The sequence below is a fragment of the Variovorax paradoxus genome, assembly GCF_030815975.1.
Classification (GTDB): domain Bacteria; phylum Pseudomonadota; class Gammaproteobacteria; order Burkholderiales; family Burkholderiaceae_C; genus Variovorax; species Variovorax paradoxus_N.
The window spans coordinates 1,504,305-1,729,014 of the sequence record NZ_JAUSXL010000002.1 but is presented as its reverse complement, the minus strand read 5'-3'; the positions used below and the strand labels follow the sequence as shown (position 1 = coordinate 1,729,014).

Below are 224,710 nucleotides of genomic sequence, written 5' to 3'. Positions count from 1 at the left end.
TGAGCTTCGGCCGCTACGGCGTTGCCAGCACCGGCCGCGAACTCTGGGCCACCGTCACGCCCGACACCGCCGACAACCTCTACGGCCGCTGGAACACCGAAGTCATCGGCGCCAGCGCGACCGACGACTTCCGCAACGGCGCCAACACCTACGGCTGGGTGGTCGAGATCGATCCCTTCACCCCGGCCAGCACGCCCAGGAAGCGCACCGCGCTCGGCCGCTTCGGCCATGAAGGCGCCTGCCTCGGCCCGGTCGTGGCCGGCAAGCCGCTGGTCTGGTACATGGGCGACGACTCGCGCAACGAGTACATCTACAAGTTCGTCTCGACGAAGAACTGGGACGCGGCCGACATCGGCGGCGGCATCGCGGCCGGGGACAAGTACCTGGACGACGGCCGCCTCTACGTGGCCCGGTTCAACGCCGACGGCAGCGGCGTCTGGCTCGAGCTGAAGCTCGGCGTCAACGGCATCACCGCGAGCAATCCGGCCTATGCCTTTGCCGACGCGGCCGACGTGGTGGTCAACGTTCGCCTGGCCGCCGATGCCGCCGGCGCCACCAGGATGGACCGCCCCGAGTGGACGGCCGTCAATCCGAAGACCGGCGACGTGTACGTGACGCTCACCAACACCAACGCCGCCTCGCGCCCCATCACCGCCACCGACGGGGCCAATCCGCGGTTCTACAACGACAAGACGACCGCCGGCTCGGACCAGAAGGGCAATCCGAACGGCCACGTCGTGCGCTTCGCCGACGACAACGCCGACCCGGCCTCGCTGAGCTTCAAGTGGGACGTGTACCTGTTCGGCGCGCGTTCCACCGCCTCGGCCGACGTCAACCTGTCGCAGCTCAGCGCCGACAACGACTTCTCCAGCCCCGACGGCATGTGGTTCAGCCACGCCACCGCCGGCCTGCTCTGGCTGGAGACCGACGACGGCGCCTACACCGACGTGACCAACTGCATGCTGCTGGCCGCACTGCCCGGCCAGGTGGGCGACGGCGGCGCCAGGACGGTCACCAACGTCGACGGTGCTACCACGCGCACGCAGAACACCTTCGTGGGCAAGGCGCCCGGTGCCGACGGCCTGCGCCGCTTCCTGGTCGGCCCGAAGGACTGCGAGATCACCGGCATTGCCGAATCCGGCGATGGCCGTGCGCTGTTCGTGAACATCCAGCATCCGGGCGAGGGTTCGAAGGACATCGCAAATCCGGACGGCTACATCAGCCACTGGCCGGACGGCGCCAAGAGCCGCCCGCGCTCGGCCACGGTGGTCATCACCAAGGATGACGGCGGCCTGATCGGCCTCTGACCGATTGCGCTCTGATCGCTGCCCCTACCGGGGCAGTGGCAGCGCCGTCTTGTAGCGCACCTGCTTGAGCGCAAAGCTCGAGCGGATCTTCTCGATGCCTGGAATCGGCGTGAGCTGTTCCAGGATGAATTTCTCCAGCGCCGCCATGTCGGCGACGGCGATGCGGATCAGGTAGTCGCTGTCGCCCGTCATCAGGTAGCACTCCATCACTTCGTCGTGCTCCGCGATGCGCTGCTCGAAGTCGGCGAGCGACTGCTTGCTTTGCGTCGTGAGGCTGATCGAGATGAACACGTTGAGCCCCAGGCCCAGCGCCTTGGCGCTCGCGAGCGCCACATAGCGGTCGATCACGCCGTTCGCCTCGAGCATCTTCACGCGTGCGAGGCAGGGCGAGGGCGAGAGGTGCACGCGGCGCGCCAGCTCCACATTGGAGAGCGCGCCATCACGCTGCAGCTCATCGAGAATGCGCAGGTCGATGGCGTCGAGTTGCATGAAATGCCGCGAAGTAAAGAATTGCCGGAATTTTATGCTGCGAAGCCCGCATAGGATTGCCTGCGCCAGTAGCTAATTTGCCGCTTGGCGGCCTAAAGTGCCGGCATGAATGTCCCGATTTCCGCCGACCAGATGCAGGCGCTGCTGCGCGACACGCCGCTCTCGCACGACCCCGATCCCGCCGAGACCGCCGAATGGCGCGACGCCTTCCTGGCGCTGGCCCAGGCGCACGGGCCCCAGCGCGCCCGGCAGATGCTGGTGGAGCTCGCCCGCCTCGCGCGCCAGCAGCGCATCGGCTGGCAGCCCGAGCTTGCGACGCCCTACGTCAACACCATTGCGGTGGAAGACCAGCCGCCGTTCCCGGGCGACCTGGCCATCGAGGAGCGCCTGGCTTCGTTGATGCGGTGGAACGCACTCGCGATGGTGGCCAGGGCCAACCAAGCGTATGGCGAACTCGGCGGCCACATCGCGAGCTATGCGAGTGCGGCCGATCTGTTCGAGACCGGCTTCAATCACTTCTTCCATGCGCGCGAGGACTCGGGCGATGATGCGCACCGCGGCGACCTCGTCTTCTTCCAGCCGCACAGCGCACCCGGCGTCTATGCCCGCGCGTACCTCGAAGGCCGCCTCGGCGAAGAAGACCTGAAGCACTACCGCCAGGAACTCACCGCACCCGCCTTTACCGAAGGCCGCGGCGCGCGCGGCCTCAGCAGCTATCCGCATCCCTACCTGATGCCGGACTTCTGGCAGTTCCCCACCGGCTCGATGGGCATCGGCCCGATCAGCTCGATCTACCACGCGCGCTTCATGCGCTACCTCACGCACCGCCACCTGCTCGACTGCGAAGGTCGCAAGGTCTGGGGCGTGTTCGGCGACGGCGAGATGGACGAGCCCGAATCGATGAGCGCCCTGACGCTGGCCGCGCGCGAGAAGCTCGACAACCTCGTGTGGGTGGTCAACTGCAACCTGCAGCGCCTGGACGGCCCGGTGCGCGGCAACGGCCGCATCATCGACGAGCTCGAAAAACTCTTTGCCGGCGCGGGCTGGAACGTCATCAAGCTCATCTGGGGCAGCGACTGGGACGGCCTGTTCGCGCAGGACGTGAGCGGTGCCCTGGCGCGCGTGTTCGCCGAAACAGTCGACGGCCAGATGCAGACCTTCGCGGCCAAGGACGGCCGCTTCAACCGCGACAACTTCTTCGGCCAGAACCCCGAGCTCGCGCGCCTGGCCGAAGGCATGACCGACGAGCAGATCGACCGCTTGAAGCGCGGCGGCCACGACCTCGTGAAGATCCATGCGGCCTACGCCGCCGCGGCCGCGCACCAGGGCCGGCCCACTGTGATCCTCGCCCACACCAAGAAGGGCTACGGCATGGGCAGCGCCGCGCAGGGCAAGATGACCACGCACTCGCACAAGAAGATGGGCGACGTCGACCTGCTCGAATTCCGCGACCGTTTCAGCCTGCCGCTGACCGACGCCCAGGCGATTGCGATGGACTTCTACCGCCCGCCCGAAGACAGCGCCGAGATGCGCTACCTGCGCCAGCACCGTGAAGCACTCGGCGGTGCCATGCCCCGCCGCGAGACCGCCTGCGACGTGGTGCCCAAGCCCGACATCGCGAGCTACGCGCAGTTCGCGACAGCGGCCGCCGGCAAGGAAATGAGCACCACCATGGCCTTCGTGCGCATGCTCGGCAACCTGCTGAAGGACAAGGCGCTGGGCCCGCGCATCGTGCCCATCGTGGCCGACGAGGCGCGCACCTTCGGCATGGCCAACCTGTTCAAGCAGGTCGGCATCTATTCGAGCGTGGGCCAGCGCTACGCGCCCGAAGACATCGGCTCCGTGCTGAGCTACCGCGAAGCCACCGACGGCCAGATCCTCGAAGAAGGCATCAGCGAAGCCGGCGCCATCGCGAGCTGGACGGCAGCGGCCACCAGCTACAGCGTGCACGGCTTGGCGATGCTGCCCTTCTACATCTACTACTCGATGTTCGGCTTCCAGCGCGTGGGCGATGCGATCTGGGCCGCGGCCGACCAGCGCGCGCGCGGCTTCCTGCTGGGGGCCACCTCGGGCCGCACCACGCTCGGTGGCGAGGGCCTGCAGCACCAGGACGGCAGCAGCCACCTCGTGGCCGCGACCATTCCCAACTGCAAGGCCTACGACCCCGCCTTTGCGGGCGAGATGGCGGTGATCGTCGATGCGGGCATTCGCGACATGATGGTCGAGCAGAGGGACGTGTTCTATTACGTCACGCTCATGAACGAGAACTACGCGCAGCCCGATGTGCCGCAAGGCGCGGAGGCGGACATCCTGCGTGGGTGCTACCGCTTCGGCGTGTATGCGCCGGCTTCGGGCGAGGCGAAAAAGAAGAAGGTCACGCTGATGGGCTCGGGCGCGATCCTCACCGAGGTCGTCAAGGCGGCGCAGTTGCTGGCTGGCGAAGGCATCGAGGCCGAGGTGTTCAGCGTCACGAGCTGGAGCGAGCTTGCGCGCGACGGACAGGCCTGCGAGCAGCGCGCGATCGCGGGCGAGAAGAAGGACGCCGGCGTGCCGTTCATCGCGCAACAGCTCGGCGCCGGCCAGGGCCCGATCATTGCCGCCACCGACTACGTGCGTGCGGTGCCCGAGAGCGTGCGCGCCTTCCTGCCCGAGGGGCGCCGCTACCTCACGCTGGGCACCGACGGCTTTGGCCGCAGCGACACGCGCGCGGCGCTGAGGGAGTTCTTCGGGGTGGATGCGGGGAGCATTGCGAAGGCAGCGCGGTATGCCTTGAAGTGAACGGAGCGACTGCTGTTATTCCTGTTTCGGAAAGTCGTTGTTCATCACCCGCCCGACGGTGGCGAACAGTTCCTGGCGCAGGCCCTCGTATGCCGCCTTGTTTTCCGTCAGCAAGGTGTCATAAGCAAAGTAGCTGGGACTGCCCCGGTTTGACGTGACCGAGTTCCATGTGATGGGCTGGAGCTTGTCGTCGCGCAGCGCGTACTCCACCACAATGATGGGCCGGAAGTCCGCGGTCAAGCTCGGTGCTCCGTAGCCGGCAGTAATGCGCAACAGCATCACCTCATAGCCCGGCGTGGCCGTCAGGCCGGCGAGCTCCATTTTTCGCGCGGCGCCCGTGGCGCGATCACTTGGCGTCAGCTTGATCTCGCGACCTGTCGCGCGCATGGCTTCGGCCAGGCGTTCGGCATATTCCCGATGAAGCGTCAACTCGCCCTGGCTTTCTTCTATGGCCTGTTGGAAGCGTTTGCTGCGGCCCGCGACCTGGTTGATCGAGTTGCTGCGACTGGCAGCGTCCGCGCCAATCGCCACCAGCACTCCCACCGGCCCGAGCAAACCGCCGAACCCGACCGTCGGGGTCGCGCCGGTATCCAGAACTCCCAGCTCGCACTTGGCGTTGTAGACGATCTCGACCCGCGGATGTGACAGCGGTTCTGGCTCTTCATTGGTCGCTTGCTTCGGCCGACCGGCGCAAGCAACGAGCATGACTGCGACGGTGCAGACGGTGATGATGCGTTTCATGGCGCTCCCTCTCATTCGGATAATTTCGAAGATTTTTTGAGGCGGACCAGGTGATCTCAGGCTGTTTCTCGGTGCGTGGCGGTCCAGCTTCTATCAAAAGCTTGCGTTGAGATTGAAGCCGAAAGTGGTCTTGGCCGTTCGATACCCCTCCGGCTTGCTTATGGGCGCCCCCACGAAGAAGTCATAGCTCAGCTTGCTCCACTGCCCCCGCACCCCGATGACCGCACCCGCCAGGCTGCGGCCCAGCAGGTCCGCGGTGGAGCGCCCGCCGACATGCCCGTAGTCGGCGCCGACATACAGTTCCGCCCCGCTCTGTCCCATGGCCCACCCGATGTCGTTGCGAATCAGCCAGCCCCGTTCGCCCATCAGGCTCGTCTCGCCATCGAAGCCGCGCACCGTGTAGCGCCCGCCGATGGCGAAACGGTCCTGCGGCGTCAGCGGCGTGCGGTTCCACTGCGCGCGGATAAGGCCCGAGTAGCGCAGCTTCTGCTCGCCGAGCTTGAACGGTGCATTCAGGCTGATGTCGGCCGTGTACAGCCGCATGCGCGAGGTACCCTCGCCGAACGCCTCCTCCGGCGCCGCGATGGACCCGAAACCGCCCGTGCCGTGCTTGTACGCCAGCGTGCCTTCCAGGGTCGCGTCGCCGATGAACTCCTTGTGGTTCAGCCCGAGCTCCCAGCCGCCCACCACCCGGTGCTGCACCTCGACCTCCGTGTCGTCCACGAAGTTGCGCGATTCGCGCCGGAAGCCCTTCAGCGCCAGCGTGGTCTTGCGGCGCTGGTCGCGGTAGATCAAGCGGGACAGCTTGACCTCGGCGTTGTTCGTCTTGCCCGCGTAGACATAGTCCTGGTTCAGCCCGGCCACGCGCTGGTGGTACTGGCTGTTGGAAGCCGTGAGACCCAGCATCCAGTAGCCATAGGGCAGCGAGTAATGCACCGTCTGGCCTTCGGTGCCCTTGGCCGGGTCGCTGAAGACGTGGCCATTGAGGTTGTGGTTGGCGCTGACGTAGAACAGGTCGTTCAGGCCGAAAGGGTTGTCCAGGGACACCGTGGCACCGGCCTGGTAGCGGCCGGTGGCCTCGGTGCCGCTGTCGTCCAGGCTCAGGGTCAGGCGGACTTTGCGGGCCTGCACGTACTTGACCACCAGGTCGCTGTCGCCCGGCCTGGCGTCGGGGGCGGTCGAGGGCTCGATCTGGATGTCGGCCTCGGCCGTGGGCGCGCGCTTGAGGTTCTCCAGCCCCTGCTCGATGTCGCGCAGGTTCAGCAGGTCGCCGACCCGCGCGGGGATCGCGGTGGCCAGCAAGGCGGAACTGCCGAGCAGCGTCGAGGAAGAATCCGGCGTCAGGCGGATGGCCGCGATGCGCCCAGGTACCAGCGAAAGGATCAGGGCGCCAGCGGACAGGTCCTGCGGCGCGGCCAGCACCCGGGTGGTGACGAAGCCGCGGGCGATGGCCGCCTGCTGGGCGCGTGCGAGCACCACGTTCACGCCGGCGGTGCCCAGGCAGCGGCCGAGGGGTGAATCGTCCCCGTCCGGCCCTGAAAGATCAGAGACGGCCCATTGGAAGGCCTCGGATTGCTCACCGACCAGGAGCACGCGGTCGATCCGAAAGCACGGAGACTCGGTCTCGGGTATGCGCTGGGTGGGCGCGGGTGGGGCGGCCTGCAGCCGTTGGTCGACCGTGCGCTCGTTCTGCTCGCGCAGGGCGCGTTCGCGTTCCTGCTGGCGTTGCTGCTCGACGAAGGGTTGGGGCGTCGTCGGCGTCTGCTGAGCCAATGCGACCAGCGGAGAAACGACAAGGGCTGCGGCCACAGCCATGCGCGTGCGCCGAGGCACGCCGGTGGAACAAATCATGATCAGCGCCTGAACTCAACCGTGCGAACCGCCGAGGGCTTGCCCGAGAAGCCGCTGACCGTGCCGTCGGCGCCGAAGAGCACATCGACCGGCTCGTCTTCCTGGATCGTCCAGTACCGCCACGTATTGGCGTTCAGGTCCTTGGTGTCATTGCGCGAGGGATAGCTGAGAGACATCAGCACCTGGGGCCGCGTCATGCCAATGATGACCTTGGCGGAATACACCGCCTTCTGCACCTCGGGACTCCAGCTGGCGAGCGCCACCTTGGGATCGGTGGGCACGACGATCTGGCGCACCCAGCGCAAAGCATCTTCCTTGCTGCGCGCCGCGTCGTCGCGCATGGAGATGTAGTCGCCACCGATGGTGCCGAAGAAGTAGGTGTCGCGCTTCACGGTGTCGAGCGTCGCGGGTTCGCCCGCCGGCACGATGGGACCCCCGAGCATGTTGGTGCTGGAGACCCAGCCGTAGTCGGGGCGCAGGTTGCAGCAGGTGTAGCCGGTGATGGGTTGGGCGAGCTTGGTGGCGCAGCCGGCGAGCAGCGTGCTGGCTGAGAGCAGCAATGCGGCGAAGACGCGTACGGTTGGGATGAAATGAATATGTGACAGCTTCATAGTTTTGACTTAATTGAACAACCTTTAACCATTTATTGGCCAAACCATGCTTATGCCGTTTTATCTCGGTTCTTGATGGAAATGCTCAGCAATCCAAAGCCACATACGCCGGCCATGAATAGATCGTAGAACGGAGGCCGATAGGACAGCAAGAGATAAAAAATCCAAGCCAAAATGAAGAACTGGAGGACACCAGAGGTGCGCTTAATTTTTCGCGCAAGCGCACCTCGGCAGCTCCGCTCAAACAGAATTCGGCGGTCTAATTTGAAAGACCATCTTTGGTCAAGCCACCAGAATAGAAAAAGAGCGATTGAAACACTGGCGATGAAAATCAGCGGCTGCACCGATGCAGCCGGCCAGATTTTCTGCATTGCCTGGGTAAATACTGAGATCAGCACCCAAAGCGAGAAAAAATAAAGCCATGAGAAAACCAAAAACAGGAGAAATCCTAAGCGCAGGGTGTGTTTTTCTCTAGTACACATAAAGCCTTCAATTCTTCTTCATAAGACTGCCGTCGCGCGCCTGGTGCCGAATGCATCGTTTATGCCGGGGAGTTAAATGCCTTCTCTATCAGTGGATGAGGAGACATCTGAAAACACAGATGGCAAGGCTTCTTCTTTCCTACCCAATGATGCAGCTGAATCAAGAACGACTCTATCAAATCGAAAATCTTTGAACGATCAGCTTCGAAAAGTTTGTCGGCATGATCCATTACGATGACCAAGCCAGGAAGACTTGCTGATAAGGAAATCATGTCGTCAAGCAATCGGATCCAATGCTCCTCCCCGTAGGGAGCGTGTAGCGCACCAATCGCAACCGCGACAGCGTCGCATGTTCCAACCGCATTCATTGCAAGCGGTCTACAGTCAATGTAGGCGCATCTAATTCCGATATTGTCCATCTCGGTCTTTAAATCAAGCACCTCTTCGTCGACCTTGATTGCCTCAACAAAGTGAACAGCACAGGTTGTTGATCTGACGATATCGCTGTAGCCGCGCATCTAATTCTTACCCTTGTTTTGTGACGGCCAGCCAAATCTCCCAACAAATTCCCCGGCTATATATGGTCGACATCAATCTCCCATGGGGGCGAATCTGGGGAACGATGCGCTAAATTGCTCCATAGCGCCATCAACGTTCAGGACGGTGCAGGCAAACAGAGTTTTTCATATCTTCGCTAGGGCCTAGCCGACGGGTAGATGCGAGTCACCGTAGATAATTCTTTTCGATCTCCAAGCAGGCCGCTTGAAAATGAAATTGATCTTTGACGCCTTCGCTCTGTAACTTTTAATGCACCGCCAGCATCCTTTCTAATTTCAAATTCCCCATAGTAAACAGCCCGGGGAGTGAAGTCATTCCCGCCGTTTACCTCGAAATTCCTTAGAATCAGAGCTCCATCAAAACAGCCAGACATTTCGGTGCCTAGTCGCGTAACCGTCCTGGTTCTGGTGATCTCACCTTGAATAAATTTATCCTTTGTTTGCTCAATATGAAGAATGTTATTGATGCGACTTCCCTCTTCTTTTTTTAAGGGAGCCTCAAGATAATAAGACTGATAATCCGGAAGACCATCAATGGTGAGTGGCTGTTGAGGTCGACCCGTAGTTGGATTAATGCTCCCGGTTCTCCAGAGCATTTGTATGGAACCCGCATAAGTTTTAAGAAGATCGCTTACGTATCCCCCATTAGGTGTGCGGGCAATCATAAATTTGTAGTCCCCACTTAAATCAGGACATTGATCTGCGATAAATTTTGGCGGATTCCAGTCCAAATCGTTTGCCGTCACGCCTCGCGCGATACCGCATCCGCACAACAAAGATACGAAAATTAAAAAAGCACCAAGAGAAAATGCCCTAACGAGTTTTTTCATCTTTAATTCCAAGTTAAAATTAGCATCAGGTCAATATTTCTCATCATTCCTTTCCGCGTTGTAGCCATTCACCATTGCCTGCCAGACGTCAGGGTACTGAGAGACCAAAGCGGCCAATCCAATTGGCATGGCTGGAAGCAAATCTACAACGTTCCAAACTCCTGAGGCGCCATTTTGAATGTTATTGCCTAGCTCATCGTAATAGTGTACGGCGTTCAGAAAGTCGTGAGGCCCTGCGAAAGATTCAACCAAATTGTCCAGAAAACTACCTTGGGCGTAGGGGATGCCGTTAATTGACGCCAGACCTCCTTGTAGGCCACCCAATGGGCTAGGCGTTAAGCCAGGATTCGTTGCGATCACCGAGCTAAGACTGATGCCAGGCCGCAAATGAACTCGACCGTCGATTGGGCTAGACCAATTCGACCCCCCTGTCGAATCAGTATTGAAGTCTTCACAAATACCCGAGACGCCACACAATTGACCAACATCAACCCGGTTGCCGCCGATTTTTATCCCATCCCCGTTAACTCCGGCGCTGGATCCAGAGGTGTTCGTCAGGAGGTTTCCGTTTTCGTCAACGACGCCCTCAAATAACTGTGAGCTGCGAATTTGATCCTGTCTAAGATAGTGTCCGGCTGCTTGCAATCCGGCGATTAGTCCGGATGTCGCCGCTCCTTGGGCGCAACCTTGTCCAGTCAACTGTCCAGTCGCGCAACCCACTGCGGCTTGGATGGCCACGCCAGTTAAGCCGCTGCTAGCCGGGTACGCGGCGCCTACTCCAGCGGATAGCATGGACGCGAGAATAGACCGTACTCCTCGGCTAGACGCCAAATCCTCCAATACCGCACTGATGTTGCCGTTGTTGTTGATCAAGCTAACCGCCGCTTGGCTTGCGATCGAACTGACACCCGCAGCCACAGTTGCAGATGCAACAGCGCCTGCACCGCTCAAGAAATAGCCACCACCATTTAACGCCACGCCTTCGCCGGCACTCGTTGCGACAGCCCCACCCACTTCGCTTGCTGCGCCCCATGTCAGGACTGTGGCCACGATTGCCACAACTGCGGCACCCGTCTGGGTCAGCCCACCTTGTCCCTCGGCCCATTGCCGCTGCGGCAGCGGCACGCCTTGCCAGTTGATCGGAACATTGGCCAGGTTCGGATCGCTCTGGAGCTGCTGGATCCAGTTCATGCCCGGCTGTCCGCTTTGCTGCTGCAGCACTTGCGCCACGGTCTGGGCGTATTGCAGCGAACCTTCCCTGCCGCCCGTCGCGTTGCGGCCGACCTGCACATTCACGCTCTGGGCATTCACGGCCAGCGTGCCGCTGTTGATCTGCGTGTAGTTCGCTTCGGTCGTCACCGACCCAGAGTCGCGCGAGCGCTGGTACGCCCAATCGTGCTCGCCGCGGCTCAGCGACGTGCTGGTTCCGGTGGTCACCGTATCGAAGTTGATTGCGCCGCTCGGCGCGTTCAGGCTGACGGCATTGGCCGCGTTGATGTGCGCAGCACCCAGCGTCAGGTCGCCATCGGTGGCGGTGATGGTCACGTTGCGTCCATTCAGCGTCGACGACGCAAGCGTGGTCTGCTCGCGCGTGCTGGTCATGTTGTTCGCGTTGCCGCCGCCGTGTCCGGTGCGCACCGGCGACCCGGTGATGAACGCCGTTTGGCGGTCGTTGGAAGTTCCGACCGTCGCGCTGTTGTAGTTCGTGCCGCTGAGGATCGTGACCTCCTGTCCCTGGATGCCCAAGTCCTGGCCGGTGCTGAGATTGCTGGCATAGACATTGACCTGTTTGCCGGCGTTCACCGTGAGATTGCCTCCGGCCGAGATGTTGGAAGCGCGCTCGGTTTGCGTCGCCAGCTCGGCATGATCGGAATGGTTGCGCTGGAGGTCCCAGTTGTGGTCCGTCGGCTTCGGGACAATCAGGCCCGTCGTCGTGCGCGAGCGGTCCGCCGTGGCGGAAGACGCCTCCAGGGCCGACGTGATGTTGACGTTGCGCCCCGCCGTCAAGCTGGCATCACCGCGGGCACTGACATCGCTGCCCACGATGTTCAGATCACGGCCGCTTTCCATGGCGATGTTGTTGCCGCTGAAGCTGCTGGCAATGGCCGTGTTGGTGTGGGCTTGCCCGGTGATGCTGTTGCTGGTGCTCGTGAGAATTCCCCTGTCTTTCCATTGCGTGGAAAACCCGAAATCCGTGGTCTGCCGCCCAGACTCGATCAGGATGTCGTTGCCCGCCTTGACGCCCAGGTCACCGCCCGCCGCAACGGTCGCGGCGCGGGCTTTGACATCGTTCCCCGCGTCCAGCATGACGTCGCCGCCGCCGCTGATGCGGGTCCCGACCTCCTTGCTCTGCGAGAAACCTCCGCTCAGGTTCTGGCCGATCGCGTACGCCGCACTTGTCGTGGTCACCGTCCCAAGATTGATGTCGTTCCCGGCCTTGATGGAAGTCAGGCCATTCCCCGTGTTGGCCACGACGGCCCCGATCAGGTTCACATCGCGCCCGGCGCTGGCCACCAGCGTGCCGCCCGGATTGGTCACGTACAGGCCGGCGACGCGGTCGATGCCGGTGTTGCCGAGCAGGCCGGTGCCCGTGGTCGTGCGCACGTTGATGTCGCGACCGGCCTCCAGCGTGAGCTTGTCGCGCGCATCGATCGTGCCGCCGATGTTGTTGATGTCCACCTGGGCCTTCAGGCCCACCTGGCCGCCGCTGATGCGGCCGCCCAGGTTGTCGATGGTGTTGGCGTTGATGCTCACCAGCTGGCGCCCGGCGATGGTGCCGGTGTTGACTAGGTTGTTGTCCTTGCCGTCGATGCGGACCTGGTTGCCCGTCAGCAGCGCGCCCGAGCCGTCGATGTCGCCGGGCCGTACGCGCACATAGACCTGCGGCACGAGCACGCGCTGCGTGCTGCCGTCGGGCAAGGTCACCGTCTGCTCGACCAGCCAGACGATGTCGCTGGTGAGCTGGGCCATCTGCGCAGAGGTCAGGGCAATGCCGGGGCGCAATCCGTACTGCTTCGCGAAGGTCGCGCCGGCATTCATCAGCGCGGTGTACTGCTCCTCGTCGTTGTGATATCCGTCGAGATAGCGATAACCCGTGAGCTGCGCCACCTGCTCGCGGATGAGCTTCTGTTCGTAGAAGCCGTCGCCCAGGCGCTTGAGCGTGTTGTTTGGATCGAGCCCGAGGCTGTTCAGCAGGTAGTCGCTGCTGAGCCAGGCGCGGTAGTTCGCAAAGCGCGGGTCGGTTTCGACGAGGTAGTGGCTGCCGGCGCCTGGCAGGGTCCGGAACAGGCTGGCCTGAGGGATGGAGGTATCGGGCAGGCTGGTGCGCACGACCATGGGAATGGTCCCGGCCGCACCCGCCTGGGCCGAGGATGCTGCGCCATCCGCCGTTCCGCCAGCGCCCACGTTCGTGGTTGCGTTCCCCGACGGTGCCGCGGTGGTGCCGTTGGGGCCGCTGGCGCCGTCCGCGCTGCTTGCGCCCTGGCCATCGGTTTTTGCCACGGCACCGACATTGGCTGGCACTTCCACGATGGTGGCCGGGCCTTTGCCGCCAGCGACGCTTCCACCCCCCGTGGCGCCGGCATTCGCGCCGCCGCTGCCCGCGGAGCCGATGGCGTAGCCGCTGGTGGCGTTGGCGTGCTCGATGTAGTCGTAGCTGCCCACTTCTACAGTGTGCGGCGAGCCTGGGAGGATGACGCTCGGCTGCGGCTGGCCCTTGTCGTTGATGACCGTGGCAAAGAGATCGGTCTTGCTCGTGCCCTTCAGGGCCTCGTTGGTGACGTTGCTGGCGGTCAGTGTGCCGCCGGCGATGATGCGGCTGTCGCGGTTGTAGACCGCCCCCACCAGCGTCATGTCTCCGCCCGCGACGATGCGCGCCGGGTCCGCGTTGATCGCTGTGTCGGCGGTGGTCGTGGACGTGGTGGTCCAGATGCCGTAGCCGTTGCTGTATAGCAGGGCGCCCGTGGAGCCGTCGGGGTTGCGCGCCCAGACGAAGGGCTGGCCAGGAATGATGACGACCTCGTCCATCGTGTACATGCGGCTGCCACCGACCGGGGCAATCGCCTGCACAGGGCCGGTGACCGTCGTCTGCTGCGGCCCCAACTGGACGTGCGTGTCCCAGTTGTTGATCTGCCCCATCGAGATCGACATGCTGCCCAGCGATTCGATGGTGGCGCTCAGGTTGTTGAGCGTGCCGCCCTGGCCGGTGACGTAGCGATTGGCATCCAGCGCTCCGCCGATGAACATGTCCCCGGCACTGAAGATCAGCGCATGCTCCCGGTTGTTGATGGTCGTCGCGCCGATGTCCAGCGTGTCGCGCGCCGCAATGGTCCCCGCCTTGGTCGCACCATCGACGGTCTCGGCGTCGTTGTTGAGCGTGCCGGCGGCAATGGAAATCGCATCGCCGTAGATGCGGCCGGTGCCGATGTTGTTCAGCGTGCCTGCGTTGATCTGCGTACTTCCGTGGCTGTCGATCAGGCCGCGGTTGGTCAGCGTGCCCGCTGCGTTGACAACGGTGTTCGTCCCCGACATCTCCGCATTGGCCGTGTTGTCCACGTTGTTGCCGCCCACGGTGAGCGTCTGCCCCGCCAGCAGCTTGCCGTTGTTCGTGAAATTGCCGGTGGTGGTGTAGCTAAGGTTGCCATTGGCGGCCACCTCGCCGTTGTTCACGATGTCCTGTTTGAGCGCGACGGAGAGATCCTTGCCGGAGACCAGTCGTCCGTCGCCGCTGAACGTGGCGGCGTCGATCTGAACGCTCTTGTCCGCGACCAAGGTGCCGCCGGTGTTGATGAGGTTCAGCGTCTTGGCGCCAGGATTGGCTGCGTTGGGGTCGGCGATCCTGAGCGTGTCGCCCGCCGAGATCAGGCCGTTCGTGTTGTTGACGGTGCCGCCGCTGGTGATGGAGGTGTTGGCGTCGGCGCGGATGGCTCCGGAGGTGTTGTCGAGATTGCCGGTGCCGATGGTCACGTTCTGGCCTTCGATGCCCTGGTCCGTGCCCTGGGTGCTGGTGTTGGCGATGCTGCCGGCATTGAGGGTCGTCGTGGCCGCCGATCGGATCAGGCCGCTGGTGTTGGTGATGCTGCCGGCGTTAATGCCCAGATCGCCTGCGGCCAGGGTCTGGCCGCCGCTGTTGTCGTAGCCAGCGCCATGGGTGTCGATCGCCAGCGTGGACTGGCCGAGCACCACGCCCCCGCCCGTGTTGGAGAAGCCCTGGGTGCTGGCCGTCAGTGCGTTCTTCGCGCCGATGAAGCCGGCGCTGTTGTTGACCGTCCCGGCGGTGAGCGCCAGCGTGTCGCCGCTGGTGATGCCGCCCTGGCCGTTCGCATAGCCGGCCGCGTTCGTGTTGCTGAGCGCCTGGCCATTCGTGGCGATGGTCATCGCCCCGCCCGATTGGATCAGGCCGGCGTCGTTCGCCAAGGCGCCCGAGTTCAGCGTCACCGTGGTGGTCGCGGCCAGCGTGCCTTGCGTGTTGTTCAGGGTGTTGCCGCGCGTGTCCACCCACAGGCTGTCGCCGATGACCTTGCCGCCGAGGTTGCTCAGACCACCGTTGCTCAGCGTGACCTTGGCTCCCGCTTGCAGCGTGCCACCATCGTTCGTGGTTGCACCCGCGGTCGTGACACTCAGGTTGCCGTTGACTGCCGCTGCGGTTCCGCTGCTGTTGTCGAGCGTTCCAGCCACGAGCGAGGCGTTGCCGTTCGCAGCGAGCGTGCCGCCCACGTTGGTGGCGGCGCCGCCGACGGTGGCGTTCAGATCGCCGACAGCGGTCACGCTGCCGGCGTTGTTGTTCAGGCTTCCCGCGGCAACGGTGGTGTTGCCGCCCGCGCCGATCACGCCCTTGTTGCTGTTGTCGAGCAGGCCGCCCACGGTCAGGCCGAGGCCGGATGCCTCGGCGGCGCGGATGGTGCCGCCCTGGTTGACCAGGCTGCCGGCCGCGACGGCGGTGTTGCCATTGCTGGCCAGCGTCCCGCCGCTGTTGTCCAGTGCGCCCACCACCGTGATGCGTGTGGCATCGGCGCCGGTCTGCACGATCTGGCCGCCACGGTTGCTCAAGGAGCCCGCGTCGATGGTGACCTGCCTGGCGCTGGTGGTGCCACTGTCCTGGTTGAAGGCGCCGTTCATGGCGACGGCCAGCGCGCCATTGGTGGTGATCTGGCCGCTGGTGCCGCTGAAATTGCCGCCCGCGATGGTCAGCGTGCCGGTGCCGGCATGCTCGATCTTGCCGGCCGCGTTGCCGATGCTGGCGGCTTGCAGCGTGAGGTCCTGCCCGTTGCTGGCGATGCGCCCGCCATCGTTGCGCAAGATGCCGTTCATGGCGATGGTGGTCGCCCCCGTGCCGGTCTGCACGATCTCGCCGCCGTTGGTGTTGGCCAGATTCGAGAGCTGCAGGTCGAGCTGCTTCGCATGGAGCTGGCCGGCGTCGTTGACGAGGGTCTGCGCCGCGTGGCTGTTGGCCGTGACGCTCAGGGTTCCCGGTGTGACGACCTTGGCCTGGCTGGTGGTCACGTCGCCCTGCGTGGCCGTGATCGCGATGTTCGCGGCGCTGGTCTGGCTGGCCGACAGATCCACGCTGGCGCCTTGCAGTGCGGCGTTGCCGGCCGCCAGGTGCGTGCCGTGCGCGGCGAGCGCGCCGGAGGCCGTCACGCGCAACTCGCCCGCCGAACCGAGCTGGCCGTCGCTCTGGATGCCTGCGCCCAGCACGCCGGCGCTGCCGCTCTGCAGGCTGCCGGCCGTGATCGTGGTGTTGCGCCCGGCCGTGATGCTGCCGTCGTTGGCCAGCAGGCCCGCCACGGCCATGGTGGTGTCGTGGGCCCCGCGCAGGCTGCCGGCGTTGCTCAGGCTGCCCGCCGAGACGGCCAGATCAGTGGCGGCACCGATGTAGCCCTGGCCGTTGTCCAGAGCGTTGCTCACGTTCAAACGGGCAGCGGCCTGGGTCGACTGGATCGAGCCCTTGTCATTGGCCAGCGCGCCGGCGCTGAGAATCAGCTCCTGGTTGGCGGCCAGCGTGCCTGCCGTGTTGTCGACCGCGCCCTGGACATTCATCGCCAGGCGATTCAGGCCGGACACGGTGCCGCCGTTGTTGTCCAGGCTGGCGGCACTCAATGCGGTGCTGCCGTTGGCGGCGATGGTGCCGCCGCGGTTGCGGGTGGCGCCGCTCGTGGTGCTTGCGACATCGCCTGCGGCCGTGACGCGGCCGGCCTCGTTGGCGAGGCTGCCGGCCTGCAGGGTCGTGTTGCCGCCCGCGCTGATCTCGCCCTGGCCGTTGTCCAGCAGGCCCGCCACGTCGACGCTCAGGTCGGAGGCTTGGGCGGCCCGCAGCGTGCCGCCCCGGTTGTCCAGGCTGGCCGCGGTGAGGGCAAGGCTGCCGTTGCTGGCCAGCGTGGCGCCGCTGTTGTCGATGGCGCCCGACACTGCGATGGCGGTGGCGCCCGTGCCGGTCTGCACGATCTCGCCGCCGTTGGTGTTGGCAAGGTTGGAGACCCGCAGGTCCAGCTGATTGGCGCTGAGCTTGCCGCCCTGGTTGACCAGGGCCTGGCCAGGCTGGGCGTTGGCCGTGATGCTCAATGTGCCCGGTGTGCTGACCGTGGCCTGGCTCGTGGTCACGTTGCCCTGGGTCGCGGTGATGGCAATGTTGGTGGCGCTGGTCTGGCTGGCCGAGAGATCGACGCTCGCGCCCTGCAGCGTGGCGTTGCCGGCTGCAAGGGTGGTGCCGTGGGCCACCAGGGCGCCGGTGGTGGTCACGATCAGGTCGCCTGCCGCACCGGGCGTGCCGTCGTTCTGGATGCCTGCACCGAGCACGCCGGTGCTGCTGCCTTGCAGGCTGCCGGCGGTGACGGTCGTGTGGCGTCCGGCGGTGAGGCTGCCGTCGTTGGTCAGCGCGCCGCCGACCGCCACGGTCACGTCGTTCGCGCCGCGCAGGCTGGCGCCGTTGGCGTTCACCAGCGAACCTGCCTGCACATGCAGGTCCGTGGCGGCGCCGATCGTGCCGCCGCTGCTGTTCTGCAACTGGTCGGCCACCGCGAGCTGCACACCGGCCTGCGCCGATTGAATGCGGCCCTGGGTGTTGTCCAGGCTGCCGGCGCTGAGTGCGACGCCCTGGTTGGCGAGGAGTGTGCCGGCCGTGTTGTTCACCGCTGCGGCCACGTTCGCCGTCAGCGCGCCCGTGGCGGAAACCGTTCCGCGCGTGTTGTCGGCCTGGCCGCCCACCGCCAGGGTGGCATCGGTGGCGCTGGTGAGCGTGCCGTCGGTATTGATCAGATCGCCCGTGGCGGCGATGTTCAGGCTGCCGGCGTTGAGCGTGCCGCCGGTGTTGTCGAAGCGTTCGACATTGGCGCTGAAGCCGTGGCTGACGTTGAGCGTGCCGCCGTGGTTGTCGAAGCTCGGCTGGCTGACGGCCATCCTGGCTACGCTCAGCGTGCCGCTGTTGTTGTTGATGTTGGCGCTTTGCAGGCTGATGGGCCCGCCGGCGTAGATCTTGCCGCCGTCGTTGCGGATCGTGCCCGCGGCGGTGACGATGCCGGGCGAGGGTGGTACGTACGGTGCGGGCGTGAAGGTGCCGCCTGTATCGGTGCCGCCGCCCGCGGTGGGTGTGCTGGGACTGGTGGTGCCGCCCGTTCCTGTCCCTGTGCCGCCGCCGGCTCCGGTGCCGGGCGTGGACGGCGCTGGTGCCACGGGCTCCAGCCCGATGACGCCGCCAGTGGTGTTGCTCAGGGCCGGCGCGCCCAGCGCGAGCCCGGTGCTGCTGGTCTGGCGGATCGTGCCGCCGCGGTTGTCGATGTCGCCCGCCGTGCTGGCCAGTTCCAGCCGCGCGCCTTCGAGCGTGCCGCCGGTGCCATTCAGTGTGTTGGCCAGGTCGCCCTGGGTCGTGATCTTGAGGTTGCCGCCGCTGGCCACGCGGCCGCTGTTGGCCAGGGCCGCGGCCGCGAGGTTCGCATCGGCCGTGGCCTGGATTGTTCCGATGTTCTCCAGGCGCCCGGCGCTGGTGACCACCAGTTGGCCCGCGCCCGCCAACGCGGTGGCGCCCGGCGCGGCCTGGAGGGTGCCAGCATTGCGCACGCCCAAGCCGGCTTCGGTGCCGATGAGGGTGATCTTGCCGGCGTACATACCGCCGAGCGCGGCCACATCGAGCGCAAAGGTGGGCGCGGTGCCGGTACCGCTGGTCGGCGTGACCTGACTGTGGTCGGCGCTGACCGTGTTCGCACCCGTCACCACCTTGAGTTCGCTGGCCCAGATGCCGGCATTGGCTTGCACGGCGCGCGCCAGGATCGCGGCGTAGTCGGTCCTGCTGGCGTCCAGGCCCGCGCCGTCGATGGTGATGGTGCCGCCGCGCACCAGGAAGCTGTCCAGGCCGCCCACGGCATTGAACTGCGGTGTGCCCGTGGTAAGCGTCGCTCGGCTGGCATTGATGAAGCCGCCGCCATCGACGCTGATGCCCGCGGGGTTGGCGATGATCACCTCGGCCCGGGTGCCGCCCACCTCGATGTAGCCGCGCAGCCGGCTCGGGCTGCCGCCGTTGACCTCGTTGAGGATGATGCGGGCCGGCCCGCCCGCGAGGTAGGGGTTGGCTTGGACAAAGCCGCCCAGCTGGGTCTGCACGTTCGTGCGGCTGTTGTTCAGGATGGCGCCGTTGGGCGCAACATTGAACTGGTTGAAGACATTGCGCGAGACGCCGGCGGCGCTGGGCGTCTGGATGTTGATCAACGGGACCCCGTTGGGCGCAACGAGCACCGTGGGACGCAGGTTGGCGGGAACGTTGGGGGCGCCGACGATCTGGGCATGAACAGGCGAAGCCGACAGCATGCCCGCGAGCGCCGCACCCACGAGCATGGGCGCAAAGGCTGCAGCACCGGCCAGCACGCCCGCGCTTGCCGCGGTGGTGGCCTTGGACGAACCCTTGCCGGTGCTCTTCGCGGTCTCCTGAGTCACCATGCGCAGCCCGCGCTTCGCATTGAACACAATGCGGTGCAGATTCTTGTTCATTCTTCTTCCCTGACCCTTTTCTGCGTGACAGCAATGCACGCCGATTCGGAAGGCGTGCTGACCCGCCGGCCCCAGCGCCGACGAGTGCAGATTCTCCTGTTACAAATGGTTAACAGGTGTCGGTATCAGTGGAGCCATGAAGATTTGGTTGGGAAGCGTCAGATTTTTCACACCTCCAAAGTGCGTTGCGACAACACTTGTCAGCGACGCTAGTTCTTTAGTTGTAGAGCGTTCGACACGCGGGCCTGCGTTAGAGTCGCAGCCCACCGCCATCCGCGCCCATGACTGCACGTTTTCAATCCGTCGCTCCCACTGTTCGCCTCGCCGACCAGGTGGCCGACGCATTGGCCACCGAAGTGCGCAGCGGACGCCTGTCGGAAGGCGACCGCCTGCCGACCGAGAGCGCGCTGGCCGAGCAGTTCGGTGTGAGCCGCACGGTGGTGCGCGAGGCGGTGTCGCGGCTCAAGTCGCTGGGGCTGCTCGATTCGCGGCAGGGCAGCGGCGTGTACGTGCGCGCCGCGGGCGTGGAGCCGCTGCGCTTCGAGATGCCGCACGTGGCTTCGCGCGAAGCGGTGATCCAGATGGTCGAGCTGCGCCGCGCGCTCGAAGCCGAGGTGGCCGCGCTCGCGGCCGAGCGGCGCACGCCCGACGACGTGCAGCGCATCCACGAGGCCATCGACGCGCTGCATGCCGCCGTGGCGGCCGGTGGCAATGGCGCGGACGAAGACGTGCGCTTTCACCGCGCCATCGCCGAGGCCGCGCGCAACCCGTTCCTGATCGGCACGCTGCAGTACCTGCGGCAGTTCCTGCACGGCGCCACGCGCGTCACGCGCGCCAACGAGGCGCGCCGCGCCGACTTCGCGCGCGAGGTGGCACAGGAGCACGCGCGCATCGTCGAGGCCATCGAGGCCGGCGACGCGCTGCGGGCGCGCGAAGCGGCCAAGTCCCACATGGACAACGCGATCCGCCGCATCGAGCAGGCCGATCCCGCCTTCTGGCAGCAGGAGGGCGCGCAACTCGCGCGTCCGCTGGTCGAAGGCTGGCCGCTCGGCAGCTGAGCCGGCCGACACACAAGGAAACCAAAAAGGCGCCGCAGATGGCGATGTCTTCGGGTTTACCCGAGGCAAAGCTCTGAAATCAGATTTGTATGATGACCTGACAAATATGGCGGCGGCCGTGCGTCAACGACGGCAAGGCCTCTTTCTCATCCAAAGCGGGACAAACCTTCTCATGACTTCCTCCACCCTTCCGGTTGGCGCACTGCCTGTGTCCACCGACGCCGCGCTCGAGAAGCGCGCCTACGCCAAGGTGTTCTGGCGCCTCGTGCCCTTCCTGATGCTGTGCTACGTGGTCGCATACCTCGACCGCGTGAACGTGGGCTTTGCCAAGCTGCAGATGGGGCAGGACCTGGGCTTCAGCGAAACGGTGTTCGGCCTGGGCGCGGGCATCTTCTTCCTGGGCTACTTCCTGTTCGAGGTGCCGAGCAATCTGCTGCTCAACCGGGTGGGCGCGCGCATCTGGATCGCGCGGATCATGATCACCTGGGGCCTGCTGTCGGCCTGCTTCGTGTTCGTGGAAACGCCGGCCAGCTTCTACATCCTGCGCTTCCTGCTGGGCGTGGCCGAGGCGGGCTTCTATCCCGGCGTGATCCTCTACCTCACGCACTGGTATCCGGCGCACCGGCGCGCGCGCATCATCGCGGTGTTCATGTCGGCGATTCCGGTGGCGGGCATCTTCGGCAATCCGCTGTCGGGCTGGATCATGGACGCCTTCCACGGCGTGTCGTCGATGCAGGGCTGGCAGTGGATGTTCATCATCGAAGCCGTTCCGGCCGTGCTTGTGGGGGTGATGGTGCTGCTCTACCTGGACAACGGCATCCAGCATGCGCGCTGGCTCTCGTCCGAGGAAAAAAGCCTGCTGCAGCGCGAGGTCGAGCGCGACCAGGCGCACGGCGCCAAGGGCCCGCACTCGGTGGGCGCGATGTTCCGCGACATGCGCGTGTGGTGGATGGCGCTCATCTATTTCTCCTTTGTGATGGGCCAGTACGCGCTGACCTTCTGGCTGCCCACGCTGGTCAAGGCAACGGGCGTGAAGGGCAACCTGCACATCGGCCTTTTGAGCGCCATTCCGTTCATCTGCGCGATCGTCGCGATGAACCTGTTCGGCCGCAGCGCCGACCGCCGGCAGGAGCGCCGCTGGCACCTGATCGTGCCCGCGCTGATGGGCGCGATCGGCTTCACGGTGGCTGCGTCGTACACGCAGAACACGGTCGTCTCGCTGGCGTTCCTGTCGCTCGCGGCGGCCGGCGTGCTGACCTGCGCGCCGCTCTTCTGGTCGCTGCCCACCGCCTTTCTTTCGGGCACGGCGGCGGCGGCCGGCATTGCGGTCATCAATTCGGTGGGTAATCTTGCGGGGTTCGTGAGCCCGTATCTCATCGGCTATCTCAAGGACCTGACGGGCAGCACGCAGATCGGCATGTACGTGCTGGCCGGTGCGCTGGTGCTCGGGGCCATCGGCGTGTGGCTCACGCCCAAGCAACTCGTCAACCGCTGAAACATGAGCTCACCCCCAGTCTTCGCGCACTTCGTGTCGCTTCGCCAACCCCCTCACCGGGGGCAACACCAGCGGCCCGGCAAAGCCGGTTCCGCGGTGTTTCACGAACAGAATGCCGTGTGCAGCTTGCCAAGAACTGAATGGAGTCGGAGTCAATGAATAAAGACAACACACCCGTCGTCGGCGTCGTGGGCCTCGGCGCCATGGGCAGCGGCATGGCGCAGTCGCTGCGCCGCACGGGCTACGAGCCGCATGTGTTCGACGTGCGGCTGGACGTGGCCCACGCCTTTGCGCGCGACGGCGGCGTGGCCTGCGACACGCTGGCCGCGCTTGGCGGGCAGTGCGACATCGTGGTTTCCGTGGTGGTCAACGCGGCGCAGACCGAGTCGGTGCTGTTCGGCGATGGCACCGTGCCCGGCTGCGCGGCGTCGATGAAGCCCGGCAGCCTGTTCGTGATGTGCTCCACCGTGGACCCGAACTGGTCGGTCGCGCTCGAGGCGCGCCTGGCCGCGCAGGGCATCCTGTACCTCGACGCGCCGATTTCGGGCGGCGCCGCCAAGGCCGCGAGCGGCCAGATGACGATGATGACCGCGGGCACGCCCGCGGCCTACGAAAAGGCCGGCGCCGTGCTCGACGCGATGGCCGCCAAGGTCTATCGTCTGGGCGACCGCGCGGGTGCGGGCAGCAAGGTCAAGGTCATCAACCAACTGCTCGCGGGCGTGCACATTGCCGCGGCGGCCGAGGCCATGGCGCTCGGCCTGCGCGAAGGCGTGGACCCGGCCGCGCTGTACGAGGTCATCACGCACAGCGCGGGCAACAGCTGGATGTTCGAGAACCGCATGGCGCACGTGCTGGCGGGCGACTACACGCCGCTGTCGGCCGTCGACATCTTCGTGAAGGACCTGGGCCTGGTGCTGGACGTGGCGCGCGCCAGCAAGTTTCCATTGCCGCTGTCGTCCACCGCGCACCAGATGTTCATGCAGGCCTCCACCGCAGGCTTCGCGCGCGAGGACGACAGCGCGGTCATCAAGATTTTTCCGGGCATCGAATTGCCGCCCGCAAAGGGAAAGGCTTCATGAGCGATTTCAAGACCGTCGACACGCCGCTGCTGCGCATCGGCTACGAGGAGTGGAACCCCGGCGGCGGCGCCACCGCGGTGCTGATGCATGGCTGGCCCGACAGCCCGCGCAGCTGGCACGGCGTGGCGCCCAGCTTGGCCGAGGCCGGCTGGCGTGTGCTCGCACCCGCCCTGCGCGGCTTCGCACCTACGCGCTTCCTGCATGACGACACGCCGCGCAGTGGCCAGCTCTCCGCGCTCGGGCGCGACCTGCTCGACTTCGTCGATGCACTCGGCCTCGACAAGCCCGCGCTGGTCGGCCACGACTGGGGCGCCCGCGCGGCGGCCAACGCCTGCGGGCTGCGGCCCGGCGTGGCGTGTGCGCTGGTGCTGATGTCGGTCGGCTACGGCACCAATGCGCCAGACCAGCCGATGGCGCTCGAGCAGGCGCGCAATTACTGGTACCACTGGTACATGGCCACGCCGCGCGGCGAACGCACCGTGCACGACGACCGCATCGCCTTCACCCGGATGATGTGGGACACCTGGGCGCCCAAGGGCTGGTACCAGAACGCCGAGTTCGAAGCCACCGCCACCGCCTTCGAGGGCGACGACTGGGCGCGGGTGGTGCTGCATTCGTACCGCCATCGCTGGGGCTACGCGCCCGGCGATCCGCGCTATGCGGCGGATGACGCCGCGCTGAGCCCGGCACCGGTGTTGCCGGTGCCCACGCTCGTGCTGCACGGCGCGGCCGACAGCTGCAATCATCCCGATACGTCGGCGAACAAGGAGCGCTTCTTCAGCGGTCCCTACCGCCGCGAACTGCTCGACGGCGTTGGCCACTTCCCGCAGCGCGAGGCGCCCGAAGCCGTGGCGGCCGCGCTGCTGCGCTTCCTGCCCGCCATTTCCTGAATCCAGAAAGAGAAGACAAGCACCATGAACATCCTCATCACCGGCGGCTGCGGCTTTCTCGGCGCGCGGCTCGCCCGCACGCTGCTCGCAGGCGGCCCGCTTGCACTGGCCGGCGGCGCGGCCCGGCCCATCTCGCGCATCACGCTGGCCGACCGCGTGGCACCGCCCGCCGACCTGCAGGCCGATGCCCGCGTGCAGTTTGTGCAGGGCGACCTGTACGAGCAGGCCGCCAACGGCACGCTGCCGCTGGCCGACACTCACGCCGTGTTCCACCTGGCCGCGGCCGTGAGCGGCGAATGCGAGGCCGACTTCGACCTGGGCATGCGCAGCAATCTGGACACCACGCGCGCGCTGCTCGACGCCTGCCGCCGCGCGGGCCACGCACCGGTGTTCGTGTTCTCCAGCTCGGTGGCGGTGTTCGGCGATTCGCCGGAGCAGCGGCTGCCCGCGGTGATCGAGGACACCACGCTGCCGACGCCGCAGAACAGCTACGGCATCCAGAAGTTCATCGGCGAGCAGCTGGTGGCCGACTTCACGCGCAAGGGCTTCGTGCAGGGCCGCAACGTGCGGCTCATGACGGTCTCGGTGCGCCCGGGCCGGCCCAACGGCGCGGCCTCCAGCTTCCTGAGCGGCATGCTGCGCGAGCCGCTGGCCGGCGAGCGCGCGCGCTGCCCCGTCGCGCCCGAGACCGCGGTCGCGCTGGCCTCGCCCGGCAACACCGTCGCGGGCATCATTCGCGCGGCCACGGCCAGCGCGCCCGAATGGGGCGCGCGTACCGCCGTCAACCTGCCGGCGCTGACCACCACCGTGCGCGAGATGGCCGATGCGCTCGAGCGCATCGCCGGCAAGGACGCCACCGGACTGATCGACTGGGAGCCCGACGCGGCCATCGCGAAGATCGTGACCAGCTGGCCCAGCCGCATCCACGCCGCGCGCGCCGAGGCGCTGGGCCTGCAGGCCGACGCGAGCTTCGATGCCATCCTGCGCGACTATGTGCGCGAGAACCCGCAGGCGGTGAAGCTGCCGGTGAAAGGCTGAACCATGGCCAAGCTCCTGCTCGGCTGCATCGCCGACGATTTCACCGGCGCGACGGACCTCGCCAACAACCTCGTGCGCGCCGGCATGCGCGTGGTGCAGGCCATCGGCGTGCCCGAGGCGCGCCGCGCCGGGCCGCCCCAAGCAAGCGCGCGCCCCCTCGGGGGGCAGCGAGGACACGAAGTGCCGAGCGTGGGGGCCGAGTTTGCGCCGTTGGCCGCCGATGTCGATGCGGTGGTCGTCGCGCTCAAGTCGCGCACCATCGCGCCGGCCGAGGCCATCGCGCAGTCGCTCGAAGCGCTGCGCTGGCTGCAGGCGCAGGGTGCGCAACAGATCTACTTCAAGTACTGCTCCACCTTCGACAGCACGCCGCAGGGCAACATCGGCCCGGTGACCGAGGCGCTGATGGAGGCGTTGAAGTGCGACTTCACCATTGCAACGCCCGCCTTCCCCGACAACAAGCGCACCGTGTTCAAGGGCTACCTGTTCGCGGGCGAGGTGCTGCTCAACGAGAGCGGCATGCAGAACCATCCGCTCACGCCCATGACCGACCCGAACCTCGTGCGCGTGCTGCAGGCGCAGTGCACGCGCAAGGTCGGGCTGATCGACCATGCGGTGGTGGCGCGCGGCGCGGCGGCCATCACGGAGCGCATCGGGCAGTTCAAAGGCGAGGGCGTCTCGATCGCCATCGTCGATGCGGTGTCGAACGACGACCTGCTGCGCCTTGGCCCGGCGCTCGCGAAGATGCCGCTGGTCACGGCGGGTTCGGGCGTGGCGATCGGGCTGCCGGCCAACTTCGGCCTTGCGCCGTCGTCCCAGGCCAGTGCGCTGCCGGCGGCCGGCGGATTGCGCGCCGTGGTGTCGGGCAGCTGCTCGCTCGCCACCAACAGGCAGGTGCTCGATTTCATCCAGCGCGGCGGCGCGGCGCTGGCCGTCGATCCGCTGCGCATTGCCGCGGGCGTGGACGTCGCGGCCGAGGCCTTGGCGTGGGCCGCGCCGCTGGTCGAAAAGCAGCCGGTGCTGGTCTATTCCACCGCCGAGGCCGGTGCCGTGAAATCGGTGCAGAGCCGGCTCGGCGTCGAGGAAGCCGGCGCGATGGTCGAGCGCACCATCGCCGCCATTGCGCGTGGCCTGGTCGAGCGGGGTGTGCGCCAGCTGGTGGTGGCGGGCGGAGAAACCTCGGGTGCCTGCGTGCAGGCGCTGGGCATTGCGCAGATGCAGATCGGCCCGCAGATCGATCCTGGCGTGCCGTGGTGCCATGCGCGTTCCGATGCTGCGCCCGGGGCGGGTCTGCACATCGCGCTCAAGTCCGGCAACTTTGGGGGGGACGATTTCTTCACCAAGGCCTTTACAGTGCTTGGATGATGTTCATCTTTGGTGTTCGCGTACATCGTGTCTGTTCAGGGCGCGATCCCGCCGACGGGGTACCTTGCTCCGCGAATGTCCTCCGGCCTGCGGCCTCCCCCTTGATTTCGCTGCGCAAGGCACCCCATCGACGGGATCGTTATGCAGAGCGGTCGTTGATCGGCGGTACACCTGGAGCGTGCCCTGGTGCACAGGGCATCGGGTGCTCCCCGCAGCGAAATAAAGGAGGAGGCCGCAGGCCGGGGGACATTCGCGGAGGGGAGTACCCGGTGGCCTGTGCACGCGCCCTGAACAACAGCACTCCAAATACAGCCACGGCGTTGTGAAGAAAAAAGACATGCAAGAAACCCAAGCACGAGAAGAAATCTGCCGCGTCGGCCGCAGCCTGTTCGAGCGCGGCTACGTGCATGCCACCGCCGGCAACATCAGCGTGCGGCTGGACGATGGCTTCCTCATCACGCCGACCGACGCCTGCCTGGGTTTTCTCGATCCGGCACGGTTGGCCAGGCTCGACGCGCAAGGCAAGCAGACCGGCGGCGACCGCGCCAGCAAGACCATCGCGCTGCACACGCGCATCTATGCGGCCGCGCGCAAGTTCGATGCGGGCACGGCCTGCGTGATCCACACGCACAGCACGCACTGCGTCGCCCTTACGCTGAACTCGCCGGGCGACGAACTGCTGCCCGCGCTCACGCCGTACTTCGTCATGAAGGTCGGCCACGTGCCGCTCATTCCGTACCATCGGCCCGGCGCGCCTGAAGCGGCCGAGCTCGTGGCGCAGGCCATCGAGCGCCACGGCGCGGCCGGCACGCCCATTCGCGCCGTGATGCTCGAACGCCTCGGCCCCAACGTGTGGCACGAAAGCCCGGCCGGCGCCATGGCCGTGCTCGAGGAACTCGAGGAAACCGCAAGACTCCAGCTGCTCGCCGGCCCCGCCAGGCCCGAACCGCTCGGCAGCGAACAGATCGATGAACTGCGCCGCATCTTCGGTGCGCGCTGGTAGCCAGCAGCAGTAGTAGTAGTAAAAACACACCATGCCCCAATTCGCCGCCAACCTCTCGATGCTCTATCCGGAGCTCGACTTCCTTGACCGCTTCGAAGCCGCCGCGAAAGACGGCTTCAAGGCCGTCGAATATCTTTTCCCCTATGCCTTCGCAAAGGAGGAAATCGTCGCGCGGCTCCAGCACAACGGACTGCAGCAGGTGCTCTTCAACGCCCCCCCGGGCGACTGGGACCGTGGCGAGCGTGGCCTGGCCTGCTTGCCCGGCCGCGACGCCGAATTCCGCGAAGGCATTGCCACGGCCATCGACTACGCCGTGGCGCTCGACTGCCCACGCATCCACGTCATGGCGGGCCTGGTGGCCGAAGGCCTGGAGCGCGAGGCCGTGCAGCCGGTGTACCTGGACAACCTGCGCTGGGCCGCCGCCGAGGCGGCCAAGGCCGGGCGCGACGTGCTGATCGAGCCCATCAACACGCGCGACATTCCGCGCTTCTTCCTGAACCGCCAGGACCATGCGCACGAAATCATCGGCATGGTGGGCGCGCCCAACCTCAAGGTGCAGATGGACCTGTACCACTGCCAGATCGTCGAGGGCGACGTGGCCATGAAGATCCGCAAGTACCTGCCCACCGGGCGCGTGGGCCACATCCAGATTGCCGGCGTGCCCGAGCGCCACGAGCCCGACATCGGCGAGCAGAACTATCCCTATCTGTTCGACCTGATCGACGAGGTGTCGGCGCAGTGCGGCTGGCAGGGCTGGGTCGGCTGCGAGTACCGGCCCAGGCGCGGTTCGGAACCCGGCGGCACCTCGGCCGGGCTGGGCTGGCTGCGGGCCTTGCAACAGCGCGCATGAAGCCCGAGTCGCTGCGCGACCAATGGCGCGGCCTGCGCAGGCGCCGGCGCACCGTGATCCGCGGCGGTCCAAAAATTCTGGAGCAGACACGATGAGCATGGGCAAGCCAATGGCCAACTACGCCGCCGCCAAGCGCGTGGGCGATTTCGTCTTCATGAGCGGCGTGGTCGCGGTCGATCCGGCCACGCGCCGCGCCGTGGCCGGCTACGACGCCCTGCCCGAGGAAGGCCGCACGGCCCTGCAGGGCTTGGGCTATGCCACGGGCCAGATGTCGGTCGACATCTTCGAGGCGCCCATCGTGGCGCAGAGCTGGTTCGTGCTCGAGCGCATCCGCCAGATCGCGGCCGAGCACGGTGGCACGATGGAAGACGTGGTGAAGCTGGTGCAGTACTTCCGCCAGCTGCCGCATTACGCGTTCTACAACCGCGTGCGCGGGCTTTTCTATCCGGGCGAGCCGCCGGTCAGCACGGTGGTCGAGGTGTCGCGCTTCCTGCCGGGCGACGAGGTGCTGGTGGAAGTCGAAGCCACCATGTACCTGCCGCAGCACCGCCCTGCCTGACGCCCGCGCCGCGCATCATTTCGGCCGTGAAAATCACCTCGATGGCGGCCTGGATGCCCCTACTTGCTGTCGGCTCTCCTTGGGCATATAAGTCATTCATGGTTCCTTGACTCGTCGCAAGACGGAAAGGGGGCGCTATGAAGAGACGCATCTACTGGCTGATGCCGGACCTGGCGAGCGCCAGGCGGGCGATGGACGATCTGGTGTGGGCGCGCGTCGACGTTGCGCACATTCATTTCGCCGGACCGGAAGGCATGGACATGGCCGGCCTCCACGCGGCCAACGTGTGGCAAACCTCGGACGTCGTCCATGCAGCCAAGACCGGGTGGATGGTCGGCAGTGCCTGCGGCATCGTCGTCGGCTTGATGGCCGCGCTGCTGTTTCCAATCGTAGGCGACGGCCCCGAATGGGAAGTGGCCGTGCTGGTGGCCATCCTGGGTGGCCTGCTCGGCGCCTGGTCGGCCAGCATGATCGGCATTTCCATCCCGAGCCCCAGGCTGCAGCGCTTCGAGGGCGCCATCGCGCAGGGGCAAATCCTGCTGATGGTGGACTTGCCGCGCTCGCGCGTGCGGGACATCGAGGCGCTGCTGCGGTCCGCGCACCCCGAAGCCCGGTTCGAGGGCGAAGAGCCGCGAGTCCCGGCGCTTCTCTGAAGCGCGCATGAGCCCTGAACCCATGATGCCGAGCCCAGGGAGCGCACATGATCATGGCCGTCGCCCTGTTGCTCATCGTGGCCGGCTCGGTGCTGTTTCACTTCTTCAATCCGTGGTGGACGACGCCCCTCGCTTCGAACTGGCGGCTGATGGACGACACGCTGACCATCACGCTGGCGATCACGGGCATCTTCTTCATTGTCATCAACCTGTTCGTCGCCTACATGCTGGTGCGCTTTCGCCATCGCGAAGGCCACCGCGCGGCGCATGAGCCCGAGAACAGGAAGCTCGAGCGCTGGCTGATCGGCGGCACCACCGTCGGCATCATGGCGCTGCTGGCGCCCGGCCTCGTGGTGTACGCGAACTATGTCAGGGAGCCCCGCGACGCGCTCGTGCTGGAGGTGCTGGGCCAGCAATGGCAGTGGCGCTTCCGTTTCCCGGGCGAGGACGGCAAGCTGGGCGCGACCGATGCGCGCTTTGTCAGCGCCACCAATCCGTTCGGAATCGACCCCGCCGACCGGGCCGGGCAGGACGACCTCCTGATCGCCGGCGACGAGGTGCACCTGCCGCTTGGCAAACCGGTGCTGGTGCTGGCGCGTTCGAACGATGTGCTGCACGACTTCTTCGTGCCGCCCTTCCGCGCCCGGATGAACACGGTGCCGGGGCAGGTCAGCCGCTTCTGGTTCACGCCGACCGTCGCGGGCCGCTACGAAGCGCTGTGCGCGCAGCTGTGCGGCGTGGGCCATCCCAACATGCGCGGCTACGTGGTGGTGGAAGACCCGGCGAACTACGAGACCTGGCATGCGGCGCTGCCGACCTTCGCCAAATCGCAGATCAAGGCGCCGCAGGCCCCGGCCGGCGCCGTGGCGGCCGGCGGCGCACGTGCCGAACAGGGCCGCGCGCTGGCGGACGCCAAGGGCTGCGTGGCCTGCCACACGGTCGACGGCAGCCCGCGCGTGGGGCCGACCTGGAAGGGCCTGCACGGCAAGACCGAAACCATGGCGGACGGCTCCACCGCGCTGGTCGACGAAGCCTACCTGCGCAGCTTCATCCGCGATCCGCAGGCCCGCCACGTGAAGGGCTTCCCGCCGGTCATGCCGAAGATCGAACTGACCGATGAAGAACTGGCCGCGCTGGTGGCCTATATCCAGAGTCTGGGCAGCCCGCCGGCGCAGGCTGCCGCCGAACAGAAGGCTGCGCGATGAACACTTCTTCGCCCACGGGGCAGGCCATGCCCCACCCCGACGACGCCGGGCACCCGGCGCCGCAGAGTTTCCTGACCCGCTACGTCTGGAGCCAGGACCACAAGGTGATCGCCGTCCAGTACGCCTGCACCGCCATCGCGGTGGGCGTGGTGGGCGTGGTGCTGTCCAACCTGATGCGGCTGCAGCTGGGCTTTCCCGGCCAGTTCGAGTTCATCAATGCCGAGCGCTACTACCAGTTCGTGACCATGCACGGGATGATCATGGTGATCTACCTGCTCACGGCGCTGTTCCTCGGCGGCTTCGGCAACTACCTGATTCCGCTGATGGTGGGGGCGCGGGACATGGTCTTTCCCTACCTCAACATGCTGAGCTTCTGGGTCTACCTGCTGTCGGTGGTGGTTCTGATGGCGAGCTTCTTCGTCGCGGGCGGCCCCACCGGCGCGGGCTGGACGCTGTATCCACCGCAGTCGATCCTGCCCGGCACGCCGGGCCATGCGGGCGGCATCGTGCTGATGCTGGTGTCGCTGCTCATCTTCATCGTGGCGACCACGATGGGCGGCCTCAACTACGTGACCACCGTGCTGCAGGCGCGCTGCGAAGGCATGACGCTGCTGCGCATGCCGCTCACGGTGTGGGGCATCTTCGTGGCCACCATTCTTGCGCTGCTCGGCTTTCCGGCGCTGTTCGTCAGCGGCGTGATGCTGCTGCTCGACCGCGTGGCGGGCACCAGCTTCTTCATGCCGGCGCTGGTGTCGATGGGCCAGGTGACAGGCTACAAGGGCGGCAGCCCGCTGCTGTTCCAGCACCTGTTCTGGTTCTTCGGCCATCCCGAGGTCTACATCGTGGCGCTGCCGGCCTTCGGCATCGTCTCCGACCTGATCAGCGTGCATGCCCGCAAGTGCATCTTCGGCTACCGCATGATGGTGTGGGCCATCGTGGCCATCGGCGCGCTCAGCGTGGTGGTCTGGGCGCACCACATGTTCGTGAGCGGCATGAACCCGTACTTCGGCTTCTTCTTCGCGACCACCACGCTGATCATCGCGGTGCCCACCGCGATCAAGGTCTACAACTGGATCCTGACGCTGTGGCGCGGCGACATACACCTGACGGTGCCGATGCTGTTCGCGCTGGCCTTCCTGTGCACCTTCCTCATCGGCGGGCTCACGGGCCTGTTCCTCGGCAACGTGAGCGTGGACATTCCGCTGTCGGGCACCTACTTCGTGGTGGCGCACTTCCACATGGTGATGGGCGTGGCGCCGCTCTTGGTGGTGTTCGGCGGCATCTACCACTGGTTTCCCAAGGTGACCGGCCGCATGCTCGACGACCGGCTCGGCCGGCTGCATTTCTGGATCACCTTCCTCGGCACCTATGCGGTCTTTTTCCCGATGCACTACCTGGGCGTGCTGGGCATGCCGCGGCGCTACTACAACTTCGATGGCTACAAGTTCATTCCGCCGTCGGCGTTCAGCCTGAATGAAGTCATCACCGTGATCGCGGTGATCGTCGCCCTGGCCCAGTTGCTGTTCATCGCCAACCTGGCCTGGAGCGCCTGGCGCGGCCGGCCGGCCGACGCCAATCCATGGCGTGCCGCCTCGCTCGAATGGCAGACGCCCGCCACGCCGCCGGGCCACGGCAACTGGGGCCCGCGGCTGCCGGTGGCCTACAGGTGGGCCTATGCCTACGGGGAGCCGGGTGCGGCGGAGGATTTCATCGCGCAGAACGCGCCGCCGGAAGCCGGGGCCGGCGAGCCCGAGCCGGAGGGCCAGAGCGAGGTCCGGGGAGCGCCGGCATGAGCGCAGCGCCGGGCCGCTCCCAAGCAAGCTCGCACCGCAGTGCGCAGCACGGAGGTTTCTTGATGAATTCAGTAGCCGCCTTGAGTGGGCGCGGTGCCGACCGCGGCGGCCTGCCTCGCGATCCGCACGCGAGCGCGGCCAGCATCGGCCTGTGGGTCTTCATGGGCGTGGTGACCGCGCTGTTCTCGCTCTTCATCGTGGCCTACGTGATGCGCATGAGCGGCGACGATTCGATGACGATCGCGCTGCCGTGGCAGCTCTGGCTCAGCTCGGCGCTGCTGGTGGCAGGCAGCGCGGCGCTGCAATGGGCCGGCGGCGCAGCGCGCCGCCGCGCCCCGCTGCGGGCCCGCCGCCTGCTGCTCGCCGGCGGCCTTCTCGCGGTGGGCTTCCTGGGCGCGCAGCTGTGGGCCTGGCAGGCGCTGCTGAGCGCGCAGGTGATGCCGGCCGGCAATCCGGCGGGCAGCTTCTTCTATCTGTTGACCGCCATGCACGGGCTCCACCTGGCGGGTGGGCTGGTCGGGTGGGCCTGGACGGCGAACGCCGCATGGCCCGATCCGGCCAGGGCCGCATGGCGCATCGCGCTGTGCGCGCGCTACTGGCACTTCATGCTGGCGGTGTGGCTGGTGCTGTTCGCGCTGCTGGGCTGGGTGACGCCGGAGGTGGCGCGCTTCATCTGCGGCACAAATTGAGGAGGTCTCCCATGAACGACACCGCAACGATCGCAGCTGCGCCGCCCTTGAGCCAGGCCATCGCCGCAAGCGGCTGGCGCGGGCTGATTGCCGACTGGTCTTCCGACCGCCAGGCGTTCCACGTCTCGTGGGGCAAGGCGATGATGTGGATCTTCCTGCTCAGCGACACCTTCGTCTTCAGCTGCTTCCTGACCGGCTACATGACGGTGCGCGTCTCGACCACCGTGGCGTGGCCCAACCCGAGCGAGGTGTTCGCGCTCCACGTGGGGGGCGCCGACATCCCGCTGCTGCTGATCGCGATCATGACCTTCGTGCTCATCACCAGCAGCGGCACGATGGCAATGGCCGTCAATTTCGCCTACCGCGGCGACCGCGTGAACGCCGCCACGCTGATGCTCGTGACCGCGACCCTCGGCGAACTCTTCGTCGGCATGCAGGCCTTCGAGTGGTCCAAGCTGATCCTCGAAGAGGGTGTGCGGCCCTGGGGCAACCCGATGGGCGCGGCGCAGTTCGGCTCGGCCTTCTTCATGATCACGGGCTTTCATGGGCTGCACGTCTCGGCCGGCGTGGTCTTCCTGTTCACCGTGGCCTTCAAGCTGATGCGCGGCGACTACGACAAGGCCGGCAACTACCAGATCGTCGAGATTGCCGGCCTGTACTGGCACTTCGTGGACCTGGTGTGGGTGTTCATCTTTGCGCTGTTCTATCTCTGGTGAGGACGATCATGAATCCTGTCACGGGCCAACAACATCCGATCGGCCTCTATCTCAAGATCTGGGGGCTGCTGTTCGTGCTCAGCACGATGTCCTACCTGGTCGACTACTTCCATTTCCAGGGGTACCTGCGCTGGGCCCTGATCATCACCTTCATGCTGCTGAAGGCGGGGCTGATCGTCGCGGTCTTCATGCACATGGCCTGGGAGCGGATGTCGCTGGTCTATGCCATCCTGGTGCCGCCCCTATGCCTGCTGGTCCTGGTCGGGCTGATGGCAGCGGAGGGCGGCCACACCTTCCTGACGCGGCTGCAGTTCTTCCACTGAAGCCGTGCGGGCCGCTCAGCGCCGCACGATGTAGCGCGTGACAACGGGCTGTGTTTCGCCGACGTGAAACGCGAGCCGGCGTTCCCGCAGCGCCATGTCGCTGGCGGTGGCGCGGTTGAAGCGGCGCAGGTGGTCGGTCCACGAGTCGTCGACGATCTGCTCCACGTAGCGGCTGGGCTGCCCGATGTCGTGCAGCAGCTCCCAGCCGATGGCACCCTGGCTCAGGCGCGCGCGGCGCGTCTGCTGCATCACAAGGTGAAAGGCCGCCGCGCGCGCCGGCTCGATCAGGTATTCGACCGTGATCACCACGCGGCCGTCTTCCTGCGGCGCTTCGGCCGGCGGGCCGGCGGCCCAGCCGGCTTCGGCGGGGCGGGTGTCGTCTTCGCCGATGCCGTCGGTCACCCAGCGCAGGGCCACGAGCATCAGCAAGCTGCCGCTGACGGCGGCAATGGCAAGGCTCAGGTTCAGCGCCGTGACCGTGGCCACCTGGCCCCAGAGCGCCGCGCCGATCGCGCTCGCGCCCATGATCGCCATCTGGTAGGTCGACATGCCGCGCGCGCGCACCCAGTCGGGCAGCGCGAGCTGCGCCGAGACCGAGAGCGAATTGGCCACCGTGATCCACGCCATGCCGCCGAAGAACATCGCAGGCACCGCCACCCATGCGTTGGGCGCGAAGGCCATCACCGCGGTGGCGAGCGACTGCAGCAGCGTGCCGCGCAGCACCAGCTGGTCGCGCCCCAGCGCCTGGCGCAGCCGCGGCAGGAACAGCACCGCGATGATCGCGCCCGCGCCCATCGCGGCCAGCAGCAGCGTGAAGGTGGCGGCGCCGCCGCCCTTCAGGTTGCGCGCCAGCAGCGGCAGCAGCGCGAGCAGGGCCGTGGAGTGGAAGAAGAAGATGGTGATGCGCGAGAGCACGGCCCGCATGCGATGCGACTGCCAGACGAACTGCACGCCCACGCGCATCGCGCTGATGAGCTTCTCGCGGCCCAGCGGATTGGGCGTGTGCTCGCGCCGCCAGCGCAGCACCACGAAGCCCGAAGCCACCGACAGCACCGCGTTGAGCGCGAACACCCACACGGTGCCCGCGCTCGCGATCAGCATGCCGGCCGTGAGCGGGCCGACGATGCGCGAGGCGTTCATCGCGATGCCGTTCAGGCCCAGCGCGGCCGGCAATTGCGGCCGCGGCACCAGCTCGGGCACGATGGCCGCGAACACCGGCCAGCGCAGCGCCAGGCCGATGCCGTTGGCAAAGGTCAGCGCGAGCAGCAGCGGCGCGGTCATCATGTCCATCGCAATGGCCGCGCACAGCACGATGGCCGTGCCCGCCAGCCAGAACTGCGTGGCCACCAGCCAGCGCCTGCGGTCGAGGATGTCGGCCAGCGCGCCGCTGGGCAGGCCCAGCAGGAACACCGGCAGCGTGGAGGCCGACTGCACCAGCGCCACCCAGATGGGCGAGGTGGTCAGCGAGGTCATCATCCACGCCGCCGCCACGTCGTTCATCCACATGCAGATGTTGGCGATGAGCCAGGTGCTCCACAGCATGCGGAACACGGGCAGCTTGAGCGGCTCGAGCGCCGCGAACTTCGGTGGCTGCGGCCGGGCCGGGGGAATGGGTGTCTCTTCGGGGGATATCGGTGGCATGTGGCGCTATTGTCGCGCGACGCCGCTGCGGCTCATCCCCTGTCGCTGCGCGCCAGCCGGTGTTCGAGCCGCCGCAGCATCGTCGTCAGCACGAGCGTCATCACCCAGTACACCACCGAGATCGCGAGGTACGGCTCCCAGTAGCGCGCATAGGCGCCCGCCACCGTGCGCGCGGCGTAGGCCAGCTCGGCCAGCCCGATGGCCGAGACCAGCGAGGTGTCCTTCAGCAGCGCGATCGCGTTGTTGCCCAGCGGCGGCAGCATGCGCCTGAAGGCCTGCGGCAGCACCACGTAGCGCATCACCTGCAGGGGCGTGAAGCCGATCGAGCGGCCGGCGTCGAACTGCCCGCGCGAGATCGACTGGATGCCGGCGCGGAACACCTCGGAGATGTAGGCCGCCGAATTGAGCGTGAGCGCCACCACGCCCGAAATGAGCGCGCCATGCTCCTGCTTGAGCTCGCGTGCCAGGTCGCCGCTGATCAGGAGGCCGGTCGCCGGATGGATGAACACCGGCATCACCGCGAAGTGGATCAAGAGGATCTGCACGAACAGCGGCGTGCCGCGGAAGAAGCTCACGTACACCGTGGCGGGCCAGCGCAGGAAGAAGCGCGCCACCCAGCTCCAGGGCGCATGGCGCGGCCGGGCGAGCCGCGCGAGCGCCAGGCACAGGCCCCAGCTCGAACCCAGCAGCACGCACACCACGGTCATGCGCAAGGTCATCCAGGCGCCTTGCCAGAACAGGTCCTTGTATTCGACCAGGATGTCCCAGCGGAACCATCCGAACAGCAGGATCGGCTGTTCCATCTAGGGGGTCCTTCCGCCCGGGCCGGACGTGCTCATCGGGCGTTCGGGTCCTTGTTGAACCACTTCTTGTAGATCGTGGCGTAACTGCCGTCCGCGCGAATCGCGGCCAGGCCGGCCGTGAGCTTGTCGAGCAGCGCCTTGTCGCCCTTCTTCACGACGATGCCGAAGCCCTCCTCGGGGAAGGACTTGTCGTCGAGCGTCTTGAGCTCCGGGTTCTGCGCCACGCGGTAGGCGATCACGCCGTTGTCGCCCATGGCGGCATCGACGCCGCCGCCGGCCAGCTCGGAAATGATGAGCGGCGTGCTCTCGAAGCGGCGGATATTCGGGCTGGTCTTGCCGAACTCGCGCGAGGCGATGTCGTCAGCGGTGGAGGCGCTCACCACGGCGATCTTCTTGCCCGCGAGGTCCTTCAGCGAGGCCACCGTGCTGCCCTTGGGCAGCGCGATCAGCTGGCGCGCCGCGAAATACGGCGGCGTGAAGTCGTAGCTCTGCTTGCGCTTCTCGTTGATGGTGACACCCGAGATCACGAGGTCGACGTCGCCGTTGTTGAGCGCGCCGAAGATGCCTGTGAACGGCGTGTTGACGACCTTGATCTTCAGGCCCTGCTGCTTGGCGATGGCGTTGATGATGTCGATGTCGAAGCCGACGATCTGCTTGTCCTTGTTCTCGAAGGCGAAGGGTGCGTAGGTGGCGCTGGAAGCCACGGTGAGTTCGCGGTTCTGGGCCTGGGCGCCGAAGGCGAGCGTGGCGGCGGCAAGGCCGAGCGCCAGGGCGCGGCGGATGGAGTTCATGCGGGGGACCTCTTCCTCTTATTCCGCCGGATGGCGGTGTCTATGTGGTGGGCGGGAATTCTAGGTTGCAGCTAGCGTGCCAGGTGCCCGAGCGGCCAGGCGCTGCTGGCCTTCACCTCGCCCAGCGAGAAACTGGTGTGCAGGTCTTTCACGTTCGGCAGGTTCATGAGGTGCTGCCGCGCGAAGGCCGAGAAGCTGTCCAGGTCCTGCGCCACCACCTGCAGCTCGAAGGTGCCGGTGCCGCTGATGTAGTGGCAGGCCACCACTTCGGGCAGCTCGCGGATCGCGTCCTCGAGCTTCTGGGTGGCGTCGTTGGTGACGCGTTCGGTGTCCACGCGCACGAAAGCGAGCACGCCGAGCCCGATCTTGTGGCGGTCGATCTCGGCGTGGTAGCCCTTGATGAACCCCGCCTCCTCCAGCGCGCGCACCCGGCGCCAGCAGGGCGCGGCCGAGAGCCCCACGCGCTGCGCAAGCTCGGCGTTGGTGAGGCGGCCGTCGGCCTGCAGTTCTTGCAGGATTGCGAGGTCGAACTTGTCAATGCTTTCCATGGATGGCGATATTAAGCAAGATTCTTCCAGGAAGCTGCTTTTTGGAGGCACAGAACGCAAACACCTGTCGCGCACCCCGGCATACACTTTGCGTGATCATGGGCTCGCGCCCTACCCGGGCACAGACCCACACCCCATCAGCCAGGCCCACAAGGCCCTGCCACACGGAGACAGACAAACTATGAACGCACCGCTGCCGGAGCACATCCGCAAGGCCCTCGAGACGGTCACGCTCGATGACAAATACAGTCTCGACTACGGGCGGGCCTTCATGAGCGGGGTGCAGGCGCTCGTCAAGCTGCCGATGCTGCAGCGCCTGCGCGACAAGCAGGCCGGCAAGAATACCGCGGGCTTCATCAGCGGCTACCGCGGCTCCCCGCTCGGCGGCTACGACCAGGCGCTGTGGAAGGCCAGCAAGTTCCTGAAGGAACAGAACATCGTCTTCCAGCCCGGCGTGAACGAAGAGCTGGCCGCCACCGCGCTCTGGGGCACCCAGCAGCTGGGCTTCTCGCCCGCGGGCACCAACAGGTTCGACGGCGTCTTCGGCATCTGGTATGGCAAGGGCCCGGGCGTGGACCGCTGCTCCGACGTCTTCAAGCACGCCAACATGGCGGGCACCACCGAATGGGGCGGCGTGATCGCGGTGGCGGGCGACGACCATATTTCCAAAAGCAGCACGGCCGCGCACCAGAGCGACCATATCTTCAAGGCCTGCGGCACGCCGGTGTTCTTTCCGACCAACGTGCAGGAAATCCTGGACCTGGGCATCCACGCCTTCGCGATGAGCCGCTTCTCGGGCATCTGGTCGGGCATGAAGACGATCCAGGAAATCGTGGAATCGAGCGCCACGGCCATGATCGACCCGGACCGTGTCGAGATCGTCATTCCCACCGATTTCCAGATGCCGCCCGGCGGCCTGCACATCCGCTGGCCCGACCATGCGCTCGAGCAGGAAGCGCGCCTCATGCACTACAAGTGGTATGCGGCGCTGGCCTACATCCGCGCCAACCGGCTGAACCACAACGTGATCGAAGGCCCGCACGATCGCTTCGGCATCATGGCCAGCGGCAAGGCCTACAACGACACCCGCCAAGCCCTGATCGACCTGGGCCTGGACGACGCCACCTGCCGCCAGCTGGGCATCCGGCTGCACAAGGTGGGCGTGGTGTGGCCGCTGGAGGCGCAGCTCACGCGCGACTTCGCCACCGGCCTGCAGGAAATCCTGGTGGTGGAAGAAAAGCGCCAGGTCATCGAGTACCAGCTGAAGGAAGAGCTCTACAACTGGCGCGCCGACGTGCGCCCCACCGTGCTCGGCAAGTTCAACGAGCTCGACGGCGATTTCTCGGGCGGCGAATGGGCCATGCCCAACCCCACCGCCAACACGCTGCTGCGCGCCAACGCCGACCTGAACCCGGCGCTGATCGCCAAGGCCATTGCGCAGCGCCTGCGCAAGCTCGGCATCCTGGAACAGGCCGGCGCCGACATGCGCGCGCGCATCGATGCGCAGATGGCCATCCTCGAAGCCAAGGAGCGCTCGATGGAAGTGCTCAAGGTGGGCGGCGTGCAGGGCGCCGACCGCCAGCCGTGGTTCTGCTCGGGCTGCCCGCACAACACCAGCACCGTGGTGCCCGAGGGCTCGCGCGCCATGGGCGGCATCGGCTGCCACTTCATGGCCACCTGGATGGACCGCTCCACCATCGGCTTCACGCAGATGGGCGGCGAGGGCGTGCCATGGGTGGGCCAGCAGCCCTTCACCACCGACCAGCACATCTTCGCGAACCTGGGCGACGGCACGTATTTCCACAGCGGCCTGCTCGCCATCCGCCAGAGCATTGCCGCGGGCGTGAACATCACCTACAAGATCCTCTACAACGACGCCGTGGCCATGACCGGCGGCCAGCAGGTCGGCGAGCGGCCCGAGGGCCACTCGGTGCTGCAGATTGCCGAGAGCCTGCATGCCGAGGGCGCCAAGAAGGTCGTCGTCGTGACCGACGAGCCCGAGAAATACGAGGGCGTGAACATTCCCGGCGACCATGTGCAGGTGAAGCACCGCGACCTGCTCGACGAGGTCCAGCTCGAATTCCGCCAGATCGCGGGCACCACCGCCATCATCTACGACCAGACCTGCGCCACCGAGAAGCGCCGCCGCCGCAAGCGGGGCACGGCCGTCGATCCGGCCAGGCGCGTGGTCATCAACGAGCTGGTCTGCGAAGGCTGCGGCGACTGCAGCGTGCAGAGCAACTGCCTGTCGGTCGAGCCGCTCGAAACCGAGTTCGGCCGCAAGCGCACCATCAACCAGAGCAGCTGCAACAAGGACATGAGCTGCCTCAAGGGCTTCTGCCCGAGCTTCGTCACGGTCGAGGGCGGGCAGCTCAAGAAGAAGGCCCGGGACAAGGCCGATTCGCCGCTCGCGCTGGGCGCGCTGCCCGAGCCGGCCGTGCCGGTGCTGGCGCAGGACCAGGTGTGGGGCATCGTGGTGGCCGGCGTCGGCGGCACGGGCGTCATCACCATCGGCCAGCTGCTGGGCATGGCGGCGCACATCGAGGGCAAGGGCATCGTCACGCAGGACGCGGCCGGCCTCGCGCAAAAGGGCGGCGCCACCTGGAGCCATGTGCTGATCGGCCAATCGCAGGACGCGATCCGCACCACGCGCGTCGGCACCGCCGCGGCCGACCTGATTCTGGCGGCCGATCCGCTGGTGGCCGTCAACGCCGAAACCCTGGCGCGCATGCGCGAAGGGCGCACGCACGTGGCGCTCAACACGCACAGCACGCCCACGGCCGCCTTCGTGCGCAATGCCAACTGGGTGAACCCGCAGGACGACTGCGCAAGCCAGATCGCGCGCACCATCGGCGCCGATGCGCTCGGCACCTTCGATGCCGATGCCGCGGCCACCACGCTGATGGGCGACAGCCTCTATGCCAATCCGATGCTGCTGGGCTTTGCCTGGCAAAAGGGCTGGATCCCGCTGGCGCTCGAGTCGCTGATGCGCGCCATCGAACTCAACGCGGTGGCGGTCGAGAACAACAAGACCGCCTTCGCATGGGGCCGCCAGGCGGCCGCCCACCCGGACGAGCTGCAAAAGCGCCTGCGCCCGGGCCAGGTCATCGAGTTCAAGAAGCGCGAAACCGTCGAAAGCCTGGTGGCGCGCCGGGTCGAATTCCTCACGGGCTACCAGAACGCGGCCTATGCCGGCGAATACCGGCAGTTCGTGGACAAGGTCCGGCAGGCCGAGTCGGCGCTGGGCAAAAGCGCGCTGACCGAAACGGTGGCCCGCTACCTGTTCAAGCTCATGGCCTACAAGGACGAGTACGAGGTGGCGCGGCTGCACACCGACCGCAGCTTCCTCGACCGCGTCGAAGGCATGTTCGAAGGTGAGATGGGCAAGGATTTCAAGCTCAATTACCACCTCGCGCCGCCCGTCATTGCCAGGAAGAACGCCAAGGGCGAGCTGCAGAAGCAGAAGTTCGGCCCCTGGATGCTCTCGGGCTTCAGGCTGCTGGCCCGGCTCAAGGGGCTGCGCGGCACGGCCCTGGACATCTTCGGGCGCACCGAAGAACGCAAGACCGAGCGCGCGCTCATCGGCGAGTACCGCGCAAGCATCGAGGAGGTGATTGCGGGCCTCGCCGCCGAGAACCATGCGCTGGCGCTGGAGATCGCGAGCCTGCCCGAGCAGATCCGCGGCTACGGCCATGTGAAGGAGCGCAACCTCGCCGCCGCCCGCACCCGCTGGAGCGAGCTGCTCGCCAGGTGGCGCAACCCGCAGCAGTCGCAGCGCGCCGCCGCCGCGTGATTTTTCGGAAGGCCGGGCCGGCACCGCCGGCCGCCTCGCGCATTTGCTCCTGAAAAGGTAGCAAAAGACGCGCAGCCGAAGCCCATGGAAAGCCCTGCCCCGCGCGCCGGATAAGCGCGCGGAGCGGGGCATTGCCACGAATACAATGCCCGCTGCTGCGCGCGGCCCACGCCGCCTCAAGCTCTGACTCGCGGCCTTTTCCTCGGGGCCGCGGAACCGCGGGCCCGGTCCGCGCTTCTGACATTCCTCTTCTCTCTGCTGGAGACTCTCTTGTTCATTTCCTCTGCTTTCGCCCAAACCGCGCCCGCTGCTTCCGGCGGTGGCGACATGTTGTCCTCGCTGGGCAGCATGCTGCCCCTGGTGCTGATGTTCGTGGTGCTGTATTTCGTGATGATCCGTCCGCAAATGAAGCGCCAGAAGGAAGCCCGCGCCATGATCGAAGCGCTGGCCAAGGGCGATGAAGTTGCAACGGCCGGCGGCGTGCTCGGCAAGATCACCTCGATCGGCGACCAGTACCTCGGCCTCGAAATCGCCAATGGCGTGGAGGTCAAGATCCAGCGCAGCGCCGTGGTCCAGGTGCTGCCCAAGGGCGCTGTCAAGCCGTAAGCAATCAACGCGCGGCCCGGCCTTGCGCTTTGTGGCGCATGGCCTCAAGTCACGCCGTGTCCCGTTTCTGAAAAGCGCTTTCTCATGAACCGTTATCCGGTCTGGAAGTACGCGATCATCGTGATCGTGCTGCTTGTGGGGTTGATCTATTCCCTGCCCAATTTCTTCGGCGAGGCGCCTGCGGTGCAGGTATCCGCGGCCAAGTCGACCGCCAAGGTCGACGCGGCCACCCAGAGCAGGGTCGAGGAGGCGCTGAAAGCGGCCGGGCTCGCGCCCGACCTGCTCACGCTCGAGGGCGGCTCGCTGCGCGCGCGCTTCGCCACCCCCGACGAGCAGCTCAAGGCACGCGACACGGTGCAGCGTGCGCTGGTGCCCGATCCGGCCGATCCACCCTACGTGGTGGCGCTGAACCTGGTTTCGCGTTCGCCGGCCTGGCTCACGGCGCTGCACGCGTTCCCGATGTACCTGGGCCTCGACCTGCGCGGCGGCGTCGACTTCCTGCTCCAGGTCGACATGAAGGGCGCCATCGACAAGAAGGCCGAATCGTTCGCGAGCGACCTGCGCACCACCTTCCGCGACAAGGGCATCCGCGGCACCTCGGTGAGCCGCAACGGCCAGACGGTCGAGGTTTCCTTCCGCGACGCGGCCGCGCTGGACGCGGCCAAGCGCCTGATCCAGGACCAGTTCCAGGACCTCGCCACCACCGACAGCCAGGACGGCAGCAACTGGCGCCTCGTGGCCAGCATCAAGCCCGAAGCCGCGCGCCGGCTGCAGGATGCGGCGCTCAAGCAGAACATCACCACGCTGCACAACCGGATCAACGAACTCGGCGTGGCCGAGCCGGTGATCCAGCAGCAGGGCCTCGACCGCATCGTGGTGCAGCTGCCCGGCGTGCAGGACACGGCCAAGGCCAAGGACATCCTGGGGCGCACCGCCACGCTCGAGATGCGCCTGGTGGACGAAAGCGCCGAAGGCCGCGCGGCCGAGCTGAGCGGCGGGCCGGTGCCCTTCGGTTCCGAGAAATTCCTCGAACGCAACGGCCGCCCCGTGATCGTGAAGAAGCAGGTGCTCGTCACCGGCGAGAGCCTCACCGATGCGCAGCCCGGCTTCGACCAGCAGAGCAACCAGCCCAAGGTCGACCTGACCATGGACGCCAAGGGTGGCCGCATCATGCGCGACGTGAGCCGCGAGAACTACAAGAAGCGCATGGCCATGCTGATCTTCGAAAAGGGCAAGGGCGAAGTGCTCACGGCCCCGTCGATCAACGGCGAACTCGGCAACCGCTTCCAGATCTCGGGCTCCATGACGGTGGTCGAGGCCAACGACCTCGCGCTGCTGCTGCGCGCCGGCTCGCTCGCCGCGCCGATGGAAATCATCCAGGAACGCACCATCGGTCCGAGCCTGGGCGCCGACAACATCGAGAAGGGCTTCAAGAGCGTGATGTATGGCTTCCTGGCCATCATGGTGTTCATGTGCGCCTACTACGCGCTGTTCGGCCTGTTCTCGTCGATCGCGCTGGCCGTCAACCTGATGCTGCTGGTGGCCATTCTCTCGATGCTGCAGGCCACGCTCACGCTGCCCGGCATCGCGGCCATGGCGCTGGCCATTGGCGTGGCCATCGACTCCAACGTGCTGATCAACGAACGCGTGCGCGAAGAACTGCGCAACGGCGCCTCGCCGCAGGCGGCCATCCATGCCGGCTACGACCGCGCCTGGGGCACGATCCTCGACTCCAACGTGACCACGCTGATCGCGGGCATTGCCCTGCTGGCCTTCGGCTCGGGCCCGATCCGCGGCTTCGCGGTGGTGCACTGCATCGGCATCGTCACCTCGATGTTCTCCGCCGTGTTCTTCTCGCGCGGCCTCGTGAACTTCTGGTACGGCCAGAAGAAGAAGCTCAAGACGGTGTCGATCGGCACGGTCTGGCGCCCCAAGACCAACGGCACCGCCGTGGCTGAAGGCAAGTAAAGGTCAAGGACAAGCGCCATGGAATTCTTCCGCATCCACAAGACCATCCCGTTCATGCGCCACGCGCTGGTGCTGAACATCATCTCCTTCGTCACCTTCGCGCTGGCGGTGTTCTTCCTGCTGCACCGCGGGCTGCACCTGTCGGTGGAGTTCACCGGCGGCACCGTGATGGAGGTGGCCTACCAGCAGTCCGCCGACATCGGCAAGGTGCGCGAAGCGATCGGCAAGCTCGGCTATCCCGACGTGCAGGTGCAGAGCTACGGCACCTCGCGCGACGTGCAGATCCGCCTGCCGGCGCAGAAGGGCATGAACTCCGACCAGCAAAGCGCGCAGGTGATGCAGGCGCTCAAGACGGTCGATCCCTCGGCCACGCAGCGCGGCATCGAGGTCGTCGGCCCGCAGGTGGGCGAGGAGCTCACCACCAACGGCCTCAAGGCGCTGGGCATGGTGGTGGTGGGCATCATGATCTACCTGGCGATCCGCTTCGAATGGAAGTTCGCCGTGGCCACCGTGCTGGCCAACCTGCACGACGTGGTCATCATCCTGGGCTTCTTCGCCTTCTTCCAGTGGGAGTTCTCGCTCGCGGTGCTGGCGGCGGTGCTGGCGGTGCTGGGCTACTCGGTCAACGAGTCGGTCGTGATCTTCGACCGGGTGCGCGAGAATTTCCGGCGCTACCGCAAGATGAGCACGGTCGAGATCATCGACAACGCGATCACCTCGACCATCAGCCGCACCATCATCACGCACGGCTCCACGCAGCTGGTGGTGCTCTCGATGTTCTTCTTCGGCGGCCCGACGCTGCACTACTTCGCGCTCGCGCTGACCATCGGCATCCTGTTCGGCATCTACTCGTCGTGCTTCGTGGCGGCGGCCATCGCGATGTGGCTGGGCATCAAGCGCGAAGACCTGATCAAGGGCGGCCCGACCAAGCGCGACGGCGGCTCCGAAGACGATCCGAACGCCGGCGCCGTGGTCTGATTGCGCCAATCGACGGGACGCGCCGCGCAAGCCCCGCCGCCGTGCCGCAGGTGATGCACACTTGTGCGGTGGCGCTTGCCGATGCAAGCTCTCGGCTTTCGCCGAACAATAGAGTCCCGTTGGCCTTCCTGATCCTTCAATGAGCACTGCGCGGTCCGCCTCTTCCCTGCAGCTCGCACGCGAGACGCGCGAGCGCTTCGTCCGTGCCACCGAGGGCGTCATCGTCCCGCTGGCGCAAGCGATACGGGACCGCCTGACGCAGCAGGCTTCGGAAATCGGCAGTGCGCGCGCCATGCAGGAGAGCCGCGACGACTTCGTGGCGTTCCAGGGCCAGGCATCGCAATGGGTGTCGCTCGCGCAGGCGGGCTGGCGCAGGTCGGTCGGCGCCACGGGTGCGGCGCCTGCCGCGTCGTCCGGTGCGAAGCTGCGGCTCGAACTTATCGACGACGATGCGATGGAGAGCAGCATTCTTTCATCGCGCCTGGCGCAGCTGATTCACGACAAGGCCAGCTTCGAACTCAGCGACCTGCGGCTGCGCATTCAGTTCCTGGAAGGCACCAGCGAGCTCGACGCCAACGACGTGCTCAGGCCCGAAACCCTGGCCAAGCTGCTGGTGGACCAGTGGCTCGCGGCCGGCCTGAGCCGCACGCTGTGGGCGCGGGTGCAGGAGACCGTGCAGCAGCAGCTCGTCGGCGTGGTGGTCAAGGCCTATGAAGACGCCAATGCCTTCCTGATTTCCAGCGGCGTGATGCCGGAAATCGATCTCAAGAGCTTTGTCCGGCGCACCGGCGGCAGCAGCAGCACCAGCGGTGCCACCGGGCCGGCGACGGTGCCGGCGTCGCCCTACGCCGCCGGCGCGGCGCAGGCCGCGAGCGCCGCGCAGCGGCAGGGCGGCGCCCACACTTCCCCGCAGCCGCGGGCTTTCGCGCCTTCCGCGCCATCCCTCACGACCGGCGGCTCGCCGTTGATGGTCGCGCGCCAGCGTGCGCAGACGGCGCTGTTGAGCCTCAAGCGTTTCGTCGCTGCCCGCATCGGCGCGGACGCGTCCGCCGCGTCTTCCTCTTCGACGACGACCACTACCACCACGGGAACCGATGGCCATGCCCGAGGCGCCGGGCCTGCCGCCACCGGTGCGGGTTCCCCGCGCCCCTTCTCCAGGACCTTTGCGGGCGTGATCGCCGAGGCCGAGGCGGCCTACAGGATGGCTGCCACGCAGTACATGCAAGGCTCCGCGGAGCAAGCCACCATCATCCAGCAGGCCGCGGTCGACCTTCGGCGGCGCAGCGCGGAGCTCAAGAAAAGGGCGCCCACCACCGCCGACAAGGCCACGGTCGAGATCGTGGCGCTGATGTTCCAGGCCATCCTCGCGGAGGAGCGCATTCCCTTCTCGGCGCGCGTGTGGTTTGCGCGCCTGCAGATGCCGGTGCTGCGCGTGGCCATCGCCGAGCCCGAGTTCTTCGGCACGCTGCAGCATCCGGCGCGCATGCTGATCGACCGCATGGGCTCCTGCGTGATGGGCTTCGATGCCGCGGCCATTTCGGGCAGCGCGCTCGAAGGCGAGATCCGGCGCGTGGTGCAGGTGATCGAGCAGTACCCCGAAACCGGACAGCGCGTCTTCAAGCTGGTGTTCGACGAATTCGTGGCCTTCCTGAACCGCTACCTCACGCAAAGCGACGCCACCCAGCGCGTCATGAGCGTGGCGCAGCAGGTCGAGCAGAAGGAAACGATGGCCATCCAGTACACCATCGAGTTGCGCAAGATGCTCAACGACATGCCGGTGCGCGAGGAAATCCGCGAGTTCCTCTTCAAGGTCTGGGCCGAGGTGCTGGCCATTGCCGCGCTGCGCTACGGCGCGCAGGGCGAGCAGACGGTGATGCTCAAGCGCGTGGCCTCCGAACTGGTGTGGGCGGCGAGCGCCAAGCCCAACCGCACCGACCGCGCGCGCGTGATCCAGGACCTGCCGCAGCTGCTGCAGCGCCTGCGCCTGGGCATGACTCTGCTGGGCATCATCGACGAGCCGCAGGAAGCCCACATCAAGGCCATCGGCGCAACCCTGTCCGATGCCTTCCTGTCCAAGACCGAAGCCATTCCCGCGGCCAAGATCGAGGCCATGGCCGAGCGCCTGGCGCATCTGGAAGATTTCGTGGCCGACGATGGCGGCGCCTCCAGCCTGCCGCTCGATGCGAACAGCATCGAACTGCTGCTGGGCGTGGATGCCGCCTCGATCGAGGTCGTGGCCGATACCGCCGGCGGCGTTCCGGCCGAAGACATGCTGGCGTGGGCCCACGAACTGGAGGTGGGCAACTGGTTCATGCTCGACCACAACGACCGCGTGAGCCAGGTGCAGTTCGTCTGGCGCAGCGACCGCAAGCAGCTGCACCTGTTCGCCTCGGCCGATGGCCGCAGCTTCCTGATCCAGGTCGGCCGGCTGGCCAGCTACCTGCAGGCCGGCCTGCTGGTGCCGGCCGAGGAAGAAACGCTCACGGTGCGAGCCACGCGCGAGGCGCTGGCCAAGCTCGACGCGAACCCGGAACGACTATTGAACTAGGCAGGACAGGCTTGCTCTTTCGTGGAACACCGCGGAACCGGCTTCGCCGGGCCTCTGGTGTTGCCCCCGGTAGGGGGAAGGCGCGCGCGACACGAAGTGCGCGCAGCCTGGGGGCGAGCTAATGTGCAGTGCGGCCTTCGCGGCTCTCGCAGAGTTCGTCGAGCACCAGCGCGTCGGGCTCGATGCCGGTGCTCCAGTGCACCATCAGCACGATGATCTTGAGCTCGTCGAGCGCGACCGGATCGCCCGGCGCCGCCATGGCGCGCTCGATGACGATCTCGCGCAAACCGCAGGACAGCACGTTCGACGATTCGAGAAAGCCGATGAAGCCGAGGCAGTCGGCGCCCAGGTGCTCCTGCTCGGCTTGCGAGTAGACACGCATGGCGTCGTCCGACTGGGGCAGGGCCGCTTCGGGCGCGCCGCGCAGCGTGACCGTGGCCACGGCGTCGTCGCCGGGACTTCGTTCGAGCTGCATGCCCTGCGTGGCAAGGCTCAGGCCGTCGAGCCAGTGCAGCGCATCGCGGATTTCTTCTGCCTCGAAGCCGTGGGCGCTGAGCTTGCGGCCCAGCTGTTCGGGTTCGGGGCAGGCATCGCCGCGCCAATAGTTTTCGTAGACAAACACGAGCACTTCGAACATGGGCCCAATATAGCCGAAGCTTGCCGCTTTGCCCCCGCGGCTTCGCGGCGTTCCTCGAACGAGCAGGCAGCCCTGAAGCCTGAGGGCTACGCTGCCGCCGCTCTCTGGAACAGGCCGCCGGGCAGGCGCGCGACGTGGCCGTCGAGCTCGAGTTCGAGCAGCCTGGCCTGCAGCGCGGCGGCACTCCAGCCGGTGCGTGCGCTCAGCGCGTCGAGGCTCACTGGATCGAAGCCGAGGGCGTCCAGCAAGGGTTCTTCGCTGGAAGATGTGCCGCCGCCGGCGCTCTCGTGCGCGGAAGCCGGCGCTGCCATGCTGCCCGTACGCAGCGACGGCAGCTCCTCGAGGATGTCGTTGACCGACTCGACCAGCTTCGCGCCCTGGCGGATCAGTGCATGGCAGCCGCGCGACTGCGGCGAATGGATCGAGCCCGGAATGGCGAACACTTCCTTGCCCTGTTCCGAGGTGAGCCGCGCGGTGATCAGCGAGCCCGACGCGAGCGCGGCCTCGACCACCAGCGTGCCGCGCGCCAGGCCGGCAATGAGGCGGTTGCGCTTCGGAAAGTTCTGCGTGAGCGGCGGCGTGCCGAGCGGCAGCTCGCTCACGATCAGGCCCTGCAGCGTGATGCGGTGCGCCAGGTCGCGGTGCCGCGCGGGATAGACGCGGTCCAGGCCGGTGCCCACCACGGCCACGGTGGCGAGCCGCGGCGCATCGCCGGCCGCATCGAGCGCGCCCTGGTGGGCGGCGCCATCGACACCGAGCGCCAGCCCCGACACCACCGGCAGGCCCGCGTCGCCCAGTGCGCGCGCAAAGGCGCGGGCATTGGCCGCGCCCTGCGGCGTGGGGTTGCGGCTGCCCACCACCGCAATGCTGTGGCCGAGCTGGGTCAGGTCGAAGTCCGCGGCGCCAAGCACATAGAGCATCAACGGCGGGTCGGCCATTTCGAGCAGCGAGGCGGGGTAGGCGGCATCGCCCAGCGTGACCAAGCGGCGCGTGGCGCCGTCATCGTGGTCCGGCTGCAGCCAGTGCCAGGTCTGGTCGATCTGGGCCTGCAGACCCTGGGGCGGCTGGTGCAAGGCATCGGCCTGCGCCGGCGACACCACCTGCCGCAGCGCCTCGCCGGTCTGCGCAAAGACATTTTCGGGCAGGCCGAAGGCCGCCAGCAGCCGGCGCGCGGCGCCATCACCGATGCCCGGCGTCAGTGAAAGCCGCAGCCAGCCTGCGAGTTCTGCTCGTTCCAAATGAAAGCGAAAAAGGAAAGCGGGTAAAAAATGGGAAAAGTGTCAGGGGTTGACGAGGAAGTCGCCCGCACGCGGAGTGTCGGTGATCTCGAGCACCAGTGCGTACGAAACCTTTTCGAACGGCCGGAACACCATCAAGAGGCCGATGCGTTCGTTCGGGAGCTTGATGGTTTCCTTGCGCGCGCCGGTCCGGTCGAGAATGGTTTCGCCGTTCTTCAGGATGGCCAGCACGTGGCCGCTGTCGATGCCGTCGCGCGTGCCCCTGTTGATGGCCACCACCTGGTTCTGGGCCGCGAACTGCACCGCGTTGCCATAGACCGAGATGATGCGGCCCTCGACCTGCGAGGAGGGTGCGCGCGGCACATAGCTCAGCAGCTGGCGCGGGGGCTCCGGCAGCAGGCGGTCGCCGGCGCGGATTTCCTCGCGCGCCGCGATGATGTCGATGCTGGCCGGCACCACGGTGATGACGTCCTTGTCTTGCGTGGTCTCGACCGTGGTCGATTCGCCGCGCTTGAGCTGCGCCTTGCCCAGGTACTGTGCCTCGTAGCCGAGGATTTCACCGGTTCCCGGGTCCTTCAGCGGCGTGGCGTCGCGGAACACGCGGAAGTTCTTCAGCGGGCCCGGCGTTTCGAGCAGCGGCGTCTCGGCGTTGCCGCGCGCATAGGCACGGTCGCCGCGCGACAGCAGCACCCGGCTGTCGTTGCCGGCAACGATGCGCGGCGCGGCCTGCAGCGTGTCGGCATCCACCACGACCGGCTCGCTCAGGAAGGGTTCGATGACGCTCGGGTTGAGCGTGGGCAGGGCCATGCCGGCCAGCGAGTCGAAGCGCGTGCGCGGCGACAGCTTGATGGTGCCGCCGTCGCCGCTGCCGCCCGCGCCGCGGCGCATGGTCAGGCGTGCGCGGCCGCCGGTCTTGTCCAGATAGAGAACCTGGCCCGGGTAGATGCGGTGCGGATTCGCGATTTCGCTGATGTTCATGCCCCACAGTTCCGGCCAGCGCCAGGGGCGCAGCAGGTACAGGCGCGAAATGGCCCACAGCGTGTCGCCGGGCTTGACCGTGTATTCGTCCGGCGCGTTGGGCGCCAGTTCGCTCAGCGGAACGCCGTTCTGGGCGGTTTGCTGGGCGGTGGCGCGCTGCTGCGGCGTGACGGGGTAGTTCTGCGCCCACGCCGAAGTGGTGGTGGTGCCGCCGCTGATCACCGCAAGGGCTGCCAACGTGGCGAGAAGATGCGGGCGCGGGCGGACAGTGATTCGAAGCTTTTTCATGTCTGGATGGGTGAGTGCACCGCGTATCGGCGCGCATACGAATCTCACAATTTGCTACGAATTCTGCGCCCGAAGCCCTTTGGAGGGCAACGTTTTCAGGCGATCCGGACTCGCCGCGTCGCGGAATTGGCGAAAATAGCCACAACTTTCTCCCTGTTTCATGGCCAAACGAATCATTCTGAGTTACCCGGACAAGCGCCTGCACACGGTTGCCAAGCCCGTGCAGGGCGTCGATGCGCGCATCAAGGCCCTGGTGGCCGACATGCTCGAGACCATGTACGACGCCAGCGGCATCGGCCTGGCCGCGACCCAGGTCGACGTGCACGAGCGGCTGGTCGTCATCGACGTGTCCGAGGAACGCAACGAACCGCTGGTGCTCATCAACCCCGAAATTATCTGGGCAAGCGACGAAAAGGTCTTGAACGAAGAGGGCTGCCTCTCGGTGCCGGGCATCTACGACGGCGTCATGCGCTCCACCTCGGTCAAGGCCCAGGCGCTGGACGAGAACGGCGAACTGCGCACCATCGAGGCCGAAGGCCTGCTGGCCGTGTGCATCCAGCACGAGCTCGACCACCTGCTGGGCAAGGTGTTCGTCGAATACCTGTCGCCGCTCAAGCGCAACCGCATCAAGAGCAAGCTGCTCAAGCAGCAGCGGGAAGAGGCCAAAGAGGGCCGGGCGTGACCGCCTCCCTGCGGTCCTGGGCCGTCGGTCTTGCCGCAGGGCTGTTGCTGGCGGGCTGCGCAAGCGAACCCACGCGCATCGAGCCCGGCACCACCGCCGCCGAAACCCTGCAGCGCCTGGGCGCGCCCACCGGCCGCTACCCGCTCACCGGCGGCGGCGAACGCCTGCAGTATTCGCGCATGCCGGCGGGGTTTCGAGGTCACCGACATCGACCTCGACGCCTCCGGCAAGGTCGTCTCCGCGACCCAGGTGCTCAACGAGGCGCGCTTCGGCCACGACATCAAGGTCGGCCAGTGGCGCCAGAACGACGTGCTCGCCTTCTACGGCCGGCCCTATGAAACCAGCCGCGTCAGCTCGTTCGACGGCGTGGTCTGGACCTGGCGCTACAAGGCCGTGAACGAGCGCCGCATGCTCTATATCTACATCGATCCCACCGGCGTGGTTCGCCGCTATCACACGGGGGACGACCTCGAACTCGATCGGATCCGCGATTGAGCCCGCTGAAAGTCGTTTTCGCGGGCACGCCCGAGTTCGCGCGCGCGGCGCTCGAAGCCATTGCCGCCGCCGGCCATGAGATCGCGCTGGTACTGAGCCAGCCCGACCGGCCTGCGGGCCGCGGCCTGAAGCTGCAGGCCTCGCCCGTCAAGCAATGCGCCATTGCCCACGGCTGGCCGGTGGCGCAGCCGCGCAGCCTGCGGCTGGACGGCAAGTACCCGGAAGAAGCTTCGGCCGCGCGCGCGGCGCTGCTGGCGGCCAGGCCCGACGTGATGGTGGTGGCGGCCTACGGCCTCATCCTGCCGCAATGGGTGCTCGACCTGCCGGCGCACGGCTGCCTCAACATCCACGCCAGCCTGCTGCCGCGCTGGCGCGGCGCGGCGCCCATCCACCGCGCCATCGAGGCCGGCGACGCGCAGACCGGCATCACCATCATGCAGATGGACGCCGGCCTGGACACCGGCGACATGCTGCTGCGCGAGGCCGTCGACATCGGCAGCGACAACACCGCCCGGCTGCACGACCGCCTGGCCGAACTGGGCGGCCGCCTGATCGTCCAGGCGCTGGCCAACATCGGCAACCTTGCGCGCACGCCGCAGCCGGCCGAAGGCGTCACCTACGCCCACAAGGTCGAGAAGCACGAAGCCCAGATCGACTGGAACCAGCCTGCCGACGCGATCGTGCGGCGCATCCGGGCCTTCGACCCGTTTCCGGGCGCCAACAGTGTGCTCGACGGCGAGACCATCAAGTTCTGGGCCGCGCATGCAGTGCCGGCCGAGATGTCGGCCGAGGTGTCGGCCGCGCCGGGCACCCTGCTGGCCGTGAGCGATGCCGGCGTGGCGGTGGCGGCGGCCGGCTCGACGATGGTGATGGCCACCGAACTCCAGCGGCCCGGCGGCAAGCGCCTGGCCGTGGCCGACTTCCTGCGCGGCTTCGACCTGAAGCCCGGGCAGCGGTTCGGCTGATGTTCCTTTCTGCCGCCATCCGCCGCCGCCCCGAATTCCGCGCCGGCATGCGCGACATGTCCTCGGCCGCGCTGGGCATCGGCGCCTGGGGCCTGATGACCGGCGTGGCCATGGTCAAGTCGAACATGAGCGTGCTGGAGTCGGTGGCCATGACGTTGCTGGTCTACGCCGGCAGCTCGCAGCTCGCGGCCATTCCGCTCTTGTTCGCGGGCGCGCCGGCCTGGGTGATCCTGGCCACGGGCTTTTGCGTCAACCTGCGCTTCGTGGTCTTCAGCCTGCACCTGCGGCCCTACCTCATGCACATGCCGCGCTGGCGCCGCATGACGCACGGCTACCTGACGGCCGACCTGAGCTACGCGCTCTTCACCAGGCAGTACGCGGCACCGCCGGCCACCCTCGCCGAGCAGCAGTCGCAGGAGGCCTACCTCACCGGCAACTACTTCGTGACCTGGTGCTCCTGGATGGGCATGAGCCTGCTGGGCATTGCGCTGGCCAACTTCATCCCGCAGAGCTGGGGCCTGGGCTTTGCCGGCGTGCTGAGCCTGGTGGCGATCGTCTGCTCGATGGCCACCACGCGGCTGCGCGTGCTGGCCGCGCTGATCGCCAGCGCCACTGCCGTCGCGGCCTACGCGCTGCCGCTCAAGCTCAACATCGTGGTGGCCATCGGCGTGGCGGTGCTGCTGTGCTTCTGGCTCGAGAAGCAGTTCGGGCTCGACCCCGATGCGGAGGACGACAAGTGAGGGGCACCGACCTGTGGACGATGGGCGTGATCGTCGGGCTGGCCGCGGTCACGGTGCTCACGCGCTGCTTTTTCTTCATTCTCGACCGGCCCTGGGGCCTGCCCGAGTGGGCGCATCGCGCACTGCACTACGCGCCCGCCGCCGCGCTGGCCGGCGTGATCGCGCCCGAGATCGTGATGACCCAGGGCCACCTGATCACCACGCTGCACGACGCGCGCCTGTATGCGGCCGTGGTCGGTGCTGCGTACTACTACTGGCGGCGCGGCGTGCTCGGCACCATGCTCGCGGGCATGGCGGTGTACCTGCCCCTGCACCTGGGCTTGGGCTGGTAGCCGGCGGCCTTCTTCTTCTTCTTTTTCAATCCAGCTTCACGCCGGCGGCCGCGATGATCTTGCCCCAGCGCTCGCTCTCGGCCCGCGAGAGCTTGTAGAAATCCTGCGGCGTGCCCGGCAGGGCTTCGAAGCCGAACTCCGAGAACAGCTTCACCACCTTCGGTGCCTTCATCGCCTTGTGCAGTTCGCCGTTGATGCGCGCGATCGCTTCGGGCGGCATGCCGGCCGGGCCGATCAGGCCGTGGAACGCATAGGCATTGACCTCGCTGAAGCCGGCTTCGACGAAGGTGGGCACCTCGGGCAGTGCGCTCGCGCGCTGCGGCAGCGCGATGGCCAGCACCCGCACCTTGCCCGCCTTGATGATCGGCAGGCCCGAGGCCAGGTCGAGCATCATCGTGGGCACCTGGCCGCCCATCACGTCGGTCATGGCGGGCGCGGCGCCCTTGTACGGCACGTGCGTGATGCTGAGGCCAGCCTTCTGCTTGAAGAGCTCCATCGCCATGTGGTGCGGCGAGCCGTTGCCGGGCGAGGCATAGCTCACCTTCTCGGGGTTGGCCTTCACGTAGCGCACGAACTCGGCCACGTTCTTCGCGGGAAAGTCCGGGTGCACCACCAGCGCCACGGGAAAGCGGCCGATGGCGCCGATGTAGGTGAAGTCGCTAGCGGGCTTGTAGGGCAGCTTGGCGAACATGTGCTCGTTGAAGAGCAGCGCCGCGTTCTCGGCCTGCATGATCGTGTAGCCGTCGGGCTTGGCCTGCATCAGCACCGAGACGCCGATGTTGGTCGATGCGCCGGGCCGGTTGTCGATGACGAGCGGCTGCCCGAGCGAAGGCTGCATCGCCTCGGCCAGCGAGCGCGCGAGGTTGTCGGTGCCGCCGCCGGCCACATAGGGCACGATCCATTTGACCGGCTGGCTCGGGTAGGCGGCGGGCTGTGCCGATGCGAAGGGGGCCGTCAGCGCGAGGGTGGCGGCCAGCAGGGGGAGGAATCGCTTCATTGGTTTGTCTCGGTGGCTTGTTGAAGAATCAGTCTTGGGGGCGAGGCCGCTTGCCCCCGCCCCGGCCCTCCCCCTGGGAGGGGAGGGAGGAAAACCCGTTCATCCGCGCAGCGTCTGCCACAGCTCGCGGTCGCGCTCTGCGGTCCACCCCACGGGGTGTTCGATGCCGCGCAGTTCGTCGTACGCGCGCGAGACGTCGAAGGGCAGCACATGCTGGAACACGGGCCAGCTGCCGAAGCGCGGCGCCATTGCCGCCTCGGCCAGCGCGAAGCAGCCCTTGAGCGTTTCTCCCGCGGCAATGCCGGCTTTCACGCTGTCGAGCAAGGCATTGAGAAACGCCTTGGTGAGCCCGATGGCCTCGGCGCAGGCGGCCTCGTCCTGCAGCACGGCGCCGCGGCCCGGCACCAGCACGCGCGGCTTCAACGCCAGCACCGCATCGAGCGTGCCGGCCCAGTCGCCGATGTAGGCATCGCCCGCATAGACGCCGCAGTGGTTCTCGACCACGTCGCCCGAGAACAGCACGCCGCAGTCGGGCAGCCACGCGACCGTGTCGCCGCTCGAGTGGCCGCGGCCCAGCGCCTTCAGTTGCAGTTCGCGGCCACCGAGCGGCAATGTCATCTCGCGCTCGAAGCTCTGCGTCGGCAAGGTCAGCCCCGGAATCTCTTCGACGCCCGCGAACAGGCGCGGGAAGCGGCCGACCTCCGAATCGAAATCGGCCTGGCCGCGCGTGCGGATCCAGTCGAGCGTGCCGTTGCTCGCGATGATGGCCTCCACCTCGTCGAACGCGCTCGCGCCCATCACGCGCACCGCGTGGTAGTGCGTGAGCACGATGGTCTTGATGGGCTTGTCGGTCACCGTGCGGATGGCGGCCAGGAAGTCGCGCGCCATGCGCGGCGTGGGGCGCGTGTCGATCAGCACCACCTGTTCGTCGCCGACGACGAAGCCGCAGTTGGGATCGAAGTCGCTGATGTAGCCATAGACATCGGACGCGAGTTCGCGCAGCTGCGGCTTCTGCTCGCGCGTGTCGGAGGCCGAGGCGAAGGAGACGTTGGCGGTCATGGTGTGGCGGTTGTCGTGGGGTCTTCGGCCGCGGCGCGGATGCAGGCCAGCAGCACGGCCTGGTCGCCGCACTGGTTGGCCAGCAGCAGCACGAGGCGGGCGTTGAGGTCGGCGCTCTGCGCCTCGCTCAGGCCTTTGTGTGCGGCCAGCAGGGCGGTGTAGAAGCCGTCGGGCTCGGGGATGCGGGGGTCGGTGATCATGGGGCGTTGTCGTTGTCGTTGTCGTTGTCGTGGGCGAGGGCCGTGCGCAGCGCGGTGGCGATTGCGCCGGGCGTGGCCTGCGCCAGCGTCGCGGCGCGGTAGGCATCGGGCCGCACGAGGACGAAGCTGCCCGTGTCGTGGAGGCCGAGGTGGTGCGTCAGGGTCTCGTCGGCTCGCAGCGCCGGCAGCCCGCTGTCGCCGCCGATGGCGAGCAGGCGCAGCGGCAGCGACGCCGTGGCATCCATGGCCGTCTTGGCTTCAGCGCGTGTCGGTGCGAGCCACAGGCCCAGGCACTGCGTGCCCTCGGCCAACAGCCGCATCAGCGTGGTCTCGCGGCCATCGGCCCAGCGCAGCGGCAGGTTCTGTACCGTGCGTCCGCCATCGGGCAACTGCGGTGCAGGCGGATAGTCGTTGGCGACCGACATGCGGCCGGTATTGACCAGCGCACGCGCAAACGGATGGCGCGCGGCCAGCGCCACCACCGCGCGGCGCAGCGTGTGCTCGGCCGGCGAGCGCGGCGCGAGAAAGCGTGCCGACCGGCTCGTCACTTCGAGGTTCTGCTTCGCGGCCGGCTGCCGTTCCGCGTCGTAGCTGTCGAGCAGCGCATCGTTCGCCTGCCCTTGCGCGACCAGCGCCAGCTTCCAGCCGAGGTTGGCCGCATCCTGGATGCCGCTGTTGCCGCCGCGCGCGCCGAAGGGGCTCACCACATGCGCGGCGTCGCCGATGAAGAACACGCGGCCGTGGCGGAAGCTGTCGAGCAGGTGGTCACGGTAGCCGTACGGGCCGATCCAGACGAACTCGAACTCCACGCCCGGGCCAAGCTGCTCACGCAGCCGCGCGCCCGCCACTTCGGGCTGGCTGATATGGGCCGTGTCGCAGTCCTCGGGCATCTGGTAGTCGATGCGCCAGACGCCATCGGCCATCAGGTGCTGCCAGACGCCGCGGCCTTCGTTGAAGGGCGCGTCGACCCAGGTCCAGCGCTCGACTGGCAAGGGCTTCTTGAAGCGCACGTCGCTGATGCACCAGCGGTCGGTGCTGCGCGAGGCGTGTGCCTCGATGCCGAGCTGTGTGCGGATCGGGCTGTTGGCGCCGGTCGCGTCGATCAGCCGGTCGGCTTCGATGGTGTAGCGGCCTGCGGGCGTTTCGATGTCGATGCGCACGCCATCGCTCAAGGGCTCGATGCCGGTCACGCGGCTCTTCCAGCGCACATCGGTGAGCCCCAGTTCGAGGATGCGCTCGACCAGGAACCACTCGACGTAGAACTGCTGCAGGTTGATGAACGGCGGCTGCCTCGAGACGCTCTCTGCCTGCAGGTTGAAGCTGTAGACCTCCTGCTCGCCCGAGAAGGTGCGACCGAACGACCAGGTGATGCCCTTGGCCGCGATGCGCTCGTAGATTCCGAGGCGCTCGAAGATCTCGAGGCTCTTCTGCGCATAGCAGATGCCGCGCGACGACGCGCCGCGCACGCCGACGGTGTCGTCCTCGTCGAGCAGCACCGCGCGTATGCCGCGCTGCGCAAGATCGCAGGCCAGCGTGAGGCCCGAGGGGCCCGCGCCGACGATCACGATCGGGTGGCGGACGATTTCCGTGCGGCCCAATTCGGGCGGCGGCGTGAAGGGCCAGACCGGCAACTCGTAGGCCGGCGCGAATGCAAAGCTTTCCATGTCTCTTCTACAGCGCGTGGGCGAATTCGGCGATGGCATCGGCCGCCTTGGGGATCAGCTCGGGCTGGCCTGCGAGGTAGTGGTTGCCGCCCACGATGTCGACGTTGCGGATGCGCGCGCCGCCCGCCGCCAGCCACGCATCGCGCGTGCTCGGGAAGGTCGACTGGTCGGCCGTGTAGGTCAGCAGCAGCTTCGGCACGCTGGTAAGCGCGAGGTTGGCCGGCCCGTCGGCCTGCGAGCGCGAAGACCATTGCGAGAGAAACGCGGTCAGCGACGTGGTGCGCCCCATTGCATTGGCCGAGTAGTTGACCTGGCGCGCATCGCCCCACACGCTGCCCGGCAGGCGGTCGTTGGCGTCGAGCGACAGGTCGACGCAGCGCGGATCGGCATGCGTGCGGTAGACGATGAAGGCCTGGTCGCGCGGCGCGCCGGGGGTGCTGCGCAGCAGCGCGAGGCGATCGATGCACCACTGCTCGATGCGGTTCAGCCGCGCCTGCTGCGCCGCACCGAAGCGCGCGAGAAAGCCGCGGTCGTAGGGCACGCGGTGGCGCGGGTCGTACATGTCGAGCGCGGGGTCCACCGAGAGCGGGTCGTGCTCGTCGGTCACGGACGGATCGATCCAGTCGCGCATCAGCCGCGTGCGGCCCAGGTGCGCGGCGCACAGCGCGATGCCGTCCACGGGCGGCAAGTCGTCGGGGTGCAGGTGCGTGGGGTCGCCGTCCGGCAGGTGAGTGGCGGTGTGAGATTCTCGGCCTGCGCCTGGTAGAAGCTCGCGAGCGCCGCCCCGCCCGAGTTGCCGACCAGGAACACCTTCTCGTAGCCGGCCGCGCGCAGATACTGCACGCCGGCGCCCAGGTCCTGGATCGCACGCTCCATCAGCAGCACCGTGTCGTTGCCCACGTAGCGCGAGTTCAGGCCCATGCAGCAGATGCCGCGCTCGGCCAGCGGGCCGACCAGGTAGTGGCCCATGAAGTTGCTGGTCGGGTGCATCACGATGGCCGCGATCTTTTTCGGGCCCGGCGGCGCTCGGAAGGCGCCGTAGATGCGCGGGCGCAGCAGCTGCAGGCCCGACTGGCTTTCCATCGCCGCGCCGGGCTTCACGTCGATGACGGCGAGTTGCAGTTCAGCCATGCGCTGCATCCTTCGCTGCGCGCAGGCCGGCCTTGCGCACGGTCCATGCGTCGAGGTCCGCGCGGGCGCGCAGCGCATGCGCCTCCATCTCGGCCTGCGGCACGGTCGGCGTGGTCAATTCCACGCGCAGGCCGTTGGGATCGAAGAAGTAGATCGATTCGATGATGTGGTGGTCGGTCACGCCCAGCACTTCGACGCCCGCGCCTTCGAGCCGCGCCTTGGCGGCGAGCAGGTCGGCAACGGAATCGACCCGCAGCGCGATGTGGTTCACCCAGGCCGGCGTGTTCGGCGAAGGCAGCGCGGCAATGTCGTCGCCCAGGTCGAAGAAGGCGATGTACGAGCCGTCGCGCATCCGGAAAAAGATGTGCACGTAGGGGCAGTGTTCGCCCGTGCTCGGCACGTGGTCGCTCTTGATGACGTGGGCGAGCGGCAGGCCCAGCAGGTCTTCGTAGAAGCGGCGGGTTTCTTCGCTGTCGCGGCAGCGCCAGGCGAAATGGTGCAGCCCGCGAACTGGCGGGGCCGCGTGGGCAAGCGTCGGCATGGCTTCTTGTCTCCGGTAAGCCGCCATTGGGCGATGCCGCGTCTTATGATGCAATCGAAATTAATTCATCGATTGATGAAATAAACATATGAATCTCACCTTGCGCCAATTGCGCGCCTTCGCCGCCGTGGCCGAGGCCGGCAGCTTCACCGCCGCGGCGCAGCAGCTGCACCTCACGCAGTCGGCGCTCAGCGTGCTGGTGCGCGAGCTCGAGCGCGAGATGGGCGTGCAGCTGCTCGACCGCCACACGCGGCGCGTTCAGCTTTCGGAGGCCGGGCGCGAGTTTCTGCCTTCGGTGCACCGGCTGCTGGGCGACCTCGCGGGCGCGGTGGCCGGCGTCACGGATTTGCGTGACAAGAAGAAAGGGCTGTTGCGCCTCGCAGCGCCGCAGCTCATGGCCTGCACGCTGATGCCGCGCGTGATCGCGCTCTACCGCAAGGCGTTCCCCGACGTTGACGTGCGCCTGGCCGACACGCTGCCCGAGCACCTGCTGGCCGGCGTGATGGCCGGCGACGTGGAGCTTGCGGTGGGGCAGGACGTGCCGGTCGACGGCGCCATCGAGCGCCGCACGCTGCTGCGCGACCGGCATTGGCTGATCTGCCCGCCTGGCCACGCCTTTGCGAAGCGCCGCAAGGTGCGCTGGCATGAACTCGAGCCGTACACCTTCATTGCGCCCACGCGCGACTTCCGCCAGCGCGTGCTGCCCGAGCTGGCGCCGGCCGAGCGCGACTACATGCTGCGCCCCGGCACCCAAGAGGTGTCGTACATGACCACCGCGCTCGGCATGGTGGCCTCGGGGCTCGGGCTCACCGTGTGCCCGACCTATTCGGCGCCGCTGGTGCGCGCCCACGGCCTGCAGATGGTGCGGCTCGAATCGCCCGACTTCCACCGCGAGGTGTGCATCTACAGCGCGGCGCGCCGCACCCTGTCGCCCGCGGCCGCGAGCTTCGTCGAGATCCTCGAGCGCTTTGCCAAGGCGCAGCCCAAGGGCTGAAAAGCATCGGCGGGCCGCAAGAGGCGCGTAGAGCGGCGCCGGGGCAAAACCTACAATGCAAGGCGACTTGTCTTCCACCACCTCCAGATCCATGAACGTCATTCGATTCACCGACCTCTGCGCGCAGGGCAAGGCCGCCGGCCAGCGCGTCTTCATCCGTGCCGACCTCAACGTGCCGCAGGACGATGCCGGCCGCATCACCGAAGACACGCGCATCCGCGCCTCGGTGCCCTGCATCCAGCTGGCGCTCGACGCCGGCGCCGCCGTGATGGTGACCTCGCACCTGGGCCGCCCCACCGAGGGCGAATTCAAGCCCGAGGACTCGCTCGCCCCCGTGGCCAGGCGCCTCGGCGAACTGCTGGGCCGCGAGGTTCCGCTGGTGGCCAACTGGGTCGACGGCGTCGATGTGAAGCCCGGCCAGGTCGTGCTGCTCGAGAACTGCCGCGTCAACAAGGGCGAGAAGAAGAACGACGAGGCGCTGGCCCGCAAGCTCGCCGCGCTCACCGACATCTACGTGAACGACGCCTTCGGCACCGCGCACCGCGCCGAAGCCACCACCTACGGCATCGCGCAGTTCGCCAAGGTGGCCGCGGCCGGCCCGCTGCTCGCGGCCGAGATCGACGCCATCACCAAGGCACTGGCACAGCCCAAGCGGCCGCTGGTGGCCATCGTGGCGGGTTCCAAGGTCAGCACCAAGCTGACCATCCTCAAGAGCCTGTCGGCCAATGTCGACCAGCTGATCGTCGGCGGCGGCATCGCCAACACCTTCATGCTCGCGGCCGGCCTCAAGATCGGCAAGTCGCTGGCCGAGCCCGACCTGATCGACCAGGCCAAGGCGGTGATCGAGTCCATGCGCGCGCGCGGCGCCGACGTGCCCATTCCGGTGGACGTGGTCACGGCCAAGACCTTCGCGGCCGACGCGCCCGCCACCGTCAAGGCCGCGAACGACGTGGCCGACGACGACCTGATCCTGGACATCGGCCCCAAGACGGCCGCGATCCTGGCCGCGCAGCTGCGCGAGGCCGGCACCATCGTCTGGAACGGCCCGGTGGGCGTGTTCGAGTTCGACGCTTTCGCGGGCGGCACCAAGGCGATTGCCCAGGCCATCGCCGAGAGCAGCGCCTTCTCGATCGCCGGCGGCGGCGACACGCTCGCGGCCATTGCCAAGTACGGCATCGAAAAGCAGGTCGGCTACATCTCGACCGGCGGCGGCGCCTTCCTCGAAGTGCTCGAGGGCAAGACGCTCCCCGCCTTCGAGATTCTTGCCAAGCGTGCCGCGGGCTGATTTTTCGCGCCCGGGCTGCGGAGCCCGCTTCCTGTAGCCACGCAAAGTGTATACAGTAGCGAATACAAAAATGGAGACCAGTTCAATGATCACGGATCGCCTTCCCCGCCACGCCACCAAGATCGTCGCCACGCTCGGCCCGGCGTCCAACACGCCCGAGCTGCTGGAACAGATGATCCTGAACAAGGTCAGCGTGGTGCGGCTCAATTTCAGCCACGGCACCGCGCAGGACCACATCGACCGCGCCGCCATGGTGCGGGAGGCAGCCCGCAAGACGGGCCGCGAGGTGGCGATCATGGCCGACCTGCAGGGCCCCAAGATCCGCGTCGGCAAGTTCGCGCAGGGCAAGGTCTGGCTCGAGCCGGGCGCCAAGTTCGTGCTCGACGCCTCGCGCACCGAACCCGGCGACACCGGCGCGGTCGGCCTCGACTACAAGGACCTGCCGCGCGACGTGAAGCCCGGCGACAAGCTGCTGCTGAACGACGGTTTGATCGTGCTGACGGTCGACGCGGTCAGGGGCGAGGCGGTGCACACCACCGTCAAGCTCGGCGGCGAGCTCTCCAACAACAAGGGCATCAACAAGCAGGGCGGCGGCCTCACGGCGCCGGCGCTCACGGCCAAGGACATGGAAGACATCAAGACCGCGATGAGCTTCCAGGCCGACTATGTGGCGGTGAGCTTTCCCAAGAACGCCACCGACATGGAAATGGCGCGCCAGCTGTGCAACGTGGCCGCGGCCGAGTACGGCCACAAGCCGGGCCTGATCGCCAAGATCGAGCGTGCCGAGGCCATTCCCAAGCTGGAGGAAATCCTGCGCGCGAGCGACGGCATCATGGTGGCGCGCGGCGACTTGGCGGTCGAGGTGGGCAATGCCGCCGTGCCGGCGCTGCAGAAAAAGATGATCCGCATGGCGCGCGACATGGACAAGGTGGTGATCACCGCCACCCAGATGATGGAGTCGATGATCACCAACCCGGTGCCCACGCGCGCCGAGGTGAGCGACGTGGCCAACGCCGTGCTCGACGGCACCGACGCCGTGATGCTCTCGGCCGAAACCGCCTCGGGCCGCTATCCGCTCGAAACCGTGCAGGAGATGAGCCGCATCTGCGAAGCCGCCGAATCGGCCGAGGACAAGATGCTCGACGCCGACTTCAGCGGCAAGACCTACAGCCGCATCGACCAGTCGATTGCCATGGGCGCGCTGTTCACGGCCCACCACCTGGGCGCCAAGGCCATCGTGGCGCTCACCGAGTCGGGCTCCACGCCGCTGTGGATGAGCCGTCACCGCGCGCACATTCCGATGTACGCGCTGACCTCGCGGCTGGCCACGCAGCGCAGGATGGCGCTCTACCGCAACGTGCGCCCGCTGCTGATGGACTCGGAGAGCGACCGCGACACCGCGCTCGAGCAGGCCGAGGCCCACCTGAAGAAGCGCGGCATCGTGCAGACCGGCGACGTCTATGCCATTACCTGCGGCGAGCCGATGGGTGCACCGGGCGGCACCAACATGCTGAAAATCTGCAGGGCAAGCTGAGCCCGCTCAGCCGTTGCGGAACAGGAAGCTGTAGGCGTTCAGGGCCGGCACGCCGCCCAAGTGCGCATAGAGCACCTTCGAGCCGGCCGGGAATTCGCCCAGGCGCACCTTCTCGATCATCCCGTGCATCGACTTGCCCTCGTACACGGGGTCGGTCAGCATGCCTTCGAGGCGCGCGCAGAGGCGAATCGATTCCAGCGTGCCTTCGTTGGGCAATCCGTATTCCGGGCCGCCGAAGCGGCGGTCGAGCACCACGTCCTTGTCGGTGATGTCGCGTCCCAGCTCGACCAGTTCGGCCGTGCCCTTGGCAATGCGCACGATCTGCGCGAAGGTCTGCTCGGGCTTGGCCGAGGCGTCGATGCCGATCACGCGGTCGGCCCGGCCGTCGGCCGCGAAGCCCACCACCATGCCGGCCTGTGTGCTGCCCGTGACCGAGCAGGTCACGATGTAGTCGAACTTGAAGCCCAGCTCGGCCTCCTGCTGCCGCACTTCCTCCGCAAATCCGACGAAGCCCAGCCCGCCGCGCGGATGCTCCGAGCAGCCGGCCGGAATCGGAAAGGGCTTGCCGCCGGCCTTGCGCACGTCGTCCATGGCCTCTTCCCAGCTCTTGCGGATGCCGATGTCGAAGCCCGCGCTGTCCAGCCGCACGTCGGCGCCCAGGATGCGGGACATCTCGATGTTGCCGACGCGGTCGTACACCGCATCGGAATAGTTGACCCAGTTCTCCTGCACCAGCACGCACTTCAGGCCCAGGTGCGCGGCCACGGCCGCCACCTGCCGCGTCTGGTTCGACTGGATGCCGCCGATGGACACCAGCGTGTCGTAGCCGCCCTCGAGCGCCTCGGGAATCAGGTATTCGAGCTTGCGCGTCTTGTTGCCGCCGAAGGCCAGGCCGCTGTTGCAGTCCTCGCGCTTGGCATAGAGCTCGACCTCGCCGCCCAGGTGGGCGCTCAGGCGCTTGAGCGGGTGGATCGGCGTGGGGCCGAAGGTGAGGGCATGGCGGGGAAATTTCTTGAGGTTCATCGATGTGTGCTCCGAGAAAGGGATGCCATAGATCGTAGGAAGAAGCCGCCGAAACGTGGTTGCAAACTTCAGTGGAATTGCGGCGTAAATAAAGACAAGATCGGGGAATTCGAGTTTTTTGAGTCGCCAGAACCACAATGAGCACAACAAAGTTGCGTATCACGCCGGCGCAGGCGGCCGAAGCGGCGCCGGAACTCGACCGCACCGACCGCGCCATCCTGCGCGCCCTGCAGCGCGATGCCTCGGTGTCGAACGTGGCCCTGGCCGCCAAGGTCAACCTCAGCGCGCCCGCATGCCTGCGCCGGGTCGAGCGGCTCAAGGCCGCGGGGCTCATCAAGGGCATCGTGGCGCTGCTCGACGCCCAGGCGCTCGAGCTCGGCATGCTGGTGATGATCGGCGTGGTGCTCGACCGCTCGACGCCCGATTCCTTCGCCGACTTCGAGAAGGCCGCGCAAAAGGTCTCGGGCTGCCTCGAATGCCACGTGGTCACGGGCGAGTTCGACTACTTCATGCTCGTGCGCACGCGCGACAACGACAGCTTCAACCGCCTGCATGCCGAGCAGCTGCTGTACCTGCCGGGCGTGCGCCAGATCCGGACTTTCGTGGTGCTCAAGCAGGTGCTGTCGACCACGCAGCTGCCGATCTAGCAGCGCCGGCCACTGCGCGCCGGGGGCTCTCCAGTGCGTGTCAGTGCCGTCCCACAAGGGGGCTCGATAGAATTGGGGCAGTTTTCTCTCGTCTTTCCGCCTTCTTTTTCCCCTATTTTCGCGAGGTATTTCCCATGGCACTCGTCTCGATGCGCGAACTGCTGGACCACGCAGCCGCCAACGGCTACGGCATTCCGGCCTTCAACGTCAACAACCTCGAACAGGTCCAGGCCGTGATGGAGGCCGCCAAGGAAGTTGGCGCGCCGGTCATCCTGCAGGCCAGCGCCGGTGCCCGCAAATATGCCGGCGAAGCCTTCATCAAGCACCTGATCCAGGCTGCGATCGAGCAGTACCCGAACATTCCGCTGGTCATGCACCAGGACCACGGCCAGAGCCCGGACGTCTGCAAGGGCGCCATCGAGCTGGGCTTCAGCTCGGTGATGATGGACGGCTCGCTCGAGGCCGACGGCAAGTCCATTGCCAGCTACGACTACAACGTGGACGTCACCAAGAAGGTGTCGGACATGGCCCACCGCCTGGGCGTGACCGTCGAAGGCGAGCTCGGCTGCCTGGGCTCGCTGGAAACCATGAAGGGCGACAAGGAAGACGGCCACGGCACCGACGACACCATGACGCGCGAGCAGCTGCTGACCGATCCCGAGCAGGCTGCCGACTTCGTCAAGCGCACCCAGATCGACGCGCTGGCCATTGCCATCGGCACCAGCCACGGCGCCTACAAGTTCACGCGCGAGCCCACTGGCGACATTCTGGCGATCGACCGCATCAAGGAAATCCACCGCCGCATTCCCAACACCCATCTGGTGATGCACGGCTCGTCGAGCGTGCCACAGGAACTGCTGGCCATCATTCGCCAGTACGGCGGCAACATGAAGGAAACCTACGGCGTTCCCGTGAAGGAAATCCAGGAAGCCATCAAGCACGGCGTGCGCAAGATCAACATCGACACCGACATCCGCCTGGCGATGACCGGCGCGGTGCGCCAGTTCCTGGCCGAGAACCCCGAGAAGTTCGACGCCCGCGAATGGCTCAAGCCCGCGCGCGAAGCCGCCAAGCAGATCTGCAAGCAGCGCTACATCGAATTCGGCTGCGAAGGCCAGGGCCCCAAGGTCAAGGGCGAGACGCTGCAGGTCGTCGCCGCCAAGTACGCCAAGGGCGAGCTCGCGCAAGAAGTCGTCTGAAGAAACTTTTTTCGCGATTCGCAGGCCACCGTTCGCGGTGGCTTTTTTCTGCGCGCACAATCCGTTTTCCCCGCCACCCGTTTCCGCACAGCAGCACCGTCCCATGACCACCGTCCACACCTCTTCCATCCAGAGCCTGCCCCTGCTTGCGCGCGGCAAGGTGCGCGACAACTACGCCGTCGGCGAAGACCGCATCCTGATGGTCGCGAGCGACCGGCTCAGCGCCTTCGACGTGATCATGGGCGAGCCGATTCCAGGCAAGGGCGAAATCCTCACGCAGATGGCGCTGTGGTGGTTCGACCGCCTCGGCCAGCTGTGCCCCAACCACCTGACGGGCGAGGCGCCCGAGAGCGTGGTCACGCCTGAAGAAGTGCCGCAGGTCACCGGCCGCTCGATGCTGGTCAAGCGGCTGACGCCGATCCCGGTCGAGGCCGTGGTGCGCGGCTACCTGGCCGGCAGCGGCTGGAAGGAATACCAGGAAGGCCGCTCGGTCTGCGGCGTGCCACTGCCCGAGGGGCTCACCAACGCCAGCAAGCTGCCGCGCCCGATCTTCACGCCCGCCGCCAAGGCCGCGGCCGGCGAGCACGACGAGAACATCAGCTACGACCGCGTGGTCGAGATCGTCGGCCCCAAGCTGGCGCAGCAGATCCGCGAGACCAGCCTCGAGATCTACGAAACCGCCGCGCAGATCGCACTGGGCAGGGGGATGATCATTGCCGACACCAAGTTCGAGTTCGGCCTGGACGAGGCCGGCACGCTGGTGCTGATGGACGAAGTGCTCACGCCCGACAGCTCGCGCTACTGGCCGGTCGAGGGCTACCAGGCCGCGCTGGCCGCGGGCACCAATCCACCGAGCTACGACAAGCAGTTCGTGCGCGACTGGCTCGAAGCCACCAAGATCAACGGCAAGCCCTGGGACAAGACCCCGCCGGCGCCGCGCCTGCCGGCCGAGGTGATCGAGAAAACCGCGGCCAAGTACCGCGAAGCGCTGGAGCGCCTCACCGGCTGAAGTGACTGGCCCGGCGTCGGCAGCCTCAGCGGTTCGCCGCGTTCAGCGTTGCCACGGTCCGCCCGCTCGCGTCGAGCAGCGCGAGCCGTCCCGGGCCGGCCAGGCGGTAGGTCGCGGTGGTCTGCAGCGCCGAGATGAATTGCGCTTCGTTGGCGCCGCGCACCGGGTCCGCGCAGGCCATGCGGGTCGAGGCCAGCTGGCCGATGCGCAGCGTGATGCCGCTGCGCGTGAACGACCCCGAAACGCGGTTGCAGCCGCCCGTTCCGCTGACGCGGCCGCTGCTGCGGTCGAACTGGATCTGCGCTTCGCCGCCGGGCGCCACGGGCTCGTCGCCCAGTTGCGCCAGGCGCCAGACCGGCCCCTCGATCGGTTCGTCGAGGCTGATGCCGCTGCCGCAGCCGGCCAGGGCGGCCGCAAGCAGTGCGGTCGCGAAAACGGGAAGCGCGGTGCGGGCGCGATGGCGGGCGAGGAAACGCATGGCCGGTGTGTCCTTCTCAATTGCAACAAGTTGAATCGGTGCGATCGTATTCGACACCACCGTGGCTCGCCAATGCCATGCGCCCGGCCAAGCAAAAAAGCGGCTCAAGAGCCGCTTTTTATTGATTTGCGCATCGAAGTGCGCAATGTGCCGTTCAGCTCAGCACCACGCTGCTGAGGCGGCGGCGATAGGTGGCCACCACCGGATCGTCCGGCGGAATCTGCCCGTCCGCCACCTTCACCTTGGGCGGCTCGATCAGGTCGAGGACCGCGATGTAGGTCTTGCGCGCGAGCTCCTCGTTCCAGCCCTTGTCGCGCATCAGGATCTCGAGCAGCTCGTCCATCGCATCGGTCCAGCGCTGCGCATCCATCAGCAGCTGCGCGCGGCCGAAGCGGGCGTCGAAGTCGCGCTTGCCGGCGGCAATGCGGGCGTCGAAATCGGCCAGCGTGGGCTCGGGGCCCGAGGCCGGCGCCGCAAAATCGATCGCGTCCATCCAGCGCTGCAGCGAATCGAAGCGGCGCACCAGCGTGGTCTTGGCGATCACCGGCGCGAAGGCCACCTTGGCATCGTCGATGCGGCCCATCTGCAGCAGCAGCTTGACGTAGTCGAAGCGCGCGTCGTCGTTGGCCGGGTCGGTGGCCACTGCATGCTGCAGCCGCTCGAGCGCGCCCTCGGTGTCGCCTTCGGCCAGCGCTTCCTGGGCCGCGGCCTCCTGGGAGGCGGCTTCGAGCTGCTTGGCGGCAGGCACGTGCTTGTCGAGGAATTCGCGGATCTTGTCGGCCGGAATGGCGCCCACGAAGCCGTCCACCGGCTGGCCGTCCTTGAACATCACGCAGAACGGGATGCTGCGCACGCCGAACATTTCGGACAGCTGCGACGAGATCTGCGGCACCTTGTCGGCGTCGAGCTTGGCCAGCGCGAAGCGCCCGGCGTACTCGGTTTCGAGCTTTTCGAGCACCGGGCCGAGCTGCTTGCACGGTCCGCACCATTCGGCCCAGATGTCGAGCAGCACCGGCGTGGCGGCCGAGCCTTCGATCAGTTCAGCCTGAAAATTTTCGAGAGTGATGTCGATCATCGGGAACAACTGGGGGTGAAACGTAAAATTGGAACCATGAACGAAACCATTCAGGTCGGTGTAGTGATGGGCTCGAACTCCGATTGGGAGACGATGCGCCACGCGGTCGAGATTCTCCAGCAATTCGGGATCCAGCACGAAGCGAAGGTGGTCTCGGCCCACCGCATGCCCGATGCGCTCTTCGCATATGCCGAAAGCGCCGCCGGGCGCGGGCTCGCCGCGATCATCGCGGGCGCGGGCGGCGCCGCCCACCTGCCGGGCATGCTGGCTGCCAAGACCACGGTGCCGGTGCTCGGCGTGCCGGTGGCCAGCCGCCACCTGCAGGGCGTGGATTCGCTCTACAGCATCGTGCAGATGCCCAAGGGCGTGCCGGTGGCCACCTTTGCCATCGGCAATGCGGGAGCGGCCAATGCGGCGCTGTTCGCGGTGGCCATGCTGGCGGTGAGCGATCCGGCGCTGCGGGCCCGGCTCGATGCCTTCCGCGCCGCGCAAACCGCCGCGGCCGAGGCCATGGCCCTGCCGCCGCCGGTGGCGGATGCCGGCTCCGTATCGCCGTTCTCGCCGCAGGGCGGGGGTGCGCTGTGAACAGCAATCACAACAACGGCCTGCCCATTCTTCCCGGCGCCACGCTCGGCGTGCTCGGCGGCGGCCAGCTGGGCCGCATGTTCGCCCACGCCGCCCAGCGCATGGGCTATTTCACGGCCGTGCTCGACCCCGACGCCGACAGCCCGGCCGGCCGCGTGAGCCACCACCACATCCACACCGACTACGCCGACGTCGACGGCCTGGCGCGGCTCGCGGGCCTGGCCGATGCGGTCACGACCGAGTTCGAGAACGTGCCGGCGCCCTCGCTGGAGAAGCTGTCGGTGGCCCGGCCCGTGGCCCCCGATGCAGGCGCCATCGCCATCGCGCAGGACCGCATCGCCGAAAAGGCCCATTTCACGCGCTGCGGCGTGGCCTGCGCGCCCTATGCGGTCATCGAGACCGCGGCCCAGCTCGCCGCCGCCCCAGACGCGCTGCTGCCCGGGATCCTCAAGACCGCGCGCCTGGGCTACGACGGCAAGGGCCAGCAGCGCGTGTCCACGCGCGCCGAACTGGTCGACGCCTGGCAGGCCGCGGGCTGCGTGCCCTGCGTGCTCGAAAAGCTGCTGCCGCTCGAATTCGAATGCTCGGTGATCGTCGCGCGCGGCCGCGACGGGCAGCTGGTGCACTTTCCGCCCCAGCGCAACCTGCACCGCGACGGCATCCTGGCCGTGACCGAGGTGCATGCGCAGAACATGCCCAAGACCGTGGCGCAGGCGGCCATCAACTCCGCGAAGAGCATTGCGAACGGGCTGGACTACGTGGGCGTGCTGTGCGTCGAGTTCTTCGCGCTGGCCGACGGCTCGCTGGTGGTGAACGAAATGGCGCCCCGGCCGCACAACAGCGGCCACTACACCATGGAAGCCTGCGATGTGTCGCAGTTCGAGCTGCAGGTGCGCACCCTCGCGGGCCTGCCGCTGGCCGCGCCACGCCAGCACAGCCCGGCGATCATGCTGAACCTGCTGGGCGACCTGTGGTTCACCGCGGGCGGCGGCAAGCCGGTGGCGCCGCGCTGGAGCGAAGTGCTCGCGCTGCCCGGCGTGCACCTGCATCTCTACGGCAAGATCGAACCGCGCCCCGGCCGCAAGATGGGGCACCTGACGCTCACCGGCGCCACGCTGGAAAACGTGCGCGCCGCGGCCTCCCAGGCCGCCACGCTGCTCGGCCTGCCGGCGCTGTCGGCGGCCGACTTCGCATGATCCTCGACGGCCAATCCCCGGAAGCTATTGCCGAGGCCGTGCGCGTGCTGCGCTCGGGCGGGCTGGTCGCATTCCCGACCGAGACCGTCTATGGGCTGGGCGCCGACGCCACCAGCGACATGGCGGTGGCCGGCATCTTCAAGGCCAAGGGCCGGCCGGCCGACCATCCGCTGATCGTCCACGTGGCGGCCGGCATCAAGGGCACCGAGGCGCTGTCGCGCTTCGCGCAGCCGCTGCCGCCCTTCGCGCAGAAGCTGGTGCAGGCCTTCTGGCCCGGTCCGCTGACGCTGATCGTCACGCGCCAGCCCGGCGTGGCGGCCGCGGCTGCCGGCGGGCAGGACACCATCGGCCTGCGCTGCCCCTCGCATCCGGTCGCGCAGGCCCTGCTCGCGGCCTGCGCCGAGCAGGGCGTGCCGGGGCTTGCGGGCCCGAGCGCCAACCGCTTCGGCCGCGTCAGCCCCACCACCGCGCAGCATGTGCATGACGAATTCGGCGATACGCTGGCGGTGATCGACGGCGGCGCCTGCGAGGTGGGCATCGAGTCGACCATCGTCGACTGCAGCCGCGGCGCGCCCGTGCTGCTGCGCCCGGGCCTGATCACGCGCGCCCAGATCGAGGCCGCCGCGGGCGAGCGCCTGAGCAGCCGCGAGGTGCTCGAGACGCCCGATCCGCGCGCCTCCGGCACGCTGGAAGCGCACTACGCGCCGGACGCCAAGCTGCGGCTGATGGATGCCAAGGCCATCCAGGCCGGCCTCGACGTGCTCGGCCCGGGCGCGGCCCACATCGCGGTGTGGACGCGCACCGAGGTGCGCAGCCACTCCCGGCGCGTGCTGCAGCGGCGCATGCCGGACGATGCGGCGGCCAGCGCGCACCAGCTGTTCGCGGTGCTGCGCGAGTTCGATGCCGAGGGCGTCAAGCTGATCTGGGTCGAGACGCCGCCCGACATGCCCGAATGGGAAGGCGTGCGCGACCGCCTGCACCGAGCGTCCATGGGCTAACCCCCAGGCTTCGCGCACTTCGTGTCGCTTCTCCCTCCCCCTTGCAGGGGGCAACACCTGCGGCCCGGCAAAGCCGGTTCCGCGGTGTTTCTGGAATAAGACCTTCGAGGCCTTGGCTAACTGCTAGCCGCCGGCGGCCAGCACGCCCTGGAAGAAGCCTCGGGCGGAGGCCAGGCAGAACGGGGGCACCAGGTTGCCGTGGTAGGCCAGGGTGACGGCCTGCCGCTTGTCGGCGTCGCTGCCGGGGGTGTTCTGCGCGAGGGTGCTCTTGGCCTGGGCGAAGCCGGCGCGTGCGGCGGAGTACGAGTCGGTGGTGGCCGTATCTTCGAGGTCGAGCACCGTCAGCGCGGCGGCGGGCATGCCGCGGGCGCGGAAGTAGCCGGCGGTGGCGCGGGTGCTCAGGAAGTTCACGGTCGGATCGTTGGCGCCGCCGCACATGAGCACCGGCCGCGTCGGCAGCCAGTTGCGCAGGTCGTTGGCGCGCGCCGCCCTGCGAAAGCCCACGGCCGGCCGGCAGTCCAGCGGCGAGGTCGTGCTTAGCGAGGCGGCCGTGGCGGGCAGCGCATTGCCGGGGCAGGGATTCGCCTGGATGTCGCCGGCCGCCTGCGTCAGATAGCTCTGGCGGATCAGGTTGTTGGCGCCGTAGAAGATCGCCAGTTCCGGGCTCACCGGGCCCGGCGTCGCACCGGCGGGAAAGAGCGCGAGCTGCGGCAGCTTGCCGTTGGCATAAAGGGTGGCGATGGGCGTCAGGCTCGGCAGCAGGGTGTCGATGCCCGTGGCGTACTGCGACTCGTAGATGTCGCCGGTGCTGCCGTAGACATCGCCGAACTGCTGCTGCCAGCTGGCCGAGAGCAGCGGCACGAACAGCGTGCTGCCGAGCGCCGGCCAGCCCATGAAGGTGTAGTCCGCCAGCAGGCCGATGGCCGAAGGGGCAGAGAGCGGCGCCGACGCCGTCACCGCCCGGCCCGTGGCCTGCATCTCGCGGTGCGCCGCCAGCGCCACGTAGCCGCCCTGCGAATAGCCGGTGATCAGCAGCGAGCCCGCGTCGTTGGCGCTGATGCCCGCGAAGGTCTTGCGCGCCGCGGTCAGCGCATCGACCATGTCCTTGCCCTGCTGGTCGCCGTTGAGGTACGGGTGGTAGGCCAGCGTCGACTTGTCGTAGCCCGCGTAGTTGGGCGCCACCACGATGTAGCCCTGCGCCGCGAACATGGCGGCGATCGTCAGGCCTTCGCCGGTGGCCGGCTGGGTGGAGTCGGTCCATCTGGCAAGGTTGTAGTTGCGCGCGGCAGTGGTGCCGTGCGCATACAGCACCACCGGCCGCGGCCCATTGCAGGCCACGTCGGCGCCCGAGGGAACCATGACCGCAGCGGTCGCGTTGGTGGCTTCGTTCTTGCCGCCGATGGTGCGGTATTCGAGGTAGCGCACTTCGACCCCGCACTTGGGCGTGCCGGCCACCTGCAGCAAGGCCTTGCCCTGGTCGGTCGCCTGGAGGTTGGTCCTGAACTGTTCGGCCGACAGCTTCGCGGTCTGCTCGGGCGGGTCCGTGACGACCGAGCCGCGGCCGGTGTCGCCGGCCGGCGGCGGAAAGCCGACGCCGATGCCGCCGCCCCCTCCACCACCGCCGCCGCAGGCCGCCAGCAGCAGCGTCGCGCCGCCGAGTGCCGCAATCTTGTGCAGCGGAATGTGGAGTTGTCGTTGCGGCTTTTTCAAGGCGTGGCTCCTGCGTGTTGTTTTGTTCGAACGGGCGTCCGATTCTGTGCAGCGCCGCGGCCGTGCGCAAGCGGCGCATCTACCAGCAGAAGTTTTCAGTACACGGCCGCCCGCAGCGGCCTGGCTTCGGCTACCGGTCCGTGCGCGCCGCCTGGCGCACTTCGCGCGGGCTGCTTCCGAGCGCCTTGCGCACGACGCGCGCGAAGCTCGCGCCGTCCTGGAAGCCGCATTCCAGCGCCACCTCGGTCACCTCGAGGTCGGTGTTCTGCAGCAGCCAGCGCGCCCGCTCCAGGCGCAGCTGCTGCCGGTATTCGGCGGGGCTGAGGCCCACGTCCTGCTGGAAGCGCCGTTCGAGCTGGCGGCGGCCGATGCCCAGGGGTTTGCAGAGCTTCTCGATCGTGGCCGGCGTGTGCAGCTGCTGCTCCAGCAGCAGCATGGCCTTGTGCACCACCGTGTCGGTGGAGCGAACCGACAGCACCTGCTCCGGCTGCAGGGTGCGCGAGGGCAGCGGCTGTTCCTCGATCATGATGCGCAGCGCCTTCACCGCGCTGGCGCGGCCGATGGTGCGCTCGATGACGTGCGCCGCAAGATGGACGACGCTGGTGCCGCCCGCGCAGGTGAGCCGGTCGCGGTCGACCACGAACATCTGGTTCGACACGATGCGGCACTCTGGGAATTCAGCGGTGAACTCTTCGCGGTGGAACCAGCTGACGCAGGCGACGTGCCCGTCCAGCAGTCCGGCGCGCGCCAGCACGAAGGAGCCGGTGCACAGCCCCACGAGCTTGACGCCCGCTGCCGCCGCTTGCCGCAAAAACGCGGTGAGGCGCGCGGGCACCCGCTGGCCGCCGTGCAGCAGTCCGCCAACCACCACGAGGTAGTCGTAGCCCTGCGGCGAATCGAGCGGCGCATTGGGCGCCACGCTCGCCCCGCAACTGGAGAGCACAGGTCCGCCGCTCGCATCCAGCACGGCCCAGCGGGCCAGGAGCGGGCGGCTCCGGTCGCCCTCATCGGCGGCGAGCCGCAGTGCGTCGACGAAGCCGGCGAAGGCCGTGAGCGTGAAGCTTGGGGTTAGGAGGAATGCGACGCGAAGCTTGCAGTCGACCTTTTCCCGGGGCTGGGATTTCATCGCGGGATGCTAGCGGCTATGTCGCAAAGCGCAAGTTGCGCGTCGCAAACCGATCGGCGCCCGCGGCCCTGCACGCCGAAGATGAAAAGCCGCATCCGACACATCACCAAGCGACAGGAAACCCCATGCTTTTCATCATCCGTGCAATGCCCAGCCTGGCCGCCAAGGCAAGACCCGCTGCCGTGGGCGCCGTGCTCGCTGCGGCGATAGGCGCGCAGGCCCAGGACTATCCCAACCACTCGGTGAAGGTCGTGGTGCCGTGGCCGGCCGGCGCCATCACCGACGCGACCGCCCGCAAGATCCTGGAAACCGTTTCGCGCGACGCAGGGCAGGCGTTCATCGTCGAGAACAAGGTGGGGGCCAGCGGCGCGATCGGTTCATACGCCGTCAGCAAGGCGCCCGCAGACGGCTACACCCTGCTGGTCTCGTCGTCCGATACGCATGCCATCAACCCCATCTACTACTCCCGGCTGAACTACGGCACCCGGGACTTCGTGGAAATCACGGGCCTGGCGAAGTTTTCGTACGCCCTTGCCATCGGCGCCCACGTGCCGGCGAACACCCTGGCCGAATTCGTGGCGCTGGCCAAGGCGAGCCCGCGCCGCTACACCTATGCCACCTGGGGCAACGGCAGCCTGGCCCACCTGGGCAGCGAAGCCTTCAGCACCACGGCAGGCATCCAGTTGATGCACGTCCCGTTCCAGGGCGCGGCGCCGGGCCTTCAGGCGTTGCTGGCGGGCACCGTCGACATGATGATCCTGCCGCAAGCCGCGGCCGAACAGAACCGCAAGACCGGCAAGCTCAAGGTGCTGGCGCTGGCCGGCCCGAGCCGCAGCCGCGTGCTGCCCGACGTGCCGACGACAGCCGAGCTGGGCTATGCGGATGTGGTCGTCCAGCAATGGTTCGGGCTGGTCGCTCCCAGGGGCACTGCGCCCGAGGTCCAGAAGAAGCTCGGCGACTGGTTCTCGAAGGCGGCGACGCAGCAGGACATGGTGGCCTGGCTGGAGACCCAGGGCGGCGAACCGATGCCCCTGCCCGCGGACAGGCTGCGTTCCTTCCAGGCCTCCGAGTCGGTGCGCTGGAGCCGCGTGATCCGCGAATCGAAGATCGACATCCAGCCATGAAGGGCTGTCGCAAATGGCATGTTGTGTGTCGTAAGCAGACCAGCACCGGCGGCCCTGCGCGCCGAAGATGAGCCCACTTCGCCATCCCCATCTATCACCCAGGACGTCATCCATGTTCAGCTACAGCAAGCAATCGCTCAAGACCGTCGACCCCGATCTGTGGGCGATCGTGCAACAGGAACACCAGCGCCAGGAGCAGCACATCGAGCTGATCGCCAGCGAAAACTACGCCTCGCCGGCCGTCATGGCGGCGCAGGGCACGCAGCTCACCAACAAATACGCCGAGGGCTATCCGGGCCGCCGCTACTACGGGGGCTGCGAGTATGTCGACCTGGCCGAGCAGCTCGCACTGGAGCGCGTCAAGCAGCTGTTCGGCGCGGACACGCACGGCTGGGCCGCCAACGTGCAGCCGCATTCGGGCGCGCAGGCCAACGAGGCGGTGTTCATGGCGCTCATGAAGCCCGGCGACACCTTCATGGGCATGAATCTCGCCGAAGGCGGGCACCTCAGCCACGGCATGGCGCTGAACATGAGCGGCAAGTGGTTCAACGTGGTGAGCTACGGCCTGAACGAGCGCGAGGAGATCGACTACGACGCCATGGAGCGCAAGGCGCACGAGAGCCGGCCGAAGGTCATCATCGCCGGCGCCTCGGCCTATGCGCTTCGCATCGACTTCGAACGCTTCGCACGCGTCGCGAAGGATGTCGGCGCCCTGCTGATGGTCGACATGGCGCACTACGCAGGGCTCATTGCCGCAGGGGAGTACCCCAACCCGATTCCGCACGCCGACATCGTCACGAGCACCACGCACAAGAGCCTGCGCGGGCCGCGCGGCGGCATCATCCTGATGCGTCCGGAGCACGAGAAGGCCATCAACAGCGCCGTGTTCCCGGGCCTGCAGGGCGGCCCGCTGATGCACGTGATTGCTGCCAAGGCGGTCGCGTTCAAGGAGGCGCAGGCGCCGGAGTTCAAGCAATACCAGCAGCAAGTCGTGAAGAACGCCGCGGCGCTCGCCGAGGCGCTGGTCGAGCGCGGGCTGCGCATCGTCAGCGGCCGCACCGAAAGCCACCTGATGCTGGTCGACCTGCGCGCCAAGGGCCTGACGGGCAAGGCGGCCGAAGCCTTGCTCGGCCAGGCGCACATCACCGTCAACAAGAACGCGATTCCCAACGACCCGGAAAAGCCGATGGTCACCAGCGGCGTGCGCCTCGGCTCGCCGGCGATGACCACGCGCGGCTTCAAGGAGCGCGAAGCGCGCCTGGTGGGCCACCTGATCGCCGATCTGCTGGACCGTCCGCAGGATGCGGCCACGCTGGCCGAGGCGCGCTCGCAGGTGGCGACGCTGACGCGCGATTTCCCGGTGTACGCCTGAGGATCCCGCCGTGGCCGTCAGCACCTTCGACCTCTTCAAGATCGGCATCGGGCCGAGCAGCTCGCACACCGTGGGCCCCATGCGCGCGGCCAACCTGTTCACCGCGGACCTGCGCGAGAGCGGCTCGCTCGACGCGGTGCGGCGCGTGCGCTGTGCGCTCTACGGCTCGCTCGGCGCCACGGGGAAGGGCCACGGCAGCGACAAGGCCGTCATGCTGGGGCTCGAAGGCGAGCAGCCCGACCTGATCGACCCGGACTGCATCCCTGGCCGGCTGGAGCAGATCCGCGGGCAACGCATGCTCAACCTGGCGGGCAGCCATCCGGTCGCCTTCGACGAGCGCGAGGACCTGCTGTTCCTGCGGAGGGAAGCGCTGGCCTTCCATCCCAACGGCATGCGGCTCACGGCACTGGACGCGATGGCGCAGCCCGTGCTCGAGCGCACCTATTTTTCGGTCGGCGGCGGCTTCGTCGTTCTCCATGACGAATCCGGCGCGCCTCAGTTGGGGCCGGACACGCGCCCGTTGCCTCACCCGTTCCGCACCGGCGAAGAACTGCTGCAGCAGTGCCAGGCGAGCGGCCTCACCATCGCACAGCTGATGTGGCAGAACGAGCTGGCCTGGCGCAGCGCCGACGATCTGCGCGGCGGCCTGCGCCGCATCTGGGAGGCCATGCAGGCCTGCGTGAAGCGCGGGGTGGCGAGCGAAGGCACGCTGCCCGGCGGCTTCAAGGTGCGCCGGCGGGCGGCCGACCTGTACCGCGGGCTGACGGCCCATCCGGAGGCGGCGCTGAGCGACCCGCTGCAGGTGCTGGACTGGGTCAACCTCTATGCGCTGGCCGTCAACGAAGAGAATGCCGCCGGCGGCCGCGTGGTCACGGCGCCGACCAATGGCGCGGCCGGCATCGTGCCCGCGGTGCTGCACTACTACCGCAGGTTCACGCCAGGGGCCAACGAGCAGGGCGTGTTCGATTTCCTGCTCACGGCCGCCGCCATCGCGATCCTCTACAAGGAAAACGCGTCGATCTCCGGCGCCGAGGTCGGCTGCCAGGGCGAGGTCGGCGTGGCCTGCTCGATGGCCGCCGGGGCCCTGTGCGCGGTGCTCGGCGGCACGCCCGAGCAGGCGGAAAACGCCGCCGAGATCGGCATGGAGCACCACCTGGGCCTGACCTGCGACCCGGTGGGTGGCCTCGTGCAGATCCCGTGCATCGAGCGCAATGCGATCGCCTCGGTGAAGGCAATCAACGCCGCGCGCATGGCGCTGCGCGGCGACGGCACGCACCACGTGAGCCTCGACAGGGTGATCAAGACCATGCGCGAGACCGGGGCCGACATGAAGACGAAATACAAGGAAACCTCGCGCGGGGGCCTCGCGGTCAACGTCGTGGAATGTTGAAGCCAACAGGAGATAGTGATGCAGAAATTCTCGATCTGGTCGCTGCTGCGCAACTCGGTCTCGTACCACGAGGGTTGGCAGAAGCAATGGCGCTCGCCGGAGCTCAAGCGCGAATACGACGTCGTCGTGGTGGGCGCGGGCGGCCACGGGCTGGCCACCGCGTACTACCTGGCCAAGGAGCACGGCCTGCGCAACGTGGCGGTGGTCGAGCGCGGCTGGCTGGGCGGCGGCAACACCGCGCGCAACACCACCATCGTGCGCTCCAACTACCTCTGGGACGAAGCGACCCAGCTGTACGAGAAGTCGATGAAGCTGTGGGAGGGCCTGTCGCAGGACCTCAACTACAACGTGATGTTCAGCCAGCGCGGCGTGATGAACCTCGGCCATTCGCTGCAGGACATGCGCGACATCCAGCGCCGCGTCAACGCCAACCGCCTGAACGGCGTCGACGCCGAGGTGCTGACGCCGCAGCAGATCCAGGAGATGCTGCCCTTCATCAACCTGAACGCGCGCTACCCGGTGCTCGGCGCATCGCTGCAGCGGCGCGCCGGCGTGGCGCGGCACGATGCGGTCGCGTGGGGCTTCGCGCGCGCAGCCGACTCCTACGGCGTGGACATCCTGCAGAACTGCGAGGTGCACGGCATCCGCCGCGACGGCGGTGCGGTGACGGGGCTGGACACGGCGCGCGGCTTCATCAAGGCCAAGAAGGTGGCCATCGTCGCGGCCGGCCACTCCAGCGTGCTGGCCGAGATGGCGGGCATCCGGCTGCCGCTGGAAAGCCATCCGCTGCAGGCGCTGGTTTCCGAGCCGCTGAAGCCGATCTTCCCGACGGTGGTGATGAGCAACGCCATCCACGCCTACATCAGCCAGTCGGACAAGGGCGACCTGGTGATCGGTGCCGGCATCGACCAGTACGCGGGCTATGGCCAGCGCGGCAGCTACCACGTGATCGAAAGCACGCTGCAGGCCATCGTGGAGCTGTTCCCGCTGTTCTCGCGCGTGCGCATGAACCGGCAGTGGGGCGGCATTGTCGACGTCTCGCCGGACGCCTGCCCGATCATCGGCCTCACGCCGGTGAAGGGCCTGTACATCAACTGCGGCTGGGGCACCGGCGGCTTCAAGGCGACGCCGGGCTCGGGCTGGGCCATGGCGCACACGGTGGCGCAGGACCGGCCGCACCCGCTCAACGAAGCCTTCTCGCTCGACCGCTTCTACAACGGCCACCTGATCGACGAGCACGGCGCTGCCGCCGTCGCCCACTGACCGCCTTCACTTCCAGATCATTTTCGAAAGACACACCATGCTGCAGATCGATTGCCCCTGGTGCGGCCCGCGCGCCGAGTCCGAGTTCAGCTGCGGCGGCGAGGGCGGCATCGTCCGTCCGCCCAACAGCGAGTCGCTGACCGATGCCGAATGGGGCGACTACGTGTTCATGCGCAAGAACCCCAAGGGCGTGCACCACGAGCAGTGGCGCCACGCGAGCGGCTGCGGCCGCTGGTTCAACGTCCTGCGCGACACGGTGAGCTACCGCATCCATGCCACGTGGCGCATCGGCGAAGCCATGCCCGACGCCGAAGGCCAGGCCGCCGCCTCCAGGAGCAACGCATGAATGCCCGCCTTGCCGCCGGAGGACGCATCGACCGCGACCGCGTCCTCAACTTCACATTCAACGGCCGTGCGTACCGCGGGCATCCCGGCGACACGCTGGCCTCGGCGCTGCTCGCGAGCGGCGTGTCGGTCGTGGCGCGCAGCTGGAAGTACCACCGCCCGCGCGGCATCCTGAGCGCGGGCGTGGAAGAACCCAATGCGCTGGTGCAGCTGTTCGACGGCGCCCGCACCGTGCCCAATGCCCGCATGACCGAGGTGAGCCTGGTCGAAGGCCTCGTTGCGACGTCCATCCATGCCAGCCCCAGTGTCGAGTTCGATCTGAAGGCGGTCAACGGATGGTTCTCGCGCCTGATCCCGGCCGGCTTCTACTACAAGACCTTCATGGCGTCGCAGGGAGCCTGGCATTTCTTCGAGAAGCACATCCGGGCATCCAGCGGCCTGGGCGCCTCGCCCACGGTCGGGGATCCGGACCGCTACGAAAAACGCTTTGCGCATTGCGACGTGCTCGTGGTGGGCGGCGGCATCGCAGGCCTCACGGCTGCGCTCGCGGCGGGCCGAAGCGGCGCGCGGGTCATGCTGTGCGACGAGCAGGCCGAGCTCGGCGGCTGGCTGCTGTCCAGCGACGAGAAGATCGACGGGCTGCCCGCCGCGCAGTGGGTCGAGCAGGCACGCGAGGAGCTCGCGTCGCTGCCCGAAGTGCAGGTGCTGCCGCGAACGACCGCCTTCGGCTACCACGACCACAACCTGGTCACGCTGGTCGAGCGTCGTGCCGACCACCTGCCGTTCGCCGAAGCGCCGGTCTTCCGCGAGCGCCTGTGGCGGCTTCGTGCCAGGCAGGTGGTGCTGGCCACCGGCGCGCACGAGCGCCCGCTGGTGTTCGGCAACAACGACCTGCCCGGCATCATGCTGGCGTCGGCCGTGTCGACCTATGTGCGCCGCTATGCGGTGCTGCCGGGGCAGCGGGCCGTGGTCTTCACCAACAACGACACCGGCTACGACGCGGCGCTGGCGCTTCACGGCGCGGGCGCATCGGTGGTGGTCGTCGATGCGCGCAGCAAGCCCGACGGCAGCCTCTCGCAGCGTGCCAGCGGCAAGGGCATCGAGATCCTGCCGGGCCAGGTGATCACCGAAGCGCACGGCCGCAAGCGGGTGACTGCGGCCGTGGTGCAGCAGCTGGATGCGCAGGGCCGCCTCGGCGGATCGCCGCGAATGCTCGCATGCGACCTCGTCGCCGTGTCGGGCGGCTTCAGCCCGGTGATCCACCTGCAGTGCCAGGCGGGCAGCAAGCCGGTCTGGGACGACGGCCATGCCGCCTTCCTGCCCGGCCGTGCGGCGCAGGCCGAATCTTCCGCCGGCAGCTGCTGCGGCCTGCAGAGCCTTTTCCTGTGCGCCCACAGCGGATGGGCCGCAGGCGCGGCCGCGGCGCAGGCGGCGGGCTTCCAGGTGGCGCCCACGCCGCTGCCCCGCATGGCCGACACCCAGCCTGGTTCGTTGCGTCCGCTGTGGCTGGTGCCGCATGCCAAGCGCGTGAGCCGGGCGCCCAAGCAGTTCGTCGACCTGCAGAACGACGTGGCCGCTTCCGACATCCACCTGGCGGTGCGCGAGGGATTCGAATCGATCGAGCACGTCAAGCGCTACACCGCCATGGGTTTCGGCACCGACCAGGGCAAGACAGGCAACATCAACGGCATGGGCATCGCCGCCCAGGCGCTCGGCAAGTCCATTCCGCAGGTCGGCACGACGACCTTCCGCCCCAACTACACGCCGGTGACCTTCGGCGCGGTGGCCGGGCTGGAACTGGGCGACGCCTTCGAGCCGGTGCGCACCACCGCCATGCACGCATGGCACCTGCGGCAAGGCGCGCTGTTCGAAGACGTGGGCCAGTGGAAGCGCCCCTGGTACTACCCGAAGCCGGGCGAGGACCTGCACGCCGCGGTGCGGCGCGAGGTGCTCGCGGTGCGGCACAGTGTCGGAACGCTCGACGCCTCGACGCTCGGCAAGATCGACATCCAGGGACCGGATGCCGCCACGCTGCTCAACTGGGTCTATAGCAACGCCTGGTCCAAGCTCGAGGTCGGCAAGTGCCGCTATGGCCTGATGCTGGACGAGAACGGCATGGTGTTCGACGACGGCGTCACCGTGCGCCTGGGCGAGAACCATTTCCTCATGCACACGACCACCGGCGGCGCGGCGCGCGTGCTGGCCTGGCTTGAGCGCTGGCTGCAGACCGAATGGCCGCACCTGAAGGTGTTCCTCACGACCGTCACCGACCACTGGGCCACGACCGCGCTCGCCGGGCCGAAGAGTCGACAGGTGCTGCAGAAGCTGTGCCAGGACATCGACTTCGACGACGCCGCGTTCCCCTTCATGTCGTACCGCGAGGGCACCGTGGCCGGCGTCAGGGCGCGCATCATGCGCATCAGCTTCTCGGGCGAGCGAAGCTATGAGGTCAACGTGCCAGCCGCGGACGGCCTGCGCGTATGGGAGGCGATCCAGGCCGCGGGCGCACCGTACGGCATTACGCCCTACGGCACCGAGACCATGCACGTGCTGCGTGCCGAGAAGGGCTACATCATCGTCGGCCAGGACACCGATGGCTCGGTCACGCCGGTCGACCTCGGGATGGGTGCCATGGTGGCCAAGACCAAGGACTGCCTCGGCAAGCGTTCGCTCTCGCGCAGCGACACCGCGCGGCCGGACCGCAAGCAGTTCGTCGGCCTGCTCACCGATGACCCCCAGGTGGTGCTCGAAGAGGGCGCCCAGGTCATCGACGAGCCGAGGCCGAGCATCCCCGCGCGCTCGGCCGGCCATGTGACATCGAGCTACGCCAGCCCCACCCTGGGCCGCTCGATCGCCCTGGCGCTGGTCAAGGGCGGCGCCCAACGCATGGGCGAACGGGTGCACCTCTCCATGCACGGTGGCCGCACGGTCACCGCCACCATCGCCAGTCCCGTGTTCTTCGACCCGAAATCGGAGCGTCAAAATGCCTGAGGTCCTCCAACGCAAAGCCGAGCCGGCCATTCGCCGGCCGGTGGCGTCCGCCGCCCCCGTCACCAGAAGCCTGCTCGCCGGATGGCGCGAGGGCCTCTGCATCGTCAACCTGCGCGGCAATGCCGAGGACACGGCGTTCCGCCAGGCCGTCGAAAGCGTGCTGGATGCGCCGCTGCCGGTGAAGCCCTGCACCACCGGTGAAGGCAGCGCGGTGCGCGTCCTGTGGGCGGGGCCCGATGACTGGTTCATCGTCGGCCCCAAGGGGCAGGCCGATGCGCTGGCGACCCGGCTGCGCAAGGCGCTGGCCGGCCAGCACCACGCCGTGACCGACGTGAGCAGCGGCTATACGGTGCTGCACCTGAGCGGCACGCCGGCGCGCGACGTGCTCGCCCAGGGCTGCCCGCTGGACCTGCATCCGCGCGCCTTCGCGCGCGGCGCATGTGCCGGGTCGCACTTCTTCAAGGCAGGGGTCTGGCTGTGGCAGACCGACGACGCACCCGAGTACGAGCTGCTGGTGCGCCGCAGCTTCGCGGGCTATGTGTGGCTGATGCTCGAACGCGCCACCGCAGAGTGCGGCCTCGTCACGCGGCGGTTTGCGTGAACACGACGTGGTCGGTGAGGATCGAGCGCCTCTGCACACAGCTTCGCGTCGGCATCTATGCCGATGAGCTCGAGCCGCAGCCGGTATGGGTCGACCTGGTGCTGCACGGTACCGCTGCGGCCTGCCCGACGGCGCTCGGCGAGTGCATCGACTACGAGCCGCTGTGCCGCTGGATCACCGAGGAATGGCCAGGCACCCCGCACACTCCGCTGCTGGAGACGCGGGTCAACGAGCTGATCGCCTTCGCCTTCGATTTCGATGGGCGCGTGCAGCAAGTGCGCGCCGGTCTCGCCAAGGAACGCGTGAGCGGCTCGGCGGTGTCAGTGGGCATCGAACGCAGCGTCTCGCGCGCGGATTTCGAAGCGCAGCGCCGCCATGTACAGACGATGGCGGCCTTGTGCATGCCGAGCGAAAGGACCAGCGATGAGCACCAGCCTGCCTGACGAAGACCGCTACTGCCTGACCCTGGCCTGCCGGAGTGCCCGCGGCCAGGTGGCGACGGTCACTGCGCTGCTCGAGCGGCACGGTGCCTACATCGAGGAGTTCGCGGTCTTCGACGACGTCCTGAGCGAGCGCTTCTACGTGCGCGCGGTCTTCCGCGTGCGCGGCGCGGCTGCGCGGAACATCGATGCGCTGCGTGCGGGCTACGCCGCGGCGCTGTCTGGCTTTGCAGATGCCGAGGGCGCGATCCACGACACGCGGCGCCCGGCGCGCGTGCTGATCATGGTGTCCAAGGCGGACCACTGCCTGCACGACCTGCTCGCGCAGCGCCGGCGAGGCGAGCTCGACATGGACGTCGTCGCCGTGGTGTCCAACCACGCCGACCTCGCCGCCGTCGCGGCGGCCGAGGGCGTGCCCTTCCATCACTTTCCGATCACACCCGAGACGAAGCTGCAGCAGGAGGCGCAGGTGCTGAACTGCATCCGCGAGTACGGTGCCGAGCTGGTGGTGCTGGCGCGCTACATGCAGGTGCTGTCGGAAGACATGTGCCGGGCGCTGGCCGGGCGCGTCGTCAACATCCACCATTCCTTCCTGCCGGGCTTCAAGGGCGCGCGCCCGTATGTGCAGGCCCATGCCCGCGGCGTGAAGCTGATCGGCGCCACGGCGCACTTCGCAACCACCGACCTGGACGAAGGACCCATCATCGAGCAGGCGCTGGAGCGGGTCGACCATGCCTTCGGCCCAGAGCAGCTGCTGAGCACGGGGCGCCACGTCGAATGCCTGGTGCTCGGGCGCGCCATTCGCTACGTGCTCGAGCACCGTGTCTTCATCAACGGGCTGCGCACCGTCGTGCTGCGTTGAGATTGTCGTCCGCGAGCCATGGCGGGTCGATAGCTGGCAATCCCTGAAGCGTTGGTGGTGCGATCGTTGCACACCGCGATTCATCATCAGGAAAGCACATGAAACAACGAGTGGACAGGGGTGTGTTCTGGGCCGCCGCGGCCCTGTCGATCGGGTTCGTGGCGTGGGGCGCGATCGCGCCCAAGCAGATGGCGGCGCAATCGCAGGCGCTGCTGAACGCAATCATCGATGGCTTCGGCTGGTCCTTCGTCGTCAGCACCGCCTTCTTCCTCATCTTCTCGCTGTTCCTTGCGTTCAGCCGCTTCGGCCATATCCGCCTTGGACAGGACGACGAAAAGCCCGAGTTCAAGACCTCGTCCTGGATCGCGATGATGTTCAGCGTCGGCATGGGCATCGGGCTGATGTTCTGGGGTGTGGCCGAGCCGATCACGCACTTCGCGACACCGCCGCACGGCCTGGCAGCGCCCCACTCGCGCGCCGCCGCGCAGCTGGCAATGGAGTACTCGTACTTCCACTGGGCCTTCCATCCGTGGGCGATCTACGCGGTGGTCGGCCTCGTGATCGGCTACTTCACGTTCCGCAAGGGCATGCCGAACCTGATCTCGAGCGCGTTCACGCCGCTGATCGGCGAAGCGGGCGTGCGCGGACCGATCGGCAAGGCAATCGATGTGCTGGCGGTGCTGGCAACGATGTTCGGTACCGCGACCTCGCTCGGCCTGGGCGCGCAGCAGATCAACAGCGGCCTGAACCATCTCTGGAAGATCGGCGAGTCCAACGCCATCGCGCTGACCATCATCGCGGTGATGACAGTGTTGTTCATCCTGTCGGCGGTTTCGGGCGTCGGCAAGGGCGTGCAGTTCCTCAGCAATGTGAACATGGTGGTGGCGGTGCTGCTGCTGCTGTTTCTCGCTGCGGTCGGACCGACGGTCTTCATCGTCAATACGATGGTCGCGTCGCTCGGCGACTACCTGCGCGAGCTGATCCCAATGTCGTTCCGCACCGCCGCGTTCAGCGACGGCAAGTGGCTTGGCAGCTGGACGATTTTCTACTGGGCCTGGTGGATCTCCTGGGCGCCCTTCGTCGGTACCTTCATCGCGCGCATCTCGCGCGGCCGCACCATCCGCGAGTTCATCATCGGCGTGCTGTTCATCCCGAGCGGCGTCACGATGGTGTGGTTTTCGGTCATGGGTGGCGCGGCACTGTACGCCGAGCTCGCGGGCGCCGGCGGCATCGCCGCAGCGGTGAAGGACCAGGGCCCGGCCGTGGCGCTGTTCGTGCTGCTCGGGCAATACCCGGCGGCGACGCTGACCTCGTCCGTCGCGATGTTTCTGGTCGGCGTGTTCTTCATCTCGGGCGCCGATGCCGGCGCGATCGTGATGGGAATGCTGTGCGCGAAGGGCGAGCTGACGCCGCCGCGCGGCCTGGTGATCCTGTGGGGCGTGCTCGCCGGTGCAGCCGCGTCGGTGCTGCTCGTGATGGGCGGACTCGGCGGGCTGCAGACCGCAGCGGTCATCGTCGCCGCGCCTTTCCTGGTGGTGATGGCGGGGCTGTGCATCGCGTTGTGGGTGGCCCTGCTCGACGATCTCGAGGGGCGGCCGCTGCGCCAGCGGCTGCGCGGCAGCGGTGTCGCGGTGCCGAGCACGGGAACGAAGCCGGCGCGCTCGGGCTGACGGAATGGGCCGGCAGCTTGGACACGAAGGCGCGCTTCTGCTTGCGCCAAGCGCGCCACGTCCTCTTGCGCAGTTGGCTCAGGCCGCCTTGGCCATCAGACCGTGCGGATCGATGACGAATTTCTTCGGCGCGCCGGCATCGAATTCCGCATATCCCCGAGACGCGTCGTCCAGTGCAATGACTTCCACGCCCACCGTCTCCGCGATCTTGATGCGGTCCCACAGGATGGCCTGCATCAGCGCGCGGTTGTACTTCATCACCGGCGTCTGGCCCGTGAAGAAGCTGTGCGACTTGGCCCAGCCCAGGCCCAGCCGGATGCTCAGCGCGCCCTGCCTGGCCGCGCTGTCGGCGGCGCCCGGATCCTCGGTGACGTAGAGCCCCGGAATTCCGATGCGGCCGGCCGCGCGGGTCACTTCCATCAGCGAGTTCAGCACGGTGGCCGGCGCTTCGTGGCGGGCGCCTTCGTGGCCATGCCCGCGGGCCTCGAAGCCCACCGCGTCGACCGCGCAGTCCACTTCCGGCACGCGCAGGATCTGCGCCACCTGCTCGGCCAGCGTCGCGTCCAGGGACAGGTCGACGACTTCGTAGCCCAGGCTCCGGGGATGCTGCAGCCGCGCCGGATTGACGTCGCCGATGATCACCACGGCCGCGCGCCCAGCAGGCGCGCCGATGCCGCCGCCGCCAGGCCCACGGGCCCTGCGCCCGCGATGTACACGGTGCTGCCCGGCCCGACGCCTGCGGTGACGGCCCCGTGGTAGCCGGTGGGAAGAATGTCCGACAGGCAGGTCAGGTCGCGGATCTTCTCCATCGCCTGCGCCTTGTCGGGGAACTTCAGCAGGTTGAAGTCGGCATACGGCACCATCACGTACTCGGCCTGGCCGCCGACCCAGCCGCCCATGTCGACATAGCCGTAGGCCCCGCCCGCACGCGCCGGATTGACCGTCATGCACACGCCCGTGTGCTGCTCCTTGCAGGTGCGGCAGCGGCCGCAGGCGACGTTGAACGGCACCGAGACCAGGTCGCCGATGGCGAACGTCTCGACGTCGCGCCCGAGTTCGATGACCTCGCCGGTGATCTCATGGCCGAGGATGAGGCCCTCCGGCGCCGTGGTCCGGCCCCGGACCATGTGCTGGTCCGAGCCGCAGATGTTGGTCGACACAACGCGCAGGATCACGCCGTGGTCGATGCGCCTGCCGCGCGGATCTTCCAGCTTGGGAAAGTCGATGGACCGGACTTCGACAGTGCCCGCTCCCACATACGCTACGCCGCGATTGCTCGCCATTTCGATCTCCTTGGGTTGTCAGAAGCTGTGGGCGATGCCGACGCCATAGGCCGTCGTGCCGCTGCTGTTGTCGGGCTTGTTGCGGCCCGCGCTCGCGTAGAGGCTGGTCCGCTTCGACAACAGGTAGTCGGCGCCGAGCCCGAGGAAGCGCGATCTGGCGCCGTCCACCTTGAGCTGGCCGTAGCTGGCCTTGAGCACCGCGGCGCCGATCGTGTAGCTCGCGCCCACGGTGTAGGCCTTGGCAATGGAGTCGACCGCCGCTTCGAACTTGCTCCGGTCGTAGGCGCCCATCAGCGAGAGGGATCCGATGGTGTACTTGGCGCCGAGAAAGGTGACCGTGTCGTTGTTGCTGTTCTTCGAGGTGGCCGCCATCATCGAGACGGGGCCCTGGTCGTAGTTGAGCGAGAGGCCGTTGTTGTGGCCGCGGCCCGCACCGGCCGCGTCGGATTTTTCGAATGCGCCGCTGTAGTGGAAGCTGAAGCCGCCAAAGACGGGCGAGTCGTAGAAGACGCCGTTGGCGAGCCGTCCGTACTCGGGAGAGCCGTTGTTGCTGGTGCGGCTGCTCGAGTAGTTGTAGTGCCAGTACTGCCACGCCGGCGACGCGATACGGTTGAAGTTGTACCAGGGGTCGTAGGCCCAGTCATTGGCCCACACCGCATCGAGCGCACGCCCGAGGCGCACGCTGCCCCAGGCGCCTTTGAGCCCGACGGTCGATTCGCCTTGCCAGTAGGGCTTGGAGCCCTCTCCCTCGGGCCGTCCGGTGTCGCCTTCGAATCGGTGCGACAGCTTGAAGGTGGCGGCCAGGCCGCCGCCGAGATCCTCGGTGCCGCTGAATGCGATGTTGCTGCGCTGGATGGTGCCGACGTTGTTCGTCCGGTTGAAGTCCCGGAACACACCGATGTCGAACAAGCCCGAGATGACGACCGACGATTGGGCGTGGACCGCCGCGCTTGCGAACAGAAGTGCCGTGGCTGGAATGGCAATGCGCCTGAACGAGATCATCGTGTTTCTTTCCGGTGTGATTGATGATGGAACGCGTGGACATCACGCCAGGCGATGCTAGGGAGGCGCTGCGCGTGCGATTGCCATGAGGCGACGCGGATCAACCGGATGCCGACACGCGGATGCGGGCCGTTTCGCGCTGGTATGAAGCAAGGCCGCGGTTCATGCGCGCGCGGCGGAGCCGGCGCTGCGTTTGCGCACGGCGCCGGCGAAGCGAAGGGCCGTTCAGCCGTCCCGGTGCCGCGTGCCGAAGCTCTCGGTCAGGCGATCCAGGATGATCGCCAGCAGCACCACCGACAGGCCGCTCTCGAAGCCCAGGCCGATGTCCAGGCGCTGGATGCTCGAGAGCACGTCGTTGCCCAGGCCGCCCGCGCCGACCATCGAGGCGATGATCACCATCGACAGCGCCATCATGATGGTCTGGTTGACACCGGCCATCAGCGTGGGCAGCGCGATGGGAAGTTGCACCTTCCACAGCAGCTGCAGCGATGTGCAGCCGAAGGCCTTGCCCGCCTCGACCTGTTCCGGATTGACCTGGCGGATGCCCAGCGCGGTGAGTCGCACCACCGGCGGCATCGCGAACACCACGGTGGCCAGGATGCCCGGCACGCGGCCCAGCCCGAACAGCATGGCGGCCGGGATCAGGTAGACGAAGGCCGGCATGGTCTGCATGAAGTCCAGCATCGGGCGCAGCAGGGCGTTGAAGCGGTCGCTGCGCGCGCACAGGATGCCGAGCGGCACGCCCACGAACAGGCTGATGAGCGTCGCGGAGAAGACCAGGGCCAGGGTCACCATGGTCTGGTCCCAGAAGCCGGTGAGGCGGATCACCATCAGGCTGGCAAAGGCGAACAGCCCGAAGCGCCACTTCAGCCGCCACGTGCCCACGGCCACCACGGCCAGCAGCACCAGCCAGAAGGGCAGTGCCACGAAGGCGGACTCGACCCGGCCCGCGAAGGCCTCGACGACGTGGCCGACCGCATCGAACACGCCCGCCCCGCGGCTCAGCAGCAGCTTGACGCCGTCGTTCACCAGTGCGCCCAGCGGCAGCACGTCCTTTTCTTGGCCCATGAGAGCCCGGATGATGTCAGTAGGCATGGCGGGTACTCGCAATCTTGATGAGAAGGCTCTTGGTCGTGATGCAGCCCACGAGGTGCTCGGCATCGTCGAAGACGCTCACGGGTTGATCCACCTCAAGGACGGCGCGCAGCGCATCGGGCAAAGTGGTAGTCGCCGAAAGTCTGTTCGACTTGCTGCATGCGGCGAGGTCCGCATGTGCGCTGTCGACCAGGTCGGCCGCGGTGAAATAGCGCGAGGTGTCCACGCCCTTGAAGAAGCGGCGCACGTAGTCGTTGGCCGGGCGGGTGACGATCTCGTGCGGCGTGCCCTCCTGCACCAGGCTGCCACCTTCCATGATGCCGATGCGCGAGCCGATCCTGAGCGCTTCCTCCAGGTCGTGCGAGACGAAGAAGATGGTGCGGCGCTGCTCGCGCTGCAGATCGAGCATCAGGTCCTGCATCTCCGTGCGCTTGAGCGGGTCCAGCGCGGAGAAGGCCTCGTCCATCAGCAGGACGTCCGGGTCCGCCGCCAGGGCCCGCGCCAGCCCGACGCGCTGCTGCATGCCGCCGGAGAGCTGGTGCGGGTATTTCTGCGCATAGGCCTTGAGGCCGACTTGTTCCAGCACGCCCATGATCTTTTCCCGGTACAGGCGGGGCTTGTCGCCGGCGATTTCCAGGCCGAAGGCCACGTTGTCGAACACCGTGCGGTGCGGCATCAGCGCGAAGCTCTGGAACACCATGGCCACGCGCTTGCGGCGCCAGCGCACGAGATCTGCCGCCCGCATCTTGACGATGTCCTGCCCGTCGACGATGACCGAGCCCGACGTGGGCTCGACAAGGCGGTTGATGAGCCGGATCAGCGTCGACTTGCCGGAGCCGGACAGGCCCATCAGCACGTAGATCTCGCCGGCATGCACGTCGAAGCTGACGCGGTTGAGGCCGACCACCTGGCCGGTGCGCTGGAAGATGTCGTCCTTGGACTGGCCCTCCCGCAGCAGCTTCAGCGTCTGTTCCGGCTTGGTGCCGAAGACCTTGGTCAAGTCGCGTATCTGGATCTTCGGTCTAGACATGCTCGGTTCCTGGGACAGTGATGGACGTGGGGGATTTTTCATCGGGGGAGTGGCCGGCGAACCGGCTATCGGTCGAGTTCCAGGTCGCTCAGCGGCTTGCTGCAGCAGGGCAGGATCCAGCCCTGCGCCACCTCGCGCGGGCGCAGTCCGCCGCCCTGGTTCATGTCGATGTCGCCGGCGAGCTTGCGTGTGCGGCAGGTGCCGCACACGCCGCTGGCGCACGAGAAAGGCCAGCGAATGCCGGCGCGCTGCGCGGCCTTCAGGATGCTTTCGTCGGCAGCGCATTCGAAGCGTTCCCCGCGCGACTTGAGCGTGACGACGAAGCGCTTGGCCTCGGTACCGGCGGGGCCGGCTTCGGCGGATGTCTCGGCCGCCTCGTCCGTGTTCGGCGCCAGGCTCTCGAACGAGAAGCTCTCTTCGTGATAGCGCGCCATGTCGAAGCCTGCCTCGGCCAGCATGGCGCGCACCGCCGCCATGAAGGGGCCGGGGCCGCAGCACCAGACCTCGCGTTCCAGCAGGTCCGGCACCTGGGCGCGCAGGAGCGGCAGGCCGAGGCGGCCCAGCAGGCCGCTGTAGCCGGGCGTGCTGCCGCGGCTCTCGCACACCATGGTGGCGCGCCAGCGCGGCAGCGAACGCGCCAGCAGTCTGAGCTCGTCGGCAAAGACGATGTCCTGCGGCGTGCGGGCGGCGTGGATGAACTGCACGTCGGCGTCCAGTCCCAGGTCGCTCCAGGCGCGGGACATCGACATCAGCGGCGTGATGCCGCTGCCGCCCGAGAGGTAGAGCTGTCCTCGCGCGGGGGCCCGCACCGGTCCGGGCGGAAAGCAGAAGCCTCCGGCCGGGCCGGCCGCCGACAGCCGCGTGCCCGGGCGCATGTGCTCGTGCAGCCAGTTCGACACGCGGCCGCCGGGCACGCGCTTGACGGTGATGGTCAGCGTGTCGGGCCGGGTCGGGCTGGAGCACAGCGTGTAGCAGCGGTTCACGCGCTCGCCGTCGATGTCCAGGCTCAGCGTGATGAACTGGCCGGGGCGGTAGCGGAAGCTGCGCGCCTCCACCGCGCGGAACACGAAGCTGCGCACGTCGTGCGTTTCGTCGCGCACCCGCACGCATTCGAGCCACTCGTCGTCGGGGCCCCAGGCAGCGGCGGGCGCTTGCGCCAGGTCAAGGTAGGAAACCGTCATGGGATCGGCGCTCCGGTTCAAGGGCCAGCGGCGGGTTCGGTGCGGCCGCGGCTTCAGCGCGCGGCCGTGGTGCCGGCGCGCATGCGGTCCACGTACCAGCTGCAGAAGGCCTCGACCAGGGCTTCGGCATAGGGCGAGTAGGGGCCGGGCTCGTAGGCGCTGCTGGCCACGCCGGACTGCGCGGCCTCGACCAGCCGGCGGTCCTGGGCGTTGGTGGCGTTCCACACGGCGGTGAGGTTGTCCACCGTGTAGTCCACGCCCTCCACCGCATCCCGGTGCACGCACCATGTCGTGCGCACCAGGGTTCGTCCGGCGCTGAGCGGGATGGTCGAGAAGCTGACCACGTGGTCGCTCATGAAGTGGTGCCAGGAGTTGGGCTGGGTCCAGACGGACAGGCCGCCCAGGGCCTTGTCCTCGAAATTGCCCAGCAGCTTCTTGCAGGCGACCTCGGCGTTCAGCGTCTGGGACTGGCCGGCGCGGTCCAACGGGAGGCGCTGGACGCGAAAGCCGCTGACGCGCGTGTCCAGCTCCTCGATCCGCGCACTGGGCAGGCCCATGGCTTCCCAGCGGGCGCGGCTCTCGTTCACGGCGTGTTCGAACTGCGCCAGCCCTTCGGCGTTCTGCGGCCCGGGCTGGTAGCCGAAGCCCTGCTCGTAGATCGAGATCGTCAGTTCCGGATGGTTGCTCATGCAGTGGTAGCACTCGCGGTTGTTCTCCAGCGTGAGCTTCCAGTTGCCCTCTTCGATGATGTCGATCTGTGCCGCCACCTTGCAGTCGTCCAGGCGGTGCGGTGCGAGGTAGGGGCGCATGCGCGCGGCCGCTTCCTCGAAGTCCGCCGGCGGTTCGTCGGCCAGGCAGATGAAGATCAAGCCCTCGAGGTTGCGCAGGTGCACCTTCTTGAGGCCGTGCTGCTCGCGCAGGAAGGCCTCGCCCATGTGGTCGGCATGGATCAGCTTGCCTTCGAGGTCGTAGGTCCACTGGTGGTACGGGCAGACGATGTTGCCCAGGCTGCCCTGGTGGTCTTGGCACAGCCGCGAGCCGCGGTGGCGGCAGACGTTGTGGAACGCGCGCAGGTTCATGTCGTCGTCCCGCACGATCAGCACCGAATCGGCGCCGACCTCGACCGTGATGTAGTCGCCCGGCTCCGGCACCTGCGGCGCAACGCCCGCGAAGATCCAGTGGCGCCGGAAGATGTGTTCCATGTCGGCCTCGAAGATGTCCTCGCTGAGATAGAACGGCGCCTCCAGACTGTAGCCGGGGCGGCGCCGCGCCAGCAAGGCGCTCAGCATGTCGTTCGCCGAACCGGCGCGGGGATGCAGGGTGATGATGGAAGCTTGAGTGGGCATGACGGAGATCCTGGAATCCGTTGGATGAGCCTCGCGAGAGCTGGCGCCAGGGAGCGCCTGTCAACGTGGTGGGCGCATTGTTTGGCGAGCCGCCGTGCGCACCTTGCGTCGGCAGGACGCGGACTTGTCAGGAATCGACACGCAGCCTCGAGCGATCCGGGCCCGGTGCCCGCGTGCTGCCGGCGATGTCGGATTTGCGCAAGTGCGCGTCCGCGCTGCACAAGCCTTGGCGACCGCTGGCTCGAAGAATCAGGCACCGGCGCGGTCCGCCGCCAGCCACAACGCCAGCCACCCATGAACCAGACGCAAGGAACCCAGACAATGAATCCGATCCATGCCAACGCCGTCGTCATCGACGGCCTCATCATCTCCAAGTGGGACCGCCCGGTATTCGAGGACATGCGCAAGGGCGGCCTCACCGCCGCCAACTGCACCGTCTCCGTCTGGGAGGATTTCAAGGGCACGGTGCACAACATCGCGCAGATGAAGTCGCTCATCCGCGCCAACGCGGACCTGCTCACGCTGGTGCGGACCACGCGCGACATCGAGCAGGCCAAGGCCGACGGCAAGACCGGCATCATCCTCGGCTTCCAGAACGCGCATGCCTTCGAGGACCACCTGGGCCACATCGAAGCCTTCGCCGACATGGGCGTGCGCGTGGTCCAGCTCTGCTACAACACGCAGAACCTGATCGGCACCGGCTGCTACGAGCGCGACGGCGGGCTGTCCGGCTACGGCCACGAAGTCATCGCCGAGATGAACCGGGTGGGCATCATGGTCGACCTGTCGCATGTCGGGGCCAAAACGAGCGAGGAGGCGATCCTCGCCTCGAAGAAGCCTGTCACCTACAGCCACTGCCTGCCCGCGGGGCTCAAGGAGCACCCGCGCAACAAGAGCGACGAGCAGCTGCGCTTCATCGCCGAGCGCGGCGGCTTCATCGGCGTGACCATGTTCCCGCCCTTCCTGCGCCGCGGCATCGAGGCCACCGTCACGGACTACGTCGAGGCCATCGACTACGTCGTCAATCTGGTGGGCGAGGATTGCGTGGGCGTGGGCACCGACCACACCCAGGGCTACGGGCAGGAGTTCTTCGACCACATCACGCACGACAAGGGGCGCCACCGCCGGCTCACTGATTTCGGCACCGTGCTCAACCCCGTGGGTATCCGCACCATCGGCGAGATGCCCAACCTGACGGCCGAGATGGAGCATGCCGGCTGGCCGGCGAGCAAGATCGAGAAGATCATCGGCGGCAACTGGCTGCGGGTGTTCAAGGACGTGTGGGGAGCCTGAGCATGCAGCCGCAATTGCCCATCGAGGTCGACGAAAACACCGGCATCTGGAGCACCGACGGGCTCCCGATGATCTACGTGCCGCGGCACTTCTTCGTCAACAACCATGTGGAGGCCGAAGCCGCCATCGGCCGCGAAGCTTATGCGCAGAGCCTTTACAAGGCGGGCTACCGCTCCGCGTATTTCTGGTGCGAGCAGGAATCGAAGACCCACGGCCTGAAGGGCCTGGCGGTATACGAGCACTACCTCAAGCGGCTGTCGCAGCGCGGCTGGGGCCTGTTCTCCTTCGAGGAGGTGGACGCCGCCACCGGCCATGCCCGCATCGTGCTCGAGCACTCGGTGTTCGTGCTGGCTCGGGGCATCGCCGGCGTGCCGGTGACGCAGGACAAGGTCTGCTACCTGTTCTCCGGCTGGTTCTCCGGCGCCATGGACTGGGTGGGCCAGGACACCGGCAAGACCTGGAAGACGCACAGCGAAGAAACCCGCTGCGCCGCCGAGGGACATGCGCACTGCGTGTTCACGGTGGCGCCCCTCGCGGCCTGACCCTCACACGCAGCCATCCGATCATGCGTTACCCGCACCTGTTCGAACCCATCCAGCTCAACCAGCTGAAGATCCGCAACCGGATCGTGAGCACCGCCCACGCCGAGGTCTATGCCGAGAACGGCATGCCCGGGGAGCGCTACATCCGCTACTACGAAGAGAAGGCCCGCGGCGGCGTGGGCCTGGCCATCTGCGGCGGCTCCAGCCCGGTGGCCAAGGACAGTCCCAGCGACTGGTGGAGCTCCGTGAATCTCTCGCGCGACGAGACCATGGAGGGCCTCGCCAAGCTCGCCGAGACCATGCACGGCCACGGCGCCAAGATCATGATCCAGGCCACGCACATGGGCCGGCGCAATGCCTGGCACGGCTTCGACTGGCCGCACCTGGTCAGCCCTTCGGGCGTGCGGGAGCCGGTTCACCGCGGCAACGCCAAGACCATCGAGATCGAGGAGATCCGCCGCATCGCCCGGGACTATGCGCGGGCCGCGCGCCGCGTGAAGGCCTCGGGCATGGACGGCATCGAGATCTCGGCCGCGCACCAGCACCTCATCGACCAGTTCTGGAGTCCGCGCAGCAACCACCGCACCGACGAATACGGCGGCTCGCTCGAGAACCGGCTGCGCTTCGGCATCGAGGTGCTCAACGCCGTGCGGGAGGAGGTGGGCCGCGACTTCTGCGTGGGCCTGCGCATGTGCGGCGACGAGTTCCACGAGGACGGCCTGGACCACGAGGCATTCAAGGAAATCGCCCAGGCCATGAGCGAAACCGGCCTGATCGACTTCCTCAGCGTCATCGGCTCGGGCGCCGACACGCACAACACGCTGGCCAACTGCATGCCCCCCATGGCGCTGCCGCCCGAGCCCTTCGTGCACCTGGCCGGCGGCATCAAGAGCGTGGTGAAGATTCCGGTGATGCACGCCCAGAGCATCCGCGATGCGCAGCAGGCCGAACGGCTGCTCGCCAACGGCACGGTCGACATGGTGGGGATGACGCGCGCGCAGATTGCCGATCCGCACATGGTCATCAAGATCCGCGACGGGCGCGAGGACCAGATCAAGCAGTGCGTCGGCGCCAACTACTGCATCGACCGGCAGTACAACGGCCTGGACGTGCTGTGCGTGCAGAACGCCGCGACCAGCCGCGAGCGCACCATGCCTCACACCATTGCCAGGAGCACAGGCCCAAAGCGCAAGGTGGTGGTCGTGGGCGCAGGTCCGGCGGGGCTGGAAGCGGCCCGCGTGGCGCGCGAGCGCGGCCATGACGTGGTGCTGTTCGAGAAGCAGGCCCAGGTCGGCGGACAGGTGAACCTGGCGGCCAAGGCGCCCAAGCGCGAACAGATGGCCGGCATCATCCGCTGGTTCGACCTGGAAACGCTGCGCCTGGGCGTGGACCGGCGGCTGAACACCGAGGCCGACGCCTCCATGATCATGGACGAGCGGCCCGACATCGTCGTGCTCGCCACCGGCGGCATCCCGCACACTGGCCAGACCCCGGGCTGGGGCGTGGCCGAGGGCCTGTCGGTGTCCGGCTGGGACATCCTGAGCGGCCGCGTCGCGCCGCGGGGCAACGTGCTGGTGTACGACGCGATCAGCACGCATGCGGGCAGCGGCGTGGCCGACTTCATCGCCAGCCGCGGCCATCTGGTCGAGTTGGTGACGCCGGACGTGAAGATCGCCGACGACACCGGCGGCACCACCTTCCCGATCTTCTACCGGGGCCTCTATGCGCACGGCGCCATCTTCACGCCCAACCACTGGCTGGACCGCGTCTACCGCGAGACGACGCCGGACGGCGACAAGCTCGTGGCGCTGCTGCGCAACGAGTACACCGACGCGCAGGAGGAGCGCGTCGTCGACCAGGTCGTGATCGAGAACGGCATCCGCCCCGACGAGGCGCTGTACTGGCAGCTCAAGGAGCGCTCCGTCAACCGCGGCCAGACCGACATCGACGCGCTCTACGCCGCACAGCCGCAGCCGGTGCTGTCGCAGGCGCTGCGCGGCGAAGGGAAGTTCGCGCTGTTCCGCATCGGCGACGGCGTGTCGATGCACAACATCCACGGCGCCATCTACGACGCGCTGCGCCTCGCCAAGGACTTCTGAGCATGGAAAGCCTGATGTCTGCCTTCGTGTGGCGGGACCTTGTCACCGCCGTGTTCTGGCTGGCCGTGACGGCGCTGGCCGTGGGCACGGCGCGGCGCGCGGCGCTGTGGCGCCGCGGCCGCCCGGCGCCGGTGGCCTGGAGCGGCCTGCTGGCCATCCCCAAGCGCTATTTCGTGGACCTGCACGACGTCGTGGCGCGCGAGCCCGCCGTGGCGCGCGCGCACGTCGCAGTGGCCGGCGGCGCGCTCGGCTGCCTGGCGCTGGTTGCCATCAACGATGGCCTGCGGCTGCGGCTGGCGGTGCTGGACATCGCGCTGGTGGCCTGCGCCGCGCTGATGCTGGGAGGCGCACTCATGATGGCGCAGCGGCGGCGCCAGCCTGCCGTGGCCGCGCGGGTGTCGCGCGGGCCCTGGACCCGGCTGCCGTGGACGCTGGCCGCCGGCGCCGCCGGCATGGGCGCACTGGCCATCGGCGCGCTGTGGCACGACCAGATCGCGCCGTGGTGGGCGGCGCTTTGCGCGCTTGCGCTGTGCGCCGGCGCCGCCGAGCTGGCGCTGGGCGTCGGCCTGGCCGGGCCGATGAAGCATGCCGTGGCCGGCCTGCTGCATCTCGGCCTGCATCCGCGCCCCGAGCGCTTCCGGCGCCAGCAGGTGGGCCCGGCCGCGCAGCGCCCTGCCAGCGCGCTCAGGCCGCTCGCGCTGGACCGCGATGCGCCCGGCGTCGCCAAGCCGGCCGACCTGGCGTGGAACCGGCTGCTGTCCTTCGATGCCTGCGTGCAGTGCGGCAAGTGCGAGGCGGCTTGTCCCGCATTTGCCGCGGGGCAGCCGCTCAATCCCAAGAAGCTGGTCCAGGATCTCGTCATCGGCATGGCGGGTGGCAGCGACGCCAGTTACCACGGCAATCCCTATCCCGGCCACGAACTCGGCCGCCACAACGGCGCGCCGGACCGGCGTGCAGTGCCCGGCCTGGTGGAGGCCGAGACGCTCTGGAGCTGCACCACCTGCCGCGCCTGCGTACAGGCGTGCCCGATGCTGATCGAGCACGTCGACCTGGTGGTGGACCTGCGCCGCAATCTCACGATGGAAGGCGGCGTGGTGCCCAACAAGGGTGGCGAGGTGCTGGCCGCGCTGCGCGAGACCGACACGCAGGGCCGCCATCCGCTGGCCGCGCGCTACCACTGGGCCGTGGACCTGGGCCTGCCCCTGGCCGAGCCGGGGCAGCAGGCGGAGTGGCTGCTGCTGGCGGGCGAGGCCGGCTTCGACATGCGCGGCCAGAAGACCTTGCGCGCGCTGGTGCAGGCCATGAAGGCCGGCGGCATCGTCCCGGCGGTGCCGGGCGCGGCCGAAACCGACTGCGGCGACGTGGCGCGCCGCCTCGGAGACGAGGAGGGCTACCAGCGCCTGGCGCGCCAGCTCATCGCGACGCTGCAGGGCCGGCCGGCGGCGAACCTCGTCACGGCCGATCCGCACCTGTTGCACGCGCTGCGCAACGAATACCCGCTGCTCGATGCGGACTGGGCCCGGCGCCTGGCCGGCGGCCAGACCCGCGTGTGGCACCACACCGAACTGCTGGCCGACCTGCTGGAGCGCAAGGCACTGCGGCCGGCCACACGCGCGGATGATGCGCCGACGATGACCGTCACGCTGCACGATCCCTGCTATCTCGGCCGCTACAACGGGCAGACCGAAGCGCCGCGGCGCGCGCTGCAGGCCATCGGCATCCGCGTCGTCGAGATGGAGCGCCACGGCCTGAATGCGCGCTGCTGCGGCGGCGGAGGCGGGGCACCGGCCACCGACATTCCGGGCCAGCGCCGCATTCCCGACATCCGCATGGACGACGCCCGCGCCACCGGCGCCGAGATCCTGGCCGTGGCCTGCCCGCAGTGCACCGCAATGCTGGAAGGCGTGGTCGGCAAGCGTCCCGAAGTGCTGGACGTGGCCGAACTGGTGGCGCGCGCGGTGGAGGCGACAGCATGATCCGGCGTGTCGATCCGCGCCGTCCGGCGCTCATCACGCCGCAGGGCCTGCGCCGCATCGTCCTGGGGGGCACCGAGGGCGAGCGAGACCTGCGCCAGTCCGCCGCCAGCCATGCCGCCGTGCGCCGTCCGCGCCTGGCGCAGGCGGTCCCGGACTGCCTGCTGGTCGTGACCCATCCCGACAGCGGCAGCCTCGACGAGCACGCCCGCGAGGCCATCGCCGCGGCAGCGCTGCTGGCGCGCGCCGACGAGGCCGTCGTTGTCCTCATTCCTTGCGCCGATGCGGCGCTGCAGCTCGATGCGCGCGCGCTCGGCATCGACCGGCTCGAACTCCTGCCGGTCGCGCCTGCGACCACGGCCGACCTGCTGGCCGAGGCCGTGGCGCAGCGCTGGCGGGCCTTGCGGCCCCGGCTGGTGCTCATGCCCGACCGGGGTGATGACGCGGATCTGGGACGCCGCCTGGCGGTGGCGCAGAGCCTGTCGTCGGCTGTGTCCGTGGTCGAGATCGCCGACGGCCGCGCCCGCGTGCGCGACCACGGCACCGTGGACCGGGCAAGCGGCGATGCGACGGCGGAGCTCGCCGGCCTGGACTTGCTGCTGGTCGCGCGCCAGGTTGCGCGCACCGAGCTGCCTTTTCTCGGCCTGGGCGAGCAGCTGGTGCTGGAAGCGCCCGCGGCGCGGCCGGTTGCCGGCCTGCGGGACCTGGGCTGCGTTGCCGGCACGGCGCAACAGGTCGCGCTGGAAGAGGCCGACTTCATCCTGGCTGCCGGCAACGGCGTCACCGACGTCGCGCTGTTCCGCCAGCTGGCGGAAGCGCTGGGCGCCGCCGTGGGCGCCTCCCGCGTGGCGGTGGACGACGGGCGCTTCCCGCGCAGCCAGCAGATCGGAGCCACCGGCCGCACCGTGCAGGCCCGCGGCTACCTGGCCATGGGCATCTCCGGCGCGGTCCAGCATCTGCAGGGCATACGCGAATGCCGGCATGTGATGGCTGTCAACACCGACCCCGCCGCGCCGATCGCGCAGCGCTCGGAATTCATCGTGGCCGAGGATGTGCAGGACCTGATGCGCGCGCTGCTCACGCTGGTGCGCGCGGCGCAGCAGTCGCCGGAGGTGGTGCAATGAGTGCAATCGAAGGATCCGGGATCGTGGTCCTGGTGTGCGTGCGGATCGATCCCACCAGCGGCCGCGCCACGCGCAGTCGGGCCGACGCCGCAGCCGTCGCGCTGGCGCAGAAGGCGCTGGGCGAAGGCCGGGAGCCGCGGCTGTGCACGGCGGGCGATATGCCGGCCGGCGTCGCACGGGAGTACCTGGCCCAGGGCGTGAGCCAGCTCACGCGGCTGCCGGTCCATGGCGATGCCACGCTGGACGAGGTCGCGTCCACGCTCGAAAGCGCCTGCCGGGATGGGGCACTGGCCATCACCGGGCCGCGTGCCGAATCCGGGCCCGGCAGCGGGCTGCTGCCCTATGCGCTGGCGCAGCATCTGCAGCGGCCGGTGATCCACGAGGTGATCGACCTGCTGCGCGAAGCGGACGGGGGCTGGCGTGTCGTGCAGGCGCTGCCCCGCGGCGCGCGCCGCTCCTGGCACCTGGAGCCGGGGGTGCCGGCGGTGCTCGTGACCAGCCCGCGCCTGGCGCAGCGCGAGGATCTGCTGCAGCGGCATTCCTGGGTGGCCGCACAGGCGGGCCGCATCGTGGAGCCGCTCACGGCCGCGCCCGCGTCCTCGCGGTCGAAGGCTGCCGCCGACTGGCGCTTCGAGCCGGCACGCAAGCAGCGGCGAGCGCTGGCGCCGGTATCCACGGAAAGCGGCGCTGCGCGCATGGCACGTGCGACGGGGGCGGCCGAATCGGCCGGCCAGGGCGGTACCGTGGTCCGCGACGGCTCCGCCATGGACAAGGCGCAATTGCTGCTGGACCACCTGCGCAGGCTGGCGCTCGTTCGTCCTCCTGCCTAGCGGGCCTCGCGAGCGGGCGTGGCCGGCTCGGATCTCGCGATGCCTCGAGCGCACCGCTCATGGATTGGACATCGGCCGCAGAAGCTTCGGCAACGTCCTGGCGCGGCGCTTGCATAAGTGGAACAGGCGAGCGTGCGACGGCACGACGATGGGGCGCCCGGCGCCTCCCGTGCTCGCCGGATTGGACACCTTGTGCACAGATTCCCTAAGCGTAAGTCCCGGTGCTGGTAGCGCCTGCCTTGATGAGAATCAAAACCGAAGTCGCGATGAGCTTGTATAGCGTGCGCCGCCCATAGGCCCTGCAGATCACGGCGCGAGTTAGCGAGAGCGTAGAGCGGTCGGCCGATCAAAAAAACGCCCCACCACGATGACTGCAACTTCCTGTTCCGATTCGACGGTCCGCCACTTCGGATTCCTGCTGCTCGACAGCTACTCGATGATTGCCTTTGCCAATGCGCTGGAAGTGCTGCGCATGGCCAATCTGCTGAGCGGGCAGCGGCTGTATGCCTGGAGCATCGCCACGGTCGACGGCGAGGGCATCCGCGCGAGCAACGGCCTCAGGTTTGCGAACCCGGGCTGCCTCGCCGACCTGGACGGGTGCGACGTGGTCTTCGTCTGCGGCGGTGTGGAAGTGCAGAAGGCGATCAGCGATGCCGTGGTGCAGGACCTTCGCCGCCGTGCGGCCCGGGGCCAGAAGCTGGGCGGGCTGTGCACCGGCACGCACGCGCTGGCGGAGGCCGGCGTCATGAACGGCTACCGCTGTGCCGTGCACTGGGAGAACCTGTCGGCGCTGCGCGAAGCCTGTCCCAAGGTGCATTTCGCGCTCGAGGTCTTCGTCGTCGATCGCGACCGCGTCACGGCTTCCGGCGGCATCGCGCCGCTGCACCTGATGCTCCACCTGGTGCGCGGCCATCATGGCAGCAAGCTGGCGATGGCGATTTCCGAGCAGTTCATCATCGATCGCGTACGTGACCAGACCGACCAGCAGAAGCTGCCGCAGCCCGAGTTCGTCGGGCCTGGCTACGAGCACGTGGTCGAGGCCACGCAGTTCATGGCCGCGAACATCGAGGAACCGCTGGCGTTGTCGGAGATCGCAGATGCGACCGGCGTTTCGCTGCGCCAGCTGGAGCGACTGTTCCATCGCTACCACGACGTGACGCCCGCGCAGCACTACCTGGCGCTGCGCCTGCGCCGCGCCCGCGAGCTGCTGGCGCACACCAGCGCGCCGATCATGCAGATCACCGTCGCCTGCGGCTTTCAGACCGCATCGCATTTCTGCAAGGCCTACAGGGCCCAGTTCGGGCATTCGCCCAGCGATCACAGGCGCCAAGGAGGCGGCCAGGGTTTGGTGCACCTGGGCGCGGCGCCGGATGCGGGCACCGTCGCGGGCATGCTGGCCGCCGAGCAGGCTGCCGGCGGCGGCGCGGCCATGCACCTCTCGTGATGAGGAGCGCCGCTGCTGCCGGCTGATCCGGCTGCGCGGACCTTCAGACGGCGTTGGCGAGCCAGCGTTCCACGACCTCGCCGTGCGTCGAGACGTAGGCCGCCGCTTCCTTCGCGGCGCTGCTCTCGCGGGCCTTGAACATCACGGCCTCGAGGTCGGCCAGCGGCAGCTTCATGTTGCGCACGAATGCAGCCGCCTTGGGGAAAGCCGCGCCAAAGCCCTTGCGCGCGAGCGCGTGGATTTCTTCGGTGCCGCCCAGCGTCTGCTTGGGATCTTCGAGGTAGCGCAGCTTGTACTGGGAGAACATCCAATGCGGCGACCAGGTCGTCACGACGATCCACTGCTTGCGCTGGATCGCGCGGTCCAGCGTCGAGACCATGGCGGCGTCGGAGGCGGCCTGCAGCTTGTAGTCCAGGCCATAGGTCTTGATCGCCGCCTCCGACAGCTTCATCAGGCCGGCGCCGGCATCGATGCCCTGGATGCGGCCATTCAGCTTTTCCTGAACCTCCGGCTTCTTCAGGTCCTCGATGGAGCGCAGCACGGACACGGGGATCTCGTCGGGCACGGCCCAGCCCAGCCGGGCGTCGGTGTAGAGCACGCCGAGGTCCTCCACGTCGTCCTTGACCTTCTCCCAGTAGGCCTTGTGCGTACCGGGAAGCCAGGCCATGAGCATCAGGTCGATCTGGCCGCGCTGCAGCGCGGCGTACTGCAGCGCGACGTCGGTCATGACCAGTTCGACCTTTTGCGCCAGGCGCTGCTCGAGGATCAGCTTGGCCAGCTGGGTCACCACCTCGGCGTCCGACCATGCGGTCCAGCCGATGCGGATCGGCTTGGCCTGGGCCAGTACGGCCAGGGGTGTGCTGGCCAGCGCCAGAGTGGTGGTGCCGGTGATGAAACGGCGGCGATTCAGGCTCGACAGATCGCGGGTCATAAGTGGGCTCCGAACGGGCGGTTAAGGCGGTTAAAGATGCCGGTTCGACTGTAGTTGTGCCCCGCGCCGCGGGTTCGCTCGATGCGACGCCGACATGTCGCGGATCGACATGAGGCCAGGAGGCCGGCCGCCCGCAGCTTTCGATGGCTGGTCGCCGTTGCTAGTTGTCCTGCGAAGCCCAGTCCACCAGCGCGTCGAACGCGGCGCGCGCGGCGCCTGCGTTCTCGCCGTTGGCAATGGCCACCACCACGTAGCGCCGGCCGCTCGCGCCGTGCACATAGCCGGCCACGCCGGCCGCATCGCGCAGCGACCCGGTCTTCAGGTGGGCCGCGCCGCCCGAGCGCAGCGCACGCTTCCTGAGCGTGCCGTCCACCCCCATGGCGGGCAGCGACGACACCAGCTCCGGCATCAGCGGCGAGCGCCAGGCCACCTGCAGCATCTTGCCGAGCGCTGCGGCGCTGATGCGTTCGTCGCGCGAGAGGCCCGAGCCGTTGTCGAAGACCGGCGGCGCCTCGCCGGTGCCGATGCGCTCGCGCCACCACTGGCCCAGCGCGCTGCGCGAGGCCTCGAAGCTGCCGCGGTTCTTCTGCGCGAGCCCGAGCGTGAGGAAAACCTGCTGCGCCATCACGTTGTTGCTGTACTTGTTGATGTCGCGCACCACTTCCGAAAGCGGCGGCGAGCCGAACTCGAACACCGGCTTGAGCCCCGCCGGCACCCGGCCGTCGCGCATCTGGCCGCCGACGCGGCCGCCCATCTCGGCCCACATGCCGCCGATGGCGCGCAGGCCGTAGGTGCGCGGATCGGCATAGGCCACGGCCCAGCTCTTCTCGCCGCAGGCGGCCGGCAGGGCGCCCAGGAAGCGGATGCGGTTCGGGTCGCTGAAGTCGGGCTTGAGCGCCGCGCGCCAGTCGCCGCATTCGCCGGGCGCGAGCGCCACCGTGGGCTGCATCGACACGCTGGCGAGCGGCGGCTCGTAGCTCACGCGCGCCTGCTGGCCGCCGCGCTCGGGCGTGAAGATCATGTTGACCGACTTGAAGTTGACCAGCAGCGCGTCGGGTGAGGCGTTGTAGGGCCGCAGCGGTTCGCCGTCGAAGGCGGCCGGGTCGTTCTCGATCGTGTTGTCGAAGGCGCTGCGGTCGAGCACGATGTCGCCGCTCACGGTGGTGATGCCCAGGCCCTGCACGCGCCGCAGCAGCAGCCAGGCGCGCTCCAGCACCAGCTTGGGATCGCCTTGGCCCTTGATGTAGAGGTTGCCGTTGAGCACGCCGTTGCTCACCGTGCCGTCGGCATAGACCGGTGTGCTCCAGCTGAAGGCCGGACCGAGCAGGTCGAGCGCGGCGTAGGTGGTGACCAGCTTCATGATCGACGCCGGGTTCACCGGCACCTGCGTGCGCCAGGCCAGGCGCGGCGGGCGCAGGCCGTCGGCATCGGCCACCAGCATCGTCACCGCGTCGCGCGGCACCTTGGCGCGCGCGAGGGCGGCCTCCACTTCGCCTGGAAAGGCCTGCTGTGCAAGGGCGCCCGGAACGGCCAGGGCGGTGAAGGAGAGCGCGCAGGCGGTGCGCAGGAAGGAGAGACGACGAAGAAGACGCATCGTGCCGATTATCTCGGCGGAAAAACATGCAGTTGCGCGTGATACAGCAGCATCACCGTCTTGGCGTCGGCGATGCGCCCGTCCGCCACCATGGCCAGCGCCTCGTCGATGCCGAGTTCGAGCACCTCGATGTCCTCGCCCTCCTCGGCCAAGCCGCCGCCGTCGCCGATGCGCATCGAAGGCTCGTATTCGGCGATGAAGAAGTGCAGCTTCTCGGTCACCGAGCCCGGGCTCATGAAGGCTTCGAGCACCTTCTGCACCGCGCCCAGGCGATAGCCGAGTTCTTCTTCCACCTCGGCGCGGATGCGATCCTCAGGCGCTGCGTTGTCCAGCAAGCCGGCCGCCGCCTCGATCAGCAGGTCGTCATGGCCGTTGACGAGGGCCGGATAGCGGAACTGCCGCGTCAGCAGCACCGTACGCTGCGCGAGGTTGTATGGGAGCAGCGTGGCGCCGTTGCCGCGGTCGTAGGTCTCGCGGTGCATGCGCTGCCACTGGCCGTCGTTGCGCCGCCAGTCGAAGGCGGTGGTCTTGAGCGTGTACCAGTTGTCGGAAAGCAGGGTGACTTCGTGCACCCGGACGCGGTCGTGGAGGGTCGTCATGGCGCGCAGCTTAGGCGCAAATTCGTGCAGAAACAAGAAAATTCGTGCAATCGGCAGTCCTGCCCGCTACCATCGCCCGATGCTCACCCGCCAGCGCAAGCAACACATCCTCTCGGTCCTGCAGCGCGACGGCAACGTCGTTGCCAAGTCGCTCAGCGAGGAGCTGGCGTTGTCGGAAGACACCATCCGGCGCGACCTGCGCGAACTGGCCGCCGAGGGGCTGCTGCAGCGCGTGCACGGCGGCGCGCTGCCGGTCGCCCCGGCCGAAGCCGACTTCGCGGGCCGCCTGCAGCTCGCGACCGCGGAAAAAGTGGCCATCGGCCGCGCCGCGGCGCGGCTGGTGCGGGCCGGGCAGGTGGTGTTCATCGACGGCGGCACCACGGCCGTGCAGATGGCGCGGCACCTGCCGGCCAGCCTGCGCGCCACCGTGGTGACGCACAGCCCGCCGGTAGCGGTCGAGCTGGCGGGCCATGCCGGCATCGAGGTGGTGCTGATCGGCGGGCGCCTCTTCAGGCATTCGATGGTGGCGGTGGGCGCCGCGGCCGTGGACGCCATTTCGCGCGTCCACGCCGACACCTGCTTCCTGGGCGTGACCGGCGTGCATGCCGAGGCCGGGCTGACCACCGGCGACGTCGAGGAGGCCGCGATCAAGCGTGCGCTCATGGCGGCCGCGGCCGAGACGGTGGTGCTGGCCTCGTCGGAAAAGATCGGCGCGGCTTCGGCCTGGGTCATCCACCCCGTCTCGGCCGCCACCAGCCTCTTGGTGTCGCCGGAAGCGCCCGCCGCCGCATTGGCGCCGCTGCGCAAGGCCGGGCTTGCCATCCTGCGCAGCGACGGCGGCTGACGCCCGCATGCGCCCGGCGATTCGCCCCAGGCCGGCGCGGCCGCGGCCTGCCCTGGATAATCGAGGAATGCCCGCCATGCCCCGTTTCTCGCCCCGCACGCTCGGCATCGGTGCGGCCGTGGTTACCGTGCTGGTCTGGACCGCCTTCATCGTGATCGCCCGGGCCTCGGCCGCGCGCTCGCTCACCCCGTTCGACCTGGCGCTGGCGCGCATTGGCGGTGCCAGCCTGGTGCTGGTGCCCTGGGGCGTCTGGATGGTCATGAAGGGCCGGCGGCAGAAGGACGGCACCGCGTCGTCGCTGTTCGGCCTGTCGCCGCTGTCGCTGCGGGTCACGGCCAGCGCCGGGATCTTCGGCGGCGTGGCCTATGCCCTGCTGGCCTACAGCGGCTTCTTCTTCGCGCCCGCGGGCCACGCCGCGGTGCTGATGCCCGGCAGTCTGCCGCTGTGGACCACGCTGCTGGCCGCCCTGGTGCTGCGCGACCGCATCACGCCGGGCCGCGCCTTCGGCCTCGTGCTGATCGTGGCCGGCGATCTGGTGGTCGGCGGGCGCAGCCTGCTGCATGCCTTCGAGGGCGGCGAGGTCTGGAAGGGCGACCTGCTCTTCATGGCCGCGGCCTTCTGCTGGGCCTGCTACAGCGTGGTGGCGCGCCGCCACGGGCTCGACGCCGTGCGCGCGACCATCGCCATCACCGTGTTCGCGCTGCTGGCCTACGTGCCGGTCTACAGCCTGCTGGTGGCGGGCGGCGCGGTCGTGAGCCGCATCGGCTCCGCGCCGTGGGGCGAGGTGGCGTTCCAGATGCTGTTCCAGGGCGTCGGCTCGGTCGTCGTCTCGGGTATTACCTTCACAAAGATGATCCAGTACTTCGGGCCGGTGCGCAGCACCATGATCACGGCGCTCGTGCCCGGCCTCTCGGCCTTCGGCGCGGTGATCTGGCTCGGCGAGCCGCTGCACTGGAGCCTGTCGGCCGGCCTGCTGCTGGTGACTGCCGGCATCCTGTTCGGCGTACAGAAAACATCGGCCGGTGGGCGCGCGGCTGCGCGGCCCGCGATGCCGGCCACCGCCACGGGGCGCCGCGATGGCTAAGCTCCTGGCTTTCGACACCAGCACCGAGCACCTGTCGGTGGCGGTGCGCCACGGCGAGCGCCTGTTCACGCACAGCGGGGCCGGCGGCGCGCAGGCGTCGAGCACGCTGATCCCGCTCATCCTGCAACTGCTGGCCGAGGCCGGGCTCGCACTGGCCGCGCTCGACGCCATCGCCTTCGGCCGCGGGCCGGGTTCCTTCACGGGCCTGCGCACCGCCTGCTCGGTGGCGCAGGGCCTGGCTTTCGGCGCCGGCGTGCCGCTGCTGCCGGTCGACACGCTGCTGGCCGTGGCCGAGGAGGCGCGCCACGCCTTCGGCGCACGCCAGGTGGTGGCGGTGCTCGACGCGCGCATGGACCAGCTCTATGCCGCGCGCTACGACTTCGATGCCGGCGGCGCGCTGGGCGGCACCGGCGACGAGCCGCTGCTGCTCGCGCCCGAAGCGCTGGAAGTGCCCGCCGGCTGGTCGCTGGCCGGCAATGCCTTTGCCGCTTACGGCCCGCGCCTGGCATCGGCCACGGCGCGCCACGAAGTGCTGCCGACGGCCACCGCCATGCTCCGGCTGGCGCCCGCGCTGCTGGCCGCGGGGCGCACGGTGGATGCGGCGCATGCCTGGCCGCTCTATGTTCGCGATAAAGTGGCGCAAACCACCGACGAGCGCGCCGCCATCAAGGCCGCCGCCCTGGCGGTTCCGCCTGTTGCCAGCAACCCATGAGCGCCGTCCTTCAGCCCGTCGAAGCCCGCCTCGAACCGCTCACCGTCGAGCGGCTCGACGCTGTCTGCGCGGTCGAGCAGACGGCCTACAGCCATCCGTGGACGCGGGCCAACTTCATCGATTCGATGGCGGTCGGCTACCACTGCCAATGCCTGCTGGCCCCGGTTGCCAGGCCGGACCTGGCGACGCCGCTCACCAGCCTCGGCGAAACGCTGATCGGCTACTTCGTCGCCATGAAGGGCGTGGAGGAGGTGCACCTGCTCAACATCACCGTGGCGCCGGTTTTCCAGCGCCAGGGATGGGCGCCGCTGATGCTCGAGGCGCTGACCGGCTGGTCGCGCGCGCAGGGTGCGCAGTGGCTCTGGCTCGAGGTGCGCCAGAGCAACCGGCGTGCGCTCGACATCTACATGCGCCAGGGCTTCCGCAGCGTCGGCGTGCGCAAGGGCTACTACCCGGCCCATGAAGGCAAGCGTGAAGACGCGGTCGTCATGAGCCTGCGATTGAATGAATCAGGCTCTGCCTGGGGAGCCTTGCGATGAACGCGGTACAGACACTGAAGCTCGACGCCCGCCGGCGCGCGATGCTCGACGAGATGGGCGTGAAGGTCTGGTGGCCGATGCCCGAAGTTGCCGAAGCCGCACCCGTGGCCGCGGAAATGGCTGCGGTCGCCGCGCCGCCGCCATCGGCTCGCGAGCAATCCGTGGACGAAGCGCCGGTCGCTGTGCCTGCCCCGGCCGCCAGGCCCGTTGCAGCACCGGCCCCGGCGGCACGCCCCGCGCCCGCGCTGCTCGCGCAGGGCGCTGCCGTGCTGGTCGACGCGCCTCGCCGCCTCTACGCCGAGGCCGCAGCCGAAGCGGCGCAAGGCGGCTGGCTCGTGGTGGCCGACATGCCGCCCGAAGCCGACGGCCGCCACGGCGAGCCCTTTGCGGGCGATGCCGGCAAGCTGCTCGACAACATGCTGCGCGCCCTCGGGCTGCACGACGGCAGGACGCCGGTGCACCTGATGCGCACGCACCGCGGCGTGGGCGCCGGCCAGCCCGGCAGTCCGCGTCCCATGGACGAGGCTTTCGGGGAACATGCCGCCGCGCTGGCGCCGAGCCTGGTGCTCGCCATGGGTCCGCTGGCCGCCCAGAGCCTGATGCAAAGCACCGATCCGCTCGGCAAGCTGCGCGGCCGCGCGGTGCCGCTGCCTTCGGCCAATGGGGTGCCGGTGGTGGCCACCTACCACCCGGCCTACCTGCTGCGGAACCCGGCCGACAAGGCCCGCGCCTGGGCCGACCTGTGCCTGGCCGCAGAACAAGGCTGACCCCCAGTCTTCGCGCACTTCGTGTCGCTGCGCCAACCCCCTTCCAGGGGGCAACACCAGCGGCCCGGCAAAGCCGGTTCCGCGGTGTTTCACGAATGGGCCGGGGAGCCTTTAGCGGCATCCTTAAAATCGACCCATGACTTTCCTCGACAAGCTGGCCACTGCACAGCAAAAAAACGGTTCGTTGCTCTGCGTGGGGCTCGATCCGGAGCCAGCCAAGTTCCCGGGGCAGCTCAAGGGCGACGCCAGCCGCATCTATGACTTCTGCGCGCGCATCGTCGACGCGACGGCCGGCCTGGTCATCGCCTTCAAGCCGCAGATCGCCTATTTCGCGGCCCACCGCGCCGAAGCCCAGCTCGAACAACTGATGGAGCACATGCGCCGCAACGCGCCCGATGTGCCCGTGATCCTGGACGCCAAGCGCGGCGACATCGGCTCCACGGCCGAGCAGTACGCCATCGAGGCTTTCGAACGCTACGGCGCCGACGCGGTGACCCTGTCGCCCTTCATGGGCTTCGACTCGGTGGCGCCCTACCTCAGGCACCAGGGCAAGGGCGCCTTCCTGCTGTGCCGCACCAGCAACCCCGGCGGCTCCGACCTGCAGGGCCAGCGCCTGGCGGACATCGAGGGCCAGCCCTTTCTCTATGAGCATGTGGCCAAGCTGGCGCAGGGCCCATGGAACCTCAACGGGCAGCTCGGCCTCGTGGTGGGTGCGACCTACCCGGCGGAAATCGAGCGCGTGCGCGAACTCGCGCCGACGGTGCCGCTGCTGATTCCGGGCGTCGGTGCCCAGGGCGGCGATGCGGTGGCCACGGTGCGCGCCGGCTGGCGCGCCGATGCGCCGATCATCGTGAACTCGTCCCGCGCCATCATCTACGCCTCCTCGGGCGACGACTTTGCCGAGGCGGCCCAAAAGGCCGCGCGCACCACGCGCGACGCACTAGAGGCCGCGAAATAAGGCTCGCCCCCAGGCTCCGCGCACTTCGTGTCGCTTCTCCAACCCCCTACCGGGGGCAACACCAGAGGCCCGGCAAAGCCGGTTCCTCGGTGTTCCTGGGGTGGCCGGCTGTCTGGCCTCAAGCTCTGCGCAGGCGCGTGAAAGCTTCGAACTCCCAGTTGCGCATGCCCAGCAGCAGCGTGTAGCCCTCGCGGTCCTTCGCGGCCAGCTTCTGGTCGGTCTGGTGCTGCTGCGCAAAGTCCTGCGCCACGCGCTGCAGGCGTTCGAGGAAGGCAGGCGCGAGCGAGCGGCTGATCTGGCCGTGCACCAGCAGCAGCCCCTCGGCCGGGCCATCGAAGCCGCCCGCGTAGTAGTCGAGCACCACGTTCTCGCGGAAGAACTCCATCACCGGGCCGTGCGGCCGCCAGCGAAAGGTCTTGGCCAGCTTCAGCCGGTAGCGGTTGAGCGGGCGCAGCTCGATGATGCCGATGCGGTCCAGCTGCGCCAGGCAGCCGATGCACTCGGCCTCGCTGATCCGGTAGGCCGCCACGATCTGCTCCAGCGTCCACTGGCTCAGCACGCTGATGGCCACGAGAAGCAGCTTCTTGTCCTTGACCACCGCCTTCTCCTGCTCGTGCGTGAGCTCCTTCAGCAGCGGCTGAGCGTCGGCCACGCGGCGCGCCAGCTCGGCGAAGTCGATCTTGAGCGCACGGCAGATCGCGTCGACGCGCGACAGCGGCATGTCGCTCTTGGCCAGCATGCGCTTCACGCTGGATTCGGCCATGTCGAGCGAGCGCGCCAGGTCGGCGTAGGTCATGCGGGCGCTCTTGAGTTCGTTCTTGAGGGCTTGGACGAGGTCGACAGTGGTGCTCATGAGGGTGATGATGCGGAAGGAGGTATTAAAAAAAGATACCGAAAGGTGTGAATTAGTGCCTCGTATCGATTCTCGATGCCTGTAGAGAGACTGGCAACTAAATTCCGCGGCTCGTACCACCCACCACCACCGAGGACCGCCATGCCTTTGCCCACCCTCAGCCGCCGCGAGCGCGGATTGCTCTTCACCTTTGCGCTGCTCGCGCTGGTGGCCCTGTTCGGCCCGGCGCTGCCGGCGGCCGATGTGGCCATTGCCTCGGTGTTCGCCGATGGCCGCAGCTGGCATGGCCTGCCCAACGCCATGGACGTGCTGAGCAACCTGCCCTTCCTGCTGATCGGCTTCTGGGGCCTGTACCGGCTCAACCGGATCGACCGGGCCCACCAGGAGGCGCTGGCGCAGTTCCCGCTGGCGCCGCCGGCCAACGATCCGCCGGACAACACGCTCGACTGCGCCTGGCTTTTCTTCGCCGGGCTGGTCGCCACCGCCGCGGGATCGGCCTTCTTTCACCTGCTGCCCGATGCCCACCGGCTCGCGGCCGACCGCGCCGGCATGGCGGTGGCCTTCGCGGGGCTGATCGGCATCGCGGTCTGCGAGCGCGTGAGCCAGCGCGCCGGCTGGCCGGCCGCCTGGTTCGTGCTGATGGCCGGACTGCTGTCGGCGGAGGTGTTCCAGGAAAGCGGCAACGTGCTGCCCTGGGCCATCGTGCAGTTCGGCGGCATGGCGCTGGTGCTCACGCTCGCGCTGGCGACGCCGATGCGCGGCGCGGTCGGGCTCAGGCTGGGTTGGGTGATCTGCTTCTATGCATTGGCCAAGGTCTTCGAGCTGGCGGACCACGCGATCTACGAGGCGACGCAGCAGGTGGTGTCCGGACACACGCTCAAGCACCTGACGGCATCGCTGGCGGGCCTGCCGGTGCTGGCGGCGCTGCGCAAGCTCGACATAAGCTGGCGCGCGACGTTGCTGCGGCACAATCCCGACGCAGCCGCCTTGACGATATAGGCTCGCCCCCAGTCTCCGCGCATTTCGTGTCGCTGCGCCAGTGTAGATAACAAGAGGAGATGTTTCGAATGACAACCCCCGCCGCTGCTGCCACTGCCGCCACCGCGCCGCACGAAGCGAACGCCCACGCCAACCAGTTCGCCTTGCTCAAGCAGCGGCGCTTCGCGCCCTTCTTCTGGACCCAGTTCGCCGGCGCGGCGAATGACAACCTCTTCAAGTTCGCCTTCACCGTCATGGTGACCTACCAGCTCCAGCTGAGCTGGATGCCGCCGGCCATGGCGGGCCTGGCCATCGGCGCGCTGTTCATCCTGCCGTTCTTGCTGTTCTCGGCCACGGCGGGGCAGCTCACCGACAAGTTCGACAAGACGAAGATGATCCGCTTCGTCAAGAACCTCGAGATCGCGATCATGCTGCTCGCGGCCTGGGGCTTCGTGCGCGCCGATGCGGTGGTGCTGCTGGGCTGCGTGTTCCTCATGGGCCTGCATTCCACGCTGTTCGGCCCGGTCAAGTTCGCCTACCTGCCGCAGGTGCTCGACGCGCGCGAACTCACGGGCGGCAACGGCATGGTCGAGATGGGCACCTTCGTCGCCATCCTGCTCGGACAGGTGGCGGGCGGGCTGCTGGTGGCGCTGCCGCAGATCGGCCACGCCACGGTGGCGGTGGCCTGCGTGCTGCTGGCACTGGTCGGGCGCGGCGTGGCCCAGGCCATTCCGCAGGCGCCCGCCACCGATCCGGGGCTGGTGATCAACTGGAACCCGTTCAGCGAGACGTGGCGCAACCTCAAGCTCGCGCACGGCAACATCGTGGTGTTCCGTTCGCTCTTGGGCATCTCGTGGATGTGGTTCTTCGGCGCGGTGTTCCTGAGCCAGTTCCCCAGCTTCGCGAAGGAGGTGCTGCACGGCGACGAGCAGGTGGCCTCGCTGCTGCTGGTGGTGTTCTCGGTGGGCATCGGCGTGGGCTCGCTGCTGTGCGAGACGCTGAGCCGCAGGCAGGTGGAGATCGGGCTGGTGCCGTTGGGCGCCATCGGCATGAGCGTGTTCGCCATCGACCTGTACTTTGCGTCGCGTGGTCTGCCGCCCGCACCCGCGGCAGCGGGTGCTCTTGCCTCCTCGGCGGTCATGGGCCTCGGCGCCTTCATGGGCCAGGCCGCGCACTGGCGCGTGATGGCCGACCTGGCGCTGCTGTCGCTCTTCGCTGGGCTGTACAGCGTGCCGATGTACGCGCTGATCCAGCTGCGCAGCCAGCCCACGCACCGCGCGCGCATCATCGCGGCCAACAACATCCTCAATGCGCTGTTCATGATCGGCAGCTCGGTCATTGCGGGCGCATTGCTCGGGGCCGGTTTCACGATTCCGCAGATCTTCCTGTTCACGGGCATTGCCAACGCGGTGGTGGCGTTCTACATCTTCATGCTGGTGCCCGAATACCTGCTGCGCTTCATCGCGTGGATGCTGTCGCACTTCGTCTACCGCTTCGAGATCAAGGGCGACGAGCACATTCCCACCGAAGGCGCCGCGGTGCTGGTGTGCAACCACGTGAGCTTCATCGACGCCATCCTGCTGATGGCCGCGAGCCCGCGCCCGATCCGCTTCATCATGGACCACCGGATCTTCAAGGTGCCGGTGCTCGGCGGGCTGTTCAGGCTGGCCAAGGCGATTCCCATCGCGCCGCAGAAGGAAGACCCGGCGGCCTACGAAGCGGCCTTTGCCAAGGCGCTGGGCGTGCTGCGCGAAGGCGATCTGCTGGCCATCTTTCCCGAGGGCGCCATCACGCGCGACGGCCAGCTGCAACCCTTCAAGGGCGGCGTGATGAAGATCATCGAAAGCGCGCGCGCCGAAGGCATCGAGCCGCCGGTGATTCCGATGGCGCTGACCAATCTCTGGGGCTCGTACTTCAGCCGCATCGAGTTGCGCGGCGGCGAGAACGTGGCCATGGCCAAGCCCTTCCGCCGCGGCTTCTTCAGCCGCGTGGGGCTCAACGTCGGCCATGCGGTGCCGCCGGTCGAGGTGCGGCCCGAGGCGCTGCAGCAGCGCGTGAGCGGATTGCTGGCCGCCTGAGGCGCGGCCTCTCCGGCGCGCAAGGTGCCGGAAAGTATCTTTTCGAGATACCCATAGCGGCCCAAACCGGAACTGGTCGAAGCATTCGAGCCCCGCGGTGCGGGAGCGAACCATCATTCGCTCACCTTCACTACGCCGCGAGGCACTCATGCAACCCTTCCCCTCCACCACCGTTTCGATCCAGCGCGACACGCGGGCCTGGCAGTTCCAGGTCTGGGCTTCGTTCGCGATCGCCGTGTTCCTCTGTGCCACCGGCCTGAGCTGGCTGCCGGGCGAGGCGCTGGACCGTGCGTTCATGGTGATGGGCTATGTGTTCTGCCTGAGCACCGCCTTCATGCTGGCCAAGTTCATTCGCGACAACCAGCACGCGAACGCCGGCGGCACGGCGAGCCGCGACGTGCCGATGTGGCGCCTGGTGGTCTGGGGCAGCTTCTTCACCGCAATGGGCCTGACCGGCTGGGGCCTGGTCCGCATGGAGATCAACGACGCCTACAAGGCCTTCCTGGGCGTGAGCTGGCTGTTCCTGATCAGCTCGGCCTTCACGCTGGCCAAGACCCTGCGCGACCGCCATGAAGCCGATCTGGTCGAAGCGCGGCTGCAAGGCCGCCGCGCCGCGCGCCAGGAAGCCGCTGCTGCCGGCTCGGCCGAATGAGCGCCGCATTCCTCTTCATCAACCCACGAAAGACCGCCATGAAAAAATCTGTTGCTGCCCTTCTGGTCGCCGCCTGCACCGCGTTCGCTGGCGCCATGCTGCCTCTTCATGCCCAGGCGCAGAGCGAGGCTTCGGCCGAACTCTCGCTGCTGCCGGTGGCCTCGGTCGTGGGGGCCGCTTCGGCGGTGGGCGCCTCCGCGACGGCCGTGGTCGCGCTGCCCGCCGCGCTCTCGGTGGGAGGCTCGATGCTCACGGTGGTGGCGGTCGAGGCCTCGGCCGACGGCACGGTCTACCTGCTGGAGCGCGCCTCGGACGGCGCGCGTGCCAGCGTCAAGGTGATGGGGCGCGCCGCCAATGGCGTGTCGGCGGCGGTCGGCACGGGCGTGCTGGTCAGCGTGATCGGCAGCGGCGTCGTGCTGTCGGCCGCGGGCGAGGTGCTGGCCTTCGTGCCCAATGCCATCGGCCGCGCGCTGCTGCACAACGAGAGGCTGTCGTGAAACGCGCGCTCTTCCCTGCACTGCTGCTTGCGCTCGCGGCGGCATTGCCGCTGCAGGCGCAGGCCGGCCGCTCCTGCGAGCAGGCCCGGCCGACCGCGGCGCTGATCGCCAAGGGCATGCAGATGGCCGAGCGCACCTCGCAGCAGCTCGATGCGAGCGGCGCGCGCGTCGTGCTGCTGGCGCGCGCCGGGCAGGACCTGGGCAAGTACGGTCTGCGCTATTCGCACCTGGGCATCGCCTACAAGACCGACGAGGGTCCGTGGCGCGTGGTGCACAAGCTCAACCAGTGCGGCACCGCCGTGGCCGCCGTTTACCGCCAGGGGCTCGGCGAGTTCTTCCTCGACGACCTGTGGCGCTACGAGGCCGCCTGGGTCGTGCCCACGCCCGCCGTGCAAATGCAGCTGCTGGCCGCGCTGCACGAGCCGCCTGCGCGCATCGTGCGGCTGAACATCGCGCCCTACAGCATCGTGAGCTACGCCTGGGGGCAGAAGTACCAGCAGTCGAACCAGTGGGCAGTCGAGACGCTGGCCGCGGCCATGGAACCCACCACCATCGGCAGCCGCGTGCAGGCGCAGGCCTGGATGCAGTTCAAGGGCTACGAACCGACGACACTGCGGCTCGGCCCGCTCACTCGGCTGGGCGGCCGCGTGGGCTCAGCCAATGTGACCTTCGACGACCATCCGAACGAGAAGCGGTTCTCGGACCGCATCGAGACGGTGACGGTCGATTCGGTGTTCGCGTGGATGCCGCGCGCGGGGCTCGGCGCGGCGCCGGTGGCGTTGAAGCTGCAGTAAGAAATTCCTTTCTCTCACCGAAAGAATGAAATGAGCAAGTCATTGCGTCTGTCCGAAAAATGGTTTCGCCGTGGGCTCTGGCTTGTGGCGCTGGTGTTCGCGAGCTTCCTGATCGGGCTCGGCGGCGCCGTCGTGAACGACCTGCCGCGGGTCGAGCGGGTGCTTCAGCTCGACGATTTCATCGACCGCCCCGCGGCCGAGCCGCTGCGCAGCACCATCAAGGCGTCGGAGGCCACCGAGCTGCAGGCCACGCGGCAGTTGGAGCAGATCCGCCTGCAGCAGAGCGCCGCACGGCAGGCCAGCGCCAACGCCCGCGAGACCTTCGGCAACTGGATCGCCACGCGGCGGGCCACCGCGCAGCCCGACCAGGACACGGAGCTGATCGTGCGCACCAAGGCGCTCGATGCCTTCAAGCAGAAGGAAGACGAGGTCCAGCGCCTGGCCAATGCGCAGCAGCAGATCGTGCTCGACGCGCGCCAGGCCGAGCAGCGCGCCCGCGAGGCGCTGTCGCTGCTGGAGCGCGATGCGCGCAAAAAGCTCGATGCCGAGTACCGCCGTGTCGAACTGCGCGTGTTCGCCTACCGCCTGGTGCTCACGCTGCCGCTCCTGGTCGTGGCCGGCTGGCTGTTCGCGAAAAAGCGCAAGAGCACCTATTGGCCCTTCGTCTGGGGCTTCATCTTCTTCGCGCTGTTCGCCTTCTTCGTCGAACTGGTGCCCTACCTGCCGAGCTACGGCGGCTATGTGCGCTACGTGGTGGGCATTGTGGTCACGGTGCTCGTGGGGCGCTATGCGATCGTGGCGCTCAACGCCTACCTCGCGCGCCAGAAGCTCGCCGAGCAGCAGCCCGACCAGGTCCGCCGCGAGGAGCTCAGCTACGACGTCGCGCTCGCGCGGCTCGGCAAGGGCGTGTGCCCCGGCTGCGAACGCCCGGTGGACCTGAAGAACGACGGGATCGACTTCTGCCCGCATTGCGGCATCGGCCTGTTCGACCATTGCGGCCAGTGCGAGGCGCGCAAGAGCGCGTTCTCGAAGTTCTGCCATGCCTGCGGTACATCCGCTCTGCCGCGCGTGCCGCAGGTGGCGGCTGGCGGATCGGCGTCCGGGTCTGTGGATTCGTTCACGCCCGGTGGACCGCTGAAGCCGGCCGTGTAGCGGCGGCGCCGCATGCGCGTGCTACAACCGCCGGCTGCGGCACATACAGACGCTGCCGCGGTTTTCAGTCAGCCATCAACCTCGACGGAGCAAAAAGCATGAGCATTTTCGGCAGCATCCTTTCCAAGATTTTCCCTTCCGCGAACGCCGCCCCCGCACCTGCTGCTCCGGCAGCCCCTGCGCCCGCAGGCGCACCGGCCGCCGCGGCACCGCCCCCCGCCATCACGGTGGTGGACGTCGAGGCCCTGCTCGACGGCATGCCCGGCGCGAGCAGCCTGAACTGGCGCACGTCGATCGTCGACCTGATGAAGCTGCTCGGCCTGGACAGCAGCCTCGACGCGCGCAAGCAGCTCGCCGCCGAGCTGAGCTACGGCGCCGACACCAGCGACAGCGCCAAGATGAACATCTGGCTGCACCGCCAGGTCATGACCAAGCTCGCGGCCAATGGCGGCAAGGTGCCTGCAGAACTGCGGGACTGAGCAAACCACCTGCGGCCCGGCGAAGCCGGTTCCGCGGTGTTTCCCGAAGAAGCCTCGCGCGTTGCGCGAGGCTTTTTTCATGTCCAGCCGGCATCCACCACGTAGTCCTGCGCGGTGCACATCTTCGAATCGTCGGCCGCCAGGAACAGCGCCATCGCCGCGATATCTTCCGCCATCACGCGCCCCGGCAGGCATTGCGACGCATCGATCTCCGCGGCCGACTCGGGCTTGACCCACAGCTTGATCTGCCGCTCGGTCATCACCCAGCCCGGCACGATCGAATTCACGCGGATGTTCTGCTTGCCCAAGTCGCGCGCCAGCGAGCGCGTGAGGCCGCGCGCGGCCGCCTTGCAGGCCTGGTAGACCGGGTAGCCGCGGCCCTTGATCATCCAGCTGATCGAGCCGAAATTGATGATCGAGCCGCCGCCGAGTGCGCGCATGTCGTCGGCCACGGCCTGCGCGGCAAAGAACTGGTGCTTGAAGTTGACGGCCACGAGGCGGTCGAAGTCCTCGCTCGTGACGTCGGCCATCTCGTGGCGCCGGTCGTTGGCGGCATTGTTGAGCAGCACGCCGATCGGGCCGAATTGGGCGCGCACCGAGGCGATGGTGGCCGCCAGCGCCGCCGTGTCGGTCACGTCGCACGCGATGAACAATGCGGGCGTGTCGCCCTGCAGCTGCGCCGCGAGCGCGATGCCGGCGGCCGCGTCGAGGTCGCAGAAGCCGATCTTCGCGCCCTGCGCATGGAAGGCCCGCACCAGCGCCTCGCCAATGCCGCTCGCACCGCCGGAGATGAAGACGGTGCGGCCGGCCAGCGAGGGATAGCGGGCGGTGTAGGGCGAAAGTGGTGAGGCGTCGGTCATGTGAATGCAGCAACAGCGATGGACACGGGCGGCAAGCGTACCGGATGGGCGTGCCCCTGCCGAGCGAGGGGCCGCCGGCCGGCGTATGGCTTACGGCGAATGGCCGGCGCGGGCACGCGCGGCTACGCTCCTCTCCATGACGACGAACACGCTTCCCCGCCGCACCCTGCTTGGGGTCGCGCTACTTCCCGCCGCGCTGGCGGTGCGCCCCGTGCGCGCCCAGGCGGCGGCATCCGTGCAGCTCTTCAAGCTGGTCTCGCCGCGCGACGAGGTGATCGTGGGCGCCGATGCGGCGCAGCTGGGCCCGGGTTCCAACCCTGCCGTGGAACGGCTGGCCGCGCAGCTTTCGGCCAAGGGCCAGCTCACGCTCTGGCAGTACGCCTCGCACAAGGACGCGGGCGGCGCGCTGGTGCAGGCGCCGCTCAAGCAGATCGTCGTCTTCAGGAACGAGCTGCTGCGCATCGAGCCCTACGCCACGCCGCTCGCGATCCAGCCGCCGAAGTAGCCTGGCCCCGGCGCGTCAGATGCCGCGCGCGCGCTCGGACTTGAAGCGCGCGCGGAATTCCGTGAAGGTGCCCGCCTCGAGCGATTCGCGGATCTCGCGCATCAGGTTCAGGTAGTAGTGCAGGTTGTGGATGGTGGCGAGCATCGGGCCGAGCATCTCGGCGCAGCGGTCGAGGTGGTGCAGGTAGGCGCGGCTGAAGCCTTCGCGCCCGCCGTCGTTCCACGCCACGCCCGGGCTACCGGAGGGGCCTCGCGGTGCGCCGGCGCAGGCGTAGCAGGTGCAGCTCGGGTCGATGGGCTGCGGATCGTTCTTGTGGCGCGCATTGCGCATCTTCAGGTCGCCGAAGCGCGTGAACAGCGTGCCGTTGCGCGCATTGCGCGTGGGCATCACGCAGTCGAACATGTCGACGCCGTCGGCTACGCCCTGCACCAGGTCTTCCGGCGTGCCCACGCCCATCAGGTAGCGCGGCTTGTTCGCGGGCAGCCGGTGCGGCGTGTGGCCCATGATGTGCAGCATCTCCTCCTTGGGCTCGCCCACGCTCACGCCGCCGATGGCATAGCCCGGAAAGTCCATCTCCACCAGCGCCGCGAGCGATTCCTCGCGCAGGTTCTCGAACATGCCGCCCTGCACGATGCCGAACAGCGCGTTCGGATTCTCGAGTCGCGCGAACTCGTGCTGGCAGCGTCTGGCCCAGCGCAGGCTCAGCTCCATCGAGATGCGCGCCTCGGCCTCGGTCGTGATGTGGCCCTTGGTGTCGTAGGGCGTGCACTCGTCGAACTGCATCACGATGTCGCTGTTGAGGATGGTCTGGATCTGCATCGAGACCTCGGGCGTGAGGAACAGCTTGTCGCCGTTGACGGGCGAGGCGAACTTCACGCCCTCCTCGCTGATCTTGCGCATCGCGCCCAGCGACCACACCTGGAAGCCGCCCGAGTCGGTGAGGATGGGCTTGTTCCATTTCTCGAACTGGTGCAGCCCGCCGAAGCGGGCCATCACGTCGAGGCCGGGGCGCATCCACAGGTGGAAGGTGTTGCCCAGGATGATCTGCGCACCCATCTCTTCGAGGCTGCGCGGCATCACGCCCTTGACCGTGCCGTAGGTGCCCACGGGCATGAAGATCGGCGTCTGCACCACGCCATGGTTGAGCGTGAGCGTGCCGCGGCGCGCGTGGCTGTCGGCGTCGGTCTTGAGGAGTTCGAAGTTCAGCATGGTCGTCGTCAGTCTTTTTGTCGTGCGAGCAGCATGGCGTCGCCATAGCTGAAGAAGCGGTAGCCGCTGGCGATCGCGTGGGCATAGAGGCCCATCACGCGTTCGTAGCCCGCGAAGGCCGAGACCAGCATCATCAGCGTGCTCTTGGGCAAATGGAAGTTGGTCACCAGCAGGTCGACGTGCTCGAACGCGAAGCCCGGCGTGATGAAGATGCGCGTGTCGCCGGCGGCCTCGCCGCTTTTGGCCCACGATTCGAGCGTGCGCACGGTGGTCGTGCCCACCGCGACGACGCGGCCGCCGCGCGCCCTGCATTCGGCGATGGCGCGTTGCGTGGCCTCGGGCACTTCGTAGCGCTCGGCGTGCATCGTGTGCTCGGCGATGTTCTCGGTCTTCACGGGCTGGAAGGTGCCCGCGCCCACATGCAGCGTGACGTTGGCGCGCTGCACGCCCCGGGCTTCGAGCTCGGCCAGCAAGGTTCCGTCGAAATGCAGCGCGGCGGTCGGCGCAGCCACCGCGCCGGGCACGCGCGCGAACACGGTCTGGTAGCGGCTTTCGTCGTCGGCCGAATCGGTGTGCGTGATGTAGGGTGGCAGCGGCACATGGCCGCAGTGGGCCATCAGTGCGTAAGGATCTTCGCCCGCGTCGCTCTCGAAGCCGAAGCGGAACAGCGCGCCCTGCTCATCGGGCCAGCGGCCGAGAAGCGTCGCGCGAAAGCCGCCCACCATCTGCAGCGTGGTGCCCACGGGCGGCTTCTTGCTGACCTTCATGTGCGCCACCACTTCATGTCCCTGCAGCACGCGCTCGACCAGCAGTTCGAGCTTGCCGCCGGTCGGCTTCTCGCCGAACAGGCGCGCCTTGACCACGCGCGTGTCGTTGAAGACCAGCAGGTCGCCCGCGCGCAGCAGCGAGGGCAGGTGCTTGAAGATGCGGTCGGCCGGGGCGCTGCCGGTGCCGTCGAGCAGGCGGGAGGAGGTGCGTTCGGGGGCCGGGTGTTGCGCCACCAGCTCGGGTGGCAAGTCGAAATCGAAGTCGGAAAGCGTGAAGGCGCGCATGGTGCTTGAGGGCCGGACGGGCCCGTGCCAAGGAGGCGTGGAAGATAAGTAGAACGTGGCCGGAGCCGGGCAGAATTGTCCCATGCCCGCTTCCGCGAAGTCCGTGCCCACCGAAAAGACCCCGAGCCTGCCCGCCGCCGCCCCGGCCGCGCCCGGCGCGGGCCTGAGCGCCGTGCAGCGCGCGCTGCGCAAGCTCGGCCTCGTGCGCGACATCGACTTTGCACTCTATCTGCCGATGCGCTACGAGGACGAGACGCGCATCGTGCGGCTGGCCGACACGCGCGACGGCGACATGGCGCAGGTCGAGGGCGTGGTGACCGAATGCGAGGTGGTGTACCGCCCGCGCCGGCAGCTGATTGCCACCATCGACGATGGCAGCGACACCTGCCAGCTGCGCTTCTTCAATTTCTATCCCTCGCAGCAGAAGCAGCTGGCCGTCGGCGCGCGCGTGCGTGTGCGCGGCGAGATGCGCGGCGGCTTCGTCGGGCGGCAGATGATGCATCCCACCGTCAAGGCGGCCGGCACGGCATTGCCGCAGGCGCTGACGCCGGTCTACTCGACCATTGCCGGGCTGCCGCAGCCGGTGCTGCGACGCGAGGTGCGCTCGGGCCTGGCGCGCGCGGTGCTCGACGAGACGATTCCCGTGCAGATCGGATGGCGCGGCGCCTGGGACCTGCGCAGTTCGCTCACTTTCCTGCACTACCCGACGCCCGACGTGGCCATGGCCACGCTCGAAGACCACAGCCATCCGGCGTGGCAGCGCATCAAGGCGGAGGAGCTGCTGGCGCAACAGCTCTCGCAGTTGCAGGCGCGGCTGGAGCGCGCGGCGCAGCGTGCGCCGATGCTGCCTTCCCCGGCCGAGCCAGAGGCGAGTTCGCTGCATGCGCAGCTGCTCGCGGTGCTGCCCTTTGGTCTGACCGGCGCGCAGCAGCGCGTGGGCGAGGAAATCACCTGCGATCTGCGCCGCGAGATCCCGATGCACCGGCTGCTGCAAGGCGACGTGGGCTCGGGCAAGACCGTGGTGGCGGCGCTCGCGGCGGCGCGCTGCATCGACGCGGGCTTTCAGTGCGCGCTGATGGCGCCGACCGAAATCCTTGCGGCCCAGCACTTCGGCAAGCTGGTCGGCTGGCTCGATCCGCTGCTGGCCGAACGCGGCCTGCGCGTGGCCTGGCTTACCGGCAGCCAGAAGAAGAAGGAGCGCGACGCGATGTCGGCCGCGGTCGAGAGCGGCGAGGCGGCCCTGGTCATCGGCACCCATGCCGTCATTTCGGAGAAAGTGCGCTTCAGGAATCTCGCGCTGGCGATCATCGACGAGCAGCACCGCTTCGGTGTGGCGCAGCGCCTGGCCTTGCGCGGCAAGGCTGTGGGGCATCTCGAACCGCACCTGCTGATGATGAGCGCCACCCCCATTCCGCGCACGCTGGCGATGAGCTACTACGCCGACCTCGACGTCTCCACGCTCGACGAGCTGCCGCCAGGCCGCACGCCCATCGTCACCAGGCTGGTGGCCGACCACCGGCGCGATGAGGTGATTGCGCGCATCCAGGCGCAGCTCGAACAAGGCCGGCAGGTCTACTGGGTCTGTCCGCTGATCGAGGAAAGCGAGGCGGTCGACCTGCGCAACGCCACCGAGACGCGCGACGAGCTGGCCGATGCGCTCGGCGCGGCCGTCAACGTCGGGCTGCTGCATTCGCGCATGCCCACGGCCGAGAAGCAGGCGGTGATGGCCGCCTTCACGGCCAACGAGATCCAGGTGCTGGTGAGCACCACGGTCATCGAGGTGGGCGTGGACGTGCCGAATGCCTCGCTGATGGTGATCGAGCATGCCGAACGCTTCGGGCTCTCGCAGCTGCACCAGCTGCGCGGCCGCGTGGGGCGCGGCGCCGCGGCCTCGGCCTGCGTGCTGCTCTACGCGCCCGGAGACAGCGGCCGCGTGGGCGAGGCCGCGCGGGCGCGGCTCAAGGCCATGGCCGAGACCAGCGACGGCTTCGAGATTGCGCGGCGCGACCTCGAGATCCGCGGCCCGGGCGAATTCCTGGGTGCGCGCCAGTCGGGCGCGCCGCTGCTGCGTTTTGCCGATCTCAGCACCGACACGATGCTGCTCGACTGGGCGCGCGAACTGGCACCGCTCATGCTCGACAAGCATCCGGACCTGGCCCAGCGCCATATCGACCGCTGGCTCGGCACCAAGGCCGAATACCTGAAGGCCTAGGCCTGTTCGCTGCGCCGGCGGCAGCCGATGCGGTCCCTTCGGCCTAAAGGCAACCCCATGCAGCGCTTGGTCAGGAACGCTTGCGCATAATTGACGCAAGCTATGACTCTCACCGAACTCAAATACATCGTCGCAGTAGCCCGCGAACGGCACTTCGGCAAGGCGGCCGAGGCCTGCTACGTTTCCCAACCCACTCTCTCGGTGGCCATCAAGAAGCTCGAGGACGAACTCGAGGTCAAGCTCTTCGAGCGCAGCGCGGGCGAAGTCACCGTCACGCCGCTCGGCGAGCAGATCGTGCAGCAGGCGCAGAGCGTGCTCGACCAGGCCGCCAGCATCAAGGAAATCGCCAAGCGCGGGAAAGACCCGCTGGCCGGCGCGCTGAACCTTGGCGTGATCTACACCATCGGCCCCTACCTGCTGCCCGACCTCGTGCGCCAGGTGATTGCACGCACGCCGCAGATGCCGCTGGTGCTGCAGGAGAACTTCACCGCCAAGCTGCTCGAGATGCTGCGTGCCGGCGAGATCGACTGCGCGATCATGGCCGAGCCCTTTCCCGACACCGGCCTGGCGATGGCGCCGCTCTACGACGAGCCTTTCATGGCGGCGCTGCCCACCAAGCACAAGCTGGCCGACCGCGAATCGGTCACTTCGGAAGAGCTGCAGAACGAAACCATGCTGCTGCTCGGCACCGGCCATTGCTTTCGCGACCACGTGCTCGAGGTGTGCCCCGAGTTCGCGCGCTTCTCGAGCAATGCCGAGGGCATCCGCAAGAGCTTCGAGGGCTCGTCGCTCGAGACCATCAAGCACATGGTGGCCTCGGGCATGGGCGTGACGCTGGTGCCGCGCCTGTCGGTGCCGGCCGAAGCGCTCAAGCCCAAGGTCAAGGGACGCAAGGAGCCCGAGCAGATGGTGCGCTACCTGCCGGTGCGCGACGCGCAGGACCGTGATCCGCCGACGCGGCGCGTGGTGCTGGCCTGGCGCCGCACCTTCACGCGCTACGAGGCGATCGCGGCCTTGCGCAACGCGATCTATGCGTGCGAGCTGCCGGGCGTCAAACGGCTGTCGTAGAAATACGAGAACCTGGCCTGCGCGGCGGCCGTTCGGATTCATTCATCACCGGGATAGCGTGACGCTGTTGCGAAGCCGCGGGTCGGCTTTCAGAATAAGAGTGTCCTGCACAACCTGAAGAAAGAGTTTCCAGACATGGCCAAAGCATCGAAGAAAACATCGCCGTCCGCTTCGCCCGGCAAGGTGCCCAAGAAGGGCGGCGCCGTGGTGGCGCAGGAGTCCGGCAGCCGCAATGCGCCCATCATCAACATCGGCATCGAGCGCCAGGACCGCGCCGCCATTGCCGAGGGCCTGAGCCGCGTGCTGGCCGACACCTACACGCTCTACCTCACGACCCACAACTTCCACTGGAACGTGACGGGGCCGCACTTCAACTCGCTGCATGCGATGTTCATGGGCCAGTACACCGAACTCTGGGGCGCCACCGACGTGCTCGCGGAACGCATTCGCGCGCTGGGCCACTACGCGCCGGGCTCCTACGCCGAGTTCAGCAAGATCGCCACCGTGCCCGACGTGCCCCAGACCCCGCCGAAGGCGATGGAGATGGTGCGCATCCTGGTCAAGGGCCACGAAACCGTGTCGCGCATCGCGCGCGAATTCATCCCCGTAGCCGAAGAAGCCGGCGACGACCCGACGGCCGACATGCTGACCGCGCGCTGCACGGTGCACGACCAGACCGCCTGGATGCTGCGTTCGCTGCTCGAAGACTGAGCGCCCGGGCCCCGCGAACCCAGGAGCGGCACAATGGCCGCTCTTTTTTTGCCCGCCGCATGCTCGCTCGCCGTTTTGCGCTCTATCTCGACCTGATCCGCTGGAACCGCCCCGCCGGCTGGCTGCTGCTGCTCTGGCCCGCGCTGGGCGCGCTCTGGTTCGCGGCCGGAGGCTGGCCGGGCTGGCATCTGCTGGCCGTGTTCGTGCTGGGCACCATCCTGATGCGCAGCGCGGGCTGCTGCGTCAACGACGTGGCCGACCGCGACTTCGACCGCCATGTGAAGCGCACCGCGCAGCGGCCGGTGACCAGCGGCGCGGTGTCGGTCAGGGAGGCGCTGGTGCTGGGCGCCGTGCTGGCGCTCCTGGCCTTCGGGCTGGTGCTCACCACCAACCGGCTCACCATCCTGTGGTCGTTCGCGGCGCTGGCCATCACGCTGATCTATCCGTTCGCCAAGCGCTTCGTGTCGGTTCCGCAGGCGGTGCTCGGCATTGCCTTCAGCTTCGGCATTCCGATGGCTTTTGCGGCGGTGCAATCCACGGTTCCGGTGTTTGCCGCCTGGCTGCTGGCCGGCAACCTGTTCTGGGTGCTGGCCTACGACACCGAGTACGCGATGGTCGACCGCGACGACGACCTGAAGATCGGCATGAAGACCTCGGCCATCACCTTCGGCCGCTTCGACGTGGCGGCCGTGATGGCGAGCTACGGCCTGTTCCTGGCCGTCTGGGCGTGGGCGGGCGCGAGCCGGGGCCTGGGCGCCGCATTCTTCGCGGCCATCGGCATCGCCTTGGCGCAGGCCGCCTGGCACTGGCGGCTGATCCGCGATCGCAGCCGCGACGGCTGCTTCAAGGCCTTCCGGCTGAACCACTGGCTGGGCTTCACCGTGTTTGCCGGCGTCGCGGCCGGCTACGCGCTGAAGTAGATCGAGCGCCGGGCGGGCCGCTCAGGCCTTGCCGAATTCGTCGCCCAGTTCGGCGGCGCGCTTCTGCGCCGCGCGAATGGCGGCCTTGAACTGCGCCTTGACGCCGGCACCCTCGAGCGACGTGATCGCCGCATGGGTGGTGCCGCCCTTGGAAGTCACGCGTTCGCGCAGCACCGACGGCGGCTCGGTGGCGCTGTGCGCGAGCGCCGAAGCCCCGGTGAAGGTGCCGATGGCCAGCCGCTGGGCCTGGTCGAGCGGCAGGCCCATCTCGACGCCGGCTTCGGTCATCGCCTCGATGAAATAGAACACATAGGCGGGGCCGGAGCCGGACATGGCAGTCACCGCGTCGAGCGCGGCTTCGTCGTCGACCCAGAGCAACTCGCCGGTCGGCGCCAGCAGTTGCCCGACCAGGGCGCGGTCGGCGGCATCCACCGCGGCGCGCGCATAGAGGCCGGTCATGCCTTGGCCGACCAGCGCCGGCGTGTTGGGCATGGCGCGCACCACGCGTTCGCTGCCGAGCCAGCGCGCGATGCTGCCCGACGGAATGCCCGCTGCCACGCTCAGGTGCAGTGCGTTGGCTGCGAACGCGCGCACCGGTCGGGCCGCGTCCGCGAAAGCCTGCGGCTTGACTGCCCACACCACCACGGCGCAGCGCGAAAGGGCGTCGCCGGCCTCGGCATGGGCCGCAATGCCGAAGGCCTGCGCGAGCTTGGTGCGGGCCTCCTCGAAGGGCTCGACCACCTCGAAGGTGCTGGCGGGCGTGCCCTGCTTGATGAGGCCGCCGATGATGGCGCTGGCCATGTTGCCGCCGCCGATGAAGGCGATCGGAGGCAGCGGCGGCGGTGCGGTGCGGGGCAGGAAGGTGACGGCGATGGTCATGGTCGGTCGGTGTATTCGAATGCTGCGAACTGGGTTGTCTGCAGCGGGTTGAAATTGTCGTCGCTCACCACCACCAGCATGCGCTTGGCGTCCGGCAGCGGCGGTCCCCAGCACATGCCTTCGGTGTTGTCGAGGCGCGAAAGGCCGAGCGAGGCGAGGTCGGCGATCAGGGTCTTCGCCGCGGCGCGGTGGTTGCCCGGGGCGAGCGCGTCCGCCTCCAGCACGTCGGACGCGTCGCGGGTATCGATCTCGTAGAGGCGCAGCGAGTTTCCGGCGCCGGTGGCATAGGCGCGCTCCAGCACCAGCATGCGGTCGGCGTCGAGCATCAGGACCTCGCTGATGCCGTTGTCGGCATGGCTGCCGGGAATCAGCGGCCGCAGCGGGATCGCATCGGGAACATAGGCAATCTGGCGGGTGGCGCGGCCGGTCTCCAGATCGACCCGGGTCAGCCGGCACGGGCCGCCCGGCGCACGCGTGGTGGGCACCGGGCCGTCCTGGATCAGCGCGTTTTCCATCGCGAGCCAGGCGTGGCGGCCGTCGGGCGTCAGCGCCAGGCCCTCGAAGCCCAGGTTGTCGCGCGGGCCGCGGCGCTGCGCCGAATCGGGGTTGAACATGGCCGGCAGCGCGAACTCGCGCAGCAGGCGGCCGTCGCGCGCCGACTCGTACAAGGCCGGGCCGAATCCCCGCCCCACGTCGCCTTCGCTGGTCCAGAGCAGGGTTCCGGCGCCTGGGCGCAGGCGCAGCGATTCGGGGTCCGGAACCGGAGTGCCGGCCTCGGCGCGGCGCCGTGCGGGCCACGGGCCGCCTCCGGGACGTTGCAGCTGCACGACATTCTTCGGTTCAGGCGGTTGCATCCAGGGGGCGGCCCATTGGGCCACATAGAAACGGGCGGGATTCAGGTCCGATCGGTCATCGCTGAGCAGCAGGTACTCACTTCTTTCTGCATCGTAGTCGATGCCGGAAAGGCCGCCAGCCGTGGTGCCCTGTATATTCAGCCGGTGCGGCCAGTGCGCCTCGGCAAGGCGGCGCAGCCGTCCCGGCGACACCGGTGGAATGGCCGGGCTGCTGCTGCAGCCACCCAATCCCCCTCCTCCAAGGCCCGCCGCAATGGCGGCCGTGCCGGCGAGCAGCCGGCGGCGCATGGGCGATTCGGGAGCGGATCGAGGGTCTGAAACAAGGGTGCGCACGCCGCCAAGTCTAGTTCCAGTACATTTCGTTCTCAGAAGGCAGTTGACACGCCTTTGCCTGCGTGCCACAATCGCAGGCTTCGCTTCAAAAAAGGCGAAGCTTTCAGCCCAAAGCGGAAGTGCCTCGAGTGGTTCGAGGTGCGGACGACGGGCCCAAGACTGACCGCAGCGTTTCCCTCCCGGAGGCGCATCGGTACAAGTTGGGAACTACTAGCAATGATCCAAACTGAATCCCGGCTCGAAGTGGCCGACAACACGGGCGCGAAATCCGTCCTGTGTATCAAGGTGCTCGGTGGCTCCAAGCGGCGTTATGCCAGCGTGGGCGACGTCATCAAGGTGAGCATCAAGGAAGCCGCTCCGCGTGGTCGCGTCAAGAAGGGCGAGATCTACAGCGCAGTGGTGGTTCGCACCGCCAAGGGCATCCGTCGCGCCGACGGTTCGCTCGTCAAATTCGATGGCAACGCAGCCGTGTTGCTCAACGCCAAGCTGGAGCCGATCGGCACCCGCATCTTCGGACCGGTGACGCGCGAGCTGCGCACCGAAAAGTTCATGAAGATCGTGTCGCTGGCCCCCGAAGTTCTCTAAGGACAACAACGCCATGAACAAGATTCGCAAAGGCGACCAGGTCATCGTGTTGGCCGGGCGCGACAAAGGCAAGCGCGGCACCGTCTCGCTGCGCAAGGACGATTCGCACCTCGTCGTCGAGGGCGTGAACATCGTCAAGAAGCACGCCAAGCCGAACCCCCTCAAGGGTACGACCGGCGGCATCGTCGAAAAGACCATGCCCATCCACCAATCCAACGTGGCGATCTTCAATGCCGCGACCGGCAAGGCCGATCGCGTGGGCATCAAGATCACCCAGGGTGCTGACGGCAAGCGCGTGGCTGTTCGCGTCTTCAAGTCCAGCGGCGACGAAATCAAGTTCGCCTAAGAGGTACTCACATGGCACGTCTCCAACAACACTATCGCGAAAAGATCGCGAAAGACCTGACGGAAAAGTTCGGCTACAAGTCGCCGATGCAGGTCCCCCGCCTCACCAAGATCACGCTCAACATGGGCGTGGGCGAAGCTGTCGCCGACAAGAAGGTCCTGGACAACGCAGTTGCCGACCTGACCAAGATCGCCGGCCAGAAGCCCGTGGTCACCAAGTCGAAGAAGGCCATCGCCGGTTTCAAGATCCGCGAAAACCAGCCCATCGGCTGCATGGTCACGCTGCGTGGCGTGCAGATGTATGAGTTCCTGGACCGTTTCGTGACCATCGCGCTGCCGCGTGTTCGCGACTTCCGCGGCATCTCCGGCCGTGCGTTCGACGGCCGTGGCAACTACAACATCGGCGTCAAGGAACAGATCATTTTCCCCGAGATCGAATACGACAAGGTCGATGCCCTGCGCGGTCTCAATATCAGCATCACGACGACGGCCAAGTCCGACGAAGAAGCCAAGGCGCTTCTCGCTGGTTTCCGTTTCCCGTTCAAGAACTGAGGCGAACCGTGGCTAAACAATCTTTGATCCAACGCGAACTCAAGCGCGACAAGCTGGTTGCCAAGTTCGCTGCGAAGCACGCGGAACTGAAGGCGGCTTCCAACGACATGAAGAAGAGCGACGAAGAGCGCGCAGCTGCCCGCCTGGGCCTGCAAAAGCTTCCTCGCAACGCGAACCCGACCCGCCAGCGCAATCGTTGCGCGATCACCGGTCGTCCGCGTGGCACCTTCCGTCAATTCGGTCTGGCTCGCGCCAAGATCCGTGAACTGGCTTTCGCTGGCGACATCCCCGGTGTCACCAAGGCCAGCTGGTAAGCCAGGCAGGAGCAAACAACATGAGCATGAGCGATCCCATTGCCGACCTGCTGACGCGTATCCGTAACGCGCAGATGGTGGCGAAGCCCACTGTGTCGATCCCGTCTTCCAAGGTGAAGATCGCGATCTCGCAGGTCCTGAAGGACGAGGGCTATATCGACGGTTTCGAGGTCAAGACCGAAGGCGGCAAGTCCGAACTCGTCATTACCCTGAAGTACTACGCTGGCCGTCCGGTCATCGAGCGCATCGAGCGCGTGAGCCGTCCCGGCCTGCGCGTCTACAAGGCCAGTGCTTCCATTCCGCAAGTCCAGAACGGCCTCGGCGTCGCGATCGTCACGACCCCTCAGGGCGTGATGACCGACCGCAAGGCGCGCGCTACCGGTGTCGGTGGCGAAGTGCTGTGCTACGTCGCCTAACCGAGACATCGAGGAGTAACTGAAATGTCCCGAGTAGGAAAAATGCCGATCACCATCCCCGCAGGCGTGGATGTGTCGATCAAGGAAGACCAGATCAGCGTCAAGGGTACGGGCGGCACGCTCAACCTGGCACGCAATGCACTGGTCAAGGTCGTCAGCAATGACGGCAAGCTGAGTTTCGAGCCCGCCAACGAGTCGCGTGAAGCGAATGCGATGAGCGGCACGATCCGTCAGCTGGTGAACAACATGGTGGTTGGCGTGACCAAGGGCTTCGAGAAGAAGCTCAACCTGGTCGGCGTCGGCTACAAGGCCGCAGCGTCCAACAACAAGTTGAACCTGCAAGTCGGTTATTCGCACCCGGTCAACATCGACATGCCGCAAGGCATCACGGTGGCCACTGCGACCCCGACCGAAATCGTGATCAAGGGTGCTGACCGTCAGCGCGTTGGTCAAATCGCCGCTGAGATCCGCGCTGTTCGTCCGCCTGAGCCTTACAAGGGCAAGGGCATCCGTTATTCGGACGAGAAGATCGTGATCAAAGAGACCAAGAAGAAGTAAGGGGCAGCAAAATGATGTTGACCAAAAAAGCACAGCGTCTTCGCCGCTCGCGCCAAACCCGCATCCGCATCGCGACGCAGGGCGTGGCCCGCCTGACGGTGAACCGCACCAACCTGCACATCTACGCCACCGTCATCTCCGACGACGGCACCAAGGTGATTGCCACCGCATCGACGGCCGAAGCCGAAGTGCGTGCTGCCCTCGGCGGCTCGGGCAAGGGCGGCAATGCCGCCGCTGCCACGGCCATCGGCAAGCGCATCGCTGAAAAGGCGAAGGCTGCCGGCGTCGAGAAGGTTGCCTTCGACCGCGCTGGTTTCGCGTACCACGGCCGCGTCAAGGCGCTGGCCGACGCTGCCCGCGAAGCCGGCCTGCAGTTCTAAACGGACACGAGATTCAAAATGGCAAAGATTCAAGCAAGAACGCAGAACGAAGGCCCTGAAGACGGTTTGCGCGAGAAGATGATTGCGATCAACCGCGTCACCAAGGTGGTGAAGGGTGGTCGTATCCTCGGTTTCGCAGCACTCACCGTCGTGGGCGATGGCGACGGCCGCGTCGGCATGGGCAAGGGCAAGTCCAAGGAAGTGCCCGCTGCAGTGCAAAAGGCGATGGAAGAAGCCCGCCGCAACCTGGCCAAGATCTCGATCAAGAACGGCACGCTGCATCACCGCGTGACGGGCCATTGGGGCGCTGCCTCGGTGGTCATGATCCCGGCCCCGAAGGGTACCGGCATCATCGCCGGCGGCCCGATGCGCGCCGTGTTCGAAGTCATGGGCATCACCGACATCGTGGCCAAGAGCCATGGTTCGTCGAATCCCTACAACATGGTTCGCGCCACGCTCGACGGGTTGAAGAACTCGACGACCGCGTCCGAAGTGGCTGCCAAGCGTGGCCTGACCGTCGAAGAAATCTTCGCCTGAGCGCAAGCAATCGGAAGAGCATTCAAATGACGACGCAACAACAAACCCTCAAGGTGCAATTGGTCAAGAGCCCGATTGGCACCAAGGAATCGCATCGCGCGACCGTGCGTGGCCTCGGCCTGCGCAAGCTCAACAGCGTGAGCGAGCTGCAAGACACCCCGGCGGTGCGCGGCATGATCAACAAGATCAGTTATCTGGTCAAAGTTCTGTAAGAGAGACTGATATGGAACTCAATGGCATCAAGCCGGCGGATGGCGCCAAGCACGCCAAGCGCCGTGTCGGCCGCGGTATCGGCTCCGGTATCGGCAAGACCGCAGGTCGCGGTCACAAGGGTCAGAAGTCGCGCGCAGGCGGTTTCCACAAGGTCGGCTTCGAAGGCGGTCAAATGCCGCTGCAGCGTCGCCTGCCCAAGCGTGGCTTCAAGTCGCACCTGCTGAAGTTCAACGCCGAAGTCACGCTGACTGCACTCGAGCAGCTTGGCCTGGCTGAAGTCGACATCCTGGCGCTCAAGCAAGCCGGCCTCGTGGGCCAGCTCGCCAAGGTCGTCAAGATCATCAAGACCGGTGAACTCACCAAGGCCGTCAAGCTGACGGGCGTGGGTGCAACCGCTGGTGCCAAGGCTGCGATCGAAGCAGCCGGCGGCAGCGTCGCCTGATCACACTGGACTGAAAGAAGTTCTTCGTGGCAACTAACGCGGCAACGATCGCAAAAACAGGCAAGTTCGGCGACCTTCGTCGCCGGCTCGTCTTTTTGCTGCTCGCGCTCGTGGTCTATCGGATCGGCGCGCACATTCCTGTGCCGGGCATCAACCCGGACCAGCTGGCGGCGTTGTTCCAGGGCCAGCAGGGCGGCATCCTGAGCCTGTTCAACATGTTCTCGGGCGGGGCGCTGTCGCGCTTCACCGTGTTCGCGTTGGGGATCATGCCGTACATCTCGGCGTCGATCATCATGCAGTTGATGACCTACGTGATTCCGACCTTCGAGCAATTGAAGAAGGAAGGCGAGGCGGGTCGCCGCAAGATCACGCAGTACACGCGCTATGGCGCGCTCGGCCTGGCCCTGTTCCAGTCGTTCAGCATCGCAGTGGCGCTCGAGTCTTCGGCCGGCCTGGTCATCGCCCCCGGTTTCGGCTTCCGCCTGACCGCCATGGTGAGCCTGACGGCCGGTTCGATGTTCCTGATGTGGCTCGGCGAGCAGATCACCGAACGCGGCCTGGGCAACGGCATCTCGATCCTGATCTTTGCAGGCATCGCGGCCGGACTGCCCAATGCCATCGGCGGGCTTGCTTCGCTGGTGACGACCGGTGCGATGAATCCGATCATTGCGCTCTTCATCATCGCGGTCGTGGTGCTGGTCACCTACTTCGTGGTGTTCGTCGAACGCGGCCAGCGCAAGATCCTCGTGAACTATGCGCGGCGCCAGGTCGGCAACAAGGTCTATGGCGGCCAGTCGTCGCACCTGCCCTTGAAGCTGAACATGGCCGGTGTGATTCCGCCGATCTTCGCCTCGTCGATCATCCTGCTGCCCGCCACGGTGGTCGGCTGGTTCAGCACCGGCGAAGGTGGTTTCGGCTGGATCAAGGACATTGCCGGCGCACTGCGTCCGGGCGAGCCGATCTACGTGCTGCTGTACGCTGCCGCGATCGTTTTCTTCTGCTTCTTCTACACGGCACTCGTGTTCAACAGCAAGGAAACGGCCGACAACCTGAAGAAGAGCGGTGCATTCATTCCGGGCATCCGTCCGGGTGACCAGACCGCTCGCTATATCGACAAGATTCTGGTTCGCCTGACGTTGGCCGGCGCGGTGTACATCACCTTCGTCTGCCTGCTGCCCGAGTTCCTGATCCTGAAGTACAACGTGCCGTTCTACTTCGGTGGTACCTCCCTGCTGATCATCGTGGTCGTCACGATGGACTTCATGGCCCAGGTGCAAAACTACATGATGTCCCAGCAGTACGAATCGCTGCTGAAGAAGGCCAACTTCAAGACATCGTAGGGCTGTGAGTTTCAGTATTGAGAATTTGGTATGGGCGGTGTACCGCCACGTTAAACAGTTTTAGGAGAATGAAATGAGAGTTTCGGCTTCGGTCAAAACCATCTGCCGTAATTGCAAGGTCATCCGCCGTAAAGGTGTGGTGCGTGTGATTTGCACCGACCCGCGCCACAAGCAGCGCCAGGGTTGATTGAAGAGTATTAGAGGACGCACATGGCACGTATTGCTGGCATCAACATTCCGCCGCACAAGCACGCTGAAATCGGCCTGACCGCCATTTTCGGTATCGGACGCACCCGCGCCCGTCAAATCTGCGAAGCGAGCGGCATCGAATATTCGAAGAAGATCAAGGACCTGACCGACGCCGATCTCGAAAAGATCCGCGACCAGATCGCCTTGTTCACCATCGAAGGCGATCTGCGTCGCGAGACGACGATGAACATCAAGCGTTTGATGGACATCGGCTGCTATCGCGGCTTCCGTCACCGTCGCGGCCTGCCGATGCGCGGCCAGCGCACGCGCACCAATGCCCGCACCCGCAAGGGTCCGCGCAAGGCTGCGCAGTCCCTGAAGAAATAAGGATAGACCAGCATGGCTAAAGCACCTGCAAACAACGCCGCACAGCGCGTTCGCAAGAAGGTTCGCAAGAACGTTGCGGACGGTATCGCCCACGTGCATGCCTCGTTCAACAACACCATCATCACGATCACCGATCGCCAGGGCAACGCCCTGTCGTGGGCTTCGTCGGGTGGCCAGGGCTTCAAGGGCTCGCGCAAGTCGACGCCGTTCGCTGCGCAGGTGGCTTCCGAAGTGGCCGGCCGTGCTGCTGTCGAACAAGGCATCAAGAACCTCGACGTCGAGATCAAGGGCCCCGGCCCTGGTCGCGAATCGTCGGTGCGCGCACTGGCTGCGCTCGGCATCCGGATCAATTCCATTGCCGACGTGACGCCCGTTCCGCACAACGGCTGCCGTCCCCAGAAGCGTCGCCGCATCTGATCGTCAGTCCGCAAGGCGCAGCCGGCTTTTGAGCGGCTGCGCATTTGTTTTTTTACTAAGCCCACCGCCATCCGCGTCTTCGCCGATGGCTCCCGCAGGCAACTGCGGCAGATGACACAAAGGAAAAATCGTGGCACGCTACCTCGGCCCCAAGGCCAAACTTTCCCGCCGTGAAGGCACCGACCTGTTCCTGAAGAGCGCCCGCCGCTCCATCCAGGACAAGGCCAAGTTCGATTCCAAGCCCGGCCAGCATGGCCGCACTTCGGGTCAGCGTACCTCCGACTACGGCCTGCAACTGCGCGAAAAGCAGAAGGTCAAGCGCATGTACGGCGTGCTCGAGAAGCAATTCCGCCGCTACTTCGAAGAAGCCGACCGCCGCCGTGGCAACACCGGCGCCAACCTGCTGTTCATCCTCGAATCGCGCCTGGACAACGTGGTCTACCGCATGGGCTTCGGCTCGACGCGCGCCGAAGCACGCCAGCTCGTGTCGCACAAGGCGATCACGGTGAATGGCCAGTCGGTCAACATCCCGTCGTACCTGGTGAAGACCGGCGACGTGATCGCCGTGCGCGACAAGTCGAAGAAGCAGACCCGCATTGCCGAAGCGCTCCAGCTCGCCCAACAAGTCGGTATTCCGGCCTGGGTCGAAGTGAACGCCGACAAGACCGAAGGTACCTTCAAGAAGGTGCCCGATCGCGACGAATTCGCAGCCGACATCAACGAATCGCTGATCGTCGAACTGTATTCGCGCTAAACAGACGAATCACGTGCCGCTTTGCGGCACGTACTTGTATTTTTTGTTCCCGCCGGGAAGCCATCCCGACGGGTGCTTCACCAGCCTTACCGGTGTAACGAGCCGGGGGTATTGAGAGGAAGTCTGCATGCAAACCACCCTGCTGAAACCCAAGACCATCCAGGTCGAGCAACTTGCCGCCAACAAGGCCAAGGTCACGCTCGAGCCTTTCGAGCGCGGCTACGGCCACACGCTCGGCAACGCGCTGCGCCGCGTTCTGCTGTCGTCGATGGTCGGTTATTCGGCCACTGAAGTCACGATCGCCGGCGTTCTGCACGAGTACTCGTCGATCGACGGCGTGCAGGAAGATGTCGTCAACATCCTGCTGAACCTCAAGGGCGTGGTGTTCAAGCTCCACAACCGCGATGAAGTCACGCTGAGCCTGCGCAAGGACGGCGAAGGCCCGGTCCTGGCATCGGACATCCAGACCCCGCACGACGTCGAGATCATCAATCCCGACCACGTGATCGCGCACCTGTCGCAAGGCGGCAAGCTCGACATGCAGATCAAGGTCGAAAAGGGCCGCGGCTATGTGCCCGGCACGATGCGCCGCTACGCCGACGAGCCGACCAAGTCGATCGGCCGCATCGTCCTGGACGCTTCGTTCTCGCCCGTCAAGCGCGTGAGCTACACGGTCGAAAGCGCCCGTGTCGAACAGCGTACCGACCTGGACAAGCTGCTGGTCGAAATCGAAACCAACGGTGCGATCACGGCCGAAGACGCGGTGCGCGCATCGGCTAAAATCCTGGTTGAACAGCTGGCCGTGTTCGCGCAGCTCGAAGGCGGCGAACTGGCTGCATTCGATGCGCCGGCACCGCGCAGCGCACAGCAATTCGATCCGATCCTGCTGCGCCCTGTCGACGAGCTCGAACTCACCGTGCGTTCGGCCAACTGCCTGAAGGCCGAAAACATCTACTACATCGGCGACCTGATCCAGCGCACCGAGAACGAGCTGCTCAAGACCCCGAACCTGGGTCGCAAGTCGCTCAACGAAATCAAGGAAGTGCTTGCCTCGCGCGGCCTGACCTTGGGTATGAAGCTCGAAAGCTGGCCGCCGGCCGGCCTCGACAAGCGTTGATTTTTGTTTTTTTGAATTGAGCCCATGAGGGCTCGTGCCCGGGCAGTACCTGATACGGCTGCCTGTTTAATAAAGTAAAGGAAAGCACCATGCGTCACGGACACGGACTCCGCAAACTCAACCGCACCAGCTCGCACCGCCTTGCGATGCTGCAGAACATGATGAATTCGCTCATCGAGCACGAAGTCATCAAGACCACGGTCCCCAAGGCCAAGGAACTGCGCCGCGTCATCGAACCGATGATCACGCTCGCCAAGAAGCCCACGCTCGCCAACAAGCGCCTGGCCTTCGACCGCCTGCGCGACCGCGACAGCGTCGTCAAGCTCTTCGGCGATCTCGGCCCGCGTTTCGCAGCGCGTCCGGGCGGCTACACCCGCATCCTGAAGATGGGTTTCCGCGTTGGCGACAATGCACCCATGGCTCTGGTCGAACTGGTCGACCGTCCTGAAATTAAAGAAGAAGCAGCCGAGCAAGGCGCTGCTGAATAAGGTATAATTCCATCTTGCCGCGCGATGGAGCAGCCTGGTAGCTCGTTGGGCTCATAACCCAAAGGTCGCAAGTTCAAATCTTGCTCGCGCAACCAATTTAAAGGCCCTTTGAGAAATCCAAGGGCCTTTTTCTTTGGTCGCTGTCTTTGGGTCGATGGATCCATCCATAAAAATGCCCTCGTGAAGAGGGCTTTTTCATTTGTGCCGCGGGGGCGGCTTCTTTCGTACGGCCCGTACGGCTAGTCCGGAATGACCGCCGTGACCTCGATCTCGACCTTTGCGCGGTGCTCGACCAGCGCCGCGACCTGCACGCAGGTCATGGCCGGGAAGTTGCGTCCCATCGCGTCGCGGTACACCGGGCCGAGCTCGCCGAGCCGGCGGCTGTACTCGTCGCGGTCGGTCACGTACCAGGTCATGCGCACCATGTGCTCGGGGCCGGCGCCGGCTTCTCGCAGCACTTCAGCAATGTTGCGCAGCGCCAGGCCGCACTGCGCGATGAAATCGTCCGACTCGAATTGCTGTTGCGCATTCCAGCCGATCTGGCCGCCGACGAACACCATGGTGCCGCGCGCGGCCACGCCATTCGCATAGCCCTTGGGGGGCAACCAGCCTGGTGGCTGCAAGAGTTTGTTCATCATGATGGGGTGGTGTCGTTGAGTTGTCTCAGTTTGAATCGCTGGAGCTTGCCGGTTTCGGTGCGCGGCAGCACCGTCACGAACTCGATCTCCCGCGGGTATTTGAAAGGCGCAATGGTGGCTTTCACGTGGTCCTGCAGCGCCTTCACGAGCGCCGCATCGCCTTCATGGCCGGGCTTCAGCACACAGAAGGCCTTGACGATCATGCCGCGGTCGGCATCGGGCTTGCCGATCACGCCGCATTCGGCCACGGCGGGGTGCTTGAGCAGCGCGTCTTCGACTTCCGGCCCGCCGACGTTGTAGCCGGCCGTGATGATCATGTCGTCGGCGCGCGCCTGGTAGAAGAAGTAGCCGTCGTCGTCCTGCACGAACGAATCGCCGGGGTAGTTCCAGCCGTTCTTCACGTAATCGGCCTGGCGCGGATCGTCGAGGTAGCGGCAGCCGACGGGCCCTTGCAAGGCCAGCTTGCCGACGGTGCCGTGCGGCACTTCGTTGCCCTGGTCGTCCACCACCTTTGCCGTGAAGCCCGGCACCACCTTGCCGACCGCGCCGCGGCGCACCTGGTCGCCCGCCGCGGAGATGTAGATGTGGAACACCTCGGTGCCGCCGATGCCGTCGAGCATCTCGATGCCGGTGGATTCCTTCCACAGCTGGCGCGTCGCGTCAGGCAGCGCCTCGCCCGCGCTCACGCAGATGCGCAGGCTCGGCGCACCGTGCTGCCGAACGAAGGGTGCCATCTGGCGGTAGAAGGTGGGTGCCGTGTAGCAGATGGTCGCGCCGACTTCGTTGATGAGCTTCACGAGGCCTTCGGGCGTGAAGGGCGCATCGGCAAAGTACACGGAGGCGCCGGCCCACATCGGAAACACCAGCAGACCGCCGAGTCCGAAGGTGAAGGCCAGCGGCGGCGAACCGATCACGATGTCGTTGCTGCGCGCCTGCAGCACGTGGCGCGGCCAGGTTTCGCACATCGCGAGCACGTCGCGGTGCGTGGTGACCGGTGCCTTGGGCTTGCCCGTGGTGCCGGAAGTGAACGCGAGCAGGGCGATGTCGTCCGACGCCGTGGGGCAGGCGGTGAACACGCCGCTCTTGCGCGCCGCGCGTGCCGACAGCGAATCGGCCGCATCGGGCTTGTTGAATGCAACCACCGACGCGAGCACGGGGTGCTCCCGCTGCGCCAGCACGAGTTCGTCGAGCAGGCGCCCGTCGCACAGAGCCGCCACCGGACGTGCCTTCTCGATGATGTCGCCCAGTTCCTTAGCGCGCAGCAGCGGCATGGTGGCAACGGCGATCAAGCCGGCCTTCACCACTGCGAGCCATGACAACGCCATGGCCACCGAATTGCCGCCGCGCAGCAGTACGCGGTTGCCGGGCACGAGGCCCAGGTCTTCGACCAGCACCTGCGCAATGCGGTTGACCTCGGTGGCGGCCTGCGAATACGTCAGCATGCCGGCGGGTGAGCGCAGCATCGGCTTGTCGCCGAAGCCCTTGGCGGGCGCCTTGTCCAGGAGCTCCTCGACGAGGTTCAGCTGCTCGGGCAGCTGCAGCTCCGGAAGGTCGTAGCGGAAGACCGGCAACTGCTCGGCGGGCGGCAGGCGGTCGTGAACGAAGCGGTCGACTTGGGCAGACACGGTACTTATCCCCGCAAAACGGATTTGCCAATGATCAGTTGTTGAACTTCCGTCGCGCCTTCGTAGATGCGCAGCGAGCGGATGTCGCGGTAGAGGCTCTCGATCTTCGTGCCGACCTTCACACCGAGGCCGCCGTGCATCTGCAGGGCCATGTCGATCACGCGGCTCGCGTTCTCGGTGGCGCACATCTTGGCCATGGCCGCGGCGGCCGATACATCGCCCACTGCGGGGGCGCCGCGCTGTTCGGCGTCGTCGCGCATCCACGCGGCGCGGTAGGTGAGCAACGCGGCGCTGTCGATAAGCGCCGCCATCTCGCCAAGCTTGGCCTGCGTGAGCTGGAAGTCGGCGAGCGTCTGGCCGAACATGCGCCGGCCCTTCGCGTGCGCAATGGCTTCGGCGAGCGCACGGCGCCCCATGCCCAATGCTGCCGCTGCAACGGATGCACGGAAGATGTCGAGCGTGCGCATCGCAAGCTTGAAGCCGCCGTTGAGTTCGCCGAGCTGCGCCGTGCGCGGCACGATGCAGTTCTCGAAGCGCAGCGTGGCCAGCGGGTGCGGTGCCATCACGTCGATGTGCTGCGAGGTGTCGAGCCCGGCCGCCGCCGCATCGACGATGAAAGCCGTGATGCCGCGCGTGCCGCCCGCGGGATCGGTCTTCGCGAACACGCAGTAGAAGTCGGCGATGCCGCCATTGCTGATCCAGGTCTTTTCGCCGTTCAGGCGCCAGCCATCGGTGGTGGGTTCGGCGCGCATGGCCATTGCCGCCACGTCGGAGCCCGCGTCGGGTTCGCTGAGCGCGAAGGCCGCGATCTTCTCGCCCTTGCCCACGGCTGTGAGGTACTGCGATTGCTGCTCGGGCGTGCCCGCAAGCGTGATCGCGCCGCTGCCCAGCCCCTGCATCGCAAACGCGAAGTCGGCCAGCGGCGAGTGGTAGCCGAGCGTTTCGCGCAGCAGCACGAGCGCGCGCGAATCGAGGCGCGCGAGCGCGCCGCCGGCGCTGCCGGGCACGGCGTAGCGCAGCCAGCCGCCATCGCCGAGGCGGCGCACCCATTCGCGGCAGGCCGCGCGGTCGTCGCGCTCGTCGACGTCCTGCGCGGCGCACCAGGGCAGCAGGTCGCTCGCGAGCGCGCGATGCGCTTCGTCGAAGAACGGCAGCGCGAGGTGCGATGTCGAAGGCGGCGCAGGGATCCTGGTCATCATGATTTCAGTCCCCGCCGAACACGGGCTTGCGCTTGGCCGCGAACGCTTCGTAGGCGCGCTTGAAGTCCTCGGTCTGCATGCAGATCGCCTGCGCCTGCGCTTCGGCCTCGATGGCCTGGTCGATGGTCATCGACCATTCCTGCGACAGCATGGTCTTGGTCATGCCGTGCGCGAAGCTCGGGCCCTCGGCCAGTTCGCGCGCCACCTTGGTGGCGGCTTCGAGCAATGCATCGCTTTCGTGCAGCGCATTGAAGAAGCCCCAGGCCTGCCCTTCCTGCGCCGTCATTGCGCGGCCGGTAAACAGCAGTTCCGACGCGCGGCCCTGGCCGATCACGCGTGGCAGCAATGCGCAGGCGCCCATGTCGGCGCCGGCGAGGCCGACGCGCGTGAACAGGAAGGCGGTGCGCGTGGCCGGCGAGCCGTAGCGCAGGTCGCAGGCCAGCGCGATCATCGCGCCGGCACCGGCGCACACGCCGTCGATGGCGCCGACGATCGGCTGCGGGCAATGCCGGATGGCTTTCACCAGGTCGCCGGTCATGCGCGTGAACTCGAGCAGCTCGGGCATGCGCATGCCGGTGAGCGGGCCGATGATCTCGTGCACGTCGCCGCCCGAGCAGAAGTTGCCGCCGGCGCCGGTGACTACGATGGCTTTCACGTCGGTCGCATAGGCCAGCGCGCGGAACAGGTCGCGCAGCTCGGCATACGAATCGAAGGTGAGCGGGTTCTTGCGCTCGGGGCGGTTCAGCGTGATGGTGCCGACGCCCGCTTCGCAGTGCCATGCGAAGTGCTTCGCCACGTAAGGCGCCTTGGCCTCGAATTGCGCGCGCATGGGATTGCCCGCGCCGATGTAATGCTTCATTCGGCCTCCGCCATCTGGCTGTGTGAGTGTTGCTTGACCTTGCCGAGCAGCTTGTGCAGCTGCGCGATCTCCTTGGCGCTGAGGGCCGCGAAGGCATCGACGATCCAGTCCTCGTGCTGCTGCGCCATCTCGTTGAAGAGCTTGCGGCCGCGGGCCGTGAGCCGCACGCGCCAGGCGCGGCGGTCGCCCTCGACGTTGATGCGCTCGACCAGCCCTTCGGTCACGAGCTGGTCGGTGATGCCGGTGACGTTGCCGCCCGTCACCATCATGCGGCGCGAGAGCTCGTTCATCTTCAGGCCGTCGGGCGAGCGCTCGAGCTGCGACATCAGGTCGAAGCGCGGCAGCGTGGTGGCGAACTGCGAGCGCAGTTCGTTGCGCACCTGCTTCTCGATCAGCTGGGTGCAGGTAAGCAGCCGCAGCCAGAGGCGCAGGGCCTCGGGGTGCTCGCTGTGGGCGCGTGCTTCGAGGTCCATGTCAGTGTGTCTCCTCGGTGTTTTGCGCGGCGATGGCCGCACTCGCAGCCGCGGCGATCTGCTGCTGCTTGGCGATCTCGCGGTACATCTGGTCGCGCCCGCTCAGGTACTGCTTCGGCCAATCGACGTCGCGGCTTTGCAGCTTGGCGGCCTCGTGCAGCGTCCACGCGGGGTCCGCGAGATGCGGGCGGGCGATGGCGCAGAGGTCGGCGCGGCCGGCCGCGATGATGCTGTTGGCCTGGTCGGCGTCGGTGATGGCGCCGACCGCGATGGTCGAGATGCCGACCTCGTTGCGGATGCGGTCCGAGAACGGCGTCTGGTACATGCGGCCGTACACCGGCTTGGCGGCGCGCGTGGTCTGGCCCGACGATACGTCGATGAAATCGGCGCCAGCTTCCTTGAAAAGGCGCGCCAGCAGGACCGCGTCGGCGTCGGTGTTGCCGCCGGGCGCCCAGTCGTGCGCCGAGATGCGCACGCTCATCGGCTTGTCTTGCGGCCATGCGGCGCGCATGGCGCGGAACACCTCGAGCGGGTAGCGGCAGCGCGCTTCGATGCCGCCGCCGTACTCGTCGGTGCGCAGGTTGGTCAGCGGGCTGATGAAGGCCGACAGCAGGTAGCCGTGCGCGCAGTGCAGCTCGAGCCAGTCGAAGCCGCATTCGGCGGCGCGGCGGGTGGCGTCGACGAACTGGTCGCGCATGAACTCCATCTGCTCGCGCGTCATCGCGGCCGGCAGCTGGTTCTGTTCGCCGTAGGCCACCGCACTCGCGGCCAGCAGCGGCCAGTTGCCGCTTTCCAGCGGCTCGTCGGAGCCTTCCCAGCCCACGCGCGTCGAGCCCTTGGGGCCGCTGTGGCCGAGCTGCATGGCGATCTTCGCGCTCGACTGCGTGTGGACGAAGTCGACGATGCGCTTGAATGCGGACTGCTGCGTGTCGTTGTACAGGCCCGTGCAACCGGGAGTGATGCGGCCTTCGGGCGTCGGGCTCGTCATCTCGACGAACACCATCGCGGCGCCGCCGAGCGCACGCGCGCCCAGGTGCACCAGCAGGAAGTCCTGCGGCACACCGTCGACCGCACTGTAGGTGGCCATCGGCGACACCAGGATGCGGTTCTTCAGCGTGAGGCCGCGCACCTGGTACGGCATCAGCATCGGCGGAATGGCCCTCTTGCCACCGGCGAGCCACTGCTCGTAGCCGCCGAGCCATTGCGTGTCGCGCACGCGCAGGTTCTCGTGGCTGATGCGCTGCGAGCGCGTGAGCAGCGAATAGGCGAACTGCTCGATCTGCATGCCCGTGTAGCGGGGCACGTTCTCGAACCATTCGGTGGAGTTGCGCGCGGCGTTCTGGATCTTGAGCACCTCGACGCTGCGGCGCGCCTCGTAGCCCTCGAGCACGTGGTCCACCGTACCGCCTTGCGCGAATTCGTTCGCCAGGTCGATCGCGTCTTCCAGCGCGAGCTTGGTGCCCGAGCCGATCGAGAAGTGCGCCGTGTGCGCCGCATCGCCCATCAGCACCACGGGCACCGAGCGGCCCTGCACGTCGATGCGGTGCGTCCAGCGCTCGCACACCACGCGCGGAAAGCGGATCCAGTTGGCCGAGCCGCGCAGGTGCGTGGCGTTGCTGATCAGCGAATGGCCGCCCAGGTATTTGGCGAACAGCTTCTCGCAGAAGGCAATGGCCTCGGGCTGCTCCATCTGGTCGAGCCCATGAGCCTTCCAGACGGCCTCGGGTGTTTCGACGATGAAGGTCGAGGTCTTGTCGTCGAACTGGTAGGCATGCGCCTGGAACCAGCCGTGCTCGGTCTGTTCGAAGGCGAAGGTGAAGGCGTCGAAGGTCTGGTGCGTGCCCAGCCACACGAAGCGGCAGTTGCGCAGGTCGATGTCGGGCTTGAACACGTGGGCATAGCGCTGGCGGATGCGGCTGTTGAGGCCGTCGCTGGCAATCACCAGGTCGGCGTTGTACTGCGCGGCAATCGCCTGGTCGTCGGTGGCGTCGGTTTCGAAGACCAGGTTCACGCCGAGCGCGAGGCAGCGTTCCTGCAGGATGTTCAGGAGGCGCTTGCGGCCGATGCCGCAGAAGCCGTGGCCGCCCGAGCGTACCTGCCGGCCCTTGAAGAACACCTGGATGTCGTCCCAGTGGTGGAACTCGCTGCCGATCAGCGCCGCGGTCTCGGCATCGGCCGCGCGCAGGTTGGCGAGCGTCTGGTCGCTGAGCACCACGCCCCAGCCGAAGGTGTCGAAGGGGCGGTTGCGCTCCACCACGGTGATGTCGAGCGCCGGGTTGCGCGCCTTCATCAGCAGCGCGAAGTACAGGCCCGCGGGGCCGCCGCCGATGCACAGGATGCGTTGAAGGTCCATGGCGGGTGCGGCCGAAGGGCCGCCGGTGAGGCTATTCATGATTGAATAGTTTAAGCATAAACAATCTGGTGTCAACGGGGTCATTCCCGCCGGGGTACCCGACGTGCTGTGGGTGTCATGCAAAAAACTGAAAAAATCAATACCATCGGCTCACCATGCAAAGCTTGATACCCAAGATCGAGTCGCAGCTTGCGTCGCTGCCCGTGCCCATCGCGCTGGAACTGCCTGATGGCCGAAGAGTTGCCAAGCCGGGGTTCCGTGTCACCCTGGCGTTCAGCGAGTGGTCGGCGCTGGCCAAGCTGGCGGCGCACCAGGTGGGGGCCATCGGCGAAGCCTATGTGGAAGGCCGGGTCCAGATCGAAGGCGCGATGCGCGACCTGATCGACGCGACGGTGGGCATGCTGCCCGGCAACCCGGCGGAGACCAACACCACCTGGTGGACCCGCCTGCTGCGGCTGGCCAAGTCCCACAACTCGCATTCGCTGCACAAGGATGCCGAGCAGATCCAGTTCCACTACGACGTTTCCGACGATTTCTACGCGCTGTGGCTCGACCCGCGTCGGGTGTATTCGTGCGCCTATTTCCGCACTCCCGAGCTGACGCTGGCAGCGGCGCAGGAGGCCAAGCTCGACCACATCTGCCGCAAGCTGATGCTGCAGCCCGGCGAACGTTTTCTGGACATCGGCTCCGGCTGGGGCGGGCTGCTGCTGTGGGCGGCGGAGCACTACGGGGTGGACGCCACCGGCATCACGCTGTCGAAGAACCAGCATGCGCATGTGCAGCGCCTGATCGAGGAAAAGGGCCTGCAGGGCCGCGTGAGGGTGGAACTGCGCGACTACCGCGAGCTTTCCGCCGACGCGCCCTTCGACAAGATCTCGTCGGTCGGCATGTTCGAGCACGTGGGCGCGGCCAACATGCCCACCTACTTCCGCAAGATCCATTCGCTGCTCAAGCCCGGCGGCCTGGTGCTGAACCACGGCATCACCTCGGGCCAGCTCGACTACCGGCAACTGGGCGCGGGCATGGGCGATTTCATCGAGAAGTACATCTTTCCGGGCGGCGAGTTGCTGCACGTCACGCATGTGCTGCGCGAGACGGCCGCCGCGGGCCTTGAGATGGTGGACACCGAGAGCCTGCGCCCGCACTATGCGCGCACGCTCTGGGCCTGGTCCGACGCGCTCGAGGCGCAGCTCGGCACGGCGCGCGAAGTGCTCGCGCGCGCGGGCGGCCGCCAGGGCGAGAACGCGGAGCGCATCCTGCGGGCCTACCGCCTCTACCTGGCGGGCTCGGCCATGAGCTTCGAGCAAGGCTGGATCTCACTGCACCAGATGCTTTCGACCAAGCCCGACGGCCGGGTCGAGCACGGTGTTCTGCGCGGTTCGCAATCGGTGTACCCTTTTGCCCGTGACTACATCTACAAGTGAGTGAGAACAACCATGCTGTACCGATTCCAGTCCCGGGCCTCGCCTGACTTCGTGATGCTGGAGGTGCATGCCCGCCAGCTGTTCGACATCGTCGGCAAGCCGCTCGCGCCCAAAGGCATCATCACCCTCGAGCAGATTCCCGCCGCCATCGCGGCGCTCGAATCCGCGCTGGCACGCGAGGCCAGCAATCCGCACAACCACGACGACTACGCCGTCGAAGGCCATGCCAACGAGGCCGAGAAGCAGCACGTGGGCCTGCACCAGCGCGCAGCCCCGCTGCTCCACATGCTCAGGGATTCGTTGGCCGATAAAAAAGACGTGACCTGGAAGACCTGAACGCAGCCTGGGGGTTAGTCAACCTTCGCGCCGGAGTCCTTCACCACCTTCGCCCACTTCACGTGCTCGCTGGCAATCAGCTTGGTGAAGTCGGCCGGTGAATTGCCGCTCGGAATCGCGCCCTGGGCGAGCATCTTTTCCTTGATGGCGGGCGTGCCGAGCGATTTGGCCACTTCCTGCTGGATCCGGTTCACGATCTCGGGCGAGGTGCCTGCCGGCGCCAGCAGGCCGAACCACGAGCTCGCCTCGTAGCCCTTGAGAGCCGGGCCGCCGGCTTCCTCGACCGTGGGAATGTCGGGCAGGGCCGGCGAACGCTTGGCGCTGGTCACGGCCAGCGCTGTGAGCTTGCCGCCCTTGATCTGCGCCATCGAGGAGGGCAGGTTGTCGAACATCACGTCGGCGTTGCCGCCCACCATGTCGAGCAGCGCGGGGCCCGAACCCTTGTACGGGATGTGGGCCATGAAGGTGCCGGTCATGCTCTTGAAGAGTTCGCCCGCCAGGTGGATCGAGGTGCCGCTGCCGCTCGAGGCCATGTTGAGCTTGCCCGGATTGGCCTTGGCGTACTTGATGAAGTCCTGCACGTTGCGGATGTTCAGCGCCTTGGCCTTGTCGGCGTTCATCTCCATGACGTTCGGCACCGCCGCCACCAGCGTGATCGGCACGAAATCCTTGATCGGGTCGAACGGCAGCTTGGGATAGAGCGCGCGGTTGATGCCGTGCGTGCCGACGGTGCCCATCAAGAGCGTATAGCCGTCGTTCGGCGCGCGCGCTACGAGTTCGGCGCCCACGTTGCCACCCGCACCGGCGCGGTTGTCGACGATGAACTGCTGCCCGAATGCCTTCGACAGCTCGGGCGCGACGGCGCGTGCCAGGATGTCGGTGGTGCCGCCGGCCGCAAAGGGCACGACGATGCGCACCGGCTTGTTCGGCCAGGTGCTCTGGGCCCAGGAAGGGGTGGCCGCAAGGGCGATGGCGCAGGCGGAAGCGGCCAGTGCGGCGCGGCGGTTCGTCTTGGAATTTGAAGAGGTCATGCGGGCGTTTGTACAGGGGAACCGCCGCGCGCATGGCGGGTAAAAACCCCGTGGGAACACTGGTCTATGCCACCTGCATCCGCTCTGCGAAGCGCTCGCTGCGAAAACGCTCGAGCACGAAGTCGATGAACACGCGCGTCTTCGCGGGCAGCAGCTTCTTGCTCGGGTAGTAGAGCCAGACCGCGCCCGCGTCGAAGTGCCACTCGGGCAGCAGGCGCACCAGCTCGCCGCTGCGGAGGCCGCGTTCGACGAACGGCATCGGCAGCATGGCCACGCCCAGGCCCATGAGTGCGGCATGCGCAATGGCTTCGGGGTCGTTGAAGATCGCGCGCGGCCGCGGCAGCTCCACCGTGGCCTGGTCGCCGTTCGCATGCTGCAGCGTCCAGCTGCGAAGCCGGCCCGTGGGCGAGGAGCGGCGCAGCAGCGTGTCGAGCTGCGCCAGTTGCGCGGGCTGCGCCGGCAGTGCGCGCTCGGCCAGGTAGCCCGGTGCGGCCACCGCCACCACATGAATGCGCGCCAGTTCGCGCGCCACTACGCCGGGCGACAGCTCGATGCCGCCGCCGATGGCCGCGTCGAAGCCTTCGCCCACCAGGTCGACCTGCTGGTTGTCGAAGTGCCAGTCGGGCAGGATGGACGGATAGCGGGCCAGGAAGTCGCCCATCATCGGCAGCACGTGCTCGCGGCCGAAGGCCTGGCCCATGCTCACCTTGAGCGTGCCGGCGGGCTGGCCGTCGTCCTTCGAGAGGCCGGCCACCGCGTCCTGCAGCGTGGCCAGCGCCCCGCCGATCTGGCCCAGGAAACGCTCCCCACCTTCGGTCAGCGTCAGGCGGCGCGTGCTGCGCTGAAACAGCCGCACGCCCAGCCGGGCCTCGAGCCGCGCAACATTCTTGCTGACCGCGGCCGGCGTGAGCCCAAGCCGGCGGGCGGCGGCCGAGAAGCTGCCGCTTTCGGCACTCTGCACAAAGGATTGGAGGTGATTGAGCGGTTCCATGGGTTCATTTTCAACCAATGGTTGAATTTGATTGGACCCATTGATGGCTACCGGGACGGTAATTGAATCCCGACACTGAAGGTCTTCCATCTCACAACCGACAGGAAATCATCACCATGGCACTCAGCAACAAACCCACTTCCCCTGTTCTCACGGGCAAGGCCGCTTTCGTTACCGGCGGTTCGCGCGGCATCGGCGCCGCCATCGTGCGCCGCCTGGCCCAGGACGGCGCCGCCGTCGCCTTCAGCTATGCCAGCTCGAGCGCCCCGGCCGACGAACTCGTGCGCAGCATCGAGGCCGAAGGCGGCCGCGCGCTGGCGCTGAAGATCGACAGCGCCGATGCCGCCGCGCTCACCGCCGGCATCGACGAGGCCGCGCGCAAGCTCGGCCGCATCGACGTGCTGGTCAACAACGCCGGCGTCTTCCTGCCCGGCACCCTCGAAGATTTTTCGCTCGAGGATTTCGACCGCACGCTGGACATCAACGTGCGCGCCGTGTTCGTGGCGGCCAAGGCCGCCGTGCGCCACATGGGCGAAGGCGGCCGCATCATCAACATCGGCAGCACCAACGCCGAGCGCATGCCCTGGCCCGGCGGCAGCGCCTATGCGATGAGCAAGTCGGCGCTCAAGGGACTGGTGCAGGGCCTCGCGCGCGACCTTGGCCCGCGCGGCATCACGGTCAACAACGTGCAGCCCGGCCCGGTCAACACCGACATGAACCCGGTCGACGGCCCGAACGCTCCCGCAATGCACGGGCTGATGGCGCTGGCCCGCCATGGGCGCCCAGAGGAAATCGCCGGCATGGTGGCGTACCTCGCGAGCCCTGAAGCGGCCTTTGTGACGGGCGCCAGCCTCAACATCGACGGCGGCTTCGCCGCCTGACGGCTATCCGGCGCGCTGGACGGCGGCAATGAGCTTGTCGAGGGTTGCATCGAGGCGGGCAAGCTCGCCGGCCTCGATGCCCTCGAACAGCGCGGCCTCGCGCTGCCGGCCGAGCATGCCGACGGTTTCGTGCAGCGCCTTGCCGGCCGCCGTGAGATAGAGCCGGCTGCGGCGCCGGTCGGTGGGGTCGCCCAGGTGCTGCACGCGCTTGTGGCGCTTCAGGCCGGCCAGCGCGCGGCTCACCGCCATCTTGTCGAGGCCGGTGAGATCGGCGATCTGCGTGGCATTGAGCCCCGGCTGCGCTCCGAGCACCGCCATGGCACGCCATTCGTTGAGCGTGAGGTGGTGCTCGCGGCCCACCTTCTCGTGAAAGGGCCGCGCCGTGAGATTGACCACCCGCACCAGCTTGAAGAACAGCGGGTCCATGGCGCGGCGCCGCGGTTCAGCCCAGCAGTTTTCTCGCGGCCGCCGCGATGGCTTCGGGGCCGACGCGCGATTGCGCCTCCAGCACCGGCGCATAGCCGACCGGAATGCGCGGCGCGCCGAGCCGCGCCACGCGGCAGCCCGTGGCCTCCGCGGCGCTGGCTGCAATCTCGGCGCCGAAGCCCGCCACCTGCACCGCCTCGTGCACCACCAGCAGCCGCCGGGTGCGCGCGCACGACGCGAGCACCGTCTCGCGGTCCCAGGGCCAGAGCGTGCGCAGGTCGATCAGGTCGACCGCGATGCCTTCGGCGGCCAGTGCGTCGCAGGCCTCGGCACAGGCCTGCATCTGCTTGCTCCAGCTCACGAGCGTGAGCGCATGGCCTTCGCGCACGCGGCGCGCCTTGCCGAGCGGTACGGCGAGGTCTTCATTCACTTCGCCGCGCAGGCCCCAGAGCGTCTTGTGCTCGATGTAGACCACCGGGTCGCCGCACTGCAGCGCGGCGCGCAGCAGGCTGTAGTTGTCCTGCGGCGTCGACGGGCTCACCACCACCACGCCCGGCAGGTGCGCGAACCAGGCCTCGAGCGACTGCGAATGCTGCGCGGCCGAGGCGTCCCAGATGCCGCCGGGCATGCGCGCCACCAGCGGCACGCGGCCCTGGCCGCCGAACATGAAGCGGTTCTTGGCGGCCTGGTTCACCAGCTCGTCCATGCCGCAGAGCGCGAAGTCGACCACCCGCATCTCGACCACGGGCCGGAGGCCCGCGAGCGCCATGCCCACGCCGGCGCCCATGATCGCGGCCTCGCTGATCGGCGCGTCGATCACGCGCTCGGCGCCGAAGGCCTGCTGCAAGCCCTTGTATTGGCCGAAGATGCCGCCGCGGCCGACGTCTTCGCCGAGAACGACCACGCGCGCATCGGCCTGCATCTCGTGCTGGAGCGCGAGCACGGCGGCTTCGGAATAGCTGAGGTCCTTCATCATCATCAATACCATTGCCCTGCTCCGACGGTCTGCACGTCGGTGAAGGCGGCGCCGGGCTCAGGCCAGGGCGCCGCATCGGCGATGGCCAGTGCGGTATCGACCTCGTCGCGCGCCGCGTTCTCGATGGCGTCGAGCGTGGCCGCACCCACGCCGGCTGCGAGCAGGTGCCCACGCGCCCGCGCGATCGGATCGGTTTCGAGCGCGGCCGCCAGTTCGGCCGGATCGCGGTAGGCCGCGAGGTCGACCGACACATGCCCCTTCACGCGGTAGGTCAGTGCATGCAGCAGCCGCGGTCCGCCGCCGCTGCGCACTTCGGCGACCAGCCGTGCGGCGGTTTCGTGCACCGCGAACACGTCGTTGCCGTCGACCTGCGTGGCCGCGATGTCCATCGAGGCGGCGCGCGCCGATGCGCCTTCGCCCGCCGTCATCGGGCCGCTCGCGGTGGTGGCGCTCCAGCGGTTGTCCTCGCAGACGAAGAGCACCGGCAGGTCGTACACGCGGGCCCAGTTCAGCGCTTCGAGAAAAGGGCCGCGGTTGATCGCGCCATCGCCGAAGAAGCAGACCGTGATGTCATTGTTCGCACCAGAGCCCCCTGGCCCTGGCAAGCCGTGGCCTCCCCCCGGGGGGGGCAAGGCGGCTTGGGAGCGGCCCGGCGCCGCCTTGAGCAGCTTCTGCGCATGCGCCGCGCCCACGGCAATCGGCAGCCCCGCGGCCACCACGCCGTTTGCGCCCAGCATGCCGACCGAGAAGTCCGCGATGTGCATCGAGCCGCCCTTGCCGCCGTTGAAGCCGCTGGCCTTGCCGAACAGCTCGCACATCATGCGGGCGAGATCCGCGCCCTTGGCCAGCGTGTGGCCGTGGCCGCGGTGCGTGGAGGTGAGGTAGTCGCTGGCCCGCAGGTGCGCGCAGACGCCTGCGGGCACCGCCTCCTGCCCGGTCGAAAGATGCAGCGGCCCGCGCACCTTGGCCGCGCCGGCGGCCTGCTGGCCATAGGCGCTCACGCCGCCCTGGCTCGCGGCTTCGGCGGCGTTCTCGAAGGCGCGGATGCGCACCATGACGCGGTACAGCGCCGTGCCTGAATTGCTCGAATCCATCTTGTTCCCAGTGCCCTGGATGAGGGCGTTCCGGCAAAAATCGTATCAAGCGTGACGACATCGCCTCACAGGGCTTACCCCCTGCGATGCGCCAGCAGGGGAGGTCTGCGAATGATTCTCAAATGCATCGGTAGAATGGCGCCCCCGTCCGCACGATTCCTTCCGGGTGCTGCCCGCGCCGATCGGCGCAGCGCCCGCCCCTGCTTCTTCCCATGCACAAGTTTTTTCTGGCAACGCCTCTCGCGCTCGCGGGGACCTTCTCTTACGCGCAAGCCAACGAGCCCGCCGCTGCCGACGCACGCGGGCAGCTCGGCACCGTCACGGTGGAATCCAGCGCGACCACCGGCTTCGTCGCCAACACGGTGGAGGCCGGCACCTTCCGCGGCGCCAGCATCATGGACGTGCCCGCCACGGTCAACACCGTCACGCGCGAGGTGCTCGAGCTGCAGGGCGCGGCCAGCATCTACGAGGCGCTGCGCAACACGGCCGGCGTGACGCGCCAGCAGAACGGCGGCGACACCTTCGACCAGCTCGTGATCCGCGGCATCGCGGTGGAGAACCGGACGAACTACCGGCTCAACGGCTCGCTCGCGATTCCCAACGTCTCCGAGATTCCGATGGAGAACAAGGAGCGCGTCGAGGTGCTGAAGGGCGCGTCGGCGCTCTACTACGGCTTCACCACGCCGGCGGGCATCGTCAACCTCGTGACCAAGCGCGCGGGCAGCACGCCCGTGAGCACCGTCGGCCTCACGCTCGACGACCGCGGCTCGGCGCAGGCGCTGGTCGACCTCGGACGCCAGTTCGGCGACCAGCAGCAGTACGGGCTGCGGGTCAACGCGGCGGGCGGGCGCATCGGCTCCAGCATCGACGGTGTGGACGGCAACCGCAGGTTCGTGTCGGCCGCGTTCGACTGGCGCGTCAACAGCCGGCTCACGCTGAAGGCCGACATCGAGAACTACCGCAAGCGCATCACGGAGCAGGCGGGCATCGCCCGGCTCGCGGCCGTCAACGGAGTGATCGCGCTGCCCGCCCTGCCCAACCCCGACAAACTGCTCGGCCCGCCGTGGGCCGTGTTCGATGCCGAAGTCACCAACACCCAGCTGCGCCGACTATTCGCTCGGCGGCAACTGGGCGCTGACCGTGGAAGCCGGCCACTCCGAAGCCGAGCGCGACCGCCGGCTTGCGAGCTTCAGCAACTACAACGTGCTGACGGGTGCCGGCCGCATCACCGGCAACGACCAGAGCCTGAAGCAGACCTCGGACCTGCTGCGCACCGAACTGTTCGGCACCTTCTCGACCGGCAGCGTGCAGCATGAACTCACGCTCGGCGCCGCGCGCAGCAAGAAGACGCAGGACCCGATTTTCCAGCGCAACTACGGCGGCGCAAGCACGGTGCAGAACCTGTACAACCCGGTTCCCATCGGCTACCTGCCGCTGACGGCGCGGCCGACCCGGCCCACCACCGGCGCCCAGGAGAGCGAGGAACTCGGGCTCTATGCGCTCGACCGCATCACCTTCTCGCCGCAGTGGCAGCTGGTGGCCGGCCTGCGCCGCACCCACTACGAGAGCACGCAGGGCGCGAGCGCCACGATTCCGTCGATCGCCTACGACGTGCGCAAGACCACGCCGCTCGTTGCGCTGAGCTACAAGTTCACGCCCGCGCTGGTGGGCTACGTCTCCTATGCAGAGGGCGTGGAAGAAGGCGAGATCGCACCGGCCGGCACCGCCAACCAGAACGCCCACATGCCGCCCGGCGTGAGCAAGCAGAAGGAAATCGGCCTGCGATGGCTCACCGATGGCGGCCTGCTGCTGTCGGGCGCGCTGTTCGACATCGAACGCCCCGGCGCCTACACCAACAGCGCCAACACCTTCGTGGCCGACGGGCGCCAGCGCTACCGCGGGCTCGAAGTCTCGGCGCAGGGCCGCCTGACGCGCGCGCTCGCCTGGCAGCTGTCGGCCCAGTCGCTCGATGCCGAGTTCCGCGGCATCAACGCGCAATACAACGGCAAGATGCCCGAGAACACCGCCAAACAAACGGCCAGCGCCTTCCTCTCGTACGACATTGCCGCGGTGCCGGGCCTCTCGGTCAACGCGGGGGCCTACTACACGGGCCGCCGTCCGGTGGACGACCTGAACCAGGCCTTCATCGGCGGCAACACCCTCTTCGGCCTGGGCGCGCGCTACGTGACGCAGCTGTTCGGCAAGCGCACCTTGTGGCAGGTCAACATCGACAACGTGGCCGACAAGCGCTATTGGGCGGCGGCCGGCACGCGGCTGGCCGTGGGCGCGCCGCGCAGCATCAAGGCGACGCTCAAGGTCGATCTCTGAACGGCTCCGCAAAGGCAACAGCGGCCCCTCCACCTCATTCGGTTTTTTCCATGGCTCTCCTGAGACGGATCTGGTTCCAGATCCACTGGTTCATCGGCATCACGGCCGGCAGCGTGCTTGTCGTGATCGGCCTGAGCGGCGCGGTGCTCTCCTTTCGCGCCGAGATCGTCGACGCGATCAATCCCGGGCTGCGCCACATCCCCAATCCGACCGGCGTGGCAGCGCTGCGGCCCGCGGCGCTCGCGGCGCAGGTGCAGGCGGCGGAGCCGGCACGGCGCATCGCCGCGCTCACGGTGTTCGCCGAACCCGGGCGGCCGGCGCGCATCAACTTCGCGCCGCCCGAAGGCCAGCGCCAGGGCGAAGTCCGGCTGGCCGATCCCTGGACGGGCGCGCTGCTGTCCGTGCCCACGGGCGAGGCCTTCTTCGAGTTTGTCGAGCACCTGCATCGCTGGCTGCTGCTGCCGCGCGATGCGGGCAAGCCCGTCACGGGTACGCTGGCCGCGGGGCTGCTGGTGCTTGCGCTGTCGGGCCTCTATCTGCGCTGGCCGCGCCGGCCGCTCGCATGGCGGGCCTGGTTGAAGCTGGACTTTGCGCTCGGTGGCCGCGCCTTCCTCTGGAACCTGCATGCGGTGGCCGGCACCGTCGCGCTGCTGGCGTACCTGGTCTCGAGCCTGACGGGCATCTACTGGGGCTTCGACGCCGTGCGCTCGATGGTCGACGAGGCCGCCGGCGAAGGGCGCGTGGTCCGCGCGCAGCGCATGCAGGCCGGCAGCGCGCCTGCCAGGGCGCAGCCGGCGCCCGACCTGCAGCGCGTGTGGCAGTCCTTCCTCGATGAAGCCGGCGGCGACTGGAGCCAGGCCACGCTGCGCCTGCCGGCGCGCAACGCATCGCAGGTCGAGGCGACCTACCTGCGTGCCAACCCCGAGCACGAACGCGCACGCAACCGCCTCTACCTCGACGCCGCCACGGGCGAAGCCACCCGGCATGAACGCTATGCCGACAAGCCGCTGGCGGGCCGGCTGGTCAACAGCATCTATCCGATGCACATGGGCACCTACTGGGGCTTGCCGGGCCGCATCGTGATGCTGCTCAGCAGCCTGGGCCTGGCGCTGTTCGCGGTCACGGGGTGGATGCTCTATCTCGGACGCCGGCGCACGAAGCGGGCCGTGCGCCAAGAGCGCATGCGGCTCGGCTCCGCGCTGCGGCCGGACGGGCCCGGCGCCGAGCCCGTGCTGCTCACCTTTGCCAGCCAGACCGGCCAGGCGGAGCGCATCGCGCTGCAGACGGCCGCGGTGCTGCAATCGGCCGGCGTCGCGGTGGTGCTGCAGCCGCTGGTCCGCCTGAGCGTGGATGCGCTGCGGCGCTACCGCAAGGTGCTGCTGGTGGCCAGCACCTTCGGCGATGGCGATCCGCCGGACAGCCTGCGCGCCTTTGCGCGCCAGTTCGCGCGGCAGACCGGCTCCGGCCTGCAGCATGTGCACTACGGCCTGCTCGCGCTGGGCGACAGGCACTACGCCAACTTCTGCGGCTTCGGCCGGGCGCTGGACCACGACCTGCGCGGCCACGGCGCGCAGGCGCTGTTCCCGATGATCGAAGTGCACAACGGCGATGCCGGTGCGCTGGCCCGCTGGCAGCAGTCGCTGGCCGAAGCGTTCGAAGTGCAGTCTGGCGCATGGAAGGCGCATGAACCGAAGGCGGCTCCTTTCGAGCCCTGGCGCCTCGTGCGGCGGACCCTGCTCAATGCCGGCAGCCAGGGCGATCCGCTGTTCGAGATCGAGTTCGCGCATTCCGGCGCGGCCGCCTGGGCGCCGGGCGCGCTCGCCGAACTGCTGCCGCGCCAGCCCGCCCACGCTGTCGAGCAATTCCTGCGCCGCGCCGCGCTCGACGGGCGAACCCGCGTGCGCTGCGATGGCCGCGAGTGCACGCTCGAAGACGCGCTGGCTCGCAGCATGCTTCCCGCCGCACCGGCGGCCAGCGCGCAGGCGCTGGCCGACATGCTGGTGCCGCTCGCGCCGCGGCGATATTCGGTGGCCTCGATCGCGGCCGACGGCTGCGTGCAGCTGCTCGTGCGCCAGGCGCGCCACGCGGATGGCATGGGCGTGGCCTCGGGCTGGCTGACCGAGGGCGCGCCGCTGGATGCAACGGTCGAGCTTCGCCTGCTGCCCAATCCCGCTTTCGCACTCGTCGACGACGAAGTTCCCTGTGTTTTCATCGGCAATGGCTCCGGCTTTGCCGGCCTGCGTGCCCATCTTCGCGAGCGCGTGCGGCGAGGCCACGGGCGCAACTGGCTGGTGTTCGGCGAGCGGAACGCCGCGCACGATGCTTTCTGCGCCGAGGACATCGCGCAGTGGCAGGCGGCCGCGGCGCTCGAGCGCGTCGACCTGGTGTTCTCGCGCGACCAGGCCGAGCGCCTGTACGTGCAGCACCGGCTGCGCGAGGCGGCCGGCCAGCTGCGCCAATGGGTGGACAGCGGTGCCGCGGTCTACGTCTGCGGCAGCCTCGAAGGCATGGCGCCGGGCGTCGACCTGGCCTTGCGCGAGGTGCTGGGTTCGGCGGTCTACGAAGACCTGGTTGCAGAGGGCCGCTATCGGCGCGATGTCTATTGAGCGGCTTCCCGCAGGCACTGCGCAAACTGCGCGGCGGCAGGCGGGCTGGCCCGCGGCTTGCGCTGCAGAAGGCCCACCTCGCGGTGGAACGTGAGCTCGCCGAGCGAGAGCATGCGAACGCTCGCGGGCAGCGGAAGGTGCGCCTCGACCAGCGGAACGAGCGCAACGCCCAGCCCCTTGGACGTCATGTGGATGAGCCCGGCGATCTCGTCCAGTTCGATCGAATCGTTGACCGCGATGCCTTCGCGACGAAGAAATCTTTCCACCATGCGGCCGCCGAACGATGCGCGGTCGTAGCGCAGGAAGGGCTGTTCCTGGAGGAGTGCGCGCCAGTCCTTGCCCGGCAATTTTTTGGCCGCGATGAGCACGTACGGTTCCTGCACCAGCGGCTGCCACGCCAGCTCCGGAAGAATGCCGAACGGCGGCCGGATGATCACCGCTGCATCGATCGTGCCTGCGTCGAGCTCGTCCATCAGCCGCATCGACACGCCGGGCGACACATGGACGCGCAGCAGCGGCTGTGCCTTGCGCAGCCTGGCAAGCGCCCGCGCGACCAGCGTCGATTGCGCCGAGGCAATGGCGCCGATGCGCAGCAGCCCGCCGCTCGCGGCGTCATCGGGAAGCTCGCCGAGCTTGGCATAGAGCGCGCAGATCTCCTCCGCACGCGCCAGCGTCGTCTGGCCGGCCGCATTCAGGGTGGCGGAGCGCCCGGTCCGCTCGAACAACTCGAACCCCAGGGCTTCCTCGAGCCGCTTGACCTGGCTGCTGACCGCCGACTGCGTCAGGCCGATCCGGTCTCCCGCGGCCGCAAAGGTTCCGTGGCGGCAGACGGCGATGAAGGTTCTGAGTTCGTTGATCATGAACCGAGCATCTCAAGAATCGATGCCTGGTTCAATGATTCATCGCTTCGGATCATGCGTGGCACGCACTATCTCGCTTCGTATTCTTCCATCGGCTTGTCGCTGGGACTGGCCCAGGCGGCCTTCGTCAAGGCGCTGGCCGGCAGCCCGACCTTCGAGTTGTGGGGCGGAATGGGCTGCATGAACCACTTGTCGTAGAGCCGCGCGGCTTCTCCGCTCCTGGCCAGCGACACCACGCTTTGGTCGACCAGCTTCTTGAACGCGGGGTCGCCCTTCGCAAGCATGATCGCGATCGGCTCGACGCTGAGAACCTGGTCCAGCAGCCTGTACTGCGCCGGCTCCCTGCTCTTGGAGATCAGCGTGGCAAGGATCTGGCCATCGGCCGCGAAGCCATCCACCCGGCCCGATTCGAGCAGCAGGAAGCCTTCGCTGTTGTCCTTGGCAAGCACTTCCGCGATCTCGCCCGCACCCTCGCGCTTGAGTTTTCTGAGGAGCTGGACAGAAGTGGTGCCGGTTGTCGCGGCCACGGCCTTGCCGGAGAACTGCGCGGCAGACACGATGCCGGAGGCTGCCTTCACGGCAATGCGAACCCCTTCGACATAGAGCGTGGGCGCGAACGCGACATCTTTCTGGCGCGCCGCGTTGTTGGTCGTGGTGCCGCACTCGATGTCGACGGTGCCGTTCTGCACCAGGGCAATGCGATTCTGCGGCGTGACCAGCTGGTACTTCACGCTGATCTTTTCGATCTGCAGCGCCTTCCTGAGGTCCGCGATGACACGCTCGCAGACCTCGACGTGAAAGCCCGTGTAGCTGCCCGGCCCAAGGGTGAAGGACATGGCGCCCGAGGCGTCGCGCACACCCATGGTGATGGCGCCGGACTCCCTGATCTTCTTCAGGATGTCGGTTTGCGCACAGGCGTTTCCAACCGAAAGCAGGAGCGCCGCGGCAGTGGCGCCGGTGATGAGCAAGTGTGTTTTCACGCGGCGCCTTCAGACGGCGAACAGCGAATCGAGGTTCGCGAACGACTTCATCTCGATGGCATTGCCCGACGGATCGAGAAAGAACATCGTCGCCTGTTCGCCCGGCTCGCCCTTGAACCGGATATAGGGCTCGATCACGAACTTGGTCTGGCGCGCGACGAGCTTGTCGGCCAGCGCCTGCCATTGGTCCATCGGAAGAATGGCGCCGAAGTGGCGCACCGGCACGTCGTGGCCATCCACGGCGCTGCTTGCCTTGTGGCCGCATTCGTCGGGTGCCAGGTGCGCCACGATCTGGTGGCCGTGGAAGTCGAAGTCGACCCACTCGGGTGCGCTGCGGCCCTCGGGGCATCCGAGCAGGTCGCCGTAGAAGGCGCGGGCTTCGGCAATGTCGCGAACAGGAAAGGCCAGGTGGAACGGAATTCTCGTGTGGGGTGCATTCATGGCGGCGATCGCATCGGTGAGTTCAGGATGGGCCGGACTTTAAGCAGCCGCGCTCATAACCGAAAACGATATATTTTCTTGCTGAGCATCGATTTTCTCGATGCTCGTGCAGCCGGCCCACATGCGCATTCCCCGGGAATTCCCGGGTGCCCACGCCCTTGCTGCGATGGGATAGTTAGTTCGGCCTTCAAACTAACTAATTTCTTACACGGCTTTCTTAGCCGGGCACTTCCTCCAAGGAGAGACATCGATGCAACTCAAGCACACCCTGGCCGCCATGGCCTTCGGCCTTACCGCAGTGGGCGCGCTGGCCCAGACCGTGGTCGGCGTGAGCTGGTCCAACTTCCAGGAAGAGCGCTGGAAGACCGACGAGGCGGCCATCAAGGCCCAGCTCGAGAAACTCGGCGCCAAGTACATCAGCGCCGATGCGGGCGGCTCGCCCGAGAAGCAACTGGGCGACATCGAGGGGCTGATGTCCAAGGGCGCCAAGGCGCTCATTGTGCTGGCGATGGACAAGGACGCCATTCTTCCCGCCGTCACCAAGGCCACGCGCCAGAAGGTGCCCGTGGTCGCGTACGACCGGCTGATCGAGGCGCCCGGCGTCTTCTACATCACCTTCGACAACGTCGAGGTCGGGCGCATGGAGGCGCGCGAGGTCTTCAAGGTCAAGCCCAAGGGCAACTACGTGATCATCAAGGGCTCGCCCAGCGACCCGAACGCCGACTTCCTGCGCGCGGGCCAGCAGGAGGTGCTGGACGCCGCGGTGAAGAAGGGCGACATCAAGATCGTCGGCGACGAGTACACCGAAGGCTGGAAGCCCGAGGTGGCGCAGAAGAACATGGAGCAGATCCTCACCAAGAACGGCAACAAGGTCGATGCGGTGGTGGCGGCCAACGACGGCACGGCCGGCGGCGCGGTGGCCGCGCTCACGGCCAAGGGCCTGCGCGGCATTCCGGTGTCGGGCCAGGACGCCGACTTCGCGGCGCTCAACCGCATTGCGCTGGGCACGCAGACCGCCACCATCTTCAAGGATTCGCGCGAACTCGGCCGCGAAGCCGCCAGCGCCGCCATCGCGCTGTCGCAGGGCAAGCCGGTCGAGAAGGCCGCGCCGTGGAATTCCGGGCCGAAGAAGATCTCGCTGTCGTCGCGGCTGCTCACGCCGGTGCCGGTCACGCGCGACAACCTCGACGTGGTCGTGAAGGCTGGCTGGATCAAGAAGGACGAGCTCTGCAAGGGCGTCCAGGCCGCCAGCGCGCCCGCGGCCTGCAAGTAAGTAGCAAGAAGAGCGAGCGAGCGGGCGCGAAGAAGAAGCGCCGCCCACCCGCTTCGCACTGTCGTGTCCGGCCGGTCCATGGTCCCGCCCGGGGCGCCGCCGCGCACCTGTTGTCCGTTCGAGAGGATCTGAAAAAATGAGCAATCCAACGCCAGGCTGGTGGCGGCGCACAGGCGTCGACCTGCGGCTCTTGCTGATGAGCGTGCTGCTGATCGCAATGGGGGTGGTTTTCAACGTGATGTCCGGCGGCGTGTTCCTGTCGCCCGAGAACCTCTACAACGTGGCGCAGCAGACGGCCGTGGTGGGCATCGTGTCGACGGTGATGGTGCTGGTCATCGTGGCGCGCCACATCGACCTGTCGGTGGGCTCGGTCATGGGTTTCGTCGGCGTGCTGATCGCCTACCTGCAATACACCTCGGGCTGGTCGTGGCCCGCGGCCTGCCTTGCGGGGCTCGCGGTGGCGCTGCTGGTGTCGATCTACCAGGGCTGGCTCACGGCGATGCTGGGCGTGCCCTCGTTCGTGGTCACGCTCGGCGGGCTGATGTCGTTCCGCGGCGCCGCCTTCCTGGTGGCGGACGGCAAGACGCAGCCCGTGAACGACGAATTCTTCCAGCGCCTGGGCGGCGGTTACGACGGCGGCATCGGCACCACCATGACCTGGGTCCTCGCGGCCTTCGTGGCGGTGGTGCTGTTCGCGCGCATGCTGCAGAAGCGCCGTGCGCGCGCGCACCACGAGATGCCCAACGAGCCGTTGTGGCTCGAAGTGCTGCTGACGGCCGTGGCGGCGGCCGTGGTGTTCGTCTTCGCGGCGGTCATGAACAACTACCAGATCGCCTCGAAGGACGCGCCGCAGGGCCTGCCGATTCCGGTGCTGATCTGGGCCGTGGTGGCGATCGTGCTGTCGTTCATCGTGCACCGCACGCGCTTCGGCCGCTATGTGTTCGCGATGGGCGGCAATCCCGATGCGGCGGCGCTGGTGGGCATTCCGGTCAAGCGCGTCACGCTGATGCTGTTTGCGCTGCTCGCGGTGCTGGTGACGGTGGCGGCCATCGTGTCGATTGCGCGGCTCAACGCGGGCACCAATTCGCTTGGCACAGGCATGGAGCTGTACGTGATCGCGGCCGCCGTGATCGGCGGCACGGCGCTCTCGGGCGGCACCGGTTCGATCTTCGGCTCGGTGCTGGGCGCGCTGATCATGCAGTCGCTCGACAGCGGCATGCTGCTGCTCGACGTGCCGATCGGCAAGCGCATGGTGATCATCGGGCAGGTGCTGATCGTGGCTGTCGTGTTCGACGTGCTGTATCGACGCAAGTTTGGGGAAAACTAGAAATGAAAGTGCGTTGTTCAGGGCGCTGCCATTCAGGGCGCGCTCCCGCCGACGGGGTACGCGGCGAAGCGAATGTCCCCCGCCCTTCGGGCTCCTCCTTGATTTCGCTGCGCAAGGCACCCCATCGACGGGAGCGTTGGACAGAGCCGTCGTTGATCAGCGGTACACCAGCAGCGTGCCCAGGTGCACAGGGCATCGGGTGCTCCCCGCAGCGAAATAAAGGAGGAGGCCGCAGGCCGGGGGACATTCGCGGAGGGGAGTACCCGGTGGCCTGTGCACGCGCCCTGAACAGCAGCGACAAGAACACACACGCTCCGAAAGCGAAGACCCCGCGTCACAACAGTGCACAGCGAAAGGAACCCCAATGACCACGGTCGACACATCAACGCCCCTGGTCGAACTGAAGGAAATCCGCAAGGCCTTCGGCGGCGTGAAGGCCGTGGATGGCGTGAGCATCAACCTCCATCCCGGTGAAGTGGTCGCGGTGCTCGGCCACAACGGCGCGGGCAAGTCCACGCTCATGAAGATGCTCGCGGGCGCCTACCCCGTCGATTCGGGCGAGACGCTGATCGCGGGCGAGAAGGTCCACATCCGCACGCCGGCCGAGGCGCAGGCGCTGGGCATCGAGACCATCTACCAGACCCTCGCGCTGGCCGACAACCTCGACTCGGTGTCCAACCTCTTTCTCGGCCGCGAGAAGATGACGCGCTGGAACACGCTCGACGATCATTTCATGGAAGTGCAGGCGCGCAAGGTGTTCCAGCGCCTGAACAAGAACTTCAGCAACATCCGCATTCCGGTGCGCAGGCTTTCGGGCGGGCAGCGGCAGGTGGTGGCGATCTCGCGCGCGCTGTACTTCAATGCGCGCATCCTCATCATGGACGAGCCCTGCGCCGCGCTCGGCCCCGAAGAGACCGCGATGGTCGGCGGCCTCGTGAAGCAGCTCAAGGCCGACGGCGTCGGCATCTTCCTGATCACGCACGACATGCCCGACGTGTTCTCCCTGAGCGACCGCGTCGCGGTAATGAAGACCGGCAAGCTCGTCGGCACCTACCGCACCGCGGACGTCACCGAGGACGAAGTGCTCGGCATGATCATCGCCGGCAAGCGCCCCGAGGGAAAAGAGCAGGCCCACAGGTGAACGAAGGCAGGGTGGCCCCGTGACCATCGGCGACCAGCAGCTGCTCAAGCGCATGAACCGCAGCGTGCTGCTGCGGCTCCTGCGCGCGCGGCCGGGCCTGTCGCGCGCACGGCTTGCGGGCGAGAGCGGCCTCACCAAATCGACCGTGAGCCTGCTGGTGCGCGAACTGCTCGACGAAGGCTGGCTCAGCGAAGCGGGCACCGCGGTGGCCGACGGACTGGGACGGCCTTCCACGCCGCTGCGGATCAACGTCGGCGTGCGCGCATTGATGGGTGTCGAGATCGCGGTGGAAACGGTGCGCCTGGTGTGCGTCTCGCTGCAGGGCGAGGTGCTGCATGCCGACACGCAGGCGCTGGCCGACAGCACACCGGCCGGCGCATGCGCGCAGGTCGCGCGCATGGCCGCGGCGGCGCACGGGCAGCTCAACGCACTGGGGCTGCGGCTGTCGAGCATCGGCGTCTGCGTGCCCGGCGCGGTGGACGACTGCACCGGCGTGGTCCGCTTCGCGCCCAACCTCGGCTGGCGCAATGTGAGCCTGCTGCCCGCGCTCGAAAAAGCCTTTGCCGCGGCGGGGCTGCCGGGCGTCACAGTGCAGCTGCAGAACGATGCCGACGCCGCCGCGCTCGGCGAGTACGAGTTCTCCGGCGGCGAGAGCGCGGACCCGTTGATCTTCGTGAGCTGCGACGTGGGCGTGGGCGCCGGCGTGGTGCTGAACGATCGGCTCTTCACGGGCGCGCAGGGCATGGCGGGCGAGATCGGCCACACCATCCTGCAGATCGACGGGCCGCTGTGCTCGTGCGGGCGCCGCGGTTGCGCCGAGGCCTTCTTCGGCTCGCGCGCGCTCAAGCGCGAAGCGCCCGGCATGGCGCATGCGGCGGCGTTCTTCGGCGTGCTGCTGCAGAACCTCTGGGTCACCTTCGATCCGCGCGCCATCGTGCTTGGCGGCAAGTCTTGTACCGGGCAACGCGGCCTGGCGCAGGCGGCCTTCGAGAGGGTCCAGCGCCATGCCGATGCGGCCGGCATGCCCGCGCCCGATCTGCGCATCGCGCGCTATCGCGCGCTTGCACCCGCCGTGGGCGCTGCCGCGCTGGCATTGCACGAATACCTCAGGCCGCTGCAGCCCGATGCGCGCATGCGCCGGGCCCGCGCCGCGCGCAACGAAGACCGAATACCTTCTGTTTAAAAAGATCGGCGGCAAGCGGCCGCGCGTCCGGTGATGCACGGCGACATGCGCAAACCGCCTACGCGCATCGCCGCGGCCTTGGCCTAGGTTCGAGAAAAAACCTGGAGCCCCTGCCATGCCCGATGCCGCCGCGCGCGTTCGTGCGCCTTCTTCCGCGCTGCTCAACATCACCGCCGTTGTCATCGGCCTTGCGGGCCTGGCCCTGGGGGCGGCAGGCGCGTGGCTCGTCGTGCTCGGCGGTTCGTGGTACTACCTCGCGGCGGGGCTCGGGCTGATCGTTGCCGCGGTGCTGCTGCCGCGCGGCGGCGGCGCGGGCCTCTGGGTCTATGCGGCCGTGGTGGCGTTCACGCTGGCCTGGGCCCTGTGGGAAGTGGGATTCGACTGGTGGCCGCTGGCGGCGCGCGGCGATGTGTTCTTCGTGATCGGCGTGTTCCTGCTCATGCCGTGGGTACCGCGTGCGCTGGCGCGCCGCAAGGCCGCAGGCGTGGCGCCCGCGCGCGGCTTTCTCGGCGTGGCGCTGCTGGCCTTCCTGGCTGCCGCGGTGTTCTCGTGGACGCGCGACGCGACCCGCATCGAAGGCACCATGCCGGCGCCCGCGGCAGCCGTCGCGGCATCGGCAAACGCCGCACCGGCCCCGCCGAAGGACGACTGGACGGCCTACGGCGGCAACGGCATGGGCCAGCGCTATTCGGCGCTCGACCAGATCACGCCGGCCAACGCTGGTGAACTGCAGGAGGCGTGGCACTTCCGCACCGGCGACGTGCGCGGCCAGAGCGGCGACCCCGAGGAGACGACCTTCGAGGTCACGCCGCTGAAGATCGGCGACAAGCTTTTTCTCTGCACGCCGCACCAGTCGGTGGTGGCGCTGAACGCGACCACCGGCCAGCAGCTCTGGCGCTACACGCCCGAGATCCGGCGCCCGCTGGCCTTGCAGCACCTGACCTGCCGCGGCCTTTCCTACGACCCGGGCAGCGCGGTGCGGTCCGCGCCCGCCGCCGCTTCATCGCCATCATCGCCTTCATCGCTGCCCACCGCGGGCGGCGACTGCGACGCCAAGCTCTTCATGCCCACGGCCGATGGCCGCGTCATCGCGCTCGACCCCGGGAGTGGCAGGCCCTGCATGCGCTTCGGCGGCGGCACGGGCCAGATCGACCTCTGGAAGAACATGCCCAACGTGAAGCCCGGCTCCTACTACTCGACCTCGCCCGTGGTGGTGACGCGCTCGCTCATCATCGTGGGCGGCACGGTGCTGGACAACGTCTCGACGAAAGAGACCTCGGGCGTGATCCGGGCCTTCGACATCGACACCGGCGCATTGGTGTGGAACTGGGACTCGGGCAACCCGGACGACACCGCGCCCATCGCGGCCGACCGCATGTACACGGCCAACTCGCCGAACAGCTGGTCGATCTCCAGCGTGGACGAGGCACTCGGGCTGGTCTACGTGCCCACCGGCAACCAGCCGCCTGACCAATGGGGCGGAAAACGCACCGCAGGGGCCGAGCGCTACTCGTCCTCGGTGGTGGCGCTCGACCTCGCCACCGGCCGCGTGCGCTGGAGTTTCCAGACCGTGCACCACGACCTCTGGGACTACGACGTGCCCTCGCAGCCCAGCCTCATCGACCTGCGCATCGGCAGCGAGACGGTGCCAGCGCTCGTGCAGCCGACCAAGCAGGGCGAACTGTTCGTGCTCGACCGCCGCGACGGGAAGCCCGTGGTGAAGGTGCATGAGCGGCCCGCGCCGCAGGGCGCGGCCGCGGGCGACCACACTTCGCTGACGCAGCCGGTGTCGGAGCTGTCCTTCGATCCGCCCGCGCTCACGCCGGCCGACATGTGGGGCGGTACCGTGTTCGACCAGCTGGCCTGCCGCATCGCCTTTCACCGGCTGCGCTACGAAGGCCGCTTCACGCCGCCGTCGACCGAGGGCTCGCTGATCTATCCGGGCAACTTCGGCGTCTTCAACTGGGGCGGCATCGCGGTCGATCCGCAGCGGCAGCTGGCGTTCACCACGCCGGCCTCGCTGGCGTTCGTGTCCAGGCTCATTCCGCGCGCCGACGACACCGCGCTCTACGTGCAAGGCAAGAACCGGCCCAACGACAGCCTGCCCGCGCTCAACGAGAACTTCGGCGCGCCTTTTGCGGTGCAGCTCAGCGCCTTCACCTCGGTATTCGGCCTGCCGTGCCAGGCGCCGCCCTGGGGCCATGTGGCGGGGGCCGACCTGCGCACCGGCCGGGTGGTGTGGAAGCACAAGAACGGCACGGTGCGCGACAGCTCGCCGCTGCCGCTGCCCTTTGCGATGGGCGTGCCCAGCCTCGGCGGGCCGATGATGACGGCCGGCGGCGTGGCCTTTCTCTCGGGCACGCTCGACCAGTTCGTGCGCGCCTATGACGTCGCCAACGGCAAGGAGCTGTGGCGCAGCCGGCTGCCCGCGGGCGGGCAGGCCACGCCGATGAGCTACCGCGGCAGCGACGGGCGCCAGTTCGTGGTGGTGGCCGCGGGCGGCCACGGCTCGCTGGGCACGCGCACCGGCGACCATGTGATCGCCTACGCGCTGCCCAAGCGCTGAGCGTTCAGTCCGGCGCGCGCGGCGTGCCCTTGTCCTCTTCGCGCCAGCCGCGCAGCCGCCGGTACAGCGTGCCGCGCGATACGCCCAGCTGCCGCGCCGCCTGCGACACGTTGCCGCCCTGCGCCGCCAGCGTTTCCTCGATCAGCTTGCGGCTGTGCTCGCGCAGGGTTTCGCCCGGCATCGGTTCCGCCTGCACGTGGTGGGGGGCGACTGCTTGCGCGTCCGTCGCCAACGCATCGAGTGCAGCTACAGGCTCGATGGGCAACACCGTGCCGGCGTCGCCGGGCATCGCCACCGCATGCCCGAAGTCCGCGCCATCCGCTGCTGCCTTCAGGCGCGCCTGCACCCAGACGCCCAGGCCGCTCGCCAGGCGCAGCGGCTGCGCGGCTTCGCGCCGCTCCAGCCGCAGCAGGCTCGCGAGGTCGTGGCCCAGCATCGATTCGACATCGCGCTCGCCGGCCGCGTCGGGCAGGCGCCCGATCAGCCGCGCGCCGGCACCGTTGAGCCAGGCGATGGTGCCGTCGGGCGCCACCCCGGCCAGCGCTTCCATGGGCGTGCCCAGCAAGGTGGGGCTGGCCTGGAAGCGCAGGATCAGGTGGTCGCGCGACTGCGCCTGCAGCAGGCGGTTCTCGATGGTCGTGGCATAGAGCGCCACCATCGAGGCGGCGTCGAAGCCGAAGCGCCGCGCTTCCATCGTGATGTCGAGCACGCCCGCGAGCCGGCCCGCCACATCGCGGATCGGGGCCGCGGCGCACTGCATCTGCGACAGCACGTCGAAGTAATGCTCCGCGCCGTCGACCGTGCAGGCCTGCCCGGTGCTCGCCACGATGCCCGGCGCCGTGGTGCCGACGATGCGCTCGGAAATGTTCACGCCCACGCGCGCGGTCTTGCGCAGCACTGGCTGGTGCGCCGCGGCCGGCTGGTGCGTGACATGCACCACCACGCCTTCGCCGTCGGTCAGGATCACGCGGCAATCGGTGCCCGCGAGCGCGCTTTCCATGCTCGCGAGCTCCTGGCGCGCCACTTCGAGCAGCTCGCGGTTGCGCGCCAGCGTGGCGTGCAGCCGACTCGGCGTGACCGCATCGAAAGGCACGATGCGCTGCCGGTCGCTGTGGTTGCGGGTGCAGCGCAGCCATGACTGGATCACCGCTTCGCCGACCAGTCCTGAAGGCCGCACGCCTTCCTCGAAGAACTGCTGCCGCGCGAGCGCGACGCGCTGCGCCGGCGTGCTGGAAAAAAGTTGGCGCGGCGCAGCCGCCGTGCTCAGCCTTTCGAAAGCCATGCTGTTCGCTGCTCCTCGCAAATTGGGGAACCAGGAAATGGGGGAAACGCCGCCCCCTGGAATGTGTGCCGCAATGGAACAGCGACGGCCTGGGGAAATCCCGAAGATGAACGCGGGCGCGGCGCGAACGATCCTTGCGGCACCAAGGAGACCCACGATGAAAAAGATCCACACCGGGCTGCTCATGCTGGCCGGCGCGCTGCTGTGCCTGGGCACCGCGGCAGCGAAGGCCCAGGCGCCAGGCAATGCGCAGGACCGCGCGGCTTCGGCCGCCAAGCGGGTGAACGGCAGCTTCATCCGCGCCAATGCGGCAGAGAAGAAGACGCCCGACTGGCCGAGCTACGGCCTCGACTACGCCGAGTCGCGCTTCAGCAAGCTCGATCAGGTGAACGCCGGCAACGTGAAGCAGCTCGGCCTGGTCTGGTCCTACGACCTCGAATCGACGCGCGGCGTCGAGGCCACGCCGCTGGTGGTCGATGGCGTCATGTATGTCACGGCGTCGTGGAGCGTGGTGCATGCCATCGACACGCGCACCGGACAGAAGCTCTGGAGCTTCGATCCGCAGGTCGACAAGTCCAAGGGCTTCAGGGGCTGCTGCGACGTGGTGAACCGCGGTGTCGCGCTGCATGAAAGCAAGGTCTACGTGGCTGCCTACGACGGCCGCCTCATCGCGCTCGATGCGGCCACGGGCAGGAAGGTCTGGGAGAAGAACACCATCGAGGGGCAGAAGGGCTCCTACACCATCACCGGCGCACCGCGCGTCTTCAAGGGCAAGGTCATCATCGGCAACGGCGGCGCCGAGTACGGCGTGCGCGGCTACGTCACGGCCTACGACGCCAACACCGGCGCGCAGAAATGGCGCTGGTTCGTCGTGCCGGGCGATCCGTCCAAGCCTTTCGAGGACGAATCGATGGCGCGCGCCGCCAAGACCTGGGACCCGAGCGGCAAATACTGGGAAGCCGGCGGCGGCGGCACCGCGTGGGACAGCTTCGCCTTCGACCCCGAACTCGACCTGATGTACGTGGGCACCGGCAACGGTTCGCCATGGGCGCACAAGAAGCGCAGCCCCAAGGGCGGCGACAACCTCTACCTCGGCTCGGTTGTGGCCCTGAACCCCGACACCGGCAAGTACGTGTGGCACTACCAGGAGACGCCGGGCGACAACTGGGACTACACCTCCACGCAATCGATGATCCTGGCCAACCTGAAGATCGACGGCAAGGCGCGCAAGGTGCTGCTGCATGCGCCGAAGAACGGCTTCTTCTTCGTCATCGACCGCACCAACGGCAAGTTCATCTCGGCGAAGAATTTCACCGAAGTGAACTGGGCCACCGGCTACGACACCAGCGGCCGGCCGATCGAGATCGCCGCCGCGCGCCAGAACGACAAGCCCGGCGACAGCGTTCCCGGACCCTTCGGCGCGCACAACTGGCATCCGATGTCGTTCAACCCGCAGACCGGGCTGGCTTACCTGCCCGCGCAGAACGTGCCGATCAACCTGATGGACGACAAGGACTGGAAGTTCGACCAGAACGCACCCGGCCGCCCGCACGCCGCGCTGGGCTGGAACACTGCGATGTCCATCAACGCCGAGCCGCCGAAGAGCAAGCCCTTCGGCCGTCTCGTCGCCTGGGATCCGGTCGCGCAGAAGGAAGCCTGGGGCGTGGACTACGCGTCGCCCTGGAACGGCGGCACCCTTACCACCGCGGGCAACCTCGTGTTCCAGGGCACGGCCGACGGCCGCCTGCTGGCCTACGACGCGAAGACCGGCGAGAAGCTCTGGGAAACGCCCACCGGCACCGGCGTGGTGGCGGCGCCGTCTACCTACATGGTCGGCGGCAGGCAGTACGTGTCGGTGGCGGTGGGCTGGGGCGGCGTCTATGGCCTCTCGCAGCGCGCCACCGAGCGGCAGGGCCCGGGCACGGTCTACACCTTTGCGGTCGGCGGCACCGCCAGGATGCCGGAGTTCGTGCAGTACCGCATGAACCAGCTCGTGCAGGGCGTGAAGTACGACCCCGCCAAGGTCCAGGCCGGCACCATGCTCTATGTGAGCAACTGCGTGTTCTGCCATGGCGTGCCCGGCGTGGACCGCGGCGGCAACATCCCGAATCTCGGCTACATGGATGCGGCCTACATCGAGAACCTCGACAAGTTCATCCTCAAGGGCCCGGCCATGGCGCGCGGCATGCCCGACTTCACGGGCAAGCTCTCGGGCGAGGACATCGAGAGCATCAAGGCCTTCATTCAGGGCACGGCCGACGCGATCCGGCCGAAGTGAGGCGCGGCGTGGGCCGCCATCGGCGCGGGCCGGTCAGCCCGCGAGCCGCAGTTCCTGGATCAGGCCCGCCACGTTGCCCACCTGCAGCTTGTCGTAGATCGACTGGATGTGGTTGCGCACGGTGGCGGGCGAGCGGTTCAGGATGGCCGCGATGTCCTTGTGGGTGTCGCCCCGGGCAAGCAGCTCGGCAACGGTGTGCTCACGCGGCGTGAGGCCGTCGGCGCGGCAGCGTTTGCGCACGCTCAGGAACAGCAGGCGCTGCTCGAGCCGGTACGACACCGCGACATGCCGGCCCATGTAGGCGCATTGCTCCGTCATGAAATGCTCCTGCAGCGATGACGGCAGCGCCTGGCGCGGCCAGCCCGGAAACTCCTCCTGCATCAGCGCGACGAACGTCACGTCGCAGTGGTAGATCGCGCCTTTCAGGTCTGCAATGGCCGAGCCGCGGGGCTGCGAGCCCGAGGCCGGCGAGAGCGTGCGGCCCAGGTGCATCAGGCGGTTGAGCGCCAGCGCCTGCATCATGTGCGGCGACAGGCTGGCCAGCAGGCTCACTTCCTCGGGCCTGCAGTGCGCGTCGGGGTCGGCGCGGAACAGCGAGAACCAGTGCATGAAGTTGGTCCGCGGGTCGCTGTCCATCGTGATGAAGATGTTGTTCTGGTCGTAGCGCCGCACGTAGTCCAGGAAGGGCGCGTACTTGGGCTCGCTCCACCAGCTCGCCGAGTTGAAGCCCCGCGTGCCGTGTCCCTTGCCGAAGAAGCTCGCGGCCGCGGAGTCGAGGTGCTTGAAGTTGTCGTACTCCATCATCATCTCGGGCGTCTTGCGGTGTAGGTGCAGCGTGTGCACGTCGATCCCCTCGCTGGCCGTGCTGGCCGTGCCCCACATCGACGCGTCGAAGGGCAGCACCGGCTTGATCAGCTCGAGCGCGGCGTCCTGGAAGGCGTCGATCGGCAGCTCGTGCGAGAGCCGGTAGAGATGCAGCAGCAGCGTGCTGAAGTCGTGCAGTGCCTGGCTGGTCATTGACGGAGTTTTCCTGCAGCGGCGGGGTACCGCATCCCATGTTTCGGTGATTCGCTGGCGGGTACTTTCTGCATCTCCCCCTCGGAAACCCGAGGAACGATCGGCGCGTTTCAAGAATGGTGCATTTGCATCATTTTCTTTAGAAAAGTGAAAGCTATTGTTTGCGGACCCCGGATGGTCCGGGGCTTTCAACCTTTTCGAAGAGCCCACCGATGCCCTCTCTCCCCCGGAAAATCCCCCATGCCCTGTCCGTCGTCACCCTGGCGCTTCTTGCCGCATGCGGCGGTGGTGGCGGCGGTGGCGGCGGTTTCGGTTTCCTTCCCCCATCGTCCGGCGGCGGCGGAGAGCCGCCCGCGGCAGCGGCCACCACCCTGAGCGGCACTGTCGCCACCGGCGCGGCCTTTGCGGGTGCGGCGCTCACGGTGTTCGACCAGACCGGCGCCAAGGTCTGCGAAGTGACCACCACGCCCGAAGGCAGCTACACCTGCTCGCTGCCCGCCGGCACCAAGGCGCCGCTGGTGATCCAGGCCGTGCGCGACGACCTGACCCTCTACAGCACCACCGCCAGCACCGCGACCGGCACCACCAACGTGACGCCATTGACCACCATCATCGTGGCGCAGCTCTCGCCCAATGGCGACCCGTCGAAGCTGGCCGCCGCGATCCAGGCCGACGCCGGCGCCGTCACGGCGGGGTCGATCGGCGACCAGGTGGCCAAGCTGCTGGCCGCGCTGCAGCCGCTGCTGGCCGCGCTCGATGCGAGCATCGACCCGATGAGCGGCGAGTTCCAGGCCAACGGCACCGGCCAGGACCGCGTGCTCGATGCCCTCAACGTGTCGGTCCGCCCCGACGGCACGGCATCCAGCATAGAAATCACCGTGAAGGCGCTACCCGCCGGCGAAGACAGCCCGCCGGTGTCCATCGTCTTTCGCAGCGGCGATGCCACCATTGCGACGCTGCCCGCCATCGACGCCGCGGCCCTGGTGCAGCCGCCCACGCCGGCCATGGTGCAGGCGCTGCTCGACCGCATCAACGCCTGCTATGCGCTGCCGCTCGGGCAGCGCGTCGACAGCCCCATCGAGCCCGACGGCAATGCCTACGGCAGCGCCGCCAACGTGGTGGCGCCGGCATGCCGCACGCTGTTCGTGGGCGACGACCCGGCCAGCTTCGTGGCGGCCGGCGCGCCCATCGGCCGCGTGAGCAGCGGCGTGCGCCGCTCGTTCGAAAGCCTGTTCCGCTTCGGCCCCACCAACCTGAAGCATGACCGCGGCAACTTCGAATATTTCCACAAGAACGGCGACGTCGCACTGACCTACCGCTGGACCGACGTTCTCGGCAACACCGACAACGACGTCTTCAACGCCAAGATCGTGGATGGCGCGCTGAAGCTCACCGGCAACAGCAACACCTACCGCGCGTTCGTGCGCCCGCAGCTCGACAAGAAAGACTTCCTGAAGCACCAGAACCTGGTCTTCCATTCGGTCGGCTACGCCATCTCCATCGACAACGTACGCGATGGCAACGGCGACCCGGTTCTTTCGAAGGTGGTGGCAACAACGGCTTCGCTGCCCGGCAAGGAACTGGTCCTGGTGCCCAAGGCCGGCCTGAACTCGCTGGTGCTCACGCCGGACGGCACGGCGGGTTCCGCGCTGAACTCGCCGGTGTGGCGCATGTCCGCACGCTACCTGGACCCGGCGCAGAACGGCAGCCCGAGCGATTTCGACAACGCCAACCTCTTCGCCGACCCGCCGTACACCGACGAGCAGCTCGGCAAGATCGCCGACCAGACGGTGTGGAAGCTGGAGTTCTTCCGTACCGACGGCAGCACGCCGAACGTGGTGCAGTACGTGCGCACCTTCTCGCGGGTGCCCACCATCGCGGAAGCCGTGCAGGCGCCCATGGTGGAGCTCACGCCCGCCCTGCGCGCCGAGGTGCTTTCGGAAAGCCTGGGCAGCCCGCGCGGGATCGTCTTCGGGGCGGTGGACCCGACCGGCGCCGAAGCGAACAACGTCGACTTCAGCGCCGACGGCAATCTCGATGGCTGGGTGGTTCCCAACGGCGCGCTCGCGCCCACCGCGTTCAGCGTCTTCGGCAGGGCGCCCGGCGGCGGCGCGCGCTTCAACGAGACCGTCACCGTGCGCAGCAACACCCGCAAGGCGGTCGTCTACTGCCAGCCCGTGGGCCCCTCGGACGTGCACTGCGTGCCGGCCAACAACAACAACAGCTGGCAATACGCCCAAGGTTCCTCGATCAGCACCTTCGCCTTCACGGCACGCACCGCGCGCCAGGTCGACGTGCGCAAGAGCTTCGAGGCGTGGACGGTCACGCTGCCCTGATTTTCCTTGCTGTCACCGCCATGAAAAAAGCCGCCGGACCCGAGGGCCGGCGGCTTTTTTTTCGGAGCGGGGAAATCAGTCGGCGTACACGCCGGCGGCCTTGATGATCGGGCTCCACTTGGCGATCTCGGCCGAGACGAACTTCTTGTGCTCGGCCGGGTCGGTGCGCTTGTCGGTGGTGATCACGGCGCCCAGCGCCTCTTCGCGCTTGATGAAGCCCGGGTCCTTCATGGCGGCCTTGATGGCTTCGTTGAGCTTCTTCAGCACCGGCGCCGGCGTGCCCTTGGGCGCGTACACGCCGTGCCAGATCGTGACCTCGAAGTCCTTCAGGCCCGATTCGGCGAGCGTCGGCAGGTCCTTCAGGGCCGGCGTGGTCAGGCGCTTGCTCGTGGTCACGGCATAGGCCTTGACCTTCTTGGCCTCGATCTGCGATGTGGTGTTGGTGGTCTGGTCGCACAGCAGGTCGATCTGGCCACCCAGCAGGTCGGCGATGGCCGGCGCGGTGCCCTTGTAGGGAACCGGCGTCATCTCGACCTTGAGCGCACTCTGGAACAAGAGGCCGCACAGGTGCGACGCGGCGCCCAGCCCGGCATTGCCGAGGTTGATCTTGCCCTTGTTGGCCGCGATCCAGGTCGTCAGTTCCTTGTAGTTGTTGGCGGGCAGGCCGGGCTTGCCGATCAGCGTCATCGGCACTTCATTGACCATGCCGAGGTATTCGAAATCGTTCTCGACATTGAACGGCAGCTTGCGGTAAAGCGCCGGCATCGTCGACATGCCGATGTGGTTGAGCAGCAGCGTGTAGCCGTCCGGTGCGGCGCGGGCCACCTTGGCGGTGCCGATGGAGCTGCCGGCGCCGGCGGTGTTGTCCACCACGATCGTCGTGCCCAGGGTCTTTTGCAGGGCTTCGGCCAAGTCGCGCGCCACGCGGTCGGTGGGGCCGCCGGCGGAGAAAGGCACCACCAGCGTGACGGTCTTGCCTGCGGGGAAATCCTGGGCGTAAACGCCGGCGGCGGCAGCGGCGAGCGCTGTGAATGCAAGCAGTTTCTTCATGAGTGTCTCTCGGGTTGGTGAATTCGAAAACGGCCGCGATCATAAGGGCTGACCACGACCTGACGAGTAGCGAATAGCCCTTAGGCGGGCCCAGAAATCCGCCCTTGCTGCCCGACGAACAGGCCGCCCGTCGAACTGTCCGACAGATGGAGCCGGTGCGCGCCGATGCGCCGCGCCGGCACCCGCCCTAGGGTGAGCACCCAAAGGAGTACTTCACCCATGCCCATCACCTCATCCTCGCTGGACGGAATGAAGGTTGCCATCCTCGTGTCGGACGGCTTCGAGCAGGTCGAGATGACCGAGCCGCGCAAGGCGCTCGACCATGCCGGCGCGCAGACGCAGATCGTTTCGCCGCTCGACGGCAGCGTGCGCGGCTGGAAGCAGCTCGAGCCGGCCGACACCTTCGAGGTCGACGTGCCGCTCAAGAATGCCAATGCCGACGATTTCGACGCGTTGCTGCTGCCCGGCGGCGTGGCCAGCCCCGACGCGCTGCGCATCAACCAAAAGGCCGTGGCCTTCGTGCGCGCCTTCGTCGAGTCGGGCAAGCCCGTTGCCGCCATCTGCCATGGTCCGTGGACGCTCATCAACGCCGACGGCGTCGAGGGCCGCAGGATGACTTCATGGCCGTCGCTGCGCGCCGACCTGCAGAACGCGGGCGCAAAGTGGGTCGACAGGGAAGTGGTGGTCGACCACGGCCTGGTGACGAGCCGCAAGCCCGGCGACCTGCCCGCCTTCAACCGCGAGATGACAACGCTGTTCGAGCTGGCATACGAGGCGGCGATTCACTGACCGCGGGCCGCGCTCGCACCAGGCGCTGCACTATTTGTAGCTGCGCGCGTCCTCGATCACCTTGCCGTCGTTCGGCAGCGTGCCCGGCGCCACCAGCTCGATGGTGCCGCGCAGCTTGGTCACTTCGCGCACCGCGTCGGCAATGCGCGCATCGAGCCCGGCCGGCGCGCCCGCGCATTCGAGCCTGAAGGTCATCCGGTCGTCGCCCATCTCGCCCGACACCACGAGGCGCGCGCGCTGCACTTCGGGAAAGCGCCGCGCGATCTCCGCCACCTGCGAGGGGTGCACGAACATGCCGCGCACCTTGGTGGTCTGGTCGGCGCGGCCGAGCCAGCCCTTGATGCGCTTGTTGGTGCGGCCCGTGGGGCAGGCGCCCGCGAGCACGGCGGAGAGATCGCCGGTGCCGAAGCGCACCAGCGGGTAGTCGGGGTTGAAGGTGGTCACCACGATCTCGCCGACCTCGCCATCGGGCACCGGATCGCCGGTGCCGGGACGGACGATTTCCACCAGCACGCCTTCATCGATCACCAGGCCTTCGCGCGCGCTGGTCTCGTAGGCGATGAGGCCGAGATCGGCGGTGGCATAGCACTGCGTGCCTTTCACGCCGTGCGCGGCAATCCAGTCGTGCAGGCTGGGCGGAAAGGCTTCGCCCGACACCAGCGCCTTGGTGAGCGAGGGCAGCGGCAGGCCTTTCTCCTCGGCTTTTTCGAGCAGGATCTTGAGGAAGCTCGGCGTGCCCGCATAGCCTTCGGGCTTCAGGTCGGCCATGGCTTCGAGCTGCTGCTCGGTCTGGCCGGTGCCGCCCGCGAACACGGTGCAGCCCATGGCGCGCGCGCCGCTCTCCATGATGGAGCCGGCCGGCGTCATGTGGTAGCTGAAGCTGTTGTGGATGAGCTCGCCGCCGCGAAAGCCCGCGGCGTGCAGCGCGCGCGCCGTGCGCCAGTAGTCGCGCGCCTCGCCCTCGGGTTCGTAGATGGTGCCGGGGCTCGCGAACACGCGCGGCATGCGGGCGCCGCGGCCGATGGTGGAAAAGCCGCCGAAGGGATCGTCGGCGCGGCGCTGCTTCTGCAGCTCGAGCAGTTCGGTCTTGCGTGTGACAGGCAGTTTCGCAAGTGCCTCGCGTGTGGTGACGTCCGTCGGCTTCACGCCGTCGAGGATCTTGGCAAACGCGGGCGCCGCGGTCTGGGCCTGCGCGATCTGCTTCGGCAGCGCGGCCAGCAGGTCGCGCTCGCGTTCGGCGGGGTCGCGGATCTCGAGGGCGTCGTAGTGGTCGGTCATGTCCGTACCCTTTGTCTTTCTGTTCGGTCTTGCTCCCTCTCCCGGAGGGAGAGGGGACAACACGAAATGCACGCGGTCATGCCAACCACCTCTTGCGGCGCTTGTAGCTCTTCACATCGCGAAAGCTCTTGCGGTCCGCGCCGCCGACGCCAAGGTAGAACTCCTTCACGTCCTCGTTCTCGCGCAGGCTCCTGGCCTCGCCGTCCATCACGATGCGGCCGTTTTCCAGGATGTAGCCGTAGTCGGCGTAGCGCAGCGCCATGTTGGTGTTCTGCTCGGCCAAAAGGAAGGTCACGCGCTCCTTGGTGTTGAGGTCCTTCACGATCTCGAACACCTCCTCCACGATCTGCGGCGCGAGGCCCATCGAGGGTTCGTCGAGCAGCACCATGGTCGGGTTGGCCATCAGCGCTCGGCCGATTGCGCACATCTGCTGCTCGCCGCCCGATGTGTACGCGGCTTGCGATGTGCGCCTTGTCTTCAGGCGCGGAAAGTAGGCATAGACCTTCTCGAGCGTCTGCTGCACCGCGGCCTTGCCGTCGGTGCGCGTGTAGGCGCCGGTCATCAGGTTTTCTTCGATGGTCAGGTGCGCAAAGCAATGGCGCCCTTCCATCACCTGGATCAATCCGCGCTTCACCAGTTCGGCCGGCGACAGCGCCTCGATGCGGTCGCCGCGCAGTTCGATGGTGCCCTTGGTGACCGCGCCGCGCTCGCCCGCGAGCAGGTTGCTCACGGCTCGCAGCGTGGTTGTCTTGCCCGCGCCGTTGCCGCCGAGCAGCGCCACGATGCCGCCTTCGGGCACCGTGAGCGACACGCCCTTGAGCACGAGGATCACGTGGTTGTAGATGACCTCGATGCCGTTGACATTCAGGATGATGTTGGGTTCGCTCATGGTGTGGTGCTGCTCTTTCGAATGGCGACTCTTGCGAGCCGCCACGGTCCATCAGGTCATCAGGAGCTGCAGTCCGCCGCGTCGCGGCGCGTCAGCTTCTTCTCGCTGGCGTACTTCTCGGCCGCAACCTTCACCATCGGCTTGATGATCTGCTCGTCGGCCTGGTACCAGTCGGACATGTCGCCCCACTTGGCGCCGTCCCAGGTGTGCACGCGGGCCCAGGTCGAGCCCATGTGGTCCTGGCACGATGTGCTCACCGGACGCAGCACGCCCGAGAAGCCCAGCGAATCGAGCTTCTTCTGGTCGAGCGCCAGGTTCTCCATGCCCCAGCGCACCTGCTCGCCGGTCATGACCTTGCCCTTGCCGAAGCGTTCCTGCGCACGCCTCACGGCTTCGACGCCCAGCATCTGGATGATCACGCCGCGCGTGTAGAGCACCGAGCCCACTTCTTCCTTCGGCCCCGTGCCCTGGCCCTTGTCGTGCACCTGCTTGAGGATGTCCTGGATCACCTTGGGCTGGGTGCCCGAAGTGTTGAGCGCCAGCGCGTTGTAGCCCTTGGCGTTGGCGCCCACGTCCTTCACGTCAGGCTCGGCGCCGGCCCACCACACGCCGTACATCTTCTCGCGCGGATAGCCCGTGGCCACGGCTTCCTTCAGCGCGGTGGAGTTCATCACGCCCCAGCCCCACAGCAGCACGTAGTCGGGGCGCGACTGGCGCACCTGCAGCCAGGCAGACTTCTGCTCCACGCCGGGCGCGGTGACCGGAATCAGCGACAGCTCGAAGCCGTTCTGCTTGGCGCGCTCCTGCAGCAGCGGAATCGGCTCCTTGCCGAACGGCGAGTCGTGATACACAAGGGTGATCTTCTTGCCCTTGAGCTTGTCCATGCCGCCTTCCTTCTTGCCGATGTGCTGGATCAGGATGTCGGCCGCGGTCCAGTAGCTGCCCATCAGCGGGAAGTTCCACTTGAACACGCTGCCGTCCTGCGACGCCGACAGGCCGTAGCCCAGCGTGATGAGCGGGATCTTGTCGGTAGGCACCTTGTCGGTCAGCGCAAAGGTGATGCCGGTGGCCTGCGGATCGAACAGCGTCACGCCCGGGCGGCCCTTCAGGCGCTCGTAGCATTCCACGCCCTTGTCGGTGGCGTAGCCGGTTTCGCATTCCTCGTACGTGACCTTCACGCCGTTGATGCCGCCGGTGGCGTTGATGTACTTGATGTAGTCCTGCTTGCCGTTGGCCCAGGGCGTGCCGTTGGGCGCATAGGGGCCGGTGCGGTACACCAGCAGCGGAAAGAACTGTTCCTTGGCCTGGGCTTGCGCGAGCGCCGGCGCAAGCAGCGCGCCTAGGGTGCTGGCCACCAGGGCGGCGGTCAGAGCGAGCGATTTCAGTTTCATGCCTGTCTCCTTATGTGGGCACCTCGGTGCCGGTTTCTACGAACGGAAAATCAGTGGGGAAAGGGCCAGAGCCGCAATTTCTCCTTGCCCGTGGACCACAGCCGCGCAAGGCCGTGCGGCTCGACGATCAGGAAGAACACGATCAGCGCGCCGAAGATCATGGTCTCCAGGTGCGAGGCCAGCGCGGTCGAGATCGAGAAGCCCAGCCACCCCGGCAGCTGGTTCAGGAAGAGCGGCAGCAGCACGATGAACGCGGCACCGAAGAAGCTGCCCATGATCGAGCCGAGCCCGCCGATGATCACCATGAACAGCAGCTGGAACGAGCGATCGATGCTGAACGCCGCCGGCTCCCACGCGCCCAGGTGGATGAAGCCCCACAGCGCGCCCGCCACGCCGACGATGAAGCTGCTCACCGCAAAAGCCGTGAGCTTGGCGTACACCGGGCGGATGCCGATCACCGCGGCCGCCACGTCCATGTCGCGCATGGCCATCCATTCGCGCCCGATGGCGCTGCGCACCAGGTTCTTTGCGAGCAGCGCGAACACCACCACGAAGATGAGGCAGAACAGATACTTCTGCACCGGCGACTCGATCGGCACGCCGAACACGTTGAGCCCCGCCACGCTCACCGAGCCCGACGACGAGTTGTTGGTGAACCACTGGATGCGCAGGAACGCCCAGTCGGTGAAGAACTGCGCCGCCAGCGTGGCCACCGCCAGGTACAGGCCCTTGATGCGCAGGCTCGGAATGCCGAACAGCACGCCGATCACCGTGGCGCACAGGCCGCCCAGCAGCAGCGAGGCGATCAGCGGCATGCCGTCGATGCGCACCTGGAAGTTGTAGGCCGCGTACGCGCCCACCGCCATGAAGGCGCCGGTGCCGAGCGAGATCTGCCCGCAGTAGCCGACCAGGATGTTCAGGCCCAGCGCCGCGAGCGACAGGATCAGGAAGGGCGTGAGGATGGCGCGCATCCAGTAGTCGGACACGCCCAGCGGCACGACGACAAAGGCCGCGAGCAGCAGCACCAGGATGGCGATGCGGTCCTGCGCGATCGGAAAGATTTGCTGGTCGGCGCGGTAGCTCGACTTGAACTGGCCGTTTTCTCTATAAAACATTTCAGACCCGATCGATGATCTTTTGGTTGCGGCCCGCTTCGCTCAACTTGCTTCGCAAGTTAGCCTTCGCCGAAAAATTGTTGATCTCGTATTTCATACGCGATCAATAATTTTTTCGCCGAACAGGCCTTGAGGCCGAACCAGCAGGAAGACGAGCGCCAGCACATAGGCAAACCAGATCTCGATCCCGCCACCGAGCATGGGGCCGAGATAGATTTCAGAGAGCTTCTCGCCGACGCCGAACAGCAGGCCGCCGATGATCGCGCCTGGAATCGAGGTGAGCCCGCCGAGGATCACCACCGGCAGCGCCTTCAGCGCCACCAGCGACAGCGAGAACTGCACGCCCAGCTTGGAGCCCCAGATGATCCCGGCCACCAGCGCCGAGAAGCCGGCCACCGACCACACGATCACCCAGATGCGCTTGAGCGGAATGCCGATCGACTGTGCGGCCTGGTGGTCGTCGGCCACGGCGCGAAGGGCGCGGCCCGTGGCGGTCTTCTGGAAGAAGATCGCCAGCACCACCACGAGGCCCGCAGCCACCAGCGCGGCGACCAGGTCTTCCTGGCTCAACAGCAGGCCGCCCTGGAAGGTGCCCTGCAGCACCATCAGCGGTTCCTTGGGCATGCCGATGTCGATCTTGTAGATGTCGTTGCCGAAGATCGTCTGGCCCACGCCATCGAGAAAGTAGGCGATGCCCAGCGTGGCCATCAGGAGCGTGATGCCTTCCTGGTTCACCAGCTTGCTGAGCGCGAGCCGCTCGATCATCCAGGCCACGATCACCATCACGCCCATGGCCGCGATGAAGGCCAGGATGTTCGCGAGCACCTGGCTTTCGAAGCCGAACCATTGCGGGAACCATTCGGCAAAGCGCGCCATTGCGAGCGCCGCGAACAGCACCATCGCGCCCTGCGCGAAGTTGAAGACGCCCGAGGCCTTGTAGATCAGCACGAAGCCGATGGCGATCAGCGAATAGAGCATGCCGACCATCAGGCCGCCGAACAGGGTTTCGAGGAAAAAGCCCATGTCAATGCTCCACGCCCAGGTATGCCCGGATCACGTCTTCGTTGTTGCGCACCTCGTGGGGCGTGCCGTCGCCGATCTTCTTGCCGTAGTCCAGCACCACCACGCGGTCGGAGATGTCCATCACCACGCCCATGTCGTGCTCGATGAGAACAATGGTGGCGCCGAACTCGTCGTTCACGTCGAGGATGAAGCGGCTCATGTCCTGCTTTTCTTCCACGTTCATGCCGGCCATCGGCTCGTCGAGCAGCAGCACCTGCGGCTCCATCGCGAGCGCGCGGCCGAGGTCGACGCGCTTTTGCAGGCCGTAGGGCAGGCGGCCCACCGGCGTCTTGCGGTGCGCCTGGATCTCGAGGAAGTCGATGATGTGCTCGACGAACTCGCGGTGCTGCAGTTCCTCGCGTTCGGCCGGGCCCCAGCGCAGCGCCTGCGCCAGCAGGCCGCTCTTCATCTTGAGGTTGCGCCCCGTCATGATGTTGTCGAGCACGCTCATGCCCTTGAAGAGGGCCAGGTTCTGGAAGGTGCGCGCCACGCCCATTTCGGCCACCTGGCGCGAGTTCATGTGCTTGAAGGTCTGGCCGCGGAAGGTGATGGAGCCCTGCTGCGGCCAGTACACGCCGTTGATGCAGTTGAGCATCGAGCTCTTGCCCGCGCCGTTCGGCCCGATGATGGCCCGCACCTCGTGCTCGCGCACGTTGAAGCTGATGTCCGTGAGCGCCTTCACGCCGCCGAAGCTCAAGCTGATGTTCTGCACGTCGAGGATGACCTCGCCGACTTTTCTGTTGCTACTCATGCCGCGGCCTTCACGATGGGGAAGGTCCTGGCCTCGACGATGTTCAGCGTGGCATTCACCACGCCCGTGCGTCCGTCCTCGAACTTGACCTGGGTCTCGATGTACTGCTCGGTCTTGCCGCCGTAGAGCGCACTGACCAGCACCGCGTATTTCTCGGCGATGAAGCCGCGGCGCACCTTGCGCGTGCGCGTGAGTTCGTCGTCGTCGGGGTCGAGCTCCTTGTGCAGCACCAGGAAGCGCGCGATCTGCGTCTCGCCCATGCCGTCCTCGCTCGCAAGGTCGGCATTCACCTTGGCGATGCATTCGGCGATGAGCGCCAGCACCTCGGGCTTGCCGGCCAGGTCGACGTAGCCGCCGTAGGCCAGCCCGCGGCGCTCGGCCCAGTTGCCCACGGCCTCGAAGTCGATGTTGATGGCCGCGCAGACCTCCTCGTGCCCGTTGCCGAAGCACACGGCTTCCTTGATCTGCGGAAAGAACTTGAGCTTGTTCTCGATGTAGTTGGGCGCAAAGATCGCGCCGCCCGCAAGCCGGCCCACGTCCTTCGCGCGGTCGATGATGCGCAGGTGGCCCTCGCTGTCGAGCACGCCGGCGTCGCCGGTGTGGAAGTAGCCATTCGCGTCGAGCACCTCGGCCGTGGCGTCGGGGCGCTTGTAGTACTCCTTGAGCACCGAGACGCCGCGCACCAGCACCTCGCCGTCTTCGGCGATCTTGAGTTCGATGCCCGGTGCCGCCGTGCCCACGGTCTGCAGCTTGACCTTGCCGTCCTGCTGCAGGCACACGTAGGCGCAGGTCTCGGTCTGGCCGTAGAACTGCTTGAGGTTGACGCCGATCGAGCGGTAGAAGCGGAACAGGTCGGGCCCGATGGCCGCGCCGGCCGTGTAGGCCACGCGGATGCGGCTCATGCCCAGCACGTTGCGCAGCGGTCCGTAGACCAGCAGGTTGCCGAGGCTGTACATCAGCCGGTCGCCCGTGCTCACGGGCGCGCCGTTGAGGATGTCGGCGCCCACGCGCTGCGCGAGCGCCATGAACTTGCCGTACAGCCAGCGCTTCGGAGCCGCCGCGTCTTCCATGCGGATCGACACGGCCGTGAGCAGGCCTTCGAAGGTGCGCGGCGGGCCGAAGTAGTAGCTCGGGCCGATCTCGCGCATGTCGTTCATCACCGTCTCGGTCGACTCGGGGCAGTTGAGCGTGAAGCCACCTACCAGCCACTGCGCGACCGAGAACAGGTGGTCGCCCACCCAGGCCATCGGCAGGTAGCTCATGATGTTGTCGCGGGGCCCGAGCCGGTCGGTCTCCACGCCGCCGCGGCCCGCCGCGATGAAGCTGGCATGCGTCTGGCACACGCCCTTGGGCCGGCCGGTGGTGCCCGAGGTGTAGAGGATCACGCCGACGTCGGTGGCCTCGCCGCTCGCCACCGCGCGGTCGTAGTAGCCGACGTGGGTCTTGTCGAATTCGCGGCCCAGTGCGCGCAGCTGCTCGTAGCTCATGAGCCCGGGCTGGTCGTAGTGGCGCAGGCCCTTGGGGTCGTCGTAGATGATGTGGCGGATGCCGTGCTGCTGGTCCTTCTGCAGCTCGCGGCACTCGAGCAGCTTGTCGACCTGCTCCTGGTCCTCGACGATCACGAACTCGATGGCCGCGTCCTGCAGCATGAAGACCATCTCGCTGGCCACCGCGTCCTGGTAGAGCGGCACGGGCACGCCGCGCAGGCTCTGCGCCGCGAGCACCGCCATGTACAGGTGCGGGCGGTTGGCGCCCACGATGGACAGGTTGTCAAAGGGCTTGAAGCCCAGGCTCGCGAGGCCGCAGGCCATTTCGCGCACTTCCTGCGCCACGGCGCTCCAGCTCCAGGTTTGCCAGATGCCGAGATCCTTCTCGCGGATGGCGGGCGCCTGGGGCTGGGCCTGCGCATGCGCAAGCAACAAACGGGGAAAGGTGGGGGCGGTGGTTTGCACAGTGGGCGGATCGTAGGCCCCACTTTGACGTCGGGTTGTCGTTCCAACGACAATCCTAGGGACACTACTCCCCGGAGTTTCCCGATGCCTCACGGCAATTCCCAACACAGCGTGCTCGGCGGTTCGATCAAGGACCGCGTGCGGCCTGCCAACGCTGCCGAGCTCGACGGCATTCCCTGGCTGCCCACGCTCACGCCGGCCGAGCGCCGCCGCGCCGAAGCCGCGCTGGTGGTGGGCGAAGCCGAGGTCGGCGACCTGGTCTGCCGCGTCGGCCGCTCGCCCACCTACTGGTTCGGCGTGGTCGAGGGCCTGCTCAAGATGAGCAACGACAACGCCGACGGCGGCTCCGTCACCTACACCGGCGTGCCGCCCGGCGGCTGGTTCGGCGAAGGCACCGTGATGAAGCGCGAGCCCTACCGCTACAACATCCAGGCGCTGCGGCGCAGCGTGGTGGCGGGGCTGCCGATCGAGAGCTTCCATTGGCTGCTGGACCATTCGATCGGCTTCAACCGCTTCGTGATGAACCAGCTCAACGAGCGGCTCGGCCAATTCATCGCGGCGCTGGAGATCGATCGGCTCAACAACCCCGATGCGCGCGTGGCGCGCAACCTGGTGTCGCTGTTCAACCCGGTGCTCTACCCCGGCGTGGGCGAGGTCCTGCGCATCACGCAGCAGGAACTAGCCTACCTGGTCGGCCTGTCGCGCCAGCGCGTGAACGAGGCGCTCAACGGCCTGTCGGCAGAGGGGTTGATCCGCGTGGAGTACGGTGGGCTGCGCGTGCTCGACCTGCCGGGCCTGCGCGCGAGCGCGATGTCGAACAAGAAAAACAACCGCTCACCGGAAACGGAAAATCCATGACCCTCAAAGACCAGATCCAGATCGTGCCCGCGAACGCGGAAGCGGCTTTCGCTCCGCCGCCCGAGGCGCCGAAGGCCAAGGCCGAAGAGGCCGGCCCGACGCTGCAAGAGGCCATCGAGCGCAACGAAGCGCTGGCCGAGAAGATCGACGCGCTCAACGACATCCTCGCCAAGCCACTCAGCGAAATTCTTGCCGACCGCGAGAAGGCCGAGGAAGCGGCCCTCGCGTGGGACCGCTTCGGCGCGATGTGGATGCTCTCGCAGCGCGCCATGCGGCGCGTCGCGCTCGACCTTGCGGCGCAGGCCGGCGTGAGCGAAGAAGAAGTCGTGGCGCGCGCAATGACGCATGCCAATGCCGTACTCAACGGTGCGGACGAGGTCGATCTCGGCGGCACCATCGCGCCGGCGCAACTCGCCCACATCGCGCGCCACCGCGCCTTCCTTCGAAAACAGTTCCGCCCCGGTTGAGCCGCGGGCTTTCAGTCCGCCTCGATCTCCTCGCCTTCGCCTTCGTTCAAGAAAGTTTTTCCCGATGACCGCTTCCCATCTCACCCTGATCACCGGTGCCTCGCGCGGCCTGGGCCGTGCCATGGCCGAACAGCTGCTGCAAGCGGGCCACATGGTGCTCGGTATTTCGCGCAGGCAGGAGCCGCAGCTCGCGGAACTGGCGCATAAGGCCGGCGCCGAACTCATCCAGTGGGAGCAGGACCTGTCCGACCCGGTCGCCGCATCGGCGCGCCTCTCGGCCTGGCTCAAGACGCTCGACGGCCGGCGCTTCGACAGCGTGACCCTGATCAACAACGCCGGCACCGTCGGCAACCCCGCGCCCTTGGCGAGTGCCGTCGAAGCCGAGTTGTCGCTCGCGCTGCGCATCGGCCTCGAAGCGCCAATGCTGCTGACGGCCGCCTTCCTGGGCGCCACCCGCGAATGGCGCGGCGCGCGCAAGGTGCTCAACATCTCCTCGGGCCTGGGCCGCAATGCCATGGGCAGCCAGGCGCCGTACTGCGCGGCCAAGGCCGGCATGGACCACTTCTCGCGCGCCGTGGCGCTCGAAGAGGCCCATGCGCCGAACGGCGCGCGCATCGTCTCGCTCGCACCCGGCATCGTCGACACCGACATGCAGGTGCAGCTGCGCAGCGCATCGGCCGAGAAGTTTCCGGACCGCACGCGCTTCGTGAGCATGAAAGAGGAAGGCCGGCTCGATAGTCCGGCCACCGCCGCGGACAAGGTGCTCAAGTACCTGGCGCGCGAAGACTTCGGCCGCAACCCCGTGGCCGACGTGCGCGACCCGGCCTGAGCGCCGCAAGGAGAGCACACACACCATGGCCACCGCAAAGTCGATCGACACCAGCGACTACAAGCTCTTTCCTTCCCCGAGGAACGTGCACCGCGTCATCTTCGAGCACCAGGTCTTCGTGCCGTATCCGTACGCACTGATCGTGATGGAGGAGTTCTACTTCAAGGGCCGCTACAGCCTGTTCGCCGCCTGCCGCCTCAGCGACGGCAAGATGGGCCAGTTGGCGACCTTCGAGCTGGCATCGGACGTCGACATCTTCAACAAGAAGTTCACGCCGGACTGATCCCGCATTTCTCCCTCCCCTTCCGGGGGAGGGCAGGGGTGGGGGCACGGCGGCATCAACCCTGCGCAGTGCCGAATGCGGGGCAGCCCCCGTCCCAGCCTTCCCCCAGCGGGGGAAGGAGCAAGGCGACGTCGCTACAGCAAAAACCGGTCGCGCTGCGCCTGCGCGCATTCGCCCATCACGGCCAGCGCGCGCTCCACCGCCGGTGTGCCGAGCACGAACGGATTCGCGGCCGGCGCGGGCTGCTGCCGCAGCGCGGCGAGCTTGGCCTGCGAGCCGTCGATGTTCGAATGGTTCGACAGCAGCACGTCGATGCGCTGGCTCTGCGCGATCGCGCCCATGCGCTGGGTGGCGCCGATGTAGGCGTCCAGCCGCGGCACGTCCTTGCCGAAATTGAAGCCGGTGCCGCCCCAGAGCATCGCCCGGTGCTCGCGCCCGCCCGCGCTCACGTCGAACACCGGCGAGATCGTGCCCATGGTGTGGCCCGGCGTGAGGTACAGCGTTACGCTGGTGTCGCCGAGCCTGATGCGGTCGCCGTCCTTCACCGAGATGTCGCGCTTGGGCGGCGCGCCCCAGATCGGCGTCGCGAATTCGAGCCGGGTCTCGGTCATGGTCCAGTCGGCCTCGCTCATCACCACGCGCGCACGGTACTTCTGCGCGAGGTAGCCGGCACCGCCGTAGTGGTCGCCGTGGCCGTGCGTCACGATCACGTACCTGATCTGCGCCGGGTCGAGCCCCAGCTTGCGCATGCCGCCTTCGATCAGCGCCGCGGCCTCGGCCTGGGTGTTGAGCGCATCGATCAGGATGATGCCCTGCGAGGTCTTGATCGCCCAGGCGCTGACCCAGTCGGCGCCCACGAAGTACAGGTTGTCGAAGGCCTGGCCCGGCGGCGGCGCGGGCCGGTTGATGAAGCCGGTGAGGCTCTTGTCGAGCGCGTCCTGCGGCGGCCGGGCCGCGGGGGCGGGTTGGCACAGGGTCAGCAGGGCTTTGAGGTCGGTGCTGGCCGCGCGCGTGGCGGTGGCCACATGGGCCGCCACGCTGGCCTCCGACGGGCTGGCGGGCAGCGACGCGGTGGTGCTGCCGGCCGGCGTCTGCGCGCAGCCCTGCGCCAGGGCGGCAACCGCTGCCAGGGCGGTTGTCTTCAGCAGGAGGGTGTTCTTCGAATTCTTGCGCTGTGCTGCCATCGGTGTCTCCGTGCCGTCGCTGCGGCCTGTGGTGGAGACGCCATTCTGCGACGCCGGGCGCTTATTCGATGGTCGCGCCCGAGGCTTGCACGATGCCCTTCCACTTCTCGTAGTCGGTCTTCAACAGCGACTCGAATTGTTCAGGCGTCATGCTCTGCGGCTCGGCGCCCTGCGCGACGATGGCAGCCTTCATCTCGGGCGTGGCCAGCAGCTTGTTGACTTCGGCATTCAGCGTGGCGATCACGTCCTTCGGCGTCTTGGCGGGCACGAAGAGGCCATACCAGGTGGACACGTCGAAGCCCTTGTAGCCGAGCTCGGCCACGGTGGGCGTCTCAGGCAGCGAGGTGCTGCGCTTGGCCGAGGTCACGGCCAGCGGACGCAGCTTGCCCGCCTTGATCTGCGCCAGCGCCGAGGGCACCGACGACACCATCAGGTCGACGTTGCCCGCGAGCACGTCCATCATGGCCGCGTTGGAGCCCTTGTAGGGCACGTGGCGCATCTTGATCTGGGCGGCGCCGTTGAAGATCTCGCCGGCCAGGTGGATGGTGGTGCCGTTGCCCGGCGAGCCGTAGGTGACGGTGTCGGGCGCGGCGCGCGCGGCTTTCACCACGTCGTCGAGCGTCTTGAACTTCGAACTGGCCTGCGTGACGATCACCACCGGCGTGTAGGCCACGTGGGCCACGGCCGTGAGGTCCTTCACCGGGTTGTAGCTCAGGTTCTTGTAGAGCCAGGGCGCAACGACCATGTTGTCCTTCTGGCCCATCACGATGTCGTAGCCCGTGGGCGCGGCGCGCGCAGCCTCGGCAATGCCGATGGTGCCGCCGGCGCCGCCTCGGTTGTCGGGCACCACGGTCCAGTGGTTGGCCTCGGTGAGCTTCTGCGCGACCAGCCGCGCCAGGATGTCGGTGCCGCCGCCGGGCGGGAAGGGCACGATCATGCGCACCGGCTTGGCAGGGTAGGACTGTGCCTGTGCAGGGGCGGTGAAGGCCAGGGGAAGTGCCAGCGCGAGGGCCAGCGAGCAGGTGAATTTGCGGATCATGGGTGTTGTCTCTGTGTCGGGGGCGAATCGGGGTTGCAGACTTTAGGCCTCGTCGGGCACTGCACCGAGGGTGCAGTGTGCCGGAAGCGGAATCGCAGGGTTTTCGTGCTTCGCGATGGGCCTCTTCTCAAGCTGCGGCGGCCGCGCGATGTGCATTGCTTCACGAACTGCGCGTCTGCGTTGGCGATGACTACTTTGGGCTGCTTCCGGGCCTGCAACAGCGGCTTACATAATCCTCCCACAAAACGGCCCCCCAGCTTCTGAGGGCGGCCAGTCAGGGAGTCACATGTTCATCTTCAACCGTGCGAGCGCGCGTGCTCGCCCGCGTCCATGAAAAGGCGCGTCACCCTGCGCTCGCCCCTCGGCGACGCACTGCAGTTCCATCGCCTGGCCGGCCGCGAGGCGCTGCACCAGCTCTTCGAATTCGATGTCGATGTGCTGGGCCGCAGCAACGCCATCGATCCGAAGGCCATGCTGGGCGAGACGGCCACCGTCGCGATGGAAACCGAAAGCGGCCACCTGCGCTATCTGGGCGGCATCGTCACCCGCTTCGGCCTGACGCAGGAGGACGCCCGCCAGTCCTTCTACCGGATGACGCTGCGCCCCTGGCTGTGGCTGGCCACACTGCGAAGCGACCTGCGGGTGTTCCAGGACAAGACCGTGCCCGACATCCTCACCGAGGTGCTGGGCAGCTACGGCCATCCCCTCGAAATGAGGCTCGGCCGCGGCTACCGCACCTGGGACTACTGCGTGCAGCACCGGGAGAGCGACTTCGCCTTCATCTCGCGCCTGTGCGAATGCGAAGGCATCTACTACTACTTCAGGCACGAAGCCGAGCGCCACATCCTGGTGTTCGCCGATGACATTGCCGCCTCGCACGATCCGCTCCCAGGCGGGGACACCGTGCGCTTCCATCCTTCCGAGCACGCGGGCATGACCGCCGGCAGCAGCGCCGGCCCGGGCGAGCGCATCTACGAGTGGAAGTTCGGCGAAGAAATCCGCGCCGGCTTCCATTTCACCGGCGACTACGACTTCCTCAAGCCCCGGGCGGACCTTGCTATGCAACGGCAAATGCCCGGCGGCCACCCGCACGACAAGCTCGAGCGCTACGACTGGCCCGGCGGCTACACCCAGCACGACGACGGCGAGGCCTATGCGCGCATCCGCACCGAAGAACAGGCCAGCGGGCGCAGCACCGCGAGCGGGCGTTCCAACCGGCGCGACCTGGCGCCGGGCTGCACCTTCCAGCTCACGCACCATCCGCGGGGCGACCAGAACCAGCCCTACCTGCTGACCAGTGTCGACTACGAGCTGCAGGAGAACCTCCAAGCCAGCGAAGGCGCCGCCCCTTCCGAAGGCTCCGTCCAGCGCTTCGCCTTCGAGGCCCAGCCCACGAGCTACGCCTGGCGTCCGCCGCGCACCACGCCCCGGCCGCGCACCTGTGGCCCCCAGTCCGCCGTCGTCGTCGGCCCGCGCAACCAGGAGATCTGGGCCGATCAGTACGGCCGCGTCAAAGTCCAGTTCCACTGGGACCGGCTCGGCCAGCGCGACGAGAATTCCAGCTGCTGGGTGCGCGTGTCCACCGCCTGGGCCGGCGCCACTTTCGGAGGCGCCGCCCTGCCGCGCATCGGGCAGGAGGTGATCGTCGATTTCTTCAACGGCGACCCCGACCATCCCCTCATCACCGGGCGCGTCTTCAATGCCGAGCACATGCCTGCATGGCACCTGCCCGCCCAGACCAACCTCTCGGGCATCCGCAGCCGCGAGCTGGGCCTGCACGAGCGTTCTGGCGGCATGCGCGGCAATCACCTGGCGCTGGACGACCATCCCGGGAAGATCCAGGCCCAGCTCAAGAGCGATCACCTCAGCAGCAGCCTGAGCCTGGGCCACGTCGGCCGCATCGACGACACAGCAGGCCGCAAGGACGACCGCGGCGAGGGCGCCGAACTGCGCACTGACGGCCACGCCGCCGTGCGCGCGGGCAGGGGCCTGCTGCTCACCACCGAGCCACGGCCGCATGCGCAGGGGCACATCACCGACCTCGGCGAAACAGCCGCGCGCCTGACCGCCGCGCGCGACCTGCATGAACGCCAGAGCCAGACCGCCCAGCAGGCCAAGGCGCACGAGGCGGGTGACCAGGACGCCGTCACCCAAGCGTTGAAGGAGCAGAACGATGCCATCAAGGGCAGGGGTGGCGACGGGCAGGAAGACCGGTTTCCGGAACTCGACGAACCCCACCTGGTGATCGCCAGTGCGGCGGGCATCCAGAGCACCGCGGCAGGCGCCACGCACATCGCGAGCATCACCCACAACGCGTTGAGCAGCGGCGGCCACACCAGCATCAGCGCGGGCAAGAGCCTGCTGGCCAGCGTGAAGGAGGCCGTGCGCGTGTTCGCCTACAAGTCCATCCGCCTGACCGCGGCCACCGCCGGCATCGACATCGTCGCGCTGCAGAAAGGCATCAATCTCTTCGCCAAGCTCGACATCAACATGGAAGCCGACAAGATCAGCATCACCGCCAAGAACGAGATCCTGATCAACGGGGGCAGCAGCTTTACACGGTGGAACGCCTCGGGGATCGTGCATGGCACCAATGGGGTTTGGCGCGAGCATGCGGGGACCCATAGCTTTGCGGGGCCGATGAGTCTGCCGGTGCCCTCGATGGCTCTTCCCGTCGCGGAAATGAAGCAAGACGAAGAACACAAATACGTCCAGAAATTCGACATCACCACGCTGGTTGACTACGCCCCCATGGCCGCAGTGTTGCAAGGGCAGCCGTACCGAATCTATCTACCGGATGAGACCTTGATCCAGCAGGGCTGCGTGTCTGAAACGACAGCTCAGGTCCGCACGAAAACATCAGCCAAGGTGCGCTGCGAAATCGGGACAGGGGATTGGAAGGTGCATGAAAACGGCTATGACCATGCGCAGGTCAACAGCAGCCACACCAAGCTAAACGACGAGACCAAGGTGATTGGAAATGACTAACTCCCCTTCCAATATGCCAATCAATGGTGCGCCAAACACTGCCGCCGATGACCTTCACCCTGCGCCGGCCTCGTCTCGCGCAGCTACACCTGTTGTCCGCAAGCCTGGCGAACCTGAAGTGGAAGTCACCTTTGTCTTCGTGGATGCAGTCAAACACGGTATCAAAGGTCTGGACGTCAAGATGGAGGGAGGCGGAAAAGCCGAGATTGCCACGACGGGCGAGGATGGCACCGCAACGATCTGGACCGATGCCAAGCGTGGCGAGCCGATCAAGATTTACGTCAAGAAGCGGACCGGCGATTTCGATCTCAAAGGCACCGTCACGCCCAAACTGGATGTCAACAACTACACCATCCAGAGCCCTGAATACCACTTGGAAGCGATCACCAAACTAGACGCCGAAGAGCAGCTAGAGCGAGACTTGAATATTCCCACGGTCAAAGAGGGTGAAATCATGACGGTGGAGCGACTAATGGGAGAGTTGGCTCCCTATGTCGCCTCCAAGCAGGTTGTGACGGAAGCTGGAAAAGTGATCAAGGACAGTCCCATCAGGAAAAGGGTTGTGACCGTAGATCCAAAGACTCATAAAACTAAAACAAAGATCGAGATCGAACATCACTATCAAGTGGTCGACACAAAAAAACCGCACACAGTTGTGATGTACGTACTTGGGTCTCGTTTGAATTATCCAATTGCGACTGAAGTAACCGAAGCTCAGTATGCCGCCATGGCCAAGGAACTCGGATGTGAGGTGGCCGCAATCAAAGCTGTAGCTAAAACGGAAACCAATAGTGCGGCCTATTTTCCAAATGGACTGCCTGTCATATTGTTTGAGCGTCACAAATTTTTTAAATTAACGAAACCTGCGGGCGGATCGCATCCATATGCAAAATTTTCTGATATCTGCAATCCCACTCCGGGTGGTTACCACTTGCCCGTCGATCACGGACCCGATCCTCTGCGCATTTGGCAATATGAACGATTGGTCAAAGCGGCGCAATTGGATCGCACTGCCGCAGTGGCGTCATGTTCTTGGGGGGCATTTCAGGTGATGGGCGAATACTGGCATTCAATGGGGTACAGTAGCCCGGAAAACTTGGCCAATGAGTGTATGGCGTCGATTGACGGACAAGCCAAACTATTTATGAAATATATAAAAATGAAAGACAGGGAGGTGAAAATAATTAAGTCGTTGATCGACAAGGACTGGGAGGGCTTCACGAATTTCTACAATGGCGCCAATTGGAAGTCCCAAAATCCAGATTACCCGGAAAAAATGAAGAAAGCTTATGACGAGAATAAGTAGGCGCACTTTCTCATTGCTCCTCCTGCTCCTTGCAAGTTTTGCACATGCTGGAGTGCTGCTTCAATTTGAATACCCCGCACTTTTGATTTTTGAGTCAAAAGACGGGATTTATGGTTATTATGGTTCCACTTTGTCGAGTGTGGATGAAATCAGACCGCGGCCCGTCGAGTGTAAGTTTTTCTTTTATTCTGCCGGTGAGTCGTCAAAGGCAGCTGTTCGATATTCGGCAAAAGTTTTTTTTACGGAAAAATCTTTTGTAAAGAGGAAAAAATCATATGATGGCACTGCTTCAATATTTCGTCAGGATTCTGATTGGGTCATTCAAATGCAACGCCAAGATGCTGGTTGCGATAGTGCGGCAGGTTGGAATTTCCGGCTCGGTCCTAATGATCGGGAGGTCACAAAATTCGAAGTCACAGGAAGTGTGAATGCAATTTACCTGCGCCTTGTAGTCAAGAAAGCAAATTTATTCTTTCGCCGAGGAGAAAATTTTTCGCAGTCGAGGAAATTTCTCGTTCCGGGGGATGTGGTGGCAATTCTCGACGAAGAAAAGGATTTTTCTAACATTCGATTTCTGAATTCAAGAACAAATCAAACGATCGAGGGGTGGGTGAGAACTGAAGCCCTCGTTAACCCTTTTCCAAATTAGACGACGTAGCTGCGCAAACCCCGAGGGTGGGCGTGCTCTGACCATTGCAAGCCGTCACAGCCAGCGACGCATCCATGCTGGTGGAGTGTCGGCGCAGATCCCGTGAATATCTCGTCGCTCTACGGGGCACGATGGCGGTATTGACATGAGCCGCCGCGAGTCAAATACTCCACCAAATGGTTGAGTATTTTTGGCTCGCTCGCCGCGCGTCCACTGCGCGATGGGCTTCACAGGAGACTCTCATGCTCGGAAACATCAACGCGGTGGCCAACCTCGCGGTCAAAGACCTTGCTGTGGCGCGCCGCTTCTATGAAGACACGCTGGGCTTGTCGCAGGTCGATGCCGAGGGCGACGAGGTGATCGTCTACCGCAGCGGCAACTCCCGCATTAACGTGTACCGCTCGGCCTTCGCGGGCACCAACCAGGCCACGGCCGTGACCTGGTCGGTCGGTGGCGACATCGAGCGCCTCGTGGCCGCGCTCAAGGCCAAGGGCGTGCGCTTCGAGCACTACGACATGCCCGGCGCAAAGCTCGAAGGCGACATCCATGTCATGGGCGACATGAAGGTCGCGTGGTTCAAGGACCCGGACGGCAACATCCTCAACCTGATCAACGGTTGATAAGGATGCCGCGGCCGGACCCGGCTCAGCCGAAGTTCTTTGCCGCGAAGTCCCAGTTCGCCAGCTTGGCCAGGAAGGTCTCGACGAACTTCGGGCGCAGGTTGCGGTAGTCGATGTAGTAGGCGTGCTCCCAGACGTCCACCGTCAGCACCGGGGTGTCGCCGGTGGTCAGCGGCGTGCCCGCGGCCCCCATGTTCACGATGTCCAGCGAGCCGTCGGCCTTCTTCACCAGCCAGGTCCAGCCCGAGCCGAAGTTGCCCACGGCCGACTTCACGAACGCTTCCTTGAAGGCGTCGTAGCTGCCCCACTTGGCATCGATGGCCTTGGCCAGCGCGCCCGTGGGGGCGCCGCCGCCCTGGGGCTTCATGCAGCTCCAGAAGAAAGTGTGGTTCCAGATCTGGGCGGCGTTGTTGTAGATGCCGCCGCTGGACTTCTTGACGATGTCTTCAAGAGGCATCGATTCGAACTCAGTGCCCTTTTGCAGGTTGTTGAGGTTCACCACGTAGGCGTTGTGGTGCTTGCCGTAGTGGTACTCGAGGGTTTCCTTCGAGTACTCGGGTGCCAGCGCGTCGAGGGCGTAGGGCAGGGGCGGCAGGGTGTGTTCCATGGTGGGGCTTTCCTTTCGGGTTGAGAAATCAAATCGGAATCGGATCAGAGTGCGCTCTTCGGGCTCACCTGGTAGGCGCAGCGCCGTGCGCCTGCGAGCACGTGCTCGACGCGGCTCACGCTCACGCCGGGGCCCAGCACTTCGTCGAAGAGCTGCAGCTCGCTGCGGCAAAAGCCCGTGCAGGCGCGCGCCGCGGTGCAGATGGGGCAATGGTTCTCGATGAAGAGGAAGCCGTCGCCCTCGGGCCGCAGTTCGGCCATGTAGCCCTCGCGGCTGCGGATCTCGGCCAGCCGCTCGAGCTTGTTCCTGAGGCTGCGCGCGCCGCGCATCGCCTCGCGGTAGCTGGCGCGCATGGCCTCCTCGCGCGCGCCGATGAGGCGGTCCATGCCCTTCTCGCCGAACACGCTGATCACGGCGCTGATCATCTGCACCGTCATTTCGGCATGCGTGTCGGGAAAGCGCGCGTGGCCGGCGCCGGTGAGCCGCCATATCTGCGTGGGCCGGCCGCGGCCCGCGGGGCGGCTCTCGGCATCGACCAGGCCTTCGGCCTGCAGCTTGGCCATCTGCTGGCGCACGGCCTCCACGGTGACGTCGAGCAGCCTGGCGATGTCGGGAATGCCGAGCGCGCCGCGGGTCTTGAGCGTGGACAGGATGCGGTCTGCCGGCTGGTGCGGCATCCAGGCGGGCCTGGCATCGGCGGGACGCGTGGTCATCTTTTCTTATTCAAAGAAGTGGCTTTGATTATCAAGCGGCGCCGAAGCCGTTGTCGAGCATTTTGAAAAGCAGGGGACGCCTTTACGGTTTCTTTATGCGCCCCCGCCGACTCTGTTCCCCGTTTTTACGGGCGCCTGCCGAGACTCGAATCCTTGTTTTCGCTTGAGGAGCAATGAATGGACTTCGTCTGGATGGGCGCCTTGCTGGCGCTGTGGGCCGTGGTGGCGGCCCTGGTCGTGGGGCTGGACAGGCTCGAAGGACCGAATCCGCCGAAAACCAGCACCGGCAATGGAGAAGCATCGTGATCAGCCTCGAAGTTCTCTATGGCTTCGGCGCCCTGATCGCCGTGGCGCTGTTCGCCTACCTTGTTTTCGCGCTGATCTGCGCCGAGGAATTCTGAGATGGCTTCTTCCGCCTGGGGCCTGCTGGCCCTTTTCCTGGCCGCGCTGCTGGTGCTGGCGTGGCCCGTCGGCAAATTCCTTGCCGCGCTCTGCGACGAGCGCGTGCCGCACTGGATGCAGCGCGTCGAGGCGCCGCTCTACAGGCTCGCGGGTACCCGCCCCGAGCAATCGATGCACTGGCTGCGCTATGCGCTCGCGCTGCTGGCATTCAACGCCATCGGTGCGATCTTTCTCTACGCGCTGCAGCGCCTGCAGGGCTGGCTGCCGCTGAACCCCGCGGGCATGGCGGCCGTGTCGCCCGACTCGGCCTTCAACACCGCGGTGAGCTTTGTCTCGAACACCAACTGGCAGGGCTATGCCGGCGAGTCGACCATGAGCTATCTCACGCAGATGCTCGGTCTCACGGTGCAGAACTTCTTCTCGGCCGCCACGGGCATCGCGGTGGCTTTCGCGCTGATACGCGGCTTCGCGCGGCGCGGAGACGGCAAAGGCAAGGGCCTGGTCGGCAACTTCTGGGTCGACCTCACGCGCATCACGCTGTGGCTGCTGGTGCCGCTGTCCTTCGTGCTCGCGGTGTTCTTCGCGGGCCAGGGCGTGATCCAGAACTTCGATGCCTACAAGACCGTGCAGACCGTCGAGGCCACGGCCAGCGGGCAGACGCTCGCCATGGGCCCGGTCGCTTCGCAGGAGGCCATCAAGATGCTGGGCACCAACGGCGGCGGCTTCTTCAACGCCAACTCGGCGCACCCCTACGAGAACCCGACCGCGCTCAGCAACCTGCTGCAGATGCTCGCGATCTTCCTGATTCCGGCGGCGCTGTGCTTCGCGTTCGGCCGCGTGGTCGGCGACATGCGCCAGGGCTGGGCCGTGCTCACCGCGATGACGGTCATGTTCGCCATTGCCGTGATCGTGATCACGCCCGCAGAGCAGGCGGGCAACCCGCTCTTCGGCGCGCTCGGTGCCGACCAGGTGTCGAGCGCGTTGCAGAGCGGCGGCAACATGGAGGGCAAGGAAGTGCGCTTCGGCATCGATGCCTCGGCGCTCTTTGCCGCCATCACCACGGCCGCCTCGTGCGGCGCGGTGATTGCGATGCACGACTCGCTCTCGCCGCTCGGCGGCATGGTGCCGATGGTGCTGATGCAGCTGGGCGAAGTGGTGTTCGGCGGCGTGGGCAGCGGCCTCTACGGCATGCTGGTCTTCGCGATGCTCGCGGTGTTCATCGCGGGGCTGATGATCGGCCGCACGCCCGAGTACCTGGGCAAGAAGGTCGAGGTGCGCGAGATGAAGCTGATCTCCATCACCATCCTGGTCACGCCCGTGCTGGTGCTGGCCGACACGGCGGTGGCGGTGCTGGCCGGCGCCGGCAAAGCCGGCATCGCGAACCCCGGCGCGCATGGCTTCTCCGAAATCCTCTACGCGCTGAGCTCGGCCGCCAACAACAACGGCAGCGCCTTCGCGGGGCTCTCGGCCAACACGCCGTTCTACAACGGTTTGCTCGCGCTTGCGATGTGGCTCGGCCGCTTCGCGGTGATCGTGCCGGTGCTGGCCATTGCCGGTTCGCTCGCGGCCAAGCAGCGCCTGCCCGTCACCGGCGGCACGCTGCCCACGCACGGGCCGCTGTTCGTCTCGCTGCTGATCGGCACTGTGCTGCTGGTCGGCCTGCTCAACTACGTGCCGGCACTGGCCCTGGGGCCCGTGGTCGAACACCTTGTGCTCTGGAAGTGAAGGAGCGCACCATGATTCATACCAAGACATCTCTCTCGCTGCTCGATGCGGCACTGGTCAAGCCCGCGCTGTGGGGCGCCTTCGCCAAGCTGAACCCGCGCACGCAGTGGCGCAACCCGGTGATGTTCATCGTCTACATCGGCAGCATCCTCACGACGCTGCTCTGGGTGCATTCGCTGAGCTTCCCCGGCGACACCGGCATGAAGCCCGCCTTCGTGCTGGCCATCACCATCTGGCTGTGGTTCACCGTGCTGTTCGCCAACTTCGCCGAAGCCCTGGCCGAGGGCCGCAGCAAGGCGCAGGCTGCTTCGCTGCGCGGCCTGCGCAAGGACACCTGGGCCAGGAAGCTCAAGGAGCCGCGCCACGGAAGCCAGTGGCTCCCGGAGCAGGCGCCGAACCTGCGCAAGGGCGACGTGGTGCTGGTCGAGACGGGTGACGTGATCCCGCTCGACGGCGAGGTGATCGAAGGCGTGGCCTCGGTCGACGAGAGCGCCATCACCGGCGAATCGGCCCCGGTGGTGCGCGAGTCGGGCGGCGACTTCTCGGCCGTGACCGGCGGCACGCGCGTGCTGTCCGACTGGCTGGTGGTGCGCATCTCGGTGAACCCCGGCGAATCGTTCCTCGACCGCATGATCGGCATGGTCGAGGCGGCCAAGCGCCACAAGACGCCCAACGAGATCGCGCTCACCATCCTGCTGGTGGCGCTGACGCTGGTGTTCCTGATGGTCACCGTCACGCTGCTGCCGTTCTCGGTGTTCAGCGTCGAGGCTGCGGGTGCGGGCACCGTGGTGTCGCTCACCGCGCTGGTGGCGCTGCTGGTGTGCCTGATCCCGACCACCATCGGCGGCCTGCTCTCGGCCGTGGGCGTGGCCGGCATGAGCCGCATGATGCAGGCCAACGTGATCGCCACCTCGGGCCGCGCGGTGGAGGCGGCCGGCGACGTCGATGTGCTGCTGCTCGACAAGACCGGCACCATCACGCACGGCAACCGCCAGGCCAGTGCCTTCCTGCCCGCGCCCGGCGTGCCGAAGGGCCGCCTCGCGCGCGCCGCGATGCTCGCCTCGCTGGCCGACGAGACGCCCGAGGGGCGCAGCATCGTCGATCTTGCGCGCCGCGACGGACTGGAGGCCGCACCGGTCGAAGGCGCGCGCTTCATTCCGTTCACCGCGCAGACGCGCATGAGCGGCGTCGACCTGCCGGCCGCACCCCACAGCCTCGATGCCGACGCGGTGCTGCTGCGCAAGGGCGCGGTCGATGCGGTCCGCCGGCATGTCGAATCGCTGGGCGGCAGCATGCCCGCCGAGGTGCTGCGCGCGGCCGAGGAAACGGCGCGCCGCGGCAGCACGCCGCTGGCCGTGGCCGAGGGCAACCGCGTGCTCGGCGTGGTCGAGCTCAAGGACATCGTCAAGACCGGCATCAAGGAGCGCTTTGCCGAGCTGCGCCGCATGGGCATCAAGACGGTGATGATCACCGGCGACAACAAACTCACCGCCGCGGCCATTGCGGCCGAGGCCGGCGTCGACGACTTCCTGGCCGAAGCCACGCCCGAGGACAAGCTCGCGCTGATCCGCAAGTACCAGTCCGATGGCCGCCTGGTCGCGATGACCGGCGACGGCACCAACGACGCGCCCGCGCTCGCGCAGGCCGACGTGGCGGTGGCCATGGGCAGCGGCACGCAGGCCGCGAAGGAGGCCGGCAACATGGTCGACCTGGATTCGAATCCGACCAAGCTGCTCGAGGTGGTGGAAACCGGCAAGGCGCTTCTGATGACGCGCGGCTCGCTCACCACCTTCTCGATCGCCAACGACGTGGCGAAGTACTTCGCGATCATTCCGGCGATCTTCGTCTCGACCTACCCGCAGCTCGGCGCGCTCAACGTGATGCGGCTCGCGAGCCCGTCGTCGGCCATCCTGTCGGCGGTGATCTTCAACGCGCTGGTCATCGTGTTTTTGATTCCGCTCGCGCTCAAGGGCGTGCGCTACCGGCCGGTGGGCGCGGCCGCGCTGCTGCGCCGCAACCTGGCCATCTACGGCCTCGGCGGCCTGCTCGTTCCCTTCATCGGCATCAAGCTGATCGATTGGCTGCTGGTCGCGGTCCATCTGGTCTGAGGAGTTCTTCACCATGAACAACGTCATTCGTCCCGCCCTCGTGCTCTTCGCGCTGCTGGGCGCGCTCGCCGGCCTGGTCTATCCGCTGGCCGTCACCGGCGCTGCCAAGGCGCTGTTTCCCGCGCAGGCGGCCGGCAGCCTGGTCGTGCGCAACGGCGCCACCGTGGGCTCCAGCCTGATCGGCCAGAACTTCAGCGATCCGAGGCACTTCTGGGGCCGGCCCTCGGCCACCGCGCCGCAGCCCTACAACGCGAGCGCTTCGGGCGGCTCGAACCTCGGGCCGCTCAACCCGGCGCTGGCCGATGCGGTCAAGGCGCGCATCGAGGCGCTGCGCGCCGCCGACCCGGGCAATGCCGCGCCGGTGCCGGTCGACCTGGTCACGGCCTCGGCCAGCGGGCTCGACCCCGACATCAGCCCCGCCGCCGCACACTACCAGGCGGCGCGCGTGGCACGCGCGCGCGGCCTGCCGCTCGAGCAGGTGAAGGCACTGATCGCCGGCCATACGCAAGCGCCGCTCTGGGGTTTTCTGGGCGAGCCGCGCGTCAATGTGCTGGCGCTGAATCTCGCGCTCGATGAAGGCGCCTCGATGCGCTAACCTGCGCAGCCACCACCGCCATGCCCGACGCCCGCCCCGATCCCGATGTCTTGCTTGCGCAATTGCGCAGCGACGAGGCGCGCGCCCTGCGCGGCAAGCTGCGCATCTATTTCGGCGCGAGTGCCGGCGTCGGCAAGACCTGGGCCATGCTGAGCGCCGCGCAGCGCGAGCGCGCCGCGGGGCGCGACGTGCTGGTCGGCGTGGCCGAAACGCATGGCCGCAGCGAAACCGCGGCGCTGCTCGCGGGGCTGGCCGTGCTGCCGCTGCGCGAGGCGGAGCACCGCGGCCGCACGCTGGCCGAGTTCGATCTCGACGCCGCGCTCGCACGCAAGCCGGCCGTGCTGCTGGTCGACGAGCTGGCTCACACCAATGCGCCCGGATCGCGCCATGCCAAGCGCTGGCAGGACGTGCAGGAGCTGCTGGCCGCGGGCATCGAGGTCTGGTCGGCGCTCAATGTGCAGCATCTCGAAAGCCTCAACGGCACCGTCGGCGCCATCACCGGCGTGCGGGTGCACGAGACCGTGCCCGACACCGTGCTGGACGAAGCCGACGAGGTGGTGCTGGTCGACGTCACGCCCGACGAGCTCGCGGCGCGGCTTGCGGCCGGCAAGGTGTATTTGCCGCGTCATGGCGACAACGTGGCCGAGCGCGCCGCGCAGAACTTCTTCCGCAAGGGCAACCTGATCGCGCTGCGCGAGATTGCGCTGCGCCGCACCGCCGAGCATGTGGAAGACGACGTGCGCGGCTGGCGCGTCGAGCAGTCGGGCGCGGCCGGCCGCCATGGAAAGGACGGGCAGGGCGGCGAACTGCAAGCCTGGAACACCTCGGGCGCGATCCTCGCGTGCGTCGGTCCGCACGAAGGCGCGGCGCAGACGGTGCGCACCGCGGCGCGGCTCGCGGGCCAGCTCAACGTGCGCTGGCACGCGGCCTACGTCGAGACGCCGCGGCTGCAGCGGCTCGCCGCCGAGGAGCGCGACCGCATCCTCGCGGTGCTCAAGCTGGCCGAGGAACTGGGTGCGGCCACCGCGGTGCTGACCGGTTCCGACGTGGCGGAGCAACTGGCCGAGCAGGCGCGGCGGCTCAACTGCGCCACGCTGGTGCTGGGGCGCCCGGAGCCGGCCGGCGGATGGCGCCGCCGGTGGCCCGCCGCACCGATGCCGCTTTCGCGCGCGCTGGCCCGGCGCGCACCCGCGCTCGACATCATGGAAGTCGGCCGTGCCGACAGTTCGCGCCGCCTGGCGCGCGCGTCCATCAACGGCACGCGCGCCGATGACGACGACCACGAGAAGGCCCCCGTCCATTGGCCGGGCTATGCCTGGGCCACGGCGGCGAGCGTCGTGCTCACGCTGGTCTGTACGCCGCTGGCCCGCGTGCTCGAACTGTCCAACATCGTGATGCTGTTCATGCTGGGCGTGGTCGGCGTCGCCATGCGCTTCGGCCGCGGGCCCTCGGCGCTCGCGGCCCTGCTCAACGTGGCGGCGTTCGACTATTTCTTCGTGCCGCCGCGCCTGTCGTTCGCGGTGAGCGACGTGCAGTACGTGCTGACCTTCGCGATCATGCTCGGCGTGGGCCTGCTCGTGGGCCAGCTGATGGCGGGGCTGCGCTTTGCGGCCGGTGTCTCGACCAGCCGCGAACGGCGGGCACGCTCGCTGTTCGAGCTCACGCGCGAACTCTCGGCCGCGCTGGAAAGCGCGCAGGTGGTGGCGCTGGGCGCCGCCGCCGTGCAGGGGCACTTCGGCGGCCAGGCGCTGGTGCTGGTCACCGATGCGGCCGATCAGCTCGTGCTGCCCGAGCGCCCGCCCGAGGGCTTCGATGCGCAGGTGGCCGACTGGGCCTTCCGCCACGGCCAGCCCGCGGGCCTCGCCACCGCCACGCTGGCGGCCCAGCCCTGGCACTACGTGCCGCTGCAGGCGCCGATGCGCGTGCGTGGCGTGCTCGCGCTTTCGCCGTCGCAGCCGCGCTGGCTGCTGATACCGGAACAGGCGCAGCAGCTCGACACGCTCGCGCGGCAGATCGCGATTGCGCTGGAGCGCGTGCACTACGTGGAGGTGGCGCAGCAGGCGGTGGTCGAGATGGAGTCGGAGCGCCTGCGCAACGCGCTGCTGGGCGCCATCTCGCACGACGTGCGCACGCCGCTCACCGCATTGATCGCGCTGGCCGAATCGCTCCAGACGCTGCCGCCCGAGGCGCATGCCGAAGCGGCGCGCGCCATCGTGGCGCAGGCGCACGAGCTGCATGCGCTGGTCAACAACCTGCTCGACATGGCGCGGCTCGAAAGCGGCATTGCGGGCGGCGCGGTGAACCTGCGGCGCGACTGGCAGTCGGTGGAAGAGGTGGTCGGCTCGGCCATCCGCGCGGCGCGCACTGCGCTCGGCCATACCGTGGTGCAGACCGCGCTCGAGCCCGGGCTTCCGCTGGTCGAGTTCGATGCCGTGCTGATCGAGCGCGTGCTGGTCAACCTGATCGAGAACGCCACCAAGTACGGCGCGCCGCCCATCGTGGTCGGCGCGCGGGCCGAGCCCGGCAAGCTGGTGCTCACGGTGCGCGACCACGGCCCGGGCCTGCCCGCGGCGCTCTTGGGCCGCGAGCAGAGGCTGTTCGACAAGTTCACCCGCGGCGACACCGAATCGGCCACGCCGGGCGTTGGCCTGGGCCTCGCGATCTGCCGCGCCGTGGTGAGCGCGCACGGCGGCGAGATTGCCGCGGCCAATGCGCAGGGCGGCGGTGCAGAATTCATGGTCACCCTGCCGCGCCGGGAACCACCGGAACCGGCCGAAGAAGCCCCACTCTGAACCCATGCCATCGCCCACCGCCATCGTGATCGAGGACGAGCCGCAGATCCGGCGCTTCGTGCGCGGCGCGCTCGAGGCCGAGGGCTGGCTGGTGCACGAGGCCGGCACGCTGCGTGATGGCCTGGCGGCGGCCGGCACGCGCCAGCCCGACCTGCTGGTGCTCGACCTGGGCCTGCCTGACGGCGATGGCGTGGCGCTGATCCGCGATGTGCGGGGCTGGTCGGCCGTGCCGATCATCGTGCTGTCCGCGCGCAGCGACGAGGCCGACAAGATCGCCGCGCTCGATGCCGGCGCCGACGACTACCTGACCAAGCCCTTCGGCACCGGCGAGCTGCTCGCGCGTGTGCGCGCCAACTTGCGCCGTCCCCGCGCGGCGGGCGGCGACGAAACGGCAGAAGCGGTGTTCCGTTTCGGCGAGGTCGAGCTGGACCGCGCCGCGCGCATCGTGCGTCGCGCCGGCGCCGAGGTGCACCTGACGCCGACCGAGTACCGGCTGCTTTCAGTGCTCGTCGCCAACGCCGGCCGCGTGCTCACGCAGCGCCAGCTGCTGCGCGAGGTGTGGGGGCCGTCGCATACCGACCAGAGCCACTACCTGCGCATCTACATGGGGCATTTGCGGCAGAAGCTGGAAGCGGATCCGGCGCAGCCGCGGCATTTGTTGACTGAAACGGCTGTGGGGTATCGGTTGGTGGTTTAGCTTGCTGACGCCGCGCTTTTTCGGTGGCACAGAGCCCTCACCCCAGCCCTCTCCCGGAGGGAGAGGGAGCAACAGCCCGACCCATCACCGCCCCGTCTTGTCCCCTCTCTCTCCGGGAGAGGGTTAGGGTGAGGGCCGCGGCATTCAAGCCGCCACGCCCTTGTTCGGATTCAACAAGAACTTCTCCCCCGTCGCCTGCTTCCCATACACCCCGATCGCATCGAGCTGCAGCGCCTCGAACAACGAAACCTCGCGCGTGTAATGGCTCGCAAACGTCGTCTTCAACTCCGCCACCACGCGCGCCTTCAACCGCTGCACACCTTCATCCCCGAGCTTCTGCAGGAACGGGAACAGCAACCACCCGCCCATGCCCCACGCCATGCCGAAGTTGCGCACGAACTCCGTCGGCGAGCGGTCCAGGCCGCCGTAGATGTAGACCTGCTTGTGCGTGGCCGAGCCGTAGCGGCTGTATTCCTTGGCGGTGCGGTTCAGCGCCGCTTCCATGCAACCGAGGATCTGGCCCGCGAGCTTGCCGCCGCCCGTGGCGTCGAAGGCCAGCGTGGCGCCCGTCTCGACCAGGGCCTGCGTCAGGTCTTCGAGGAAAGTGGGCGAGCTCGCGTTGCACACGTACTTTGCGCCGATGCCGCGCAGCAGCGCTTCCTGCTCGGGCTTGCGCACGATGTTGACCAGCGCGATGCCGTCCTTCAGGCAGATCTTGTTGAGCATCTGGCCCAGGTTGGAGGCGGCGGCGGTGTGCACCAGGGCCTTGTGGCCTTCGCGCCGCATCGTCTCGACCATGCCCAGCGAAGTGAGCGGGTTCACGAAGCATGATGCGCCTTCGGCCGGTGCCGTGCCCGCGGGCAGTTCCAGGCACTGGGCCGCGGCCACCGCGCGGTACTGCGAATACATCGCGCCGCCGATCGCGGCCACCGTCTTGCCCAGCAGCGCCTGCGCCGCGGGCGACGAACCGGCCTTGACCACCACGCCGGCGCCTTCGTTGCCGACCGGCATCGACTGGTCCAGCCGCCCGGCCATCGCCGGCATGGCGCGCTCGGGCACGGTGGCCGTCACGATGGGCCGCTCTGGCGTGCCGGAGGCCTTGGCGGTGCCCAGGTCGGCCGCGCCGAACAGCAGGCCCAGGTCCGACGGATTCATCGGCGAGGCCTCGACACGGATCACGACTTCGTGCGCCTGCGGCTCGGGAATCGGTTCGTCGTGCAGCGAGAGTTCAAGTTCGCCGTTCGCGCGGATGAGGGAGCGCAGTTGCAGTGCCATGGATGAGCCCCTTGTGCCTCGTCAAGGAGGCAGGTTCGAAGGTGGCCCGGGGCCACGGGGCGGCCAGTATAGGAGCGGCGCGCGAAAGCTGCAGACGCCTTCAGGACACCACGGGAATCGCCGGCGCGTGGGCCAGCGCATGGCCCATCTTCTGCGGATCGAAGCGCTCGATGTAGCGCGGAATGTTGCGCCACAGCGTGTGGTAGCCGTAGCCGCCGCGCAGCATCTCCAGGCGCGCGCTTTCCTTGTCCCAGCCCTGCACCGCCATGCGGTAGGCCGCCGCGACCACGCCGGTGCGGTCGGCGCCGTGCATGCAGTGGATCAGCACCGGCCCCTGCTTCTCGGCCTCTCGGATCGCCACCAGCGCGCGCAGCACCTTGGCGTCGTCGATCGACCAGGTGTTGATCGGTACGCGCACCAGGCGGATGCCGCTGCCCGCGAACACCTTCCGGTCGTCGTTGAAGGAGCGCAGGCTCACGATGGTGCGGATGCCCAGCGCCTTCAGCGCCGCCACGTCGGCGATGCGCGGCTGCGCGCTGCGGTACAGCGTGGGCGTGATGCGGTGCAGGTTCTCGACCTTCGATGCGCCCAGCGGATCGGCCCAGTGGCCGGGGCGCGGGCCGGCGATGTCTTCTGCCGCTGCCTTGTGCTTCTTCCTGTTCTTCGTCATTTCTTCCGCCGCCAGTGCCGCGTCACCAAAATCAGCAGGGCCACCGCCAGGCCGCCCCAGTAGTCGACCGGCGCGCCCCAGATCCAGTGCTTGTGCCAGAACGCATCCACCGCATTGAAGCGCGCCCAGCCGAAGGCCGGGTTGATGATGAACCAGAGGAAGTCTTCGCAGACCCAGAACACGATCAGGCCCGCCACCGCCAGTCCGAAATCGCGCCAGGTCCAGCGTCCGTTGAAGGCCAGCGGCGCAAGGAACACCAGCACCATGAAGGTGAAGACCCAGGCGTGGTAGCCGGTCATCGCGCGCCCGCCCCAGAAGAGGTCGAGCCAGATGCTGTTCTCGATGCGCCAGGTGGGCAGCGAGGTGGCCCAGCCGGCGCCGCCTTCGATCTGGATCTCGGCGTTGGCAAAGAAGAAGGCCATCACCACCACCCATGCGAGGTAGCCGAGCGTGCGGGCCACGCCCGTTTTCTCCACGGCGCCCGTCATGCGGCTTCGCCCAGCACGTGGCGCAGCACCGCGGCCGCCGCGCGCGGCTTGCCAAGCGCGCGGCTGCGCCCGGCCATGGCCGCGAGCTTGGCGGGGTCGGTCATCAGCCGTGCCACCTTGTAGTCGAGGCCGATGGCGTCGTAGGCGAGCCAGCCTGCGCCTTCTTCCATCAGGAAGCCGGCGTTGTGTTCTTCCTGCCCCGGAATCGGCGAGATCAGCAGCATCGGCTTGCCGAGCGCGAGGCACTCCGACACCGTGAGCCCGCCGGGCTTGGTCACGACCAGGTCGGCCGCGGCCATGAGCTTGTGCATCTCGTTCGTGAAGCCGATGGCCACCACGCGCCCCGGATGGCGGGCGGCCAGGGCCTGCAGCCTGCCGTGGGCCTCGGCGTTGCGGCCGGCCACGGCGATCACCTGCAAGCCGCTGACGCCGCCGAGCGAAAGCACGCGCTCGACCATGCTCGCCAGGTCGCCGACACCCGCGCCGCCCGAGGCCATCAGCAGCACCGGCCGCGCGGGGTCGAGGCCGAGCGCCGTGGCGCAGGCATGGCGCGCGAGCGCCGGCGCGTCGGGCTCGCAGAAGGCCGGCATCACCGGAATGCCCGTCACATGGATGCGCTCGGCCGGAATGCCGCGCGCGCGCAGCCTGAAGGCCACTTCCTCGGTCGCGGCCAGGTAGCCCGCCATGCCCGGCACCAGCCACATGTTGTGCAGGTCGTAGTCGGTGATCTGCAGCCACACGGGGTAGTCGATGCGGCCGCGGTTGCGCTCGCGCATCAGCAGCTCGGCGGGCAGGAAGTGGGTGCAGATCACGGCGTCGGGATTTTCGCGGCGGATCTCGCGCACCAGGGCGCCGGTGCTCAGCCGCTCGATGCCGCGGCGCAGCCGCTGCGAAGGCGCGTGGTGCGGCGTGGCATCGGAGCGCTGGTGCAGGTACGACCACAGCTCGGGCGCGCGGTTCACGAGCTGGATGTACCAGTCGGTGTACACCTTGCGGAAGCCGCCGGCCACATGGGCCATGGCATCGATGTGGACCGCCGTGTGCGGCGGGGTCGATTGCACGGCGGCTTCGAGGGCTTGCGCTGCGCGCACGTGGCCGTTGCCGGCGCTCACGCTGAGGATCAGGAGTTTGGTCATGCGGGTGGGGGCCGTCGGCGGGCCATTGGCGCGCATTATCGCCATGCATTGCGACACATCCCGCAGGCGGCGTCCATCAGCGAAAATGCGGCTGCGCACCGCTTCACCGGGCGTGACCTGCCATCAACCGACCGCGCCCCCCGCATGACCGACGCCCCCGCCCCGATCCGCCTCAACAAACGCATGGCCGAACTCGGCATGTGCTCGCGCCGCGAGGCCGACGAATGGATCGCCAACGGCTGGGTGAAGGTGAACGGCCGACCGGCCGAAATGGGCGTCAAGGTCACGCCGTCCGACCGCGTCGAGATCGACAAGGCGGCCAAGGGCCAGCAGGCGACACAGGTCACCATCCTGATCAACAAGCCCATCGGCTACGTGAGCGCGCAGGCCGAAGATGGCCACGAGCCCGCGGTGACGCTGTTCACGCCGCAGAACCGCTGGGCCGAGGACAACACGCGCTTCTTCTTCAACCCCAGCCAGCTGCGCGGCCTGGCGCCCTGCGGCCGGCTCGACATCGACTCGATCGGCCTGCTGGTGATGACGCAGGACGGCCGCATCGCGCGCCAGCTGATCGGCGAAGACTCGGTGATGGAAAAGGAGTACCTCGTGCGCGTGGCCTACCACGGCCTGGGCCAGCCCGCGCCCACCGGGCAGTTGGTGCGCATGGACGACGACGATCCCGTCACCACCAACGTGCAGGCGGTCTTTCCGCCGGCCTTGCTCGCGAAGCTGCGCCACGGCCTGAGCCTCGACGGCCAGCCGCTCAAGCCGGCGCGGGTCGAATGGCAGAACCCCGAGCAGCTTCGCTTCGTGCTCACCGAAGGCAAGAAGCGCCAGATCCGCCGCATGTGCGAGCTGGTCGGCCTGAAGGTGGTGGGCCTGAAGCGCGTGCGCATCGGCAAGGTGATGCTCGGCAACCTGCCGGTGGGGCAGTGGCGCTATCTCGGTCCGCACGAGAAGTTCTGAGCCGTCGCCGATGGCCGTGGTGCTGAGCCAGCGCGCACTGAACCGGGCCACGCTGGCGCGGCAGATGCTGCTGGAGCGGCGCAAGGCGACCGCCGCGCAGGCCATCGAAAAGCTAGCGGGGCTGCAGGCGCAGGCGCCGAACCCGCCTTACATCGGCCTGTGGAGCCGGCTCGAAGGATTCCGCCGCGAGCAGTTGACCGAGGCCATGAAGAAGCGCCGCGTCGTGCGCATGTCGACCATGCGCGCGACCCTGCACCTGATGGCCGCATCCGATGCGCTGGCCTGGCGGCCGCTGCTCGAACCCGTGCATCAGCGCGGATTGCAGGGCAGCAGCCACGCACGGGCGCTCGAGGGCATCGATCGCGCGGCCGTGGTGGAGGCGGGCCGGGCGCTGCTGCGCGAAGGCCCGCTCACCAGTTCCGAGCTCGGCCAGGCCCTTGCGGCGCGCTGGAAAGACCGCGAGCCCGCCTCGCTCGCCGCACTCATCCGCAACAGCGTGCCGCTGGTGCACCTGCCACCCGCGGGCAGCTGGAACTCGCACCAGAGCGCAGGGCTGCAGCCCATCGCACAGTGGCTCGGCGAATCCGCCGCCGATGCCGCGGCCGCCACGCAGGACGAGCTACTGTTGCGCTACCTGGCGGCCTTCGGCCCCGCCACGCTCGCCGATGCGGGCGCATGGTCGGGCCTCACGGGCTGGAAGGCCGTGGCCGAGCGCCTGCGGCCGCAGCTGCGCATCTTCACCGGCGAGCAGGGCCAGGAGCTGTTCGACCTGCCGCGCGCGCCGCGCCCCGGGGCCCGACACGCCCGCGCCACCGCGCCTGGTCGCCGAATGGGACAACCTGCTGCTCTCGCATGTCGACCGCAGCCGCGTGATGAGCGAGGTGCACCGCGCGCGCGTGTTCACCGCCAACGGCATCGTGCGCGGCACGGTGCTGCTCGACGGTTTCGTCGCGGGCATCTGGAAGATCGAGCGGGCGAAGAACAATGCGGCCACGGTGGTGCTGGAGCCCTTCACGCGCTGGTCGAAGGCCGATCGGCTCGGCGTGGAAGAAGAGGGCATGCGGCTGCTGGCCTTTGCAGCGGATGGCGAGGAGGAGCGGCACGACGTGCGCGTGCTGTGACCCTGCTGGCCGCACGGCGCCTAAGCTGCGTCTAAGACTTCGCCCCTACGCTGCGCCGCGGCGCAGGGCACTACCGGTCATCCCGATCGCGTGCTACCTTGGCGCCCAAGGAGTCGACGCGATGCGTGTGCTGCTGGTGGAAGACGACGAGATGATCGGGCGCAGCCTGAAGCAGGCGCTCGAGGGCGCGGGCTGGTCGGCCGACTGGGTGCGCGACGGCGAACTGGCGCAAAGCGCGCTGGGCGATGGCGGCTACACCTGCGTGCTGCTCGACCTGGGCCTGCCGCGGCAGGACGGCACCGAGGTGCTGCGCCGAGCCCGCGAACGCGGCGACGCCACGCCGGTGCTGGTGCTCACCGCGCGCGACGGCCTGGACGACCGCATCCACAGCCTCGACCTGGGCGCCGACGACTATCTGCTCAAGCCCTTCGAATTCCGCGAATTGCTCGCGCGCATGCGGGCCGTGGTGCGCCGGCGCGACGGCGCCGCGCATTCGCTGATCGGCGGCAGCACGATGCAGCTGGACCTCACCACGCGCGAGGTGCTGGTTGGCGGCGCGCGCGAGGCGCTCACCGCGCGCGAGTTCGCGCTGCTGCACGCCCTGCTCGAGCGGCCCGGCGCCATCCTCTCGCGCGAGCAGCTCGAGAACCGCATCTACGGCTGGGGCGAGGAAGTGACCAGCAACGCCATCGACGTGCTGATCCACGGCATGCGCCGCAAGCTCGGCGCCGATTCGATCCGCAACGTGCGCGGGCTCGGCTGGCGCGTTGCGGCATGAGCGCACCCAGGCAAGCTCGCACCGCAGTGCGAAGCACGAAGGTTTGCCAATGACCTTGCGCGGCGGCCGCTGGTGGCGCCCGCGCTCGCTGCGCACGCAGCTCTTGTTCTGGCTCGTCACGCTGCACCTGGTGGCGGCGGCGCTCACGGCGTGGTTCACCTTCGTGGCGTATGGCGACCTGGTGCACAACGCGCTGGACGAGCAGATGCGGCTGGTGGCCGATTCCTATGCGGGCAGCGACCCGCCCCGCAGCCCGCGCCTGCTCGACGGCCATGCCGCCCTCGTGCGCGGCGCCTTCGTGGTGCAGATCTGGAGCGCCGACGGCCGCGCGCTGCGCGCGAGCTCCTGGCCGCCGCTGGCCGTGGTGCCGCTGCAGACGCAGCCGGGTTTCAGCGACGCGCGCACCGATGCGCCCACGCCTTCGCGCTGGCGCGTGTTCACCGCCGAGCCCGGGCCGCGCGCCGACCAGCCGCGCGTGCAGGTGCTGCAGAACGAGGACTACCGCCGGCGCCGGGCGCTGCGCCGCGCGCTGCTCGAAGGCCTGCCGATTGCGCTGCTGCTGCCGCTGGCCTTGCTGATCCTCTGGCTCATCGTGTCGGCGGCCTCGCGCTCGCTGCGCGCGGTGGCGCGCGACGTGGCCTCGCAGGACGAGCGCAGCCCCACCGAGCTGTCGCTGGCGCGCGTGCCGGACGAGATCGCGCCGCTGGTCCACGCGTTCAACCATCTGCTGTCGCGCGTGCGCAGCGCCTTCGCCACGCAGCGCCGCTTCGTGCAGGACGCGGCCCACGAGCTGCGCACGCCGATGGCCGCGATCGGCCTGCAGATCGAAAACCTGCGCGCGCACGTACCGGCCGGCGAAGCCACCGAGCGCTTCAACCAGCTCGAAGCCGGCGTCACGCGCGCGCAGCACCTGATCGAACAGCTGCTGAGCCTCTCGCGGCAGGACGCGCCGGGCCGTCCCGCGTCGCGCGAGCCGGTCGACATCGAGACCCTGCTGCGCGAGAGCGTGAGCCAGCTGATGGTGCTGGCCGACGCACGCCGCGTGGACATCGGCTTCGAGGGCTCGATCGCGCCCGTGGTGCAGGCGCCGGCCGCCGAGCTGCGCAGCGTGTTCGACAACCTGATCGACAACGCGCTGCGCTATGCGCCCGAAGGCGGCGTGGTCGATGTGCGGCTGCACGAGGTCGACGGGCATGCGGTGGTCGACGTGCTCGACAACGGGCCGGGCATTCCGGCCTCGTCGATCGGCCGCGTGTTCGACCGCTTCTTTCGCGTGCCGGGCGCGCCGGCCGGCGGCAGCGGGCTCGGGCTGGCGATTGCGCGCACGGCCGCCGAGCGGCATGGTTTGCGCATCGAGCTGCGCAACCGCGACGAGGCAGAAGGCGAGGGGCCGGGGCTGCTGGCGCGGGTGCATCTTCCGGCGACACCGGCGCCGCTCACGCCAAGCTAATTTCCTGCTCACGGCCCGCTCAGACCGGCTGCCTAGAGTGCATGCAGGCCCTGCCACGCGCAGTTCGCGCGATGGCACGCGGCCGGGAACAAACTATTCAGGAGCACACGCCATGCGCACTTCCTTCAAGCTTCTTGCCCTTGGTTCCTTCGCTGCGTTCGCGGCGCTCGGTGCCGTGAATGCGTTGGCCGAAACCACCGACGGCTCGGACTATCACCCGCTGCAGATGAATTCGCCCGAGAACCCCGACGTGCAGGCCGGCGCAATGGCCGCCGCGCGGCCCAGCGGCACCGAGTCGATCGGCCAGTCGACCAGCGCGCCGGCCATGAACTCGACGACGCCGGTATCCGACGTGCAGGCCGGCGCCTATGCGGCCTCGCATGCGACGGGCACCGAGTCGATCGGGCAGTCGACCTCGCTGCCGCTCGTGCAGTCGGCCAGCGGCAGCTGATCAGTCGTCGCTGTTCGCGAGCAGCGCGCGGTAGATCAGCGCGCCGATGATCGCACCCGCAATGGGCGCGGCCCAGAACAGCCACAGCTCCGACACCGCGTAGGACGGGCCGAACAGCGCCGGGCCCGTGCTGCGCGCCGGATTGACCGAGGTGTTGGTCACCGGAATGGAGATCAGGTGGATCAGCGTGAGGCACAGGCCGATCGCCAGGCCCGCGAAGCCGCCGGCCGCGCGCTTGGCGGTGGCGCCGAGAATCACGATCAGGAACACCGCGGTCATCACCACCTCGCACACCAGCGCGGCGGTCATGCCGTACTTGCCGGGCGAGTGCTCGCCGAAGCCGTTGGTGGCGAAGCCGCCGATGTCGGCGCCGGGCTTGCCGGTGGCAATCAGGTAGAGCACGCCGGCCGCCGCAATCGCACCCAGCACCTGCGAGACGATGTAGCCCGCGAGCTGCGAGGCCTTGAAGCGCCCCGCGGCCGCGAGGCCGATCGACACCGCAGGATTGAAGTGGCCGCCCGAGATCGGGCCGAGCGCATAGGCACCGGTCACCACCGTCAGGCCGAACGCCAGCGAAACGCCCAGGAAGCCGATGCCCAGGTTGTTGGGAAAGGCCGCCGCGAGGACCGCGCTTCCGCAGCCGCCCAGCGTGAGCCAGAAAGTACCAATGAACTCGGCCGACCACTTTTTGTAGGTGCTATGTTCCATCTTGTTTCGTTCGTCCTAGAGTTGAGAAAAATGCGCAGCCCCGGGCCAAGCGCGGGCGGATTCTAGGAATGGAAACAGCATGCGTCACGCATGTTGTTGCACCTGGCGGAACCTGTTCACAGATCAGCGGTCTTTTGTTTCTGACACGCGTTGCGTAAAGCGCTAAAGGGCTTCGTCAGGGCATGACGACGATCTTGCCGAAGGCGCCGCGCGCGAGATGGTCGAGCGCGTCGGGCAAGGCATCGAAGGCGTAGTGCGCCGCGATCACGGGTTCGAGCGCATTGACGTCGACGGCGCGCACCAGGTCTTCGAGCGCGCGCCGGTGGCCCACGCCAATGCCCTGCACCGTGACGCGGCCGAGCACCACCGCGTAGTACGACGCGCTGAGCGTCTCGCCGCCGAGCATGCCGATGATCGACACGCGCCCGCCCTGCGCCAGCGCCTGCAGCGAACGGTCGAGGTTGGGTCCGCTCGCGAGCTCGAGCACGTGATCGGCGCCGCGGCCCTGCGTGAGACGGCGCACTTCGGCCGGCCAGTCGCTGTCTCGCATCAGCACCTCGGTGGCGCCCAGCGCCAGCGTCTGCGCTCGCTTCTCCTCGCTGCCCGTGACCACGATGGCGCGCGCGCCATGCAGCCGCGCGAGTTGCACGCCGAACAGCGCCACGCCGCCGGTGCCATGGACCAGCACGGTCTGGCCGGGCCGCAGCGCGCCGGTCTCGGCCAGCGCGAACCAGGCCGTGAGGCCGGCGCAGGGCAGCGTGCTGGCCTGCGCGAAATCGAGCGTGGCCGGTGCGGCCACGGCCCAGGCCGCGTCGATCAGCACGTGCGAGGCCAGCATGCCCGGGCCGGGGCCGCCCATCGGCACGGCCTCGGCCGGCCAGCGGCTGTCGATCCAGCCACCCCAGAAGGTGTTGATGACGCGGTCGCCGATGGCAAAGCGCTGCACGCCGGGGCCCGCGGCGACCACCGTGCCGGCCATGTCGGAGCCGGGCGTGAAGGGCATGTCGAACTTCATGCCCATGCCGTCGCGGATCATCAGGAGGTCGCGGTAGTTGAGCGACACCGCGCCCACCTGCACCAGGACTTGCCCCGGGCCGGGCGTGGGGAGCGGCAGCTCCACCTGTTCGAGCTGCTCGCGGCCGAAGGAAGAAAGTTGCCAGCGCCTGAGCGTTCTGCTTGCCTGCATGAAAAAAAGCCTCCACGAAAAAAAGAGCTTTCATGCTATTGGCGAGTCGATCTATCCAGTGGCGGATAATTTTCAACTTCATGGCGCCTGAAAGTACCCAATGAGTCCACGCCTCCAGGGCATCGAAGAGTTCGTGGCCGCGGTGGAGGCCGGCAGCTTTGCGCGTGCGGCGGAGCGGCTGCATGTCACGCGCTCCGCGGTGGCCAAGAGCATTGCGCGGTTGGAGGCGCGGCTGGGCACGCGGCTTTTCCTGCGCACCACGCGCAGCCAGAGCCTCACAGAGGAAGGCCACGGCTATTACGAACGCTGCCGGCGCGTGCTGGCCGAGCTCGATGCCGCCGAAGCCATGACCGACGCCGCCCGCAGCACCGCGGCCGGGCTGGTGCGCCTGAGCATGCCGGCCATGCTGGGGCGGCTGAAGGTCGGGCCGCTGCTGCTCGCGCTGGCGCGCCGACATCCGGGGCTGTCGCTGGAGCTTTCCTTCAACGACCGGCGCGTCGACCTGGTCGAAGACGGGCTGGACCTGGCCATCCGCAGCGGCGAGCTGGCCGACAGCGCCGAGCTGGTCGCGCGGCCGGTCGGCGTGCAATGGATGGCGCTGTGCGCCGCGCCGGCCTACCTGGCCGAACGCGGGCGCCCCGGCAGCGTGGCCGAGTTGCGGGCCTCGTCCTCGCACGAGGCCGTGTTCTATGCGCGCGACGGGCAGATCTCGCCCTGGCGCTTTCACGACGCCGAAGGCCGGCTGGCCGAAGTGGCGCTGCCCTCGCGGCTGCGCTGCGACAGCGCCGAGGTGCTGCTCGAAGCCGCCATCGGCGGCATGGGGCTGGCGCGCCTGCCGGCCTGGCTCGCGGCCGATGCGCTGGCGGCCGGCACGCTGGTGCGCGTGTTCGAGGAGCCGCGGCCCTTCGGCTTCGAGCTCAACGTCATCCGCTCGCGCAGCCGCTACCTGCCCCACAAGACACGCGTGGTGGTCGACTGGCTGGCCGAGCACCTGCCGCCGCTGCTGGCGGCCCGCTGAGGGGCTTTGCCCGCTATCCTCGGGTCGCACATCTACCGGAGAACGCATGCGCCCCTTTGTCCAGAGGAATGTCGCGGCCCTTGCCGCCTGCGCGGGCGCCATGGCCTTCCTTTTTTCTCCGGGCGCCGCGGCACAGGGCACAGTGAACGCGCTCTGCAGCACCGACGCGGGCTGGTGCGAAGCCGCGGCCGCCGCCTTCACGCGCGAGACCGGCATCCGGGTGCAGCAGGCGCACAAGGGTACCGGCGAGATCGGCGCCCAGCTGCGCGCCGAGGCCGCCAACCCCAAGACCGACATCTGGTGGGGCGGCACCGGCGACCCGTTCCTGCAGGCCGCCGAACAGGGCTTGCTCGAACCCTACCGGCCGGCCTACATCAACGACCTGCACGACTGGGCGGTGCGCCAGTACGCCATGTCGCAGAACATGGTGGGCGGCTTTTACACCAGCGCGATCGGCTTCGGCTTCAACACCGAGCTGCTCAAGCGGAAGAAGCTGCCCGAGCCCAAGTGCTGGGCCGATCTCGCCAAGCCCGAATACCGGGGCGAGATCGAGATCTCGCATCCGGCCTCGAGCGGCACGGCCTACACCATCATCGCGGGCCTGGTGCAGCAGATGGGCGAGGACGCGGCCTTCGACTATTTGAAGAAGCTGCACCGCAACGTCACCAGCTACACCCGCAGCGGCCAGGCGCAGGCACCCAACGTGGCCAAGGGCGAGGTGGCCATCGGCGTGAGCTTCATCTTCGGGTTCGAGCGCTGGCGTTATGACAAATTTCCGGTCAAGACGGCCGCGCCCTGCGAGGGCACGGGCTACGAGGTGGGCGGCATCGCGCTGGTCAAGGGCGCGCGCAACAAGGAGAATGCGAAGCGCTACTACGACTGGCTCATGAGCCCGGCCGGCCAGGCGATCGGCGGGCAGGTCGGCAGCCTGCAGTCGCCCGCCAACAAGACCTTCAAGCCCGATGCGCGCATTCCGTCGATGAGCGAGGTCAAGCTCATCAAGTACGACTTCGAGAAATACGGCAAGGCCGCCGAGCGCAAGCGGCTGATCGACCGCTGGACCCGCGAGGTCGAGTCCCAGCCCAGATAAGAACAGTCCGGGCTTCACGCCGCCGCAAGAAACGGGGCCTATTGTTTTCAGGGGCGCAAGCCCCAACTCGCAGAGTTGGCGAGTCGGGCGTGCGGTCAAGGCCGCCCGGCTTAGAATTTTTTGGTTCCGATATTTCCTTTTTTCCATGGCTGATTCTTCCAACACGAAACTCCCGTTCCAGGCTGAAGTCGCGCAACTGCTGCACCTCGTCACGCATGCGCTCTACTCGAACAAGGAAATCTTCCTGCGCGAGCTGATCTCCAACGCATCGGACGCCTGCGACAAGCTGCGCTTCGAGGCCCTCGACCATCCCGAGCTGTACGAAGACCAGTCCAGCCTGGACGTGCGCCTCGGCTTCGACAAGGCCGCGCGCACCCTCACCATCACGGACAAGGGCATCGGCCTGTCGCGCCAGGAGGCCATCGAGAACCTCGGCACCATCGCCAAAAGTGGTACCAAGGACTTCGTGAGCAGGCTCAGCGGCGACCAGAAGGCCGATGCGCAGCTCATCGGCCAGTTCGGCGTGGGCTTCTACTCGGGCTTCATCGTGGCCGACAAGATCACGGTCGAATCGCGCCGCGCCGGCCTGCCGGCCGACCAGGGCGTGCGCTGGACCAGCGGCGGCGCGGGCGACTTCGAGGTGGCCGACATCACGCGCCCCGAGCGCGGCACCCGCATCACGCTGCACCTGCGCGACGACGCCGAGGAATACCTCAACGCCTGGAAACTCAAGCAGATCGTCGGCAAGTACTCCGACCACATCTCGCTGCCCATCCTGATGGAAAAGGAGGAGTGGAAGGAAGGCGAGAACGACCAGCCCGGCGACATGGTCAAGACCGGCGAATGGGAAACGGTCAACAAGGCCAACGCGCTGTGGAGCCGCCCCAAGAAAGACATCACGTCCGAACAGTACGAAGAGTTCTACAAGAGCATCAGCCACGACTACGAGGCGCCGCTCGCCTGGAGCCACAACCGCGTGGAGGGCAGCACCGAGTACACGCAGCTGCTCTACATCCCGTCGAAGGCGCCGTTCGACCTGTGGAACCGCGACAAGGGCGCTGGCGTCAAGCTGTATGTGAAGCGCGTCTTCATCATGGACGATGCCGAGGCGCTGCTGCCGAGCTACCTGCGCTTCGTGAAGGGCGTGATCGACTCGTCCGACCTGCCGCTCAACGTGAGCCGCGAGCTGCTGCAGGAAAGCCGCGACGTGAAGGCGATCCGCGAGGGCAGCACCAAGCGCGTGCTCGGCATGCTCGAAGACCTGGCGAAAAAGCAGAAGACCGCGCCCGAAAGCGCCGAAGGCAAGATCGACGTGGGCTCCGGCGAATCGGTGCCCGCACCCGACCCGACTGAAAGCGCGGCCGACGTCACCGACGTGGTCGACAAGAAAGCCACGCCCGCTGCCGAGGCGGCGGCCGAATACGCCGACGAATCGGGCAAGTACGCCAGGTTCTATGCCGAGTTCGGCGCCGTGCTCAAGGAAGGCCTGGGCGAAGACTTCGGCAATCGCGACCGCATCGCCAAGCTGCTGCGCTTCGCCTCGACCACGAGCGACACCGTGAGCGTGAGCTTTGCCGACTACAAGGCGCGCATGAAGGAAGGCCAGGACGCGATCTACTACATCACGGCCGACACGCTCGCCGCCGCAAAGAACAGCCCGCAGCTCGAGGTCTTCAAGAAGAAGGGCATCGAGGTGCTGCTCATGACCGACCGCGTCGACGAGTGGGCGCTCAACTACCTGACCGAGTTCGACGGCACGCCGCTGCAGAGCGTGGCCAAGGGCGCGGTCGACCTGGGCAAGCTGCAGGACGAGGCCGAGAAGAAGGCCGCCGAGGAAGCCGCCGAATCCTTCAAGCCGCTGCTCGAGAGGCTCAAGGAAGCGCTCAAGGACAAGGCTGGGGACGTGCGCGTGACCACGCGCCTGGTCGATTCTCCGGCCTGCCTGGTGGTGCAGGACGGCGGCATGAGCACGCAGCTCGCGCGCATGCTCAAGCAGGCCGGCCAGCCGGCCCCTGACCTGAAGCCCGTGCTCGAAGTGAACGCCGAGCACGCGCTGGTGAAGAAGCTCGACGGCTCGGCGCACTTCGACGATCTCGCGAACATCCTTTTCGACCAGGCGCTGCTGGCCGAAGGCGGCCTGCCGGCCGACCCCGCGGCCTACGTGAGGCGCGTCAACGCGCTCCTGGTGTGAACGCCCGGCCGCGCACCGCCCGTGCAGCCGCTGCCCTCGCAGTTGTGCTGCCCCTGCTTCTGGTGAGCGGCTGTTCGCACTATCACATCGGCATTCCGCTGGTGCCCGGGCTCTCGCTCGGGCTGGGCGCCACCAGGGACGGCAATTTTTCCGTCGGGCTCAACACCGGCTGGGGCCCGCTCGGTGCGGGCGTGGCGGTCAACGACTCCGGCGTGGTGGCCGGCTCGGCGGGCGTGGGTGTGGGCGTCGGCATCGGGCCGGTCGGCACCGGCGTGGGTGTTGGCAAGAGCGTGGTGCTGCACGATCCGAATGCGGGAAAAACCGGGTACGCGCCCGCGGGCGGCGCCGCGCCGGTCACCACGGCGGCCGCTGCGGGAGGGGCACCTGTTGCTCCCGTGGCGCCGGTCCCACCGGCAGCATCGCCCGCTGCGCCGGTCACGGTGACCAAGGGCGGCGTCACGAAGCCGGTCACCGCCTCCGCGCCGCAGGCGGCACCACAGCCTTCCGCGACGCGCGTGTCCTTCCGCCCGCCCGCCAATGCCGCCGCCCCCGCAGCCGGCAGCCTCGGCACGCCGGGCAATCCCGTCGCACCCTGATCGCCGCAACCCGCGGCGCTGCGCTGGAGACCGCTCCTTGGAACTCAAGCAATGGCGCTGCTTCGTCACGCTCGCCGAGATCGGCAACATCCGCCGCGCCGCCTCGCTGCTGGCCATCTCGCAGCCCGCGCTCAGCGTGCGCGTCCAGCGGCTCGAGGAAGGCCTGGGCTTTGCGCTGTTCGACCGGCAGGCGCGCGGCGTCCGGCTGACGGAACAGGGCGCGCGCCTGCTGCCGCACGCCAGGCGCCTGTTGTCGCGCGCCGCCGAAACCGATGAAGCCGCGCGCGCCATCGGACGCGGCGCGGTCGACCGGCTGGAGATCGGCGTCACGCCCATTGCGGCGCTGTCCTTCTTTCCCGATGCGATGCGTGCCTTTTCGGCCGCGCACCCGGGCGTGGTGCTGGCGCTGACCGAAGGCCTGTCGGACGAACTCGAAGAAGCCGTGGCGCACCGCAGGCTCGACCTCGCGGTGGTGCATCCGCCGTCCTCGCGCGACGACCTCGTGGTGCACGAGGTGGCGCGCGACCGCTTCGTGGCCGTGGTGCCGGCCGCGCATCCGCTCGCGCGCGCCGAGCGCATCGCGGCGGCGGACCTGCGCCAGCAGACGCTGGTCGGGGTGCGGCGCGACATCGGCCCGGTGGTGTTCGACCGCATCGCCGCCTACCTTGCGCGCGCCGGCATCACCACGCAGGTCAACCAGTGCGCCACCTCGTCGATCTCGCTCGTGGGGCTGGTGGCCGCCGGTGCGGGCATCGGGCTGGTGGTGGAATCGCTCGCCTGCATTGCGCGGCCGGACATCCGCTTCGTCGCGCTGGCCGACGACCCGCCGAGCCTCGGCTATGCGATGTGCCACCGGCCTGATCTGCCCGCTGAACTGCAGGGTGCGTTCATGCAGGCCTTCCATGCGCCGAAGGCCGGGGCTGGCATGCTTCAGGCGTAGAGCGGCTCTTCCGCCATCTGTTCGCACTGCTCCTGCAGCACGAGGATCTGGCCCTTCCAGTAGTCGCTGGAGCCGAACCACGGAAAGTTGATCGGGAAGATCGGGTCTTCCCAGCGCCGCGCGAGCCAGGCGCTGTAGTGGATGAGCCGCAGCGTGCGCAGCGGCTCGATCAGCGCGAGCTCGCGGCGGTCGAATTCGCGGAACTGCTCGTAGCCGTCGAGCAGGCCCGAGAGCTGCGAGGTGCGCTGCGCCCGCTCGCCCGACAGCAGCATCCACAAGTCCTGCACCGCGAAGCCGGTGCGCGCATCGTCCAGGTCGACGAAGTGCGGGCCGCCGCCGGGCCGGTCGGTGGGTGTCCACAGGATGTTGCCGGGGTGCACGTCGCCGTGGAGGCGCAGCTTGCGCGGCTGGAAGCCGGAGGCGGAGGCGTTCACCGCCAGCGGCGTGGCGGCAATCATGTCCAGCGCTTCGTTGCAGGCCTTTTCCCAGTCGCGCTGCACGTCGAGCGGCACCTTGTCATGGGCCAGCAGCCAGTCGCGCGAGGCGATGCCGAAGGTCTGCAGGTCGAGCGCAGGCCGGGCCTCGAAAGGCTTGGCACTGCCCACCGTGTGGATGCGCGCGAGAAAGCGGCCGACCCATTCGAGCACCTCGAAGTCGTCGAGTTCGGGCGCGCGGCCGCCGCGGTAGGGGCTCACGCTGAAGGCAAAGCCGCCGTGGCGGTGCAGCGTGGCGCCGTCGAAAGCCAGCGGCGCCACGGCGGGCACTTCGGCCGCCGCCAGCTCGAGCGAGAAGCCGTGCTCTTCGAGGATCTCGGCTTCGCTCCAGCGCTCGGGACGGTAGAACTTGACCACCACCGCCGGATGCGGGTCCGGGTCTTCCAGGAACACCTGGTAGACCCGGTTCTCGTACGAGTTCAGTCCAGTGAGCCGGCCGTCGCCGTGCAGGCCGAGCGTTGCCAGAGCGTCCAGCACCACGTCGGGCGTGAGGCTCTCGTAAGGATGTGTGTTGGCGGGCGCTGCGGGGGAAAGGGTCATGCAGCGATTGTCGCTACCCTGGCGCCCGGAATGTCAGAGGCCGCCTGGTTGTTTGTAAAGCGAAAGGATATGGCCGATGCGCGGGTCGCCCTTGCCGGCCAGCACCTGCGCATAGGCGGCCTGCACCGCTTCGCCGCCGTGGTGGTGCTCGGCGCGCAGCCAGGGCTTCTTCGCATCGGTCACGGTGGCCAGGAAGTGGTGCCAGGCGGCCACCATGCGCCGGCCGAATTCGTCGGCGCCCCATTCGGCGGTGCGCTTCTTGATCTGCGCCGGCGCGAAGAACAGCGTGGCGCGCGGGCCGGGAAGGTCCTTGCCCGCGCCCTTGGATGCGAGCTGCTCGACGTGCGTGCCGCCGATCGAGCAGCTGTACTTGAGGTTCGCGAAGCGCGCGTGGATCGCATTGCGCAGGCCGGCGTTGCCCGCGAAGTCCACATAGACGCAGGGCGTGCCGGCCGCGATGCTGTCGAGCGTGTCGTAGGTCAGCACGCGGTGGTAGCAGCCCAGGCTTTCGCAGAAGGCCACGTTGGCGGCGGAGGTCAGGCCGATCACCTCGATGCCTTCGCGCTGGTGCAGCTGGAAGGCGGTGCCGTAGGCCGTCTTGCTCGATGCGCTCGACAGCAGCAGGGTGTTCGCGCCGAAGAAATCGTTGTCCGCCATGAAGTCGTCGATCAGCCACGAGGTGATGAACAGCGGGCGCAGCAGCGCCTGCACGTCTTCCGTGTCCGCGGTGTAGAGCGGATCGGCGTTGCAGCGGAAGTACTGGTTGTAGACCGCGGGCAGCTCGGCGCGGTGCGCGGCGGCGTCGGTGAAGCGCGCGGGCGAAAGGCGGTCGGGACTCAGCACGGCGCTCGACGACATCGGCCAGTAGCCGTAGAGCCGCTCGCCCACTGCCACGCCCGGATGCAGCGACTGCACCACGCTGGCGAAGCCCCACACCGGAATGCTGCCCCAGCCTTCTTCGCCGGACGGGAAGAACTGCCAGTAGCTCATCGCATCGCCGAAGGCGGCGTAGGTGATGTTGTTGGAGGTGAGCGCGAAGAAGTCGATGCGTACGCGCACCTGGCCGTCGGCCAGCGGCTGGTCGGTGGCGGTGTGCAGGCGCGTGGTGGCGAGTTCGCCTTTGCGGATCAGGAGGCTGGTGGTGGTGCTCATGGTGTCGATCTCCACGGTGATGTGAGTGGCGAAGGTGGCGCGTGCTGCAGTCACATTAGCCAGGCTTGATGAAAGGCGCTATCGCGTTTCCCTTTTCCGGGTCACCCGCGAGACAACGCCGGCCATGAAAAAGGCGCCCCGGCTTGTGGCCGGGGCGCCTTTCTTTGCTGCGCTGAGGGCGGATCAGGCGATCGTCAGCTCGACGTCGATGTTGCCGCGCGTCGCGTTCGAGTAGGGGCAGACCTGGTGGGCCGCGTCGACCAGCTTCTGCTTGGCATCTGCATCCAGGCCGGGCAGCGTGATGGCCAGCTTCACGGCGATGCCGTAGGCGGCGCCGCCATTCGTCGGGCCAAGGGAAACGCTGGAGTCGATGGCCACATCTTCAGGCACCTTGACGCCGATCTTCGGGCCCACGGCCTTCATCGCGCCGATGAAGCAGGCTGCGTAGCCGACCGCGAACAGCTGCTCGGGGTTGGTGCCGGGCTTGCCCGAACCGGGCGAGCTGAGCTTGACGTCGATGGCGCCGTCGCTGGACTTGCCTGCGCCGTCGCGGCCGCCGACGGTGTGGGCTTCAGCGGTGTAGAGAACCTTGTCGAGCTTGGTGGTCATGGTGATTCCTTCTTTGATGATGAGAGTGTGGTGAAAAGAGCTTCCTTGGATGGAAGCGGGGGAAACCTTGGCTTGCGCGTCAGGCCGCTTTCTTGATGCGGTCGCGCAGGGTCTGGATCTGCTGGGTGAGCGCGATGAGTTCGGGCACCGAGCACTGCGCCGCGGCCATGAGGCAGCCGGGCACATTGGCGGCGCGGGCCTTGAGCTTGCGGCCGGCGGCGGTGAGCGTGATGTGCACGCGGCGCTCGTCGGCCACGTCGCGCACGCGGGCCACATAGCCGTTGGCTTCGAGCCGCTTGAGCAGCGGCGTGAGCGTGCCGGAATCGAGCGAGAGGCGTTCGCCGAGTTCGGAAACCGTGGGGCCGTCTTGCTCCCAGAGGGCGAGCATCACGAGGTATTGGGGGTAGGTGAGATGCAGCTTCTCGAGCACCGGCTTGTAGAGGCGGGTCATGGCCAGCGAGGCGGAATAGACGGCGAAGCAGAGCTGGTTGTCCAGCTTGAGCATTTCGTCTGTGGCTTGGGTGGTGCTGCTGCGCATGGCTGGAATTGTAGTTCGCAATTGAATTGTGTGCAATGTAATATTTTGGATTCTGTTTTGGGTTTGTTTTCCGGGGCCGGGACTCGCCCCGGCGGGCGACCTACTTTTCTTTGCTTCGCCAAAGAAACGTAGGCAAAAGAAAGGCGACCCCACTGCCTGCGACCCCTTCGCTGCGCTACGGGGCAACCTGCGGTGCTCGGGTTTCGCGGGGTCTCGCAGAACTCGCTTCGCTCAAACAGCTGCGAGCCCTGATCCGCGAAACCCTCCGCTCCTCGGCGCATACAGAGGGGGGTGGATACCGAACGGGCCTTTGCTTCGCTCGGCCACCAAGCCACCGCAGGCGCGCAGCGCCTGCGGTGGTTGGTATTGGACTGTTGGTATTTGGTATTGGCTGTTGGGGTTGGCCCCGGCCGAGCGAAGCGATGGCCCGTCGGCTCCCACCCCTTCTGTATGCGCCGAGGAGCGCAGATGGAGGCGGGATCAGGGCCGCAGCTGTTTGAGCGAAGCGAGTTCTGCGGACCCCCGCCGGAATCGAGCACCGCAGGTTGCCCGCAGCGAAGCGGAGGGACGCAGACAGTAGGGTCGCCTTTTCTTTGCTTACTTTCTTTTGGCGAAGCAAAAGAAAGTGAGTCGCCCGCCGGGGCGAGTCCCGGCCCCCGAACAAAAACCTACCCCCGAAACCTCTTCCGAGTCAACGCCAACGCCACCCAGAAAGCCGCAACCCCATACACAACCAGCACCCCCGCATGCAGCCACCAATCGCCAGGCCACTGGTCCATGAACAGCGGCCGCACCAGCGCCACCGCATTGGTCAACGGCAGCCAGGCCGCCACGGCCCTCACGGCGGAAGGCAACTGCTCCAGCGGAAAGAACACGCCGCTCAGGAACATCATCGGCGTCATGAACAGCGTGAAGTAGTAGGTGAAGAAGTCGTAGCTCTTGGCAAGTGCATTGAAGATCAGCGCGATCGACGAGAAGGTGATGCC

General features: G+C 67.5%; 203 protein-coding genes, 1 tRNA gene and 4 pseudogenes (2 of these 208 only partly in view). 128 read left to right on the top strand and 80 right to left on the bottom strand.

The annotated features are described in order from the left end of the window. Nucleotides 1-1,307: the 3' portion of a PhoX family protein gene (locus QFZ47_RS11900; RefSeq protein WP_307655818.1), read on the top strand. It extends 940 nt beyond the left edge of the window; only the last 1,307 of its 2,247 coding nucleotides appear in the window; its start codon lies off the left edge, out of view; the stop codon is at nt 1,305-1,307. Between the two features lie 24 nt (nt 1,308-1,331). Here the strand turns inward: QFZ47_RS11900 and QFZ47_RS11895 are convergent, their stop codons facing one another. Next, the gene (locus QFZ47_RS11895) at nt 1,332-1,796 is read right to left on the bottom strand and encodes an Lrp/AsnC family transcriptional regulator (RefSeq protein ID WP_047785924.1); all 465 of its coding nucleotides are present in this window, start codon (nt 1,794-1,796) and stop codon (nt 1,332-1,334) included. A 105-nt stretch (nt 1,797-1,901) separates the two neighbouring features. Here QFZ47_RS11895 and mdeB point away from each other — a divergent pair, with 105 nt between their 5' ends. Beyond that, complete coding sequence (gene mdeB, locus QFZ47_RS11890) at nt 1,902-4,574, top strand: alpha-ketoglutarate dehydrogenase (protein WP_307655817.1); 2,673 nt, start codon at nt 1,902-1,904, stop codon at nt 4,572-4,574. A gap of 15 nt (nt 4,575-4,589) precedes the next feature. Here mdeB and QFZ47_RS11885 read toward each other — a convergent pair whose 3' ends face one another. The 7 genes from QFZ47_RS11885 to QFZ47_RS11855 all read right to left on the bottom strand — a co-directional run bounded on the left by QFZ47_RS11885 (nt 4,590) and on the right by QFZ47_RS11855 (nt 19,621). Next, nucleotides 4,590-5,315 carry a hypothetical protein gene (locus tag QFZ47_RS11885; RefSeq protein ID WP_307655816.1) on the bottom strand — a complete coding sequence of 242 codons (726 nt, stop codon included), beginning with the start codon at nt 5,313-5,315 and terminating at the stop codon, nt 4,590-4,592. Between the two features lie 93 nt (nt 5,316-5,408). After that, nucleotides 5,409-7,130 carry a ShlB/FhaC/HecB family hemolysin secretion/activation protein gene (locus tag QFZ47_RS11880; RefSeq protein ID WP_307658930.1) on the bottom strand — a complete coding sequence of 574 codons (1,722 nt, stop codon included), beginning with the start codon at nt 7,128-7,130 and terminating at the stop codon, nt 5,409-5,411. A gap of 38 nt (nt 7,131-7,168) precedes the next feature. Continuing rightward, on the bottom strand, nt 7,169-7,726 hold the full coding sequence (locus QFZ47_RS11875) for a hypothetical protein (RefSeq protein ID WP_307655815.1): 558 nt from the start codon (nt 7,724-7,726) through the stop codon (nt 7,169-7,171). Nucleotides 7,727-7,827: 101 nt separating this feature from the next. Continuing rightward, nucleotides 7,828-8,259 (bottom strand): hypothetical protein, encoded by a 432-nt coding sequence (locus QFZ47_RS11870; RefSeq protein ID WP_307655814.1) that lies wholly within the window; start codon nt 8,257-8,259, stop codon nt 7,828-7,830. A 59-nt stretch (nt 8,260-8,318) separates the two neighbouring features. Beyond that, the gene (locus QFZ47_RS11865; protein ID WP_307655813.1) at nt 8,319-8,777 is read right to left on the bottom strand and encodes a hypothetical protein; all 459 of its coding nucleotides are present in this window, start codon (nt 8,775-8,777) and stop codon (nt 8,319-8,321) included. Between the two features lie 176 nt (nt 8,778-8,953). After that, nucleotides 8,954-9,646, bottom strand: coding sequence for a hypothetical protein (locus QFZ47_RS11860; RefSeq protein ID WP_307655812.1), 693 nt, complete (start codon nt 9,644-9,646; stop codon nt 8,954-8,956). 30 nt (nt 9,647-9,676) lie between these two features. After that, complete coding sequence (locus QFZ47_RS11855; RefSeq protein WP_307655811.1) at nt 9,677-19,621, bottom strand: two-partner secretion domain-containing protein; 9,945 nt, start codon at nt 19,619-19,621, stop codon at nt 9,677-9,679. A gap of 281 nt (nt 19,622-19,902) precedes the next feature. Here QFZ47_RS11855 and QFZ47_RS11850 point away from each other — a divergent pair, with 281 nt between their 5' ends. From QFZ47_RS11850 to QFZ47_RS11780, 15 genes are all read left to right on the top strand, one after another. Then, the gene (locus tag QFZ47_RS11850) at nt 19,903-20,679 is read left to right on the top strand and encodes a FadR/GntR family transcriptional regulator (RefSeq protein ID WP_307655810.1); all 777 of its coding nucleotides are present in this window, start codon (nt 19,903-19,905) and stop codon (nt 20,677-20,679) included. A 172-nt stretch (nt 20,680-20,851) separates the two neighbouring features. Next, nucleotides 20,852-22,174, top strand: coding sequence for an MFS transporter (locus tag QFZ47_RS11845; protein ID WP_307655809.1), 1,323 nt, complete (start codon nt 20,852-20,854; stop codon nt 22,172-22,174). Nucleotides 22,175-22,329: 155 nt separating this feature from the next. After that, nucleotides 22,330-23,253 (top strand): L-threonate dehydrogenase, encoded by a 924-nt coding sequence (gene ltnD, locus QFZ47_RS11840; protein ID WP_307655808.1) that lies wholly within the window; start codon nt 22,330-22,332, stop codon nt 23,251-23,253. Further along, a complete protein-coding gene (locus QFZ47_RS11835; RefSeq protein WP_307655807.1) occupies nt 23,250-24,143 on the top strand; it encodes an alpha/beta fold hydrolase in 894 nt (297 codons plus the stop codon). Before ltnD ends, QFZ47_RS11835 begins: the two co-directional genes overlap by 4 nt. Before the next feature lie 24 nt (nt 24,144-24,167). Then, on the top strand, nt 24,168-25,181 hold the full coding sequence (gene denD / locus QFZ47_RS11830) for a D-erythronate dehydrogenase (RefSeq protein ID WP_307655806.1): 1,014 nt from the start codon (nt 24,168-24,170) through the stop codon (nt 25,179-25,181). 3 nt (nt 25,182-25,184) lie between these two features. Further along, the gene (otnK, locus tag QFZ47_RS11825) at nt 25,185-26,543 is read left to right on the top strand and encodes a 3-oxo-tetronate kinase (RefSeq protein WP_307655805.1); all 1,359 of its coding nucleotides are present in this window, start codon (nt 25,185-25,187) and stop codon (nt 26,541-26,543) included. A gap of 337 nt (nt 26,544-26,880) precedes the next feature. After that, the gene (locus QFZ47_RS11820; RefSeq protein WP_307655804.1) at nt 26,881-27,546 is read left to right on the top strand and encodes a class II aldolase/adducin family protein; all 666 of its coding nucleotides are present in this window, start codon (nt 26,881-26,883) and stop codon (nt 27,544-27,546) included. Between the two features lie 31 nt (nt 27,547-27,577). Beyond that, on the top strand, nt 27,578-28,396 hold the full coding sequence (gene otnI / locus QFZ47_RS11815; protein ID WP_307655803.1) for a 2-oxo-tetronate isomerase: 819 nt from the start codon (nt 27,578-27,580) through the stop codon (nt 28,394-28,396). Between the two features lie 91 nt (nt 28,397-28,487). After that, entirely contained in the window at nt 28,488-28,955 is a 468-nt protein-coding gene (locus QFZ47_RS11810) for a RidA family protein (RefSeq protein WP_307655802.1), read from the top strand. A 137-nt stretch (nt 28,956-29,092) separates the two neighbouring features. Further along, complete coding sequence (locus QFZ47_RS11805) at nt 29,093-29,608, top strand: DUF1269 domain-containing protein (RefSeq protein WP_307655801.1); 516 nt, start codon at nt 29,093-29,095, stop codon at nt 29,606-29,608. A gap of 47 nt (nt 29,609-29,655) precedes the next feature. After that, nucleotides 29,656-30,813, top strand: a complete 1,158-nt coding sequence (locus QFZ47_RS11800; protein ID WP_307655800.1) for a cytochrome c oxidase subunit II — start codon at nt 29,656-29,658, stop codon at nt 30,811-30,813. A 26-nt stretch (nt 30,814-30,839) separates the two neighbouring features. After that, nucleotides 30,840-32,606: a cytochrome c oxidase subunit I gene (ctaD, locus tag QFZ47_RS11795; protein WP_307658929.1), complete on the top strand. Its 1,767-nt coding sequence runs from the start codon at nt 30,840-30,842 to the stop codon at nt 32,604-32,606. Nucleotides 32,607-32,668: 62 nt separating this feature from the next. Then, nucleotides 32,669-33,295 carry a cytochrome c oxidase subunit 3 gene (locus QFZ47_RS11790; RefSeq protein WP_307655799.1) on the top strand — a complete coding sequence of 209 codons (627 nt, stop codon included), beginning with the start codon at nt 32,669-32,671 and terminating at the stop codon, nt 33,293-33,295. Between the two features lie 11 nt (nt 33,296-33,306). After that, nucleotides 33,307-34,011, top strand: a complete 705-nt coding sequence (locus QFZ47_RS11785) for a heme-copper oxidase subunit III family protein (protein WP_307655798.1) — start codon at nt 33,307-33,309, stop codon at nt 34,009-34,011. A gap of 8 nt (nt 34,012-34,019) precedes the next feature. Continuing rightward, nucleotides 34,020-34,334, top strand: coding sequence for a cytochrome C oxidase subunit IV family protein (locus QFZ47_RS11780; RefSeq protein WP_307655797.1), 315 nt, complete (start codon nt 34,020-34,022; stop codon nt 34,332-34,334). Nucleotides 34,335-34,349: 15 nt separating this feature from the next. On the opposite strand, the gene QFZ47_RS11775 is transcribed toward QFZ47_RS11780, so the two are convergent. The 4 genes from QFZ47_RS11775 to QFZ47_RS11760 form a co-directional block, all read right to left on the bottom strand. Beyond that, complete coding sequence (locus QFZ47_RS11775; RefSeq protein ID WP_307655796.1) at nt 34,350-35,975, bottom strand: MFS transporter; 1,626 nt, start codon at nt 35,973-35,975, stop codon at nt 34,350-34,352. 32 nt (nt 35,976-36,007) lie between these two features. Then, complete coding sequence (locus QFZ47_RS11770) at nt 36,008-36,778, bottom strand: amino acid ABC transporter permease (RefSeq protein ID WP_018905227.1); 771 nt, start codon at nt 36,776-36,778, stop codon at nt 36,008-36,010. Between the two features lie 32 nt (nt 36,779-36,810). Then, nucleotides 36,811-37,569: a basic amino acid ABC transporter substrate-binding protein gene (locus QFZ47_RS11765; RefSeq protein ID WP_307655795.1), complete on the bottom strand. Its 759-nt coding sequence runs from the start codon at nt 37,567-37,569 to the stop codon at nt 36,811-36,813. 71 nt (nt 37,570-37,640) lie between these two features. Beyond that, nucleotides 37,641-38,117, bottom strand: a complete 477-nt coding sequence (locus QFZ47_RS11760; RefSeq protein WP_307655794.1) for an Lrp/AsnC family transcriptional regulator — start codon at nt 38,115-38,117, stop codon at nt 37,641-37,643. Nucleotides 38,118-38,298: 181 nt separating this feature from the next. Here QFZ47_RS11760 and QFZ47_RS11755 point away from each other — a divergent pair, with 181 nt between their 5' ends. The 5 genes from QFZ47_RS11755 (at nt 38,299) to QFZ47_RS11735 (ending at nt 48,010) form a co-directional block, all read left to right on the top strand. After that, entirely contained in the window at nt 38,299-41,910 is a 3,612-nt protein-coding gene (locus QFZ47_RS11755) for an indolepyruvate ferredoxin oxidoreductase family protein (protein WP_307655793.1), read from the top strand. A gap of 270 nt (nt 41,911-42,180) precedes the next feature. Further along, the gene (gene yajC, locus QFZ47_RS11750) at nt 42,181-42,516 is read left to right on the top strand and encodes a preprotein translocase subunit YajC (protein ID WP_307655792.1); all 336 of its coding nucleotides are present in this window, start codon (nt 42,181-42,183) and stop codon (nt 42,514-42,516) included. Nucleotides 42,517-42,600: 84 nt separating this feature from the next. After that, nucleotides 42,601-44,484, top strand: coding sequence for a protein translocase subunit SecD (gene secD, locus QFZ47_RS11745; RefSeq protein WP_307655791.1), 1,884 nt, complete (start codon nt 42,601-42,603; stop codon nt 44,482-44,484). An 18-nt stretch (nt 44,485-44,502) separates the two neighbouring features. Next, a complete protein-coding gene (gene secF, locus QFZ47_RS11740) occupies nt 44,503-45,462 on the top strand; it encodes a protein translocase subunit SecF (protein WP_307655790.1) in 960 nt (319 codons plus the stop codon). Nucleotides 45,463-45,601: 139 nt separating this feature from the next. After that, nucleotides 45,602-48,010 (top strand): DUF1631 family protein, encoded by a 2,409-nt coding sequence (locus QFZ47_RS11735; RefSeq protein ID WP_307655789.1) that lies wholly within the window; start codon nt 45,602-45,604, stop codon nt 48,008-48,010. 118 nt (nt 48,011-48,128) lie between these two features. Here the strand turns inward: QFZ47_RS11735 and QFZ47_RS11730 are convergent, their stop codons facing one another. The 3 genes from QFZ47_RS11730 to QFZ47_RS11720 all read right to left on the bottom strand — a co-directional run bounded on the left by QFZ47_RS11730 (nt 48,129) and on the right by QFZ47_RS11720 (nt 51,151). Next, nucleotides 48,129-48,647, bottom strand: a complete 519-nt coding sequence (locus tag QFZ47_RS11730; protein ID WP_307655788.1) for a Smg family protein — start codon at nt 48,645-48,647, stop codon at nt 48,129-48,131. An 86-nt stretch (nt 48,648-48,733) separates the two neighbouring features. Continuing rightward, nucleotides 48,734-49,885 carry a DNA-processing protein DprA gene (dprA, locus tag QFZ47_RS11725; protein WP_307655787.1) on the bottom strand — a complete coding sequence of 384 codons (1,152 nt, stop codon included), beginning with the start codon at nt 49,883-49,885 and terminating at the stop codon, nt 48,734-48,736. A gap of 42 nt (nt 49,886-49,927) precedes the next feature. Continuing rightward, nucleotides 49,928-51,151, bottom strand: coding sequence for a LysM peptidoglycan-binding domain-containing protein (locus tag QFZ47_RS11720; RefSeq protein WP_307655786.1), 1,224 nt, complete (start codon nt 51,149-51,151; stop codon nt 49,928-49,930). Nucleotides 51,152-51,311: 160 nt separating this feature from the next. Between QFZ47_RS11720 and def the strand changes: the two genes are divergently transcribed. The 5 genes from def to QFZ47_RS11695 all read left to right on the top strand — a co-directional run bounded on the left by def (nt 51,312) and on the right by QFZ47_RS11695 (nt 54,365). Then, a complete protein-coding gene (gene def, locus QFZ47_RS11715; RefSeq protein ID WP_041946255.1) occupies nt 51,312-51,833 on the top strand; it encodes a peptide deformylase in 522 nt (173 codons plus the stop codon). 249 nt (nt 51,834-52,082) lie between these two features. Continuing rightward, a complete protein-coding gene (locus QFZ47_RS11710) occupies nt 52,083-52,328 on the top strand; it encodes a hypothetical protein (RefSeq protein WP_307655785.1) in 246 nt (81 codons plus the stop codon). Then, nucleotides 52,325-53,293 carry a methionyl-tRNA formyltransferase gene (fmt, locus tag QFZ47_RS11705; RefSeq protein ID WP_307655784.1) on the top strand — a complete coding sequence of 323 codons (969 nt, stop codon included), beginning with the start codon at nt 52,325-52,327 and terminating at the stop codon, nt 53,291-53,293. The genes QFZ47_RS11710 and fmt overlap by 4 nt, the downstream gene beginning before the upstream one ends. After that, the gene (locus QFZ47_RS11700) at nt 53,293-54,033 is read left to right on the top strand and encodes an AzlC family ABC transporter permease (RefSeq protein ID WP_307655783.1); all 741 of its coding nucleotides are present in this window, start codon (nt 53,293-53,295) and stop codon (nt 54,031-54,033) included. Before fmt ends, QFZ47_RS11700 begins: the two co-directional genes overlap by 1 nt. After that, nucleotides 54,030-54,365, top strand: a complete 336-nt coding sequence (locus tag QFZ47_RS11695) for an AzlD domain-containing protein (protein WP_015867848.1) — start codon at nt 54,030-54,032, stop codon at nt 54,363-54,365. The genes QFZ47_RS11700 and QFZ47_RS11695 overlap by 4 nt, the downstream gene beginning before the upstream one ends. Before the next feature lie 25 nt (nt 54,366-54,390). Here QFZ47_RS11695 and QFZ47_RS11690 read toward each other — a convergent pair whose 3' ends face one another. The 6 genes and pseudogenes from QFZ47_RS11690 to QFZ47_RS11665 form a co-directional block, all read right to left on the bottom strand. Continuing rightward, nucleotides 54,391-55,362 carry a Bug family tripartite tricarboxylate transporter substrate binding protein gene (locus QFZ47_RS11690; protein WP_307655782.1) on the bottom strand — a complete coding sequence of 324 codons (972 nt, stop codon included), beginning with the start codon at nt 55,360-55,362 and terminating at the stop codon, nt 54,391-54,393. A gap of 99 nt (nt 55,363-55,461) precedes the next feature. Next, a complete protein-coding gene (locus QFZ47_RS11685) occupies nt 55,462-56,421 on the bottom strand; it encodes an MBL fold metallo-hydrolase (RefSeq protein WP_307655781.1) in 960 nt (319 codons plus the stop codon). Then, nucleotides 56,418-56,621, bottom strand: a complete 204-nt coding sequence (locus QFZ47_RS11680; protein WP_307655780.1) for a DUF2783 domain-containing protein — start codon at nt 56,619-56,621, stop codon at nt 56,418-56,420. Before QFZ47_RS11680 ends, QFZ47_RS11685 begins: the two co-directional genes overlap by 4 nt. Beyond that, a complete protein-coding gene (locus tag QFZ47_RS11675) occupies nt 56,618-58,285 on the bottom strand; it encodes an FAD-dependent oxidoreductase (protein ID WP_307655779.1) in 1,668 nt (555 codons plus the stop codon). The genes QFZ47_RS11680 and QFZ47_RS11675 overlap by 4 nt, the downstream gene beginning before the upstream one ends. Nucleotides 58,286-58,292: 7 nt before the next feature. Next, a pseudogene (locus tag QFZ47_RS11670) lies at nt 58,293-59,416 on the bottom strand (alpha/beta hydrolase family protein). After that, nucleotides 59,409-59,957, bottom strand: coding sequence for a VOC family protein (locus QFZ47_RS11665; RefSeq protein ID WP_307655778.1), 549 nt, complete (start codon nt 59,955-59,957; stop codon nt 59,409-59,411). Before QFZ47_RS11665 ends, QFZ47_RS11670 begins: the two are co-directional and overlap by 8 nt. An 88-nt stretch (nt 59,958-60,045) precedes the next feature. Between QFZ47_RS11665 and QFZ47_RS11660 the strand changes: the two genes are divergently transcribed. From QFZ47_RS11660 to pyk, 3 genes are all read left to right on the top strand, one after another. Next, entirely contained in the window at nt 60,046-60,951 is a 906-nt protein-coding gene (locus QFZ47_RS11660) for a LysR family transcriptional regulator (protein ID WP_307655777.1), read from the top strand. A 91-nt stretch (nt 60,952-61,042) separates the two neighbouring features. Then, nucleotides 61,043-62,236, top strand: a complete 1,194-nt coding sequence (locus tag QFZ47_RS11655) for a phosphoglycerate kinase (protein WP_307655776.1) — start codon at nt 61,043-61,045, stop codon at nt 62,234-62,236. 85 nt (nt 62,237-62,321) lie between these two features. Continuing rightward, on the top strand, nt 62,322-63,770 hold the full coding sequence (pyk, locus tag QFZ47_RS11650; protein WP_307655775.1) for a pyruvate kinase: 1,449 nt from the start codon (nt 62,322-62,324) through the stop codon (nt 63,768-63,770). Nucleotides 63,771-63,776: 6 nt separating this feature from the next. Here pyk and QFZ47_RS11645 read toward each other — a convergent pair whose 3' ends face one another. Next, on the bottom strand, nt 63,777-64,793 hold the full coding sequence (locus tag QFZ47_RS11645; RefSeq protein WP_307655774.1) for a 1-aminocyclopropane-1-carboxylate deaminase: 1,017 nt from the start codon (nt 64,791-64,793) through the stop codon (nt 63,777-63,779). Between the two features lie 137 nt (nt 64,794-64,930). Between QFZ47_RS11645 and QFZ47_RS11640 the strand changes: the two genes are divergently transcribed. From QFZ47_RS11640 to QFZ47_RS11630, 3 genes are all read left to right on the top strand, one after another. Next, on the top strand, nt 64,931-65,440 hold the full coding sequence (locus QFZ47_RS11640) for an Lrp/AsnC family transcriptional regulator (RefSeq protein ID WP_307655773.1): 510 nt from the start codon (nt 64,931-64,933) through the stop codon (nt 65,438-65,440). A gap of 134 nt (nt 65,441-65,574) precedes the next feature. After that, on the top strand, nt 65,575-66,639 hold the full coding sequence (gene fba, locus QFZ47_RS11635; RefSeq protein WP_307655772.1) for a class II fructose-bisphosphate aldolase: 1,065 nt from the start codon (nt 65,575-65,577) through the stop codon (nt 66,637-66,639). A 103-nt stretch (nt 66,640-66,742) separates the two neighbouring features. Beyond that, a complete protein-coding gene (locus QFZ47_RS11630; protein WP_307655771.1) occupies nt 66,743-67,648 on the top strand; it encodes a phosphoribosylaminoimidazolesuccinocarboxamide synthase in 906 nt (301 codons plus the stop codon). A 25-nt stretch (nt 67,649-67,673) separates the two neighbouring features. On the opposite strand, the gene QFZ47_RS11625 is transcribed toward QFZ47_RS11630, so the two are convergent. Further along, nucleotides 67,674-68,126 carry an META domain-containing protein gene (locus QFZ47_RS11625; RefSeq protein WP_307655770.1) on the bottom strand — a complete coding sequence of 151 codons (453 nt, stop codon included), beginning with the start codon at nt 68,124-68,126 and terminating at the stop codon, nt 67,674-67,676. A gap of 154 nt (nt 68,127-68,280) precedes the next feature. Further along, nucleotides 68,281-69,201: a tetratricopeptide repeat protein gene (locus QFZ47_RS11620; RefSeq protein WP_307655769.1), complete on the bottom strand. Its 921-nt coding sequence runs from the start codon at nt 69,199-69,201 to the stop codon at nt 68,281-68,283. A 36-nt stretch (nt 69,202-69,237) separates the two neighbouring features. On the opposite strand from QFZ47_RS11620, the gene purE reads away from it, so the two are divergent. Genes purE through QFZ47_RS11605 form a run of 3 tightly spaced genes read left to right on the top strand, consistent with a single transcriptional unit; the run spans nt 69,238 to nt 71,980 of the window. Further along, nucleotides 69,238-69,786, top strand: coding sequence for a 5-(carboxyamino)imidazole ribonucleotide mutase (gene purE, locus QFZ47_RS11615; protein WP_307655768.1), 549 nt, complete (start codon nt 69,238-69,240; stop codon nt 69,784-69,786). Further along, nucleotides 69,783-70,982, top strand: coding sequence for a 5-(carboxyamino)imidazole ribonucleotide synthase (locus QFZ47_RS11610; RefSeq protein WP_307655767.1), 1,200 nt, complete (start codon nt 69,783-69,785; stop codon nt 70,980-70,982). Before purE ends, QFZ47_RS11610 begins: the two co-directional genes overlap by 4 nt. Next, nucleotides 70,979-71,980 (top strand): L-threonylcarbamoyladenylate synthase, encoded by a 1,002-nt coding sequence (locus QFZ47_RS11605; protein ID WP_307655766.1) that lies wholly within the window; start codon nt 70,979-70,981, stop codon nt 71,978-71,980. The genes QFZ47_RS11610 and QFZ47_RS11605 overlap by 4 nt, the downstream gene beginning before the upstream one ends. 123 nt (nt 71,981-72,103) lie before the next feature. On the opposite strand, the gene QFZ47_RS11600 is transcribed toward QFZ47_RS11605, so the two are convergent. Beyond that, nucleotides 72,104-73,690: an alpha/beta hydrolase family protein gene (locus QFZ47_RS11600; RefSeq protein ID WP_307655765.1), complete on the bottom strand. Its 1,587-nt coding sequence runs from the start codon at nt 73,688-73,690 to the stop codon at nt 72,104-72,106. Between the two features lie 130 nt (nt 73,691-73,820). Continuing rightward, nucleotides 73,821-74,816 carry a GlxA family transcriptional regulator gene (locus QFZ47_RS11595; RefSeq protein ID WP_307655764.1) on the bottom strand — a complete coding sequence of 332 codons (996 nt, stop codon included), beginning with the start codon at nt 74,814-74,816 and terminating at the stop codon, nt 73,821-73,823. Nucleotides 74,817-74,941: 125 nt separating this feature from the next. Here QFZ47_RS11595 and QFZ47_RS11590 point away from each other — a divergent pair, with 125 nt between their 5' ends. The 10 genes from QFZ47_RS11590 to QFZ47_RS11545 all read left to right on the top strand — a co-directional run bounded on the left by QFZ47_RS11590 (nt 74,942) and on the right by QFZ47_RS11545 (nt 86,874). After that, on the top strand, nt 74,942-75,940 hold the full coding sequence (locus QFZ47_RS11590; RefSeq protein WP_307655763.1) for a tripartite tricarboxylate transporter substrate binding protein: 999 nt from the start codon (nt 74,942-74,944) through the stop codon (nt 75,938-75,940). 112 nt (nt 75,941-76,052) lie between these two features. Further along, nucleotides 76,053-77,312 carry a serine hydroxymethyltransferase gene (glyA, locus tag QFZ47_RS11585; protein ID WP_307655762.1) on the top strand — a complete coding sequence of 420 codons (1,260 nt, stop codon included), beginning with the start codon at nt 76,053-76,055 and terminating at the stop codon, nt 77,310-77,312. 10 nt (nt 77,313-77,322) lie between these two features. Then, the gene (locus QFZ47_RS11580) at nt 77,323-78,702 is read left to right on the top strand and encodes an L-serine ammonia-lyase (RefSeq protein WP_307655761.1); all 1,380 of its coding nucleotides are present in this window, start codon (nt 77,323-77,325) and stop codon (nt 78,700-78,702) included. 18 nt (nt 78,703-78,720) lie between these two features. Beyond that, nucleotides 78,721-79,965, top strand: coding sequence for a sarcosine oxidase subunit beta family protein (locus QFZ47_RS11575; protein WP_307655760.1), 1,245 nt, complete (start codon nt 78,721-78,723; stop codon nt 79,963-79,965). A gap of 37 nt (nt 79,966-80,002) precedes the next feature. Then, on the top strand, nt 80,003-80,311 hold the full coding sequence (locus QFZ47_RS11570; RefSeq protein ID WP_307655759.1) for a sarcosine oxidase subunit delta: 309 nt from the start codon (nt 80,003-80,005) through the stop codon (nt 80,309-80,311). Beyond that, a complete protein-coding gene (locus QFZ47_RS11565; protein ID WP_307655758.1) occupies nt 80,308-83,301 on the top strand; it encodes a sarcosine oxidase subunit alpha family protein in 2,994 nt (997 codons plus the stop codon). Before QFZ47_RS11570 ends, QFZ47_RS11565 begins: the two co-directional genes overlap by 4 nt. After that, nucleotides 83,294-83,902, top strand: a complete 609-nt coding sequence (locus tag QFZ47_RS11560) for a sarcosine oxidase subunit gamma (RefSeq protein ID WP_307655757.1) — start codon at nt 83,294-83,296, stop codon at nt 83,900-83,902. Before QFZ47_RS11565 ends, QFZ47_RS11560 begins: the two co-directional genes overlap by 8 nt. After that, nucleotides 83,899-84,345 carry a dihydroneopterin aldolase gene (locus QFZ47_RS11555; RefSeq protein ID WP_307655756.1) on the top strand — a complete coding sequence of 149 codons (447 nt, stop codon included), beginning with the start codon at nt 83,899-83,901 and terminating at the stop codon, nt 84,343-84,345. The genes QFZ47_RS11560 and QFZ47_RS11555 overlap by 4 nt, the downstream gene beginning before the upstream one ends. Further along, nucleotides 84,326-85,204, top strand: coding sequence for a formyltetrahydrofolate deformylase (purU, locus tag QFZ47_RS11550; RefSeq protein WP_307655755.1), 879 nt, complete (start codon nt 84,326-84,328; stop codon nt 85,202-85,204). Before QFZ47_RS11555 ends, purU begins: the two co-directional genes overlap by 20 nt. Before the next feature lie 98 nt (nt 85,205-85,302). Beyond that, nucleotides 85,303-86,874: a BCCT family transporter gene (locus QFZ47_RS11545; protein ID WP_307655754.1), complete on the top strand. Its 1,572-nt coding sequence runs from the start codon at nt 85,303-85,305 to the stop codon at nt 86,872-86,874. Between the two features lie 78 nt (nt 86,875-86,952). On the opposite strand, the pseudogene fdhA reads toward QFZ47_RS11545, so the two are convergent. The 6 genes and pseudogenes from fdhA to QFZ47_RS11515 all read right to left on the bottom strand — a co-directional run bounded on the left by fdhA (nt 86,953) and on the right by QFZ47_RS11515 (nt 93,754). After that, nucleotides 86,953-88,157, bottom strand: a pseudogene (gene fdhA, locus QFZ47_RS11540) (formaldehyde dehydrogenase, glutathione-independent). An 18-nt stretch (nt 88,158-88,175) separates the two neighbouring features. Then, a complete protein-coding gene (locus QFZ47_RS11535) occupies nt 88,176-89,159 on the bottom strand; it encodes a porin (protein WP_307655753.1) in 984 nt (327 codons plus the stop codon). A 225-nt stretch (nt 89,160-89,384) separates the two neighbouring features. Then, nucleotides 89,385-90,227: an ABC transporter permease gene (locus QFZ47_RS11530; RefSeq protein WP_307655752.1), complete on the bottom strand. Its 843-nt coding sequence runs from the start codon at nt 90,225-90,227 to the stop codon at nt 89,385-89,387. A 16-nt stretch (nt 90,228-90,243) separates the two neighbouring features. After that, on the bottom strand, nt 90,244-91,284 hold the full coding sequence (locus tag QFZ47_RS11525) for a quaternary amine ABC transporter ATP-binding protein (RefSeq protein ID WP_307655751.1): 1,041 nt from the start codon (nt 91,282-91,284) through the stop codon (nt 90,244-90,246). A gap of 65 nt (nt 91,285-91,349) precedes the next feature. Continuing rightward, nucleotides 91,350-92,465 carry an FAD-binding oxidoreductase gene (locus QFZ47_RS11520; RefSeq protein WP_307655750.1) on the bottom strand — a complete coding sequence of 372 codons (1,116 nt, stop codon included), beginning with the start codon at nt 92,463-92,465 and terminating at the stop codon, nt 91,350-91,352. Between the two features lie 53 nt (nt 92,466-92,518). Next, the gene (locus QFZ47_RS11515; RefSeq protein ID WP_307658928.1) at nt 92,519-93,754 is read right to left on the bottom strand and encodes an aromatic ring-hydroxylating oxygenase subunit alpha; all 1,236 of its coding nucleotides are present in this window, start codon (nt 93,752-93,754) and stop codon (nt 92,519-92,521) included. A gap of 378 nt (nt 93,755-94,132) precedes the next feature. Here QFZ47_RS11515 and QFZ47_RS11510 point away from each other — a divergent pair, with 378 nt between their 5' ends. The 7 genes from QFZ47_RS11510 to QFZ47_RS11480 all read left to right on the top strand — a co-directional run bounded on the left by QFZ47_RS11510 (nt 94,133) and on the right by QFZ47_RS11480 (nt 103,116). Continuing rightward, nucleotides 94,133-95,104, top strand: coding sequence for a dipeptidase (locus QFZ47_RS11510; protein ID WP_307655749.1), 972 nt, complete (start codon nt 94,133-94,135; stop codon nt 95,102-95,104). A gap of 2 nt (nt 95,105-95,106) precedes the next feature. Beyond that, nucleotides 95,107-95,646 (top strand): DUF5943 domain-containing protein, encoded by a 540-nt coding sequence (locus tag QFZ47_RS11505; RefSeq protein WP_307655748.1) that lies wholly within the window; start codon nt 95,107-95,109, stop codon nt 95,644-95,646. A gap of 23 nt (nt 95,647-95,669) precedes the next feature. After that, the gene (locus QFZ47_RS11500) at nt 95,670-97,745 is read left to right on the top strand and encodes an NADH:flavin oxidoreductase (RefSeq protein WP_307655747.1); all 2,076 of its coding nucleotides are present in this window, start codon (nt 95,670-95,672) and stop codon (nt 97,743-97,745) included. Between the two features lie 14 nt (nt 97,746-97,759). Then, nucleotides 97,760-99,721, top strand: coding sequence for a DUF3483 domain-containing protein (locus QFZ47_RS11495; protein ID WP_307655746.1), 1,962 nt, complete (start codon nt 97,760-97,762; stop codon nt 99,719-99,721). Continuing rightward, entirely contained in the window at nt 99,718-100,842 is a 1,125-nt protein-coding gene (locus tag QFZ47_RS11490) for an electron transfer flavoprotein subunit alpha/FixB family protein (RefSeq protein ID WP_307655745.1), read from the top strand. Before QFZ47_RS11495 ends, QFZ47_RS11490 begins: the two co-directional genes overlap by 4 nt. Beyond that, complete coding sequence (locus tag QFZ47_RS11485) at nt 100,839-101,672, top strand: hypothetical protein (protein ID WP_307655744.1); 834 nt, start codon at nt 100,839-100,841, stop codon at nt 101,670-101,672. Before QFZ47_RS11490 ends, QFZ47_RS11485 begins: the two co-directional genes overlap by 4 nt. 367 nt (nt 101,673-102,039) lie before the next feature. Beyond that, a complete protein-coding gene (locus QFZ47_RS11480; protein ID WP_307655743.1) occupies nt 102,040-103,116 on the top strand; it encodes a GlxA family transcriptional regulator in 1,077 nt (358 codons plus the stop codon). A 43-nt stretch (nt 103,117-103,159) separates the two neighbouring features. On the opposite strand, the gene QFZ47_RS11475 is transcribed toward QFZ47_RS11480, so the two are convergent. The 3 genes from QFZ47_RS11475 to QFZ47_RS11465 form a co-directional block, all read right to left on the bottom strand. Next, on the bottom strand, nt 103,160-104,047 hold the full coding sequence (locus QFZ47_RS11475) for a glycine betaine ABC transporter substrate-binding protein (protein ID WP_307655742.1): 888 nt from the start codon (nt 104,045-104,047) through the stop codon (nt 103,160-103,162). 160 nt (nt 104,048-104,207) lie between these two features. Beyond that, nucleotides 104,208-105,641, bottom strand: a complete 1,434-nt coding sequence (gene dacB, locus QFZ47_RS11470; protein ID WP_307655741.1) for a D-alanyl-D-alanine carboxypeptidase/D-alanyl-D-alanine endopeptidase — start codon at nt 105,639-105,641, stop codon at nt 104,208-104,210. 8 nt (nt 105,642-105,649) lie between these two features. Next, nucleotides 105,650-106,240, bottom strand: coding sequence for an NUDIX hydrolase (locus QFZ47_RS11465; protein ID WP_307655740.1), 591 nt, complete (start codon nt 106,238-106,240; stop codon nt 105,650-105,652). A gap of 79 nt (nt 106,241-106,319) precedes the next feature. Between QFZ47_RS11465 and QFZ47_RS11460 the strand changes: the two genes are divergently transcribed. From QFZ47_RS11460 to pyrF, 6 genes are all read left to right on the top strand, one after another. Further along, a complete protein-coding gene (locus QFZ47_RS11460) occupies nt 106,320-107,084 on the top strand; it encodes a DeoR/GlpR family DNA-binding transcription regulator (RefSeq protein WP_307655739.1) in 765 nt (254 codons plus the stop codon). A gap of 67 nt (nt 107,085-107,151) precedes the next feature. Continuing rightward, nucleotides 107,152-108,168, top strand: a complete 1,017-nt coding sequence (locus QFZ47_RS11455) for a DMT family transporter (protein ID WP_307655738.1) — start codon at nt 107,152-107,154, stop codon at nt 108,166-108,168. Next, nucleotides 108,161-108,880 (top strand): tRNA (adenosine(37)-N6)-threonylcarbamoyltransferase complex dimerization subunit type 1 TsaB, encoded by a 720-nt coding sequence (gene tsaB / locus QFZ47_RS11450; protein WP_307655737.1) that lies wholly within the window; start codon nt 108,161-108,163, stop codon nt 108,878-108,880. Before QFZ47_RS11455 ends, tsaB begins: the two co-directional genes overlap by 8 nt. Beyond that, nucleotides 108,877-109,419, top strand: a complete 543-nt coding sequence (rimI, locus tag QFZ47_RS11445; RefSeq protein WP_307655736.1) for a ribosomal protein S18-alanine N-acetyltransferase — start codon at nt 108,877-108,879, stop codon at nt 109,417-109,419. The genes tsaB and rimI overlap by 4 nt, the downstream gene beginning before the upstream one ends. Next, complete coding sequence (locus QFZ47_RS11440; RefSeq protein ID WP_307655735.1) at nt 109,416-110,186, top strand: uracil-DNA glycosylase; 771 nt, start codon at nt 109,416-109,418, stop codon at nt 110,184-110,186. The genes rimI and QFZ47_RS11440 overlap by 4 nt, the downstream gene beginning before the upstream one ends. A 136-nt stretch (nt 110,187-110,322) precedes the next feature. Continuing rightward, entirely contained in the window at nt 110,323-111,144 is an 822-nt protein-coding gene (pyrF, locus tag QFZ47_RS11435) for an orotidine-5'-phosphate decarboxylase (RefSeq protein ID WP_307655734.1), read from the top strand. A 118-nt stretch (nt 111,145-111,262) separates the two neighbouring features. Here pyrF and QFZ47_RS11430 read toward each other — a convergent pair whose 3' ends face one another. Next, the gene (locus QFZ47_RS11430; RefSeq protein ID WP_015867820.1) at nt 111,263-111,997 is read right to left on the bottom strand and encodes a helix-turn-helix domain-containing protein; all 735 of its coding nucleotides are present in this window, start codon (nt 111,995-111,997) and stop codon (nt 111,263-111,265) included. 141 nt (nt 111,998-112,138) lie between these two features. Here QFZ47_RS11430 and QFZ47_RS11425 point away from each other — a divergent pair, with 141 nt between their 5' ends. The 7 genes from QFZ47_RS11425 to QFZ47_RS11395 all read left to right on the top strand — a co-directional run bounded on the left by QFZ47_RS11425 (nt 112,139) and on the right by QFZ47_RS11395 (nt 118,627). Continuing rightward, a complete protein-coding gene (locus tag QFZ47_RS11425) occupies nt 112,139-112,996 on the top strand; it encodes a hypothetical protein (RefSeq protein ID WP_307655733.1) in 858 nt (285 codons plus the stop codon). Nucleotides 112,997-113,064: 68 nt separating this feature from the next. After that, nucleotides 113,065-115,053, top strand: a complete 1,989-nt coding sequence (locus QFZ47_RS11420; protein WP_307655732.1) for an MFS transporter — start codon at nt 113,065-113,067, stop codon at nt 115,051-115,053. Nucleotides 115,054-115,201: 148 nt separating this feature from the next. After that, nucleotides 115,202-115,705: a YiaA/YiaB family inner membrane protein gene (locus QFZ47_RS11415; protein WP_307655731.1), complete on the top strand. Its 504-nt coding sequence runs from the start codon at nt 115,202-115,204 to the stop codon at nt 115,703-115,705. A gap of 38 nt (nt 115,706-115,743) precedes the next feature. Beyond that, the gene (locus tag QFZ47_RS11410) at nt 115,744-116,202 is read left to right on the top strand and encodes a hypothetical protein (protein WP_307655730.1); all 459 of its coding nucleotides are present in this window, start codon (nt 115,744-115,746) and stop codon (nt 116,200-116,202) included. Further along, nucleotides 116,199-116,996, top strand: coding sequence for a DUF2145 domain-containing protein (locus QFZ47_RS11405; RefSeq protein ID WP_307655729.1), 798 nt, complete (start codon nt 116,199-116,201; stop codon nt 116,994-116,996). The genes QFZ47_RS11410 and QFZ47_RS11405 overlap by 4 nt, the downstream gene beginning before the upstream one ends. Before the next feature lie 30 nt (nt 116,997-117,026). Next, a complete protein-coding gene (locus QFZ47_RS11400) occupies nt 117,027-118,148 on the top strand; it encodes a zinc ribbon domain-containing protein (protein WP_307655728.1) in 1,122 nt (373 codons plus the stop codon). A gap of 98 nt (nt 118,149-118,246) precedes the next feature. Next, a complete protein-coding gene (locus tag QFZ47_RS11395) occupies nt 118,247-118,627 on the top strand; it encodes a DUF3597 domain-containing protein (RefSeq protein WP_124959031.1) in 381 nt (126 codons plus the stop codon). A 77-nt stretch (nt 118,628-118,704) separates the two neighbouring features. Here QFZ47_RS11395 and QFZ47_RS11390 read toward each other — a convergent pair whose 3' ends face one another. Further along, complete coding sequence (locus QFZ47_RS11390) at nt 118,705-119,487, bottom strand: SDR family NAD(P)-dependent oxidoreductase (protein ID WP_307655727.1); 783 nt, start codon at nt 119,485-119,487, stop codon at nt 118,705-118,707. Between the two features lie 136 nt (nt 119,488-119,623). On the opposite strand from QFZ47_RS11390, the gene QFZ47_RS11385 reads away from it, so the two are divergent. Continuing rightward, on the top strand, nt 119,624-119,992 hold the full coding sequence (locus QFZ47_RS11385) for a hypothetical protein (protein WP_307655726.1): 369 nt from the start codon (nt 119,624-119,626) through the stop codon (nt 119,990-119,992). A gap of 15 nt (nt 119,993-120,007) precedes the next feature. On the opposite strand, the gene tgt is transcribed toward QFZ47_RS11385, so the two are convergent. Both tgt and queA read right to left on the bottom strand, forming a co-directional pair. Continuing rightward, on the bottom strand, nt 120,008-121,201 hold the full coding sequence (gene tgt, locus QFZ47_RS11380) for a tRNA guanosine(34) transglycosylase Tgt (RefSeq protein ID WP_307655725.1): 1,194 nt from the start codon (nt 121,199-121,201) through the stop codon (nt 120,008-120,010). An 8-nt stretch (nt 121,202-121,209) separates the two neighbouring features. Then, nucleotides 121,210-122,253: a tRNA preQ1(34) S-adenosylmethionine ribosyltransferase-isomerase QueA gene (queA, locus tag QFZ47_RS11375; protein ID WP_307655724.1), complete on the bottom strand. Its 1,044-nt coding sequence runs from the start codon at nt 122,251-122,253 to the stop codon at nt 121,210-121,212. 82 nt (nt 122,254-122,335) lie between these two features. Between queA and recG the strand changes: the two genes are divergently transcribed. The 4 genes from recG (at nt 122,336) to ubiA (ending at nt 127,164) form a co-directional block, all read left to right on the top strand. Then, on the top strand, nt 122,336-124,465 hold the full coding sequence (gene recG, locus QFZ47_RS11370; protein ID WP_307655723.1) for an ATP-dependent DNA helicase RecG: 2,130 nt from the start codon (nt 122,336-122,338) through the stop codon (nt 124,463-124,465). A gap of 102 nt (nt 124,466-124,567) precedes the next feature. After that, entirely contained in the window at nt 124,568-125,533 is a 966-nt protein-coding gene (locus QFZ47_RS11365; protein WP_307655722.1) for a LysR substrate-binding domain-containing protein, read from the top strand. A gap of 135 nt (nt 125,534-125,668) precedes the next feature. Next, a complete protein-coding gene (locus QFZ47_RS11360; protein ID WP_307655721.1) occupies nt 125,669-126,244 on the top strand; it encodes a Dps family protein in 576 nt (191 codons plus the stop codon). A 59-nt stretch (nt 126,245-126,303) separates the two neighbouring features. After that, nucleotides 126,304-127,164, top strand: coding sequence for a 4-hydroxybenzoate octaprenyltransferase (gene ubiA, locus QFZ47_RS11355; protein WP_307655720.1), 861 nt, complete (start codon nt 126,304-126,306; stop codon nt 127,162-127,164). Between the two features lie 21 nt (nt 127,165-127,185). Here ubiA and proC read toward each other — a convergent pair whose 3' ends face one another. Together proC and QFZ47_RS11345 are read right to left on the bottom strand one after the other, a co-directional pair. Further along, nucleotides 127,186-128,043, bottom strand: a complete 858-nt coding sequence (gene proC / locus QFZ47_RS11350; protein WP_307655719.1) for a pyrroline-5-carboxylate reductase — start codon at nt 128,041-128,043, stop codon at nt 127,186-127,188. Beyond that, nucleotides 128,040-129,185 (bottom strand): esterase-like activity of phytase family protein, encoded by a 1,146-nt coding sequence (locus QFZ47_RS11345; protein ID WP_307655718.1) that lies wholly within the window; start codon nt 129,183-129,185, stop codon nt 128,040-128,042. Before QFZ47_RS11345 ends, proC begins: the two co-directional genes overlap by 4 nt. 261 nt (nt 129,186-129,446) lie before the next feature. On the opposite strand from QFZ47_RS11345, the gene rplN reads away from it, so the two are divergent. From rplN to QFZ47_RS11255, 18 genes are all read left to right on the top strand, one after another. Continuing rightward, nucleotides 129,447-129,815: a 50S ribosomal protein L14 gene (rplN, locus tag QFZ47_RS11340; protein ID WP_009124801.1), complete on the top strand. Its 369-nt coding sequence runs from the start codon at nt 129,447-129,449 to the stop codon at nt 129,813-129,815. A 13-nt stretch (nt 129,816-129,828) separates the two neighbouring features. Continuing rightward, the gene (rplX, locus tag QFZ47_RS11335) at nt 129,829-130,161 is read left to right on the top strand and encodes a 50S ribosomal protein L24 (RefSeq protein WP_015867799.1); all 333 of its coding nucleotides are present in this window, start codon (nt 129,829-129,831) and stop codon (nt 130,159-130,161) included. Between the two features lie 11 nt (nt 130,162-130,172). Beyond that, nucleotides 130,173-130,712, top strand: a complete 540-nt coding sequence (gene rplE, locus QFZ47_RS11330; protein WP_307655717.1) for a 50S ribosomal protein L5 — start codon at nt 130,173-130,175, stop codon at nt 130,710-130,712. Nucleotides 130,713-130,720: 8 nt separating this feature from the next. Beyond that, nucleotides 130,721-131,026 carry a 30S ribosomal protein S14 gene (gene rpsN, locus QFZ47_RS11325; RefSeq protein WP_257864010.1) on the top strand — a complete coding sequence of 102 codons (306 nt, stop codon included), beginning with the start codon at nt 130,721-130,723 and terminating at the stop codon, nt 131,024-131,026. A gap of 20 nt (nt 131,027-131,046) precedes the next feature. Next, complete coding sequence (rpsH, locus tag QFZ47_RS11320) at nt 131,047-131,442, top strand: 30S ribosomal protein S8 (RefSeq protein ID WP_307655716.1); 396 nt, start codon at nt 131,047-131,049, stop codon at nt 131,440-131,442. 24 nt (nt 131,443-131,466) lie between these two features. Continuing rightward, complete coding sequence (rplF, locus tag QFZ47_RS11315; protein ID WP_307655715.1) at nt 131,467-132,000, top strand: 50S ribosomal protein L6; 534 nt, start codon at nt 131,467-131,469, stop codon at nt 131,998-132,000. A 14-nt stretch (nt 132,001-132,014) separates the two neighbouring features. After that, the gene (gene rplR / locus QFZ47_RS11310) at nt 132,015-132,380 is read left to right on the top strand and encodes a 50S ribosomal protein L18 (RefSeq protein WP_021012927.1); all 366 of its coding nucleotides are present in this window, start codon (nt 132,015-132,017) and stop codon (nt 132,378-132,380) included. A gap of 18 nt (nt 132,381-132,398) precedes the next feature. Next, nucleotides 132,399-132,917 carry a 30S ribosomal protein S5 gene (gene rpsE / locus QFZ47_RS11305; protein ID WP_015867795.1) on the top strand — a complete coding sequence of 173 codons (519 nt, stop codon included), beginning with the start codon at nt 132,399-132,401 and terminating at the stop codon, nt 132,915-132,917. A gap of 26 nt (nt 132,918-132,943) precedes the next feature. Continuing rightward, a complete protein-coding gene (gene rpmD / locus QFZ47_RS11300) occupies nt 132,944-133,129 on the top strand; it encodes a 50S ribosomal protein L30 (protein WP_009124818.1) in 186 nt (61 codons plus the stop codon). Nucleotides 133,130-133,140: 11 nt separating this feature from the next. Further along, a complete protein-coding gene (rplO, locus tag QFZ47_RS11295; RefSeq protein ID WP_215248444.1) occupies nt 133,141-133,572 on the top strand; it encodes a 50S ribosomal protein L15 in 432 nt (143 codons plus the stop codon). A 26-nt stretch (nt 133,573-133,598) separates the two neighbouring features. Further along, nucleotides 133,599-134,912, top strand: a complete 1,314-nt coding sequence (gene secY / locus QFZ47_RS11290; protein ID WP_047785868.1) for a preprotein translocase subunit SecY — start codon at nt 133,599-133,601, stop codon at nt 134,910-134,912. Between the two features lie 73 nt (nt 134,913-134,985). Continuing rightward, nucleotides 134,986-135,099, top strand: a complete 114-nt coding sequence (rpmJ, locus tag QFZ47_RS11285) for a 50S ribosomal protein L36 (RefSeq protein WP_013544106.1) — start codon at nt 134,986-134,988, stop codon at nt 135,097-135,099. A 23-nt stretch (nt 135,100-135,122) separates the two neighbouring features. Next, on the top strand, nt 135,123-135,488 hold the full coding sequence (gene rpsM, locus QFZ47_RS11280; RefSeq protein ID WP_013544105.1) for a 30S ribosomal protein S13: 366 nt from the start codon (nt 135,123-135,125) through the stop codon (nt 135,486-135,488). A 12-nt stretch (nt 135,489-135,500) separates the two neighbouring features. Then, the gene (rpsK, locus tag QFZ47_RS11275) at nt 135,501-135,905 is read left to right on the top strand and encodes a 30S ribosomal protein S11 (protein WP_009124825.1); all 405 of its coding nucleotides are present in this window, start codon (nt 135,501-135,503) and stop codon (nt 135,903-135,905) included. A gap of 130 nt (nt 135,906-136,035) precedes the next feature. Further along, nucleotides 136,036-136,659: a 30S ribosomal protein S4 gene (rpsD, locus tag QFZ47_RS11270; RefSeq protein WP_307655714.1), complete on the top strand. Its 624-nt coding sequence runs from the start codon at nt 136,036-136,038 to the stop codon at nt 136,657-136,659. 127 nt (nt 136,660-136,786) lie between these two features. Beyond that, nucleotides 136,787-137,776, top strand: coding sequence for a DNA-directed RNA polymerase subunit alpha (locus QFZ47_RS11265; protein WP_009124827.1), 990 nt, complete (start codon nt 136,787-136,789; stop codon nt 137,774-137,776). An 89-nt stretch (nt 137,777-137,865) separates the two neighbouring features. Further along, nucleotides 137,866-138,264 carry a 50S ribosomal protein L17 gene (gene rplQ / locus QFZ47_RS11260; RefSeq protein WP_307655713.1) on the top strand — a complete coding sequence of 133 codons (399 nt, stop codon included), beginning with the start codon at nt 137,866-137,868 and terminating at the stop codon, nt 138,262-138,264. An 18-nt stretch (nt 138,265-138,282) separates the two neighbouring features. Beyond that, nucleotides 138,283-138,359, top strand: a tRNA-Met gene (locus tag QFZ47_RS11255). A 144-nt stretch (nt 138,360-138,503) separates the two neighbouring features. Here QFZ47_RS11255 and QFZ47_RS11250 read toward each other — a convergent pair. Genes QFZ47_RS11250 through QFZ47_RS11225 form a run of 6 tightly spaced genes read right to left on the bottom strand, consistent with a single transcriptional unit; the run spans nt 138,504 to nt 145,411 of the window. After that, nucleotides 138,504-138,902 carry a RidA family protein gene (locus QFZ47_RS11250; RefSeq protein ID WP_041946251.1) on the bottom strand — a complete coding sequence of 133 codons (399 nt, stop codon included), beginning with the start codon at nt 138,900-138,902 and terminating at the stop codon, nt 138,504-138,506. Beyond that, nucleotides 138,899-140,527: an AMP-binding protein gene (locus QFZ47_RS11245; RefSeq protein ID WP_307655712.1), complete on the bottom strand. Its 1,629-nt coding sequence runs from the start codon at nt 140,525-140,527 to the stop codon at nt 138,899-138,901. The genes QFZ47_RS11250 and QFZ47_RS11245 overlap by 4 nt, the downstream gene beginning before the upstream one ends. A gap of 5 nt (nt 140,528-140,532) precedes the next feature. Next, on the bottom strand, nt 140,533-141,726 hold the full coding sequence (locus QFZ47_RS11240; protein WP_307655711.1) for an acyl-CoA dehydrogenase family protein: 1,194 nt from the start codon (nt 141,724-141,726) through the stop codon (nt 140,533-140,535). 4 nt (nt 141,727-141,730) lie between these two features. Then, nucleotides 141,731-142,585, bottom strand: coding sequence for an enoyl-CoA hydratase family protein (locus tag QFZ47_RS11235; RefSeq protein ID WP_307655710.1), 855 nt, complete (start codon nt 142,583-142,585; stop codon nt 141,731-141,733). Next, nucleotides 142,582-143,058, bottom strand: a complete 477-nt coding sequence (locus QFZ47_RS11230) for a MarR family winged helix-turn-helix transcriptional regulator (protein ID WP_015867787.1) — start codon at nt 143,056-143,058, stop codon at nt 142,582-142,584. The genes QFZ47_RS11235 and QFZ47_RS11230 overlap by 4 nt, the downstream gene beginning before the upstream one ends. A 1-nt stretch (nt 143,059) precedes the next feature. Beyond that, nucleotides 143,060-145,411 carry a bifunctional salicylyl-CoA 5-hydroxylase/oxidoreductase gene (locus tag QFZ47_RS11225; RefSeq protein ID WP_370880633.1) on the bottom strand — a complete coding sequence of 784 codons (2,352 nt, stop codon included), beginning with the start codon at nt 145,409-145,411 and terminating at the stop codon, nt 143,060-143,062. A gap of 155 nt (nt 145,412-145,566) precedes the next feature. Here QFZ47_RS11225 and QFZ47_RS11220 point away from each other — a divergent pair, with 155 nt between their 5' ends. Continuing rightward, nucleotides 145,567-146,835, top strand: a complete 1,269-nt coding sequence (locus QFZ47_RS11220) for a class I SAM-dependent methyltransferase (RefSeq protein ID WP_307655708.1) — start codon at nt 145,567-145,569, stop codon at nt 146,833-146,835. 12 nt (nt 146,836-146,847) lie between these two features. After that, on the top strand, nt 146,848-147,171 hold the full coding sequence (locus QFZ47_RS11215) for a DUF1840 domain-containing protein (RefSeq protein WP_307655707.1): 324 nt from the start codon (nt 146,848-146,850) through the stop codon (nt 147,169-147,171). A gap of 14 nt (nt 147,172-147,185) precedes the next feature. Here the strand turns inward: QFZ47_RS11215 and QFZ47_RS11210 are convergent, their stop codons facing one another. Both QFZ47_RS11210 and QFZ47_RS11205 read right to left on the bottom strand, forming a co-directional pair. Then, nucleotides 147,186-148,202: a Bug family tripartite tricarboxylate transporter substrate binding protein gene (locus QFZ47_RS11210; RefSeq protein WP_307655706.1), complete on the bottom strand. Its 1,017-nt coding sequence runs from the start codon at nt 148,200-148,202 to the stop codon at nt 147,186-147,188. 64 nt (nt 148,203-148,266) lie between these two features. Continuing rightward, complete coding sequence (locus tag QFZ47_RS11205) at nt 148,267-149,193, bottom strand: LysR family transcriptional regulator (protein WP_307655705.1); 927 nt, start codon at nt 149,191-149,193, stop codon at nt 148,267-148,269. 116 nt (nt 149,194-149,309) lie between these two features. Here QFZ47_RS11205 and QFZ47_RS11200 point away from each other — a divergent pair, with 116 nt between their 5' ends. Further along, nucleotides 149,310-150,074, top strand: a complete 765-nt coding sequence (locus QFZ47_RS11200; protein WP_307655704.1) for an SDR family oxidoreductase — start codon at nt 149,310-149,312, stop codon at nt 150,072-150,074. Nucleotides 150,075-150,077: 3 nt separating this feature from the next. Here the strand turns inward: QFZ47_RS11200 and QFZ47_RS11195 are convergent, their stop codons facing one another. Genes QFZ47_RS11195 through QFZ47_RS11185 form a run of 3 tightly spaced genes read right to left on the bottom strand, consistent with a single transcriptional unit; the run spans nt 150,078 to nt 152,570 of the window. Beyond that, entirely contained in the window at nt 150,078-150,500 is a 423-nt protein-coding gene (locus QFZ47_RS11195; RefSeq protein ID WP_307655703.1) for a MarR family winged helix-turn-helix transcriptional regulator, read from the bottom strand. 16 nt (nt 150,501-150,516) lie between these two features. Then, nucleotides 150,517-151,479, bottom strand: coding sequence for an alpha-ketoacid dehydrogenase subunit beta (locus QFZ47_RS11190; RefSeq protein WP_307658927.1), 963 nt, complete (start codon nt 151,477-151,479; stop codon nt 150,517-150,519). Then, a complete protein-coding gene (locus QFZ47_RS11185) occupies nt 151,479-152,570 on the bottom strand; it encodes a thiamine pyrophosphate-dependent dehydrogenase E1 component subunit alpha (RefSeq protein ID WP_307655702.1) in 1,092 nt (363 codons plus the stop codon). The genes QFZ47_RS11190 and QFZ47_RS11185 overlap by 1 nt, the downstream gene beginning before the upstream one ends. Nucleotides 152,571-152,782: 212 nt before the next feature. Between QFZ47_RS11185 and QFZ47_RS11180 the strand changes: the two are divergent. Together QFZ47_RS11180 and QFZ47_RS11175 are read left to right on the top strand one after the other, a co-directional pair. Then, nucleotides 152,783-154,898, top strand: a pseudogene (locus tag QFZ47_RS11180) (TonB-dependent siderophore receptor). A 50-nt stretch (nt 154,899-154,948) separates the two neighbouring features. Further along, a complete protein-coding gene (locus tag QFZ47_RS11175) occupies nt 154,949-157,504 on the top strand; it encodes a PepSY domain-containing protein (protein ID WP_307655701.1) in 2,556 nt (851 codons plus the stop codon). On the opposite strand, the gene QFZ47_RS11170 is transcribed toward QFZ47_RS11175, so the two are convergent. From QFZ47_RS11170 to QFZ47_RS11160, 3 genes are all read right to left on the bottom strand, one after another. Then, the gene (locus tag QFZ47_RS11170; RefSeq protein ID WP_307655700.1) at nt 157,498-158,364 is read right to left on the bottom strand and encodes a LysR family transcriptional regulator; all 867 of its coding nucleotides are present in this window, start codon (nt 158,362-158,364) and stop codon (nt 157,498-157,500) included. The two genes, QFZ47_RS11175 and QFZ47_RS11170, sit on opposite strands and share 7 nt — an antisense overlap. Nucleotides 158,365-158,432: 68 nt before the next feature. Beyond that, the gene (locus QFZ47_RS11165; protein ID WP_307655699.1) at nt 158,433-159,344 is read right to left on the bottom strand and encodes an amino acid ABC transporter substrate-binding protein; all 912 of its coding nucleotides are present in this window, start codon (nt 159,342-159,344) and stop codon (nt 158,433-158,435) included. 9 nt (nt 159,345-159,353) lie between these two features. Then, a complete protein-coding gene (locus QFZ47_RS11160; RefSeq protein WP_307655698.1) occupies nt 159,354-159,785 on the bottom strand; it encodes a VOC family protein in 432 nt (143 codons plus the stop codon). Between the two features lie 250 nt (nt 159,786-160,035). On the opposite strand from QFZ47_RS11160, the gene xylF reads away from it, so the two are divergent. The 5 genes from xylF (at nt 160,036) to QFZ47_RS11135 (ending at nt 167,275) form a co-directional block, all read left to right on the top strand. After that, a complete protein-coding gene (gene xylF, locus QFZ47_RS11155) occupies nt 160,036-161,058 on the top strand; it encodes a D-xylose ABC transporter substrate-binding protein (protein ID WP_307655697.1) in 1,023 nt (340 codons plus the stop codon). A 136-nt stretch (nt 161,059-161,194) separates the two neighbouring features. Beyond that, a complete protein-coding gene (locus tag QFZ47_RS11150; RefSeq protein WP_307655696.1) occupies nt 161,195-162,385 on the top strand; it encodes a sugar ABC transporter permease in 1,191 nt (396 codons plus the stop codon). A gap of 364 nt (nt 162,386-162,749) precedes the next feature. Continuing rightward, nucleotides 162,750-163,526 carry an ATP-binding cassette domain-containing protein gene (locus tag QFZ47_RS11145; RefSeq protein WP_307655695.1) on the top strand — a complete coding sequence of 259 codons (777 nt, stop codon included), beginning with the start codon at nt 162,750-162,752 and terminating at the stop codon, nt 163,524-163,526. Between the two features lie 19 nt (nt 163,527-163,545). Continuing rightward, nucleotides 163,546-164,709 carry an ROK family transcriptional regulator gene (locus QFZ47_RS11140; RefSeq protein WP_307655694.1) on the top strand — a complete coding sequence of 388 codons (1,164 nt, stop codon included), beginning with the start codon at nt 163,546-163,548 and terminating at the stop codon, nt 164,707-164,709. Between the two features lie 115 nt (nt 164,710-164,824). Next, complete coding sequence (locus tag QFZ47_RS11135; RefSeq protein ID WP_307655693.1) at nt 164,825-167,275, top strand: membrane-bound PQQ-dependent dehydrogenase, glucose/quinate/shikimate family; 2,451 nt, start codon at nt 164,825-164,827, stop codon at nt 167,273-167,275. Between the two features lie 4 nt (nt 167,276-167,279). On the opposite strand, the gene QFZ47_RS11130 is transcribed toward QFZ47_RS11135, so the two are convergent. Continuing rightward, complete coding sequence (locus tag QFZ47_RS11130) at nt 167,280-168,557, bottom strand: helix-turn-helix domain-containing protein (RefSeq protein WP_307655692.1); 1,278 nt, start codon at nt 168,555-168,557, stop codon at nt 167,280-167,282. 157 nt (nt 168,558-168,714) lie between these two features. Between QFZ47_RS11130 and QFZ47_RS11125 the strand changes: the two genes are divergently transcribed. After that, the gene (locus QFZ47_RS11125) at nt 168,715-170,835 is read left to right on the top strand and encodes a PQQ-dependent dehydrogenase, methanol/ethanol family (protein ID WP_307655691.1); all 2,121 of its coding nucleotides are present in this window, start codon (nt 168,715-168,717) and stop codon (nt 170,833-170,835) included. Nucleotides 170,836-170,868: 33 nt separating this feature from the next. Here QFZ47_RS11125 and QFZ47_RS11120 read toward each other — a convergent pair whose 3' ends face one another. Next, the gene (locus QFZ47_RS11120) at nt 170,869-171,852 is read right to left on the bottom strand and encodes a helix-turn-helix domain-containing protein (protein WP_307655690.1); all 984 of its coding nucleotides are present in this window, start codon (nt 171,850-171,852) and stop codon (nt 170,869-170,871) included. 212 nt (nt 171,853-172,064) lie between these two features. Here QFZ47_RS11120 and QFZ47_RS11115 point away from each other — a divergent pair, with 212 nt between their 5' ends. Continuing rightward, nucleotides 172,065-174,188, top strand: a complete 2,124-nt coding sequence (locus QFZ47_RS11115) for a carboxypeptidase regulatory-like domain-containing protein (RefSeq protein ID WP_307655689.1) — start codon at nt 172,065-172,067, stop codon at nt 174,186-174,188. A 75-nt stretch (nt 174,189-174,263) separates the two neighbouring features. On the opposite strand, the gene QFZ47_RS11110 is transcribed toward QFZ47_RS11115, so the two are convergent. Beyond that, nucleotides 174,264-175,238 (bottom strand): tripartite tricarboxylate transporter substrate-binding protein, encoded by a 975-nt coding sequence (locus tag QFZ47_RS11110; protein ID WP_307655688.1) that lies wholly within the window; start codon nt 175,236-175,238, stop codon nt 174,264-174,266. Between the two features lie 219 nt (nt 175,239-175,457). On the opposite strand from QFZ47_RS11110, the gene QFZ47_RS11105 reads away from it, so the two are divergent. After that, the gene (locus tag QFZ47_RS11105) at nt 175,458-176,027 is read left to right on the top strand and encodes a type 1 glutamine amidotransferase domain-containing protein (protein ID WP_307655687.1); all 570 of its coding nucleotides are present in this window, start codon (nt 175,458-175,460) and stop codon (nt 176,025-176,027) included. A 30-nt stretch (nt 176,028-176,057) separates the two neighbouring features. Here the strand turns inward: QFZ47_RS11105 and QFZ47_RS11100 are convergent, their stop codons facing one another. The 7 genes from QFZ47_RS11100 to QFZ47_RS11070 form a co-directional block, all read right to left on the bottom strand. Then, nucleotides 176,058-177,305, bottom strand: a complete 1,248-nt coding sequence (locus QFZ47_RS11100) for a phenylacetate--CoA ligase family protein (protein WP_307655686.1) — start codon at nt 177,303-177,305, stop codon at nt 176,058-176,060. Between the two features lie 76 nt (nt 177,306-177,381). After that, nucleotides 177,382-178,194: an ABC transporter ATP-binding protein gene (locus QFZ47_RS11095; protein ID WP_307655685.1), complete on the bottom strand. Its 813-nt coding sequence runs from the start codon at nt 178,192-178,194 to the stop codon at nt 177,382-177,384. Nucleotides 178,195-178,253: 59 nt separating this feature from the next. Next, nucleotides 178,254-179,585: an ABC transporter substrate-binding protein gene (locus QFZ47_RS11090; protein WP_307655684.1), complete on the bottom strand. Its 1,332-nt coding sequence runs from the start codon at nt 179,583-179,585 to the stop codon at nt 178,254-178,256. A gap of 50 nt (nt 179,586-179,635) precedes the next feature. Then, on the bottom strand, nt 179,636-180,700 hold the full coding sequence (locus QFZ47_RS11085; RefSeq protein WP_307655683.1) for a branched-chain amino acid ABC transporter permease: 1,065 nt from the start codon (nt 180,698-180,700) through the stop codon (nt 179,636-179,638). Between the two features lie 93 nt (nt 180,701-180,793). Beyond that, entirely contained in the window at nt 180,794-181,723 is a 930-nt protein-coding gene (locus tag QFZ47_RS11080; protein WP_307655682.1) for a branched-chain amino acid ABC transporter permease, read from the bottom strand. A 1-nt stretch (nt 181,724) separates the two neighbouring features. Further along, nucleotides 181,725-182,513 carry an ABC transporter ATP-binding protein gene (locus QFZ47_RS11075; protein WP_307655681.1) on the bottom strand — a complete coding sequence of 263 codons (789 nt, stop codon included), beginning with the start codon at nt 182,511-182,513 and terminating at the stop codon, nt 181,725-181,727. Next, nucleotides 182,510-184,465: an AMP-dependent synthetase/ligase gene (locus QFZ47_RS11070; protein ID WP_307655680.1), complete on the bottom strand. Its 1,956-nt coding sequence runs from the start codon at nt 184,463-184,465 to the stop codon at nt 182,510-182,512. Before QFZ47_RS11070 ends, QFZ47_RS11075 begins: the two co-directional genes overlap by 4 nt. An 84-nt stretch (nt 184,466-184,549) precedes the next feature. Here QFZ47_RS11070 and QFZ47_RS11065 point away from each other — a divergent pair, with 84 nt between their 5' ends. From QFZ47_RS11065 to QFZ47_RS11050, 4 genes are all read left to right on the top strand, one after another. After that, nucleotides 184,550-185,323, top strand: a complete 774-nt coding sequence (locus QFZ47_RS11065) for a Crp/Fnr family transcriptional regulator (RefSeq protein WP_307655679.1) — start codon at nt 184,550-184,552, stop codon at nt 185,321-185,323. Further along, nucleotides 185,320-185,790, top strand: a complete 471-nt coding sequence (locus QFZ47_RS11060) for a hypothetical protein (protein ID WP_307655678.1) — start codon at nt 185,320-185,322, stop codon at nt 185,788-185,790. The genes QFZ47_RS11065 and QFZ47_RS11060 overlap by 4 nt, the downstream gene beginning before the upstream one ends. Before the next feature lie 64 nt (nt 185,791-185,854). Further along, nucleotides 185,855-186,619, top strand: coding sequence for an SDR family NAD(P)-dependent oxidoreductase (locus tag QFZ47_RS11055; protein ID WP_307655677.1), 765 nt, complete (start codon nt 185,855-185,857; stop codon nt 186,617-186,619). Nucleotides 186,620-186,644: 25 nt separating this feature from the next. Continuing rightward, nucleotides 186,645-186,902 (top strand): hypothetical protein, encoded by a 258-nt coding sequence (locus QFZ47_RS11050; RefSeq protein ID WP_307655676.1) that lies wholly within the window; start codon nt 186,645-186,647, stop codon nt 186,900-186,902. 134 nt (nt 186,903-187,036) lie between these two features. Here the strand turns inward: QFZ47_RS11050 and QFZ47_RS11045 are convergent, their stop codons facing one another. Both QFZ47_RS11045 and QFZ47_RS11040 read right to left on the bottom strand, forming a co-directional pair. Further along, complete coding sequence (locus QFZ47_RS11045; protein ID WP_307655675.1) at nt 187,037-188,086, bottom strand: MBL fold metallo-hydrolase; 1,050 nt, start codon at nt 188,084-188,086, stop codon at nt 187,037-187,039. Nucleotides 188,087-188,147: 61 nt separating this feature from the next. Next, complete coding sequence (locus QFZ47_RS11040) at nt 188,148-189,125, bottom strand: Bug family tripartite tricarboxylate transporter substrate binding protein (RefSeq protein ID WP_307655674.1); 978 nt, start codon at nt 189,123-189,125, stop codon at nt 188,148-188,150. Between the two features lie 330 nt (nt 189,126-189,455). Here QFZ47_RS11040 and QFZ47_RS11035 point away from each other — a divergent pair, with 330 nt between their 5' ends. The 4 genes from QFZ47_RS11035 (at nt 189,456) to QFZ47_RS11020 (ending at nt 194,688) form a co-directional block, all read left to right on the top strand. Continuing rightward, nucleotides 189,456-192,113: a type VI secretion system Vgr family protein gene (locus tag QFZ47_RS11035; RefSeq protein ID WP_307655673.1), complete on the top strand. Its 2,658-nt coding sequence runs from the start codon at nt 189,456-189,458 to the stop codon at nt 192,111-192,113. After that, on the top strand, nt 192,106-193,419 hold the full coding sequence (locus QFZ47_RS11030) for an N-acetylmuramidase family protein (RefSeq protein ID WP_307655672.1): 1,314 nt from the start codon (nt 192,106-192,108) through the stop codon (nt 193,417-193,419). Before QFZ47_RS11035 ends, QFZ47_RS11030 begins: the two co-directional genes overlap by 8 nt. 13 nt (nt 193,420-193,432) lie before the next feature. Beyond that, nucleotides 193,433-194,068, top strand: a complete 636-nt coding sequence (locus tag QFZ47_RS11025) for an SH3 domain-containing protein (RefSeq protein ID WP_307655671.1) — start codon at nt 193,433-193,435, stop codon at nt 194,066-194,068. A 242-nt stretch (nt 194,069-194,310) separates the two neighbouring features. Continuing rightward, nucleotides 194,311-194,688 (top strand): VOC family protein, encoded by a 378-nt coding sequence (locus QFZ47_RS11020; RefSeq protein ID WP_307655670.1) that lies wholly within the window; start codon nt 194,311-194,313, stop codon nt 194,686-194,688. A gap of 25 nt (nt 194,689-194,713) precedes the next feature. Here the strand turns inward: QFZ47_RS11020 and QFZ47_RS11015 are convergent, their stop codons facing one another. Beyond that, a complete protein-coding gene (locus tag QFZ47_RS11015) occupies nt 194,714-195,295 on the bottom strand; it encodes a superoxide dismutase (RefSeq protein ID WP_307655669.1) in 582 nt (193 codons plus the stop codon). A 44-nt stretch (nt 195,296-195,339) separates the two neighbouring features. Next, nucleotides 195,340-196,008, bottom strand: coding sequence for a helix-turn-helix transcriptional regulator (locus QFZ47_RS11010; protein ID WP_307655668.1), 669 nt, complete (start codon nt 196,006-196,008; stop codon nt 195,340-195,342). A gap of 177 nt (nt 196,009-196,185) precedes the next feature. Here QFZ47_RS11010 and QFZ47_RS11005 point away from each other — a divergent pair, with 177 nt between their 5' ends. The 7 genes from QFZ47_RS11005 to kdpE are packed head-to-tail and all read left to right on the top strand — an operon-like array spanning nt 196,186 to nt 204,327. Continuing rightward, entirely contained in the window at nt 196,186-196,314 is a 129-nt protein-coding gene (locus QFZ47_RS11005) for a hypothetical protein (protein WP_307655667.1), read from the top strand. Next, nucleotides 196,311-196,409 (top strand): K(+)-transporting ATPase subunit F, encoded by a 99-nt coding sequence (kdpF, locus tag QFZ47_RS11000; protein WP_307655666.1) that lies wholly within the window; start codon nt 196,311-196,313, stop codon nt 196,407-196,409. Before QFZ47_RS11005 ends, kdpF begins: the two co-directional genes overlap by 4 nt. A 1-nt stretch (nt 196,410) precedes the next feature. Beyond that, nucleotides 196,411-198,135 (top strand): potassium-transporting ATPase subunit KdpA, encoded by a 1,725-nt coding sequence (gene kdpA, locus QFZ47_RS10995; RefSeq protein WP_307655665.1) that lies wholly within the window; start codon nt 196,411-196,413, stop codon nt 198,133-198,135. An 11-nt stretch (nt 198,136-198,146) separates the two neighbouring features. Beyond that, nucleotides 198,147-200,243, top strand: coding sequence for a potassium-transporting ATPase subunit KdpB (kdpB, locus tag QFZ47_RS10990; RefSeq protein WP_307655664.1), 2,097 nt, complete (start codon nt 198,147-198,149; stop codon nt 200,241-200,243). A 13-nt stretch (nt 200,244-200,256) separates the two neighbouring features. After that, on the top strand, nt 200,257-200,838 hold the full coding sequence (gene kdpC, locus QFZ47_RS10985; RefSeq protein WP_307655663.1) for a potassium-transporting ATPase subunit KdpC: 582 nt from the start codon (nt 200,257-200,259) through the stop codon (nt 200,836-200,838). Between the two features lie 20 nt (nt 200,839-200,858). After that, a complete protein-coding gene (locus QFZ47_RS10980; protein WP_307655662.1) occupies nt 200,859-203,630 on the top strand; it encodes a DUF4118 domain-containing protein in 2,772 nt (923 codons plus the stop codon). Between the two features lie 4 nt (nt 203,631-203,634). Continuing rightward, a complete protein-coding gene (gene kdpE, locus QFZ47_RS10975; RefSeq protein WP_307655661.1) occupies nt 203,635-204,327 on the top strand; it encodes a two-component system response regulator KdpE in 693 nt (230 codons plus the stop codon). Nucleotides 204,328-204,471: 144 nt separating this feature from the next. Here kdpE and QFZ47_RS10970 read toward each other — a convergent pair whose 3' ends face one another. The 4 genes from QFZ47_RS10970 to QFZ47_RS10955 form a co-directional block, all read right to left on the bottom strand. Further along, nucleotides 204,472-205,602: a zinc-binding dehydrogenase gene (locus QFZ47_RS10970; protein ID WP_307655660.1), complete on the bottom strand. Its 1,131-nt coding sequence runs from the start codon at nt 205,600-205,602 to the stop codon at nt 204,472-204,474. Nucleotides 205,603-205,702: 100 nt separating this feature from the next. Further along, nucleotides 205,703-206,272 carry a dual specificity protein phosphatase family protein gene (locus QFZ47_RS10965; RefSeq protein WP_307655659.1) on the bottom strand — a complete coding sequence of 190 codons (570 nt, stop codon included), beginning with the start codon at nt 206,270-206,272 and terminating at the stop codon, nt 205,703-205,705. Continuing rightward, nucleotides 206,269-206,760 (bottom strand): hypothetical protein, encoded by a 492-nt coding sequence (locus tag QFZ47_RS10960; RefSeq protein ID WP_307655658.1) that lies wholly within the window; start codon nt 206,758-206,760, stop codon nt 206,269-206,271. The genes QFZ47_RS10965 and QFZ47_RS10960 overlap by 4 nt, the downstream gene beginning before the upstream one ends. Continuing rightward, a complete protein-coding gene (locus QFZ47_RS10955) occupies nt 206,757-207,896 on the bottom strand; it encodes an MGDG synthase family glycosyltransferase (RefSeq protein ID WP_307655657.1) in 1,140 nt (379 codons plus the stop codon). The genes QFZ47_RS10960 and QFZ47_RS10955 overlap by 4 nt, the downstream gene beginning before the upstream one ends. Nucleotides 207,897-208,040: 144 nt before the next feature. Between QFZ47_RS10955 and QFZ47_RS10950 the strand changes: the two genes are divergently transcribed. The 6 genes and pseudogenes from QFZ47_RS10950 to QFZ47_RS10925 all read left to right on the top strand — a co-directional run bounded on the left by QFZ47_RS10950 (nt 208,041) and on the right by QFZ47_RS10925 (nt 212,662). Beyond that, the gene (locus tag QFZ47_RS10950; protein ID WP_307655656.1) at nt 208,041-208,862 is read left to right on the top strand and encodes a pseudouridine synthase; all 822 of its coding nucleotides are present in this window, start codon (nt 208,041-208,043) and stop codon (nt 208,860-208,862) included. Nucleotides 208,863-208,872: 10 nt separating this feature from the next. After that, nucleotides 208,873-209,607, top strand: a pseudogene (locus tag QFZ47_RS10945) (winged helix DNA-binding domain-containing protein); the annotation flags it as partial. After that, nucleotides 209,528-209,983 (top strand): DNA glycosylase AlkZ-like family protein, encoded by a 456-nt coding sequence (locus QFZ47_RS10940; RefSeq protein ID WP_307658926.1) that lies wholly within the window; start codon nt 209,528-209,530, stop codon nt 209,981-209,983. The pseudogene QFZ47_RS10945 and the gene QFZ47_RS10940, both read left to right, overlap by 80 nt. Nucleotides 209,984-210,104: 121 nt before the next feature. Further along, the gene (locus QFZ47_RS10935) at nt 210,105-210,761 is read left to right on the top strand and encodes a response regulator (protein ID WP_307655655.1); all 657 of its coding nucleotides are present in this window, start codon (nt 210,105-210,107) and stop codon (nt 210,759-210,761) included. A gap of 49 nt (nt 210,762-210,810) precedes the next feature. Beyond that, a complete protein-coding gene (locus QFZ47_RS10930; RefSeq protein WP_307655654.1) occupies nt 210,811-212,211 on the top strand; it encodes a sensor histidine kinase in 1,401 nt (466 codons plus the stop codon). Between the two features lie 112 nt (nt 212,212-212,323). Beyond that, nucleotides 212,324-212,662, top strand: coding sequence for a hypothetical protein (locus QFZ47_RS10925; protein WP_307655653.1), 339 nt, complete (start codon nt 212,324-212,326; stop codon nt 212,660-212,662). Here the strand turns inward: QFZ47_RS10925 and aqpZ are convergent, their stop codons facing one another. Together aqpZ and QFZ47_RS10915 are read right to left on the bottom strand one after the other, a co-directional pair. Further along, nucleotides 212,663-213,370: an aquaporin Z gene (gene aqpZ / locus QFZ47_RS10920; RefSeq protein WP_307655652.1), complete on the bottom strand. Its 708-nt coding sequence runs from the start codon at nt 213,368-213,370 to the stop codon at nt 212,663-212,665. It lies immediately after the preceding gene. A 175-nt stretch (nt 213,371-213,545) separates the two neighbouring features. Continuing rightward, entirely contained in the window at nt 213,546-214,556 is a 1,011-nt protein-coding gene (locus tag QFZ47_RS10915) for a zinc-dependent alcohol dehydrogenase family protein (protein ID WP_307655651.1), read from the bottom strand. 100 nt (nt 214,557-214,656) lie between these two features. Here QFZ47_RS10915 and QFZ47_RS10910 point away from each other — a divergent pair, with 100 nt between their 5' ends. From QFZ47_RS10910 to QFZ47_RS10890, 5 genes are all read left to right on the top strand, one after another. Further along, nucleotides 214,657-215,574, top strand: coding sequence for a LysR substrate-binding domain-containing protein (locus QFZ47_RS10910; RefSeq protein ID WP_307655650.1), 918 nt, complete (start codon nt 214,657-214,659; stop codon nt 215,572-215,574). 46 nt (nt 215,575-215,620) lie between these two features. Then, a complete protein-coding gene (locus QFZ47_RS10905; protein ID WP_307655649.1) occupies nt 215,621-216,664 on the top strand; it encodes an ABC transporter substrate-binding protein in 1,044 nt (347 codons plus the stop codon). A 145-nt stretch (nt 216,665-216,809) separates the two neighbouring features. Next, nucleotides 216,810-218,855, top strand: a complete 2,046-nt coding sequence (htpG, locus tag QFZ47_RS10900) for a molecular chaperone HtpG (RefSeq protein ID WP_307655648.1) — start codon at nt 216,810-216,812, stop codon at nt 218,853-218,855. Nucleotides 218,856-218,899: 44 nt separating this feature from the next. Continuing rightward, nucleotides 218,900-219,451 carry a hypothetical protein gene (locus QFZ47_RS10895; protein WP_307655647.1) on the top strand — a complete coding sequence of 184 codons (552 nt, stop codon included), beginning with the start codon at nt 218,900-218,902 and terminating at the stop codon, nt 219,449-219,451. A gap of 37 nt (nt 219,452-219,488) precedes the next feature. After that, entirely contained in the window at nt 219,489-220,391 is a 903-nt protein-coding gene (locus tag QFZ47_RS10890) for a LysR family transcriptional regulator (RefSeq protein ID WP_307655646.1), read from the top strand. Here the strand turns inward: QFZ47_RS10890 and QFZ47_RS10885 are convergent. The 5 genes from QFZ47_RS10885 to QFZ47_RS10865 form a co-directional block, all read right to left on the bottom strand. Next, complete coding sequence (locus QFZ47_RS10885) at nt 220,382-221,425, bottom strand: serine/threonine protein kinase (protein WP_307655645.1); 1,044 nt, start codon at nt 221,423-221,425, stop codon at nt 220,382-220,384. The genes QFZ47_RS10890 and QFZ47_RS10885 overlap by 10 nt on opposite strands. 33 nt (nt 221,426-221,458) lie before the next feature. Beyond that, nucleotides 221,459-222,577: a DUF2855 family protein gene (locus tag QFZ47_RS10880; RefSeq protein WP_307655644.1), complete on the bottom strand. Its 1,119-nt coding sequence runs from the start codon at nt 222,575-222,577 to the stop codon at nt 221,459-221,461. Between the two features lie 183 nt (nt 222,578-222,760). After that, on the bottom strand, nt 222,761-223,186 hold the full coding sequence (locus QFZ47_RS10875) for an organic hydroperoxide resistance protein (protein ID WP_056516531.1): 426 nt from the start codon (nt 223,184-223,186) through the stop codon (nt 222,761-222,763). A 79-nt stretch (nt 223,187-223,265) separates the two neighbouring features. Next, nucleotides 223,266-223,724 (bottom strand): MarR family winged helix-turn-helix transcriptional regulator, encoded by a 459-nt coding sequence (locus QFZ47_RS10870; RefSeq protein ID WP_307655643.1) that lies wholly within the window; start codon nt 223,722-223,724, stop codon nt 223,266-223,268. A gap of 668 nt (nt 223,725-224,392) precedes the next feature. Further along, nucleotides 224,393-224,710 carry the 3' end of an ABC transporter permease gene (locus tag QFZ47_RS10865; RefSeq protein WP_307655642.1) on the bottom strand. It continues 525 nt past the right edge of the window, so 318 of the gene's 843 nt are visible here — the last part of the coding sequence; its start codon lies beyond the right edge, outside the window; it ends in the stop codon at nt 224,393-224,395.

Excerpts from the sequence above, each read along its gene's own strand:
- QFZ47_RS11895 (WP_047785924.1), bottom strand. The coding sequence starts at position 1,796 with ATGCAACTCGACGCCATCGACCTGCGCATTCTCGATGAGCTGCAGCGT.
- mdeB (WP_307655817.1), top strand. The coding sequence starts at position 1,902 with ATGAATGTCCCGATTTCCGCCGACCAGATGCAGGCGCTGCTGCGCGAC.
- QFZ47_RS11885 (WP_307655816.1), bottom strand. The coding sequence starts at position 5,315 with ATGAAACGCATCATCACCGTCTGCACCGTCGCAGTCATGCTCGTTGCT.
- QFZ47_RS11880 (WP_307658930.1), bottom strand. The coding sequence starts at position 7,130 with ATGGCTGTGGCCGCAGCCCTTGTCGTTTCTCCGCTGGTCGCATTGGCT.
- QFZ47_RS11870 (WP_307655814.1), bottom strand. The coding sequence starts at position 8,259 with ATGTGTACTAGAGAAAAACACACCCTGCGCTTAGGATTTCTCCTGTTT.
- QFZ47_RS11865 (WP_307655813.1), bottom strand. The coding sequence starts at position 8,777 with ATGCGCGGCTACAGCGATATCGTCAGATCAACAACCTGTGCTGTTCAC.
- QFZ47_RS11860 (WP_307655812.1), bottom strand. The coding sequence starts at position 9,646 with ATGAAAAAACTCGTTAGGGCATTTTCTCTTGGTGCTTTTTTAATTTTC.
- QFZ47_RS11855 (WP_307655811.1), bottom strand. The coding sequence starts at position 19,621 with ATGAACAAGAATCTGCACCGCATTGTGTTCAATGCGAAGCGCGGGCTG.
- QFZ47_RS11850 (WP_307655810.1), top strand. The coding sequence starts at position 19,903 with ATGACTGCACGTTTTCAATCCGTCGCTCCCACTGTTCGCCTCGCCGAC.
- QFZ47_RS11845 (WP_307655809.1), top strand. The coding sequence starts at position 20,852 with ATGACTTCCTCCACCCTTCCGGTTGGCGCACTGCCTGTGTCCACCGAC.
- ltnD (WP_307655808.1), top strand. The coding sequence starts at position 22,330 with ATGAATAAAGACAACACACCCGTCGTCGGCGTCGTGGGCCTCGGCGCC.
- QFZ47_RS11835 (WP_307655807.1), top strand. The coding sequence starts at position 23,250 with ATGAGCGATTTCAAGACCGTCGACACGCCGCTGCTGCGCATCGGCTAC.
- denD (WP_307655806.1), top strand. The coding sequence starts at position 24,168 with ATGAACATCCTCATCACCGGCGGCTGCGGCTTTCTCGGCGCGCGGCTC.
- otnK (WP_307655805.1), top strand. The coding sequence starts at position 25,185 with ATGGCCAAGCTCCTGCTCGGCTGCATCGCCGACGATTTCACCGGCGCG.
- QFZ47_RS11820 (WP_307655804.1), top strand. The coding sequence starts at position 26,881 with ATGCAAGAAACCCAAGCACGAGAAGAAATCTGCCGCGTCGGCCGCAGC.
- otnI (WP_307655803.1), top strand. The coding sequence starts at position 27,578 with ATGCCCCAATTCGCCGCCAACCTCTCGATGCTCTATCCGGAGCTCGAC.
- QFZ47_RS11810 (WP_307655802.1), top strand. The coding sequence starts at position 28,488 with ATGAGCATGGGCAAGCCAATGGCCAACTACGCCGCCGCCAAGCGCGTG.
- QFZ47_RS11805 (WP_307655801.1), top strand. The coding sequence starts at position 29,093 with ATGAAGAGACGCATCTACTGGCTGATGCCGGACCTGGCGAGCGCCAGG.
- QFZ47_RS11800 (WP_307655800.1), top strand. The coding sequence starts at position 29,656 with ATGATCATGGCCGTCGCCCTGTTGCTCATCGTGGCCGGCTCGGTGCTG.
- ctaD (WP_307658929.1), top strand. The coding sequence starts at position 30,840 with ATGCCCCACCCCGACGACGCCGGGCACCCGGCGCCGCAGAGTTTCCTG.
- QFZ47_RS11790 (WP_307655799.1), top strand. The coding sequence starts at position 32,669 with ATGAATTCAGTAGCCGCCTTGAGTGGGCGCGGTGCCGACCGCGGCGGC.
- QFZ47_RS11785 (WP_307655798.1), top strand. The coding sequence starts at position 33,307 with ATGAACGACACCGCAACGATCGCAGCTGCGCCGCCCTTGAGCCAGGCC.
- QFZ47_RS11780 (WP_307655797.1), top strand. The coding sequence starts at position 34,020 with ATGAATCCTGTCACGGGCCAACAACATCCGATCGGCCTCTATCTCAAG.
- QFZ47_RS11775 (WP_307655796.1), bottom strand. The coding sequence starts at position 35,975 with ATGCCACCGATATCCCCCGAAGAGACACCCATTCCCCCGGCCCGGCCG.
- QFZ47_RS11770 (WP_018905227.1), bottom strand. The coding sequence starts at position 36,778 with ATGGAACAGCCGATCCTGCTGTTCGGATGGTTCCGCTGGGACATCCTG.
- QFZ47_RS11765 (WP_307655795.1), bottom strand. The coding sequence starts at position 37,569 with ATGAACTCCATCCGCCGCGCCCTGGCGCTCGGCCTTGCCGCCGCCACG.
- QFZ47_RS11760 (WP_307655794.1), bottom strand. The coding sequence starts at position 38,117 with ATGGAAAGCATTGACAAGTTCGACCTCGCAATCCTGCAAGAACTGCAG.
- QFZ47_RS11755 (WP_307655793.1), top strand. The coding sequence starts at position 38,299 with ATGAACGCACCGCTGCCGGAGCACATCCGCAAGGCCCTCGAGACGGTC.
- secD (WP_307655791.1), top strand. The coding sequence starts at position 42,601 with ATGAACCGTTATCCGGTCTGGAAGTACGCGATCATCGTGATCGTGCTG.
- secF (WP_307655790.1), top strand. The coding sequence starts at position 44,503 with ATGGAATTCTTCCGCATCCACAAGACCATCCCGTTCATGCGCCACGCG.
- QFZ47_RS11735 (WP_307655789.1), top strand. The coding sequence starts at position 45,602 with ATGAGCACTGCGCGGTCCGCCTCTTCCCTGCAGCTCGCACGCGAGACG.
- QFZ47_RS11730 (WP_307655788.1), bottom strand. The coding sequence starts at position 48,647 with ATGTTCGAAGTGCTCGTGTTTGTCTACGAAAACTATTGGCGCGGCGAT.
- QFZ47_RS11720 (WP_307655786.1), bottom strand. The coding sequence starts at position 51,151 with ATGAAAAAGCTTCGAATCACTGTCCGCCCGCGCCCGCATCTTCTCGCC.
- def (WP_041946255.1), top strand. The coding sequence starts at position 51,312 with ATGGCCAAACGAATCATTCTGAGTTACCCGGACAAGCGCCTGCACACG.
- QFZ47_RS11700 (WP_307655783.1), top strand. The coding sequence starts at position 53,293 with ATGTTCCTTTCTGCCGCCATCCGCCGCCGCCCCGAATTCCGCGCCGGC.
- QFZ47_RS11690 (WP_307655782.1), bottom strand. The coding sequence starts at position 55,362 with ATGAAGCGATTCCTCCCCCTGCTGGCCGCCACCCTCGCGCTGACGGCC.
- QFZ47_RS11685 (WP_307655781.1), bottom strand. The coding sequence starts at position 56,421 with ATGACCGCCAACGTCTCCTTCGCCTCGGCCTCCGACACGCGCGAGCAG.
- QFZ47_RS11680 (WP_307655780.1), bottom strand. The coding sequence starts at position 56,621 with ATGATCACCGACCCCCGCATCCCCGAGCCCGACGGCTTCTACACCGCC.
- QFZ47_RS11675 (WP_307655779.1), bottom strand. The coding sequence starts at position 58,285 with ATGGAAAGCTTTGCATTCGCGCCGGCCTACGAGTTGCCGGTCTGGCCC.
- QFZ47_RS11665 (WP_307655778.1), bottom strand. The coding sequence starts at position 59,957 with ATGCCGACGCTTGCCCACGCGGCCCCGCCAGTTCGCGGGCTGCACCAT.
- QFZ47_RS11660 (WP_307655777.1), top strand. The coding sequence starts at position 60,046 with ATGAATCTCACCTTGCGCCAATTGCGCGCCTTCGCCGCCGTGGCCGAG.
- QFZ47_RS11655 (WP_307655776.1), top strand. The coding sequence starts at position 61,043 with ATGAACGTCATTCGATTCACCGACCTCTGCGCGCAGGGCAAGGCCGCC.
- pyk (WP_307655775.1), top strand. The coding sequence starts at position 62,322 with ATGATCACGGATCGCCTTCCCCGCCACGCCACCAAGATCGTCGCCACG.
- QFZ47_RS11645 (WP_307655774.1), bottom strand. The coding sequence starts at position 64,793 with ATGAACCTCAAGAAATTTCCCCGCCATGCCCTCACCTTCGGCCCCACG.
- QFZ47_RS11640 (WP_307655773.1), top strand. The coding sequence starts at position 64,931 with ATGAGCACAACAAAGTTGCGTATCACGCCGGCGCAGGCGGCCGAAGCG.
- fba (WP_307655772.1), top strand. The coding sequence starts at position 65,575 with ATGGCACTCGTCTCGATGCGCGAACTGCTGGACCACGCAGCCGCCAAC.
- QFZ47_RS11630 (WP_307655771.1), top strand. The coding sequence starts at position 66,743 with ATGACCACCGTCCACACCTCTTCCATCCAGAGCCTGCCCCTGCTTGCG.
- QFZ47_RS11625 (WP_307655770.1), bottom strand. The coding sequence starts at position 68,126 with ATGCGTTTCCTCGCCCGCCATCGCGCCCGCACCGCGCTTCCCGTTTTC.
- QFZ47_RS11620 (WP_307655769.1), bottom strand. The coding sequence starts at position 69,201 with ATGATCGACATCACTCTCGAAAATTTTCAGGCTGAACTGATCGAAGGC.
- purE (WP_307655768.1), top strand. The coding sequence starts at position 69,238 with ATGAACGAAACCATTCAGGTCGGTGTAGTGATGGGCTCGAACTCCGAT.
- QFZ47_RS11605 (WP_307655766.1), top strand. The coding sequence starts at position 70,979 with ATGATCCTCGACGGCCAATCCCCGGAAGCTATTGCCGAGGCCGTGCGC.
- QFZ47_RS11595 (WP_307655764.1), bottom strand. The coding sequence starts at position 74,816 with ATGAAATCCCAGCCCCGGGAAAAGGTCGACTGCAAGCTTCGCGTCGCA.
- QFZ47_RS11590 (WP_307655763.1), top strand. The coding sequence starts at position 74,942 with ATGCTTTTCATCATCCGTGCAATGCCCAGCCTGGCCGCCAAGGCAAGA.
- glyA (WP_307655762.1), top strand. The coding sequence starts at position 76,053 with ATGTTCAGCTACAGCAAGCAATCGCTCAAGACCGTCGACCCCGATCTG.
- QFZ47_RS11575 (WP_307655760.1), top strand. The coding sequence starts at position 78,721 with ATGCAGAAATTCTCGATCTGGTCGCTGCTGCGCAACTCGGTCTCGTAC.
- QFZ47_RS11570 (WP_307655759.1), top strand. The coding sequence starts at position 80,003 with ATGCTGCAGATCGATTGCCCCTGGTGCGGCCCGCGCGCCGAGTCCGAG.
- QFZ47_RS11565 (WP_307655758.1), top strand. The coding sequence starts at position 80,308 with ATGAATGCCCGCCTTGCCGCCGGAGGACGCATCGACCGCGACCGCGTC.
- QFZ47_RS11560 (WP_307655757.1), top strand. The coding sequence starts at position 83,294 with ATGCCTGAGGTCCTCCAACGCAAAGCCGAGCCGGCCATTCGCCGGCCG.
- purU (WP_307655755.1), top strand. The coding sequence starts at position 84,326 with ATGAGCACCAGCCTGCCTGACGAAGACCGCTACTGCCTGACCCTGGCC.
- QFZ47_RS11545 (WP_307655754.1), top strand. The coding sequence starts at position 85,303 with ATGAAACAACGAGTGGACAGGGGTGTGTTCTGGGCCGCCGCGGCCCTG.
- QFZ47_RS11535 (WP_307655753.1), bottom strand. The coding sequence starts at position 89,159 with ATGATCTCGTTCAGGCGCATTGCCATTCCAGCCACGGCACTTCTGTTC.
- QFZ47_RS11530 (WP_307655752.1), bottom strand. The coding sequence starts at position 90,227 with ATGGGCCAAGAAAAGGACGTGCTGCCGCTGGGCGCACTGGTGAACGAC.
- QFZ47_RS11525 (WP_307655751.1), bottom strand. The coding sequence starts at position 91,284 with ATGTCTAGACCGAAGATCCAGATACGCGACTTGACCAAGGTCTTCGGC.
- QFZ47_RS11520 (WP_307655750.1), bottom strand. The coding sequence starts at position 92,465 with ATGACGGTTTCCTACCTTGACCTGGCGCAAGCGCCCGCCGCTGCCTGG.
- QFZ47_RS11515 (WP_307658928.1), bottom strand. The coding sequence starts at position 93,754 with ATGCTGAGCGCCTTGCTGGCGCGGCGCCGCCCCGGCTACAGTCTGGAG.
- QFZ47_RS11510 (WP_307655749.1), top strand. The coding sequence starts at position 94,133 with ATGAATCCGATCCATGCCAACGCCGTCGTCATCGACGGCCTCATCATC.
- QFZ47_RS11505 (WP_307655748.1), top strand. The coding sequence starts at position 95,107 with ATGCAGCCGCAATTGCCCATCGAGGTCGACGAAAACACCGGCATCTGG.
- QFZ47_RS11500 (WP_307655747.1), top strand. The coding sequence starts at position 95,670 with ATGCGTTACCCGCACCTGTTCGAACCCATCCAGCTCAACCAGCTGAAG.
- QFZ47_RS11495 (WP_307655746.1), top strand. The coding sequence starts at position 97,760 with ATGTCTGCCTTCGTGTGGCGGGACCTTGTCACCGCCGTGTTCTGGCTG.
- QFZ47_RS11490 (WP_307655745.1), top strand. The coding sequence starts at position 99,718 with ATGATCCGGCGTGTCGATCCGCGCCGTCCGGCGCTCATCACGCCGCAG.
- QFZ47_RS11485 (WP_307655744.1), top strand. The coding sequence starts at position 100,839 with ATGAGTGCAATCGAAGGATCCGGGATCGTGGTCCTGGTGTGCGTGCGG.
- QFZ47_RS11480 (WP_307655743.1), top strand. The coding sequence starts at position 102,040 with ATGACTGCAACTTCCTGTTCCGATTCGACGGTCCGCCACTTCGGATTC.
- QFZ47_RS11475 (WP_307655742.1), bottom strand. The coding sequence starts at position 104,047 with ATGACCCGCGATCTGTCGAGCCTGAATCGCCGCCGTTTCATCACCGGC.
- dacB (WP_307655741.1), bottom strand. The coding sequence starts at position 105,641 with ATGCGTCTTCTTCGTCGTCTCTCCTTCCTGCGCACCGCCTGCGCGCTC.
- QFZ47_RS11465 (WP_307655740.1), bottom strand. The coding sequence starts at position 106,240 with ATGACGACCCTCCACGACCGCGTCCGGGTGCACGAAGTCACCCTGCTT.
- QFZ47_RS11460 (WP_307655739.1), top strand. The coding sequence starts at position 106,320 with ATGCTCACCCGCCAGCGCAAGCAACACATCCTCTCGGTCCTGCAGCGC.
- QFZ47_RS11455 (WP_307655738.1), top strand. The coding sequence starts at position 107,152 with ATGCCCGCCATGCCCCGTTTCTCGCCCCGCACGCTCGGCATCGGTGCG.
- tsaB (WP_307655737.1), top strand. The coding sequence starts at position 108,161 with ATGGCTAAGCTCCTGGCTTTCGACACCAGCACCGAGCACCTGTCGGTG.
- rimI (WP_307655736.1), top strand. The coding sequence starts at position 108,877 with ATGAGCGCCGTCCTTCAGCCCGTCGAAGCCCGCCTCGAACCGCTCACC.
- QFZ47_RS11440 (WP_307655735.1), top strand. The coding sequence starts at position 109,416 with ATGAACGCGGTACAGACACTGAAGCTCGACGCCCGCCGGCGCGCGATG.
- pyrF (WP_307655734.1), top strand. The coding sequence starts at position 110,323 with ATGACTTTCCTCGACAAGCTGGCCACTGCACAGCAAAAAAACGGTTCG.
- QFZ47_RS11430 (WP_015867820.1), bottom strand. The coding sequence starts at position 111,997 with ATGAGCACCACTGTCGACCTCGTCCAAGCCCTCAAGAACGAACTCAAG.
- QFZ47_RS11425 (WP_307655733.1), top strand. The coding sequence starts at position 112,139 with ATGCCTTTGCCCACCCTCAGCCGCCGCGAGCGCGGATTGCTCTTCACC.
- QFZ47_RS11420 (WP_307655732.1), top strand. The coding sequence starts at position 113,065 with ATGACAACCCCCGCCGCTGCTGCCACTGCCGCCACCGCGCCGCACGAA.
- QFZ47_RS11415 (WP_307655731.1), top strand. The coding sequence starts at position 115,202 with ATGCAACCCTTCCCCTCCACCACCGTTTCGATCCAGCGCGACACGCGG.
- QFZ47_RS11410 (WP_307655730.1), top strand. The coding sequence starts at position 115,744 with ATGAAAAAATCTGTTGCTGCCCTTCTGGTCGCCGCCTGCACCGCGTTC.
- QFZ47_RS11400 (WP_307655728.1), top strand. The coding sequence starts at position 117,027 with ATGAGCAAGTCATTGCGTCTGTCCGAAAAATGGTTTCGCCGTGGGCTC.
- QFZ47_RS11395 (WP_124959031.1), top strand. The coding sequence starts at position 118,247 with ATGAGCATTTTCGGCAGCATCCTTTCCAAGATTTTCCCTTCCGCGAAC.
- QFZ47_RS11390 (WP_307655727.1), bottom strand. The coding sequence starts at position 119,487 with ATGACCGACGCCTCACCACTTTCGCCCTACACCGCCCGCTATCCCTCG.
- QFZ47_RS11385 (WP_307655726.1), top strand. The coding sequence starts at position 119,624 with ATGACGACGAACACGCTTCCCCGCCGCACCCTGCTTGGGGTCGCGCTA.
- tgt (WP_307655725.1), bottom strand. The coding sequence starts at position 121,201 with ATGCTGAACTTCGAACTCCTCAAGACCGACGCCGACAGCCACGCGCGC.
- queA (WP_307655724.1), bottom strand. The coding sequence starts at position 122,253 with ATGCGCGCCTTCACGCTTTCCGACTTCGATTTCGACTTGCCACCCGAG.
- recG (WP_307655723.1), top strand. The coding sequence starts at position 122,336 with ATGCCCGCTTCCGCGAAGTCCGTGCCCACCGAAAAGACCCCGAGCCTG.
- QFZ47_RS11365 (WP_307655722.1), top strand. The coding sequence starts at position 124,568 with ATGACTCTCACCGAACTCAAATACATCGTCGCAGTAGCCCGCGAACGG.
- QFZ47_RS11360 (WP_307655721.1), top strand. The coding sequence starts at position 125,669 with ATGGCCAAAGCATCGAAGAAAACATCGCCGTCCGCTTCGCCCGGCAAG.
- ubiA (WP_307655720.1), top strand. The coding sequence starts at position 126,304 with ATGCTCGCTCGCCGTTTTGCGCTCTATCTCGACCTGATCCGCTGGAAC.
- proC (WP_307655719.1), bottom strand. The coding sequence starts at position 128,043 with ATGACCATCGCCGTCACCTTCCTGCCCCGCACCGCACCGCCGCCGCTG.
- QFZ47_RS11345 (WP_307655718.1), bottom strand. The coding sequence starts at position 129,185 with ATGCGCCGCCGGCTGCTCGCCGGCACGGCCGCCATTGCGGCGGGCCTT.
- rplN (WP_009124801.1), top strand. The coding sequence starts at position 129,447 with ATGATCCAAACTGAATCCCGGCTCGAAGTGGCCGACAACACGGGCGCG.
- rplX (WP_015867799.1), top strand. The coding sequence starts at position 129,829 with ATGAACAAGATTCGCAAAGGCGACCAGGTCATCGTGTTGGCCGGGCGC.
- rplE (WP_307655717.1), top strand. The coding sequence starts at position 130,173 with ATGGCACGTCTCCAACAACACTATCGCGAAAAGATCGCGAAAGACCTG.
- rpsH (WP_307655716.1), top strand. The coding sequence starts at position 131,047 with ATGAGCATGAGCGATCCCATTGCCGACCTGCTGACGCGTATCCGTAAC.
- rplF (WP_307655715.1), top strand. The coding sequence starts at position 131,467 with ATGTCCCGAGTAGGAAAAATGCCGATCACCATCCCCGCAGGCGTGGAT.
- rplR (WP_021012927.1), top strand. The coding sequence starts at position 132,015 with ATGTTGACCAAAAAAGCACAGCGTCTTCGCCGCTCGCGCCAAACCCGC.
- rpsE (WP_015867795.1), top strand. The coding sequence starts at position 132,399 with ATGGCAAAGATTCAAGCAAGAACGCAGAACGAAGGCCCTGAAGACGGT.
- rpmD (WP_009124818.1), top strand. The coding sequence starts at position 132,944 with ATGACGACGCAACAACAAACCCTCAAGGTGCAATTGGTCAAGAGCCCG.
- rplO (WP_215248444.1), top strand. The coding sequence starts at position 133,141 with ATGGAACTCAATGGCATCAAGCCGGCGGATGGCGCCAAGCACGCCAAG.
- rpmJ (WP_013544106.1), top strand. The coding sequence starts at position 134,986 with ATGAGAGTTTCGGCTTCGGTCAAAACCATCTGCCGTAATTGCAAGGTC.
- rpsM (WP_013544105.1), top strand. The coding sequence starts at position 135,123 with ATGGCACGTATTGCTGGCATCAACATTCCGCCGCACAAGCACGCTGAA.
- rpsK (WP_009124825.1), top strand. The coding sequence starts at position 135,501 with ATGGCTAAAGCACCTGCAAACAACGCCGCACAGCGCGTTCGCAAGAAG.
- QFZ47_RS11265 (WP_009124827.1), top strand. The coding sequence starts at position 136,787 with ATGCAAACCACCCTGCTGAAACCCAAGACCATCCAGGTCGAGCAACTT.
- rplQ (WP_307655713.1), top strand. The coding sequence starts at position 137,866 with ATGCGTCACGGACACGGACTCCGCAAACTCAACCGCACCAGCTCGCAC.
- QFZ47_RS11250 (WP_041946251.1), bottom strand. The coding sequence starts at position 138,902 with ATGATGAACAAACTCTTGCAGCCACCAGGCTGGTTGCCCCCCAAGGGC.
- QFZ47_RS11240 (WP_307655711.1), bottom strand. The coding sequence starts at position 141,726 with ATGATGACCAGGATCCCTGCGCCGCCTTCGACATCGCACCTCGCGCTG.
- QFZ47_RS11235 (WP_307655710.1), bottom strand. The coding sequence starts at position 142,585 with ATGAAGCATTACATCGGCGCGGGCAATCCCATGCGCGCGCAATTCGAG.
- QFZ47_RS11230 (WP_015867787.1), bottom strand. The coding sequence starts at position 143,058 with ATGGACCTCGAAGCACGCGCCCACAGCGAGCACCCCGAGGCCCTGCGC.
- QFZ47_RS11225 (WP_370880633.1), bottom strand. The coding sequence starts at position 145,411 with ATGGACCTTCAACGCATCCTGTGCATCGGCGGCGGCCCCGCGGGCCTG.
- QFZ47_RS11220 (WP_307655708.1), top strand. The coding sequence starts at position 145,567 with ATGCAAAGCTTGATACCCAAGATCGAGTCGCAGCTTGCGTCGCTGCCC.
- QFZ47_RS11215 (WP_307655707.1), top strand. The coding sequence starts at position 146,848 with ATGCTGTACCGATTCCAGTCCCGGGCCTCGCCTGACTTCGTGATGCTG.
- QFZ47_RS11210 (WP_307655706.1), bottom strand. The coding sequence starts at position 148,202 with ATGACCTCTTCAAATTCCAAGACGAACCGCCGCGCCGCACTGGCCGCT.
- QFZ47_RS11205 (WP_307655705.1), bottom strand. The coding sequence starts at position 149,193 with ATGGAACCGCTCAATCACCTCCAATCCTTTGTGCAGAGTGCCGAAAGC.
- QFZ47_RS11200 (WP_307655704.1), top strand. The coding sequence starts at position 149,310 with ATGGCACTCAGCAACAAACCCACTTCCCCTGTTCTCACGGGCAAGGCC.
- QFZ47_RS11195 (WP_307655703.1), bottom strand. The coding sequence starts at position 150,500 with ATGGACCCGCTGTTCTTCAAGCTGGTGCGGGTGGTCAATCTCACGGCG.
- QFZ47_RS11190 (WP_307658927.1), bottom strand. The coding sequence starts at position 151,479 with ATGATGATGAAGGACCTCAGCTATTCCGAAGCCGCCGTGCTCGCGCTC.
- QFZ47_RS11185 (WP_307655702.1), bottom strand. The coding sequence starts at position 152,570 with ATGGATTCGAGCAATTCAGGCACGGCGCTGTACCGCGTCATGGTGCGC.
- QFZ47_RS11175 (WP_307655701.1), top strand. The coding sequence starts at position 154,949 with ATGGCTCTCCTGAGACGGATCTGGTTCCAGATCCACTGGTTCATCGGC.
- QFZ47_RS11170 (WP_307655700.1), bottom strand. The coding sequence starts at position 158,364 with ATGATCAACGAACTCAGAACCTTCATCGCCGTCTGCCGCCACGGAACC.
- QFZ47_RS11160 (WP_307655698.1), bottom strand. The coding sequence starts at position 159,785 with ATGAATGCACCCCACACGAGAATTCCGTTCCACCTGGCCTTTCCTGTT.
- xylF (WP_307655697.1), top strand. The coding sequence starts at position 160,036 with ATGCAACTCAAGCACACCCTGGCCGCCATGGCCTTCGGCCTTACCGCA.
- QFZ47_RS11150 (WP_307655696.1), top strand. The coding sequence starts at position 161,195 with ATGAGCAATCCAACGCCAGGCTGGTGGCGGCGCACAGGCGTCGACCTG.
- QFZ47_RS11145 (WP_307655695.1), top strand. The coding sequence starts at position 162,750 with ATGACCACGGTCGACACATCAACGCCCCTGGTCGAACTGAAGGAAATC.
- QFZ47_RS11135 (WP_307655693.1), top strand. The coding sequence starts at position 164,825 with ATGCCCGATGCCGCCGCGCGCGTTCGTGCGCCTTCTTCCGCGCTGCTC.
- QFZ47_RS11130 (WP_307655692.1), bottom strand. The coding sequence starts at position 168,557 with ATGGCTTTCGAAAGGCTGAGCACGGCGGCTGCGCCGCGCCAACTTTTT.
- QFZ47_RS11125 (WP_307655691.1), top strand. The coding sequence starts at position 168,715 with ATGAAAAAGATCCACACCGGGCTGCTCATGCTGGCCGGCGCGCTGCTG.
- QFZ47_RS11120 (WP_307655690.1), bottom strand. The coding sequence starts at position 171,852 with ATGACCAGCCAGGCACTGCACGACTTCAGCACGCTGCTGCTGCATCTC.
- QFZ47_RS11115 (WP_307655689.1), top strand. The coding sequence starts at position 172,065 with ATGCCCTCTCTCCCCCGGAAAATCCCCCATGCCCTGTCCGTCGTCACC.
- QFZ47_RS11110 (WP_307655688.1), bottom strand. The coding sequence starts at position 175,238 with ATGAAGAAACTGCTTGCATTCACAGCGCTCGCCGCTGCCGCCGCCGGC.
- QFZ47_RS11105 (WP_307655687.1), top strand. The coding sequence starts at position 175,458 with ATGCCCATCACCTCATCCTCGCTGGACGGAATGAAGGTTGCCATCCTC.
- QFZ47_RS11100 (WP_307655686.1), bottom strand. The coding sequence starts at position 177,305 with ATGACCGACCACTACGACGCCCTCGAGATCCGCGACCCCGCCGAACGC.
- QFZ47_RS11095 (WP_307655685.1), bottom strand. The coding sequence starts at position 178,194 with ATGAGCGAACCCAACATCATCCTGAATGTCAACGGCATCGAGGTCATC.
- QFZ47_RS11090 (WP_307655684.1), bottom strand. The coding sequence starts at position 179,585 with ATGAAACTGAAATCGCTCGCTCTGACCGCCGCCCTGGTGGCCAGCACC.
- QFZ47_RS11085 (WP_307655683.1), bottom strand. The coding sequence starts at position 180,700 with ATGTTTTATAGAGAAAACGGCCAGTTCAAGTCGAGCTACCGCGCCGAC.
- QFZ47_RS11080 (WP_307655682.1), bottom strand. The coding sequence starts at position 181,723 with ATGGGCTTTTTCCTCGAAACCCTGTTCGGCGGCCTGATGGTCGGCATG.
- QFZ47_RS11075 (WP_307655681.1), bottom strand. The coding sequence starts at position 182,513 with ATGAGTAGCAACAGAAAAGTCGGCGAGGTCATCCTCGACGTGCAGAAC.
- QFZ47_RS11065 (WP_307655679.1), top strand. The coding sequence starts at position 184,550 with ATGCCTCACGGCAATTCCCAACACAGCGTGCTCGGCGGTTCGATCAAG.
- QFZ47_RS11060 (WP_307655678.1), top strand. The coding sequence starts at position 185,320 with ATGACCCTCAAAGACCAGATCCAGATCGTGCCCGCGAACGCGGAAGCG.
- QFZ47_RS11055 (WP_307655677.1), top strand. The coding sequence starts at position 185,855 with ATGACCGCTTCCCATCTCACCCTGATCACCGGTGCCTCGCGCGGCCTG.
- QFZ47_RS11050 (WP_307655676.1), top strand. The coding sequence starts at position 186,645 with ATGGCCACCGCAAAGTCGATCGACACCAGCGACTACAAGCTCTTTCCT.
- QFZ47_RS11045 (WP_307655675.1), bottom strand. The coding sequence starts at position 188,086 with ATGGCAGCACAGCGCAAGAATTCGAAGAACACCCTCCTGCTGAAGACA.
- QFZ47_RS11040 (WP_307655674.1), bottom strand. The coding sequence starts at position 189,125 with ATGATCCGCAAATTCACCTGCTCGCTGGCCCTCGCGCTGGCACTTCCC.
- QFZ47_RS11035 (WP_307655673.1), top strand. The coding sequence starts at position 189,456 with ATGAAAAGGCGCGTCACCCTGCGCTCGCCCCTCGGCGACGCACTGCAG.
- QFZ47_RS11030 (WP_307655672.1), top strand. The coding sequence starts at position 192,106 with ATGACTAACTCCCCTTCCAATATGCCAATCAATGGTGCGCCAAACACT.
- QFZ47_RS11020 (WP_307655670.1), top strand. The coding sequence starts at position 194,311 with ATGCTCGGAAACATCAACGCGGTGGCCAACCTCGCGGTCAAAGACCTT.
- QFZ47_RS11015 (WP_307655669.1), bottom strand. The coding sequence starts at position 195,295 with ATGGAACACACCCTGCCGCCCCTGCCCTACGCCCTCGACGCGCTGGCA.
- QFZ47_RS11010 (WP_307655668.1), bottom strand. The coding sequence starts at position 196,008 with ATGACCACGCGTCCCGCCGATGCCAGGCCCGCCTGGATGCCGCACCAG.
- QFZ47_RS11005 (WP_307655667.1), top strand. The coding sequence starts at position 196,186 with ATGGACTTCGTCTGGATGGGCGCCTTGCTGGCGCTGTGGGCCGTGGTG.
- kdpA (WP_307655665.1), top strand. The coding sequence starts at position 196,411 with ATGGCTTCTTCCGCCTGGGGCCTGCTGGCCCTTTTCCTGGCCGCGCTG.
- kdpB (WP_307655664.1), top strand. The coding sequence starts at position 198,147 with ATGATTCATACCAAGACATCTCTCTCGCTGCTCGATGCGGCACTGGTC.
- kdpC (WP_307655663.1), top strand. The coding sequence starts at position 200,257 with ATGAACAACGTCATTCGTCCCGCCCTCGTGCTCTTCGCGCTGCTGGGC.
- QFZ47_RS10980 (WP_307655662.1), top strand. The coding sequence starts at position 200,859 with ATGCCCGACGCCCGCCCCGATCCCGATGTCTTGCTTGCGCAATTGCGC.
- kdpE (WP_307655661.1), top strand. The coding sequence starts at position 203,635 with ATGCCATCGCCCACCGCCATCGTGATCGAGGACGAGCCGCAGATCCGG.
- QFZ47_RS10970 (WP_307655660.1), bottom strand. The coding sequence starts at position 205,602 with ATGGCACTGCAACTGCGCTCCCTCATCCGCGCGAACGGCGAACTTGAA.
- QFZ47_RS10965 (WP_307655659.1), bottom strand. The coding sequence starts at position 206,272 with ATGACGAAGAACAGGAAGAAGCACAAGGCAGCGGCAGAAGACATCGCC.
- QFZ47_RS10960 (WP_307655658.1), bottom strand. The coding sequence starts at position 206,760 with ATGACGGGCGCCGTGGAGAAAACGGGCGTGGCCCGCACGCTCGGCTAC.
- QFZ47_RS10955 (WP_307655657.1), bottom strand. The coding sequence starts at position 207,896 with ATGACCAAACTCCTGATCCTCAGCGTGAGCGCCGGCAACGGCCACGTG.
- QFZ47_RS10950 (WP_307655656.1), top strand. The coding sequence starts at position 208,041 with ATGACCGACGCCCCCGCCCCGATCCGCCTCAACAAACGCATGGCCGAA.
- QFZ47_RS10940 (WP_307658926.1), top strand. The coding sequence starts at position 209,528 with ATGCGGGCGCATGGTCGGGCCTCACGGGCTGGAAGGCCGTGGCCGAGC.
- QFZ47_RS10935 (WP_307655655.1), top strand. The coding sequence starts at position 210,105 with ATGCGTGTGCTGCTGGTGGAAGACGACGAGATGATCGGGCGCAGCCTG.
- QFZ47_RS10930 (WP_307655654.1), top strand. The coding sequence starts at position 210,811 with ATGACCTTGCGCGGCGGCCGCTGGTGGCGCCCGCGCTCGCTGCGCACG.
- QFZ47_RS10925 (WP_307655653.1), top strand. The coding sequence starts at position 212,324 with ATGCGCACTTCCTTCAAGCTTCTTGCCCTTGGTTCCTTCGCTGCGTTC.
- aqpZ (WP_307655652.1), bottom strand. The coding sequence starts at position 213,370 with ATGGAACATAGCACCTACAAAAAGTGGTCGGCCGAGTTCATTGGTACT.
- QFZ47_RS10915 (WP_307655651.1), bottom strand. The coding sequence starts at position 214,556 with ATGCAGGCAAGCAGAACGCTCAGGCGCTGGCAACTTTCTTCCTTCGGC.
- QFZ47_RS10910 (WP_307655650.1), top strand. The coding sequence starts at position 214,657 with ATGAGTCCACGCCTCCAGGGCATCGAAGAGTTCGTGGCCGCGGTGGAG.
- QFZ47_RS10905 (WP_307655649.1), top strand. The coding sequence starts at position 215,621 with ATGCGCCCCTTTGTCCAGAGGAATGTCGCGGCCCTTGCCGCCTGCGCG.
- htpG (WP_307655648.1), top strand. The coding sequence starts at position 216,810 with ATGGCTGATTCTTCCAACACGAAACTCCCGTTCCAGGCTGAAGTCGCG.
- QFZ47_RS10885 (WP_307655645.1), bottom strand. The coding sequence starts at position 221,425 with ATGACCCTTTCCCCCGCAGCGCCCGCCAACACACATCCTTACGAGAGC.
- QFZ47_RS10880 (WP_307655644.1), bottom strand. The coding sequence starts at position 222,577 with ATGAGCACCACCACCAGCCTCCTGATCCGCAAAGGCGAACTCGCCACC.
- QFZ47_RS10875 (WP_056516531.1), bottom strand. The coding sequence starts at position 223,186 with ATGACCACCAAGCTCGACAAGGTTCTCTACACCGCTGAAGCCCACACC.
- QFZ47_RS10870 (WP_307655643.1), bottom strand. The coding sequence starts at position 223,724 with ATGCGCAGCAGCACCACCCAAGCCACAGACGAAATGCTCAAGCTGGAC.